The sequence below is a fragment of the Frigoribacterium sp. NPDC087798 genome (assembly GCF_044742985.1).
In the GTDB taxonomy this organism is placed as follows: domain Bacteria; phylum Actinomycetota; class Actinomycetes; order Actinomycetales; family Microbacteriaceae; genus Frigoribacterium.
Window position 1 is genome coordinate 1,241,781 of sequence record NZ_JBIUVP010000001.1, and the last position, 223,508, is coordinate 1,465,288.

Here is a 223,508-nt window from a genome sequence, read left to right on the forward strand (position 1 = left end):
GGCGGGGGCCCCCGCCCCCGCCCCCGCTGGCGCCCCCCGGGCGGGTCGGCCGCCCCCGCCCCCCCCCCCCCCCCCCCGCGCGGGGGGGGGGGCCCCCCGCCCGGGGGGGGGGGCGACGTCCAGAGGGCGGTGCGACGTCCAGAGGGCGGTGCGACGTCTAGTGCGGTGCGTTGCTCGACCGCGGTGGCCGAACCCGGGGCTGGGCCGGGGCCGGACCCGGTGGCCCGGCCCGGTGGCCCGGCCCGGTGGCCCGGCCCGGCTCCTAGCGCTCGCGCACGATCAGGGCCGAGGCCGCGGTCACGAGCCGCCGGGGCAGGAACCGGTGCGCCTGGGCACCGATCGCGTTGCCGAGCCCGCTGACCACGACGGCACGGCGACGACGCACGGCCCGCAGCGCCGCGGTGACGACCTGCTCGGGCGTCTGGCGGCCGCTCGTGAGGAAGTCGCTCCCGGTCGCGGCGAAGAAGCCGGTCTCGGTCGCGCCCGGGCAGAGGGCCGTGACGGTGACGCCCGACCCCCGCACCTCGGCGTGCACCGCCTCGCTGAACGAGAGCACGAACGACTTGGTCGCCCCGTAGACCGCCATCGTCGGGATCGGCTGGAAGGCCGCGGTCGAGGCGACGTTGACCACCGTTCCGCGGCGTCGCTCGACCATGCCCGGCAGCAGCGCGCGCGTCAGCGCGACCACCTGCGAGCAGTTGAGGTGCACCTGCGCCTGGACGGCGGCGGGGTCGGACTCGACGAACGCCCCGTGGGAGCCGACGCCGGCGTTGTTCACCAGCACGTCGATCGCGCGGTCGCCGACGGCGGCCAGCACGGTCTCGACCCCGTCGGGCGTCGACAGGTCGGCGACCACGGCCGTGAACGACCCGGAGGCGCGGGTCGCCACGAGCTCGGCCCTCACCTGCTCGAGACGGTCGCCGCTGCGCGCCACGATCACCACGTCGTGGTCGGGGGCGAGCCGCCGGGCGAACTCCGCGCCGATGCCGCCGGAGGCGCCGGTGACGAGTGCGGTGGGCAGGGACGTGGTGGGTGCGGGCATGTCGCCCATCCTGCCGCGCCCGCCGTCGGAGAAGGTCGCACCACGCTCGCGGGGTCGAACCACCCGGGGGGCTGGTTCGACCACGCGAGCGTGGTGCGGCCGGGCCCCGCGGCCGGGCCCCGCAGCCGGGCCCCGCAGCCGGGCCCCGCGGTCGGCGCCCGCGACCGGGCCCCGCGGCGGGGCGGTGCGACACACGGCGTCACGCGGCGACGCATGACGTGACACGTCCTCGCGAACGCGACCCGCGCCTCCTTATGCTCGGCGACACCCCGAACCCACCACCTCAGCCGACACCCTGGAGCCCCCATGATCAGCCTCGAGCAGCTGACGAAGGTCTACGAGACCGGATCACGCCGCACGACCGTCCTCGACCGCGTCGACTTCCGGGTCGACACCGGCGAGATCGCCGCCGTGGTCGGCCCGAGCGGCGCCGGCAAGAGCACCTTGGCCCAGTGCGTGACGCTGCTCGAACGACCGACCTCGGGCTCGGTCGTCGTCAACGGCGACGACCTGTCCCGGCTCGGCGAGCGCGACCTGCGGGTCGCCCGCCGTCGGATCGGCACGGTGTTCCAGTCGGACGGGCTCTTCGGCCGTCGGACCGCCGCACAGAACGTGGCCCTGCCGCTCGAGTACCTGGGCGTGACGAAGGCCGAGACGAGGCGTCGAGTCGCCGAGCTGCTCGACCGTGTGGGGCTCGGCCACCGTGCCGACGCCCGGCCGCACGAGCTCTCGGGCGGCCAACGCCAGCGCGTCGGCATCGCCCGGGCCCTCGCCCTGCGACCGACCGTGCTGCTCTCGGACGAGGCGACGTCGGGCCTCGACCCCGCCTCGACCACCTCGATCGTTGACCTGCTGCGCGAGTTGCGTGACGACCTCGGCCTGTCGATCCTGTTCGTCACCCACGAGATGGACACCGTGCTGCAGATCGCCGACACCGTCGCCCGCCTCGACCACGGACGCATCGTCGAACGGGGTCGCGTGCTCGACCTGCTGCGCGACCCCGCGTCGGCGCTCGGTGCGGCGCTGCGACCGACCCGACCGGCGGCCGGCGCCCCCGACGGCTGCCGCACCTGGCGGCTCGACTACGTCTCGGCCGACGTGCCGACCGACTGGCCGACCACGCTCGGATCGGCCCTGGGGTCGCCCGTGTCGCTGCTCGGAGCCTCGATCGAGACCCTGGGAGGCGCGACCGTCGGGCACGCGACCGTCGCCGTCCCCGAGGCGGTCGCCTCGCGCCTGCCCGGGGTCGCCGCCGCACTCGGACTCACCGCCCGCTCCCTCGACCCGTCCCCGGCGCCCACGCCCACGTCCACGCTCACGCCCGAACAGGAGCTCGTCCGATGACCGTCGTCAGCACCGTCGCGCCGATCGCGACGACCGTCCTCGCGTCGGGCACGAGCCCGTCGACCGCGTACGACAACTCGGTGCCGTGGGCGCAGATCCCCGCCCTGGTGCTCCCCGCACTCGGCGACACGTTCGTGATGGTCGGCATCGTGATGGCGATCGTGGTGCTGGTCGGGGTGCCGCTCGGGGCCCTGGTGCACAACCTCGGCCCCGCGGGCCTCGTGCCGAACGCGCCGGTGCACACGGTGCTCAGTGCCGTCATCAGCATCGGACGCTCGCTGCCGTTCTTGATCCTGATGGCGTCGATCGTCCCGTTCACCCGGTTCGTGACCGGCACCAACATCGGCATCGCGGCCGCGGTGGTGCCGATGTCGATCGCCGGCATCGCCTTCTTCACCCGCATCGTCGAGAACTCCCTGCGGAGCGTCCCGAGCGATCGGGTGCGCGTGGCGACCGCGAGCGGGGCGTCCCGCCTGCAGATCGTCCGCACCGCACAGCTGTCCGAGGCGCTGCCCGGCCTGATCGGTGGCCTCACGATCAACACGATCGCGATGATCGAGTACTCGGCCATCGCCGGCACCATCGGCGCCGGCGGCATCGGCTACGTCGCCGTCACCTACGGCTACCAGCGCTTCGACCACACCGTGATGATCGTCACGATCGTGTTGCTCGTCGCGACGGTCGCGGCCGTCCAACAGCTCGGCGACCTCGCCGTGCGGGCCACGAGCCCCGAGCCGGTCCGCCGGCGCCGCTGGTGGCGGCGCCGCGCGACCGACCTGCCCCCGGTGGCCGCGGCGGTCTGAGCCGCACCGCGCCTCCTCGTTCCCCCCTTGCGGTCCTGCACCGCGCCTCCTCGTCCCCTCTGCGGTCCCGCACCGCGCCTCCTCGTTCCCCCCTGCGGTCCCGCACCGCGCCTCCCCCGCCCGCAGGCGCCGCCTGCCCCCTCCCGAAGGACAGCCATGCCCGAGAACACCCCCACCCCCGCACCCGGCACCGCGTCCGTGACGGACGACCACGGCTTCGAGCTGAGGCGTCGTCGCCGCTGGCCCTGGATCGCCGGAGGCGCGGTGGCGGTCGTCGCCGTCGCCACCGCGATCGTCGTGCCCCTGACCGCGCCCGCCGGGCCGGCCGTCGCCGAGGCCGGGGCGACGCTGACCGTCGCCACCGCCGAGGGCAACGCGTCCGAGCAGGCCCTCGTGCAGTTCGTCGCCGACGAGGTCGCCCCGAAGTACGGCATCACCGTCGCCTTCACGGGCCTGAGCGACAGCAACACGATCAACCGGGCCGTCAGCGAGGGCGAGATCGCCGGCACGGTGTACCAGCACGAACTGTGGCTGGACCAGGTGCTCGCCTCGAACCCGGACTTCCGGGAGGAAGCGGCGACGCCGGTGTTCCGCTGGGGCTTCGGCCTCTGGTCGTCGAAGTACACCGATCCCGGCCAGCTGCCCGACGGCGCCACGGTGTCGCTGTACTCCGACCCGGCCAACGAGGCCCAGGGGCTCTGGGTGCTCGAGCGCGCCGGCCTCATCACGCTGAAGGACGGCGTCGACAAGGCACACGCCACCCAGGACGACATCGCCTCGAACCCGAAGGACCTGCAGTTCACCCTGCTCGACTTCGCCGCACAGTCGCGGGCCCTGCCCGACCTCGACGCAGCCGTCGGCTACACCGAGTACTACCTCGCCGCCGGCGTGCCGATCGAGCAGCAGATCTTCGCCCCCGCCGCACCGGACGAGTTCGCCGGCCAGCTCACCATCGGCAGCGACTACGCCGACGAGGACGCCGTGAAGAAGCTCGTCGCTGCCTTCCAGGACCCGGCCGTGCAGGAGTTCCTCGCGACCGATCCTCGCGTGAAGGGCATCCTGCTGCCGCTCGACGCGGAGTAGGTCGCACCGCGGACCGAGTCGCACCGCCGAACGGACGTCGCACCGCCGAAACAGGCGGTGCGACGTTCACCCGGCGGTGCGACACGGGCGCACCGGCGTGCGGGCCGGGCGTGCAGGCCAGCGCACCGGCGGGCGGGCCCACGGGCGGGTGGCTCAGCCGGCGGGCGCGACGACCACGTCGACGCCGGCGGCGGCGAACTCGGCCAGCGCCTCGGTCGTGGCCGTGGCGTCGGTCACGAGCGTCCAGCCCTCGGGCAGCGCCGCGCGGGCGTGGAACGTCGCGCGACCGAGCTTCGACCCGTCGGCCAGCACGTAGACGCGTTCGGACTGCCGGCACATCAGCTCTTTGAGCCGGGTCTGCACGAGGTCGGCCTCGACCACGTGGCCCGAGGCGAGCACGCCGTCGGCGCCGAGGAACACCCGGTCGAAGGTCAGGCGTTCGAGCGCGGCCTCGGCGAGCGGCCCGACGAAGCCCTGGCTGGCCGGGCGCAGCGTGCCGCCGAGGCACTCGAGGTGGATGCCGTCCGAGTCGGCGAGCTGTTGGATCACGGCGATCGAGGTGGTGGCGACGGTCGCGACGAGACCCGAGCGCGCCTCCCGGGCGAGGGCCGCGACCGACGAACCGGCGTCGAACAGCAGCGTCTCGCCGTCGTGGACCAGCGTGCGGGCGTGCCGCGCGATCTCGGCCTTGGCCACCCCGGCCTCGAGGTTGCGCTGACGGAAGGTCGGCTCGGCACCGGGGGCACCGAGCGGCATGGCCCCGCCGTAGGTGCGGGCGATCTCGCCGCGCCGGGTGAGCTCGGCGAGGTCGCGGCGGATGGTCGACGGGGTCACCTCGAAGCGACGACTCAGCTCGTCGACGCTCGCCAGGCCGGTCGTGTGGGCCAGGTCGACGATGTCGCGGCGTCGCTCGCGTGCCGTGGTGCTCATGCGGTCGTGCTCATGCGATGGCCGTCCTGATCGGTGGGGCGGGCGACGTCACGCCGACGACGCACCGACCCGGGCGGCGTCGGCCGGGCTGGGCGACATCTCGACCGCCTGGCGCAACGCCTCGATCATGCTACCGACGGCCACGACGCCCGTGCCGGCGATGTCGAACGCGGTGCCGTGGTCGACCGAGGTGCGGATCACGGGCAGTCCGACGGTGATGTTGACCCCCGCCTCGATGCCGAGCACCTTCACCGGGCCGTGGCCCTGGTCGTGGTACATCGCCACGATGAGGTCGTAGTCGCCGCGGCCGCCGAGGAAGAACGCGGTGTCGGCCGGCAGCGGCCCGACGGCGCGGATGCCGTCGGCCTGGAGCACCTCGAGGGCCGGGGTGATCTTCTCGGCCTCCTCGCCGTAGCCGAAGAGCCCGTTCTCGCCGGCGTGCGGGTTGATCGCGCAGACGCCGATCCTGGGGTCGTCGACGCCGGCCCGGCGCAGCGCCTCCCAGCCGCGGCGCACGGTGCGCTCGACGAGGCCGGGCTCGATCTTCGCGATGGCGTCGATCAACCCGATGTGGGTCGTCACGTGGATCACCTTGATCTTGGGCGTCGAGAGCATCATCGACACCTCGCCGACGCCCATGAAGTGCGCCAGCAGCTCGGTGTGGCCCGGGAACACGTGGCCGGCCTCGTGCAGCGCCGCCTTGTTCAGCGGTGCGGTGCAGATGCCCTGCACGAGACCGGCCATGCCGAGCTCGCACGCGATGCGGATGTACTCGTACGCCGCGTGGCCGGCCTCGGCCGAGACGGCGCCCCAGGGCAGGTCGGCCGAGAGCAGGTGCGGGTCGACGACGTTGATGCGTCCGGGGGTGAAGACGGCGTCGGCGGGCCCGTCGACCTCGATGATCTCGGCGTCGACCCCGAGCGCGGCGGCGCCGAGCCGCAGGCGGTGGGCGTCCCCGACGACGACCGGTCGCGCGTCTCGGTAGGCGGCCTCGTCGAGCAGTGCGCCGACGGTGACCTCGGGTCCGACGCCGGCGCCGTCGCCCATGGTGACGGCGATGAACGGCCGCGTGTCGGGGGTCGTCGTGGTCATGGGGTTCTCCGTTTCGTGGGGGCGCCGGACGCTGCCGACGCGGTGAGGTCGTGGGGGTCGGCGCCGGCGCGCGTGCGGCGCACCAGGTCGACGAGGTCGGCGAGCACGGTCGGGCCGCCGAAGCTGCCGGGCTTGGTGGCGACGAGCCGGTCGTAGCCCGCGGCCCCCCGCCCGTCGCCCGCGAGGCTGAGGACGGCGCCGTGCTCGAGCTGGGCGAGCGGCCGCAGGGTGGTCGTCGTGAGCCGGTCGAGCACCGCGCGGGCGGTCTCGCCGCCGGTCAGCACGAGGTCGAGCTCGACGTCGGCGTCGATCCGGGCGACGACCTCGGCGAGGGCCGCCGATCCGACGAGCGGGTCGGGCAGGCGCCGGGCGGTGACCGTCAGCACGGCGACGGACGACCGGGACAAGGAGGCGCGGGTCGCCTCGACGAGGAGGCCGGCGTCGTCCGCCGGGTCGAGCACGTGCACGTCCGCACCGGTCGCGGCGAGCGCGTCGGCGTGGCCCCGGGCCACCTCGGCGGCCGAACCGACCACGACGAGCACGGGCCGCTCGGCCCCGTCGCGGGGCCCGGCCTCGTCGCGGACCCCGGCCCCGTCCGACGCGTGAAAACCAGCCTCCGGGCTCGATTCCGGAGCGACCGCGTCGGCCAGGGCGGCGGCGAGCGCCGCACTGCCCGCGAGGGCGACCGGCCGACGGACTCCGGGAGCGGCGACCAGCCGGAGGACGGCGTCGACCACGGCGGCGAGGTCGTCGTCGGTCTCGGCGTCGACCAGGAGCACCGCTCCCCCGGCGAGGGCGGCGTCGAGGTGCGCCGCGGACGCGTCCGGCCCCGACCGCACCACGTCGAGGCCGACGAGCACCGTCGGCCGGTCGACGAGTTCGGCCAGGGTCGAGGGGGCGCCGTGCGGTTCGAGATGCCAGAACGGTGTCTCGGCGAGCGGTCGCCCGTCCACCAGGGGCCGCCCGTGGACGACGGTGCGCCCGAGGGCGGGCAGCGCGCCGGCCACGACGAGGTCGTACCCGCGGGCGGCCAGGGCCTCGAGCTCGGGCCCGACGTGGCCGCGCCACAGGGAGTCGGTCTTCTTGAGCACGAGCGCGCCGGTCGTCAGGGGCAGCGTGTCGATCGCGACCCGCGCCTCCTCGGCGGTACCGGCGCGGGTGCCGACGTCGACGACCGTGACCGCCGCGGCGGGACCCGCCGGCACGCCGAGCGAGACCACGGTCTCGTGACCGCGCAGCCGGAACTGCTCGGCGGTCTCGGCGGCGCCGGAGAGGTCGTCGGCGATGACGGTGATCGGGCTCATGATGCCGCCATCCTGACACGACTGCGCGTTATGCGCCACTGGTCTTGCGCGAAACGCGCAGCGGTGGCACAGTGTCATCCAGCCCGGACGAGGGCGTCGCAGCGCTGCGGGACCGGGCGCCGTCGACCTCGTCGAACCCCTGGATCGAGAGGTCGATGATGACCGTTCCGTTCGCGGACCACGAGATGTCTCGCCGCACCCTGCTCCGCTGGGGTGCCGCGGCCGGCCTCTTCGTGACCGCCACCAGCCTCGCCGGCTGCGCCGGACCGACCGGGTTGCCCGGACCCGGCACGCTGACCCTGGCCCTCAACCGCTCACTGGTCAGCCTCGACAACAAGCTGAACCAGTTCGACGCGGCCGTCACGGTGCAGCGGGCGGTGCGCCAGGCCCTCACGCAGATCGGCCCCGACATCACGCCCGAGCTCGTGCTCGCCGAGAGCTTCGAGCCGACGAGCGACACGCAGTGGACGGTCCGACTGCGCGAGGGCGTGCGCTACTCGGACGGGACGCCCGTCACGGTCGCCGACGTCGCCACCGCGTTGCAGATGTACGAGCAGGTGCAGGGCTCGTTCGTCGCCAGCTTCTTCCCCGAGTTCCCGACCGTGACCGCGATCGACGAGCGCACCTTCACGCTCGACTCGTCGCAGCCGATCCCGGTGCTCGACGCGTTGATGAGCAACATCCTGATCACCCCGGCCGCGGCGAACAAGCCGGAAGAGCTGCAGGACGGCGTGGGCAGCGGCCCGTTCGTCGTCACCCGGTTCAACCGCGGCGCCGGCACCTACAGCCTGAGCCGCAACGAGCAGTACTGGGGCGAGGCGCCGGGCGTCGACCGGGTCGAGGTGCGGTTCCTGCCCGAGGAGTCCAGCCGCGTGATCGCCCTGCGCAGCGGCGAGGTCGACGTGATCGACTCGATCACGCCCGACTCGGCGACCCAGTTGCAGGGCCTGCCCGGCATCGTCCTCGACGAGGCCTCGAGCCTGCGCATCAACCAGATCTTCTACAACTTCCGCAAGCCCGAGGGGCACCCGCTGGCCGACGCCCGGGTGCGCGAGGCGCTCAGCCACGCGATCGACGGCCGGGCGCTCGTGCGCGACGTGCTGACCGACTCGGTCACGCAGGCCGACGGCGTCGTGCCGCCGAGCCTGCTCGGCTACGCCAAGACGGGCGAGTACACCTACGACCCCGACCTCGCCCGCCGCACGCTCGCCGAGCTCGGGGCGAGCGACCTCACGTTGCGCATCATCTGGGAGACCGGCGAGTTCGCCGGCGACACCTTCATCATGGAGGCGCTCGTCGAGATGTTCGGCGCGATCGGCGTGCGGACCACGCTGCAGCAGTTCGAGCCCGGCGGCGACATCCTCCAGTGGCGCCAGGGCAAGGCCGGCGACTGGGACCTGCTCGGCAACGGCTTCTCGGCCCCCACCGGCCTCGCGCTGACCATCCTGCAGGGCATGTACGCGGGCACCGCCGAGAAGGAACAGACCCGCGACACGTACCAGGGCTACGTGCAGCCGGACGTGGCCGAGGCGATCGCCCGGGCGTCGACCGAGCCGGACGCGACCCTGCGCCAGCAGCGGCTCGCCGAGGCGCAGCAGGCGGCCTGGGACACCTGGCCCTGCGCCTGGGCCTTCGTGCCCAAGTCGGTGCTCGCCCGTCGCGAGCGGGTCGAGCGCCTCGCCCTCGCGTCGTCCAACACGTATCCGCTCGCCGACGTCCGACTGGGGGCCTGACCATGGCGACTTACATCCTCAAGCGCCTCGGCCAGGGCCTGCTCACCGTGTTCCTCACGCTGTCGACGGTCTTCGTGCTGATCCGCCTCGCCCCTGGCGACCCGGCCGTGGCCTACGCCGGGCCGCTCGCGACCAACGAGCAACTCGCCGCCGTGCGCGAGCAGTTCGGCCTGGACGACCCGCTGCTGCAGCAGTACGGCGTGTTCCTGCAGCAGTTGTTCACGGGCAACCTGGGCACCTCGTACTCGTTCCAGGCACCGGCTGTTCAGGTCGTGCTCGAACGGCTGCCGTACACGCTGACCCTGTCGTTCGCGGCGATCCTGTTGGCGGCGGTCGTGTCGATCCCGCTCGGCGTCTGGATGGCCCGTCGCACCGACACCCGCAGCGAGACCGGCGTCAACGTCGTCGCCATCGCGGGTCAGTCGATGCCCGACTTCTGGACCGGCATCCTGCTGCTCAGCGCCTTCGCCGTCGTGATCCCGATCTTCCCGGCCTCGGGCTTCGCCACCTGGGGCGGCCTCGTGCTGCCGACGGTGACGATCGCCATCCTGCAGGTGGCCCTGATCTCCCGGCTCGTGCGCCGCGAGATGGCGACCAACTTCTCGGCGCCCTACCTGACCGTGGCCCGGTCGCGCGGCGTCTCGGAGCGGGCCCTGACCTGGCGCTACGCCATGGGCAACTCGGCGATCCCCGTCTTCACGGCCCTCGGCACGCGCTTCGCGGCGATGCTCAACGGCGTCGTCGTGGTCGAGGTCGTGTTCGCCTGGCCCGGCGTCGGGTCGCTCATCGTGCGGGCGCTCGAGACCCGCGACTACCCCCTCATCCAGGCGACCGTGCTGGTCACGTCGCTGCTCGCCGTCGGCGTCCAGCTGCTGATCGACCTCGCCTACCCCCTGCTCGATCCGCGCGTGCGGCTCGGAAAGGCGAGTGCCGCATGACCCGCACCGAGACCACCGGACAGCCGTCCGGCACGTCGACCGCCGGCGCGGCCGGTCGCACCCCCGAGGAGGCGCGACGCACCGCGGTCACGCCGCGCCTGTTGAAGAGGTCCGAGGCGGCCCGGCGGACCTCCGCCGCACGGGTGAAGCTCTGGGTCGGCGCGATCTGCGCCCTCGTGGTGATCATCCCGATCGTGCTGGCCCAGGCCCTCCCGCTGCCCGACGCGAACGGCCAGGACCTCGGCAACCGCCTCGCGCCTCCGTTCACCGCCGGCCACCTGTTCGGCACCGACCAGCTCGGTCGAGACCTGCTCTCGCGGGTGCTGCACGGCGGTCAGGTCTCGCTCGCGATCGGCGTGCTGGCGGTCATCGTCTCGGGCGCCATCGGCGTCGTCCTCGGCTCGATCGCCGGGTTCTACGGGCGCTGGGCCGACACGCTGATCAGCCGCCTGCTCGAGGCCCAGATGTCGCTGCCGCTGCTGATGATGCTGCTGCTCGTCGTCGCCCTCTTCGGCCCGTCGATCCCGGTGATCACCTTCGTCATCGCGATCGCGCAATGGCCGGAGGTCGCCCGCCTGACCCGGTCGCTCGTGCTCGTCGAACGTGAGAAGCCGTACGTCTCGTCGGCCCGCACGCTCGGCCTGAACCGCTTCACGATCCTGCTGCGCCACGTCGTCCCGAACGTCATCAAGCAGGCGACGCTCGTCGTGCTGCTGCTGCTCGCGCAGGCCGTGCTGCTCGAGAGCGCCCTGAGCTTCCTCGGGGCCGGCCCGCAGCGACCGTTCGCCACCTGGGGCCGCATCATCTCGGACGGCCAGGACTACGTCACGACCGCCTGGTGGATGGTGACGATCCCGGGTCTGTTCATCGTGCTGCTCGTCGTCGGGGTCAACCTGCTGGGCGACGCCCTGCGGGACCGGCCGCGTCGGTCGACGGCCTCGCGCCTCCGTCGGTTCGTCGGGCTGCGCCCGTCGACCCCGGCCTCGACCCCGACCCCGGCATCGACCCCGACCCCGGCCCCGGCCCCGCAGAAGGGAACGATCGCATGACCTCCGTGACCGACGACACCGTCGACCCCGACCTGCTCCTCGAGGTGCGTGACCTGCAGATCGAGCTCATGACGACCAACGGGATCGTGCGCGCCGTCGACGGCGTCTCGTTCCACATCGCCCGGGGCGAGACCGTCACGATCATCGGCGAGTCGGGGTCGGGCAAGTCGACCACCGCCATGGGCGTGCTGCAGCTGCTGCCCGCCGACCTCGCCGTCGTCTCGGGCCACGTGCGCATCACCGGACTCGACGTGCTCGCCTCGGCCTCGGCCGTGCGCAAGGTGCGCGGTCGGGCCGTCGCCCTGATCCCCCAGGACCCCATGACGGCGCTCAGCCCGGTGCGGTCGATCGGCTCGCAGCTCGGCGAGGCCATCCGCATCGCCGGGGCCGCCAGCGGTCGGGCCGCCGTCACCGCCCGGGCCGTGCGCCTCCTCGAGCAGGTGCACATCCCCGACCCGGCGGCCCAGCTGGGGAAGTTCCCGCACCAACTCTCGGGTGGCATGCTGCAACGCGTGCTGATCGCCATCGCGTTGGCCTGCGAGCCGCAGCTGATCGTGGCCGACGAGCCCACCAGCGCCCTCGACGTCACGGTGCAGGCCGGCATCCTCGACCTGCTGCTCGAGCTGCAGGAGCAGCGCGGCATCGGCCTGCTGATGATCACCCACGACCTCGGCGTCGCCCGGCTCGTGTCGGACCGCATCCACGTCATGAAGGCCGGCGTGTTCGTCGAGTCCGGCGACGTGCGGCAGATCGTCGAGCACCCCGCCGAGCCCTACACGCAGGGGCTGCTCGCCGCGGTGCCCACCCTGGGCGCCTGGGACGAGACGCCGTCCACGCCCGCCAGCACCGACCGACCGGAGGCCACCCGTGTCTGACACCATCCTCGAGGTCGACGACCTGGTCGTCGACTACGGCAGCGGCTCGAGTGCCCACCGCGCCGTCGACCACGTGTCGTTCTCGGTGCGCCGCGGCAGCACCTTCGCCATCGTGGGCGAGTCGGGCTGCGGCAAGTCGACGATCGCCAAGGCGGTCATGCGGTTGCTGCAGCCGACCAGCGGGCGCATCGTGCTCGACGGCACCGACCTGGCGACCCTGTCGGAGGCGCGGTTGCGGCCCCTGAGGCACCGCTTCCAGATGGTGTTCCAGGACCCGTACGGCTCGCTCGACCCGCACCTGAGCGCCCGCGACATCGTCGCCGAGCCGCTCCGGCTGAAGGGCGTGCGGTCGGCCCAGGACCGGGCCACCGAGGCGGCGCGCCTGATCGACCGCGTCGGCCTGCCGTCGACGGCGCTCGACCGTCGCCCGCACGAGTTCTCCGGCGGCCAGCGCCAACGCATCGGCATCGCCCGGGCGCTCGCCTCGAGCCCCGACCTGTTGATCTGCGACGAGGCGACGAGCGCGCTCGACGTGTCGGTGCAGGCGCAGGTGCTCGACCTGCTGCGCGAGATCCAGGTCGACACCGGCATCACCTACGTCGTCATCTCGCACAACCTCGGCGTCGTGCAGCAGATCAGCGAGAGCGTCCTCGTCATGAAGCAGGGCGCCGTCGTCGAGCAGGGCGCCACGGCGCAGGTCCTCACGTCGCCCGCCGAGGACTACACGCGGCGGCTGCGCCGGGCCGCCCTCGACCCCGCGACGATGACCGGCGTGAAGCCGCGCCACGTCGTCCGCAGCCTCTCGTTGGGAGCCACCACATGACCCGGACCGACACCGCCCGGACCGACGCCACCCCGCTCGACCCCACCCCGGTCGACACCGCCGCGCTCGCCGCCGCGGACACGGTCGCCGAGGCGGCCACGCGCCCCGCGCCTCCTCGGCTCGTGCTCGGCACGATGACCTTCGGCGACACCGTCGACGAGGCCACCGCCGCCCGCATGCTCGACACCGCGCGCGACGCGGGCGTCACCTGGATCGACACGGCCAACGCCTACGTCGGCGGCACGACCGAGACGATGCTCGGCCGCCTGCTCGCCGGGCGGCGCGACGAGGTCGTGCTCGCCTCGAAGGCGGGCATGCCGCACGCGGACGCGGGCGGACTGCCGCCGCTCTCGGCCGTGGCCCTCCGCGCGAGCGTCGAGGCGAGCCTGCGCCGCCTCGGTACCGACCGGCTCGACCTGTTCTACCTGCACCAGCCCGACCGGGCGACCCCGCTCGACGAGACCCTCTCGACCGTCGCCGCCCTGGTCGCCGAGGGCAAGGTGCTCTCGCTCGGCGTCTCGAACTACGCCGCCTGGCAGATCGGCGACGTCGAGCGCGTCGCCGACGCCGTGGGCGCACCCCGGCCGGTCGTCGCCCAGCAGCTGTGCAACCTCGTGGCCCGCCGCCTCGACGACGAGTACCTCGAGTTCGCGAGCGTCCACGGGCTCGAGACGATGGTCTACAACCCGCTCGGCGGCGGCCTCCTGACCGGTCGGCACCGCTTCGACGAGACGCCGGCCGACGGGCGCTTCGGCGACTCGGCCCTCGCCGAGATGTACACGAAGCGCTACTGGGACGCCGACCTGTTCGCCGCGATCGACCGCCTGTCGGGCGTCGCCGCCGAGGCCGGCGTGACGCTCGTCGAGCTCGCCCTGCGCTGGGTGGCGTACCGGCCCGAGGTCGGGTCGGTGCTGCTCGGCGGCTCCCGGCCCGAACAGCTGACGGCCAACGTCGCCGCCGTCGCCGCCGGGCCGCTGCCCGACGAGGTGGTGGCGGCGTGCGACGAGGTCGGGCGTCAGCTGCGTGGGCCGATGCCTCCGTACGCGCGCTGAGCCGCGCCTCCCGACCCTCCGCACCGCGCCGCACGCCCCCGAACCGCACCGCACAGCACCGCACCGCACCGACCGCACGCCCCGCACGAGAGAGAGCACCATGAGCACCGCCAGCGACTTCGCCCGTACGATCCGCCGCCGCGAGAGGGCGGTCGGCTACTGGATCACCCTCGACGCCCCGCCGGCGACCGAGCGCATCGCTCGGCTCGGCTACGACTACGTCTGCCTCGACGCGCAGCACGGCCTCTTCGGCTACCAGGGCATGATGACCGGCCTGCTCGCCATCGACGCGGGGCAGACCTCGGCCGGGCTCATGCGGGTCGAGGCGAACGACATCACGCCGATCGGCAAGGCCCTCGACGCCGGGGCGGCCGGCGTCATCGTGCCGCTCGTCGACACGGCCGAGGACGCCGCCTCCGCCGTGCGCAGCGCGAAGTACCCGCCCCACGGCCGCCGCTCGTACGGCCCCATGCGGTCGAGCCTGCGCATCGGCCCCGTGCCGGCGGACGCGAACGACACGACGATCGTGCTCGCCATGATCGAGACGCCCGACGGACTCGCGAACGTCGAGGCGATCGCCGCGACGCCGGGGCTCGACGGCCTCTACGTCGGGCCGAGCGACCTGTGCATCGCGGTCGGCGGGGCCTACCCGGGCGACCCGGCCGTGCAGGAGGCCTTCGACGCCGCCCTCGTCCGCGTCGCGGCGGCGGCGGAGGCCGCAGGCATCGCCGCGGGCATCCACACGCCGCACGGCGACGTCGCCCGACAGCGGCTCGCCGCGGGCTACACGTTCGCCACGGTCGCCGGCGACCTCAACCACCTCGAGGCCGCCGCCCGCGACCACCTGCAGCGGGCCACCGCGACGGACGACCCCGACGCGACCGCCGGAGGCGCGGCGTGAGCAGGCAGGACGCGGTCGCGGACGACGCGGGCGCCGACGACGAGGTCGCGGACGACGTGGGCGACGACGGCGTGGTCGCCGACGGACGACTGCGGCCCGACGCGGCCGGTCGCGCCTGGGCGTACCTGCCGACGGCCACGGTGCAGTCGCACGCGGCCAACCTCGCCGAGCTGCCCGACGGGCGCCTGGCCTGCGTCTGGTTCGGCGGCACGCAGGAGGGCGTCTCGGACATCCACGTCTGGTGCTCGGTCCTCGACGGCGAGGTGTGGTCCGAACCGGTGCGCCTCAGCGACGACCCCGCACGCTCCGAGCAGAACCCGGTGCTCTTCACGGCCCCCTCGGGCGACGTCTGGTTGCTCTACACGGCGCAACGGGCCGGGAACCAGGACTCGGCCGAGGTGCGCCGCCGGATCTCCACCGACGGCGGGGCCACCTGGGCCGAGCCCGCGACGCTCTTCGCGGCCGACGAGACGGGTGGCGTCTTCGTCCGGCAGCCGCCGGTCGTCACCCGCGCGGGCGACCTGCTCGTGCCGGTCTTCCGCTGCGTGACGACCCCCGGGCAGGCGTGGGTGGGCGACCACGACACGAGTTCGGTCATGATCTCCCGGGACGGCGGCTCCACGTGGGGTGAGGTCGCCGTCCCGGGGAGCACGGGAGCCGTGCACATGAACGTGCACGAGCTGCCCGACGGATCGCTGCTCGCGCTCTTCCGCAGCCGCTGGGCCGACGCCGTGCACGAGTCGCGCTCGACCGACGGCGGACTCCACTGGTCGGCACCGGTGCCGACCGAGCTGCCCAACAACAACTCCTCGGTGCAGTGGGTTCCGCTCGCCGACGGGCGCCTCGCGATCGTCTACAACCACCGCCGCGCCGACGCGACCACCCCGCGCCGCCTCGGGCTCTACGACGAGATCGACGAATCCGGCATCGTCGAGCAGGCCGTGCTGCCCGGCGCGGGCGCAGACCTCGCCCAGGAGGCGCGGGCCGGGTCGCCTGCGGAGGGGGGCCGGACGGCGTTCTGGGGCACGCCCCGCGCTCCGATGTCGCTGGCGGTGTCGACGGACGGCGGGCGCAGCTGGCCGCATCGCGTCGACCTCGAGGACGGCGACGGGTGGTGCCTCTCGAACAACTCCCGCGACGGGCTGAACCGCGAGCTGTCGTACCCGAGCATCACGCAGACCGGCGACGGCGCCGTGCACGTGGCGTACACCTGGCACCGCCGGGCGATCCGTCACGTGCGCCTCTCGGCCGCTGATCTGCCCGGACCCGACGTCGAGGGCTGAGCCGTGTCGGACGACGGGACGCCCGTCACCGAGCGGGCGGGTGGCGGTGCCGGCACCGACCGGCACGCCGTGGTGACGGGCTGCAGCTCGGGCATCGGACGGGCGATCGCCGAGTTCCTGCTGGCCGACGGGTGGCGGGTGACCGGTCTCAGCCGACGCGCCGTCGACCTGGGCGACGGGTTCTCGTGGCTCGGCTGCGACCTCTCCGTGACGGCTGACGTCGCGCGAGCGGTCGCCGACGTCGGGTCGGTCGACGCGATCGTCCACGCGGCCGGCTACCAGGTCGCCGCCCCGCTCGGACGGCTCGACCCCGCCGCCCTCGAGGGCATGTTCGCCGTGCACGTCGGGGCCGCGGCCGCGCTCGTCGACGCACTCGTCGACCGGCTGGCCGACGGCGGTCGCGTCGTGCTGATCGGCAGCCGCACCGCCGTCGGCGTCGCGGGCAAGAGCCAGTACGCGGCGACGAAGGCGGCCCAGGTCGCACTGGCCCGGAGCTGGGCGGCGGAACTGGCGCCGCGCGGCGTCACCGCCAACGTCGTGGCGCCGGGGCCCACCGACACGCCGATGCTCGCGGACCCGGCCCGCGCCTCCTCGGCTCCGGTCGTGCCGCCGCTGGGCGCGCTCGTCGACCCGGTGGACGTGGCGGCCCTCGTCGCGTTCGTGCTCGGGCCGCACGGACGGAGCATCACCGGGCAGGCGCTCGTCGTGTGCGGCGGCGCCTCGCTCTGACGTCGCACCGGGCCGAGGTCGCGGCCGGTCGAGGTCGCGGGTCGGGGTCACGGCGGGTCGAGGTCGCGGGTCGAGGTCGCGGCGGGTCGAGGTCACAGCGGCTGCGAGGACGCACCACCATCGCGTCGTCGAACCATCCGCGGGCCTGGTTCGACGACGCGGGCGTGGTGCGGCCTGTCCCGAAAGCGACGATCGGGGCCCCCATTGTTTTGATTCATTCAAAAGAAGGCGTATGGTGGTGTCAACGCCGACGGAGGCCAGGGCCACCGTCGAGCACCTCGGCGCCGCCCTCCTCACCTCCGCTGGCCGCCCGCTCGATCCCCCGATCGCGGGCCCCCGACCAGCACGACCCGCCCAGCCCCGAGGAGTCACCGTGAACACCACCGCCACGACCGCCCGCACCGCCGCCACCCCGCTCGGCGGCCGCTACGTCAGCAGCACCGCCGCCTCGACGGTCGGCAGCTACGTCGGTTCGCTCGCCGCCGACGTCGCGCCCGGCTCGTACGTGAGCACCTCGGCACGCCGCGACCTGTCGATCGGTCGCTACACCGCCAGCGCACGGCGTCGCCTCTCGGCCGCCACGGCGTCCGTCCGGACGGCCACGGGCTCGATCCACACCGCCACCGGCTCGATCCGCACCGCGTAGTCGGTGCCGGTCGGGGGCACCCCTCCCCGACCGACCCGGACGGGCCGCCCCACCAGACCCGGGCCCGCCGCGCGACCTGAATCCGCGCGGCGGACCCGTTCCTCTGGGCGATGTCACGACCTACCGGTCCGCCCACCTCGCCCAGGAGACACGACGTGCCGCTCACCCCCGAAGGTGAGCGGCACGTCGTGTCTCCGGGACGACCGGGCCCGAGCCCGGCACTCCGGACTAGAGCGTCGCGGCGGAAGGGTCCCAGCTCTCGTCGAGCGGCACCGGCTGCTGCACGGCGGACTCGACGGAGACCGGCGCACCCTGCTCGGCGGCCGACGAGATCGCCAGCAGTACGTCGAGAACGTGCGAGGCCACGGCCCCGCTGGCACGCTCGGCGTCGCCACCGCGGATGGCCCGCGCCAGGTCGAGCACGCCCGAACCGCGTCCGTAGGTCGAGCCCGCGGCGGTGAGCGTCTCGGGCTCGTCCCGGCCGAACCGCCAGAGGCTCGAGTCGCCCTCGAAGGTGTTGGGGTCGGGCAGCACGAGGGTGCCCTCGGTGCCGCTGATCTCGACGAAGCCCATGCGGGGCAGCGCGTTCTGGAACGAGAACGTCGACTGGGCCGACTGCCCGCCCGCGAACTCGATGAGCGCCGCGTGGTGCGTCGGCACCTCGACCGGGAAGGTCTCGCCGGCCCGGGGACCGCTGCCGATGGTCCGGGTGTCGAACGACTTCGACGAGACCGCGCTGACGCGGCTGGCCGAGCCGAAGGCGTGCACGAGGGTCGTCACGTAGTACGGCCCCATGTCGAAGAGCGGACCGGCCCCGAGCGCGAACAGGAAGTCGGGGTTCGGGTGCCACGACTCGGGCCCGGGCACGTGGAACATCGTGGTCGCCGTGAGGGGCTGACCGATGTCGCCCCGGGCGATGGCGCGCATGGCGGTCTGGATGCCGGCGCCGAGCACGGTGTCGGGGGCACACGCGACGCGGACGCCGGCCGCCTCGGCGGCGGCGAGCAGGTCGCGGGCCGACTCGTGGTCGAGCGCGAGGGGCTTCTCGCTCCAGACGTTCTTGCCGGCGGCGATGATCTGACGGCCGACCTCGGCGTGTACGGCCGGGATCGTGAGGTTGACGACGATCTCGATCTCGTCGATCGCGAGCAGCTCGTCGACCGTGCCGTGACCCGGGACGCCGTACGCCTCGGCCTGCGCCTGGGCGCGGTCGAGATCGAGGTCGGCGACGAAGAGCACCTCGAGGTCGGCGAATTGCGTCATGTTCTCGAGGTAGGTGCCGCTGATGACGCCCGCGCCGATGACGCCGACGCCCACGCGTCCCGTGCGGCCGGCGGTCGTGTCGACGCCGCTCACTTGTCGTTCTCCTGCAGCCAGGCGAAGGACTCGGCGACGCCGTCGAAGACGTCCTTCGCGTAGTCGTCGAACTCGACGACGCGCAGCGCGTGCGGCGCGGCGGCGAGGACGGCGGCGACGTCCACGTCGCCCTGACCGGCCGGGGTCTGGTTCTTGAAGGCGGCGGCCAGCGCGTCGGGCACCTCGAGGGCGCTCTCGCTGCTGGGCAGGGCGGTCGCGATGTCGCCGGAGATCTTGCCGTCCTTGACGTGCAGGAACTGCACGCGGTCACCCAGCGAGCGCAGCAGCGCCGGGGTGTCCATGCCGCCGACGGTCGACCAGAAGGTGTCGATCTCGAGGACGACGTCGTCGTTCAGTCGCTCGAGGAAGAAGTCGTAGACGGGGCGGCCGTCGACCTTGTTCGCGAACTCCCACTGGTGGTTGTGGTAGCCGAACTTCAGGCCCGACGCGGCGGCCAGCACCTGCAGCTCGTTGACGCGGTCGGCGATCTTCGCGGCGTCGTCGGCGGTCTGCCAGCGGTCGCTCGGGATGAACGGGTCGATCACGGTGCCGATGCCGAGCTGGGCGGCGGCGGCGAAGGCGCGCTCGGGCTCGTCGGAGTCGATGACCGGGGCGTGGCCCGAGGGCGCGGTGACGCCGGAGGCGGCTAAGGCCTTCTCGAACTCGTCGGCACGCTCGACGAACGAGTAGGGCTCGACCTTGGTGAAGCCGATCTCGGCGATGCGGGCGACGGCGCCCTGCAGGTCGGCCGAGACGGCGTCTCGGACCGTGTAGAGCTGCACGGAGGGTGACGAGGTCATGGGAGTGACTCCTTTGTCGTGAGGGGTTCAGGTGGTCTGGGCCCAACTCTGCCACTTATGTCGACCGATGACAAAAGTTCGTCCCGAATCGACGCATTCTCTTGCCCGGACGACACCCGCTGTGTATTCTGCGAACACCTAGCGCGACTAGGTTTTGACTCGAGGAGGCGTCATGGCCAACCCAGGCCCCATCGGCACGCAGGGCGTGCTCACCCAACCCATCAGCACCGTGCGGGTGTCGCGGGGCTACATGATCGCGCTGGGGCTCGCCCAGTTCAGTCTGTTCGCGGCCCTGCTCTCGCCGGTCTACGTGAGCATGCAGCTCAAGGCGCAGCAGTTGAACCCCGACGACCCGGCGAGCATCATCGGGCTGGTCCTGCCCTTCGGTGCGTTCGGCGCGCTCCTCGCCAACCCGCTCGTCGGCGCGCTGAGCGACCGGACCCGCACGCGGTGGGGCCGTCGTCGGCCCTACCTGGTGGGCGGCATCGTCGTGTTCACCCTCGCCCTCGCTTGGCTCGCCTTCGCCCCCACCGTGCTGCAGCTCGGCATCGCCTGGGTGGTCGCGCAGATCGCGGCCAACGCCGTGCTCGCCGCCCTGACCGCGAGCTTCGCCGACAACGTGCCGCAGTTCCAACGCGGCAAGGCCTCGAGCGTCATCGCCCTTGCTCAGAACGTCGCCGTCCTCGCCGGCACCTACCTCGCCGTCCTGTTCGTCGCGAACCTGCCGGTGCTCTTCATCGCGCCGGGCGTCCTCGCCGTCGTGCTCATCCTCGTCTACGCGGTCGTCGCCCGCGACGACCTGCCCGAGTACGAGCTCAAGCCCTTCACGTTCGTCAACCTGGTCAGCTCGTTCTGGACGAACCCCCTGAAGCACCGCGACTTCGCCTTCGCCTGGTGGTCGCGGTTCCTGATCATCCTCGCGACGTTCATGTTCACGACCTACCGGCTGCTCTACATGCAGGAGCACCTCGGCATCGCGGACGTCGCCGACGCCACGGCCGCGGTCGCCTTCGGCGTCCTGCTGTACACGATCGCGTTGATGGCGAGCGCCGCGCTCTCGGGCTGGCTGAGCGACAAGCTGAAGATGCGCAAGGTCTTCGTCGGGGGCTCCACCGCCCTCTTCGCGGTCGGTCTGATCCTGCTGGCCCACGCCGAGACGGTCACCGGCTTCTACGTCGCCGAGGTCGTCATGGGCTTCGCCTACGGCATCTACGCCGCCGTCGACACGGCGCTCGTCGTCGACGTCCTGCCGAACGCCGATCGTCCCGGCAAGGACCTCGGCGTCATCAACATCGCCAACGCCCTGCCCCAGTCGCTCGCCCCGGCGATCGCCCTGTTCTTCCTCGGCGTCGGCAACGCCGGTTCGGGCAACTACACGCTGATGCTCTGGGCGGCCGGCGTCGCGGCGATCCTCGGCGCCCTGGCCGTCATCCCCATCAAGCGCGTGCGCTGAGCCGGGCGAAGGCGTGTGCGACGGCCTACCGTCGCACACGTCATGACGCCCCCGACCAACCCCGCACCCGCACCCGCCGCCACCACCGGTCCGGGTGCGGACCGGGTCGTACCCACGGTCGGGCCGGTCGCTGCACCCGATCTGCACCTCATGACCTACAACGTCCGTCGCCGCATGCCGCAGGTGCTGACCACCCGTCACGCGCTGGCCGACCGGTGGTCGACCCGGCTGCCGGCACTGCGCCTCCTGCTCGAGGCCGAGCGACCCTCGGTGCTGGGCATCCAGGAGGCGCTGCCCGACCAGTCCGCGCAGCTCGCGGACGCCCTCGGTGCCGACTACGCCTCGGTCGGCACGGGTCGCGACCGCGACCGCGGCGGCGAACGCGTCGAACTGCACGTCGACACCACCCGCCTGCGGATCGTCCGCCACGAGGCGCTCTGGCTCTCGGCCACCCCCACGGTGCCGGGGTCGCGCTCGTACGGCAACATGATCCCCCGCACGGCCGTCCACGCCGAGCTCGACGACCTCGTGACCGGGGCCCGGCTGCACGTCGTCGTCACGCACTTCGACCACCTCTCGGCCCGCTCGCGGCGTCACTCCGCCGTGCAGCTGCGCACCTTCACCGACGCCCTCGACGGACCCGTCGTCGTGATGGGCGACTTCAACGCCGTGGTCGACTCCCCCGCGCACCGCGAGCTGACCCGCGGCAGGCTGGTCGACAGCCGCATGGTGGCCGACGCGCGGCTCGACCCGGGCTGGGGCTCGTTCTCGAACTACGGCCCGCCCCGCACCGGCGGCCGCCGCCTGGACTGGCTGCTCGTCGACACCGGGGCCCACGTCGAGCGGGCCGGCGTCGGCGGGGTCCGTCCCGGCGGCGTCACCCCCTCCGACCACGACCCCGTGCACGCCGTCGTGCGCTGGCCGTCCGGGCACGCCGCCCCGCGTCCGCCCGAAGACCCCACCGCCGAGCACGGCCCCGTCGAGCACTGCACCACCGAACACCGCCCCGAGGAGTCCTGAGATGTCCACCGTCGCCGAGACCTTCCTCCGCCGCCCGCACGGGGTCCTCGAGTACGTCGCCGACGCGGTGCGCGTGGTCGCGGCCCTGAGCGTCGTCGTCGCGGGCATCGGCTGGGGCGTGGTCGAGATCGCCGTGCTGATGCTCGCGCTGCTCGGCACCCTCGTGCCCCGCATGCTCGGCCTCCGGGCGAGCGTCGACCTGATGGTCGGCGTCGCCGCCCTGGGCGCCGCCTGGAGCAGCGTCTTCGAGCTCTACACCCGGGTCACGGGCTACGACACGGTGGTGCACTTCCTGCTCAACGGCCTGCTGGCCGCGGTGTTCGTGGTCCTCGCCCGGCGGGCCGGCTGGATCGCCTCGGCGGGCGAGACCGATGGACGAGGAGGCGCGGGTCGCTCGGCCCGCGTCGGCTCAGTCCTGACGACGGTCGCGTTCGGCCTGGCGGCCGGCACCCTGTGGGAGATGGGCGAGTGGGCGGGCCACACCCTCGTCGACTCGGCGATCTTCGTCGGTTACGACGACACGATCGGCGACCTCGCCGCGGGAGGCCTCGGCTCGCTGCTGGCCGGGCTGGCGCTGCCGTTCCTCGTGGGAGGCGACGTCCGCGGCCGAGCCGCGCGCGCCTCCTCGTCCGGAGCCGGTGCCAGAGCCGGTGCCGATGCCGGTGCGGGTGCCGGCGGACGCGGGGTCGACGCCGTCGGCCACGGCCGCCCGCGCGTCCACCACCGCTGACGGCGTCCAGCCGAGCCGCGTGAAGACGCCGGCCGGGTCGGCGCGCAACCAGCGCGACCACGGCAGGCCGTCGGTGCCGTGCACCGTGAACGAGTGCAGCGCCCGGTACGTCCGCAACCAGGGGGCGTTGCCCGGGTCGAGCGGCCGGGCCGAGATGCCCGTGACGACGTCGCGGCGGTAGGCGATGCGGCCCCGCCCGGCGAGTTGACGGTCGCCGAGGTGCAGGGCGAGGTCCATGTCGTCGTGCAGCAGGGTCTCGTGCCGGTGCACCTCGTCGCGCACGTCGAGCCAGGCGGTGCGGCGCATCATCATCGTCGAGCCGAACAGCGGCCAGTGCGCCAGGGCGGCCCCGATCACGAGATGGTACGCGCCCACGTAGAGGGCGGAGAGCAGGCGCTCGACGCCGACGGGCGCGTCGTAGAAGCGGGCGTTCGTGCTGACGGCGAGCACGTCCGGATCGTCCACGAGGGTGCCGACCAGGTCGGCGACCCAGGTGCGGGGCAGGACGCTGTCGGCGTCGACCCGACCGATGAGGTCGACGGGTGCGGCGGCGCCCGGTCCGGCACCCACGCCGGCGGCGGCGTCGTACCCCGTGCTCGCGGCCGCGGCGATGCCGACCTCGGCCTCGGGCACCACCCGGGCACCGTGCCGGAGGGCCACCTCGACGGTGTCGTCGGTGCTGCCGTTGTCGACGACGATCACCTCGTCGGGCACCCGCGTCTGCCGCGCGAGCGAGCGGAGGCAGGCGTCGAGCAGGGCTCCGTCGTCGCGGACGGGGACGACGACACAGACACGCACTCGCCCATCCAACCCGGTCGGGGCGGGTCACGTCGAGCGTTCACACCCGAGGACGTCGCCGAGACCCGTCGGCGCGCACGGGGTCTCGGCGGTTTCGTGGGGTCTGGCCGCACGCCCGCCCGGCGAGAGCAGACTCGGCGCATGATCCCGACCGCCGCCGAACCGATCGTCCCCATGCTCGCGAAGGCCGTGGCCGACGTGCCCGAGCCCGACTCCGTCGAGGGCGGACTCGTCTACGAACCCAAGTGGGACGGGTTCCGCGGCATCGTCTACGCGGAACGCGCCGACTCCGACGCCGACGACCCCGACGCCCCGCTCACCGTCGAGATCGGCAGCCGCGGGTCGAAGATGCTGACCCGCTACTTCCCCGAGCTGGTCGAGGCCCTCGCCCGCCTCCTGCCGGGGCCCTGCGTGCTCGACGGCGAGATCGTCGTGCGGACCGGCGACCCTGGCCACGAACGCCTGGACTGGGACGCGCTCGGCCAGCGCATCCACCCGGCGGCCTCGCGCGTCGCGAAGCTCAGCGCCGAGACCCCCGCGATGTTCGTCGCGTTCGACCTGCTCGCCCTCGGCGGGCGCGACCTGCTCGACACCCCGTTCGCCGAACGCCGCGCGCTGCTGCTCGAGACGCTCGGCCCCGAGGGAGGCGTCGAGGGAGGCACCGACGGAGGCGTCGACGACACGGCAGGAGGCGCGGACCACCCCCTGCACGTCAGCCGGGCCACCGACGACGTCGCGACCGCCCGCCGGTGGCTGACCGAGTTCGAGGGCGCAGGGCTCGACGGGGTCGTGGCCAAGCCGGCCCGCGCCTCCTACGCTCCCGGCAAACGCACCATGCTCAAGGTCAAGCACCACCGCACCGCGGACGTGGTGGTGCTCGGCTACCGCGTCCACAAGAGCGGTTCGGGCGTGGGGTCGCTGCTGCTCGGGCTGTACGACGCCGACGGGGAGCTGACGAACGTCGGAGGCGCGTCCGCGTTCTCGGACGCCCGTCGCCTCGAGCTCGTCGACGAGTTGGCGCCGTTCGTCGACCGTGACGACGACGGAGAGGTGCGGCACGCCGAGACCGAGCGCAGCCGCTTCTCGTCGGGCAAGGACGTGTCGTTCGTCCCGCTGCGCCCCGAGCGCGTGGTCGAGGTGCGGTACGACCAGATGGAGGGCTCCCGCTTCCGCCACACCGTGCAGGTCGAACGGTGGCGCGACGACCGCGAGGCGCGTTCGTGCGGTTTCGACCAGCTCGAGGTCCCGGCGGCGTACGACCTGGGCGAGGTGCTCGCCTAGGCGACCCGCGCTTCGTCGGGCACAGGGCACCGCGTTTCGGGCATCACACACCGACGAGACGCGGTGCCGTGCACGAGGCGGGGTGTGGTGCGGGTCAGTCGGCGGCGGGCTTCCGCGCGCGGCTGGGCTGCACGCGGGGCGGCTCGCCGGGCATCTTCGGGAAGTCCGGCGGGAAGGGCAGTTCGCCGAGGCCGTCGGCGACGTCGCGCTCCCACCAGGCGAGCAACGTGTCGATGCGCCCCGGCGACTCGTGCATCGAGCCCCACGGGTCGCCGTGCGTCTGCAGCCGCTCGGGCACCGTCAGCACGGTGTGCTCGGCCGGGTCGATGCCGGGCAGGTCGTCCCACGTGACCGGCAGCGACACGGAGGCGCGGGGCAGCGCCCGGGGAGACCAGGCCCCCGCCATGGTGCGGTCGCGATTGGCCTGGTTGTAGTCGACGAAGAGGCGGTCGCCGCGTTCCTCCTTCCACCACGCGGTGGTGACGCGGTCGGGGGTGCGGCGTTCGAGTTCGCGGGCGGCGGCGATCACGGCGTGCCGCACCTCCAGGAACTCGTGCGTCGGCTCGATCGGCGCGAAGACGTGCAGGCCCCGGTTGCCGCTCGTCTTGACGAACGCGGTGAGACCGGCCTCGTCGAGCACGGCCCGGAGGTCGAGTGCGGCCGTCACGGCGTCCGCGAAGCTCGTGCCCGGCTGCGGGTCGAGGTCGATGCGCAGCTGGTCGGGCAGGTCGGGCTGCTCGGCGCGCGAGGCCCACGGGTGGAAGACCAGGGTGTTCATCTGGGCCGCCCAGACCGCGGCGGCGGGCTCGTCGATCACGAGCTGCGGGTGCACGCGGCCGCTCGGGTAGGTGACGTCGACGGCTCGCACGTAGTCGGGCGTGCCGCGGGGCGGGTTCTTCGAGAAGTACTGGTCGCCGTCGACGTCGCCGCCGAACCGCTGCAGCGAGATCGGACGGTCGCCGTTCGCCGCGACGAAGGGCGTGCCGACCTCGACCAGGTAGCGCGCCAGGTCGAGCTTGGTCACGCCGAGGTCGGGCCAGAGCACGCGGGACGGACTGCTGATGCGGACGTCGCGGTCGCCCACCCGCAGGGTCGTCGCCTCGGATGCCATGTGCGTGACGCTAGTCCCGTCGCGCCGCCGGGGCACGAGGTGCCGGCGTTCACGGGGTGTTCACCCGGGCGTCGCTTCCGTCCGAGATGGTTCGGTCCACACCCGACGAAACGGATACCCGAATGCGCACGCCCCTGCTCCGCCTCGGCGCCTTGACCCTGGCCGGCTCGATCGCCGCCGCCGGGCTCGTGGCCACGAGCGCCCTGCCCGCCCTCGCGGCCGACGCCGACGTCGTCGTCAACGAGATCGACACGACCGACGACTGGGTCGAACTGCTCAACACCGGCCAGACCCCGACCGACGTGTCGGGCTTCGTGCTGCGGGACGACAAGGACACGCGGACGCTCGCGCTGCCCGCGGGCACGGTCCTCGCCGCCGGCGAGCGCCTGGTCGTCGACGTCGCCGACGACGCCGTGTGGGGCGCCGCCGCCTACGGGCTCGGACGCGCCGACGCCGTCCGGCTCTACGCCGCCGACGGCACGACCCTGCTCGACTCGTACGCCTGGACGCAGTTCCCGACGACGACCTACGGCCGCTGCGCCGACGGCACCGGCGCGTTCGCGACGACGGCCGCCGGGACGCGAGGCACCGCCAACGAGTGCGCGACGACACCGGCTCCGACCGACCCGACGGACCCCGCCCCGACCGACCCGACGACCCCCGCCGTGCCCGCGACGACCGACGTCGTGATCAACGAGGTCGAGTCGAACGGCGACGACACCGACTGGGTCGAACTGACGAACGTCGGGACGGTGCCCGTCGACGTCTCGGGCTACACCTTCCGGGACGAGGACGACGTGCGCACGCCCTTCACCCTGCCCACCGGTTCGGTCGTGCAGCCCGGCGCCTTCTTCGTGATCGACCAGGCCTCGGGCTCGAACCCGGTCGGCTTCGACTTCGGACTCGGCCAGCCCGACTCGGCACGCCTGTTCGACACCGCGGGCACGCTCGTCGCGTCGTACGCCTGGAGCGTCCACAGCACCGTCAGCTACGGCCGCTGCCCCGACGGCACCGGTGAGCTGACCACGACGACCGCGACCACGAAGGGCGCGGCGAACGACTGCTCGTCGCCCGTGCGCATCAACGAGGTCGAGAGCCAGGGAGGCGCGCCCGGCGACTGGGTCGAGCTCACGACCGTGGGCACCTCGTCGGTCGACCTCGGCGGCTACGTGCTGACCGACTCCGACCCGACGCACCGCTACGTCGTCCCCGCCGGGACCGTCGTCGCCCCCGGCGGCTTCGTCGTCCTCGACGAGCAGACCCCGACCTCGGCCGGCTTCGACTTCGGACTGGGCGGTGCCGACTCGGTGCGCCTGCTGCTGCCGGACGGCACGACGGCGGCCGACGGTTCGACCCTCGCCGACGAGTACTCGTGGACCTCGCACGCCGCCACCACCTACGGCCGCGGACCCGACGGCACGGGCGACTTCGCCGTCACGTCGACCTCGACCAAGGGCTCGGCCAACACCTTCGCCGGCGTCTCCGTGCCGACGGCCTGGCCCGGCGGACGCGACGAGGTCCCCCTGGACGACGAGGGCACCTTCACCGGTGACCTGAGCGGTCTCGACTACGAGCCGACCGGCACCGCGACCCCCGGCACGCTCTGGGCGGTGCAGAACGGCGACGGCCTGCTCTACCGCATCGTCCCGGACGGCGCCGGCGGGTGGGCCCCGCAGACGACCGACGGCTGGGCCGCGGGCAAGAAGCTGCTGTACCCGAGCGGGGTCGCGACCGACATCGTGGACGCCGAGGGCGTCACGGTCGCCGACGACTCGTCCGCGGGCGGCGTCTACGTGTCGACCGAGCGCAACAACGCCTCGGGCTCGGTCAGCCGCCCCTCCGTGCTGCGCTACGACGCCTCGAGCCCGGCCACGACCCTGGTCGCCACCGACGAGTGGAACCTCGCCGCGGACTTCCCCGGCCTGGGGGCCAACGCGGGCCTCGAGGGCATCACCTGGGTGCCCGACGCCTGGCTGACCGAGGCGGGGTTCGTCGACGAGGCGACCGGCGCCTCCTACGACCCCGCGACGTACGCCGGCCACGGTGACGGGCTCTTCTTCGTCGGCGTCGAGGGCACCGCGAGCGTCTACGCCTACGCCCTGATGGACGACGGTTCGTTCGAGCGCGTCGCCACGATCGCGACGTCGTTCGCCCTGGTCGCCGACCTGCAGTTCGACGCCGACCTCGACGCGCTCTGGGTCGTCTGCGACGAGGCCTGCTCGGGCCGCACGGCGCTGTTCTCGGTCGACGAGTCGGGGGCGTTCGCCGAGGACGTCGTCTACGAGGCACCGGCGAACGCCGACCGCGGGCTCGCCAACGAAGGCTTCGCGATCGCCCCGGCGGCGACGAGCGTCGACGGGTTCCGCCAGACGTTCTACGCGGACGACAACGACACCGACGGGTTCTCGCTGCGCGCCGGGACGTTCCCCGGCGTGGCGGCCGAGCCCGGGCCGCCCGGCGACCCCGGAACCCCCGGCAACCCCGGGACGCCCGGCACGCCCGGCGACCCCGCTGCCCCCGCCGATCCCGGCACGGGCGTGACGCCGATCGGTCAGGGCTCGGCCCCGGCGACGGTCGACGGGCAGCTCGCCTTCACCGGTTCGGACGCCCGGTGGGCAGCGGCCGCGGCCCTGCTGCTCGTGCTCGCCGGGGCGGGCACCCTGATCGCCCGCCGCCGTCGACTCACCCGCGACTGAGTCACGACGCCCCACGACCCCGTGTCGAGCGATGCACCCGGAAGCGTCCGGGCGCGTCGCTCGACACGGGGTTCGTCGTCGTGGGCGCCCGGGCCGCGGCCGCGGCGGCCGACCGGTCAGCGGGTCAGCGGGTCAGCGGCGTCGCCGTGCCGGTGACCGTGACGCCGCCGACGACCGGGACGTCGACCACGAGGCGGCTCGGACGCCCGACGTGCCGCCCCTGCCTCACCACGACGCGGGCAGGAGGCGCGATCAGGTCGAGCGCGCGGAGGTAGCCGCCCAGCGACGCGGCCGCCGACCCCGTCGCCGGGTCCTCGGTGAGGGAGCCGACGGGGAACAGGTTGCGTGCCTCGACCACGGTCGCCCCGGACTCGTCGACACCCTGGGCGTGGATCACCGTGATCGTGCCCGCCCAGCCCTGTTCGTCCATGAGGGCCCGCACGGCGACCGGGTCGAACCCGAAGGCGTCGAAGACCCGCTGGTCGCGGACGGCCACCACGGGGTGCCGGTTGCCCGCGAAGGACTCCCGCAGCGGACGACGCTCGTCGAGATCGGCGTGCGTGAGGCCGAGCAGCGCCAGCAACCGGTCGGCGACGGTCGGGTCCAGGTCGCGCACGACGGGGTCGACGCTCGTGAACGACGCCGTCACCGGGCCCGCGACAGCGTCGGCGCCCCCACGCGAGGTCTCGATCACGACCGGCCCGACCGCCGTCTCGAGCGTGAACGCTCCGACCCCGCGACGCTCGGCCAGGGCGACGGCGGTGGCGATCGTCGCGTGGCCGCAGAACGGGACCTCGGCCCCGGGCGAGAAGTAGCGCACGGCCACGTGCCGGTCGTCGCCGGCGCGGGACGGATCGACCACGAACGCCGTCTCGGCGTACCCCACCTCGGCGGCGATCCGCCGCATGTCGGCGGCCGAGAGGGCCGACGCGTCGGGCACGACGCCGGCCGGGTTGCCGCCGCCCGGTCCGTCGGCGAAGGCCGTGAGGTGCAGCACCTCGACGGTCGGGGCGGACGGCGAGGGAGCGGCGGGGCCGGCGGGAGGCGAGGGTCTGCGGTCGGTCACGACGCCACTGTGCCGCACCGCGCCTCCTCGTCGCCAGCGCCACCTCGGGCCGGGTGGCCCGCCCGGCCTTCGAGACCGTGCCGGACCGTGTCGGACCCCGAGCCGCCTCACACGACCCGACCGGCCTCGAGCCGCACCACGCGGTGCGCGGCGTCGAGCAGCAACGGATCGTGCGAGACCGCGAGCACCCCCGTGCCCCGGGCCGCCTCGTCGAGCAGCGTGGCCCGGATGCGGTCGGCGCTGTCGGCGTCGAGCCCGGTCGTGGGTTCGTCGAGCAGCAGCAGGTCGGCCCCGCGCGCGAGTCCGTGGGCCAGGAGCGCACGCTGCCGCTGGCCACCCGAGAGCGCGGCGAAGGGTCGGGGCGCCAGGTCGGCGACGTGCAGGCGCTCGAGCGCCTCGTCGACGGCGGCGCGGGCTCGACGGTCGAGGGGACGCCACCGGCCCACGCGACCCCAGGCACCGACCGTCACGACGTCGCGCACGGTGACCGGGAGCCCGTCCGGGATCGACGTGCGCTGCGGGACGAAGGCGATCGTCGACGTCGTCGAGCGCGTGCCCGACGACGGTTCGCGGACGCCCGCGACGACCTCGAGCAGCGTCGACTTGCCGGCGCCGTTGGGGCCCGCGACCACCGTCAGGGCACCGCCGCGCACGTCGAGGTCGACGTCGGCCAGGGCCACCCGGTCACCGAACGTGCACCCCACCCCGAGGAGGCGCGCCAGGGACGAGGGAGCGGCGGCGGTGGTCGTCGTCATGCCGTCAGCCTAGTTGATAAGCGTTCTCATTCTCAGCTACGGTCGTGTCTCGTGCCCTTCCTCTCCACCGCCGTCCTCGAGCCGTTCTCGCTCGACTTCGTCCAGCGCGCCCTCGTCGGCGGCGGCCTCGTCGCGATCCTCTGCGGCGTCGTCGGCACCTGGGTCGTGGTCCGCGGCATGGCCTTCCTCGGCGAGGCGCTCGCGCACGGCATGCTGCCCGGCGTCGCCCTCGCGACCGTGATCGGTGCGCCCGTCCTCGTCGGCGGGGCGCTCAGCGCCGTCGTGATGAGCCTCGGCGTGGCGGCGCTGCAACGACGCGGTCGCCTGTCGTACGACACGAGCATCGGCCTCCTCTTCGTCGCGATGCTCGCCCTCGGCGTCGTCGTCATCTCGCACTCGGGCAGCTTCGCCACCGACGCCACGTCGATCCTGTTCGGCGACGTCCTCGCGATCACGACGGCGGACCTCGGCCTGCTCGCCGGCGCGACGACCGTCGGCGTCGGCCTCGCGGCCGCCTTCCACCGCCCCCTGCTGGCCCTCGCCCTCGACCCGCGACTGGCCGCCGTGCTGGGGCTCGGTCCGCGCTCGGCCCAGGCCGTGCTCGTGGGCCTGGTCACGCTCGCCGTCGTCGCCTCGTACCAGGCCGTCGGGTCGTTGCTCGTCGTCGGACTGCTGCTCGCACCCGCCGTCGCCGCGGGCCACTGGACGACGCGCCTGCCCACGCGGATGGTCCTCGCCTCGGCCGTCGGCGTGCTCGCCGTCGCCGTCGGCCTGCTCGTCTCGTGGCACGCCGCGACGGCCGCCGGCGCCTCGATCGCGGCGACGGCCATCGCGTTCGCCGGCCTCTCGGGGGCCGGCCACGCCGCCCTCGGCCGCCGGCGGGCACGACGGGTCGACACCGCCGCCCCGGGTCGCACGGGCACGGCGCCCGTCGCGACCCCCGCCTCCTGACCCGCCCGCACGACCCCACGTCCGCACTCCCCCTCCCTTCTCCCCGACCCACCCCACGCCCACCCGGAAGGACCGCATGCGATCCCCCCTCCTCACGACCTGCCTGCTCGGCACGCTCGCCCTCGGGCTGACCGCCTGCTCGACCGACACCTCGCCGGGCGGCGACCCCGCCGCCGGGACGACGGCCGACGAGGCCGGCACCAGCGGCGAGGGCCACGGCGCCGTCGCCGGTGCCGAGGAACTCGCCGAGCCCCGTCTCGGCCTCACCACGATCGACCCGTCGGGCACGGTCGCCCACCTCGACCTGCTCGACGAGGGCGTCGTCGAGCTCGGGTCGGTCGATGCCCCGACCGCCGTGGAGACCGACGGGCGGTACCTGTTCGCCGAGACCACCGGCGGCCTCGAGGTCGTCGACAGCGGGGTCTGGACGTGGGACCACGGGGACCACTTCCACTACTACCGGGCCGACCCGCGCCTCCTCGGCACCGTCGAGGGCGACGGCGCGGCGACCGTCGCGACCACGAACCTGTCGACCTCGGGTTCGACCGGCGTGCACTTCGCCGGCTCGGGCGACGCCGTGCTGCTCGACACCGAGGCGCTGTCGCGGGGCGAGCTGCGGGAGCGGTTCCGCCTCGACGGCGAACCGGGCACCGGCATGGTCGTCCCCGTGGGCTCGTACGCCCTGGTGACCGAGGGGCGCGGCGAGGCGACGACGCTCGTCGGACGCACCGCCGACGGTGACGAGACGGGCCTGCGCGAGGCCTGCCCGGACGCCTCGGGCACGATCACGACCCGCGTCGGAGCGGTCGTCGGCTGCTCGGACGGCGCCTTGCTCGCGACCGTCGCCGACGACGAGCTCGTCGTCGAACGCATCCCCTACCCGGCCGGCTCGACCCCGTCGTCGGGCGGCACGGCGGCCCCGGCCACCGCGTTCGACAACCGGGAGGGGCGACCCACCGTGGCCGGGCTCGCCGGCTCCGAGGGGGTCTGGCTGCTCGACACCCGGGCCCGGGCCTGGACGCTGCTGCCGGCACCGACCCCGCTGGTCACGGTGACCGCCGTGGACGACGCCGACCAGCGCCTCCTCGCCCTCGCCCAGGACGGCCGCGTGCTCGTCCTCGACGGCACCACCGGCCAGGTCGTCGCCGAGACCGCGCCGCTCGTCGCGGACTCGCTCGCCGCGGGCCGGACGCCGACGCTCATCGCCGACCAGCAGCGCGCGTACCTCTCGGCCCCGGTCGAGGGGCGGCTGTACGAGATCGACGCCGCCGACGGCGCGCGGATCGCCCGCAGCTTCGAGACGGCGGGCGAGCCGGCCTTCGTCGCGGAGACGGGTCGATGAGGGCGCCGTCGACGGCCCGCCGCCGGGCCGGGCTCGTCACCGGCAGCCGCAGCACCGCCGTCCGCGTCGCCGCTGTCGCCGTCGCGGCCGCGCTGGCCCTGACCGGCTGCGCACCCGCCGACGACGACCGTCCGGTCGTGTTCGTGTCGACGAACATCCTCGGCGACGTCGTCGACGAACTGGTCGGCGACCAGGCCGAGGTCGTCACCCTGATGAAGCCGGACGCCGACCCGCACTCGTTCGAGATCTCGGCGCAGCAGGCGGCACGGATGCGGGCGGCCGACCTCGTCGTCTCGAACGGCCTCGGCCTCGAGGAGGGGCTGCAGCAGCACCTCGACGCGGCGGTCGACTCCGGCGTGGCCTCGTTCGTCGCCGCGGACGCGATCGACGTCCTCGACTACCGCGACGGGGACGCCGCCGGCACCCCCGACCCGCACTTCTGGACCGACCCGGGCCGCATGCTCGACGTCGTCGACGCCCTCGGGCCGGTGCTTGCCGAGGTCGACGGCGTCGACGCCGCGGGGCTCACCGCGCGCACCACCGACTACCGGGCCGAGCTCGAGCGACTCGACGCCGACATGGTCGACGCCTTCGCCGCGATCCCCGCCGAACGGCGCGCACTCGTGACGAACCACCACGTCTTCGGCTACCTCGCCGACCGGTTCGACTTCGACGTCGTCGGGGCCGTGATCCCCGGCGGCACGACGCTCGCGGCGCCGTCGGCGTCCGACCTCGCCGACCTGGTCGACGCCGTCGAGACGACGGGCGTCCCCACCGTGTTCGCCGAGTCGTCCTCGCCCGACCGGCTCGTGCAGGCCTTGGCGAGCGAGGCGGACGTCCACGTCGACGTCGTCGAACTGTTCACCGAGTCGCTCACCGCGGCCGACGGCGACGCCCCCGACTACCTGACCATGATGCGCGTCGACACCGAGCGCATCGCCACCGGACTCTCCCCGTGAGCGTCCGACCACCAGAAAGAGGAACACCCATGCGCACCACCCACCTGCGACGGACCGGCGGCACGCTGCTCGCCCTCGGCGTCGCCGCGACCCTCGTCGCCTGCTCGACCGGCGGACCCGGCTCCGCGTCCGACGCGACGGGCGGCGCCGACGCGACCGGCGCCTCCTCGTCCGGCCCCCGCCTCGCCGTCTCGTCCGAGGGCCGCGTCACCGTGCTCGACGGCGAGACCCTCGAGACCGTCGGCGCGTTCGACTCCGAGGAGTTCACCCGCCTCAACCCGGCCGGCGACGGCCGACACGTCATGGTCACGACGAGCGGCGGGTTCCAGGTGCTCGACACCGCGGCCGGCAGCTCGTCCGAGCCCGCCCTGACCGACCTCGTGTTCGACGCCGACACCGCGGGCCACGTCGTCCGGCACGGCGGCAAGACGATCCTCTACGCCGACGGCACGAGCGACACCACGGTGTTCGAGTCCGCCGACCTGACCGACGCCGTCACCGACGGCGAGCTGCCCGTGGTCGAGACGATCGAGGGCGTCGAGGCCCACCACGGCGTCTCGGTCGTGCTCGAGGACGGCACCTTCCTCACGACGGTCGGCGACTCCGACGGCCGCACGGGCATCGAGGTGCGCGACGCCGACGGTGCGGTCGTCGCGCAGAGCGACGAGTGCCCGGGCGTCCACGGCGAGGGCACCGCGGCCGACGAGGCCGTCGTCCTCGGCTGCGAGGACGGGGCGCTCGTCTACCACGACGGCACGATCACCAAGCTCGCCTCGCCCTCGCAGCCCTACGGCCGCATGGGCAACGCGTACGTCAGCGAGACCAGCCCGCTCGTCGTCGGCGACCACAAGGACGACCCCGACGCCGAGGGCTACCTGCTGCACGCGGTCACCCTGATCGACACGGCCGCCGACACCCTCGACGTCGTCGACCTGCCCGAGGGCGTCGAGTACACCTTCCGGGGCGTCGCCCGCGGCCCGGGCGACCTCGCGTACCTGATCGGCACCGACGGCGCCGTGCACGTGCTCGACCCCGCGACCGGCGAGCTCACGGCGTCGTGGCCCGTGATCGGCGCCTGGGAGGGCCCGGCCGAGTGGCAGGACGCCCACCCCGCGATCGTCGTCGCGGGTGACGTCGGCTACGTCACCGAGCCGGCGACGGACAGCGTGCACGCGGTCGACCTGACCACGGGCGAGGTGCTGTCGTCGCGAGAGCTCGACGTCACGCCCAACGAGGTCGCGGTGGCCACGGCCGACTGACGCGACCACCCCAGGGACGAGGAGGCGCGGTGCGAGGGCACCGCGCCTCCTTCGTGGTCGGGGGCTGCGCACGGCTCGTCCGGCCGGCCCGGCGCGCTCGGCCGCCCCCACCCCGCCGGCCCGCCCGCCCGCCGGGCGCCGACCCGTCCTCTGGGGGCACCTCGGCCCCCGTCCCCGCGTCCCGCGGCACCGAAGACCGGGAGAGTCCGACGAATTCGTGACGTTTCGCCCTCGGGCCACGTCTCCATCGTGTGCCGCCCACGGCGGCGCCGCAGGACCACGGATCGAGAGGACCCCATGCCGAGCTTCTACGTCAGCGCGCCCGACGGAGAACCGGAACCCACCGGCGGGGTCTCCGCGCACCCCGTCGACCTCACGGGCGGCGGCGACGACGGGGGCGGGTCGACCTACCGGCGCGTCCAGGACGGCGGCACCGACCTCCGCGAGGCGACCCGCCGCCTCGAGACGCACTACCGGGGCCGACGATTCCGGTCCCAGTCGGGGGGCAGCCCGTTCGAGTACTCGTACGTGCTCGCCGGCGACGACCGCCTCGTCATGCAGACCTCGTCGTTCAGTGCACCGATGCAGGGCGAGATCCCCTTCCCGGGGCAGTACATCGTCGCGTGGAACCGCAGCGGACGCACCACCCTGCACCAGCGCGGCCACACGTTCACGAGCGAGGGCTCCACGCCGTTCCTCATGCCGGCCGAGGAGGCCTTCTCGTTCGAGTCGACCCCGCGGAGGAACGGCATGGTGCAGGTCGGCAGCGACTTCCTCGAACGGACCGCCGCCGAGCGCCACGGCGGGCCGTCACAGCGCGTCGTGTTCGACTACGCGGTCACCCCGCGCCCCGAGGCGGTCGCGGCCTGGCGGACCGCCGTCGGGTCGAGCGCCGCGGCCGTCGTGGCCGAGCAGGCGTCACCGCTCGTGCGGCTCGAGGCCCAGCTCACCCTCGCCCGGGCCATGCTCGACCTGTTCCCGTGGCGCGCCGTCGACGTGCCCGTCGGCCTGCGCACACAGGAGGCCGCCCGCGTCCGACACGCGGTCGAGTACATCCACGCCCACGCGGCCGAGCCGCTCACCCCGGCCGACATCGCCGAGGCGTCGGGCATGCACACCCGCACCCTGCAGACGTCGATGAAGGAACACCTCGGCACGTCACCGGCGGCGTACCTGCGCCAGGTGCGCCTCGACCGCGTCCACGACGAACTGCTCGCGGCGGCACCGAACGAGACCCGCGTCTCGGACGTCGCCCGACGCTGGGGCTTCGGCAACTTCGGCCGGTTCGCGGGGTCGTACGCCGCGCGCTTCGACGAGTACCCCCGCGACACGCTCGCCCGCTAGCGACGCCCCGGCCCCGCGCTGCCCCGCCCCGCCCCGCCCCGCCCCGCCCCGAGGAGGCGGTTGGTCGAGTGGGCAGAAATCGTCCTTCCCGCTTGCACGAAGGACGTTTTCTGCCCACTCGATCGTCAGGCGCCCTGCTGCTGGGCGTAGGCCTCGGGGCCCTGTTCAGCCGCCGACGGGTCCATCCAGCCGAACTCGAGGATGTTGCCGTCCGGGTCGGTCAGCTGGCGCTGGTACATGAAGCCGTAGTCCGTCGCGGGGCGCGCCTCCGTGCCTCCGGCGCCGAGGCCGGCCGTGACCGTCGTGTCGACCTCGTCGCGCGAGTCGAGCATGACGGCGGTGGCGACCGAGGGGGCCGTGGTCGGATCGCCGATGGGCAGGTCGGTGAAGGTCTGGAAGAACTCGCGCCTGAGGATCATGAACGCGCTGTGGTCCTCCTCCACGATCACGCATGCGGCGTTCTCGTCCGTGAAGAGCGGGTTGATGGTGAACCCGAGGGCCGTGTAGAACGACTTCGCCCGGTCGAGGTCGGTCACGGGCAGGTTGACGAACATCATGGCCACGGTGTTCTCCTTCGAACGGTCCACGGGTGGTGACGCTCAGCGTGGCCCCGCCCGTGTCGGCCGTCAAGACCTCGGCGGCAGCTCAGAAGTCGAGCAGGCGCACCGTGACGCCCACGGTGTCGCCGACGCCGAGGCCCTCGGCGTCGCGCACGGCGCGCTTCACGGGCAGGGCGTAGGCGTTCTCGTCGCCGAGGGGGAAGACCGACGTGGTGAACGTCGACGAGCCGACCCGCGCCTCCACCCGGACGGAACCCCAGCCGCGCAGCAGGTCGCCGGCCACCATCAGGACGTGGTCCTCGACCTCGGGCGGCAGGCTGACGAACGTGTAGAAGGCTCGCCGACTCTCCCACCGCCACAGGTCGGCGTCGAACGTGAACTGCATCTCGACCCCTCCTCCCGCCGCGAGCCGTCCTCCGAACCTAGTGCCGGTGCCCCGGCCCGGCCCCCGGCCCGCTCCACACCGGGAACGGGTCGACGAAGTCGCGCCAGCCCGCCGGGTCGCCCAGCAGCTCGTCGTCGGTCAGGAGGCACGTGTCGAGCTCTCGACGGATCGTCGCGACGTCGAGGTCGAGACCGAAGAAGGCGATCTGCTGCCCGTGCGGCGAGTCGGGGTGCCACGACGGGCTCGAGGTCGGGTCGAGGCTCAGCATCTGCCCGACGCTCGACCACGAGCCGACGCGGTCGCTGCGGGTCGCGAACTGGGTGAAACCGCGCGAACGCAGCACCGTGCCGACGGCGCCCGGGGCGAAGGTGTGCTCGACCGCGACGGCGAGGCGCCCCGGGTGGAACGGACGCTCGTCCCGGTAGGCGTACGTCGTGACCACGCCGTCGTGGTCGAGGTCGGGGGTGTGCTCCGAGAGGGCCTGCATTTAGCCGGCGGCGCCGCCGAGCTGCGCCGCGCCTCCCGGGCTCTCGAGGGTCTCGCGTCGCACGGCGTCGACGCCGGCGACGCGGCTCTCCGGCGCCAGTCGCGCGAGCAGCCGGCGGATCGTCCGCAGGTCGCGCGGGGACACCCCGGCCGTGTCGACCAGGACGATCACGGTCGCGTACTCGACGAGGTCGACGACGTGCTCGGCGGCGAGGAACCGGTCGTCGACCCCGCCGAGCACGAGGTCGACCAGCTCGACCGCGCTGACGACCGAGACGACGTGCTGCAGCAGCGACCGACCCGAGGGCCGCCCCAGGGACGAGTCGAGCAGCGAGCCGAGCAGCAGGCCGGTGGCCCGACTCGGGGTGCCGGCAGCGAGCGTGGCCACGACGTCGACCGGGTGCCCGTCGTGGGCGAGGTCGAGCGCGAGCCGGTGCACGGCGTCGGCGGCGTCGTGCGCGTCCGGACCCGCGACCAGCCGGTGGCTCGTCGATCCGAGCAGCCCGTCGGCCACCCGGTCCACCGCCGACGGGCTCTGGCCCGTCACGAGGACGACGCCCCGGTGGCGTGGGGACGAGGAGGCGCGGGTCGGTTCGGTCATGCCCCCACGCTAGGTGATAATGGTTCTCACTAACAACCGACACCACCCCATCGACACCAGGAGGCAACCGTGAAGGTCCGCAACTCGCTCAAGGCGCTCAAGAAGATCCCCGGTTCGCAGGTCGTCCGCCGCCGCGGTCGGGTCTACGTCATCAACAAGAAGGACCCGCGGTGGAACACGCGCCAGGGGTGACGGCGTCTGGCAAGATCTCCTGATGCCTGCCGACCGGACCCCCCGCCGCCCCGACGTCACGACCACCGAGCTCGTGGGCGGTGCCGAGGCCGTCCACGTCTCGTTGCACGAGTACGACGAGCGCTGGCCGGCCGAGTTCGCCGAGCACCGACGCCGCATCGTCGAGGCCCTGGCGCCGTCGGGCATCGCCGTCGACGTCGAGCACATCGGCTCGACGTCGGTGCCGGGCCTCGCGGCGAAGCCGATCGTCGACGTCGTGGTCGCGGTGCCCGACATCACCGCGGAAGAGGACTACCTCGACCCGTTGCTCGCCGCGGGCTACGAGCTGCGGGTGCGCGAGCCGGGGCACCGACTCGTGCGGACGCCGGAGCGCAGCGTCCACGTGCACGTCTACGAGCAGGGTGCCGACGCGATCGCCGGGTACCTGCTGCTGCGGGACCACCTGCGCACCGACGCCGCCGACCGCGAGCTCTACGCCGGCGTCAAGCGGGACCTGCTCGACCGCCGCTGGGACGACATGAACGACTACGCCGACGCCAAGACCGAGGTCGTCACGGCCATCACGGCGCGGGCTCGCGCCGCCCGCGACGCAGCCCGGGACGCAGCCCGCGAGGGCTGACCCGAGCGGGCACGGCCTCAGCCGGCCGAGGTCGCCGCCATCGACTGCAGCCCGGTGACGCGCAGCAGGTCGAGTCGCGCCTCGTCGTCGGACCCCGGCGCGACCGTGTAGACGACGATCCTCAGGTCGCCGGGCGCGGTCAGCACGTCGCAGTCGATCGCGATCGGCCCGACCGGGGTGCCCGTCACCGTCTTGCGACTGGCCCGGTGCTCGGCGACCTTGGCCTCGGCCCAGCGGCGTGCGAACTCGGGCGACGTCTCGAGCAGGCGCGACACGAGGTAGCGGAGCGAGGGGTCCGACGGATAGCGCCCCACCGCCGCCCGCAGGTCGGCGGCGAGGTCGCTCGCGAAGTCCTCCTCGTGCCGGGCGTCGAACTCGGTGCCCTCGTGGCCCGACGTGAAGTGACGCCAGACGAGGTTGCGCTCGAGCCCGACCAGGCGCGACGGGTCACCGTTCACCGCGGCCCAGAGGGGGTTCCAGAGCAGGATGTCGTGGGTCGCCGAGAAGACGGCCAGCGGCACGTCCCCGAGCCGGTCGACGATGCGCTGCACGCCGGGCCCCACGTGGCGCGGGACGATCCCGGCCGACGGAGGCGCGGCGCCGGCCGAGCGGTAGAGGTGGTCGCGTTCGTCGTCGCTCAGGCGCAGGGCGACCGCCAGGGCGCGGAGCATCTGCGGGGACGGGTTGGTCGCCCGACCCTGCTCGAGGCGGACGACGTAGTCGACGCTCACCCCGGCGAGCGCCGCCAGCTCTTCGCGGCGGAGACCCGTCGTGCGGCGCCCCGCCCCCGCGGGCAGCCCCACGTCGGCCGGGCCGACCCGGTCACGCCACGACCGCAACACGTCCGCGAACTCGCTCATGCCCCTCATCCTCCCCCGGCCCGCGCGCCCGAGGGTGGTACCGGCAGTCCTCCCGTCGTGCGGGGCCTGGGTGCCGAGGCGGGGCTGGGCGCAGCATGGACCCATGACCACCACACTCATCACCGGGGCCAACAAGAGCCTCGGACTCGAGACCGCCCGCCGCCTGCTCGAGGCGGGCCACACCGTGTACGCCGGCATGCGCGACCTCGACTCGGGCGACGCCGTCCGGGCCCTGGGCGCCCACGCCGTGCAGCTCGACGTCACCGACCAGGCCGGCGTCGACGCGGCGCTCGCCTCCCTGCCCGAGCTCGACGTCCTCGTCAACAACGCGGGCGTCCTCGGGTCGTCGTTCGGCGTCGACGACCTCACCCCCGAGACGATGCAGGAGGTGCTCGACGTCAACGTCGTCGGGCTCGTCCGCGTCACCCAGGCCGCGATGCCCCTGCTGCGCCGCTCCGACCGTCCCGTGATCGTCAACGTCGCGTCGGGTGTCGGCTGGCCGCGCTGGCTGAGCACCGAGGGCCACGACGAGTACCCCGTCGCCGCGGTGCCCTACGCGTCCTCGAAGGCGGCCGTGATCGCCCTGACCGTGCAGTACGCCAAGAACCTGCCGACCTTCCGCGTGAACGTCAGCGACCCCGGCTACACCGCCACCGACTTCAACGGGCACGGCGGCCACCAGACGGTGACCGAGGGCACGGACGCCACCGTCGCCCTCGCCCTGCTCGGGCCCGACGGCCCGACCGGCGAGTTCCACGACCGCCGGGGCCGCATCGACTACTGAGCGGCGACCGCAGGAGGCGCGGTGCGAGTCCTCGGGACCGACACCGCGCCTCCTGCGCACGGAAGGACTAGACACGTCCTCGTGCCCTCACCGCTCCTCCTCGCCTCTCTCGCCGGCCTGCTCTCGGGCCTCTCCCTGGTCGTCGGGGCGGCGGTGTCGTGGTTCGTCAGGGTGCCCCGCGAGGTGGTCGCCCTCGTCATGGCGTTCGGCGCCGGCGTCCTGATCTCCGCACTCTCGTTCGACCTCGTCGACGAGGCCACGAGCAGCGGCGGGCTGCTCCCGACCCTCGGCGGGTTCCTCGCGGGCGCCATCGTCTACGTCGTCCTGGACCAGCTGCTCGAGCACGGCGGGTTCCGGCGCAAGCACCACCGTCGCGGGTCGGCCGGCTCGGGCACCGGCCTGGGCATCGCCCTCGGCGCCCTGCTCGACGGCGTCCCCGAGACCGCGGTGCAGGGCGTCAGCCTGACGGGCGGCGGGTCCCTCAGCATCGCCGTGCTGGTGGCCGTGGTGATCTCAAACTTCCCCGAGGGCATGTCGAGCACGGCCGACCTCAAGTCGTCGGGCCGGTCGGCCAGGTACGTCTTCGGCCTCTGGTCGGGCATCGCCGTGGTGTGCGCGCTGTCCGCGCTCGGCGGGTACGCCCTGCTGGGCGGGGTGCCCGAGGGCGGGCAGTCGTTCGTCATGGCGTTCGCCGCCGGGGCGATCCTCGCGATGATCTGCGACACGATGATCCCCGAGGCCTTCCGCAAGACGCAGACGCTCACGGGACTCGTGACGGTGCTGGGCTTCGTCGCGAGCTACGTCGTGCACCAGGTCGCCTGAGCGGGTCGCCCGAGCGGGTCGTCGCGCCCCGAACTGGGTCATCCGTTCTGCGCAACGGTGCCGACGACGGGGGCGATGCTCGGTACCCTGCTGTCGTGAGCCCCGACCTTCCCGCCACTCCGGAGAACCACCCGGAGTCCGTCCGGCGCCTCGCCGCGACGCTGCAGACCCTGGACGAGGCCCACCGCCGCTACCGACTCCACGCCGCGAAGGTCTTCGGGATGGGCCACACCGAGCTGGCGGCCCTGCTCGCCGTCGCCGACGCCCCGGGGCTCACCCCGGGAGCACTCGCCCAACAGCTGCTGCTGAGCACGGGGGCGACGACGGCCGTGGTCGACCGGCTCGAGAAGTCGGGGCAGGTCACGCGCAGCCGCCACCCGGGCGACCGCCGCAGCCTCTTCCTCCACCTGACCACGCAGGGCGAGGACACCACGACCACCCTGCGCGAGGCGTACCAGTACGTCCTCTCGACCACGGGCACGGACGAGACGATCGCCGAGGCCCTCCCCCAGCTCGACAGCATCGCCGCCGCGCTCGACGCCGCCGCCCGCGAATCCGCGTCCTGACCCGGGCCGACCGGTGCCGGACTCGTGCGCCCGCTCTCGCCGCGCCTCCTCGCCCGCTCGCGCCGCGCGTCCTCGCCCGCTCTCGCTGCGCCTCCTCGCCCGCTCTCGCTGCGCCTCCTCGCCCGGGTCGCACCGCGTACTGAGCGTCGCGCCGCCGATTTGCCCGGTGCGACGTCCAGTCGGCGGTGCCGCACCTCCTCGCCCGCTCTCGCCGCACCTCCTCGCCCGCTCTCGCCGCACCTCCTCGCCCGCTCTCGCCGCGCCTCCTCGCCCGCTCTCGCCGCACCTCCTCGCCCGCTCTCGCCGCGCCTCCTCGCGCCGCGCCTCCTCGCCCGTGTCGCACCGCGAACTGAGCGTCGCACCGCCCATTTCGGCGGTGCGACGTCCAGTCGGCGGTGCGACGTCCAGTCGGCGGTGCCGCACCGCCCCTGACGATGCGACGCCCCGCAGTCGAGGTCGAGGTCGCACTACCGTCGCGTCATCGCACCACCGAGTTGCGTGGTGCGACGACACGACGGTGGTGCGACTCCGATTCCGACCCCGACCCCGACCCCGGCCGCGAGCCACGAGCCACGACTCCTAGGCTGCGGGGCATGACATCCGACGTCGGGGAGCGCTACGCCGCGCGGGCCCGCGAGTACGTCGACCACCTCGGCTCGATGTCGTCGGTGCACCCCGCCGACGAGCGCCTGGTCACGTCCTGGGCGACGACGGTCGAGGGCCCCGTGCTCGACGCGGGCTGCGGGCCGGGCCACTGGTCTGGGCACCTCGCCGCGCGGGGCGTCCGCGTGCGTGGTCTCGACCGGGTCCCGGCCTTCGTCGAGCACGCGCGCCGCACCCACCCGGACGTCTCGTTCGGCCTGGGCGACGTGGACGCCCTGCCGTACGAGCCCGACGAGTTCGCGGGAGTCCTCGCCTGGTACTCGCTGATCCACCACGACCCGGGCAGCATCCGGCGCCCCCTCCGCGAGTTCGCCCGGGTGCTCCGGCCGGGCGGCGGGCTGCTCGTCGGGTTCTTCACCGGGTCGACCGTCGAACCGTTCGACCATGCGATCACGACCGCGTGGCGCTGGGCGTCCGACCTCCTCGCGGACGAGCTGCGCGCCTCCGGGTTCGACGTGCTCGAGACCCACACCCGCACGGGACCACCGTCCGGGCCGAGGCCCCACGGCGCGATCATCGCCCGTGTCGCTCAGGGTGTGACCGTCAGCCCAGCCCCTTGATGTGGGTCTCGATGGCCGTGAGGACGGCGCGATGCGCGTCGAACGAAGTCGCCCAATCGTCGACGAGCAGGCCGTGGTCGGCGCCGTCGACCGTGACGAGGCCCGCATGCGTCTCGAGCCCCCGCGCCGGCTGCCACATCGAGTCGGCCCCTCCGCCCACGGCGAGGTGTGACGAGGAGGCGCGGGTCAACGCATCGAGGACCACGGGCTCGGTGAGGACCGGCGTCAACCACACCCCTGCGACGCCGTGCTCGACGGCCCACGGCAACGCGAGGGTGCCGAACGACTTCGCGAGGACGAGGTCGACGCGACCGTCGACGGCCTCCGCGGCATCCTGCAGCCGCTCCTCGACGACGGGCCGCGAGTCGTCGGCCGTCAGATCTCGGGCATCCCACTCGACGGCCTCGACTCGCCAACCGAGCTGCCGCAGCATCAACGCAGGCCAGTAGAGCAGCGGCGCCTTGACCCCGTACCCGGTACCCGGGAGGAGCACCGCGACGGGACACGACGTTCCTGTCGACGGCCCGGACGAGGTGGGTGAGCTCATGGGCCGAGGCTAAGGCAGACGACCGATCGTGGTGATGCCAGCGTGTCCCCGTGTCGGGGTCGCACCACCGTCGGGTCGTCGAACCACGGGACACGGTGGTTCGACGACGCGTCGGCGGTGCGACGTCCCGTCGGCGGTGCGTCCCGTCGGCGGTGCGACTCCCGCGTGACCGGCCCGGGGCACGCCGGGTAGCATCGCGGCATGCCGGAGGGTGACAGCGTCCACCTGCTGGCCGCGCGCCTCCGTCCCTCGCTCGTCGGGCGGGTCGTCGTCGACGGCGAGCTGCGGTCGGGCGGCCGGGCGGGCGAGTCGCTCGCCGGTCGGCGCGTCGTCGAGGTCGACACCCACGGCAAGCACCTGCTGACCCGCTTCGACGACGCCACCACCCTGCACACGCACCTGCGCATGCAGGGGTCGTGGACGGTCACGCGCCCCGGCCGCGTCCTGCCGTCCCGGCTGCAGCGGCAGGTGCGGGTGCGTGCCCGGCTCGACGACGGCCACACCCTCTGGGGCGTCGACCTGCCCGTCGTCGACCTGGTGCCGACCCGGGACGAGCACGCGCTGGTCGGCCACCTGGGCCCCGACCCGCTGCGCCCCGACTGGGACCCCGAGGAGGCGCGACGTCGCCTGGCCGCACTCCCCGACGTCACGGTCCGTGCCGCGCTGCTCGACCAACGTCCGATGGCCGGCCTCGGCAACCTCTGGGTCAACGAGGTGGGGTACCTGCGTGGCCTGCACCCGGCCGCCCCGATCGGCGAGGTCGACCTGGTGAAGCTCGTCGACGTGGCCGCCCGCGCCCTGCGCTTCTCGGTCTCGACGCCCGGCGCCTACCAGGTCACGACGGGCCGGACGCGCCGGGGCGAGACGCACTGGGTCGTCGGCCGGGCCGGACGCCCGTGCCTGCGCTGCGGCACCCGCGTCGAGGCGCGCGACGACCCTCCCACGCCGGACGGCCGCACGCGGCGGGCCTGGTGGTGCCCGCGGTGCCAGCCCGCGGCGTGACGCGGGACGGTCGCGACGACGTTCCCTCAGGAGTGGGCCGCGGTCGGCTCAGCGCACGCTGACGAAGATCGGGTTCGCGTACAGCCAGGTGTCGGCCCACGGGTCGGCCGGGCTCATCGGGAACGGCTGGGGTGCCCGCGGGTCGACGTCGGCTCCGAGCGGGCCGACGCCGTGCACCCGGCCGTCGCTGCCGCGCAGGCGCACGTAGCCGTCCTCGGTGGCGGGCTCGAGCGGCACGACGACGCGGAACGGAGCGGCGGACCGGTCGGCGACGTCGAGCAGCTCGACGACCCGGGTGGCGGGCGCGCGCTGCTCGTCGCGGTCGGCCGCGGGTCCGGTGACGCGGCCACGGATCACGTCCAGGTGGGCGAGCCGCGGGATCGTGCCCCGTGAGGTGGGCGTCGTCGTGGGCACCACGTCGACCACGAGCTCGAGGGCGGTGCCGCGCGGGACGGTGAGGGTCCCGCCCAGGGTGGCCTGCGCCTCCTGCCCGCCGGTGGCCCGGAGCACGACGGAGAGCCCGGCGACCAGGTGCCCGTGGTCGACCCAGAGCCGACCGGCGCGGATCGCGTCGAGCAGCGCGGCGGACGACCGGTCGACGGCGCCGACGTGGTTCCGGCTGAACTCGCCCGGCCAGAAGTCGGCACCGTTCTGGGGCGTGGCCGTCGCGACCGGGTCGGGGCGGCGGCCGGCACGGTCGAAGTTGCCGAGCGTCGCGCCGGCCTCCCAGCCTGGCCCGGTCGGGAAGTCGCCGACGCGCGTGGCGTCGGACTCCTTGAGGTGGAGGTCGCTGTTCGAGGTGATCCACCAGCGCCGGCCCTCGCCGAGCAGCGAGTCCCACACGCCGCCGACGACGGCCGTCGTCCAGTCGAAGCCGCCGTGGGTCAGGTAGGCCTCGGCGGGGTAGCCGGCGAACGAGAACTCGCTGGGGGCGTTCTCGTACTCGCCCCGCCGCGAGCGCGCCGACGCGTTCGCGGCGACGGCACCCGCCTGGGCACCGGGGGCGCCCTCCATGCCGACGAACACCTCGGGGTCGGCGTCCTGCCAGGCCCGCAGCTCGCCGGGCGAGTCGATGCCGAGGCGGCTCGGGTGGTTCGCCAGGACGATCACGTCGTCGACGACGCCCGCGCTCTTCTGGGCGCCGAGCCAGGCGATCGCGTCGGTGGCGTGCACGAGCCACTCGGCGGCGTCGTCGGTGCCGGGGCGCGGCTTCTCCCAGCCGTTCAGCTTGCCGTCGTGGTCGAGCTCGAAGCGGCGCAGCACACGGGTCGTGGCGGGACCGGGTGCGACGAGCACGGTGGCGTGCTCGGCGCCGGGGATGTACCACTCGAGCCCCTGCAGCACGAGCAGGTCGGGCCGGGCAGCCCGCGCGGTCTCGATCTCGCGGGCGGCGTTGAACACCCCGCCGACGTTGGCGTGGCCCTTGTTGCTGTGCTCGGTGAAGGCGATGGCGTCGACCCCGAACCTCTGCGCCTGATCGAGGATCGTCGTCATGGGGTACTTCGCGTCGTGCGAGTAGACCGAGTGCACGTGGTGGTCGAAGACCAGCCACGAGACGGCGGCCGGATCGACGACGGCGGGCGCCGACGGCAGCGGCGCCGCCTGCGCGGGGTCCGCTCCCCGCAACCCCTGGGCCGTCGCCCCCACGGCGACCGTCGCGGCGACGGAGGCCCCGAGGAAGGTCCGGCGCGAGAGGCCCGATCCGGTCGGCGCGGACTGCTCGGGGCGGAGGTCGAGGGACATGGCTTCACTTTCGTCGGGCGGGCGTCCCGACCGTAGGGAGGGGGCCTGAACCGCAGGCCAACGGTCGGGGACGCGTGCGACACCGGGCGTTCACGAACCGTTCCCCCGGGTGCGCGACAGTCCTGGCGTCGCCGCGCGCTCCCCGCCGCGCAGTCCACGCACCCACCGAAGGTCCCGATGCTCCCCTCCGTCCCCGCCGTCCGTCGTCTCCCCTCGCGCGCCTCCGGACGGGGCCTGCTCGTCGCGGCGGCCCTCGCAGTCGGCGCGGTCGCCGGCCTGGCCGGCCTCGGTGTCGCCGTCGCCGCCCCGGCGCCCGCACCCGTCGACCCCGCGCCGCTCGTGCTGCGCGACGCCGCCGGCACCGCGATCGTGTCCGGCGACGCACGCGCCGATCCCTCGTTCGCCTCGGCGCTGCTCGCCGCGGGCTGCCCGGCCGACGCCGACGACGCCGCCCGGCTCTCGGTGACGTCGGGAGGCGCGACCGTCGTCACGTCCCCGAGCGTCGCGGTGACCGCGGGGCAGCCGGTCGAGGTGCCGATGGCCATCTCGTTCGAGGAGGTGGTCGCCGCCGGCGTCGAGGAGGGCGGAGCGACGCTCTCGCTGGAGTGCCTCGTCGTCGAGTCCGGCATCCCGTCGACGGTCGTCGTCGCGGCGACGCTGCCCGTGACCTTCGCCGCGGGGACCTGGTCGGTGCCCGGCGCCGAGGTCGACCCGGCTCCGCCGACGGACGACCCGACCGCGCTGCCGACCGACCCCGGCACGGCCCCCTCCCCCGCACCCACGGACGGGGCCGGGGCCGGGGCCGGGGCCGGGACGGGCTCGACGCCGCGACCCTCGGCCACGGCCCGGCCCTCCGCCGACGGAGCCCTCGCCTTCACGGGCGGTCAGGTCGCCGGGGTCGGCGCTCTCGCCGCGGGGCTGCTCGCGGCGGGCACCGCCCTCGTGCTGCGGCGACGGCGGACCACGCCCGTCGCCGGGCCGCCCGCGGAGTAGGGCTACGGCGCGCTCGGCGCCTGCTCGTCCGCGGCGACGTCCTTCTGCACGGCGAACTGCGTGCGGTGCAGTTCTTCGTAGCGGCCGGCCGCGGCCAGCAGTTCCTCGTGGGTGCCGCGCTCTACGATCGAGCCGTCCTCGACCACGAGGATCTGGTCCGCGCTGCGGATGGTGGACAGGCGGTGCGCGATGACGAGGGCGGTCCGCCCCTCGAGCGCCTCGCTGAGGGCCGCCTGCACGGCGGCCTCGGACGTCGAGTCGAGAGCCGCGGTCGCCTCGTCGAGGATGACGACGCGGGGCTGCGCCAGCAGGAGGCGCGCGATGGTCATGCGCTGACGCTCGCCTCCCGAGAGCCGGTAGCCGCGCTCCCCCACCATCGTGTCGAGCTGGTCCGGCAGCGACCGGATGAGGGGCTCGAGCCGCGCGCGGCGGACGGCGTCCCACACCTCGTCGTCGGTCGCGTCCGGCCTCGCGAGGCGCAGGTTGCTGAGGATCGTCTCGTGGAACAGGTGGCCGTCCTGGGTCACCATGCCCAGCGTGTGGCGCATCGAGGCGAAGGTCACGTCACGGACGTCCGTCCCCGCGAGGCGCACGGCGCCGCCGTCGACGTCGTACAGACGCGACATCAGCTGCGCGATCGTGGACTTCCCGGCACCCGACGTGCCCACGAGCGCGACGGTCTGCCCGGGCTCGATCCGGAAGGACACGCCGTGCAGCACCTCCTCGCCACCGCGGGTGTCGAGGGTGGAGACCTCCTCGAGGGAGGCGAGGGACACCTTGTCGGCGGACGGGTACGCGAAGCGGACGTCGTCGAACTCCACGCTCACCGGGCCCTCGGGGACGGAGGCGGCGGTGGGCTTCTCCTGGATCAGCGGTTCGAGGTCCAACACCTCGAAGACGCGCTCGAAGCTCACCACCGCGCTCATGATCTCGACCCGCGCGTTCGCGAGGCCGGTCAGCGGCACGTACAGGCGCGTGAGGAGGAGGGCCAGGGTGACGACCTCCCCGGTGTCGAGCTGGCCGGCGAGCGCGAGGGCGCCGCCCAGTCCGTACACGAGCGCGAGGGCGAGGGCGGATACGAGCGTCAGCGCGGTGACGAAGACGAACTGCAGCAGCGCGGTCCGGACCCCGATGTCGCGGACCCGGGCGGCACGGACGCGGAACTCCTCCGCCTCCTCGTCGGGACGGCCGAACAGCTTGACGAGGGTGGCCCCGGGCGCGGAGAAGCGCTCGGTCATCTGCGTGCTCATCGCGGAGTTGTGGTCGGCGGCCTCGCGGCGCAGCGCGGCCAGGCGGCTGCCCATGCGCCGCGCGGGGACCAGGAAGATCGGCAGCATGACCACGGCGAGGACCGTCACGAGCCAGGACGTGCTGAGCATCACGATCAGCGTGAGGACCAGCGCCACGACGTTCGTGACGACGCCCGACAGGGTGCCGCTGAAGGCCTGTTGGGCGCCGATCACGTCGTTGTTGAGGCGGCTCACGAGGGCGCCCGTCCGGGTGCGGGTGAAGAACGCGATCGGCATCTTCTGCACGTGGTCGAAGACGGCGGTGCGGAGGTCGAGGATCACGCCCTCGCCGATCCGGGCCGAGAACCAGCGCGTCACGAGCGAGACGCCGGCGTCGGCCAGTGCCACGACGGCGATGAGGACGGCGAGCCGCACGATGGACGCGAGTTCGCCCCGCGCGACGATGACGTCGACCACCCGGCCGGCCAGCACGGGCGTCGCGACCGCGAGGACGGCCCCCACCACGGACAGGGCGATGAAGACGACGAGCTTCGACCGGTAGGGCACCGCGAACGTCATGATCCGCCGGACGGACGCGCGCGAGATGCCGTGCCCGCCGTCCCGTGCGGACGAGATCTTGTAGAGCGAGCTCCAGGCCGCGCCTTCCATGCTCATGGTGGTTCCTTCCGTGGGGGCCTGGCCCAATGTAGACGGCGGATCGCCCCGGGCTCGCAGCAGCCGTGCCCGGGCCGGTCCGACGTTGCCCGGGACGGTCGGCAGGAATCCTCGCCGAGGCCGGGCGATGCACGAGGATCGACGTCATGGACACGGACACCCTGGCGTCGACCCCCCGGCTGACCCTCCGCCTGCATCGCGAGGACGATCTGGAGCGACTCCTCGCGATCCACTCACGACCGGACGTCTCGCGGTACCTCCTGGAGGAGCCCTGGACGATCGAGTCAGGACGGGCACAGCTCGATCGGCGCCTGGCTCGGACGGACCTCGCCGAGCCCGTCGGAGCACTCGCCCTCGTCGTCGAACGGGAGGGCCGGCTCATCGGCACGGTGGCGCTGTGGCGCACCGAGTCCGAACCCCGCACGCTCGAGGTCGGATGGACGCTCGATCCCGACCACGGAGGCCAGGGCTTCGCGGGCGAGGCGGTCGCGGCCGCGCTGCGGCTCGCGTTCGCCCGGGACGACGTCCATCGCGTGACCGCGCAGATGGACGGCCGCAACACGGCCTCCGCCCGACTCGCGGCCCGGGTCGGCATGCGGCAGGAGGCGCACCACCGGCAGGACTTCTGGAGCAAGGGCGAATGGACCGACACCCTCGTCTTCGCGATGCTCGCCGACGAGTTCCCCGGGTGACGCGTCGGCCCCGGGGGGACGTGGACGGGCAGACTCGTGCCGAGGAGTCCACCGCGACGGAACGGAGACGGGCATGTTCATGAGGCGCGGCGGATCGACCGAGGGATGGGCGCTCATCGGGTTCGGAGTCGTCGCCTGCCTGTTCTCGGCTCTCGCCCTGTCCGGCGCGTTCGGCTCGGTGCCGGACGGCGGTCGCGCGGGGACGTTGGCCTACCTGGGCATCCCCGTGGGCATCGCGGCGATCGTCGTCGGCATCGTCGGCCTCCGTCGCGACGACCATCGCGCCGGGGACTGACCCCGCGCCTCCGTCGGCGGGCGTTCCGGGACCGCCCGGGTTGCAGGTGCCGCAGCGTCATGTGGTCTGCTCGAAGCACGTCCCGTGTCGTCCCGCGTCGAAAGGCCCGCCATGCATGCCATCCCGGTTCCGCCCCGTCAGGTCCTGATCGGCGACGCCGCGGCGTTCGTCGGCTTGACTCCCCGGGCGATCCGCCACTACCACCAGATGGGCCTGCTCCCCGAGCGCGAGCGGGGCACCGACGGCCGACGGCGGTACGGCTACGCGGAGATCATCCGGCTGCTGTGGATCCGCCGGATGGCCGACGCCGGGATCGCCCTCGACGACATCCGTGACGCCTTCACCGGGGCCGCGCCGGGCGCGGACACCGGCGTGACCGAGACCACGGACGAGGTCGCCGGCGTCCTCGCCCGACTGGAGGACACCCTCGCCGCGCAGGAGGACGAGCTACGCCGGAAGAGGGAGTCGGTCCGGCGCATGCGGATGCTCGGCAGCCGCCTGGGGCTTCTCGACGAGATCGTCTCCACCCGGCTCGAGGCCGCGCCCGAGGGCTCGCTGCGGCAGGACGACCTCGACTCGCTGCTGGTCACCGAGCGCATCTTCGGCCCGTTGGGTGCCGTCCTCCAGGCGAGCCGATTCCTCGTGCTGGCCCTGCACCCCGAGCTGCGTGCCGAGTCCGACCGCGTCGACGCCGCCGAGGAGGCGCTCGACGACTCGGTCGCCGTCGACGACCCCCGGGTGGCACGGGTGGCGGCCGAACGGCACGCCTTCGACATCAGGCTGCTGGGCCTGATCGAGGAGTCGGGCCAGCGGGACGAGGACGACGCGATCTTCGACGCCTGGGACGATCGACACCCCACCGAGGGTGCCGAGGCGGCCCCGGCGCCCGAGACGGCGGCGGGCTCCCGCGCCAGGAGCGCGGCGGACGTCATCCGGAGCATGCCCTACGACTTCTCCCCCGCCCGCCTGCGCTGCATGGAACTGGCCCTCCACCTGGCGGTGGCCGAGACGCCCACGCCCTGAGCGGTCCCCCGAGCCCTTGACCTGTCTTGCACCGCAAGGTAGCTTGTGACGCATGACAGCGGACGTGGGGGCGCAACTGCGCAAGGGGGTCGTCGAGTACTGCATCCTCGGACTGCTCGACCGTGAGCCCATGTACGGCTGGCAGCTCTCCGAGCAGCTCGTCGAGGCGGGTCTCGTCGCGAGCATCGGGACGCTCTACCCCATCCTCGGTCGCCTCCGGGCCCAAGGCCTGGCCACCGCCTTCGACCAGCCGTCCGCGACGGGGCCCGTCCGCAAGTACTACCGGCTCACACCCCTCGGGCGCGACCAGCTCGGCGCCTTCCGCCTCCAGTGGGCTCCGTTCACCGCCTCGGTACACCGACTCATCGGAGAAGACACCCGTGACTGACACCACACCCGAGATCACCACCGCCTACCTCGCGCAGCTCGACACCGAGCTCGACCAACTCCCGGCAGACCTGCACCGGGACATCGTCACCGGCATCCGGGAGGAGCTTGAGGGCCTCGACGCCGAGGCCGCAGCCGCGCGCATCCGGCAACTCGGCGACCCGGCCTTCATCGCCGCCGGGGCGCGCGCCGAGACCGTCGGCGAGGCTCCTCTCACCAGCCCGGACGCGCCTCCTCCCGGTCGGACGTTCTCGATCGTCGCGGTCGTCGTCCTGATCGTCGGCTCGTTCCTGGTGCCGGTCGTCGGTGCGATCGCCGGCCTCCTCTTCGTCAGCCAGGCAAGAGCCTGGAGCCGACGGGAGAAGGCGGCCTCGTGGCTCGCCACAGTGGGTGTGGTCCTCCTCGCCCTCGCGGCCTCGACGGTGATGGCCTCGGCGGGTCTCGGCGGCACCCACCTCGTCGTCCTGGTCGCCTACCTCGTGTTCCCCGTGGTCGGCGTCGTGCTGGCCGTCCGCGCACAGCGCCGGGGCTGGCACGCCTGACGCGGGCTCCTGCTCGTCGCGGGACGCCCCTGAGCCGAGCGCCCGTCGACCGGTCCGCTACCGGGAGCGCGGGAGACGCTCGTCGAGCAGCGTCGCCAGCCGGTCGAGGTCACCACGCACGAGGCGGGCATCGGACTCGACGTCCGCTTCCGACATCCCGTCCCGGCGGAAGAGGGTGAAGACGGCCTCGCTCCCCTGGTCGTTGGCCACGACGCGGAAGGGGTTGCTCACGACCGTCCCGTCCGGCAGGGTCACGTCGTGGTCGAGGATGCCGAGCTCCACCGGCCCGGTGAACGCGACCTCGACGACCCCCATGGGTGAGTCCGTGAGCCACCGCCCCCCTTCGTGACGGATGCCGGCACTCAGACCGGCCGCCCACGCGGGGAGGTTCTCCGGGTCGCCGGCGACGCTCGAGACGGCGGCGACGTCGTGGTCGAACGCGCGCGAGATGTGGACGGCGGGCCAGGTCATGCCGGGAAGCTAGCAGCGTTCCGCCCGACGAGCGACCCCCACGACGCCGGGTCAGCCCCGGCGGCGCGCACCTCGTCGGTAGCCGAGCCATGCCGCCAGGACGAGCAGGCCGACGACGAGGACGACCGCGCCCACGAGACTCGCGGTCGAGAACACGTGCACGCCGTCAGTGGTGAAGGTCGTGTCCGACACGGGGGCGTACGCGAACCACCCGAAGGACACGGGTCGCGCCGACGCGACGGCGAACACGACGACGCCCACGACGGACGCCGCCAGACCGCCACCCAGGACGAGGCGGGAGACCAGGCCGGCACGTTGTGTCATGCCCGGACCATAGCGTGCGCGGTAGGCGGTCGCCAGCGCTCCGATCGAGGCGTAGCCTGCCCCCGTGGACCTCCAGCTGCGCCAGACCGTGCTCGACGCCGAGGACGCCCGCGGTCTCGCGTCCTTCTACTTCGCGCTGGTCGGTGGCATCTACCGCCCCGGGGACGAGCCACCCACGGACGGTTCGGATGATCGGGCCGAGTGGGTGACGTTCCGCACCCCCGAGGGCGTCCGCCTCGCCTTCCAGCGAGTCCCCGAGCTGCCCCGGGTGACCTGGCCCGACGGGCCGGTGCGCCAGCAACTCCACCTCGACTTCATGGTGGCGGACGCCGACGCGCTCGAGCGCCAGCGGTCCCTGGCCGTCTCGCTCGGCGCGACGGTCGTCGACGACCAGAGCGCCGACCCCGACGAGGCCCTCTACGTCTTCGCCGATCCGGAAGGGCACCCGTTCTGCATCTTCGTCGCGAGCGGAGTCGGAGACCCGACCGCCTGGTGACCGGCGTCGCGCCGGTCCCTGCACGCACCCTCCGGACGTGGAGCCCCGCGGGCTAGGCCAGACGTGGCGCCCCGCGGGCTAGGCGCGACTCGGCGGTCTCGCCGCCCTCGTCCTCGACGGCTCGGGACGGTCGGTGGCCCAGTCGACGTGCGTGCCGGTCACGCCGGGCAGGTGGGTCGCCGGGTCGTGATCGGGCTCTGCCTCGGGGTAGAGGCCCCGGCCTGACGACGCACTGGCGTAGAGCGCCGCGAGCCAGGTGGGGTTGATCTCGACCGTGCGGCTGCCGGCGAACTTGAACCGGAGGCTGATCTGGGGCGAGAGCCAGACGGTCGACCGGCCGTCGCCGGTCTCGATCGGTTCCTTCCACGAGAACATGAACGACTCGTTCTGGCGGAACTTGTTCACGATGACGATCTGGAGGTGGGCGAGGAGACGGTCCTCGACCTTGAACTCGAGGACGTCGCCGTCGTAGACGATGTATCCCATGGCTGCTCCGAGACGGAGAACGCCCGACGGTGCTGACAGCAGGGTCTGGGCTGTGGTGGTGTGCGGATCTCACTGCGCACTGCGCCGGCCGTCTTTGCGACGCCACATGTGGTGACGAGACCACATCGGTGATGCGTCCGCTCGGCTCTCCTCGAGACCTGACACTAGACCGCCGACGAGGAAGGGCGACAGGGTCCCGACCCGAACGGGACCCTGTCGCCGGCAGCTCGCACCGGACCCGACCGGTGCCAGCGCACGCCTTGAGGACCTGAACCACCCTCAAGACAGGCCCAGCCTGCGCCTGCGCCCGCGATGCCCGACAGATCTGGACTTAAGCCGAACGCTTTGCTACCAGCGGGCGCGGTGGGCGTTGCGGCGGCGTCGACGTCCCCGAGCACGCAGCCACGGCCGGACTTAGGGTCGTGTCATGAGTTGTGATCCGGATGTCATCCAGGCGTTGGCCTCGAGCGGCGCCGCGGGCCTGGTCATGGATTTCGACGGCGTGCTCTCCCCCATCACCGACGATCCGACCCTCAGCGAACTCCTGCCGGGCACGACGGATCTCCTCGAGGGCCTGGCCGGACGACTGAGGACGGTGGCACTGCTCTCGGGGCGGCCTGCGGACTTCCTCGCCGAGCGCGCCACGGTCCCGGGTGTCGATCTGTACGGTTCGTACGGCCTCGAACGGTGGACACCCCAGGGCGTCGAGGTCCTGCCCGAGGCCCGGACATGGCGGGAGGCCGTGACCGCGGCCACGAACGAACTCCACCGTCGGTTGGACGACGTCCACGGCATCTACGTGGAGGACAAGTCCCTCGCCGTGGCGGTCCATTGGAGGCGCGCACCCGATCAGCGGGCCGCAGAGGAGATGATCGCGCCGCTGATCGAATCCGCCGTGAGGACGCACGGCCTCCGACGGGAGCCCGGCAAGTGCGTCGAAGAGCTACGGATGCCGTTGGAGGAGGACAAGGGCACGGCGCTGGAGCGGATCATCCGATCGAACGTACTGGGCGTCGTGGCCTACGCGGGTGACGACCGTGGCGATCTCCCGGCGTTCGCGGTGGCCTCGAGCACCGGTGGCCACCCTCTGGTCGTGGACGCCGCCGACACCGCACCCGAGGTCCTCCGTGTGCGCGGGGTCCACTTCGACGGCCCGGCGCAGTTCCAGGAGTGGCTGCGGCGCCTCGACCGGGCGCTGACCTGACAGGACGTCGCGCCTCGCCGCCCGCCCCTCCTGACCCGGGTGATCGAGGAGCTGCGTCACACGGAGTCCGCTTCGTCTCTACTGTTCACCCCGAGGACGAGACTCGTTCCCGCGAAAGGAACGAGCGATGAGCGAACGACGTCGGCGAGAACTGGGCGAGTCGGACGAACCCCTCGAGGACGAACTCGACGAATCGTTCGACGCGACCGTGGAAGAAGGCGCCGAGCGACTGCACCGCACCCTCCGCACCACGCTCATCACGGGCTTCTTCGGAGGCCTCGAGGTCGGCCTGGGCATCATGGCGATGCTCGCCGTCCTGACCGAGACGGGCAGCCACCTCCTGGCGGGCCTGGCGTTCAGCATCGGGTTCCTCGCGCTGCTCCTGGCGCACTCGGAGCTCTTCACCGAGAACTTCCTCCTGCCGATCGCCGCACTCGCGGCGAAGGAGGGCACGTTCCTGCAACTCCTCAAGCTCTGGGGCGCCACGTTGGTCGCCAACCTGGCCGGCGGGTGGATCTTCATGTGGCTCGTCGTCCAGGCCTTCCCCGAATGGCACACGACCCTCGACGAGTCGGCCCACCACTTCGTGGACGCTCCGTTCTCCCTGCAGACCGTGATCCTGGCCGTCCTGGGTGGCAGCACGATCACGCTGATGACCCGCATGCAGCACGGAACCACCTCCGAGCCCGCGAAGATCGCGGCGGCCGTCGCCGGGGCCTTCCTCCTGGCCGGCTTGCAGCTGTTCCACTCGATCCTCGACTCGCTCCTCATCTTCGGGGCCATCCAGGCGGGCAGCGACGTCAGCTACGCCCAGTGGGCGGGGTGGTTCGGCTACACGCTGCTCTTCAACATCCTCGGCGGGCTCGTCCTCGTCACCTCCCTGCGGCTGCTCCGCACGAAGGAGCTCTTCTCGAAGGCGCGGGACGAGAACGAGTGAGGAGGCGCGGGAGCGGTCCGCCCTCGGCCGGACCTGGCCGTCGCACCAGACCGTGACGGCACACTCGACCGTCGCCGCACCTCCTTGATCCCTCTTGGCACTCGACGTACGGTGAAAGTGCCGATGACGTCGAGGGAGCGAGCATGGACGAGGACACGGAACAGCCGAGAGGTCGGCTCCGACTGCAGCGGCCGACGTTTCGAGGCTCCTCCGTCGGCTGGGGCATCGGAGCGGTCTTCTGGCTCGTCGGCGCGGTCCAGGCCCTGGTCCGGGTGGTGCAGGACGGAGGCACGTCCGTCGTCGGCGCCCTGGTCCTGGTCGGCCTGACCGCCCTGGCGGTGGTCTGCGTCATCGGCACGGTGGCGACGATCCGGCATCCCCGTCCGGCGCCGCCCGCCACGGACGCCTGACCGGTTCCCCTGGTCGGCGGTGGACCCACGGATGACGCCCGAGTCGGCCGATGAACCCCGTTCACGACGATGAACCCCGATCTTTCGGGGTTCGTCGTCGTGAACGGGGTTCATCGGGCCGCCGGCGAGCGGCGCACCGGGCGCCGTCGCACCGGTCAGCGCGCGGCGAGCGCCTCGACCGGGGTGACCGACGTGGCACGACGGGCCGGGACGAGGGCGGCGACCCCGGCCAGCACGGCGGCCGTCACGGCCAGGCCGAGCAGCAACGGGACGGGCAGCGTCGGCGCGATCAGCAGGCCCTGGTTCGCCGAACCGAGCAGCGCCTGGGCTCCGGCCCAGCCGTAGACGACGCCGAGCACGACCCCGACGACGATCGCCGTCAGCGCCATCTGCGTCGCCTCGAGCAGGATCATGCGGCGCACCTGACCCGCGGTCGAGCCGATCGCGCGCAGCAGACCCAGCTCGCGCCTCCGTTGCATGACGCTCAGCGACATGTCGTTGACCATGCCGACGGCGGCGATCACGGCCGAGAAGCCGACGAGGGCGGCGACGATCAGCAGCGTCGTGGTGAACACCTGGTCGAGCTCGGCGGCGTACGACGGGTCCTGTTCGATCGAGTAGATGAAGCTGCGCAGCGTCTCGAGCGCGACCGACAGGGTCGTGACCAGGGTCACGCCGATCACGATGCCGATCGTGGCGCGCGTGCTGCGCTCGGGCTGACGCACCGCGTTCTCGGCGGCGAGGCGGGCCACCTGGCTCGTGCCGAAGGTCCGGCCGACGGCGCTCAGCACGGCAGGCATCAGCGCGTGGGCGCCGACGACGACCCCGGTGAACGACAGCACGCCACCGAAGAACGCGATCAGCACGCCCATCGCGTCGACCAGCCCGACCACGACCCCGGCGACGAGCAGCAGACCACCGCCGACGACGAGGAGCGCGGCGACGACCGTCCGGACGAGGCGACGGCTCCGGCCCGCGACGGGGGCGTCCTGCGCGGCGTCGGTCGCCTGCAGCGGCGTCACCTGCAGCACGCGACGGGAGCCGACCCAGGCCGCGGCGACCGTGGTCAGCACGACGGCGACGGCCGGGACGAGACCGCCCACCGAGAAGTACGAGTACGCGAGGTCGGGCAACTGTCCGCGACCGACGAGCACCCGCACGGCGACGACGACGAGGGCGAGCCCCACGAGCGTCCCGAGCACGGCCCCGGCGACCCCGACCACGAGACCCTCGCGGGCGACGGCCCGACGCTGGTCCCGTGCGGACGAGCCGAGCAGGCGCATCAGGGCGATCGTCGGCGTCCGGCCGGCGACCACGGTGGCGAAGGTGTTGGCCGTGACGATCGCCCCGACGTAGAGCGCGAGGCCGACGAAGACCGCGGCGACGAAGCCGAGCATCGTCGAGACCGTGCCGCTCGCGGCGACTGCGGCGTCGGAGGCGACGATCTGCTCGAGCACGTGGGTGACGCCGAGCAGGCCGACGCCGAAGGTCGTGCCGAGAGCGGCCACGAGGATGCTCGGACGGTGCTCGAGCAGCTGGTCGCGGGCGCTCACGCGACACGCTCCAGGTCGAGCATGACGCCCGAGATCTCGGCCGCGCTGCTGCGGTCGATCTCGTGCACGATGCGGCCGTCGGCGAGGAACACCACGCGGTCGGCGTAGCTCGCCGCGACCGGGTCGTGGGTGACCATCGCGATGCTCTGGCCGTGGTCCGTCGACGCGGTGCGCAGCACGTCGAGCACGTCGCGGCCGGCCTTCGAGTCGAGGTTGCCGGTGGGCTCGTCGGCGAAGATCAGGTCGGGCCGGGTCGCCAGGGCACGGGCGATCGCGACGCGCTGCTGCTGCCCGCCCGACAGCTGGTGGGGCCGGTGGGTCAGCCGGGCACCGAGGCCGAGCGTGGCGACGAGCCAGTCGATCCAGGCGCGCTCGTCGGCCGTGGCCCGACGCCCGTCGAGACGGAACGGCAACTCGATGTTGGCCGACACGTCGAGGGTGGGCACGAGGTTGAACGCCTGGAAGACGAAGCCGATGCGGCGACGACGCAGCAGCGTCAGCTCGGTGTCGTCGAGGCCGGTGATGTCGGTGTCGCCGAGCAGCACCCGGCCCGAGGTGGCCGAGTCGAGGCCGGCGGTGATGTGCATCAGGGTCGACTTGCCCGAGCCGCTCGGGCCCATGACGGCCGTGAACCGGCCGGCCGGCAGGTCGAGCGAGACGTCGCGCAGCGCGTCGACGCGGCCGTCGCCCTGGCCGAAGGACTTCGTGACGTTCCGGACGCGGGCGACGGGGACCGCGCCTCCTCGGGTCGGCTCGTCGGTACGGGGAGACGGGACGGGCTGGGGCTGGGGAGTGGGGGTCATCGTGATCTTCCTGTGCGGGTCGTGGTCGGTGGTGAGGTCAGTGGCGCAGCGTGGCGTTGCCGTCGCCGCCGGGCACCGCGTCGTCGCCGGGCACCGCGTCGACGGTGGTCCAGCTGGCCCAACGCCCGTCGACCTCGGCGACGACGCGGCCGTCACCACAGCTGACGAGCCCCGAGGTCGGCAACGGCTCGGGCAGCGTCGCGGGGTCGAGGGCCGGGCCGCCGAGGTCGCCGTCGACGGGGACGCAGGCGGCGAGGTCGGGGCCGGTCTCGGAGGTGAACGAGAGTTCGTAGCCGGGCTCCTGCGTGTCGAGGCGCACGTCGAGGTCGCGGGCGTCGGCCGGCACCCAGGCCGGCAGGAACCAGGCGACGTCGGTCGAGTCGGCCGTGCTCGGGGCGTCGGCGGCGGTGTCGAAGTGGCGCTGCTGCACCTGCTCCGCACCGAGCGCGCTCTTCGCCGCGTCGACGGCCCCCGAGCACCCCGTGAGCGTGACGACGGCGAGCGCGGCGACGCCGAGACCGGCCGTGAGGGCGCCGCGGCGGCGGGTGGTGGGGGACGAGGAGGCGCGGGTCGCGATGGTCGCGGAGGTCGTGTCGTTCATGTCTACGATCCTCGCCGCGGGGCCCGGTACCGGAACATCACGTGCACCCACGGACCCGCGCGGGGGTTATCCCCCGGTGGCCCCCACTCCGTCCACAGCGGGAGTCGGTCGTACCGGTCGGTGCCGTAGGGTCGAGAGCAGGTCCGGCACGCAGACGTCCGGGCGGACGACGGACGGGGCACTCCCCTCCGGGAACGAGGGGGACATCGTGACCGACCACCGAGGCCTCGGCCAGGGCGTCACCGGCGCGGGGGCGACCCCGGTCGAACCACGGATCGCCTTCACGGCGACGCCGTTCGTCACCGCGATCGCCCTCTCGCCGATCATCGCGATGGGCCTCGTGGTGGTGACCATGCGGCGCGCCCTCGAACTGGCCGTCCCGGGCCGGACGGGCGTCGACGCCGGTGACCTGGGCGTCGTGCAGATCGCCTCGTTCGTGCTCTGGATCGGCATCGTGTTGCTCGCCTGGCTCGACCACCGCACGCTGCGCTCCCGCGGGCTGGAGCGACCCTTCTCCTGGGCGTGGGCCCTGCTCGGCCCGCTCGTCTACCTGATCGGCCGCAGCGTCGTCGTGCGCCGCCGGGTCGGTGGCAGCGCCGCGCCGCTCTGGCTCTACCTCGGGCTGACCGTGCTCGGGTCGATCATCGCCGTGATCGTCGTCGTCTCGTCGGGGGTGCCGACGCCGTGAGCGTCGTGGAGGTCAGCACCGTCGTCGTCGTCGGCCTGATCGTCGCCGTCGGCGTCGTGGCCGCCGTCGGCGTCGTCCGGCGCGGACGACGTGACCGGGCGATCGCCGCCCGCCTCGACGCCACCGACCCCGGGGCCGGGGTCCGTGCCCAGGCCGAGGCGGAACGCCGACACGAGGCCCCTCGAGGCGAGGCGGGCGGCATGTCCCGTTCGGCCGGCGGCAAGAACTCGGCCTGACCCGCGTCGAGCTGGGAGCACGATCGCCGACGGAGGCGTAGCGTCACACGGGTCGAAGGCGTTTTCTTGCGTCTTCATTGGCCGGTGTTGCTTGCATCCCTGCCCGTGAAGCTCATGCGACAACATCGGCATCTGGGGCACGGCTACGGACTCTTCCGCGGCCGTGCCCCTCTCTCGTGCCCGGGCGGGCCGCAGGTGCGGCCGACGCAAGGAGGCGTGGTGCGAGACCTCTTCGCACCGCGCCTCCTTCATGGACGGTTCATCGGAGGCGCAGGGCCGGCGCATCGGGACGGGCTCCAGGATGACGGTGATCCCATCCGAGGCGACCAGCCCCGAGCCGAGAGCGTGACCATGAGCGACCCCCGCCCGACCCGCATCCCCGAACCCGACCGCACGCCCGAGGGCCCTGCCTACGAGGGCCGACTGCTCGACCGCGTCGACGACGAGGTCGTCGACCAGGGCGTCGCCTTCGACCTGCGGACGCTCGTCTCGCGCCGCAGCGTGCTGAGCCTGATCGGGCTCGGCGCGGGCAGCGTCGTGCTCGCCGCCTGCACGTCGGCCACGGGGGCGGGCGGGACCGGCGCCTCCTCGACCGCCACGGCGTCGCCGAGCCCGAGCGCCTCCGCGGGCGCGGCCACCACGCTGCCGGCGGGCGAGATCCCCGACGAGACCGCCGGGCCCTACCCGGGCGACGGCTCGAACGGAGCCGACGTGCTCGAGCGGTCGGGCATCGTGCGCAGCGACATCCGATCGAGCCTCGACGGTGGCACCACCGCGGCGGGGGTGCCGATCACGCTGAGCATGACGGTGCTCGACATGGCGAACGGCGACGTGCCGTTCGCCGACGTCGCCGTCTACGTCTGGCACTGCGACGCGGCCGGCGGGTACTCGATGTACTCGGACGGCATCACGGGCGAGACCTACCTGCGCGGAGTGCAGGTCGCCGACGCCTCCGGCACGGTGACCTTCTCGTCGGTCTTCCCGGCCTGCTACTCGGGGCGATGGCCGCACATCCACTTCGAGGTCTACCCCGACGTGGGGTCGATCACCGATTCGACGAACGCGATCGCGACGTCCCAGCTCGCCCTGCCCGAGGCCGCGTGCCGGACGGTCTACGCGCTCTCGGACTACGACGGTTCGACGGCCAACCTCGGGCGGGTCAGCCTCGACGACGACAACGTCTTCAGCGACGACAGCGGGGCACTCCAGCTGCCGACGGTGACGGGCGACGCGACGTCGGGCTACGCGCTGGCGCTGACCGTCCGCGTCGACACGGGCACGACGCCGACGGCAGGTGCCGCACCCGGTGGCGGCGGCGCCCCCGGCTCGCGCTGAGCCGCCGAGACCTCATGGCGACGGAAGGAGGCGCGGTGCGAGACCTCCTCGCACCGCGCCTCCTCGGGTCGTCGCCTACCGGTACACGCGCACGTAGTCGACCTTCATCTGCTGCGGCAGCGGTGTGCTGCCGTCGGGGTAGCCGGGCCAGGCACCTCCGACCGCGACGTTGAGGATGATGAAGAAGGGCTTGTCGAAGACCCACGGGTCGCCGCCCGTGCTGGCCGGCGTGACCTGGTGGTAGACCTGCCCGTCGACCGACCAGGTGATCGAGCCGGGTGCCCAGTCGACCGCGAAGGTGTGGAAGTCGTCGGCGATCGACCACCCCTGCGGGTGCTGCCACGTGCTGGTCAGGCCCTCACCGCCCGAGTAGCCGGGGCCGTGCACGGTGCCGTGCACGCGGTGCGGCTCGAAGCCGACGTTCTCCATGATGTCGATCTCGCCCGCGCTCGGCCACGCGTTCGTGGGCAGGTCGGCCCCGAGCATCCAGAAGGCCGGCCAGATGCCCTGGCCGCGCGGGATCTGGATGCGCGCCTCGACCCGGCCGTACTGCGCCGTGTACTTGTCCTGCGTGGTCAGCCGGGCCGAGGTGTACGACCCGTCGCCCTCGCGCTTCGCGGTGATCACGAGGTTGCCGTTGCCGTCCAGGGCCGAGTTCGACCGCGAGTTCGTGTAGTTCTGCAGCTCGCCGTTGCCCCAGCCGCCCCCGCCGGTCTCGAGGTTCCAGACCGAGGGGTCGGGGGCACTGCCCGCGCCGCCGTCGAACTCCTGGGACCAGACGATCGCCTGCTGGGCGGAGGTCTCGGCCCAGGCCGGGGCGGGCGTGGCGGCGACCGTGGTCGCGGCGAGCGCTGCGGCGGCGGCCAGACCGACGCCGGTCAGGGTGCGACGCGTCAGGGTGCTTTTCGTCAGGTGCTGGTCGGTCCTCATCGTGTCTCCGCTCGTCGTCGTGCGTCGGTGCGTGTCCGTGCGTCGGTTCGTGTCCGTGCGTCGGTTCGTGTCGTCAGGGCGTCCGGTCACGGGTACGTCACCACCCGGCTCGGGACGGTGTTGCCCGCGGGCGTCGGCACCGAGTCGCCGACGCCGTTGATGACGCTCGAGATCGTGCCGACGTCACCGAGCGAGACCGTGAACACCCCGTGGGCCTTCACGCCCGGCACCCGGGGCACCTCGAAGGCCTGCGCCAGGCGCACCTGCGGGTTCGCGTTGAAGAACGAGTACACGCCGCCACCCCAGATCTCGTGGCTCGTCACGCCGTCCGCGACCTTGTACGCCGCCCAGCCCTCGCCGGTCGGGCCCTGCCACGAGGCGTTGTCGGGCACGTCGTACGGCAGCTCGTTCTGGAAGAACACCGTGCGGCCGCGCTCGCCGTTCCACACCACCTGGTACTGCTGGTAGTGCTCGACGAACAGGCCGGTGGCCAGGACGTCGTCGCCGTTCACCTCGACGCCGGTCGCGCCGCGGTTGACCGTCCAGCCCGTGGGGGCGCCGCCGTGGTCGGCACGCCAGGCCCAGATGTGGTCGATGATCGTGTCGTCCGAGTTCACCTGCAACGTGGTGGTCGCGTTGCCCTGGATGCTCGAGCCGACGCGGAAGTACACGTCCTGCACGCTCTGCGGGTTCGCCGCGTGGTCGACGTGCGAGCCCGTCGTGCCGAGTCGCATCAGCTGGTCGCTGTTCTGCGTGCCGGCGTCGACGACGAGCCCCGAGACGTTCACCCCGGCGACGTCGGCCGTGGTCAGCACCGCGTCGCCGCTGGTCGGGACGAGCGTCGGGAACCCGATGCCCGTGACGACGGTGTCGGCCCGCGTGACCTCGATCGCCTGGTCGAGCGGATAGGTGCCCGGCGTGAAGAACAGGTTCAGGCCCTGCGCCAGGGCACCGTTGATCGTCGCGGCCGAGTCGCCCGGGTGCGCGACGAAGAAGTCGCGCATCGGCAGGTCGGTGCCGGGGGTGCCGGGCCAGGTGACCCCGGCCGAGTCCCGCTGCAGCGCGGGGACGAACACGTGGTAGTCCCCCGCGTCGTCGACGTAGAGGTACGGCTTCTCGCGCGTGACCGGGGTCGTGGCGAGGGTCGTGTAGCTCTTCGAGAAGTCGTTCGCGGGCGCGCCCTGCACGCCCGAGAAGGTCATGTTCCAGTTGCCGCCCTGCCACGAGCCGAGGGTCGAGTTGCGCGTGTACCACTGCTGCTGCGACCCCGAGCTGACGGTGCCGTCGACCTTGCTGTCGGCGATGTAGCCGCCCGACGAGTAGCCCTGTCCGCCGTCCTGGTTCGACGGCCCCATCGTCAGGTCGCCCCTGATGTGGACGCGACGCATGGGTGCGGCCTGCGACACGGCCCAGCGGTCGACGCCCGACTCCGGCTCGACGGCGAGGTTCTCGACCGACCGCCAGAAGTTCTGGGTGGCGTTCTTCTCGTCGCCGGCGTTCCACCCGGAGTCGACGTTGACCGCGCCCCGGATCGTGACGTCGTCGGGGTCCTTGCCGAGCCCCTGCAGCGCCGTGTAGAAGCCCAGGTTCGCGAAGACCCGGCCGTAGGTGCCGGGCTCGAACAGGAAGGCGTGGCGCTGGCCGCCGAACTGCGCCGTCGGGTTGCGCAGCTGCGCGTCGAAGGCCGCGTCGATGTCGGCCTGGATCGTCGAGGCCGGCACGCTCGGGTCGTACACGGTCACGTTCGGGCCGAAGTCCGGCCGGTCGCTGGTGGTCACGGTCGGTGCCGACTGCGCGGCGAGCGCGGGCACCACCGCCCCCACGACGCTCGCGGCGACCCCCGCCGCGATCAGAGTCCTCATCCGTCTGTGCATGATCTTCTCGTCTCCGGTGGCGTCTTTGCCACCCGTTCGGACCGTACGCCCGCCTCGACGACGAAACAAGACCCCCCTGTCCAGTACGCGAACGGGGGGTGCGGGAAAAGTGCGGAGACTGCAGGAGGCGGGGGGGGGGGGGGGGCCCCCCCCCCCCCCCCCCCCGGGGGGGGGGGGGCGGGCCCCGGGGGGGGGGGGGGTGCGCGGGGGGGGGGGGGGGGGGGGGGGGGGGGGGCGCCCGCCCCCCCCCCCCCCCCCCCCGCCCCCCCCCCCCCGCGGCGGGGGGGGGGGGGGGGGGCCCCCGCCCCCGGGGGGGCCGGGGGGGGGGGGCCCCCCCCCCCCCCCCCCCCCCCCCCCCCTCCTCGGGTCCTGCGGTCAGAGCACCTGGTCGAGGAAGGTCTTCAGCCGGTCGGTGCGCGGGTGGTCGAAGAGCTGGCCCGGCGGCCCGGCCTCGACGACGACGCCACGGTCCATGAAGACGACCTGGTCGGCGGCCTCGCGGGCGAAGCCCATCTCGTGGGTGACGACGACCATGGTCATGCCCGCGCCGGCCAGCCCCTTCATCAGGGCGAGCACGCCCTTGACCAGCTCGGGGTCGAGGGCCGAGGTGGCCTCGTCGAAGAGCATGACCTCGGGTCCGAGCGCGAGGGCCCGGGCGATGGCGACGCGCTGCTTCTGGCCTCCCGAGAGGGACGCGGGCCGCACGTCGGCCTTCTCGGCGAGCCCGACCTCGGCGAGGCGCTCGAGCGCGACCCGTCGGGCCTCGGCCGCCGACACCCGACGGACCCGGCGCAACGGCAGCACGATGTTGTCGAGCACCGTCCGGTGCGGGAACAGGTTGAAGTGCTGGAACACCATGCCGACCCGACGACGCAGCGCGTCCTCGGAGCCGTGCAGCACGTCCGTCCCGTCGAGCAGCACCTCGCCGCCCGAGGGCTCCTCGAGGCGGTTGATGCAGCGCAACACCGTCGACTTGCCCGACCCCGAGGGGCCGATGATGCAGGTCGTCGTACCGGCGGGCACCACGAGGTCGATGCCGTGCAGCACCCGGGTGGCGCCGAAGTCCTTGGTCAGGCCCCGGATCTCGAGGTCGCCGGCGGTCTGGACCGCGGGCACGGCAGGAGGCGCGGTGAGGGCGGTCATCGAGGGGCTCCAGACGTGGCGGGGGCGAGGGGTTCGGCGGTGGGGGCGGCTGCGGCCGAGGTGGTGGGGGCGGCCGTCGCGACCGCTCCCGCCGACGTCGGCGGGGAGGCCGGGGGGACCGTGCCCGACGGGCGCCGCCCGAACGAGCGGCCCTCGCGCAGCCGACGGTCGATGACGTTGACCAGGTGCGTCAACGGCACCGTGATGATCAGGTAGAACACGCCCGCCAGCACGAGCGGCGAGAGGTTGCCGTTGGTGATGGCCGCGTCCTGCCCGATGCGGAACAGCTCGCGCTGCGACGTGATCAGGCCGAGGAAGTACACGAGCGACGAGTCCTCGACGATCGCGATGAACTGGTTCACCAGCGACGGGAGCACCTGGCGGATGCCCTGCGGGATCACGACGAGCCGCATCGAGTCGCCGTGGCTCATGCCGAGCGCCCGGGACGCCTCGAGCTGACCACGGTCGACGGCGAGGATGCCGGCCCGGAAGATCTCGCCGATGTAGGCGCTGGCGATCAGGCTGAGCGCGAGGATGCCCAGCGGGTACGGGTTCCCCGGCGTGAACAGGTTGAACAGCGGTGACAGGCCCGTGCCGATGAGCAGGATCGTGAGGATGGCCGGGAGGCCGCGGAACACGTCGGTGTAGATGCGGCTGAGCACGCGCGGCAGGCGATGGCGGCTCGTGCCCATCACCGCGAGCAGAAGCCCGACCACGATGCCGATCGCCGTGGCGCAGAGGGCCAGCAGCAGCGTGTTCCACACCCCGTAGGCGAGCATGTCGGGCAGCGTGCGCAGCATCGCCTCGCCGTCGAAGAAGCTGCGGCCGATGTTGGCCAGCGCGTCGGAGAAGTTCACGGTCGCCCCCTGCTCACTCGCTCGGCTGGAACTCGTCGGGCACGGGCTGGTCCGGGAAGAACTCCTGGTCGATCTCGAGCCAGGTGCCGTCGGCGACGATGTCGGCGACAGCACCGTCCACGGCCGTCTTCAGTGCGTCGTTGCCCTTCGCGATCGGGAAGCCCACCGGGAACTCGGGCACGGCGACGTTGATCGCGATGGTCTGCGAGCCGTTCGACGCCGCCGCGTACTCCTCGGCCACGGGGAAGTCGAGGAAGTGCGCGTCGATCGTGCCCGAGCCCAGGGCGGCGACGGCGCTGTTGTTGTCGGGGAAGCGCACGAGCTCGGCACCGGTGAAGTTCTCCTGCGCGTAGCTGTCCTGGATCGTGCCCTGGACGATGCCGAGGCGCTTGCCGTCGAGCGAGGACTCGTCGTCGGTGATGCCGGAGCCGTCGGCGGCCAGGACCGAGATGTACCCGATGAAGTAGTGGTCGCTGAAGTCGACCGTCTTCTCGCGTTCTTCGGTGTCGCTGATGGACGCGGCCGCCATGTCGAGTTGCCCGTTGGCGACGGCGGGCAGCAGGGCCGAGAACTCCTGCGTGACGAACTCGGTCTTCAGCCCGAGGCGCTTCGCGACCTCCTTCGCCATCTCGACGTCGAAGCCCTGCAGCTCGCCGTCCTCGGTGTACGCGTACGGCTTGGTGTCGCCGGTCGTGCCGATCCGCAACGTGCCGGCCGAGACGGTGCCCAGCTCGTTCGAGGCGCCGGCTTCGGAGCCGCCCGACGAGCAGGCGGTCAGGGCGAGGCCGAGGGCGGCGACCGCGGCGAGGGCGGCCGTGAGGCGGGTGGTCGTTCGTCTGGTCATGGTTCTCTCCTGTCGGGGCGGTGCGAGGCGGTGCGGTGCGAGGGGAGTGCGGGGTGGGTTCGGGAGGCGCGGGTCGGGTGGATCAGGACGGCACGGCCAGGCGGTCGACCGTGTCGGTGGCGGCCGCGGCCGTGTGGTCGTCCTCGTCGAGCCAGGACGTGCCGTCGTAGACGCGGTCGGGGCTCATGAAGTCGATGTCGGTGAACGGTTCCTCGTCGACGGCCAGCTGCGCGAGCAGCTCCCCGATCGCGGGGGCGTGCTTGAAGCCGTGGCCGCTGTCGCCGCCGGCGACTACGACGCGGGGGTCGCCGCCGGGGTGTCCGATGACGAACTGGCGGTCGGGCGAGTTCGTCACCATGCAGGCGATCGCCTTGGCGGGGGTCGGGTCGAGTCCCGGGAAGGCCCGGGCCACGGCTGCCGAGAGCATGCCGTAGTCCGCCGCGGGATGGATGTACCGGTCCACGGTGTCGGCCTCGGCGTCCTCGAAGGCACCGCCCGAGTCCTCGAGGCCGATCTTGACGGCGTAGCCGTCACCGTCGCCCCGGTCGGCGCCGTGACCCCAGAGGGTGGTGCCGTCGGGCAGCTGGCGGATGAACACCGGGAAGGCCGCGAGGTCGAAGTCGCCGCCCGGTGCCGTCGCCTCGGGGGTCGTGCCCTCGAACCAGAAGAGCGGGGTGCGGCGGGCGACGAGGGGATGGTCGACGAACTGTGGGGTCCAGGCACCGAGCGTCACGACCACGCGGGCGGCCCGCAGCACGCGGCCCCCGGCCGTGACCTCGACTCCCCCGTCGACGGGGTCGATCGCCGTCACCCGGGTGTCGGTCAGCACGGTCGCGCCGAGCGACCGGGCCACCTCGACGGCGGCCCGCACGCCCTTCTCCGGGTAGCTGATGCCGGCGGCGGGGTCCCACACGCCGATGTCGTCGGGGCCGAAGCCGGCGTACTGCGGGAACCGCGCGACGAGTTCGTCGTGCTCGAAGACCGTCGACTCGAGCCCGGCCTCGTGGACGGCACGCAGGGTGCCGGCGACGACGTGGCCGTCGCGGGGGCCGACCATGACTCCGCCGGTCTGACGCAGGAGGGTCTGACCGGTGCGCTCGCCGAGGTCGTACCAGAGGTCGCGGGCGCGGGTCGCGATCGGGGCGAGCCCCGGGTGCTCCATGCAGGCGATGCGGAACAGCCGGGTCGCGCCGTGGGTCGAGCCCATCGGGTGGCCGATGCCGAAGCGCTCGACGCCGATCACGCGCCGTCCCCGCTCGGCGAGGCGCCAGAGCGCCTGTGCCCCCCAGGCGCCGAGCCCGACGACGATGACGTCGGCGTCGAGGGACGGGTCGGTGGGTCCTGGTACCGAGGAGGCGGTGGTGGCGTCGTTCATGGCCCCTGTCTATTGCGTCGACACTTGCGCCCTCAAATACCAAAAAGGGATGATCTGATATGCGCTGCATATGAGGCGCGACCGACGAGAGGCCCGTCATGGAGATCCGAGAGCTCACCTACTTCATGGCGGTCGCCGACGACCTGTCGTTCACGAAGGCCGCCGCGCGGTTGCAGATGAGCCAGCCGCCGCTCAGCCAGGCCATCACGCGACTCGAGGCGAAGCTCGGCACGCGGTTGTTCGAGCGGCAGGCGCGGACGGCCCCCCGGCTGACCCCGGCGGGCGAGCTGCTGAAGCGCGAAGGCAAGCGCATCCTGCACCAGATCGAGCAGACCGAGTCGCTGCTCGACTCGGTCGTCGCCGACGTCCAACCGCTGCGGGTTGGCAGCATCAGCTCGGTGCTCGCCGGCCTGCTGCCGACCGTGGTCCGGGCGTTCTCGGCGTCGCACCCGGGGGCTCGGGTGCTGGTCGAGGAGAGCGAGGAACAGGCGATCCTGTCCGACCTCGTCCGCGGGTCGGTCGACCTGGGCTTCACGCGCGTCCGGTCGATCGACGACCGGTTCGAGGTCGAGCAGTTGGCACTCGAGCCCCTGGTCGTGGCCCTGCCCGACACCCACCGCCTGGCCAGTGAGACCTCGGTGCCGCTCGGCGAACTGGCCGAGGACGACTTCATCATGTTCAACCGCGAGGACGCACCCCAGGCCTACGACCGCATCGTCATGTCCTGCGTGCGCGCCGGGTTCAACCCCCGCATCCCCATCCACGCGGTCAACGACCTCTCGATGCTGAGCACGGTCGCCTGCGGCCTCGGCGTCTCGCTCATGCCCTACCTCTCGTCGTACATCCCGATCCCCGGCGTCCGCTTCGTCACGATCGCCGAGGACTGGGCGCGGACGGCCCTGTCGATGCTCTGGCTCTCCGGCCGGCCGAACCCCATGACGACGGCCTTCACGGCGCAGATCCGGACCGAACTCACCGTCATGCGCGACCGCGACCTGCGGGCCGGGCGCATCACCCTCGAGTTGATCGGCGGTTGAACCGACGACGCGAGCACGACTTGGGGCACGTCGACGCTCGTGTCAAGCCCGGTGCGCATCCTCCCCGGGCCGGAGAGGATGGAGCATCTCCTGCCAGTGCTTCACGGGCGGCACGGTCTCGTCACACGGCCGTGTCGGCGGAGACCGATGCGACGATCGTCGCGTCGCGGGGCCGCGACCCGCCCTAGGGGTCGCGGCCCCTCACAGGCCTGCGGCCTAGTGTGACGACCAGTGCGTGCCCCGGCCGACCATCGTGTCTCCAGACCTCGGACACGACGAGACCGGGCGGACAACCCCCACCAAGAGATCAGAGGTCCATCCCATGCCCGTGACGACGCTGTACACACGTCAACAAGCCATCCGCCTGTCGCCCGAGAGCGACGTCGACGCCCTGAAGGGCCGGATCGTCGCCGCATCCGGCGGAGCGCCGGCATTCGTCGACGTCGAGACCGCGTCGGGCAGCCACGTGTCCGTCCTGGTCACCGGTCGGACCGAGATCTGGTTCGAGACGGACGACCGTGTCGACGATCCGTCGGCAGCCTCCGTCGCCGAGCTCCCCGACTTCGACTACTACGCCGCCGAGTCGGCGTAGTCGTCCGGCTCTCGCCGGATCTCGGCCAGGCTGAGCTGCGACGACGCGGTGATCAGCACCTCGACGGCCTTCAGCGTGCCGGCCCCCTCGTTGACGGTCAGCCAGAACGGCTCGCCGCCGGTCGCGGTCGCCAGGACGCGGGCCTTGAGGTCCTCGAGCGACGTGTTCGACAGGGTGTACGCATGGCCGTCGTAGGCGATGTCGATGCGGTTCATCAGGTGGCCTTACTGGTGGGCACGGAGGGCTCGGGCACGATCTGCAGACCCGCGTTCGTGTTGGCACTGACCTCGAGGGCGTGGATCCATGCAGGGTTGATGGCCGGGCTGCGCGAGCCGTAGTACTTGTACACCAGCGGGATGGTCGGGTGCAGCCAGATGCTCGTGCGGCCGTCTCCGACCTGCTGATCGTCCTTCCACGAGAAGTAGAACGACTCACCGCGACGCATCTTCATGCCGATGACGATCTGGAGATGGGCGAGGGTGCGGTCGTCGAAATCGATGGTCAACGAGCGGTCGTAAGCGAGTTTTCCCATGTCTGGCCTTCTGCGAGAGCGGAGCGACCAGGGCCCAGACGGCCGCTCGACGCACGGGTCGATGGACGACCGATGCGACCAGACGCTACACGACATCTGTCCCCCGACACCGGCCCTTTCAACCCGATAATTCTCCTTCCCACAAAACTGACGACAGGTCAACCCTCTTCACCAGAACGGGGGGTCTTCATAGATTGGAGACCGATCCCCGGGCCAGCGGAGGTCGGTCACCCCGGGAGGAAGGTCGGTCATGAGCACCTACGAAACCAATCCGTTCGCTCGACCCGCGGTGATCCACACGTACCCCAAACCCGGCATCTCTCGAGCACACCGCGTGAGCATCGGTGTGACCGGCATCGACCGGAGCAGCAGTGCGTACCGACTGCCCGCCTACGAGGACTTCTTCCTGCCCCGTCGCGCCCACGACGGCAGGTCCTCGCGAGGGAGCACCCGGTGAAGCACATGACCTTCGCCGACAAGTCGTTCTTGCTCGGCGACGAGACCGCCGTCACGGTCCTCGAGTACGCCGCCGCGTTGGCCCACCACCACGACGCGGACGACGTCGAACTCGCGGCGATCAGCTCGGACGGTGACGAGGTGCGAGCCATCCTGTTGCTCGGCGGGGGTGCACCGCTGATGGCCGAGAGTGCTCACACCGAGTTGCCCGAGCCCGACAACGCCGATGCGCTCGCCTACATGAAGCGACGCCTCGACGCGTTGCGGCACGCACCGTCGGCCAACCCTCTCGACCCGGAGGCGCACGTCGACAGCGCGTACTCCGAACCCGACCTCACCCAGAGTTGATCGAGACGGGTCGACGCGCCTCCGCCCTGGTCGCCCGCGACGACCCGAGATTCCCTAAGCTCGACGAGACTCATCCAGAGAACCGGGCGGTGACCATGACGACATTCGACGACGCGGTCGAGGCACTGAGTCGTGCGCCGATCGGTGATTCGTTGTCACGGCCCTTCCTCGACCTCTTCCCCGTCTCCGGGGTCTCGATCGCGACCGTGGGCCCCGTCCTCGGCAGCGAGACCCTGACGGCGACGGACGACACGGCCCTGCGGCTCGACGAGCTGCAGTTCGACCTCGGCGAGGGCCCGTGCTGGGACGCCATGCGCACCGGCAGCCCGGTGCTGGTGTCCGACGCGCGTGCGTCGTCCAGTGCCGTGTGGCCCACGTTCGGCCCCGCGATCGTCGACCTCGACGTCCAGGCGATGTTCGTGTTCCCCGTCCGGGTGGGCCCCCTGCAGCTGGGTGCCATCGACCTGTACAGCGACCGGCCGGACGAGATGCCGGGCGAGGCCGTGGTGCGGGCCCAGATCCTGGCCCGAGCCGTCAGTCGCGCCGTCCTGCGCCACACGCTCGAACGGGAGCGACGCGACAACAACCTCGAAGTCGAGCCCGTCGGGGCGCACTCGCGCCGCATCGTGCACCAGGCCACGGGACGAATCCTCGTCCAGGCCCGGGTGTCGGCCGACGATGCGCACCTCCTCTTGCAGGGCTACGCGTTCTCGACCGGGGCCCGCGTGATCGACGTGGCCACCGACATCCTCCGTGGGCGGTTGACGTTCTCGGCCTCAGAACACGGAATCGAGGAACACCGCAATGAGTAACACCGACCGGGAGACCCATCTCGTCGACGTCTTCACCACCCTGGCCGACACCCTCGTCGCCGACTACGACGTCGTCGAACTGCTGCAGACCCTGGTCGACACCACGGTCGACCTGTTCGACGTGAGCGCCGCGGGCATCCTGCTGGCCGAGGCCGACGGGGCGCTCGACGTCGTGGCCTCGACCAGCGAGGCGTCGTACCTGATCGAGGTCATGCAACTGGACTCCGAAGAGGGCCCCTGCTTCGACTGCTACGTCACCGGCGCCTCCGTCAGCGTGCCCGACCTCGGCACCGTGCCCGACCGGTGGCTGCCGTTCGCCCGGGCCGCGTCCGAGCACGGCTTCGCCTCGGTGTTCGCGATCCCCCTCCGACTCAGGGCCGAGACGATCGGCACGCTCAACCTCCTGCGTCGAGAGACCGGCGATCTGAACCCCCGTGACATCCGCGCCGCTCAGGCGCTGGCGGACGTCGCCACGATCGGCATCCTGCACGAGCGCACGGTGCGCGAGGGCGACGTCGTGCAGAAACAGTTGCAGTCCGCCCTCGGCACGCGCGTCGTCATCGAGCAGGCCAAGGGCGTCGTGTCCGAGACCCGCCGCGTCAGCACCGACGCCGCCTTCGACGTCCTCCGGCGCCATGCTCGTGCCCACAACGCCCGCCTGGCCGACGTCGCCCGGGACGTCGTCGAGCGCCGCCTCGAACTCTGACCTCCAGCGCGAACCGCGCCATGGCCGCCGGACCTGCGTAAACGATGACGACCAACTTTGTCCAGCCCCTTTTCAGGGTGCCACGCGACTGCGAGTCTGTTCACCGAACCCTTCGCGGGCCGGCCTGAACCCGGCTCGCGAGGGGTGGCCGATCGGTTCCCGAAGACCATCGGCAGTGAGTGCCCTCCAACGATCACCCGTTTCGACGGAGGGCACTCACCATCAGACCGAGGCCGCCGCCCGCGCGACGTAGCCCTCGACGAGCCGCTCGCTGGCGGCCTCCGTGTCGGGCACCGTGGCGCGCTCGACCGTGAGCCGGGCCCAGTCGTCGCCCAGCACGAGGTCGGTGACGCACTCCGTCGCCGAGCAGGACCGGTACGCCCGGTCACCGTCCGCGAGCCCGGGAACGGTCACGGCCGTGTCGGGGTCGAGCAGGCCGAACTCGATGCGCTGCTCGAGGGCCCAGGCACCTCCGGCCAGGACGCTCTCGCTGCTGTAGGGCGTCGTGTCGTCGAGGATCGAGCACGACGTGGCGACCGCCCGACTCCAGGCCGCGGCGTAGACCGACCAGCCACCGCCCGGGGTCAGCACGAACAGGTCGTCACCCGCGCCGAGGGCCTCGCGCTCGAGCGCGGCGTCGGCCACGCAGGACCAGGGCCGGGCCGGGCCGCCGAGCGGCCAGGGGTCGTCCACCACGTCGGCCGACGAGACGACCTCGGTCACCTCGGCGACGACCGGTGCGAAGCGCTGCTCGGACGTGGCCTCGACGGACGGCGCGAACTCCGTCGCGATGATCGACACCCAGCTGTCGCCGACCAGCTGGTCGAAGGTGCAGCCCCGGAAGGTCTCGTCGCCGAAGCACCGGCCGTCGGGGTCGTCGCCGTAGATCTCGACGAACCGCGGCCACGTGTCACCGGCGTGCGGGAGAACCTGCACGAGCAGGCCGCTGTAGCCGCCGCCCCCGGTCGGGTTGTTCTTGCCGTCCGACGACCCTCCGTCGTTCCACGTGCACGAGAGCCCTCCTTCTTGGGCGATCGCGTAGTCCGAGGGCCTGACGGAGTCGCGGTCGTAGTAGTCCCGCGGAGTCCATGACGCGTCGATGGCACCGGCGGTCTCGGCCGACAACAGACCCGCGCAGTCCACCCCGAGTTCGGTGACCGGCGAGTCGGCGACCGGTGTCGGCGTCGCCGTCGCCGTCGCCGTCGGCCCGGAGGCCACCGGCGTCGACGGCTCCGAGTCGTCACCGCCCGCACCGCCACTCGTGCACGCCACCAACAGCATCGTCGTCGCGAACATCGACGCGAACGCCGCCCCGACCCGTTTCGTCGTCGTCCCCATGCCCCGACGCTACCGAGCAGAGGAGGCGCGGGCCGTCTCGATCGCGCAACGGTCGTACCCGGTCGCCGCGGGACGGGGGACAACGGCATCACGGTCTCGTCACGACGAGGCCCGCAGCCGACTCCGCCCGTCGACCGGCCCGACCGTGCTGTCTACAGTCGACCGACCGCGCTCACCCGACGCGCGGCACCACTCGTCCCGGGGGAACCATGTCCACATCACGCCGCCTCGGCGCCGCCACCGCCCTGCCCGCCGTCGCCTTGGCCGCGGCCCTCGTCCTCACGCCCGCCACGGCCTTCGCCGCCGAGGGCGACCCCGTGTCGACCGACGCCCCGACCGGCACCTCGACGCCGACCGACTCGACGTCGGCCGACTCGACGAGCGCCACCGCCGTGACCGTCCCGGGCGAGGCCGCACCGGCGGTGCCCGAGCAGGCCGGACCCGACGCCCCGGCCGTCGCCCCCGCGACGCCCGCGAGCGGCGCCACCGACACCAGCGGATCGTCGGAGGGAACGACCCACGCGGCCTCACCGGAGGCCGACGCCCCGGTCGAGACCCCGGCCTCGACCCAGGAGGTCGCTCCGGCAGAAGCCGCGGCCGACGTGGTCGTCGACGACCTCTTCGTCCTCATCCCCGTCACCGCCGCGCACCCGGGCCAGGCCTTCCCGGTCGTCGCCCAGGGCTTCACACCCGGTGACGTCGTGGACGTCACGGTGTCGGGCGACGGCGTGCCCGCCGATGCCGACTACGTCTCGTTCGACGACTCCCCCGTCTTCGACGAGGACGGATCGACGGTGTTCTGGGTGGAGCTGCCGGCGACCTTCGCCGTCGGGGGCGTCGTCACGGTCACGGTCACGGACGGCAGCGGCCTCTCGACCTCGTCCGACGTGCCGGTGACGGCCTCCGTCTCGGCCCCCGCGCTCTTCGCACCGGTCGGCGCGACGGCCGGTGTCGTCACCGTGAACGGCCAGAACGGCATCCCCGGCGGCTACGCCCTCGTCGAGGTCTACGACGCCGACGATCTGGTCACCGAGCTGCCCGACCCGTCGACCGATGCGCCGTCTCCGGACGCCGACCCGACGACTGAGCCCGACCCGACGACTGAGCCCGACCCGACGTCCGACGCCGAGCCCACCGGCGACGAGATCGCCTTCGAGATCCAGGTCGACGTCGACCCCGTCCCCTACGAGGTCTCGGGCTCCGCGACGGCCGTGGTGCCCGTGGACGCGGACGGACGCTTCGCGGCCCGCTTCGTCCTGCCCGCCGGCGACTTCGCGACGGACGCCTACACCTTCGACGCCGACTTCACGACGGAGAGCGACTTCTCGGAGGCCGTCGTCTTCTCGGTCGCCCCGGCCGTCGTCGTGCCCGCCGTCACGACCCCGGGCACCGTCGCTCCGACCGCACTGCCGGTACGTCGCGTCGCCGCCGTGACGCCGACCCGCGCGACGTCGCTCGCCTACACGGGGTCGGAGCCGTCGGGCGCGCTGACCTGGGCCCTCGGTGCCGTCCTCGCCGGGGCCGGTGCGCTCGTCGTCGGCCGCCTGCGCCTGCGTCGCCGCTGAGTCGAACCCGGCGGCCCCCTCAGGCCGCCACGATGTCCACAGCCCGCCACGAGATCTCGTGGCGGGCTGTGTACATCGTGGCGGCGCGCGGCGGGGCGCAGCGCGGCGCGGCGGCGGTCACCCGTCAGGGCGCGGGCTCACCCGGGGCCGGCGGGTCGCGGACGACCTGCTCGGCCCCGGCCTTGTCCAGCGTCCCCGGGAAGTTGAACCGCCCGAACTTCCCGGTGGGGTCGTGCGGGCTCACCGGGCGGGCGATCGAGGAGGCGCGGATCACCTCGATCAGCAGGTCGCGTCGGGCGTCGTCGAGCGCGGGCGTCGACCGCTCCCTGAGCAGCACGGACGCCGTCGGCCCCCGACGTCGGCCGATCTTCAGCAGCAGACCGGCCTGGTCGCCGTCGCTCAGCCCCACGAGCTCGGCCCGTTCGATCTGGTCGAACGGCACGACGCGATGGCGGATGCGCAGTCGACGCCCCTCGAGGTCGATCGCGAAGGGGGTGTTGAGCCACAGCACGACGTTCCACCCGACCGCGGCGGCGGTCGCCCAGAACACGAACGAGATCGGCACGGCGATCGGGCCGAACAGATCGACCAGCGACTCGCCGCCTCGAGAGAAGAAGGCACCGGCCGTCCCGAGGATCACGGTCGCCGGCAGGAAGACCCGCATCGCCCGCACCAGCACCCGCTGCTTCGGCTCGTCGTCGAACACGATCCAGGTCTCGTCGGACATGCCGTCACCGTACCGGGCCGTGCCCCCCGAGGCGTCGGCAACGACCCCGCCACTCCCCTGGTGTAGACAATCCTTCATGGACACGGCCGTGCCCGACCCGCCTCGCCACCGTTCCGAGCAGAAGCTGCGGGCCGCTCAGGCCTGGATGGTCAGCCTGTACGCGTTCCTGACCCTCCTGTTCGTCGCCCAGCTCACCTGGCGGGCGCAGTCCGAGGGCCGGGACGGCTCGTGGTTCGTCATGCTCGTCGGCACCGTCCTCTTCGCCGCCGCCGTCGTGGTGCTCGCCCTGCGCACCCTCGCCCTCTCGTCGTGGCGACGCCTCCCCGTGGACCCCGGCGAGCGCCTCCTCTGGGGCACCTTCGCCGAGCGCGTCCTGCCCACCGGAGGCGCGGCCTACCCCGGTCGCTTCGCCCTGTCCACGACGCGGTTGCGCTACGTGCCCGACCCGGTCTCGCGCCTCCGGGGGGTGACGGCCGAGGAGTGGCCCGTCGCCGCGCTGCACGACGTCCGTGTCACTCCGGTGGATGAACGCCGTCGGCGCCGTGGCGGCCGCTGGGTGATGGTCGACGCCGAGGGCGGCGCCCCGATCACCCTCATGTCGAACGAGTCCCACCTGGTCGCCGACGAGCTCTTCGAGGCGTTGGAGGTCGCCGCGCCGGCGACCCGCGACTAGGCGAGCCGCGCCTCCAGGCCGGCCCGCACGTCGGGCCACTCGGCGCGGACGATCGAGAAGTAGGCCGTGTCGCCCAGGGTGCCGTCGGCGGCGACGCGGTGCGAACGCAGCACCCCCTCGGGGACGGCGCCCAGCCGACGGATCGCTGCCGCGCTCCGCAGGTTCCGGGCGTCGCAGCGCAGCGCGACCCGGTTCAGGCCGAGGGCGTCGAACGCGTGCGTGAGCAGCAGCAGCTTGGTGGCGGGGTTCGTCCGTCCGCCCCAGAAGGGGCGGCCGTACCAGGTGCTGCCGATCTCGACCCGCCCCTGCGCCGGCACGAGGTCGTAGAGGGTCGTCGTGCCCCGCACCTGGCCGTCGTCCTCGCCGCGCACCGTGAACGCGAGGGTCGTCGGGTTCGCGAGTTGCGCCTCCACGTGCTCGGCGCAGGCCGCGACGCTCGCCGGACGCGGCGTCACCATGCCCGCCCACAGCCCGTCGTCGGTCAACGGCCAGAGCGCGGCCGCGTCCTCGACGGCGAGCGGATCGAGCCGCACGCCGTGCCCCATCAGCGCGACGTCGTGGATCATCTGTCCTCACCTGGCGTGCTCATGCGCACGATCCTAGGGACCGTGGACTAGGAGGCGCGGCGCCGGCCGCGGACACCGGTCACGACGCCCCGCGCGCATCCGCTACGGTGATCGATCACAGCCCACGAACTGGGGGCCGCGGCACGACCCCACCGTGCCGCACCATCGTCTGACGCGTCCGACCCGACGGGCCCGCCCGAGGAGACACCCATGAGCACCCACAGCACCCCCACCCGCCTGCGCGAGGACGACGTCGACGGCGTCGTCTGGGACGCCGCCCAGGAGGCGCGACTCGCGTCCGCCCCCGCCCGCACCTCGGCCGCGGCCGCGGCCCTGCCCGCCCAGGGTCCCGCCGCCGTCTGACCCGGCGCCCGCGCGATCCGACCGGCTACGGGCGGTCGGCGTCGTCCCGGTCGGCGACACGCTCGTCGGCGTCGTCCCGCTCGTCGACCCCGTCGAGTGGCGCGACCGGAGCCCCGGTCGCCACCGCACCGGCGGTCGCCACCTCGGACGCCGTCCCGGCACCGCGCCTCCCGGCCCGTCCGGCGCCACGACCGTGCGCGGCGCGCTCGGCGGCCTCGAGCTGCTCGGCCTCGTCGCCCGACAGCGCCTCGCCGCGGGACACCATGCCGGCCACGTCGGAGAGTCTGATCTGCGGCAGGAAGAGCGACAGCACGAACGCCACGGCGATGAACGGGATCAGGTAGGCGAAGACCGGCGCCAGCGAGTCGGCGTAGGCCTCGACGACGAGACGACGGATCTGCTCGGGCAGCTGGTTCAGCGTCGCGGGGTCGAGGGTCGCGGTTGCCTGCGAGGCGTCACCGGACGACGCCCCGGCGCCCGTGAAGACGTCCGTGAGGTTCGAGGTGAGCCGGCTGGTGAACAACGCACCGAAGATCGCGACGCCGAGCGCGGCGCCCACCTCGCGGAAGTAGTTGTTCGTGCTGGTCGCCGTGCCCACGTTCTGGGCGTCGACCGAGTTCTGCACCACGAGCACGACGACCTGCATGATCAGGCCGAGGCCCGCACCGAACAGGAAGAGGAACACGCAGATCAGCCAGAGCGGGGTGTCGGCGGTCAGGGTCGTGAACAGCGCCATGGCGATGCCGGTCAGGATCGTGCCGACCACCGGGAAGACCTTGTACTTGCCGGTCCGGGTGATCAGGTTGCCCGACAGGATCGACGTGCCGATCAGGCCGACCATCATCGGCAGCAGCAGCAGGCCCGAGACGGCCGCCGACGCGCCCGACGACATCTGCAGGAAGGTGGGCACGAACGCGATGGCCGAGAACATGCCGATGCCGAGTACGAAGCCGACGGCGGTCGCGAGCACGAACACCTTGTTGCGGAAGAACGACAGCGGGATGATCGGGTCGTCGGCACGCGACTCGACGAGCACGAACAGCGACGCCGCCACCACGACCCCGGCGCCCCAGAGCCAGGTCTCGGGCGCACCCCAGCCGTGGTCGTCCTGACCGCCGAACTCGGTGAAGAAGATCAGGCAGGTGGTCGCCGCCGACAGCAGCACCACGCCGAGCACGTCGATGCGCTTGGTGGCCTTCTTGCTCGGCAGCGTCAGGGCGGCCCAGGTGATGGCGAACGCCGCGATGCCGACGGGGATGTTGATGTAGAACGCCCACTGCCAGGTGAGGTGGTCGACGAAGAAGCCGCCGAGCAGGGGCCCGCCGATGGCGGACAGGCCGAAGACCGCGCCGAGCGGGCCGAGGTACTTGCCGCGCTCGGAGGCGGGCACGATGTCGGCGATGATCGCCTGCGAGAGGATCATCAGACCGCCGCCGCCGAGGCCCTGGATCGCGCGGAACACCACGAACGTCCAGAAGTCGGTGGCGAAGGCGCAGCCGATGCTCGCGAGGGTGAAGATCGCGATCGCGACGAGGAACAGGTTGCGACGGCCGAGGACGTCGCCGAACTTGCCGTAGATCGGCATGACGATCGTCGTGGCGAGCAGGTACGCCGTGGTGATCCAGGCCTGGTGCTCGACGCCGCCGAGCTCGCCGACGATGGTCGGCATGGCCGTCGACACGATCGTCTGGTCGAGGCTCGACAGCAGCATGCCCGAGATGAGGGCGCCGAAGATGATCCAGATGCGTCTCTTCGTCAAGAGGAAGGGCGCGTCGGCCTTCGCTGCGGTGGTGGTCGTCATGGCTGGGTCACAGCGCCTTTCGGTCGTGGTCGGCAGGGTGGGTCGGGGCGGGCGGGGAGGCGGGGCCACGAGGCGCGGCGGCGGCGAAGAGCTCGCGGGCGATCACGAGCTGGTCGGCGAGGACGGCGTCGAAGCGCTCGTCGTCCCGCCCCTCGGCGGAGAAGAACCGTTCGAAGGCCCGCTGGACGAGCCCGGTGAGCAGGGTCACCGCGACGTCGATGCGGGGATCGCCCCCGTCGAGCCCCTCGTGTGCGGCCACGGCCGAGACGACGCGTCGCCGCTGCTCGTCGCCCTGCCGCATCATGGCGCCGAACAGGCGGGGCTCGCGGTCGAGTGCGGCCTTGAAGTGCGCAGCCTGCCCGCGGGTGAGGCCGACGTTCTCGACACGCTCGACGACGAGCGCGCCCAGGTCGTCGAAGACGGTCGACAAGGGCGGGAGGCGCGGGTCGCGTCGCGAGGACGAGTACCCGTCGAGCGCCTCGTCGTCGTCGTCGAGCGCGACGCCGACCACGACGTCGTCCTTCGACGCGAAGTGGTTGAAGAACGTCCGACGCGAGATGCCGACCGAGGCGCAGAGCTCCTCGATGGTGAAGCCGGCGAGTCCGTGCTCGGCCGTCAGGCGCCGGGCGGCAGCGGTCAACTCGACGCGGGTGCGCAGTCGACGCTGGGCCGTCTTGCCGGCGGTCGTGGCCATCGCGCGCCTCCTGGTCTCGTCGCTCTCGTGATCGGCGACGTCGCCGGGGGCCTCGCGGCCGAAGACGATGATTGCACTTTCACGCGAGGAGTGCAATCACGCATCCTGTGGACCCGCCGCCCACCGGGCCGGCTGGGGGCTACGCGGCAGAACCATCCGCGTCCCCTGAGAACGCCGTCACCGGACGTCAGGTGTTGCCTACGCTGAACCGATGAGTGCACCGAGAGCCCGCCGCGTCTGCCTGTCGGTCGCCGGTTTCGCCCTCGTGGCGATCGGCCTGGCCGTCCTGGCGTTCACCTTCGACTGGGACGCCCCCACGATGTTCGGCCTGCCCACCGGGCTCGCCGGCTTCTCGCTGATGATCGCCGGCGCGATCGTCGCCGAGGTCGGTTTCCGCGGGGCGGTCAAGGCGCGGAGGCGCGAGGTCGCGGTCCGTCGGCGCTCGCAGGTCACCGACCTCGAGCGCACCTCGTAGCGGTCGCCGTCAGACGGTGAGCCACTTGATCGCGGGGTAGAGCACCCGGGCGATCTTGCGGGGGCACGGGAACGACGTCTGCGTGCCGTCGCGTTCGTTGAGCGTGATGACCGGCCGATCCGCGACCGTCGAGTAGTCGACGGTCTCGAGGGAACCGGCGGGGATCTCGTGCGTGGTGGGGCGACCGGCGGTGTCACGGAGGACGTAGACGAGACGATCGTCGTGCACCTGCATGCCGTGCTGCGCACCGCCTGCCGTCCACGTCACCGAGAGTCTCACGAGCCGACCCTAGCGGGTCGCCGGGCCGCCGAGGCCCGGGCGTCGTCCCCTGGCTGCCGCCCGACCTCCCGACCAGGAGGCGCGGCGTCGGTCGTCCTCACGGAGTCGCGACCCCGAGGGCGTCGCCCAGGTCGCGGAAGACCGCCTCGGCGACGGGCCGGCGGGACGCGGACAGCGCCTCCTGCACGACTCGCCCGTAGAGGATGCCGGCCTCGTCCACGCCGCTCGACCCCTCGGCGGTGAGCGCCAGGACGAAGCTGCGTCGATCGGTCGGGTGCTGGAGCCGGACGACGAGCCCGGCGGCCTCGAGGCGGTCGGCGAGGGCCGTCATGGCACCCGAGGAAAGCCCCAGGGCTTCGCCGACCTTCTTCGGCGGGGTGTCGCCGTGCACCGAGAGGTGCACCAGGGCGAGGTAGTCCGTGGCGCCGACGCCCATGCCCTTGGCCAACCGGTCGTTGACGGAGGCGATCCGGGACTGCAGGCGTTGCAGCGCGACGAGCACGGCCGTGACGTCGTCGGTCCGCGGCTCGGGGCGGGTGTCGGCACGGGTCTCGGCACGGGGCGCGACGGTCGTCTGCGCGTCGGGGGCGGGGGTCATCGGGTCTCCGGGAGGAATCGGATCGGGTGCGGCGTCCACCTCGGCCCGGGGTTCGGGTCCCGTCCGACGACTGCGCGACACATGTCGCTTATTGAACGAGCAACTCGATCACCAAGTAGTTAGATGATCGTACCATCGGTGGACGGGCCCCGGAAGTCCCCCGGTCACGGGTCGTCCGTCGATGCATCCGGTGCACGATCCGACTCGTGAGGCGAGTAAACTCGCGGCGGACTCGGCGCCAGGGTCCGGCCAACCGGGGTCGACGACGATCCGACGACACGATCGACACCGCAGGAGCAACCCCATGACCGCAGACCCCCGCCCCCACGTCGTCATCGTCGGCGGCGGCTTCGCCGGCATCGCGGCGATGAGGTCCCTCCGAGACGCCGACGTCCGCATCACCCTGATCGACCGCCACGTCTACAACATGTTCCAGCCGCTCATGTACCAGGTCGCCACCGGCGGCCTCAACGCGGGCGACGTCACCTACTTCCTGCGCAGCCTGCGGTCCAAGCAGTCGAACGCCGAGTTCCGCCACGGGTTGCTCACGACGATCCGCGCCGACGAGCGCATCATCACCCTGCGCGACGGCGAGGAGATCGCCTACGACGCCCTGGTCCTCGCCAACGGCGTCAACACCAGCTACTTCGGCACCAAGGGCGCCTACGAGTACGCCTACTCGATGTACTCCCGCTCGCAGGCGCTGCGCATCCGCGACGAGCTCTTCACGCAGCTCGAGAACGCCGCGGCCTCGGTGGGCAGCGGCGAGGTGCGCGTCGTCATCGTCGGTGGCGGTGCCACGGGCGTCGAGATGGCCGGCGCACTGGCCGAACTGCGCGACCAGGCGTTGAAGGACGCCTACCCCGAGATCGACGCGTCGAGCATCACGATCACCCTCGTGCACCGCAGCGGCGAGTTGCTCAAGCCCTTCTCCCCCCGTCTGCGCAAGTACGCCGCCAAGGTGCTGCGCAAGCGCGGCGTCGACCTGCGGCTCGACACGGGTGTCGAAGAGGTCCGTCCCGACGGCGTCGTCGCCGCGGACGGCGAGTTCATCCCGGCCGAGCTCGTCATCTGGGCCACCGGCGTCGCGGCCCACGCCGAGGTCGCCTCGTGGGGTGTGCCGCAGACCCATGGTGGACGCATCCAGGTGAACGACGACCTCACGGTCAAGGGCTTCGACTGCATCTTCGCCGCGGGTGACATCGCCGCCACCGACGACGCCCTCGCTCAGCTCGCCCAGCCGGCGATCCAGGGCGGCGAGCACATCGGCGAACAGATCGTCCGCCTGCTCGCCGGCAAGAAACTCGCGCCGTTCAAGTACCACGACAAGGGCACCATGGCCACGGTGGGCACGAACGCCGCCGTGGTGCAGTTGCCCAACGGCTTCACGCTGACCGGCCCCGTCGCCTGGCTGCTGTGGGTGTTCGTCCACATCACGAGCCTGCTCGGGAACGGCAACCGTCTCTCGACCCTCACGCACTTCTTCGTGCGCTACCTCTGGGCGCTCCGCAAGCGGGCCATCCCCATCGTGGGCGACGTCCGGCCGGTGCGCCCGAACGGCGACCGGGCGCCCGAGAAGTGGCAGACCGAGAAGGCCGAGTAGCGGTCGGCGCCTCCTGACCCGGACGCCGAGAACCCCGTTCACGAAGACGAACCACGATTGATCGGGGTTCTTCTTCGCGAACGGGGTTCTTCTCGGTGATCGGCTACGTGCCCGATCGGTCGAGCGGGGGTGTTACTCGGTGGCGGCGGTGATCTTCGCGACGCCGACGAGCATCTCGTCCTGGACGGCGTCGGTCTTGAAGGTCTGGTTCAGCAGCGACGCGGCGTCGGGGCTGATGTGCACCGTGGTGCCCTCGAGGACGGCGTTCGAGCCCTCCATCTGGATCGGCTTGAGCGTGCCACCGTAGAGGTTGAAGAGGTAGGCGTCCTCGGCGGCGACGGTGCCGTTGGCGGTCACGGTGCCGTAGAGCTTCGACTCGCCCGGGTCGATGCGGAAGTCGGTCAGTTCGACGACGGTGCCGTCGGCCGAGGTCAGCGACAGGCCGGAGCCGTCGTGGTCGATCTCGCCCTGGACGTAAGGTCGCACGTCGCTGTCGGGGCCGTAGTAGTCGACGTTTCCGCCCGTGATCGGGAAGGCGAACGTGCCGTCGGTGAAGGTCGCGGTGCCGACGACGCCGGGGGTCAGGCCGAGCGAGGTGATCGCGTCGACGAAGGACGCGTCCACGGCGACCTGCGTGTCGACGCCGTTGCTGAGGTCGGCGATCGACGCGGCGGGCGTCGACGCGGCGCTGGGCTCGGAGGACGACGAGCTCGACGAGGAGGACGTGTCGGTCGAGGTACCGGAGTCCATCGAGCACGCGGCGAGGGAGAAGATCAGGGCGCCCGAGGCGACGAGGCCGAGGGTGGTCTTGGTGATGTTCTTGCGAGTGAAAGCGTTCATGGTGAAGCTCCTTGTCAGTTGGTCCCGGTGGGGATGTACTGGGTTCGCCACCGGGCCCGAAAAGGATTGGAACGCATCATCTTCGTTACCCGGCCGTGACCTCCACCGCCTCGTCGGCACCGGCGACCGGACCCGGGGATCGTCGCGCGCGGGCCACCGCGAGCCCGCGTTGCGAGCTCCAGAAGTCGCGGACCGTCTCGCGGAGTTCGGACGCGCCGACGTCCGCTCCGAAGGCCAGCGACCCCGGCTCGAGGGCGATGCCGTCGGCCAGGGTCGGCAGGGCGACGGGGTCGAAGCCGATGGCGTCCACGAGGTCCGCGACGACGTCGAGTGCCTCTCGGTCGTCCGACGCCAGGGCGATCGCGCTCCGCTCGGGATGACCGGCGGGCAGGGCTCCCTCGTCGAGGTCGTGGTACCCCATGTGGTTGAAGCCCTTCACGACGCGTGACGCGGGCAGGTGCTGCCGGACGAGCTCGCTCGTCGAGGTCCGGACGTCCGAGAGGTCGTCGCGCAGGCCGTCGGTCTCCCACCAGTAGTTCATGGCGTCGACGACGACCTTGCCCGCGAGTGCGTCGACCGGCACCGAGTCGAGCTTGCCGAGCGGCAGGGCCAGGACGACGATGTCGGCCTCCCGTGCCGCGTCGGCCGACCAGACCGCGCGGGCCCCGGGGGCGATCACGTCGACGATGAGGCGGATGCGGGCAGGGTCCCCCGAGCCGGAGAGGAGGACGGGGTGGCCGGCGGCGTGGACGAGGCGGGCGAGGACGGTGCCGACCTTGCCCGCGCCGAGGATGCCGATGGTGGGTGCGGACGTCATGTGTCGTGCAACGCACGAGGGCATCCGACGATTCCGGACGCGGCGATGCACCGCAGGCCCCTGAACCAGGCCTGCGGTGCACCGTCGGTGTGGAGTCGCTCAGGAGCGAGCGACGGAGGTGACCGTCAGGCGCGGGCCGTCCGGCGGCGGGCCGCCACGAGCAGGCCGAGCCCGGCGAGCAGCGCCAGCAGCCCGCCCACGAGCGGGCCCGACGCGTCACCACCGGTGAAGGCCAGCGACGAGTCGGCGGCGAGGGCCGAGGAGGCGCTGGTCCCCGAGGCGAGGACGCTGCGGTCGGCCGCTGCGGCGGTCATGAGCACGGTGCCGGTGGTGCCGGTCGTGCCGTCGACGCCGGGGGTGCCGTCGGTGCCGGGCGTGGTGGTGCCGCCGTCACCCGGGGTGGCGGGCGTCGTCGGGTCGGTCGGCTCGAACGGCTCGGCCGGGTCGACGGGGATCGTCGGGTCGGTCGGGTCGGTCGGGTCGGTCGGGTCGGTCGGGTCGGTCGGGTCGGTCGGCGTGGTGGGCGTGGTCGGCGTGGTGCCGGTCGTCCCCTCCGTGGTGTCGCTGTCGCCGATCACCGAGACGGCGTTGCCGCCCACGGTCACGGGCAGCCCCACGGACGGCAGGACCTGCGTGCCCCCGAGGATTCCGTCGTCACCGCTCGTGGTGCCACCGGTCGAACCCGTACCGGTACCGGTGGTGCCGGTGCCCGTCGTGGTGCCCGTGCTGCTGCTGTCACCGATCACCGAGACGGCGTTGCCGCCCACGGTCACGGGCAGCCCCACCGACGGCAGGACCTGCGTGCCCCCGAGGATGCCCTCGTCACCACTCGTGGTGCCACCGGTGGCGCCCGTACCGGTGCCGGTGGTGCCGGTGCCCGTCGTGGTGCCCGTGCTGCTGCTGTCACCGACCACCGAGACGGCGTTGCCGCCCACGGTCACGGGCAGCCCTACCGACGGCACGACCTGCGTGCCCCCGAGGATGCCCTCGTCACCACTCGTGGTGCCACCGGTGGCGCCCGTACCGGTGCCGGTGGTGCCGGTGCCGGTGGTGCCGGTGCCCGTCGTGGTGCCCGTGCTGCTGCTGCCGCCGACCACCGAGACGGCGTTGCCGCCCGCGGTCACGGGCAGCCCCACCGACGGCACGACCTGCGTGCCCCCGAGGATGCCCTCGTCACCACTCGTGGTGCCACCGGTCGAACCCGAACCGGTGTCGGTGGTGCCGGTGCCGGTGCCGGTGCCCGTCGTGGTGCCCGTGCTGCTGCTGTCACCGACCACCGACACGGCGTTGCCGCCGATCGCGACCGGGGTGGTCACCGTCGGGATCACCTGCGTACCCCCGGCGACGGAGTCGTCACCGCTGGTGGCGGCGCCACCCGTGGTCGGACCCGTGCCGGTGGTGCCGGTGCCGGAACTCGCGGCCGGAGCCGTGGTCGAGCCGGTGCTGCTGCTGTCGCCGACCACCGAGACGGCGTTGCCGCCCACGGTCACGGGCAGCCCCACCGACGGCACGACCTGCGTGCCCCCGAGGATGCCGTCGTCACCACTGGTGGTGCCGGTGGCCGAGCCGGTGGGGCCGGCGCCGGTCGCGCCTCCTGCGGGGGTGCCGGTCGTGGTGCCGGTGCTCGACGAGTCGCCCAGCACCGAGATCGCGTTGCCGCCGACCGTGACCGGCAGGGTCACGTCGACGAGAGCCTGGGTGCCCGAGCCGATCGCGTCATCGCCCGACGTGGCGGCAGGTGCCGCCGGTGCCGGTGCCGGCGCCGGTGCCGCGGGGGCCGCGGCCTGGACGGGAGCGGCCGTGCCGGCCGAGTCGCCCAGCACCGAGACCGCGTTGCCACCGACGCTGACCGGCACGTCGATCGAGACGATGCCCTGGCTGCCCGAGAGCACGCCCGAGTCTCCGCTCGTCGTCGTGACGGGTGCGGCGGGCGCGGCGGGTGCGACGGCCGGAGCGGCGGGTGCCGCAGCCGGGGCGGCAGGCGCCGCAGGGGCCGGCGCGGTGCTGCTCGAGTCGCCGAGGACGCTGACCGCGTTGCCGAGCGCCGAGACCGGAGCCTCGACGACGGCGCCGACCTGGGTGCCCGAGAGCAGCCCGTCGTCACCGGTGGTGGTCGCCGCGTTCGCGGCGGTGGTTCCGAGGGCCCAGATGCCCCCGATGAAGAGCGCTCCCATGAGCCCTCTCGAGACGTACGTGTTCATGGTCTTCTCCAAGAGATGAGGTGTGTGGTGCCGCGGAGTCGCGGCGGGGTCGCTGATGTCGCCGGCAGCCGGGAGGCTGCAGGGGCGACGCGACCGGCCTCAGTCGGGGGAAGAGTCGGTGTCGTACGCAGGCGTCGACGGGAGGTCGTCGTCGCCGTCCGCGGACCCCGCCGAGACGGCGAGTCCGGGAAGCAGGGAGGCGCGGGTCGCGTCGAGCGCGACGGCACCGCCGGCCGCTCCGCCGCCCGAGGCCTGACCGTTCGCGCCTCCGCCGGTGCCCGAGGGCAGGGCGGGCGTGCCGTGGTCGTCACCGGCAGGAAGCGGTGCGGGGCCGGGGGTGGGCGCCAGGGGTGCGCTGGTCGTGTCGGCCGACGAGGACGGACCCGAGGCGATCTGCGCCCGCAGGATGCCGACCGCGTCGGTCGATGCGGTCGTGCCGGACACGTCGGACGCGTCGGCCACCGAGGCGACCGCGAGCTCGTCCGTGGCGACGGCTCCGAGGCCGTCGGCTCCGTCGACGTCCGCGTCCGCCCCGGCGGGCACGTCACCCGCGGGGACCGTGACGCCCGGTCGGGGCGTGACGCCCCCGGGCACGACCGGCGGGACCACGGGGGTGGCGGGGGCCGCGGCCGAGTCGCCGACGGCGGTCAGACCCTCGTCGACGACGCCGGTCAGCGGATCGGTCACGGTCGAGACGGGTGCCGGGCCGGTGACGGCAGGCACCACGGGGACGGCCGCGACGACCTGGTCCACGGTCTGCGCGACGGGCGCGACGACCGACGAGACCGGTGCGGCGGCTGCGACCTGCTGCACGACCTGGGGCACCACGGGGGCCGCGGCCTGCACGACCTGCTGCACCGTGGGTGCGACGGCCGTGGCCTGGACGGCGACGCCCGTGACCTGTGACACCGCGCCTCCTGCGGTCTGACCGACGGCGGCCACGGGGGCGTCGAGCGATCCGGCGACCTGGCCGACGGCCGAGGTGACGCCGCCGAGGAGGGAGGACGAGGCCTCGTCGGCCGAGGCCGACGGGGACGAGAAGGCGAGTCCCAGACCGACCATGCCGATCGCGGCGAGACCCGAGAAGCCGAGGAGGCGCACGAGACGGAGCGGGGCGGGTCGCCTCGTCGTCGTCTCGGCCGTCTGATCCACGGCGTACCTTCTTCGGTCGCATCTCACCGGGGTGGTGGGTCCCGGCGTCGGGGTCGTGCCCCTCATCGCGCTGGTGAGACGCGATGTGCCATCTTTTCTACGCCGACGACGCCGGATTGTCCATGAGCCTGTCTCAGATGTACCCCGATCGCCTCGACGACGCGTCGGCGAGGGACGGCTCAGACCAGCTCGAGGTCCCAGGAGGGCGGCACGTAGACGGAGCCCCACCCGGCGCGCAGGCGCGTGATCGCCCGGTCGAACGACTCCACGACGTCCATGTCACGTCGGACCATGGACTGCAGCTGCAGTCCCTCGTACAGGGCGATCAACTGCTCTGCACCCCTGGCCGGCTGCATCGTGTCGGGCTCGCGCCCGAGCTCGACGTCCTGCGCGAGCGAGCTGTGGATCAACCGGTAGAACTGCTGCCACTGGTCGTGCAACAGCGGCGCCAGCGGGTGGCCCGGGGTCGCCGCGACGTTGACGGTGGCACTGAGCAGGCGCATCAACGCGGGTTCGGCGGCGTTCGCGGCGACGATCGCGCGCAGCAGGGCGATCGTGCCGTGCGTCCGGGCGAGGGGGAGCAGCGGCCGGGTGCGGCGGCCGACCCAGAGGTCGACGGTCGCCAGGACCAGGCCGTTCCAGTGGGTGAACTCGTCGCTCACGGTCTTGACGGGCAGATCGGCGGCTCGGGCGACCAACTCGAACGACGCCTCGTGGAAGGCGTGCTCGGTGAAGACGCGCATGGCCGCCTCGACGATGGCGATGCGTCGCTCGACGGCGGCGGACGGGGCTCCGAACGGGGTGGCGGGGGTGGTCGTCGTGGCCGTCGGGGCGTCCGACGACTCGGGGTGGGTCTCGTGGATCACGCATCGACGTTACGGACCGCACGGCGCACGAGTCGACGCCCAGTCCGGGGTACACGGGTGCCGCTGCGTCGGTCGCGTCGCCGGATGACGCGTCAAGGATTGAGTTCTCAGGGAGACCCGCGTATACCTCAGGTAACGGGGAACGCCCGCACGAACCGATCACGTGTGTCCAGGTGCCTCCTCTTCCCAGTCAGGTGGCGCCATGCCCCGTTCGACGTCCCCTTCCCTCCTCGCCCGCTCGGGGCTCGTCCTCGGCGTCGCCGCCGCCCTCACGGTGGCCTCGGCCCTCCCCGCGAGCGCCGCGAACGTCATCGACGGCCCCGTCGACCTCGGGTCGGCCCGCAGCTACGCCGTGCTCGCCGCCTCGACGGTCACCAACACCGGCCCCAGCGTGGTGAACGGCGACGTCGGCCTCAGCCCCGGCTCCTCGGTCACCGGGTTCGACGCCGGTGGCCCCGGCGTGATCGTCGGGGGCGTGCAGCACGTGGCCGACGAACCCGCGCGGCTCGCGCAGCAGGACCTCACCTCGGCCTACGACGTGGCCGCAGCCCTCACCCCGCAGGAGAGCAACGTCGTCGACCTGGCCGGTCGGTCGCTGTCGCCCGGCGTCTACTCGGGGGACGCGGTGCAGCTCACCGAGAACGGCAGCCTCGCGTTCGCCGGTTCCGATCGGTCGGTCTGGGTCATCCAGGCCGCGAGCACCCTGACCATCGGCGCGAACACGACCATGACCTTCTCCCAGGGCGCCAGCGCGTGCAACGTCTTCTGGCAGGTCGGCAGCTCGGCCACCCTCCTCGCCGACGCGGACTTCCGCGGGACCATCCTCGCGCAGGAGTCCATCACCGCGACCACGGGTGCGACCGTCGTCGGACGACTCCTCGCCCGCACCGGCGCCGTGACGCTCGACACCAACACCCTCACCGTGCCCGCGGCCTGCCCCACGGTCGGCACGCCGTCCGAGACCGTCGCCCCGACCATCACGTCGGGCAGCCCGACGACGGCGACCGAGGGCACCCCGTACTCGTTCACCGTCACGGCGACCGGTGCCCCGGCCCCGACCTTCACCGTCACCACCGGCACCCTGCCGGCCGGCCTCACGCTGAACGGCACCACCGGCGAGATCTCGGGCACCCCGACCACCCCCGGCGACACCACCGTCACCATCACGGCCGACAACGGCACGACGCCGCCCGACACCGCGGACTACACGATCACGGTCACCCCGGCCGACGTCGTCACGCCGCCCCCGGGCGACGGCGGCACCCCTCCCGGCACCGTGACTCCCCCCGGCGCGACCACGCCTCCCGGGACGACCACGCCGCCCGGGACGACCACGCCGTCGACCCCGGCCGTCCCCGTCTCCGACCGGAACGGCACCGGCCCTCGCGGCGACCTCGCCTACACGGGTGCGGACACCACGCTGCCGGTGATCGGTGCCGGCCTGGTCCTGCTCCTCGGTGCCGCCCTCGTCACCGTCACGGCCATCCGACGCCGCCGCCTCGCCCGCTCCTGACCGACGGGTCCACCGGCGGCGCCTCGCTCGACCGACCCGCGCCTCCTGACCGAGGCACCGGGCCCGGGTCCCCGGGCCCGGGTCCCCGGACGCCGGTCGACGGACGCCGGTCGACGCTCACCGGCCGGCCGCGTACCTCGCGCTCACCTCGGCCGCCGTCGAGGCGACGTCGAGGACCGTCGTGTCGTCGAGGTCGCCCCGGAAGTGCTTGCTGGTCGGCGGCGAGGGCCAGGGCGCGTTCACCGCGTCGTAGCCGATCCGCCAGTAGCCGCGGGCGTTCTCGGCCGCCGCCTGGGACGACGACCCGACCGGCGCGCCGTCCACGTAGAGCGTCATGCCCGAGGCGTCCAGGGTCGCCGTCGCGAGGTGCCATGCACCGTCGGTGTACGTCGACGGGCTCTGCAGGGTGAAGTACCCGCCGCTGTAGACGCCGAAGATCAGCGTGCCCCGGTCTGTCAGGTAGAGGTGACGGTCGTACTGTCCCGACGCGCCCGCCTGGCTGTTCCCGAAGCCGATCAGCTTGCCGCCCGTCGTCGTGGTCGTGCGGAACCAGGTCTCGACGGTGAAGACCTGGGGGCCGTCGATGTTCAGCCCCGTCGTGACCTGACCGTCCACGCCGTCGAGCCTCAGGAACGGGCCGTCACCGGGGGCGCACGTGCCGCCCGTGATCGTGGCCCCGGGGGTGAGGGTGCCCGGTCGTCCGTTGCCGCTGCTGTCGCGCGCGGTCGTGCCGACCCCGTCGTTGAACTGGTAGGCGAATCGCGCCTGCGCAGCGACCGGGCGGTCGAGGCAGGCGAACCGCGAGGTGGCGAGCACGCTCGAGGTCGAGGTCGTGGCCGAGAACGCCGCGTGGCTCGAGCCGACGACGAGGAAGAGCACGGCCACCCCGGCCACCACGGTGAGGGCGACGCCCGAGACCCGGGCCGCGCGCGACCGCCCCGACGGCTGCGTGGGCGCACGGTGACGGGACGGGGCGAGGGGGTCGACGACGTCCTCGCTGGTCGGCTCGAGCCGCGTCGCCGCGAGCAGGAGCAGCACGACGAGGGACACGACGAGCACGCCCACGACGCGGTCGCCGCCGTGCCAGAGCATCGGCGACCCGATGGACGGCACGAGCAGGACCCCGACGCCGTGCACGGCCTCGGCGGCGACGGGGCTCGAGTCGACCTCGGCGTTCGCGTCGCCCTTGAGTCGCAACGACCCGTCGTCGGTCGTGTCGACCAGACGGTGCAGCCGCAGCTCCCCGGCCCGGTCCGGATCGTCGACGAGCAGCACCTGCCCCGCGTCGAGGTCGGTCGTGTCGACGGGCATCGCCACGACCACGTCCCCGGTGGCGATCGCGGGCGACATCGACCCCGTGACCACGGTCGTGGGCGACCAGCCCCAGAGGGCCGGGACGGCCGCCCAGAGCAGGAGGCACACGGCCGTCGTCAGGACGACCCGCGCGATCGTCGCCAGGCACAGCGCACCCCAGAACGACAGGTCGGAGCGGACCTGCGGGGTGGTGGCGGCGGGGGCCGCGAGGGTCGTCATGTCGGCGTGTTCCGGCTCGGGCGTCGTCTCCCGCGTCAGCGGGTCTGGGCCTCCCAGGTGAAGGCGATCGCCGCGCGCGAGTCCTGACCGGTGTTCGGCGTCGACTGGCTGAGCGCGTACGTGAACTTGAACGAGCGCGACTCGGCGGCCGTCCCGTCCGGTGACCAGGTCGGGGCGCCGGTGGCGTAGCCGGTCCGCTGGCTCGCGAAGTCGGCGAGGGTGCCCGAGAAGACCTGCGCACCCTGGCTCGCCGGGGTGAAGCCGTCACACGAGGCGCTGGACGCGCCCGACCCCTGTTGGATCGTCAGGTCGAGGAAGGACGAGAGCGAGTTGGTCGTGGTCGCCGCGGTGCCGTAGAGCCGGACCGACGAGGGCAGGCTGCCCGTCGAGGTGACCGTGATGCACCTCGTGCCGGTGTCACCGGGCATCAGGCCCGAGGCCGAGAACAGGGCGACGTCGGAATCGTCGTCCGTGAGCTGCACGGTGCCGGTCGACCAGTTGCTCGTCGGGTTCGAGGTGGTGGCCGAGAAGGCCGAGTACGACGCCGTCGAGATGATGGCGCCGGAGGCGATGACGGCGACGGGCACGGCGGCCCAGCGGGCACGGCGGGTCCAGCGGGCGCGGCGGAGCGATCGGGACATGTCGGGGAGTCCTTCGGGTGGGGGGCGCCGAGGCCCCCGTGGTGCCTGTCGGGAGGGGGCTGTGACGTCTCGGCACGGTGCCGATGGGGCGACGGTACCGAGGGATCGTCGACTCGGTAAGGGGCGTCGTGTCCCCAGTCAGGGGGAACCCCCTGTACCCCGCCGGGGCGCACCGGCCGGAGGTCAGCGTCCGCGGCCGGCCAGCAGCGCGTGCAGCAGGGGCACCGCCGAGGTGGCCATGAGCACCGTGCCGACCACGTCGTCCCCGCTTCGCAGGACGGCCCCCGCGATCAGCAGGGCGGCGAAGAGCACGGCCGAGACCACCCGCCGGGCGGTCCGCTCGATGCGGGTCAACTGGCGCTCGATCCGGGGGCTGCCCACCTCGAGCGTGCCGTCCTCGAGGCGCGTGACGAGGTGGTCGAGTCGGCCGGGCAGACGCACGGCCACCGTGGCGGCGTCGAGGGTGCGGCGCGTGACGTCCTGCACCGCGTTGCCTCGTTCGTCGCGGATCAGCCGGGCCGCGTAGGGCTCGACCGAGTCCCACAGGTTGAACGCCGGGTCGAGCGCGCTGGCGACCCCCGAGGTCAGCGTCATCGCCCGCAGCACGAGCAGGAAGTCCTCGGGCAGCTGGAACGGCAGCGACCGGATGAGGTCGCCGAACTGCCCGGCGAACTCGCGGTACTCCCGCGGGTCGACCTGCCGGAGTTCGGCGAACCCCATGCCGCCGAACCGGGCGAAGGTGGCGGTCACGGCCCGCTCGAGCCCGAGCGTGTCGGCGCTCGGCAACAGGACGCCGAGGTCGCGCATGGCGTTCACCATGCCCGAACCGTCACGCGAGGCCGCCGCGATCAGCAGCTTGCGCAAGCCCGTCCGGGTGCCCGTCGGCACCTCGCCCATCATGCCGAAGTCGATGAAGGTGAGCTTCCACGGTCGCTGGCCGTCGACCGCGTCGGGCACGGGCGTGACGAAGATGTTGCCGGGATGCGGGTCGGCGTGGAAGAACCCGTGGGTGAAGAGCTGGTCGAACATCACCGCGGCGAAGACGGGGGCGACCTCGGCGGGGTCGATGCCGGCGGCGGCCAGCGCGTCGACGTCGGTGATCTTGATGGCCGAGACGTCGTCCAGCACGAGGACGCGACGCGTGGTGCGCTCCCACACGACGTCGGGCACGCTCACCCGGTCGTCGTCGGCGAAGTCGGCGGCGAAGCGGGCCGAGTTGGCGGCCTCGTTGAGGTAGTCGATCTCTTCGAGGCTGGTGCGCGCGAACTCCTCGACGAGGGCGGGGGCGTCGACCCGGTCCGACACCAGCCGGACGTGGCTGAGCCAGCCGCCGACGCGGCGGAGTGCGGCGAGGTCGACGTCGACCACGGCGTCGATGCCGGGCCGCTGCACCTTGAGCACGACGTCCGTGAGGCCCGTGTCGGCCGCGTCGACGGGCCCGAGCGTCGCCCGGTGCGCCTGGCCGAGCGAGGCGGCGGCGATGGGCGACTCGGCGACGGTGGCGAAGACCTGCCCGAGGGGTCGGCCCAGCTCGGCCTCGGCCAGGGCGCGGATGCCCGGGAAGGGCACGGGCGTGACCTCGTCCTGCAGCCCCTCGAGCTCTTTGGTGATCTCGGGCGGCAGCACGTCGAGGCGGGACGACAGGTACTGGCCGACCTTGATCATCAGACCGCCGAGGTCGAGGGCCAGTGCGTGGAAGCCCCGGGCGAAGCGCCGCATGCGTCGCGGACGCGTGCGCTCCGCGAGCCGCCGCAGGCCGAAGCGGGGTAGGACGAGTTCGAACCACCAGGTGACGGCGAGGTGCCGCGACGCGAACCGCAGGATGCGACGGTAGCGCGCGCGACCGGCTCGGTCACGCACCGGAGGACTGGACGCGGAGGGGTCGGTCGACGCCACCCTCGTCAGTCTCGGGCGAGGATCGAGTAGATGCGACGACGGGCCTCGTCGAGCACCGCCACCGCCTCGTCGACCTGCTCGGGCGAGCCCGTCCGGCCGACCTGCGCCGTGGCGCGGGCCAGCTCGACGCCGGCCTTGGGCAGGGCGCGGAACCGGTCGCCGGTGGCGGAGCGCTCGGGCTCCCACGGAGCCGACGGGTCGACCCCGGCGGCGGCGCGACCGGCCTCGGTGAGCGAGTAGACCTTGCGGCCGTCGGTCTCCTCCGCGGCGACGAGCCCCTCGTCGGAGAGCAACTGCAGGGTCGGGTAGACGGACCCGGCGCTGGGCTTCCAGTCGCCGCCGCTGCGCTCGTCGATCTCGCGGATGATCTGGTAGCCGTGCATGGGGCGTTCGGCCAGCAGCGCGAGGATCGCGGCCCGCACCTCGCCCCGCGGGGCACGGGTGCCCTCGCGGCGGTCGAAGGTCGAGCGGAGCTGCTCCATGGCCTGCCACATGCCGTCGAGGCCGGTGCCGAAGCCGAAGGTGCCGGGTGCTGACGTGCTGCTCATGGTGTTCTCCTTCTCGAGGGTGGAACGGGGTCGAACGATACCCGGACGATATACCCCCACCGGTGGCCCGTCAGGGCTGACGCCCAGGCAGGAGGCGCGGCCGCCGAGATCCCGAACGGTCCTGTTCTGGGGGTCCCCACGCACTCGTTCGGGGGGTTCGGGCGACCGGACGAGGGTGGTTGAGTTCCATTCGTGGGTATGAACCCCCACCGACGGCGCGTTGCCGTCACCTCTCCGGCGTTCCCCGACGTCCGCCGGCGAGCCCTGCTGCCTCGGCGTTCCCCGACGTCCGCCGAGGCGGCAGGACCTCCGTCGTTCCCCGACGTCCGACGGAGTCGTACGTCCCTCGGTGACGGTCCGCGCCTCCGAGATCCCTGGAGTCCGCCATGCCCTCGTTCCCGACCCGCCGCCTCGCGGCGACCGCCGCCGCCGCGGCCCTGCTGTTCACCGTCCTGGTGACCGCCCCCGCCCAGGCCGCGACCCCGTCGCCCGCCCCGGCCGCCACCGTCCCCACCACGACGGCCGCCGCCTCGACGGCCACGTCGGGCGTCTCGGCCGACCTGTCCGGCGACATGATGACGGTGCCCGCGGCGCCCCTGCTGAGGGCCCAGACCGACGACGACGTGTCGCCGACGACCGGGGTGACGGACCACCCGGTGTACGTCAGCGTCGCCGCGGCGACGGCCGCGACCTCGGACGACTCCCCCACGCCTCCCGACGACGCCTCGATCCGGGCCGCCGTGACGCAGCTGCACGACTACTGGTGGGCGGAGTCGGGTCACACCGTGAACGTGACGCTCGCCGGCATCGAGACCCGGTCGCTCGACCAGGCGTCGTGCGTCCCGGCCACGGTGCTCAACACGGTCCACACCTCGGCCTTCGGCGGACGGTTCGCCCGGTACGCGTGGGCCGGCACGAACGAGCACCTGATCGTCCTGAGCCGCGAGACCTGCGGGACGACGGCGACCGCGTTCGGCACGGTCGGCGGCGACGGCGGCGAGGTCTTCAGCTCGTACGGAGCGGGCAGCACGCTGGGCGTCCCCGTGCTGCTGCACGAGTTCGGCCACAACCTCGGCTTCGGCCACGCCGGTGCCGGCATGTGCCGCAGCACGACGTCGTTCGACGGGGCCGCGAGCGACTACCGGTACGCCACGTCGACCGACTCCCCCGCCACCTGCCCCGTGCTCGAGTACGGGGACTTCCTCGACATCATGGGCTACTCGGTCTCGTCGTCCCGCCCCCACCTGTCGTCCGTCCAGCGGGTCCGCGCCGGTTACCTGACCGACGTCACCACGCTCAGCGGGGTGGGCACGACTAGCCAGGTCACCGTCGCCTCGCTCGACGGTGCCGCGAAGGGCCGCGCCGTCAAGGTGGTCGACCCGGTCAGCGGTCAGGACTACTACGTCGAGTACCGCACCGCGACCGGGACGGACGCCACCAGCCCGGAGTTCGGCGGACGTTCTCCGTCCTGCGCCCTCGTCGGATCGGGCTTCACGCGCTGCGCGCTCACCAGCGACAAGACGACCGGCAGCGTCCGGGTGCTCCGACCCCTCACCCTCGCGGGCAGCACGGTGTCGACCGTCGCCCTCGCGGTCGGCCTCGACGCCGGGCGCGACCCCAGCCGTCGCGACACGCACCTCGACGCGGGCGAGTCGTTCACCAGCGCGAACGGCGGGTTCACGGTGTCGGTCCGCTCGATGACCCCGTCGGGCGGAGCGGTCCTCGACGTGAGCCTCGCCGGGGGGTCCGCCAAGGTGCCCGCCTCCGCTCCGGCCCCGACCCTGTCGGCCCCGGCGCCCGCGACCGCACCCGCGACGACGACCAGTCGCCTGAGCGTCGACCGCACCCGCCAGACCCACGGCTCGAGCACCCCGATCACGACGACCACCCAGGTCGTCGCGTCGGACGGCTCGGCCCCGAGCGGGACGGTGACGCTCCGGGACGGCACGGCCGTCGTCGGCAGCACGAAGGTCGGGTCCGAAGGGCGCGCTACGGTGACCCTGCCGGGGACGACCGCGGCGGGCACCCACCAGCTGCGCGCCTCCTTCGTCCCTGCCACGACGACGCAGTCCGGCTCGGACTCGGCGGTCGTCGGAGTGACCGTCGACAAGGCCTCCTCGTCCAGCGCGCTGACCCGCGGGACGACGGCGATCACCAAGAACGAGGCGGCGACGGTCACGGTCACGGTGTCGGCCCCCGGCGTCCCCCGCCCCACCGGCACCGTGACCGTGACCTCGGGCGGCAGGACCGTCGGCACCGCCACCGTCTCGGCCGACGGAGCAGGACGCGTCACCGTGCCGGTGGGGACCTTCACCCGCGGGGGCACGTACGTCCTGTCCGCGTCGTATGCCGGGTCGGGCAACGTGTCCGCCAGCGTCTCGAAGCGGATGATCGTCGTCCTTCGCTGACGAGCGCGGCGCCGAGTCCGCGACGCCGGGTCCGCGGCGCCGGGTCCGCGGTGCCGAGTCCGCGGCCCCGGGGGCCGGAACGGCAGGAGGCGCGGGTCGCGACCACAGAGGGGCGGTGCGTCACGGCACGGGACCGTGACGCACCGCCCGGCCCGACAGGAAGAGCTGTCGGGCGGCCGGGCCTTCTCAGGAGCCCGGCGGCCTACCGGCGGCTACCGCGGAGTCACCGTGATCGAGTCGAGCTCGGCGAATCCGGTGCCCCCGGCGAAGTTCGGAGAACCCTTCGCCAGACGGATCACGTTGACCCCGGCCTTGAGCGTGACGGGTGTGGCCGCCGAGGTGGCGAACCGCCCCCAGCCACCCGTCGGTGCGTACGACACCGTCGAGAACGCACCACCGTTGAAGGCGAGGCCCTGCGTCGACGTCGTTGCGCCTCCGTTCGCGTAGCGGGTCGTCAACGAGTAGCTGCCGGCCGTCGGCACCTCGACCACGAAATCGACGAAGGAGTTCGACCGGCCGTCACCCAGACCGTCGATGCGACCCACGTAGCCGGAGTTGGACGCCGAGGACGACGACAGGATCGACGCGTTGACCACCGTCGCGTTCTCGGCCTCGTAGGTCTGCTGGTAGCTCGTGGCCGGGCCCGAGGCGGGCGTGACGACCACCTGGTAGGCGCCGAGGTAGTCCTGGTTCGGGATGGGGACGGTGACGGCCCCGTTCACGACGCCGACGGTGGTACTCGACAGCTGGGTCGGGGCAGCGACGTTCGCCATGCGTCCCGAGCGCGGCGTGTAGTTCACCGTCACCCTCACCTGCGACCCGAGACCGGCCAGTCCCTTGACCTGTACGGCGTTGTCACCGAACGTCCCGCCGAACGCGACGTTGACGATCCCGCGGGTCGAGTCGTACGAGGCGAACCCGTCGAGATCGCCCGAGGGCGTCACGTCGACCATGGAGCCCGCCATCTCGCCGTACCACTTGTAGAGCCAGTACGACCCGGTCGGAGCGTTGTTCCAGACGAGTCCCCCGACCGTCCCGGATTCGTACCAGTACGCGCGTTCGGCGTCCTTGATGCCGGTGCGCTCGAACTGCGCGATGAAGTGGGCCGCGACGCTGGGGGTGTCGACCTGGTTCGGCGAACCGTATTCGTTGATCGAGATCGGACGCGGGCTGATGCCGAGGTCACGCTCGATCGATCGGTAGTCGGCCACGTGCTCGTCGACGTCGGCCCACCCGCCGTCGTCCAGTTCGTGCCAGACGACGACGTCCGGCAGGGTGCCGTCGGCCTTCGCCCTGGCCATGAACTCGCGCATGCGGTCGGGGTAGTAGCGGCTGTAGCTCGGACCCACGATCGGCGTCACCGTGTCCTGCAGCTTCACCTGGCGGTAGGTCCGGGTCCACCCGTCGAGGAACGGGCCCGCCTTCGCGGTGTCCCAGGTGCCGTCGGGCTCGTTCCACAGCTCCCAGCCGTTGATGTTCGTCGTGCCCGCCGCGGCGACCCGGGCCCCGACCATCGTGTCGATCTTCTGCGTCCAGTCCTGCCAGCTGATCCAGCGGTACGGGAAGTCCGGGTAGACGTCGGGCATGCGGGCGTACGACTGTGCACCGTCGCGGGTGAACGCGTTCGCCGTCTTCAGCACGTCGCCGGTCGGCACGGTGGCACCGTTGCCGAGCTGCTGCACGCCGGGAGCGGGCTGCGTGTGCTGCTTCAGCCGCAACGGCGTCAGCAGACCAGGGGCCGGCGTCGTGTCGGACGCCACGGCGTACAGCCCCCCGGCTCCGACGTGGGTGACGGGCCTGATGCTCGTCGAGGCGTCGACGACGAGCGTGTTGCCCGCCGCTTCTGCGGGTGCCGCCGGTGCGACGAGCGCCGCGAGGACCGCCGTCGCCGCCAGCAGTCCCGTCGTGATCTTCGTTCGGTTCACAGAGAAGCTCCTTTGCTTTCTTCGAGGGATGGAACCGGGTCGCACCGCCCTCACGGGCGGGACGTCAGGAGGCGCGGGTCAGCCCTCGACCCGGGCGACGGGCAGCCAGACCCTCATGGTCGACGGCCCGCGGTTCGCCCAGGTGGCGTAGGGCACGAGGGCGACCGCGCCGAGCGGGCCGGTCGCGTCGCCGGGCTCGCCGTACGGCCAGTCGGCGGTGGCCGCGGCCAGACGCGACACCTCGACCGTGGCACCCCGCTCGGTGGTCACCGGTTCGACCGAGGTGTCGACGACCACGTCGTTGACGTCGCCGTCGGGCAGGTCGGTCGACTCGAGCGCCAGCACGAGCGGGCCGCGCTGAACGGCGACCTGGCCGCGCACCGCGTCGATCCGAGGGTCGGGCAGGCTCCACCGGGCCTGCATCGGCAAGTCGACCGTGACGACGTCGCCCGCCGCGAACCGGCCCCGGACGGTCGTCGAGCGTCCGTCCCGCACGGACGGTGTCTGGCCGGGCGCCTCGATGCGTGCCGAGCCCGCCCACGAGGGAATGCGCAGGTCGAGGTCGACCTCGCGTCGCGTGTCGTCGCGCCAGGTGATGCGGACCGCGCCGTCGTAGGGGTAGCCGCTGCGCACCGACAGGGCGATCGGCGTGCCGTCGGAAAGGGTGGTGTCGACGTCGTACTCGCCGTACTGGTGCACCTGCAGCCCGGCCGGCGTCTTGGTCGCGAAGGTCGACTCGACGCTCGCGAGCGTGCGGGCGACGTTCGTCGGGCAGCACGAGACCTCGAACCAGGGCGCCCGGAGGCTCGACAGGGCGCGGGCGTTCAGCTCGTCCTCGTCGGGGGCGACGCCGTCGGTGCGCTGGTGCAACGTGTTCGTGTAGAAGAAGGCACGCCCGTCCTCGCGGGGCGAGGCCATCACGTTGTTGAACAGCGTGCGTTCGATCAGGTCCGCGTAGCGCGGGTCGCCGTCCTGCAGCAGCAGGCGCCACGACAGCATGTTCGAGGCGATGCCGGCGCAGGTCTCCGAGTAGGCGCGATCCGGCGGAAGCTCGAAGTCGGCACCGTACGCCTCGTCCTGGTGGTGCGAGCCCATCCCGCCGGTGACGTACGTGCGGCGCGCGACGGTCGCCTCCCACTGCCGCCGGACGGCGTCGGCGAGTTCGTCGTCGCCGGTCTCGACGGCCACGTCGAGGGCCCCGGCCGCCAGGTACAACGCCCGCACCGCGTGCCCGCGCAGCACCTCGGCCTCCCGCACCGGCACGTCGTCCTGGAAGTACTCCTGGCCGTACTCGATCGGCGCCAGCAGGCCGCGGCCGCGGCGCTCGACGAAGAGGCGCGCGAGCTCGACGTAGCGGGGCTCGTCGAGGGCGCGGCCGAACTCGACGAGCGCGACCTCGATCTCGGGGTGCCCGCAGACCGCCACCCGCCCGTCGGGCCCGAACTCGACCCAGAGGTGGTCGGCCAGGCGGCGGGCGACGTCGACCAGGGCGCTCTCGATGCCGGTCCTCTCGGCCGCGACGGCCGCCTGGACGAGGTGGCCGAAGCTGTAGAGCTCGTGGCCCCATTCGAGGTTCGAGTAGCGGGCGGGCTGCCAGGGACGACCGAAGCTGGTGTGCAGGTAGCCGTCGTCGTCCTGCGCCGAGGCGACCCGGTACACCAGCTGGTCGTAGCGCGACGAGAGGTCGGCGTCGTGCGATCGGCCGAGCTCCCACGCCATGCCCTCGAGCAGCTTGTAGACCTCGCTGTCGACGAACTCGATGCCGGCGTGCACCCAGCCGGCCTGATGGGACGCGGCCCGGTCGAAGTTGCCCGTCCAGCCGATGCGCTCCATCCAGTCCTCGCAGTGGCGCAGCACGACGTCGGCGTTCAGGCGTTGCTTCTCGGCCCAGTACCCGCCGGTCAGGCGGATCTCGGACGAGTCGAGCGGGGTCAGGGTCGACCGGCCGGGCCGGACCGGGCCCGAGAACGGTGCGGTCGAGGTGTGGATGGTGGTCACGGGCGTGCTCCTCGCGGGATGTGTGGTGGTCATGTCGGTTCGGTCCTGTCGGCCAGGCGCTGTCGGCTCGGGGAGGCCGGCTCAGTCCTTGACGGCACCGGCGGTGACGCCGGCGGCGACGTACCGCTGCGCGACGACGAGCAGGACGGTGGCGGGGATCGACGCGACCACGGCGGTGGCCATGATCGAGTTCCACTCCTGGTTGTTGTTGCCGATGTAGCGGTAGATGCCGAGGGTGATGGTCTGGGCCGAGCCGCCGCTGTTGAGCGTCGACGAGAAGACGAAGTCCGACCAGGCCCACAAGAACGCGAACAGCCCGACGGTGACGGCCGAGTTGCGGCTGACCGGAAGCACCACCGAGACGAACGTCCGCCACGAGCCGGCCCCGTCGAGCTTCGCGGCGCTCAGCAACTCGTCGGGGATGCCGCTCATGAACGCGGTGAAGATCAGCACGCCGAACGGCACCGCGAGCGTCGAGTCGGCGATCACGAGACCCCACCACTCGTTGAGGATGCCGAGGTTGAGGTAGATCGCGTAGAAGCCCATCGCCATGATGACCTGGGGGATCATCTGCGCGACCAGCAGGACGAAGCTGAGCGCGCCTCCCCCCTTGGGCCGCAGCTTCGCGAGCGAGTACGCGGCCGGTGCCGACAGGGCGACCGTCACGACGACGGTGCCGAGCCCGACCAGCAGGCTCGTGCCGAGGTAGGGCAGCTGCTCGGACACGACGGCCGCGTAGCCGTCGAGCGTCGGATTCGTCGGGAACCACGACGGCGGGCTCTGCCGCATCTGCGCCGTCGGCGTCAGCGAGACGTTGATCATCCAGTAGATGGGGAACAACATGATCGCCGTGAAGACGACGCCGAGGACGGTCGTGGCCAGGCTGCGCCGGCCGGCCCGCCGCGAGGAGGCGCGGCGCACGTCCGATCGCGGGGCGGGGGTCCGGGTGATGACGCTCATGACCGACTCTGCTTCCTCTGCACGCGCAGGTAGACGAATCCGCAGATCAGGGCCATCACGATCAGCAGGTTGCCGACGGCGGCCGCGGGGCCGAAGGTCGGGAGGGTCGAGCCGAAGCCCAACTGGTACGACCAGATGGCGAAGGTGGTCGAGGCGTCGCCCGGGCCGCCCCGGGTCATGATCCAGATGATGTCGAAGACCTTCAGCGTGTAGACGAGGCCGAGCAGGATGGTGATGGCCGACACCGGGCGCAGCAGCGGGAACGTGATGCGCCAGAACTTCTGCCAGGCGTTCGCGCCGTCGAGCGCCGCCGCTTCGTAGAGGTCACCCGAGATGTTCTGCAGGCCGCTGTAGAGGATGACCAGGTTGAACGGGATGCCGATCCAGATGTTGGCGACGATCACGCTCGTCAACGCCCACTGCGGAGAGGTGAGCCAGTTGACCTGGCTGCCGCCGAAGGTCTCGATGACCGAGTTGACGACGCCGCTCTCGCTGTTGAGCATCCAGGACCAGGTCGACGCGCTGACGATCAGCGGCAGCAGCCACGGCACGAGGAACAACGCGCGCAACGTCGACGACAGCGGGAACCTCTGGAAGAAGAAGACCGCGAGTGCCATGCCGATCGAGAACTGGAACGCGATCGAGACGCCCGTGAACAGCAGCGTGTTGACGAGGGCCGGGCCGAACGTCGGGCTGGCGAAGACGTCGGTGAAGTTCTCGAACCCGATGAACGGTGCCGTGCCGTCGATGAACGACCGCACGGTGTAGTCGCGGACCGACAGGTCGACGTTGCGGATCAACGGGTAGGCGTAGAAGACCGCCAGGTAGAGGACGACCGGGGCGATGAAGGCCCAGGCGGTCAGCTGGCCCGCGTCGGGGCGACGGCGACGCCTCGGGCGGCCGGGGCCGGCGGGCGGGACGTGCGTCCCGCCCGACCGTCCGTCGGGCACGGCCTCACGACGTTCGAGGATGTCGGTGCTCATGGTCGCTCGTCCCGGGCGGTCACTTCGTGGCCGACTCGGCGGCCTGCTGGGCCTCGTCGAGGGCGTCCTGGGCCGACGACGACCCGCTGAGGCTGTTCTGGACGGCCTTCCAGAGCTGCTCCGAGATCTTCGGGTACTCGGTGCCGAGGTCGTCGCTCGTGCGCCCCTTGGCATCGCCGACGGCGGTGACCCACGGTTCGAGGTCGGGGTCGGCCTGCACCTGCTGCTCCTGCGCGTCCTTCGTCGGCGCGACGTACGACAGGGTCGTGTCGGTGGCCACGAGGTTGTCGGTGCTCGTCAGGCACGCCCGGATCTTCTCGCTGACGTCGTACCGGGCGTCGTCGCTCTGGACGGGGACCGTCAGGAACTCACCGCCCGTGGGGGCCGGTGCCGCGCCTCCGTCCTTCGCGGGGATCGAGATGATGCCGTAGTCGATGCCCGAGTCCTTGACGCCGGCCAGTTGCCAGGTGCCGTTCTCGCCGAAGGCGTACTCCCCCGTGAGGAACTCCTGCCAGCTCGTGGTCTGCGTGTTGCCGATGACCGAGTTCGGGGCGTAGCCGTCCTCGACCCACCCGGTCCAGAGGTCGAGCGCCGACACGGCGTCGTCGGACGAGAGGTCGGTCAGCTCGGCACCGGACCCCCAGTACCAGGGCAAGAACTGGAAGCTTCCTTCTTCTGTGCCGATGGCCGAGAAGGTGATGCCCTTCCCGCCGGAGGCCGAGACCTTCTCGAGGGCCGAGGTCAGGGTGTCCCAGTCGGTGATCGACGCGGGGTCGACGCCCGCCGCGTCCAGGACGGTCTTGTTGTAGTACAGCGCCAGGGTGTTGGCGCCGATGGGCACCCCGTACGTCGCACCGTCGATCTGTCCGGCCGCGAGGATGTTCTGCTCGATGTCCGAGGTGTCGGCACCGGTCTCGTCGGTGTCGGTCAGCAGGCCCGCCTCGGCCAGCGTCGAGACGACGGGGTTGTCGACGAGCAGCAGGTCGGGCGAGTTGCCCTGCTGGCCGGCGAGGAGGGCCTTGCTCGTCAGGTCGGAGGTGTCGTAGCCGGTGCGTTCGACGGTGACGCCGGCCTCGGTGCCACAGGCCTGCACCAGCTTCGCCCAGTCGGACGAGTCGTCGAACTGCGGGTACGGGTCCCAGAAGGTGTACGTCCCCGACGCGGCCGAGCTGCTGCCGCCGGACGAGCCACCGGCACACCCGGTCAGGGCGAGCGACACGGCGGCCAGACCCACGACGGCGACGGCCGTCTTCTTGCTGCGGATGAACGAGATCACAGGAATTCCTCTCTGAATGCTGCGGGTTCCTCGTTCGGAGAGCGCCGCGCGGTGCAGGGGGATGCCGGTGCGCGACCGTCTCGTCGTCGAGAAGTTGTAACCGAAACCGGTTTCGGGTTGAAAGCTACATTTGGCACAGTTGCTTGTCAACACGTTCGTGAACTATTTTCGCTACATGGGTACGAGCAGCGGTGGTCGAGGGACGGGGGCGCCCGTCACGCTCGCGGACGTGGCCCGGGCCGCCGGCGTCTCGGTGGCGACCGCGTCGAAGGCCCTCAACGGGCGGGCCCAGGTGCGCGAGAGCACGCGCGTCAAGGTGCGAGAGGCCGCCGCCGCCCTGTCGTTCACCCCGAACTTCTTCGCCCAGGCCCTCAACTCCCAGCGCACCGGCACGATCGGCATGGTCACGAGCGACCTCGACAACCGTTTCGTCCTGCCCGTGCTGCTCGGCGCCGAGGACGCCTTCGGCTCGGGGTCGCTCTCGGTGCTGCTGGCCGACGCACGCGACGACGCCCTGCGAGAGCAGTTGCACCTGCAGAACCTGCTCACCCGACGCGTCGACGGGCTCCTGATCGTGGGCCGCACCACCAACCCCCGCCCCCCGGCTCCCGTCCTCGCCGACGTGCCGGTGGTCTACGTCTACGCGCCGTCGACCGACCCGACCGACGCGTCCTTCACCCCCGACAACGTGCAGGCCGGCCGTCTCGCCGCCGAGCACCTCATCGCCAAGGGTCGGCGGCGCATCGCGCTCGTGAACGGCGAGTCGTCGTACGCCGCCTCACGCGACCGGGCGGCGGGGGTGCTGGCCGCCACGCAGGCCGCCGGGCTCGAGCTCGTCGGCGGTGCCTCGTTGTACGGGCAGTGGGGCGAGGCCTGGGGGCGGGACTGCGCGCGCCTCCTCGTCCGGGGCGACGAGACCGTCGACGCGATCGTCGCGGGCAGCGACCACATCGCCCGCGGCGTGCTCGACGCGCTGCGCGACGAGGGCCGGTCGGTGCCGGGCGACGTCGCCGTCATCGGCTTCGACAACTGGGACGTCCTCGTCCGCGAGTCACGCCCGACGCTGACCAGCGTGGACATGAACCTCGAACAGCTCGGCCGGGCGGCCGCCCAGCACCTGGTCGACGCGATCGGGGGCTCGACCTCGGCGGGCGTGACCTACGGAGCCGTGCGCGTGCACGAACGCGAGTCGACCGGCTGACGCGCGGCGCGCCTCCTGCTCTGGCCCTCCGCGCCGGCCCGGTGGCCTCGCTGCCGGCCTGGTGCCGCCCCGGCCTGCAGCGCGACGAAGAACCCGGTTCCGAACGATGCACCCAGAAGCAACGGGGTGCATGGTTCGGAACCGGGTGCGAGGCGGCAGGAGGCGCGGGTCGGCGACCGGCGGAGGCGCGGGCCGGCGACTCACGACGCCCCCGCGCGTGCCTCAGTACTTCGCGGACTGCCCGCCGTCGATGGGCACGACGGCCGCGTTGACGTAGGTGGCGTCGTCCGACAGCAGGAAGGCGACCACCGAGGCGATCTCGTCGGCCTTGCCGTAGCGCTTGGTCGGGTTGATCTGGATGAACTGCTCGGCGGCCTTCTCGGGGTTCTCGGCGTCGATCTGACGCATCGAGGCCTCGACCATGGGCGTCCAGATGGCGCCGGGGGCGATCGCGTTGACGCGGATGCCGAACTCGCCGTACTCGACGGCCGAGTTGCGGGTCAGGCCGACGACGCCGTGCTTGGCCGCGGCGTAGCCCGACTGGTTGCCGACGCCGCGGATGCCGCCGACGCTGGCGGTGTTGACCACGGCACCGCCGTCGCCCTGCGACCGCATGACGCCGAGCACCTTCTCGAGACCGAGGAACACCCCGCGCAGGTTGATCGAGACGACCTTGTCGAACTCGTCGGCGCCGAACCGCTCGGTGAGGTTCTGCTTGCCCTCGATGCCGGCGTTGTTGAAGAACGCGTCGATGCGCCCGAAGCGCTCGACCGTCGCCGACACGTAGCGCGCGACGTCGTCCTCGCTCGACACGTCGGCGACGACGGTCAGCACCTCGGCCCCGGGGACGGCCTCGAGCACGGCGGCCTGCGAGTCGGCGAGGCCCTTCTCCGAGACGTCGACGAGGGCGAGCTTCGCGCCCTCGCTCGCGACGCGGACGGCGGTGGCCCGGCCGAGGCCCGACCCTCCACCGGTGATGAGGACGACCTTGTCGGTGAAACGCTCCATGGGACGGGCTCCGGTTCTCTCGTTCGGTGAGGCCCGACGCGGCGCCGGGCCAGTGGTCGCGCGACCGTGCGCGACTCGCCGTAAGGCTACACATGTCGCCTTACTGCGCCCTGACCGCGGTCGCCGCGCCGCGCCTCCTGCCTCCCACGACGCGACGAACCCCGTTCACGAAGACGAACCACGAGAAAACGGGGTTCATCTTCGTGAACGGGGTTCGGGGCGCAGGAGGCGCGGGCCCGCGACCCGAGGAGGCGCGGGCCGGGCGACCCGAGGAGGCGCGGGTCAGCGCCCGGCGCGCGTCCCGATCTCGACGCCCACGATCCGCTCGTCGGCGATCGTCACGGGGTACACGTCGCCCGTCAGCCGCACCGTCGCCTCGGCCTCGCGCTCGGCGCACGAGCCGCCGACCCAGAGCTCGACGTCCCCGGGCTCGACGACCCGTCGGTGCTGCCGGTCGGTCAGCGCCAGTCGGGTGGTGGGGACGCGGAAGACGACCCGCGCCTCCTCACCGGGTCCGAGCGCGACGCGCGCGTAGCCGAGCAGCTGCGCGACGGGCCGGGTGACCGAGCCCACGACGTCGTGCGCGTAGAGCTGCACGAGGTCGGTGCCGGGGCGGTCGCCCGTGTTGGCGACCGTCACCGAGGCGACGAACGAGCCACCCGCCGGCACCTCGGCCGAGTCGACGACCAGGTCCGAGCGTCGCCACGAGGTGTACGACAGCCCGTGGCCGAAGGGCAGCACCGGCGTGCTGTCGGCGCTCGTCACCTCGGACGGCCCGCCGAGCACCGGGTGCAGGTACGAGAACGGCTGCGCGCCGGCCGACCGCGGCAACGACACGGGCAGGTGCCCGGACGGCTCGACGCTGCCGGTCAGGACGCCGGCGACGGCGGCCCCGCCCTCCTCTCCCGGGAAGAACGCCTGGACGACGGCGGCGGGCGCCCCCGCACCCGACACCGCCCACCCGATGGCGTACGGCCGGCCCGAGAGCACGACCATGACGGTCGGCGTGCCGGTGGCGACGACGGCCTCGACGAGCTCGCGCTGCACCCCGGGCAGCTCGAGGCTCTCGACGTCGTTGCCCTCGCCGACGGTGCCCCGGCCGAACAGGCCGGCCCGGTCGCCGACCACGACGACCGCGACCGCAGCGCCCCGGGCGGCCTCGACCGCCGCGGCGATGCGTGACCGGTCGTCGCCCTCGACGTCGCAGCCGGCCTCGACGGCCACCTCGGCGGAGGGCAGCTCGATGCGCAAGGAGGCGGCGACGGTCGGCAGGTCGATGCCGAGTGGCACGCCGGGGTGGTGCGCCAGCACGTGGTTGACGAACGAGTAGCAGCCCATCAGGGCCTCGGCGCTGTCGCCGTTCGGGCCGACCACCGCGACCGACGCCGGGCCGGTACCGGCGGCCCCGGCGCCACCGGTGGCCCCCGTCGCCCCCCGCACGAGCGGGAGCACGCCGTCGTTCGTCAGCACGACGACCGACTCGTCGGCCAGCCGCCGCGCGACCGCCCGGTGCTCGGCCGAGTCGAGGTCGATCGCGGTCGGCGGCGGCGTCTCGAACGTCTCGTCGAGCAGCCCGAGCTCCTCCTTCTCGGCGAGCACGCGGATCACCGCCCGGTCGACCAGCGCCTCGTCCACGTCTCCCGCGCGCACCCGCTCGGCGAGGGGCGCGAGGTAGGCGTCACCGGTGGGCAACTCGACGTCGATGCCGGCCTCGAGGGCCAGCGCGGCGGCCTCGCCCCGGTCGGCCGCGACGGCGTGCATCACCTGCAGGAACGCCACCGAGAAGTAGTCCGACACGACCACGCCGTCGAACCCCCACCTGCGGCGCAGCACCTCGGTCAGGTACGACGGCGTCCCGGCGACCGGCACCCCGTCGATCTCGGCGTACGAGTTCATCACCGACCGCACCCCGCCGTCGAGCACGGCCATCTCGAAGGGCGGCAACAGCACGTCCTCGACGAACCGCGGTCCGACCTGCGCCGGTGCGTGGTTGCGCCCCGCCGCCGAGGTCGAGTAGCCGACGAAGTGCTTGAGCGTCGCGTGCACGCCGGCCGCCTGCAGCCCCTTCACGTAGGCGGTGCCGATCGTGCCGACGACGTAGGGGTCCTCGGCGATGCACTCGTCGACCCGCCCCCAGCGGGTGTCACGGATGACGTCGAGCACCGGCGCGAGACCCTGGTGCACGCCGAGGTCGCGCATGGACCCGCCGATCAGCCGGGCCATCTCCTCGACCAGCTCGGGATCGAACGACGCGCCCCAGGCGAGCGGCGTCGGGAACGTCGCGGCCTGCCAGGCGGCGAGGCCGGTCAGGCACTCCTCGTGCACCAGCGCGGGGATGCCCAGTCGGGTCTCGTCCCGCAGGCGGCGCTGTTCGCGCCACAACCAGGAGGCGCGCTCGACGGGGTCCACCGGCCGCGTCCCGTAGACCCGCGTCAGGTGCCCGAGCCCGTGTCGGGTCGCCTCGACGTAGTCGCCCGACGTCGCCATCTCGCCCTGCATCGGGGCGACGTTCTCGGCCCCCTGGTCGACCCACCAGCCGACCAGCTGGGCGAGCTTCTCGTCGAGGGTCATCTCGGCCAGCAGCGACGCCACCCGGTCGGAGGCGCGGGGTTCGCCGACCGTGAGGGCCTGCGGTCGGTGAGCGGTGTCGGTCATGTCGGCTCGCGCCTCCTGGTCTGTGACGGTGTCGGTGGCGGTCATCCCTTGACCGCCCCGGTGAGCCCGCCGACGATGCGGCGTTCGAAGAGGCTGAAGAAGATCAACGCGGGCAGCATCGAGAGCGCCGTGAAGGCGAGCACCCGTGCCGTGTCGACCGAGTACTGCGACGAGAACGCCTGCACGCCGAGCGGCAGGGTGAACGTCGACGGGTCGTTGAGGATGAACAGCGGCAGCAGGTACGAGTTCCAGGCACCGATGAAGGCGAGGATGCCCACCGTGATCACGCCGGGCAACGACAGCCGGACGACCATCCGGAAGAAGAAGCCGAGGCGGCTGCAGCCGTCGATGAACGCGGCCTCCTCGATCTCGTCGGGGATCGCGCGGAGGAACGGCACGAGGATGATGATCGTCGTCGGCAGGGCGAAGGCGATCTGCGGCAGGATGACGCCGGCCAGCGAGTTCGTCAGGCCCAGGTCGCGGATCACGAGGTACAGCGGCGTGATCGCGACGGTCATCGGGAACATCAGGCCCGCCGCGAAGAGCGCGTAGAGCACCCCGCGACCGGCGAACCGGTACCGCGCCAGGACGTAGCTGGCGGCCAGGCCGAGCGCCACCGTGCCGATCGTGGTCGCCCCGGCCGAGATCAGCGAGTTGCCGACCTGTCGCCAGAACGTGCCGCCGGTCAGGACGTCGAGGTAGTTGCCGACCTGCCACGGGCTCGGGAACCCGGACGGGTCCGTCGTGATCTGCGCGTTGGTGCGGAACCCGCCGATCACGATGAACGCGACGGGCGCGAGCATCGCCACGATGACGACCACCGCGACCACGTACGCGACGCCGCGTCCGGGGTCGGCGATGCCACGCCTCCTGCGGGTCGATGGCCGCGGCGCCGCGGGCGCGGGGGTGCCGCCGCGGGGGCGGGCGGGCAGGGTGCTGGCGGTCATCGTTCTTCTCCTGCGGTGGTGGCCGAGGTCGTGACGGCCCCGGCCGTGTCGCGTCGCAGCACGAAGCGCTGGTAGACGAGGGCGACGACGAGCGAGATGAGGAACAGCACGACCGCGACGGCGTTGCCGTAGCCGTAACTGCCCGAGGTGCGGCCGTTGGCCACCATGTAGGTCGCCATGGTCGACGTGCCGGCGGTGGCCGCGATGTACTGACCCCAGATGATGTAGACGAGGTCGAACAACTGCAGCGAGCCGATGATCGACAGGAACGCCCAGATGCGCAGGGTCGGTCCGAGCAGCGGCAGCGTGATGCGGCGCTGGATCTGCCACCAGCTCGCGCCGTCGATCGCCGCGGCCTCGCTGAGCTCCTCGGGCACGCCCTGCAGCCCGGCCAGGAAGAGGATGACGGCGAAGCCGACGTACTTCCAGGTGATGATGACGAGCAGGGTCCAGATCGCGATGCTCGGGTCGGCGAGCCAGTCGGTCGCGAACGAGCCGAGGCCGACCTTGGTGAGCAGGTCGTTGACGGCGCCGCTGCCCTGGAGCATGAGGCTCCAGCCCGTGCCGACGACGACCTCGCTGATGACGTAGGGCACGAAGATCAGCACGCGGATGAGCGACTGACCGCGCAGCTTGCGGTTGAGCAACAGCGCGAGCCCGATGGCCACCGGGCCCTGCAGCACGAGCGAGAGCACGACGATCGTGGCGTTGTGCCGCAACGCGTCGAGGAAGGTCGGGTCCTGGAAGATCGTGACGTAGTTGCGGAACCCGACGAAGTCGGTCGGCGGGCCGAAGCCCGACCAGCTGAAGAAGCCGTAGTAGGCGGCCATCACGATCGGGAAGACCACGAACGCCAGGAACACCACGAGGGCGGGACCGACCAGCAGGGCGATCTCGAGGCCGCGGGCGCCACGCCCCTTCCGGGACACGGCCCGGGAGGCCACCGGGGGCGAGGCGAGTGCCTCGCCCCCGGCGGTGGCGTGAGGCCGCGAGGGTGCGGCGGGCCGCACGGAGGGTTCGCGGAGACTCACGATCCGACCTCTACGCCTTCTTGGCGGCGGCGTCGACGGCGTCGACGAACTGCTGCGGCGTGCCGTCACCCGAGAGCAGGTCGACCACGGCGACGTTCATCGCGTTGCCGACGTTCAGGCCGTAGACGGTGTCGAGCCACTGCGAGACGAAGGGGGCGTCGTTGTAGGCGCTGAGCACGTCCTGCAGGTAGGGCTCGGTGACGGCCTCCTGGGCGACCGTGTTGACGGGAGGCGCGTTGAAGGCCTTGTAGTAGGCCGTCTGCACGTCGGGGGTCGCCAGGTAGTTCAGGAAGTCGACGCACGAGTCGGGCGCACCGGCCGAGCACGAGTACCCGTCGACCCCGCCCATGATGGCGCCGGTCTCGCCGTCACCGCCGTCGACGGCGGGGAAGGGGAACCAGCCCAGGTCGGACAGCGGCTGCTGGTCGGGCGTGAGCGAGGCGATGACGCCGGGGTTCCAGGCACCCATGAGCTCCATGCCCGCCTGGTGGTTGGCGATCAGGCCGGCCGAGCTGCCGGCGCCCTGCTGGGCCGCCGTGGTGAGGAACCCGTCGTTGAACGGCTCGGTGTCGCGGAAGTCGGCGAGGTCCTCGGCCGCCTTGACCCAGCAGTCGTCGCTGAAGTCACGGTCGGTCGCGGCCTTCTCGAGGACGTCCGAGCTGCACGAGCGCAGCGCGAAGAAGAAGTACCAGTGGGCGGCGGGCCAGGCGTCCTTGCCACCGAGGGCGACGGGCGAGACGCCCGAGCCCTTCAGGGCGGTGACGGCCTGGTCGAGCTCGTCCATCGTCTTCGGGGCCTCGGTGATGCCGGCGGCGTCGAAGAGGTCCTGGCTGTACCAGAAGCCACCGGGGAGCACGGCGACGGGCATCGAGTACACCTTGCCGTCGACCGAGCCCGACCCGAAGGTCCCCTCGCTGATGTCCTGCTTCGCGTCGTCCGAGATGACGTCGGTGAGGTCCTTGACCTGTCCGGCCGAGACCATGGCCTGGAGCTTGCCGCCGCCGCGCTGCAGGAACACGTCGGGGGCGTCGCCCGAGTTGAGGGCGGTCTGCAGCTTGCTGTCGAAGTCCTCGTTCTGCACGGTCTGGACGTCGATCTTCACGTCCGGGTTGGCCTTCTCGAAGTCGGCCGCGGTGGCCGTCCAGAAGTCCTGGCCGGGGCCGGTCGTCGAGTTCTGCCACAGGGTGAGCGTGCCGTCGTCCGACCCGCTTCCGCCCCCGGTGCTGCAGCCGGTCAGCAGTCCCGCTCCGATCAGCAGGGCCGCAGACCCGGCCAGGAGCCGTCGAGATGTGGTCATGGTTCCACCTTTTCCTCTTCGTTGAGCGGCCGTGGTCGGCCGAGCGTGCCGTGCTCCGATGCGCGGCATGGCCTCAGTGTCGAAAACGGCGGGGACGGTGTCAAACGTTTTCGAAAACCATTTCCGTCGGGCTAGGCTGCCGACGTGATGACGGCACGGGTGACGATCCACGACGTGGCACGGGCTGCCGGGGTGTCGGTCGCGACGGTGTCCAAGGCGGTCAACGGCCGCTACGGCGTCTCGGCCCAGGCGATCGAGCGCGTCATGGCGGCGGTGGACGAGCTCGGCTACGAGTCGAGCCTGGTGGCCAGCAGCATGCGGGCCCGCCGCACCGGGGTGATCGGCGTGCTCGTGGCCGACTTCGAGCCGTTCAGCTCGGAGGTGCTCAAGGGGGTCGGGGCGGCCGTCCGGTCGCGGGGCGCCGAGTACGACCTGCTGGCCTACAGCGGGGCGCACCGCGGCGAGAACACCGGGTGGGAGCGTCGCTCGCTCAGCCGGTTGAGCGGCACGCTGATCGACGGCGCGATCCTCGTCACGCCTTCGGTGCTGACCACCGCCGCGAGCATCCCCGTGGTGGCCGTCGACCCGCACACCGGGCGCACCGACCTGCCGTCGGTCGAGGGCGACAGCCGGGGCGGGGCGCTGCTCGCCGTCGAGCACCTGCTCGGCCTGGGGCACCGGCGCATCGGCTTCCTGGCCGGGCGTCCCGACCTGCGCTCGGCGTCGTTGCGCGAGGCGGGCTACGTGCAGGCGCTCCGGGCGGCCGGCATCACCCGCGACCCGGCGCTGACCCGCAACGGCGACTTCGAGTTGACGGCCTCGCGCCAGGCGGCCCGCTCGCTGCTGACGAGCCCCGACCGGCCGACGGCCGTCTTCGCCGCCAACGACCTCTCGGCCATCGCCCTGTTGCGCACCGCGCTCGACCTCGGCCTGCGGGTGCCCGACGACCTCAGCATCGTCGGGTTCGACGACATCCCCGAGGCCTCGCGCGAGTCGCCTCCGCTGACCACCGTGCAGCAGCCGATGCAGCGGCTCGGCAGCGCGGCGGCGGGCATGCTCTTCACGATGCTCGAGGGCGGCGAACCGGCCGCCCCCGAGGTGCAGCTGCCGACCCGGCTCGTGGTGCGCGGGACGACGGGGCCGCCGCGCGGGTGAGCGCGACCTGCTCCTGCTCTTCCACAATCATTCGCGTTCGCGTATGGTTGTGCACACCATGGCCGAACTGAGCGCGTCCGAATACGCGAGACGTCACGACATCTCGACCCGTCGTGCCCAGGCGGCCGCAGCGGCCGGACTGCTCGACGCCCGGTGGGTCGGCGGACGATGGCTGATCGACGACGCCGTTCCGCATCGACGGCAGCCCGGCCGACCGCTCTCGCACCGGTCGGCCGACGCCCTGGTGGCTCGGCTGACCGGTGACCCCGACTGGGCCGTCGGATTGTCGCCCAGCGAGCGGGGCCGGACGCTCGCCCGGATCGACGAACTCCGGCAGGGCACGACGCCGTCCGACCGCCTCGCCCTCTGGCTACGGACCGCCCACCCCACGGCCCGGGGGTTCGAGGCACCCGCGGCCGACCTCCCCGATCTCCGACTGGACACCCGGCTCACCCCCGGGGGCAGCAGCGACGAACGCTCGGGCATGAGCGACGGCGGCAGGCTCGAGGCACACGTCTCCGCCGCCGATCTCGACGCCGTGGTCCACGAGTACCTGCTCGTCCCGTCCCGCCGACCGAACGCCGCCCTGAGGGTCCACGACGGCGCCGCACCGCGCCCGCTGCCACTCGGAACCCTCATCGCGGACCTGGCGACGAGTGCCGGACCACGAGAACGGGCCGCCGCCGACAGGTTGATCCGCGAGGGCTCGCGATGATCGTCGCGCCCACGCTCCGAGCCGCCCAGGCCGACGCCTGGCACGCCCTCTTCGAGGTGCACGAGCGCCTGCCGACCGGCTGGGCCGTCGTCGGCGGCCAGATGGTCCAGTCCCATTGCTGGGAGCGCGGGTCGACGTCGGCCCGCCCCACGAACGACGCCGACACCGTGCTCGACGTGAGGGCACATCCGACGATGCTGCTGCGCTTCACGACGGTCCTGCGCGACTGCGGATTCGTCGCGGACGGCCAGAGCTTCGAGGGCCACCAGCACCGCTGGGTCCGGGGCGAGGCCCAGATCGACGTCCTCATCCCCCGCTTCCTCGGCGAGCGCGCGTCGTCCCGTCGCGGGATCACCGGCGGGACGACCCTGGCCGCACCCGGTGCCCAGGGCGCCGTCGACCGAGCGCGCGTCGTAAAGGTCCGGGTGAACGGCCGCGACGGTGCCGTCCTGCGGCCAACCCTGCAGGGCGCGCTCCTCGCCAAGGCCGCGGCCGTCGAGATCCCGGGAGACGACCACACGCGACACCTCGTCGACATCGCCACCCTCGGGTCGCTCGTCTCCCGCCGGGATCGAGTGGCGACGGACGTCACCGAGACCGAGCGTCGCCGCATCCGTGCCGCCCTCAGCCTCATCGAGCGCGATCCGCTCATCTGCCGGGTCGCGGACGTCGACCCGATCGTCGTGGACCGGCTGCGCCTGGCCTTCGCCTGACGCCCCCCCGCAGACCCCGGTGTCGCCCTTGACACCAGAGTCCGTGCCGAGAGTTCGGGCTCCCGACCGTGCCGACGGTTCGGGCCGCCGACGGCGTGCCGCGACAGGGTCGGTCGGACACGGGGCACCCCAGGAGGCACCCGGGCATGTCTTCGGAGCGGCACGCCTCCCCCGTTTGGGCGACGTCGAGAGAAAGACGGGAACGCAGGAGGCGCGGGTCACGCGACCCGCGCCTCCTGCGTCCCCGGCGGCCCGCCGCTCAGCGGGGGATGACCGAGAACAGGAACTTCTTCTTCACCATCACCCAGAGCAGCAGCACCGAGACCACGTGGACGATCGTGCCGACGACCACGTCCGAGCGGTCCAGCCCGGGGATCGACGCGACGGCGAGCACGAAGAAGACCTGCCAGATGAACACGTAGAGGCTGGCCTGCCCGAGGGGGACGTAGAACCAGCCGAGGGCCGCCGAGATCGGCTTCCAGAACACCGTGAGGATCGCGTAGACGCAGACGACCACGAGGGCCACGTCGACCAGCCGGCCCCACTGCATGTCGACCCGCTGGTAGCCGGTCGCGTACAGGGTGTCGTAGAGGCCCGTCGGGATCGGCCCCGGGGCGAACCCGTAGGCGTGCCCGGCCCAGATCAGCGCGAGGAACCCGGCGTAGCCGACGACCCCCACGCCGACCAGCACCTTGCCGAGGCGGGTGGTCAGCGCCGTCACGATCCGACGCCGGTACCAGCCGATGACGAGACCGTGGGTGAAGAGCACCTGCCAGGCGAAGAGCGGGAACACCGGCTCGAACTGCGACGGCAGGAGGTGGACGTCGGGGAAGACCACGCCGACGGCGTAGACCGCCCAGCTGACCAGCAACACGGCCCACCAGGCACGCCGCTTGATCGCCCACATCAGGGCGGGGATCGTCAGGCTCAGCACGACGAACAGGCCCATGATGTTGAACGGCCACGGCCCCATCTCGAGCAGCAGCAGCTGACGGACCGCGTACCACGGCGGCGGGTAGTCGAGCAGGCGGTCGACGTTCGGGTAGAGGTCGTAGACCCGCCCCTCCGCCGAGCCGCCGGTCAGGCCCGTCCCGCGGTCGGTGAAGGTCGTGACCGCGTCCGTGTTCAGGAGCGGCACGAAGCTCAGCGCGAAGACGATCAGGATGACCGCGAGGGTCACGACGTACTGCTTGCGCGCCCGCACGAAGGCGCCGATCGCGGCGGCCTTCTCGCCGTACTTCTTGATGCCGAGCGGGTAGACCATGCCGAGGACGATGCCGCTGAGGAACACGAACATCTCGGCGCCCGTGATCGCCCCGACGGCCTTCAGCGTGACGAACGAGAACGGCCCCGCGACCTCGATGTGCGTGATGACGACGGCCAGGATGATGAACCCGCGGAAGAGGTCGATGCGCAGGTCGCGACCGGGTGATCCGTCGTCGGGGTAGCGCCAGCGGGGCAGCAGGCGCCCGACGACGCCGCTCACCAGGAAGACCAGGGCGAGCACCACGGCACAGGCCACGATCCAGCCCATCTCGTCGCCGCCGCCGTCGCGGACCTGCACGGTCGCGGCGTCGCCGTCGGTCGAGGTCACGCGGTCGGTGACCGGCCCGAGGTCGATCCGGTCGGACGCCTCGAGATCGGTGCGCAGCGCCCCGGCGATGCCCGACTCGGCCGTGGCCCGCCAGTCGACGGGTCGGTCGCCCGCCTCGGCCTCGTCCCGCTCGACCTCGAGCCAGGTGACGCCGGAGATCCGGTCGTGGGTCGGCAGGGCGTCCAGCACCTGACGCCACCAGCCCTGCTTGACGTCGAGCTCGGGGGCACCGTCGAACCCGGCGGCGTAGAGGGCGCCCGTGTCGAGCAGCATGGGTCGGTCGCGCCCCTCGGCGAAGCGCTCGTAGAACGTCGACGGCTGAGCCTCGGTGTAGCCCCAGGTCTCGTCGAAGCGTGCCTCGACCTCGCCCGCCGCCGGGGCCTGGTTCTCGACCAACGGCACCGACGTGCCGGCGGCCGTCGAGGCGCTGCCCTTGGCGAAGAAGAACATGGACTGGCCGACCCAGTCGACCGCGTCGTCGCCGGGGTAGTACGGCCCGTACGGGTCGTCGGCCTCGGTGACCCGCCCGTCGTCGTTCGTGTCGAGCAGGTCGACGTCGCTCGAGGGGGTCTCGGTGAGGCGGCCGACGGCGTCCGAGAACGGATAGCCCGCACCGTAGGACGGAGCCCACACCATGCGGGCCTGCGAGTCCCCGGCGTGCACGACGTCGGCGAGGGCCCGGAACGCCCCGACGAACGCCGTGGGCTGCTGCCCCCAGCGCTGCCAGTTGCCGTTCATCTCGGGCGCGAAGCGCACCAGCTGGAGCGTGCCGTACTGCCGGTCGATCTCGGTCAGCAGGTCGTCGGCCCGGCGCGCGTCCGCGGCGTCGAGGTCGGCGAGCCGCCCGGTGGGCTCCAGGCTGACCACGAGCACGGCGCCCTGGGCGGCCGCGGCACGGGCCGACCGGCGCCACTCCTCGACCGCGCCCTGGTCGAGCGGGTAGTCGATGTTGACGCCGTACAGCGACGGCGTCGCGCCGAGTCGACCGGCGTAGCCGTCGGGTCCGTCCGAGCCCCAGTCGAGGTCCGGGCCGAACCACGTGTCCGAGGGTTCAGGAGGCGCGGCGGCGGCCGACGCGGACGTCGCGTCCCCGAGCACCGCCGGCCCCAGCACCAGCGGCACGAACGCCGCGACGGCGAGCAGGGCCGCGCCGATCCGGCGGGCCGCCCGCCGACGTGGCACCGTCGCCGACGGGTGCCTCAGCGTCGGCACACGAGCGTCCACACGTTGCGGCCGTCCTCGTGGCGGTAGTCGAGGCTCTCGAGGCTGAGGAGCGCCAGGGCCAGGCCGCGACCGTCCTCGTCCTCGAGGTCGGCCATCGAGACGGCGCTGAGGTCGATCTCGCTGGGCATGCCGTTGTCGTGGAAGACGGCCGTCAGCCGGTCGTCGGTGGCGGAGAGCTCGAGGGTGAAGCGGCGACCGCGGTCGGCCTCGGACCGGCGCGAGTGCTCGACGACGTTCGCCGCGATCTCGACGATCGCGGTCTCGAACGAGAAGCGCGTCTCGAGCGAGTCGTCGCCGAGCGAGGTCCACCACGCCTCGAAGGCGTTCTGCACCAGGTCGATGCTCTCGGGTTCGACGGCCACGTCGATGACGACGGGGCCGGGACGCTCAGTCATCGAGGGCGGCCGAGACCGAGGCGCGGGGCTTGAGGATGCGGTCGAGGTTCGTGAGGCGCAGCACCATCGAGACCTGCTCGGTGGGGGCCACGAGCCGCAGGTCTCCCCCGGCCTGGCGTGCCGACTTGAGGCACGACACGAGGGCCCCGAGGCCCGACGAGTCCACGAAGGTCGTGCCCGAGAGGTCGACGATGATGAGGCGGTCGCCGGCCGCGAGACGTGCGGCCACCTCGTCGCGGAGTTGTGGTGTCGAGACCACGGTGAGGCGCCCCTGTGGGGAGAGCACGCAGCCGCCTTCGACGGCCTCGACGGTGACGGTCATCATGATTGTTCCTTGTCGTGGGGTGCCGAGGGCCCCGGGTAGAGAACGGCCCGGACGATGATGCTGAAGATCACCAGGTCGAAGAGCACCCAGGCGATGTTGACGAGCGGCGCGAGGCCCTCGGCCTGCCCGGTGGCGTAGCGGACGCCGACCAGGACGAGTGCGGCGACGAGGCAGGCGACGGCCCAGATCTGCGGTCGGACGAGGTCCCACCGGGGGCCGGTGGCCGCCTGCTTCGTCTTGGGAGTCACCGAGAAGCCGAGCGCACGGCCGCGGTAGACGTTCTGGAACGCCGTGGTGACCGAGGCGATCCAGACCGGGAAGAGCGCCAGCGAGTACTGCTGCCCCCGCCAGGTCGGCCTGCCCGCCGCGACCACCCAGAAGAGCAGCTGGTTGAACACCAGGAAGGGGATCAGGCGGGCGAAGAAGTCGACGCTGTAGGCCTGCACCGGCACGACGCCGAACGACAGGCAGAGCACGGGCGCCGCGATGTAGACCACGGCGGCGAATCCCGAGAGGTAGCTCCACATGGTGGAGAAGTACATGAGGCGCTGACCCCACGACAGGCCCTTCTGCACGAGCGGGTTCTCGCGGAAGAACACCTGCATGGTGCCCTGGGCCCAGCGCAGTCGCTGCGTCATCATGGTCGCGAGGTCCTCGGGCGCGAGCCCGATCGCGAGGGTCTCGTCGTGGTAGACCGACCTCCAGCCCAACCCGTGGAGGCGCATGGCCGTGGCCATGTCCTCGGTGACCGAGATCGTGGCCAGGGGCATGATCGCCTGCGCCTCGGAGCCGCGGTCGACGTCGAGCGCCCCGACGAGGAGCGAGATCGACTCGATGGCGGCGAGCGGGGAGGACGACCGCTGCGCGAGCAGGTCGAGGGCCGCCTCGTCGAGGGCGTCGAACGTGTCGGGGCCGAGCGACATGGCGGCGAGCTCGGCGAGGTCGCCCTTCATGGCCGCGAGGTCGGCGTCGGCGAAACGGAAGGCGATCGTGTCGATGCTGCGCTGGAACCGGTAGGTGACGTCGCCGATGGACTCCCCCGCGGCGAACTCGGCGCGGGCCCGCTCGACCACGGTCTCGGCGTCGTCCAACGCCTCGAGCACGCGGGGCTGGCCGACGGCCTCCTCGCGTGCCCGCACCAGCAGCTTGCGCGACGTGCGGACGGCTCGACGCACGGCCGCCTCGACCTCGGTGACGTACCGCGCGACGCCCAACTGCATGAGCGCCTCCCGACGGAGTACCGCGTTCGACCCGCAGAAGAAGGCGCTGTTCCAGCCGTCCTTGGATTGTTGGATGGGGCCGTAGAACAGCGGCGCCTGACTGCCCAGGGGGTCGGACTCCGGCACGTTCTCGAACCACTGCGGCGTCTGCACGAGAGCGATCCGCTCGTCCTTGAAGTAACCGAGGGTGCGGTCGAGGATCTCGGGTTTCGGCACCTGGTCGGCGTCGAGGATCAGCAGGAACTCGCCCTCGGTCGACAGGAGGGCGTTGTTGAGGTTGCCGGCCTTCGCGTGGCGCGGCCGGTCGGCCCAGTCGTCCGACCGGGTGATGACGCCGATGCCCGCGGCCTCGGCGGCGGCACGGATCTCGGGGCGACCCCCGTCGTCGAGGATCCACGTCGTGTGCGGGTAGTCGATGCGCTGCGCCGCGAGGGCGGTGCGCATGACGAGCTCGACCTCCTCGTTGTACGTGGTGACGAAGACGTCGACCGTGACGCGCGTCTCAGGGCCGTCGGGGTCGGGCGGGGTCGGCGGCTCGCCACGCTCACGCAGCCGCCAGGCCCCGAGGCCGAACAGGAGCGAGTCGATCACGCTGTACGTCTCGGCGAGGATCAGCGGCACCGCGATCCACCACGACGACCAGTTCACCGACGAGGTCCACCGCCAGACGATGTAGTTCAGGCCGGCGAGCGACGCCAGCAGGACCGCCACCCGGATCGTGACGATGCGGCGACCCGGGGTGGTCCGGTCGAGCAGCCGCTGGTCGCGGCGACTCAGGGTGTCGGTCACGCGCGACGGTCCATGACGACGACGGTGACGTCGTCGCGCGAGAGGCGTCGCTCGGTCAGGGCCGCCATCGACCCGAGCAGGCCGAGGCCGTCGGCACCGCCGGCACCGCCGGTGGCGGGCCGTGTCGCGAGCCGCCCGACCTCGAGGGCCCAGTCGAACTCGTCGTCGAGGACGTCGAGGACGCCGTCGCTCATGACGATCAGCTGGTCGCCGACGCTGAGGCGGGTCGTCTCGGTGACGTGCTGTTGCTGCTCGTCGAGCCCGAGCGGCAGCCCCGTGCCCGCGAGGTGCTGCACGCTGCCGTCGGCCCGGACGATGATCGACAGCCCCGCCCCGGCGTCGACGAACGAGAGTTCGTCCGTGTCGAGGTCGAGGACGGCGTGGAAGTACGTGACGAACGTCCCGGTGCGCTGCAGGTCGGTCCGCACGGCTCGTTCGATGCGGTCGACCGCGAGGCCGAGTTCGCGTCCGGCGGCGACCTGCGGTGAGGCCGCACGACAGGCCGCCCGGACGGAGGACCCGATGATGGCCGCCCCGACGCCCTTGCCCATCACGTCGCCGACGGCCACGTGCACGAACCGGCCGACGAGTCCGTAGTCGTAGTAGTCGCCCCCGACGTTCAGAGAGGGCAGGCAGATGCCCTCGACCCGGACGCCCTCGACCTCGAGGGGCTGGGCCGGCAACAGCGCCTGCTGCGTGGACCGGGCGGCCGAGGCGTCGGCGTCGGCGAGGAGCTCGACCTGGGCCCAGGCGGCCAGGTCGCGGAACTCGGCCATCTCGTCGTCCGAGAGCTGCCGGGGCTCGGCGTCCATCAGGCAGAACGACCCCACGACGTTGCCCGATCCGTCGCGCAGCGGGTGACCGACGTAGAACCGCAGCCCGTTGTCGTTGAAGGCGCCCAGGTGGGCGAACCGCGGGTCGAGGCGGGCGTCGTCGGTGGTGACGATCTCGCCCGTGTCGGTCACGAGGCTGCACGGGGTGTCGGTGCGCCCGGACTCGGGGTCGTCGAAGCCCGCCCGGCCGACGAAGAGCGCGCGCTCGTGGTCCATGACGGTGACCGACGACAGCGGCACCCCGAACACGGCCCGGGCGACGCGGGTCACGCGGTCGAGGCGGGCCTCGTGGCCCGACTCGACGATGCCGAGCGTCTCGACCGCTCGCTGCCGACGTTCTTCGCGGACTTCGTCCCTGATCACACGGCTCCCTCTCGCTGGGCGCGCCTGGTGGGAGCGTGCCGTCTCCGAACCCTGCAACGATGCCACAGAGCCCTCGCCACGTCATGCCCACCATTAGGGGGACACCGAGGAGGCGCGGTGCCGGTCGACGCATGACAAACCTTGCCATCGCGCCTAGGATCGGTCCATGGCCACCATGAACGTCTCGCTGCCCGACGGTCTGAAGCACTTCGTCGAGGCCCAGGTCGACGAGCGCGGTTACGGGACGAGCAGCGAGTTCATCCGCGAGCTGATCCGTCGTGAGCAGGCGCGCGCCCGCCTCCGCGAACTCGTGGTGGACGGCATGGCGTCCGGGGCGGGCTCGGACCTCGACGAGCAGTACCTCGACCGCCTCCGTGACCGCGTGCACCGCGCCGGGGCCGACCGCGCGTGAGCCGCCGCGTCGTGACCTCGCGACGCGCCGACCACGACATCGAGTCGGCCGTCGACCACTACCTCGACGAGGGGGCGCACGCAGCCGCGCTCGACTTCGTCGACGCCATCGACGACGCGCGGTCGCTCATCTCGGCGCATCCCACCCTGGGGTCGGCCCGGTTCGCCGTCGAGACCGGGATCGACGGCCTGCGGAGCCTGGCGCTCCGCCGCTTCCCGTTCGTGGTGCTCTACACCGACGACACGGACGCCGTGCGGGTCCACCGGGTGCTGCACACCAGCCGAGACCTCCCGGTCGAGTTCTCCGGAGCCTGACGACCGAGGAGGCGCGGTGCCGGTCGACCGACACCGCGCCTCCTCGGGGCCTCGCGTCAGTCGAGGAAGTCGAAGACGAGATCGAGCGATCGGGCGGGATCGATCGGAGCGGTCGACCCGGCCGGAGCCGCGACGATGACGCTCAGGAGCCCGTGGGGCGTCAGCAGGATCGACCCGCCCCCGACGACCGGCGACCCGTCCTGGGCCGTCGCGACGAAGGCGCGCCCGTCGAAGGCGTCGGCCCGTTCGTCCTCGACCTGCTCGAGCGACAGCCCGTCGACGCCGCCCCCTGCGGGGACCTCGGCGTCCATGCCCGCCTGGTCGAGGTCCTGGACCGTGGCGATGAAGCCGACCCGGGACCCGTCGGCCTCGCTGGTCCACGTGCAGTTCGCCTCGTCGGACCCGATGGTCGAGGTCTCCGCCACGAGGGTCCGTCCCGTGACGAGATCGCCGAGGACGGCCCCCGCCGCCTCGCAGTCGGCGGGCAGGGTGAACTCGCCGGTCGGCTGGTCGGCGGCGTCGGCCGTGGCGGTCGCCTGCCCCGGGGACGACGACCGACCGGCGTCACCGGAGTCGGCGCCGCCTCCGGTGCAGCCCGCGAGCAGGAGGGTCACGGCGACGGCTCCGACGACGGTGGAGAGTGCGGGCGTGGTGGTGGTGGTGCGCATGGTGGTCCCCCGGTGGTGCGCCGGACCCCTTCCGACGACCGCCTCAGCCTAGACGGGTCGGTCCACCTCGGGGTGGGTCAGCTGCCGGGCCAGAAGCGGGTGATCAGGTCCTGGATGAACGGGATCAGGTCCTGCACCTGGTCGACGCCGGCGATCGCGACGGCCACGAGGGGCCACAGCGACACCACGAGCGTCGAGATCACGGCCGCCACCCCGAGCACCCAGGCCAGGGCACCGTTGCGCACCTTCACGATGAGCAGCAGCAAGACCAAGGCCAGGACGTAACCGATGGCGATCGCCGCGACGATCGAGCCGACGGGCACGTCGAGGGCGCCGGCCGTGCCGCCGTCCGCCGCACCGATCAGGGTGAGCACGGGCAGCAGCACGCCGACGACGATCAGCACGCAGAGGACCACCGAGGTCACCAGGGCCGCCCAGACGGCCCGCGGCCGGGGGCGTCGGGTCGTCGTCGTCGTGCGCCGCCCGAACATCACTTCTCCGTCGTGGCGACGTCGTCGCCGTCGACGACGACCTGCGCGTCGCTGTCGGAGTCGACCTCGACCGTGACCCTCCCGCCGTCGACCGTCACGGTGACGTCGGCACCGTCGGCGTCGCGTGCGTCGCCCGAGGAGGCGCGGGTGGCGTCGCCGTGGTCCGCCGCGGAGTCGAGGGCGTCGGCAGCAGCGTCCCGCGCCTGGTCGGCCACGTCGCGGGCATCGTCGGCGACGTCGTTCGCCTCGGCGGCCGCCTTCTCGCCGACCTCGCCCGCGGTGGCCTTCGCCTGCTCGGCGACCTCGCCGGCCTTGTCGCCCAGCTCGCGGGCCTTGTCGGACAGGTCGCCCGCGGCCGTCCGGGCCTTGTCGGACAGGTCGCCCGCGGCGGTCGCGGCGCGGTCGCGTGCCTCGCCGGCGGCGGCCTTGGTCTTCTCGCCGGCCTCCTTCGCCCGGTCGCCGGCGTCGGACACGGTCTGCTTCGCCTTGTCCGCGGCGGCGTTCACCTTGTCGGCGGCGTCCTCGTCCGAGTCGAACGGGCCGTGCACGTCCGTGACGGTCACGTTGACCGTGACCTCCTCGCCGTCGAGCTGCCCGACGGCGTGCTTGACCTGCGTGCGGACGGTGTCGGCCAGCGTGGTGACGTTCGTCGGGTACTCGGCGACGACGGCGATGTCGACCACGAGCCCCTCGTCGGTGGTGCCGGCGCGCACGCCGGGGACGGAGCCCGTGCCGATCGCCGTGCGCAGGGCGCCGGCGAGCCGCTGGGACGCGGTGCCGAGGGCGTGGACGCCCGAGACGCCGAGGACGGTGACGCCGATCGTGTGCTCGAGGACCTCTTCGGGCGAGGTGGCCCGGGTGGACGCCGCGGCGTCGATGTCGATGGGGGTGACGTGGTGGGTGGACTCGCTCATGAGACCGGCCTTTCATCGTGGAACGTGGGTGGGGCGAGGGACGGCCCCCGTCCTCGGGTCGAGGGCGAGGGCCGTCCGTGCGGTGGGGCGAGGGAGGTCAGTCGAGCCGCGTCGCGGACGACATCTGGCTGCGCAGACCACCGTTGATCTGGATCACGACGGGCGTCTCGGTCCCGAGGACGCCGTCCCAGTGGGCGACGGCCTGGTCGATGCTCCGGCGGATGTCGGTCGGCGAGACGCCGCGACGCGCGTTGGCGGTGACGCGCAGGACCGACTCGCGCTTGACGCGGAAGGCGGTCACGTCCACCGAGACGATGCCCGGGGTGTCGGCCAGCGCCTCCTCGAGGACCTGTTCGGCGACCTTCGCGTCGACGACCAGGCGACCACCGGTGGTCTGGTCGCGACGCGACCCCTCGTCGACGGTGAGCAACGTGCCGGTCTGGCCGTGTCCCTGTCGCAGGGCGAACCAGGCGAGCAGGACGATCAGCACGAGGCTGGCCGCCGCGACCACCCAGAGGATCCACGGCTGGTCGCCGAGGGCGTCGGTCGCGGGGCCCCTCGCATCGGAGGCACCCTGCGAGACGGTCTCCTGGACGTCGGGCAGAAGGGCCCCGACGGCGACGGCTCCGCCGGCGAGCAGCAGCACGAGGCCGATGACGAAGACGACGATGCGGTTCAGAGCGCGATTGGTGCTGTTCATGACCCGACCGTTCCTTTCTCGGACAGCTTGACCTTGTGACGCAGGGCCGGGCTGAAGTCGTAGGCGCCCAGTTCGTCGCGGACGGCCTCGTCGATGCTGCGGACGTCGGTCTGACGGCCGGAGGTGCGGGTGACCTCGATCAGGGCGCTGCGCTTGCCCACGCTGACGCTGACCTGCGAGGGGTCGACGTCGCCGGCGTAGCTCGCGGTGCGGGCCAGCGAACGGGCGATGACCCGGTCGTCGACCACGGCCACGGTGCGCTCGGCCTTCGCGCCACGACGGCCACGACGGCCCGGCGCGAGCGCCACGACGATCAGGACGAGCCCGATCAGCGCGACGACGACCGCGACGGCGGTCAGCACGCCGACCGGCGCACTCGCGGCGTCCAGGGTCGAACCGACGAGGTCGGTCGGCGCCAGGAGCAGCGGAGCCGTCCCGACGGCGGCGAGGACCGCCTCGGTGCCGATCCACGCCAGGGCGACGATCAGCAGGACGGCGAGGGTGATGGCGATGCCGGCCCGCGACGAGTGCGTCTCACGGCGCACGATGCGCTTGTAGAGCGATGCGGTGCTCATGCGACGCGCTTCCTCTCTCGGATGTCGGCACCGGTGATCTGCAGGTCGACCTTGTCGATGCTCGACCCGGTCAGCTGCAGCACGCGGTCACGGATGGTGGACTGGGCCGCCGTGAGGCGGTCCAGCAGGGTGCCCGAACGACGTTCGGAGACGCCCAGGGGCGAGACCCGGATGGGGGTCTTGGCGATCACGCTGAGAGCGCCGTCGTGGTCGGCCAGCTCGACCGACACCTTCGACGCGGAGACCTCGAGGGCCTCCGCGGTGACGGCCGAGACGACCCGACGCACGGCACGTGACGTGATCTTGTTCCGGCCGTGGAGGGCCCGGTCGGCCGTCACCGCCGCGGTCACGACGACCGCCGCCCGCGGAGTGCGTCGGCGAGGCCGCGGACGTCGAGCTTGCCCTCGACGACACGGCCGACGCCGAACCCGATCGCCATGGCGATCGCGACGAACACGAAGGCCCAGAAGCCGAAGGCCAGGGCGGTCAGCGCCAGGACGGCGCCGACCAGCATGCCGGTGGTCGTGGCGGTCACTTGACGCGGCTGTCGTCGGCGTCGTCGTCGTTGTCCTCGGAGGGGATGTACACGTCGGAGACGGTGACGTTCACCTCGGTGACCTCCATGCCGACGACCTGCGAGATGGCGTCGGTGACGGACTTGCGCACGTCGTCGGCGACCTTCTGCAGTTCGACGGGGTACTCGGCGACGATGACGATGTCGGCGGCGACCTGCTTCTCGCCGACCTCGACCGAGACGCCCTGGCCGCGGTCCTGCTGGTTGATCACGTTGCGGATCGCGCCGATGGCACGGGCGGCACCGTTGCCCAGGTCGTGGACGCCGCGCACCTCGCGGGCCGCGATGCCGGCGACCTTCGAGACGACGCCCTCGGCGATGGTGTTCTTGCCGGCGGCGTGGGACTGCGTGGTCTTGGCAGCGGCGGTGCTGGTGGAGGGGGTCACGTTGCTCATGGTTGCTCCTTGCTCTGGACCGGTGGGACCGGTCGGTGTCGGGGTGCCCGTGAAGCGGGTCACATCATTCAGACGCATGGGGCACGGCAGGTGTCATGGTGGGTCAGCCAGCTTTCAGGGAACGATTCACCACCACTCACATTTCGGCCATCACGTCCCCCGATCCGCGCACGGGGTGGTAGTCAAGAGGCATGGCGCGGGCCGTCCGGTCCTCGTCGCCGGGGTCCCGCCGCGTCCCGTCCCGCCCCCGTCCGATCGCAGGAGGTCGTCATCACCACCGACGACCCCCTCCTCGACGCTGCGGACGCGACGCTGGCCGTCCGGGCCCGCGACGGCGACGTCCACGCCTACGAGGTCATCGCGCGTCGACACGGACCGCTGATGCGCGTGTACGCCGCGCGCCTCCTGGGCTCCGACCTCGAGTCGGACGACGTCGTGCAGGACGCCTTCATGACGGCCTGGCGACGCCTGGCCGACCTCGACGACCCGTCGCGGGTGCGCAACTGGCTGATGCGCATCGTCAGCAACAAGGCGGTCGACCGTCTGCGCGTGCGACGCGACCACGACGACGTCGACCGGCTCGAGGTGTCGGCCCCGCGCCACGAGACGCCCGAACGCGTGGTCGAGGCCCGGTTGCAGCTCGACGCCATGTGGTCGGCCCTCGACAAGCTCCCCCTCGACCAGCGACGGTGTTGGCTGTTGCGTGAGACCGCCGACTACTCGTACGCGGACATCGCCGAGGCCCTCGACCTGCCCGTCTCGACGGTCCGGGGCAAGATCGCGCGGGCCCGGGTGTTCCTCATGACCGAGATGGAGGCGTGGCGATGACGACCGACGACCGCTCCCCCCTCGACGTGCCCGAGGACGACGACACGGTGGACGGCATCCCCGCCGACCGCCTCGCGGACTACCTCGACGCCGGACGCACGCCCCGCGACCCGGCCATCGAGGGCTCGGCGGCCTGCCGCCTGTACCTGCAGTCGTTGGCCCGGGTGCACGACCTGTCCCGCGCCTCCCTCGAGCACGAGGCCCGCCGCGAACCCGACCGGGACGGCGCCTGGATCGACGGCCTCCTCGACTCGATCCGTCGAGAGGTCGTCGGCGGACGGGTGATCCCGATCGGCCACCCCGACCCCGCGGTCCGGTTGAGCGTCACCGAGGCCGCGGCGCGCGGGCTCGTGCGACGGGCGGGCGACGAGCAGTCCGGCGTCGTGCTCGGGTCGACGACCTTCGACGGCGACCTGACGACGGCGGGGGCCGACGTGGTCGTGCGGGTGACCGCTGCGGCCCGGTACGGACTCGACCTCGGCGCCGTCGCGGACGAGCTGCGCACCCGCATCACCGAGACGCTGACGCGGCACACCGGGCTGACCGTCGTCCGGGTCGACGTGCTCGTCGACGACGTCTTCGTGGCGAGAGAGGACGACCGATGAGCGACGACCTGCTCTCCCGTGACCTGACCGAGGTGCTGCGCGGCGTCGAGGGCGTGGTCGACGTGTTCGACGCGCACCCCGTCGTCGAGGGGGCGGTGCGGGCCGTCGCGGCCGGCCTCGACCTCGCGGGCTCGACCGGCCTCGTCGAGATCTCGCGGACGGCCGGTTCGGTGTCCGTCACCGCCCACGTGGCGACCGGACTCGACGTCCCGACGCCCGAGACGCTGGCCCGGGCGGCCGACGCGCTGCGGGGACGCCTGGCCGCCTCCGGCGTGACGGGCGACGACGTCGTGGTGTCGGTCTCGGCCCGTCTGGTCGACGCATCCCGCTGACCGCGGGACGACGAGGAGGCGCGGTGCCGGTCCGACCGACACCGCGCCTCCTGCGCGTCAGCGCTCTCTCGTGAGCCGCTGCGGGTGGTGCTGGTGCTGCTACTTGATGGCGGCGCGGATCTCGGCGGCGGCACCGGCGACGTCGTCGGCCGAGTAGATCGCGGCACCGGCGACGGCGACGTCGGCTCCGGCGTCCTGGACCGAGCCGACCGTGGCGGCCTTGACGCCACCGGCGACCGAGAACGGCACGCCCGAGGCCTTGCCGGCCTCGAGCAGCTTCTCGAACGTGAAGCCTTCTTCGGCCTGCTCGTCGAGCCCGGCGTGCATCTCGACGAACTCGGCGCCGAGTGCGACGACCTCCTTGGCGCGGGCGGCCTTGTCGCCGACGCCGATGAGGTCGACGACGATGCCCTTGCCGTGGGCTTTGGCCGCCTTGACGGCACCGGCGATGGTGCTGTCACCGGCGACGCCGAGCACGGTCACCAGGTCGGCGCCGGCCTTGAACGCCTCGCCCGCCTCGAGCTCGCCCGCATCCATCGTCTTGAGGTCGGCGAAGACGATCTTGTCGGGGTGCGCCTCTTTGATCGCGGTGATGGCGCGGAAGCCCTCGGCCTTGATCAGCGGAGTGCCGAGCTCGATGATGTCGACGCTCGGCGCGGCGGCGGCGGCCAGCTCGAGGGCGGCGTCGGTGGTCAGGGTGTCCATGGCGAACTGCAGCTTCATGTGGTGCTCCTCGTGGGGGCGACGGGGCCCGATCGGGCCTCTGGTACGTCGTCGATCCCGTTGCCTTCGATCCTGGTCCGACGATGCTGTGAGAGCAGCCCCTCGACGGGGGCGTCCCACCCATCCGTTCGGGTAGGGAGGGTGGCGTCGGGTAGGCGGACGCCTAGGGTGGGCCCATGAGCCACACCGTGCACGACGTCCCCGGTCGGGCCGGTTCCGACACCCTGGCCCGCACCCTGGCGTCCGAGCACGCGCGGGCGACCGCCGACCTGGTCGACCGGCATGCGATGACGCTCGAGTCCGTGCTGGCCGCCCTGCGCTCGCGACGCCTCGACGACCGGGCGGCACGGACCGAGGCCATCGACGTCGCGGCGGGGGCCCTGGTCGCCCTCCGGACCGGGTCCGACCGTGACCGCGGGACCACCCTCGAGCCGGTCGTCGGGGCCTTCGCGCGCCTCCGGTCCGACCTGCGTCCGCTCGTGCGCTTCGGCGACCTGGACGTCCAGTTCGTCGAGCCTCCGGCGACGGGCCGGGCCCTGCCGGGCGACGTCGCGCACGTGGCCCGGGCCGTCGTCCGGAACGCCGTGCTCACCTTCGTCGACGCAGGGGACGCACGTCGGGTGCGCATCCAGTGGGACTGCGACGGCCTGAACCTGCTGATCGCGATCCGTGACGACGGCGCGGGCGAGTTGACGGCACACGACGACGCCCTGCGGCCGATCACCGAGCAGGTCTCGGGAGTCGGGGGCGAGCTGACGGTGGCGTCGACCGTGGGGTGGGGCTCGGAGTTGACGGTGCGCCTCCCGCTCGACCCGCCGCCGTCGAACGAGCCGTGGGAGTTGGTCGCGGCCCTGAGCGAGCGGGAACGCGAGGTGCTGCACCGGGTGGCCGCCGGCGACCGGAACCGCGACATCGCGTCGGTGCTCGGCATCAGCGACAACACGGTGAAGTTCCACGTCTCGAACCTGTTGCGCAAGCTCGGGGCCCGCAGCCGCACCGAGCTCGCCGCCCTCGCCTCGTCCCCCTGACCCGGAGGCCGCACTCTGCCCTCTAGCCCCCTGCGCCGGTCGAGTGGGCAGAAAACGTCCTCCGTCTCGATCAGAAGGACATCTTCTGCCCACTCGGCGCCCGGGGTGCGGAGCCGACCCCCGTGGTGCCCGTGGCGAGCGACGCGGCTGGTGGAGTCAGAGAGGATCACCTCTCGCCAGCGATCATGCGGTGACAGTGGCTTTGGCCGTGGCGCGCGTCACGTCGTCGCTAGGTCCGCCGCCTCGCCATCACGGCGCGCTGCAGGAGCACGAAGACCAGGAGGATGCCGCCGGTGATGATGGTGGTGGCCTCGGGCGGGATGCCTCCATCTCGCGTGATGAGCACGTTCATGAGGCCGAGCACGAGCGCTCCCACGACGGACCCGAGCACGAAGCCGACGCCGCCGGTGAGGAGGGTGCCACCGATCACCGTGGCGGCGATCGAATCGAGCTCCCACCCGATGCCGGTGATGTTCTGCGCGCTCCCGAGCCGGGCCGTGTAGATGACCGAGGCGAGCCCCGCCAGCGATCCGCTGATCACGTAGACGGCGAGCTTCGTGCGGCGCACCGGGAGGCCCATGAGGGCGGCCGACTGCTCCGACCCTCCGATCGCGTACACGGTGCGACCCAGACGCGTGCGGTGCAGCACGAAGAACGCGACGGCGACCACCACGAGCGCGATGAGCACGCCAGGAGTCGTCACGACGTCGTTCACCTTCGGACCGTCGACGACCTTCATGTTCGTCGCGAGCGAGCGGATGGGCGACTCGTCGGCGAGTCGCTCGGGCACCGTGCTGAGGATGGAGGCGAGGCCCCGTCCGAGGAACATCATCGCGAGCGTCGCGATGAACGGCTGCACGTCGAAGAACTGGATCAGCACGCCCGAGACGACGCCGGATGCCGTGCCGATGAGGATCATCAGCACCATCACGACCCAGGGGTTCCAGCCGGCGTTCGCGAGCAGCACGCCCGCGACGCTGCTGACCGCGACGATCGCACCGACGGAGAGGTCGATGCCCCCCGTGAGGATCACGAACGTGAGCCCCACGGCCAGGACGATCACATGGGCGTTGTTGATGAGCAGGTTCGACAGGGTCGCGGCCTGCACGATGCGGCCGTAGGCGATCTCTCCGTAGGCCAGCATCGCGATCAGGATCACCAGGGCGGCGACCGTCGGCAGGGAATCGAGTCGGAGCCGCATGCGGCGACGCGGTTCGAGGGGCCCGTTGCCGGGGCCCGGGCCGGGGGTCGGCGTGGGGGTGAGGGGCGGGCGGATCGTCGTGGCGCTCATGCGGACACGGCCTCCTTCTCGGTCGGCACGGAGGTCGGCGCCGGGCGGCGGCGCCTCGTGAACAGGGCGCGGACGCGCCGGGACTGCAGCAGCACGATCGCCACGATCACGATCGCCTTGAAGGCGGGCGTCGCCGAGGAGGAGACGCCGAGGAACACGACGGTCTTGTCGAGCGTCGCGATGAGGAGCGCCCCGACCGCGGCTCCGAGCAGGTGGAACTTGCCGCCGGCCAGCGACGTCCCGCCGATGACGACCGCGAGGATGGCGTCGAGCTCGAGTTGGTAACCGGTGCGCGAGACGTCGACCGTCATGACGCTGGACGTGGCGAAGATCCCGGCCACGCCGGCGAGCAGGCCGCTCCCGATGTAGGCGGTGAACAGAAGGGCTCGACGGTCCAGCCCCGCGAGGCGCGCGGCCTTCGGGTCCATTCCGATCGCTTCGATCATGAGCCCCAGGGCGCTGCGCCGCACGAGGGCGGCGACGCCGAGCGTGATCAGCACGGCCAGCAGGAACACGACGGGTAGTCCGACGAGGTAACCGTTGGCGACCCAGCGGAAGGGCTCGTTGGCCGCGGCCGTGTTCTGCCCTCCCGTGATGACCTTGGCCAGGCCACGGCCGGCGAGCATGATCACGAGCGTGCTGATGAACGGCTGCAGCCCGACGACCGACACGAGCATGCCGTTGACCGCGCCGAGGACCCCGGCGATGAGGAGCGCCAGGCCCATCGCGGCGAGCGCGACGCCGAGGGAGTCGGAGCCGGCCGCCTTCAGGAACTCCATCGAGACGGCACCGGCGACGACCATGATCGAGCCGACGCTCAGGTCGATGCCGCCGGTGGCGACCACGAGGCACATGCCCACCGCGATCATGAGCACGGGGGCAGCGGCCCGGAGGATGTCGACGAGGTTGCCCACGAGGTTGCCCGTGTCCGGGTTGACGGACAGTGCGAGGTAACCGGGGTCCTTCGCCACGTTGATCGCCAGCAGCAGCACGATCGCGACCGTGCCCCAGACCCAGGGCCGGTGCAACAGGTCACCGAGCCCGTGGGCGCCCAGGCGCCTGGTCATGGTGGTCGTCGGGTCACTCATCGGGTTGCCTCCTCGGGCGTGGTGCGGGGGATGGTCTCGAGGGGGATCTCGGAGACGCCCTCCTCGGCGATGGCGGCGACGATGGACTCGGCGGTGACGTCCGGTCCCGCCGCGAGCTCGGCGATCTTGCGGTGGTCCTTCAGCACGACGATCCGATCGCTGAGCCGGACGACCTCCTCGAGCTCCGAGGAGATGAACACGACGGCGACTCCCGTGTCGGCGAGGGCGGCGACCTGTTCCTGGATCTCGGCCTTGGCACCGACGTCGATGCCGCGTGTGGGCTCGTCGAGGATCAGCAGCTCCGGCTCGGTCGCCAGCCACCGGCCGAGCAGGACCTTCTGCTGGTTGCCGCCGGAGAGGTTACGGATGGGTCGATCGGGATCTGCGGGTCGCACGTTGAGCTCGGTGAGATATTTCGTCACCATGCGGTCCTTCTCCTTGGCCGAGAGCGGGCGGGCCCAGCCCCGTTTCGCCTGCACGGCGAGCACGAGGTTCTCGCGGACGCTCAGGTCGCGGATGATCCCCTCGTCTCGACGGTTCTCGCTCGAGAACGCGATGCGGTGCTTCAGGGCCTTCGCAGGGGACGAGATCGCCACGGGGACGCCGTCCATGGTCACGGATCCCGAGTCGGGGCGATCGACTCCGTAGAGGAGACGGGCGAGTTCCGTGCGGCCGGAGCCGAGGAGGCCGGCGAGGCCCACGACCTCGCCGCGACGCAGGTCGACGTCCGTCGCGTCGAGCGAGCCCTTGCGGCCGATCCCGGTGGCCCGGTAGACGGGCTCGCCCTCGGCGACCTGTCGGCTCGCCCGGTCCCGGTCGAGGGAGCGGAGGCTCTGCAGGTCCTTGCCGATCATCTCCGAGATGAGGCCGGCACGATCGATGTCTCGTGTGAGGTGCTCAGCCACGAACTTGCCGTTGCGCAGCACGGTGAGTCGGTCGCTGATCGCGAAGACCTGGTCGAGGAAGTGAGAGACGAAGAGGATGGCGACGCCTTCGTCACGAAGGCGTCGCATGACCCGGAAGAGACCTTCGACCTCGTCCGCGTCGAGGCTCGAGGTCGGCTCGTCGAGGATCAGCACCTTCGCCTCGACGACCGTGGCGCGGCTGATCGCGACGAGCTGCTGGAGGGCGAGGCTGAGCGACGAGAGGGGGGTGCGCGCGTCCAGGTGACCGAGTCCCACCCGCGCCAGGACCTCGGAGGCGGCGGCGTGCGTCCCCTTCCAGTCGATGCCGAACCGGCCGCGCTTCTCGTGGCCGAGCATGACATTCTCACCGATGGTGAGGTTGCTGCACAGGTTGACCTCTTGGTAGACCGTCGAGATCCCCGCAGCCTGCGCGTCCGCGGTGCCCGAGAGGCGACGTTCGACGCCGTCGACGACGACACGTCCGGAGTCGATGGCGTAGACGCCCGTGAGCGCCTTGATGAGCGTCGACTTACCGGCGCCGTTCTCGCCCATGAGCGTGTGGACCTCGCCGGGGTAGAGACGGAGGTCGACCCCGTCGAGGGCTTTGACCCCGGGAAAAGCGATGGTGATGGCTTGCATCTCGACGATGGGGCCGGGTGCCTGCATGCGTGTAACTCCTTGTCTGCCGATGCCCACCCGCCCGCTGCCGTGGCAGCGGGTGGGTGGCGGGGGGGGGGGGGGGGGGGGGGGGGGCCCGCCCCCCCCCCCCCCCCGCCGGGTGTGGCCGTGCGGGCTGGTCAGAACTTCCGGTCGGGCAGTGCCGTGGCGGCTGCCTCGGGCGAGTCGAACGTGGCCGACTCGACGACGATCGACGACTCGACGGTGTCGCCGTCGAGCAGCTTCTGCACTGCCTCGAGGGCCGTGTCGCCGAACAGCGGGTTGTACTCGGCGACGAAGCTGAGCTTGGACTCGGACAACGCCTCGAGGGCGCTCTTCGTGCCGTCGATGGTGGCGATCTTCACGTCCTTGCCGGGCGTGAGGCCCGCCTCCTCGACCGCCTGCACGGCGCCGAGTCCCATCTCGTCGTTCTGGGCGAAGACCATCTGGACGTCGTTGCCGTTCGACTTCAGCACCGTCTCGAAGACGCTCTTGGCCTCTTCGGTCGACCAGTTGGCCGTCTGCGCGCCGATCTTCGTGAATGCGCTGTCGGCGCCGATCACCTCGTCCCAACCTTCGTTGCGTTCGTTCACGACCGAGACGCCCGCCGGGCCCTCGAGGGTGAAGTACTTGCCACCCTCGGGAAGCGCGCCCTTGGCCCACTCGGCGACGGACTCGCTGACGGCGATGTTGTCGGGCGCGATCCGGGTCGCGTAGAGCGAGGTGTCGTCCGGCTCGATGCCACGGTCGATGAGGACGACGGGGATCTCGGCTTCCTTCGCCCGCTCGAGCGAGTCCTCCCAGCCGGAGCCCTCGGTGGCCGAGAGAAGGATCACGTCGACACCCTCGTCCACGAACGACGTGAACGCGTCGATCTGCGACTTCTGGTCGTTGTTGGTCGCCGGGGCGTACTTCAGATCGAACCCGGCGTCTTTCGTGAAGGTGTCCTGGATGTTCGTCTCGTTGGCCTGACGCCAGGCGCCCTCGGGGCCGACCGCGACGAAGCCGACGGTTGCCAGGTCGTCACCGCCGTCCGTCGAACCGGTGCCGGAACTGCAGGCCGCGAGACCGAGGGCAATGGCCCCTGCGGCGGCGATGGTGGCGATGCGCCTCTTCGTGGACATGGATCTCCTCCTTGAGATGACCGGACGTCTTCGTCCGGTCGTGGCCATGGGGCCGGTCGTGCTGCGTGGGCTCGGGTGCTTCCGCGTGCTGGGAATGTTACCGGTAACAGTTTCGCGAGTGCAAGAGTGATCGAGAACATCCGCCCGTCGGGAAGGGATCGACTGCGAGCCTCAGCGGCGTGACGGCGCTGCAGGCGGCAGGAGGGGCCCGCCCTGCCACACCGGCGGGAAGTCGTCGCCCTCGTCGCTCTCGTCGTCCGGTGCGGCGATGAGCTCGACGAGGGTGTCGACCGTGACGCCCGGCCCGTTGCTGAGCTCGCCGATCTTCTCCCGGTCCTTGAGGACGACGATCCGGTCGCTCACCCGCACGAGCTCGTCGAACGCGCTCGAGATGAACACGACGGCGACACCCTCGAGCGCGAGCTGCGCGATGTGCGCCTGGATGTCGACCTTGGCGCCGATGTCGACGCCGCGCGTCGGCTCGTCGAGGATCAGCACGCGGGGCCGGATCGCCAGCCAGCGAGCGAGGAGCACCTTCTGCTGGTTGCCGCCCGAGAGCTCGCCGGCGGGTGTCGCCGGATCGACCGGCGTGATGTCGAAGTGCTCGATGTGCCGCTCGACGAGGTCCTCGCGCTCGGCCTTGGAGAGCGGGTGCGCCCACCCACGCAGAGCCTGCAACGCGAGGACGATGTTCTCCCGCACGCTGAGGTCGTTGATGAGGCCCTCCGCCCCTCGATCTTCGGCAGACAACGCCACCCGGTTCCGCAGTGCGTCCGCAGGGCGGTCGATCACGACGGTCCGACCACCGAGCGTGACCACGCCGCCGTCAGCTCGGTCGGCGCCGGCCAACAGGCGCGCGAGCTCGGTTCGCCCGGAGCCGCGAAGCCCCGCGATGCCGACCACCTCGCCCGCGTGCAGCTCGAAGTCGACCGGCCGCAACATCCCGCGGCGTCCTACACCGGTGGCGCGGTACAGCGGCGGGCCGACCGGATCCACACGATGGGCGCGGCGCTCTGACCCGATGCGTTGCAGGTGGGCGATGTCCTTGCCGATCATCCGCGCGACCAGTTCGGCGCGGCCGATCTCGTGCGGCAGGTAGTCGCCCTTCTTCACACCGCCTCGAAGGATCGTCATCCGGTCGCTGAGCGCCAGCACCTGCTCGAGGAAGTGCGAGACGAAGAGGATGGCCACACCCTGGTCGCGGAGGCGGCGGATCACCTCGAAGAGCTGCGCGACGTCGACGGCATCGAGGCTCGACGTGGGCTCGTCCAGCACGAGCACCCGTGGTCGGTCGACCATGGCGCGGGCGATGGAGACGAGCTGGCGGCTGGCGGGAGTGAGGTCCGCCAGCAGGGCTCGCGGGTCCAGCTCGGCCAGTCCGAGCTCGGCCAGCATCGTGGCGGCGCGTTCATGCGTCGCACGCCAGGAGATGCCGACGCGACCGTGCACCTCGTGGCCCAGCATCACGTTCTCACCGACGCTCAGGTTCTCGACCAGGTGCGATTCCTGGAACGCGGCCTGGATGCCGAGGGCCCGCGCGTCAGCCGGACCGCCGAGACGGACGGGCTCGCCGTCCACGAGGACCTCCCCTGCTTCGATCGGGTACACGCCGAGCAGCGCCTTGATGAGCGTGGACTTCCCCGCTCCGTTCTCGCCGAGGAGAGCGTGCACCTCGCCCGAGTGGAGGTCGAGGTCGACCCTGTCGAGCGCGACGCCGTTCGAGAACGCGACGGTGATCCCCCGCATCTGCACCGTGGGGTGGGCAGGTCCGTCCCGCCGCTCGTCGTGACCGGACCAGGTCGGGCCAGCGGCCTGAGGGCCGATCGGGCGCATCGTCGTCGATGCCCGTACGTGACGCACGTGGTGCTCCTCGGGTCGGAGGCCTTGACGGCCTCGCGCCGGGCGGTGCCCGACGTGCACGACTGTAGCTGTCGTGATGCACGCGGGCGAACGACGACGAGCTGGATTACCTCAGATGGCCATCTCGGTCGAGAGGGCGCGCAGCCGCGCTGGAGTCACGCACCACGAGCTCGGCGGGAATCCGGCTGTTCTGCGGGATCTCGCGGCCCTCGATCGCGGCGATCAGGACGTCCACCACGAGCGACCCGAGCGCCGGGAAGTCCTGCCGCACGGTCGTGAGCGGCGGGAGGAAGTGGCGCGAGACGGGCAGGTCGTCGAAGCCGACGACGCTCAGGTCCTCCGGCACGCGGATGCCGCGGTCGTGGAGGCCGTGGATCACCCCGAGCGCCATCTCGTCATTGGCGACGAACACGGCGGTGTATTCCGGAACTCCGGTCAGTCCGCGTGCGTAGTCGTAGCCGAAGTCGCTCGACCAGTCACCGATGACGATGGGCCGCTCGTGCATGCCCCATGCCCGGGTGCGCGCATGGAAGGCACGCTCGCGAGCGCGGGCGTCGAACCAGTCGAGGGGCCCTGAGAGATGGAGGACGTCGCGGTGACCCAGCGACGCGAGGTGATCCACGGCCAGCTTCGTGCCGGCAGCCTGGTCGACGGAGACCGTGAGGAAGGCCGGGTCCTTCTCGGCCTTGACGACCAGGGTCGGCAGCCCCGTCGTGATGGTCCGGAGCACGGCCACGGACGACGAGCGCGGAGCGACCACGCAGAGTGCGTCGATGCCCTGGCCTGTGAGGTGGCGCACGGCCTCCTCGGGAGTCGCCGAGTCGTCGCGGAGCGCGAACGACGCCACGGAGTACCCGCCGTCGCGCGCCGATCGCTCGATGGCCCGCAAGATGCTCGACGGACCGAACTCGACGGCGCTCTCGATCAGCACGCCGATCCGAAGGGCCCGCTGGGTGACGAGCTCGCGCGCAGCACTGTTGGGCCGGAAGTCGAGCTCGGCGACGACTTCGAGCACGCGTTGGCGCGTGGACTCCTTGACCTGCGGGTGACCATTGAGCACGCGTGACACGGTCATGTGCGACACACCAGCACGCTCGGCAACCTCGCGAAGACCGAGACGTTCACCGCCGCCTCTGACGCTCACCCGGGCTCCATCCTGCACGCTCCGCAACGCAGCTTGGCGTCATCTGCGCCGGCGTGGACGTGGCTCCATGGCGCTGGCTCATTGTACGGGGGCCTTGCTCACGTGTCGGTCGGCTTCCGTGACGAACACGACGGGTACCGCCGTCACGGGGCGTAGCGGACGGACATGATGGGACACGAGACACCGACCGAAGGTGAACGGTGTCAAGGTCGCCGCATGGCGCTCATCTGTCTGGTCCTCTCCGGGGCCGCTCTCTTGGTCAACGGCCTCACCCTGCTCGGGCGCGTGCCCGGCCGGGACAGCGGCGTGTTCAACGTCCTGGTCGGCGGTCTGCAGCTCGTCCTCTGCGTGGCCGTGGCCGTGTCAGCCGACGGTTCCCTGCCCATCCTCTTCGGGATCTCGGGCACCTTCTTGTTCGGCATCACGTACCTCTACGTCGGCGTGGACTCCCTCCTCGGCCTCGGCGCCGTGGGCCTGGGCTGGTTCTGCGGCCTGGTCGCCGCTCTCGCCGTCGCCTTCGCGATCGTCCACGTCGCGGACGACCCTTTCCTCGCCGTGCTCTGGACGGGATGGGCGGCGCTCTGGGCGCTGTTCTTCGTCCTGCTCGCCCTCGGCCGATCGGCCATCAGCACCTACACCGGGTGGGCCCTCGTCCTCGCGAGCCAGGTGACCACCACGGTCCCCGCGCTCCTCGGCCTCACCGGGCACTGGCCGACCGGCTCGGTCGCCACGACGGCTGCACTCCTGGCGCTCGTCGGGGTGTTCGGCGGCGCCGTCCTTCTCACCCGCCGAGCCGCCACACGTCCCCAGCCGGAACACACGCCTGCCCCCGCCGCTGCCTGACCCACCAGAACGGAACCGAGACCCATGACCACGACGACCACCACGTCCACCACGTCCGTCACCACGGCGTCACCCACCGACGACGCCCTGTCCGCGCGTTTCCGCCCGCTCTTCGACCGCATCGCCGCCGGTGCCGCGGAACGCGACCGTGAGCACCGCCTCCCCGTGGCCGAGATCCGCGAGCTCGCCGACGCGGGCTTCGGAGCCCTCCGTGTCCCCGTCGAGTTCGGGGGCTCCGGCGCCACCCTCCCGCAGCTGTTCGAGCTGCTCACCGAGCTCGCGGCGGCGGACAGCAACATCCCCCAGGCCTTGCGCGGCCACTTCGCTCTCGTCGAGGACCGCCTCGTCGCCCGGTCCGGACCGCGCGACGTCTGGCTCGAACGGTTCGGCCGCGGCGAGATCGCCGGGAACTCCTGGACCGAAGTGGGCACGGTGCAGGTCGGCGACGTCGCGACGAAGGTCAGCCCGGACCCGGACGGCGGGTTCCGCGTCACCGGGCAGAAGTACTACTCCACCGGGAGCATCTTCGCCGACTGGATCGACACGTACGCCGAACGCACGGACACCGGCGACCGGGTCATCGCGATCGTCGACGCCCGCCAGGAAGGCGTCACCCACACCGACGACTGGGACGGGTTCGGGCAGCGGACGACGGGGTCGGGCACGAGCACCTTCCGAGATGCTCGTGTCGGTGCCGACGACGTCGTGCTCTTCGACGAGCGATTCAAGTACCAGACGGCCTTCTACCAGGCCGTGCTGCTGAGCGTCCTCGCGGGCTCCGTCGTGGCGGCCGAGCGCGAGATCGCGGTCGAGGTGCGGAACCGCACCCGCGTGTTCTCCCACGGCAACGCCGACACCTTCGCCGCCGACCCGCAGATCCTGCAGGTCGTCGGCGAGGTCTCAGCCGCCGGCTTCGCCGCCCGAGCGATCGTCGACCGCGCCGCGCAGGCCCTCCAGGGCGCCTACGAGGGCGCCTTCCTGGACGAGACCGAGGACGAACAGCGGAACGACCGCGCCGAACTCGCCACCGCGCAGGCCCAGGTCGCACTGACATCGCTCGCGACCCAAGCGACCTCGCACCTGTTCGACGCGCTGGCGGCATCGGGCGTGAGCACCACGAAGAACCTGGACCGGCACTGGCGAAACGCCCGGACCGCCGGCAGCCACAACCCGTGGGTGTTCAAAGCACGCATCGTCGGCGACCACGCCGTCAACGACGTCCAGCCGCCACGGGTCTGGGCCATCGGCGCGACCCGCCGCTGATCTCAGCAGACGGGCACCGAGGACGAGAAAAGCCCTGCCGTGTAGAGCAGGGCAGGGCTCTTCGGGTCCGCGCCGAAGGCGCCCGCCGCCGGAGGCGGCCAAACAAGCACCAAGACGAAGAATGGCCCCTGCCGTGTAGGGCAGGGGCCACGCTGATTCGTGCGCCTGGAGGGACTCGAACCCCCAACCTTCTGATCCGTAGTCAGATGCTCTATCCGTTGAGCTACAGGCGCGTTTCGCTGGCCGATTGGCCAGAGGAAACACTACACGAGGGAGACGCGGGGCGCGAATCGAGGCCGACCCGCGCCTCCTCGGGTCGTGTCAGTAGGTGTGTTTGCCTTCGCCGTCGCCCTTGTAGTCGCCGATCAGCTCGTCGACCTGGCCGGCCTCGGCCTGGCCGGGCTGGCGGGTGGGGACGGCGTCGTCGGCCGGTCCGTCGTCGAGCGAACGGGAGCCGGTGCCGCCGTCGGGGTGGTTCTCGCTGGTGATCTCGACGGGGCGGTCGTCCCGCTCTCCGACGGTGTGGTCGCCGTGACCCTCGCCACTGCTGTTGCCACGACGCTCGAGGTCGGTCTCGTCGGTGCCGTGCGGGTCGTCCGGGGTCTTCGTCATCGGGTTCCTCCTGCGCGCCGGACTGTCCGGCGGTCGTGCTCCGAGCATGCGCCGCGGGTCCGACCTCCGCCCGCGACACCCACCACACTCACGGCTCGAACGGTTGGTCGGCCCGCCCACGCCCTCGTCGAGACGCACAACGCCTCTTGCGCAACAGCTCTTGTGCACCTATCGTCGACTCCATGTCCCCCCGAGAGACCTCCCGCAGCACCCTCACCGACGCCGCCTCGATGCGCGTGCTCGCCCACCCGACCCGGTTGCGCCTCCTCGGTCTACTGCGCGAACGCGGCGCGCAGACGGCCGCCCAGCTCAGCGACGCCGTCGACGAGGCCCCGGGGACGATCAGCTACCACCTCTCGAAACTCGCCTCGATCGACCTGATCGAGGCGGCCGAGCCGCAGACCACCGACCGGCGCGAGCGCTGGTGGCAGGCCACCGCGCAGCTCACCAGTTGGGAGCCCGCCGAGTTGCTCGACGACCCCGACCGCCTCGTCGCCTCGTCGGCGCTGCAGAAGTCGATCGGCCAGGCCTACGCCGCCCGCTTCGGCGAGTACGTCGACGCGATGCCCACCCTGCCTCGCGAGTGGATCGCGGCCGGGGCGAGCGGCGACCGCAGCCTGCGCCTCACCACGACCGAGCTCGCCGCCCTGCGCCGCGACCTCGAGGGCGTCGTCGACCGCTGGCTCGACGTCAGCGCGGCCCACGACCCGGCGGCCGACGACGGCGCCGCGCCGGTCGTGCTCGTCTATCAGGCCTACCGCCGCCCCTGAGGCGCGTCGTGAGCGAGAGCACGCCGGCCGAGGAGGCGCGGGGCACCGACAGCGCCACTCGCGACGGTCGTCCGGCCCGGCCCCGCGGCGGGCGCACGGGTCACACCGTCCGCACCGTCCACACCGACCGGGTAGCCCTGTCGTCCCTCGTCGCGGCCCACGCGATCTCACAGACCGGCAACGTCGTCACGGCCTTCGCCGTGCCCTTCTACGTCCTGGGTCTCGGCGGGTCGGGGGCCGAGGTCGGGCTCGCGGCGGCGTTCGCGACGGCCCCGGTGATCATCGGCGGCCCGCTCGGGGGCGTCGTCGTCGACCGGGTCGGGCACCGGCGGGCCGCGATCGTCGCCGACCTCGTGAGTGGCGCCTCCGTCCTCGCGATGCCCGTGCTCGCGCTCACCGTCGGGCTGCCGTTCTGGGCCCTGCTCGCGCTCGTCTTCGTCGGCGGACTGCTCGACAGCCCCGGACAGACGGCGCGCCGGGTGATGCTGCCCGCGCTGACCGAGCGGGCCGGAGTCCGCATCGAACGCAGCGTGGGGCTCCTCGACGGGTCCGAGCGCTTCGCCAAGCTGATCGGGGCGTCGATCGCCGGGCTCCTCGTCGCCGCCGTCGGACCGGTCGCGTCCCTGTTCGTCAACGCCGCCACCTTCGCCGTCTCGGCGGCCCTGACCGGGGCACTCGTCCCGGCGTCCGGTCCGGTACGGACCGGATCACCGAATCCGAGAGACGACCACCCGACCGACGCCACCGACGCGACCGAGCCGACCCGCGCCTCCTACCGGTCCGACCTCCTCGAGGGCGCCCGCTTCGTCGTCCGCGACCCGCTGATGCGGCTGATCGTCGCGCTCGTGCTGGTCACGAACCTGCTCGACGCCGCGCGCGGGTCGACCCTGCTGCCCCTCTACGCGAACGACCGACTCGGAGGCGCGGCCGCCCTGGGACTGCTCGTCGCCACCATGGGCGGGTGCGCCCTCGCCGGCAACGTCGCCTTCGGTTTCATCGCCCACCGGGTGCCGCGCCGCCTCACCTTCGTCGCCTGCTTCACCCTCGCCGGCGGGCCGTCGAGCCTGGCGTTCGCCCTCGGCGCCCCGCTGCCGGTGCTGGTCGCCGCGACCGCGCTCTCGGGTCTCGCCGCCGGCGCCCTCAACCCGATCCTCGGCACGGTGCAGCTCGAGCGCACCCCCGAGCACCTCCGCGGGCGGGTCTTCGGACTGGTTACCGCGGGAGCCTGGGCCGGCATCCCGGCCGGCGCCCTGCTCGGCGGGGTCGCGGCCGACACGATCGGGCTGACGGTCGCGTTCGGCATCGTCGCCGTGGTCTACACGACCGTCACGCTCGCCCCGCTCACCGGCGGTCACTGGCGACTGATGGAGCGTCGGGGCCCGCCCGGCGGCCGGCCACCTGCACCCTCGCTGTGAGTCGGGGCGACCCCGGCGCATCGGCAGGTCGGACCGAGCCTGTTTCCAGGCGACGTGTAGTTAGCTCGTCCGGTGACTGCTCACCCGACCCTCTCGACGACGCCTGCCGTCCGTCGACGGGTCACGGGTCGTTGGGTGGTCGCGTCGTCGGCCTCGCTCGTCGTGCTGGCGGGCGTCTACACGATCGCGGTCCTCACCGAGACCGGCCAGTCGATCGAGGACAGCATCCTCCGCTCGGTCGACGGCACCACGTTGTTGCAGTCCGGGGTCGCGCTCGACGCCATCTCTCCCCCGGCCGTGCTGCTGGTCGTCGCCCTCACGATGGTGGTGGCGTTCCTCCGCCGCCGGCCCGGGTCGGCCGTCCAGGCGGGCGTGCTGATCATCGGCGCGACGGTCACCACCCAGGTGCTCAAGCAGCTCGCGCCCCGTCCCGAGCTGACGGGCGAGCTCTACGGCAACAGCTTCCCCAGCGGGCACGTCACGGTCGCCGTCGCCGCGGTCCTGGCGATCATGACCACCTTCGGCCGGCACGCCCGGCCCCTGTTCTACATGGTCGGTGCGGCGTTCGCGGCCGTCGTCGCCGAGCAGACCGTCGCCTTCGGCTGGCATCGCTGCAGCGACGTCGTCGGCGCCTGCGCCGTGGCCCTGCTCTGGCTCGGCCTCGTCCGCATCGCCGCCGCCCGCCTCTCACGTGACCCTCGCGGCCGCGACGACGTGGGCCCCCGGTCGCACGGGGCCACCTCGGTGGTGCTCGGCCTCGCCTTGGTCGTCTGCCTCACCCTGTCGGGCGCGATCTGGAGCATCGGCATCGGCTCCGACATGAGCCTCACGACCTCGACCGGCCAAGGGGTGCTGATGGGCGCGCGCCTCGCCGCGGCCGGCGTCGTCCTCGTCACGTGCTGGATCGCCTGGAAGCTCGACCGCAAGGCCTGACGGGCACGTGGCCCGATCGGCTCAGCCCGCGGCGAGCACGGCCCGCGGCGAGCTCAGCCCGCGGCGCCGGTCCCGAACAACAGCCCCAGCAGGTAGGTCACGGCGGCCGCCCCGAACCCGATGCCGAGCTGGCGCAGCGCCCGCCTGACCGGGCTCGCCCCCGACAGCAACCCGACGACGGCGCCCGTGCCGAGCAGCGCGACGCCGACCAGCGCCGACGCCACGACGACCGCCACGAGCCCGGACAGCCCGAACAGGTAGGGCAGCACGGCGATGACGGCCCCGGACGCGAAGAAGCAGAAGCTCGAGGCGGCAGCGCCGAAGGCCGTGCCGAGGGTCTCGTGGGTGGCGGGCTCGTCGGCCGAGCGCGCCTCCTGGTCCGGGGCGTCCGCCCAGCCGGCCGTGGCGGCGCCCGGCGCGGCCCCCGCAGGAGGCGCGCTCGGCGACGAGGCCCCTCGCCCCGCGCCCGCGAGCACCTCCCGCGCGTGGGCCTCGGCCTCGTCGGGCGACATGCCCCGTGCGCGGTAGACCAGCGCCAGCTCGTTCGCGTCGACGTCGAGGTCGGGCAGCACGTGTCGCGCCGTCGGGTCGGGGGTGGAGGCGTCGAGCAGCTCGCGCTGCGACCGCACCGAGACGTACTCGCCCGCACCCATCGACAACGCCCCGGCGAGCAGGCCCGACAGCCCGGTCAGCAGCACCACGTGGTTCGCGACGCCCGAGGCGCTGATGCCGAGCACGAGCGCCAGGTTGCTGACCAGACCGTCGTTCGCGCCGAACACGGCCGCGCGGAACGACCCCGACAGGCGGTTGCGTCCGCGCTCGGCCAGGCCGCGCACGACCTCGCCGTGGATGCGTTCGTCGGCGGCCATCGCGTCGGTGGCGTCCGCGTCGGTCGCGTACGGCGACCGCGCCTCCGCGCTCTGCACGAGGGCCAGCACGAAGATCGAGCCGAAGCGCCGGGCGAGCACCCCGAGCACGCGGGTGCGCAGGTCGGTGCGGGCCGGACGCCCGACGTCGGCGCCGAGCAGGTCCACCCAGTGCTGTGCGTGGCGGCCCTCGGCGTCGGCCAGGGCGACCAGGATCGCGCGCTCCTCGCCGTCCCGACGGCGGGCGAGGTCGCGGTAGGTCGACTCCTCGGCGCGCTCGTCGGCGAGGTAACGCCGCCAGCGACGCAGGTCGGCGAGGGTGCGGGTGCTCGTGCCGCCGCTGGTGCGGGTGCTGCTCGTGGGCATGGGGACAGTATCGGCCGCGAGTACGGTCGAGCGGTGACCACACCCCGGCCCCGCTACCTCGGCGTCGACCTCGCCTGGCGTGACTCGACGCCCGAGCGCCCCGCGAACGAGACCGGCCTGGCCGTGATCGACGCCGACGGCACGGTGCTGGACGCCGGCTGGGCGCGTGGGGTCGACGAGGTCGAGGCCTGGGTCCGGCGCTGGTCGACGCCCGGCTCGGTCGTCGCGGTCGACGCCCCCGTGCTCGTGCCGAACGCCACGGGCATGCGGGCGAGCGAACGCCTCGTGGCGCGGGCCTACGGTCGCTGGCACGTGTCGGCCAACGCGAGCAGCGCCTCCCTGCCCTGGCTCGGCGGGCGCACCCTCGGCGAGCGCCTCGAGCGTGCCGGCGGCGTCTACGACGACGGCGTCGTGCCGGTGGCGGTCGACGCGGTGGGGCACTTCGAGTGCTACCCGTACACGACGCTCGTCGGCATGACCGAGCTCGCCTACGACGACAAGCGTCCCCGCTACAAGCGACCCGACCTCACCCTGCCGAAGGAGGCGCGGCGCGAGGCCCGCGCGGCGGCCTGCGACGAGCTGCTGCGTCGGCTGGGCGGGCTCGCCCGGGCCGAGGTGCCGTTGCGCCTCGACTCGCACCCGGTGTCGGCGGCGCTGCTCGAGGAGCCCTCGCCGCTGGTCGACCGGGCCTACAAACACCGCGAGGACCTGCTCGACGCGCTGGTCTGCGCCTGGACGGCGGCGCTCCGCGCGCGGACGCCCGAGCGCCTGCAGGTGCTCGGCGTCGACACCGAGCCGGACGACCGCGGGAGGCGCGCGACGCTGATCTCACCGGCCCGCCCCGAGCAGCGCCTCGGCCCCGCCCCCGTGGCGCGGGTCGGCTGAGGGCCGCACCGCGCCTCCTGACGCGACGACCCCGGGGCGCGGGTCGGCGTCGCGACGCGACCCGCGCCTCCTGACGTGACGACCCCGGGGCCCGACCCGGCGTCGGGACGCGACCCGCGCCTCCTGCACCCGCCGCGTCCCGCCCGTGTGGCAGGGTGGCGGCATGCCCGCACGACCCGTGACCGTCCGCCGCACGACCGCCGACGACTGGCAGCGCGTCCGCGACCTGCGCCTCGCGATGCTGGCGGACACGCCGATCGCCTACGGCGAGACGCTCGCCGTCGCCCGTCGTCACGCCGAGGCCGAGTGGCGGATGCGCGGGGCCCGGGGCGAGGCCGAGCACGGCACCTCGCTGGTCGCGATCGACGACGGGACGGGCGACTGGGTCGGCGCCATGGGCGGCTTCCTGCAGGCGGCGGGGCAGCCCCTGCTGGTCGGCGTGTACGTCGCCCCGAGCCATCGGGGGCGCTCGGCCGGGGTCACCGACCTGCTGCTCGACGGCGTCGAGACGTGGGCCGCGACCGAGGGCGACACCCTGCGCCTGCACGTCCACGAGCAGAACGAGCGGGCCATCGCGTTCTACCGTCGACGCGGGTACGAACCGACCGGACACACGAACCCCTACGCCCTCGACCCCGCCGCGCGCGAGCTCGAGATGCTCGCGCCGCTGCGCTGACCGCCGCACCCGTCCGGTGGCGAGCACGCACGACGTCTTCCTCGAGGGCGCACACGACGAGTCGCGCCACGTCGTCGAGCAGACCCTGATCGATCACGGCTTCACCCTGTCGCTCGCGTCGGACGGCAGCACCCGGGCCGTCCGGGGCACGCTGGCCTCCACCCTCGCGCTGCGCGCCTTCGCCGGGCGGGCGCAGTTGCTGACCCTCGGCGTGCAGTGGTTCGTGGACGACCGGGGACGCCTCGTGGTGCGGGTCGTGCACGAGCCGGCCCTGTCGGTGCTCGGCGGCCCGGTCGGCGTCGTCCGGGCGCAGCGGGCCGTCGGCGAGGTGGTCCGGGCACTCGAGGCGGTCGCCCTCGCACGTCGCGCCCCCTGACGGATTCGACCCGCGCGCGTCCTGTCCCCCGAAACACGCGTCTCGACGCCCTGCCTGTGAGGAGCGTCCACGTCTGAACCGCACCATCTCGTGCGGCCTAGCGTTCGTCGAGATGGAGGGCGCGAGTCCTGCATCGGTGTCGTCCGGACCGTGGGTCCCTGCCCGTGAAGCTCTCCCTGCGGCCCGGCGGCGTCACGGAGAGGATGCCGGGCCCGACGGACCCGCCGTCCTCTTCGTGACGCCCGATGCCGACGTCTCGCCTCCGCCCTGCCTGCCCCGGCCAGGCCGAGCTCGTTCAGTGCGGCCTGGTCAGCCCGAGATCCCGTCGACGTAGAGCCACCGCCGGTCGACCCGGGCGAACCGGCCGACCTCGTGCTGCGACCCCACGCCGTCGTCGTCGCGGAAGTGCGCCTCGAACTCGACCGTCCCCTCGTCGTCGAACGGCCCGCCCGCCTGCGTCCGCACGACGTCGAGCCGGAACCAGCGCGTGCCCCGGTCGACCTCGAGCGTCGCGGGCCGCGTCGTCGGGTGCCACGTCTCGAGCAGGTAGGAGGCGCGGGCGAGCACGAACGCCGAGTACCGCGAGCGCATCAACCGTTCCGCCGTCGGGGCGGGCGTCGTGCCCCGGTGCAGCGGCCCGCAGCACGATCCGTAGGTCTCGCTGCTGAGGCAGGGGCACCGGGCCGAGTCGTCGAGGTCGCGGCCGGAGCCGGCGGCGGGAGCAGCAGGAAGCATCGGGCCATTCTCCGGCACGCCCCGGCGCCCCGTCCCCGGACCCGCCTCGCGCCCGCCCCCTCCTCTTCGCCCCGTCCCCGCGCCTCCTCTCGGCCCCGTCGGGAACTCCTGCCTCACGTCACGCCCCACCCGCGCCACGCCCACGCCCACGACCCGACGCCGCACCAGCCAGGACTTGCCGACACCACGCACGCCTCGTCGGCAACTCCTGCCTGACGTCACCACCCACCCGCGCCTCGCCCACGCCCACGACCCGACGCCGCACCAGCCAGGACTTGCCGACACCGCTCACGCCTCGTCGGCAACTCCTGCCTCACGTCACCACCCACCCGCGCCACGCCCACCCCCACGACCCGACGCCGCACCAGCCAGGAATTGCCGACACCGCGCACGCCTGCCGGCCCGAGCTACACCGTGGGCGGGCGCCGGGTACACCCGGTCGGCTCCCCAGTCCGGGTCGCACCCCAAGGGGCCGCCCCCGCACTGGGCGTCGCACTCCGGGCCACGACCTGCCACGGTGATGCCGTGACGAACTCGCCGACCTCCACCTCGCACCCCGTCCACGAGCAAGAGCTCGTGTTCGCGCACGTGCGCGCGGTGCTGAGCGCGGGGGAGGCGGGTCCCGTCCTCCCCCGACTGTCCCGGCGCAGGACCGCACGGGCCCTGGCGTCGGCCGGCTTCAGCACCCTGACCGGCGAACCCGTCCGGGCGTCCGCCCTCAAGCACGACGGGACGCAGTTCTTCGACCGCTCCGAGACCGTCCTGGTCGAGTCGCTCAACAGCGGGCGACGGTTCTACGGCCTGTTCGTCGAACCGACCTCCCCGACCCACGAGGACTGGGCGACCGTCACCGACATGTTCGCCGAGCTCGGGCGTCGCGTGCACGGACGCCTCGCCCCCGCCGACCAGTTCCGCGGCTGAGCCCTCCCACCACACGCGAGGTCGCACCACGGTTGCGGCGTCGAACCACCCCCGTGCGTGGTTCGACGCCACGTGCGTGGTGCGACCCGACCGCCCGAGCCGCCCGAGGCGCCCGAGCAGCGCAAGCAGCGCAAGCAGCGCGAGCCGCCCGACTGGCCCGAGCCGCCCGAGCCGCCCGAGCGGCCCCGGCACCCCGGGCCACGCGCACGCGCCGCCCCGCACCCGGTAGCGTCGCGGCATGCACGCCCTGCCGCCCGGAGCCCTCCGCATCGTCCACCTCAGCGACGCCCACCTGCTCGCCGACGGAGCCCTCCACCAGGGTGTCGTCGACACGACCGAGGCCCTCGACCTCGTGCTGGCGGAGGCTGCGCGGGTCGAGGGGGTGCGACTGCTGGTGGGGTCGGGTGACCTGTCGGACGACGGGACCCGCGCCTCCTACCGGCACCTCCGCGAACGCACCGACGCCTGGGCCCGAGCGGCCGGTGCCGAGGTGGTGCTCGTGCCGGGCAACCACGACCTGCGCGAGTCCTTCGCCGAGGTGCTCGGCGGCGACCCGGCGAGGCCGCTCGACCTCGTGCGCGACGTCGACGGCTGGCGGGTGGTCGGGCTCGACACCTCCGTGCCCGGGGCCGGCTACGGACTGCTGCGACCCGAGCAGCTCGCCTGGTTGCGCGACGAGCTTGCGACGCCCGCCGAGCGGGGCACCGTGCTCGTGCTGCACCACCCGCCGATCGCGGCGCCGACGACCCTGCACGAGTCGCTCGCCCTGCAGGACCCGGAGGCGCTGGCCGCGGTCCTCGAGGCGTCGGACGTCCGCGTCGTCCTCGCCGGGCACTACCACCACCACATCGTCGGTCACCTGGCGGGCGTCCCCGTGGTGGTCGCGCCCGGGGTGGCGAACGACACGGACGTGCTGGCGACCGTCGGCACGGAGCGGGCCGTGCGCGGCTCGGGCTTCGCCGTGGTCGAGGTGGCGGCCGACGGGTCGGTGCGCTCGACCGTCGTGCGCACGCACGACCCGCGCGACGGCGACGAGGTCTTCGTGCTCGACGAGGCCGCCGTCGCCCGCATCGCCGCCGAGGCCGGACCGTCGCCCAGGGGCCGCGCGTAGGCTCGGTACAGGTCTGCCGCCCACCCGGGGTCGGCGCCTGGCCGATCGTCGAGTCGTGAAAGTGAGACCCCCATGCGCGTGGTCGTCGTCGGAGCCACGGGCAACCTGGGCACCGCCCTGCTCACCCGTCTGCAGGCCGAACCCGAGGTGACCTCCCTCGTCGGCGTCGCCCGCCGGGGGCCGCGCATGGCGACGCCGCCGTACGGCGAGGTGACCTGGTTCTCGATCGACGTCGGGACCGACGACTCACCCGTGGCCCTCGAGCGGGCGTTCGCCGGGGCCGACGCCGTCGTGCACCTCGGCTGGGCCCTGCAGCCGAGCCACCACAAGGCCGTCATGTACCGCACGAACGTGCTCGGCACGTCGCACGTCCTCGACGCCGCCGCCCGGGCCGGCGTGCCGCACGTGCTCGTCGCGTCGTCGGTCGGCGCCTACTCGCGGGGCCCCAAGGGTCGACGGGTCGACGAGACCTACAAGACCAAGGGCGTCCGCCGCTCGAGCTACTCGAAGCACAAGTCGATCAACGAGCGCGTCATGGACGCCTTCGTCGAGCAGCACCCCGAGGTCACGCTGACCCGCATGCGCCCGGGCCTCGTGTTCCAGGCCTCCGCGGCGAGCGAGATCGTGGGGCTCTTCGCCGGTCGCTGGGTGCCCACCCGCTGGATGCAGCGCGTGCGCCCCCCGTTCATCCCGCTCGCCCCGCGCTTCGTGTCGCAGGTCGTGCACGCGAGCGACGTCGCGGACGCGTTCTGGCGGGCCATCGACCGCCGCGCCGGTGGGGCGTTCAACCTCGCCGCCGAACCCGTGGTCGACCCCGACCGCATCGCCCGGGCCTTCGGCTCCCGCCTGCTGCCCGTGCCGTATCGCCTGTTGCGCGCCGTCGTCCAGCTCACCTGGCTGGCCCGCCTGCAGCCGACCGAGCCGGGCTGGCTCGACATCGCGGCCAAGATCCCGGTCATGTCGACCGAGAAGGCCCGGGACGTCCTCGGTTGGACGCCCCGTCACACCTCGGACGAGACCCTGCGCGAGTTCGCCCACGCCCTCGCCCACCGGACCAACCACGAGGGGTCGCACCCGCTGCACGGCTGAGCGGCGGGTCCCAGCTCGAACCGCGAGGCCGGGCCCGCGCCCGCGCCCGCGCGAGCCGAGCGCCCGTGCCACCTGCCAGCCCGCGCGAGCTCCAGGCCCTACGGCAGCGTGAGCTCGAGCAGCCCGTCGGCCCGCACGGTCACCGACACGTCCTCGTACCCGGCGACGCGCGGCAGCCCGTCGGCGGCCGGCCCGTCGTGGTCGCCCACGACCACGACCGAGGCTCCGGAGGCGCGGGCGGCCTCGAGCCCCGCCGCGGCGTCCTCGAAGACGACGACCTCGCCGGGGTCGACGCCGAGCAGCTCGGCAGCCAGCAGGTAACCGTCCGGGGCCGGCTTGCCCACCGCCACCTGCTCGGACGCCAGCACGACCGCCGGCCAGGGCACGCCCGCCTCGGCCATCCTCGACCGCGCCAGCTCGTGGTTCGCGCTCGTCACGAGGGCCACCCGGTCACCCGGCAGGCTCGCCACGAAGGCGGCGGCGCCCGGGATCTCGACGGTCCCGTCCCGGGTGCCGGCCTCGACCGCCTGCAGCCCGTCGGTCAGGGACCGCGCCTCGCCCTCGGGCAGCCGGGGCAGGAACCGGGTGACGGTGTCGTGGGTCTGCCGGCCGTGCGCGAACGCCAGCAACTCGACGACGTCGAGCTGGTGTTCGGCCGCGAAGTCGCCCCAGATGCGTTCGACCAGGGCGGTCGAGTCGACGAGCGTGCCGTCCATGTCGAACACGATCGCGCGGCAGGTGAGGGTCGTCATCGCCACAGTCTGCCCCGACGCACATGCGGCACGCACCCCCACGGCGTACCGTGCCCGCATGCACGAAGACGAGCAGGACACGAAGACCGGCACCACCACGGGCGACGCCACGACGGCCACGGACGGCGTCGGCTACGCAGGCACCGCCGAGACCGCACCGGACCGTCGCGACGCCGACGACCCGACCGCGGACTTCCCGCGGAGCGAGGCGACCACCGCCGAGATGCAGCGGTCGGCGACGGAGGACTCCCCCGCCGTGGACTCCGACACCGACCTGGACGCGGTCCAGGCCCTGCCCGGTGAGGGCGGGCCGGACGACGGCGGCGACATCGAGGTCGACCCCGACGACCTCAACCTCTCGGGCGACTCGATCCCCGGCCACCCCAAGCCCGGCGAGCCCGATCCCGCCGACGCGCCCTCGGGTGACGGCGCCGCGCCGTCGCACCCGAAGCCCGGGCCGCCCCGGCCCCGCGGCTGACGCCTCCCGGACCGACCACGAAGGGCCGCACCGTCTCGACGGTGCGGCCCTTCGACGTGCGCGCCGCGGCGCGGGTGGTCCGACGTGTGTGGTGTGGTGCCGGGCGGGCCGCCCCGTGAAGAAGCTCCCGGCCCACCGGGCACCACGCGCCCACCGTGGGCGGGCTCGCTCACGGTACCGCTGCAGCCTGGGCGGGCAAAGAGCACCCTGCCAGGAAAACGCCTGTTCAGCGCCCGGAATTAGCTAGACGCACTAGTCACCGTGGCGAAAAGGTGCCCGATGCGCACCTCCGAGCAGCCATCGGGCCGATCGAGATCCCGTGGACGTCTAACATCTCGACGACGAGTGATTCTCCACAGCCTGTCCACAAAGCGAAAACCCGCGCCCGAGGTACGGTCGAGGGCGTGACCGACCTCGCCGCAGACGCCTCCCCCACGACCGACACCGCGCCTCCTGCCCCCGTGCTCGTGGTGATCGACCGGGCCCGGGCCGGCGCCCGAGGCGATGGTCCCGGGTGGCACCTCGCCGACGCGGCGGAGCCGACGGTGAACGTCGTCGACCTGGGCGTGACCCGCGGCGACGGCATCTTCGAGGCGTTCGGCGTCGTCGACGGAGCCGTGCAGGCGCTCGAGCCGCACCTGAACCGCCTGGCGCGGTCGGCGGCCCTGCTCGACCTGCCCGTGCTCGACCTCGACCTGATCCGCGAGGCGGTGCTCGCCTCGGCCGCCGCCCACGCGCCCGTCCCGTTCGCGTTGACCAAGCTCATCGTGACGCGCGGCCTCGAGGGCGTGCCCGACAGCGAGCCGACCGCGTGGGCCCGGACCGAGGTCTACGAGGACCACGCCGTCGAGCGCCGCGACGGCATCCGCGTCGTGGCGCTCGACCGCGGCTACCGGCACGACGTCGCGACGACCTCGCCGTGGCTGCTGCAGGGCGCCAAGACCCTCTCGTACGCCGTGAACAAGAGCGTGCTGCGCGAGGCCGCCCGCCGGGGCGCCGACGACGTCCTCTTCGTCAGCAGCGACGGGTACGCGCTCGAGGGGCCGTCGGCCTCGCTCGTCGCGCGTTTCGGCGACCGCTTCGTCACCCCGCGCACCGACCAGGGCATCCTCGAGGGCACGACGCAGGCGGCCGTGTTCGACGCCCTGGCGGACCTCGGCCACGAGACCGCGTACGAGCTGCTGCCGCTCACCCGCGTGCACGAGGCGGACGCCCTGTGGCTGCTGTCCAGCGGACGTCAGATCGCTCCCGTGTCGGACCTCGACGGCCGGTCGTTCGCGATCGACCACGAGCTGACGACGTCGCTGGTCGAGGCGCTCTGGGCCCGCCGCGCCTGAGCCCCGGCCGCGGCCCGGCGCGAGTCCTGCTCACCGACTGGCACAGAAGGTGCCGCCCGGGCGGGCCGCCGTTCGAACAGATGTCCACCATGCGAACGATGTGTCGGGCGATGGTGGCGATCACCCGGTGACCTGCGAGAGTCGGGAACGCGTCGATTCACGGCGACGCGACCCGCACCACCCCGTTCCGCACGCGGTCGCAGGGCCGCAGAGATGAGCTGAACACATGAACATCGTCCACGCCTCCGGGCACCACCCCCTCGCGCACGACCTGGCTCCCACCGAGCCGATCGACATCAGCGCACTCCTCCTGGCCGAGGCCGCGGCATGAGCGCCGCCGACCTCGCCCGCCTCAGCCACGACCAGCTCGTGGCGCACGTCCGTCGCTCCGTCGACGTGACCGGCCACTACGCCGCCGACCAGCGGGTGCCCGCCGCCCGCATCGAGGTCTACCCCAAGCGCCGACCCGCCGGTCGAGCCCACCGGTCGCCGGTCGACCCCGGGCCCGTCGTCTGCGGCAGCGTCGTCGACATCACGCCGGGACCGAGCTACGCCGACTTCTTCGCCCCCGAGGCGCAGCAGCTCGCCACCGCCTGATCCCCGTTCGGCCCCGGCCGACCCACACGACGACCGCCGTCCCCTCGGGGCGGCGGTCTTTCGCATGCCCGGGGGACGCAGGAGGCGCGGTGCCGATCCCGAGGACCGGCACCGCGCCTCCTGCGCTCGCCCCTCCGCCTAGGAGGCGCGGCTCCGCAGCAGCGTGAAGCTCGCGTCGCGCACGAGCAGCGTCGTGACGGCGCCCTCGACCTGCTGGCCGGGGTCGCTCGACGCGGCGAGCTCCCACTCGCCGTGGGGCGCGTCGGGCACGTTGAACTCGACGACCGCCGTCGAACCGTTGACGAGGTAGGCGAACGCGTCGGCGTCCTTGTGGGTCAGCACGAAGGTGATCGCCTTGTTCTCGCCCTGCTGCCAGTCACCGCTCGAGAACGAGTGGTCGTCGGCACGGCGCACCTGCACGTGGTCGTCGCTCTCGACCTCGGGGGCGTACCGGAACCAGTCGGGCCGCAGCGCCGGGTTCTCGCGACGCAGCGTGATCAGCTCGGTCGTGAAGGCGAGCAGGTCACGATCGGCGCGCTCCCAGTCGAACCACGAGATCTCGCTGTCCTGGCAGTAGGCGTTGTTGTTGCCGCCCTGGCTGCGGGCGATCTCGTCGCCGCCGAGGATCATCGGCACGCCCGCGCTGAGCAGCAGCGTGCCGAGGAAGTTGCGACGCTGGCGGTCGCGGTACTCGTTGACCGCGGGGTCGTCGGTCGGGCCCTCGGCGCCGCCGTTGAACGACTTGTTGTCGCTCTCGCCGTCCTGGCTGTCCTCGCCGTTCTCCTCGTTGTGCTTCTCGGCGTAGCTCGTCAGGTCGGCGAGGGTGAAGCCGTCGTGCGCGGTGACGAAGTTGACGCTCGACAGCGGCGAGCGACGGTCGCCCTCGTAGACGTCGGGGCTGCCGAGCACGCGGTCCGAGAACGTCGAGAGGACGCCGGGCTCACCGTTCCAGAACTCGCGCACGTCGTCGCGGAACTTGCCGTTCCACTCCGACCAGTCGGCCGGGAAGCCGCCGACCTGGTAGCCGGCGGTGTCCCAGGGCTCGGCGATCATCTTGACGCTCTGCAGCACCGGGTCCTGGTGGATCAGCGTGAGGAACGCACTGTGCTCGCTGGCCTCGCCACCCTGACGGGTGAGGGTCGTGGCGAGGTCGAAGCGGAAGCCGTCGACGTGCATCTCGGTGACCCAGTAGCGCAGGCTGTCCATGATCAGACCGAGCGCCGCCGGGTGGCTGACGTTCAGGCTGTTGCCGGTGCCGGTCGTGTCGAAGTAGTTGCCCTCGTCGCCCTCGACCAGTCGGTAGTAGGCGGCGTTGTCGATGCCCTTGAACGAGATGGTCGGGCCCATGTGGTTGCCCTCGGCCGTGTGGTTGTAGACGACGTCCATCCACACCTCGAGGCCGGCGGCGTGGAGGTCCTTGACCATCTGCTTGAACTCGGCGACCTGGCCGCCGGCCGTGCCCGCGGCCTTCGAGGCGTACTCGTCGTGCGGGGCGAAGAAGCCGATCGAGTTGTAGCCCCAGTAGTTGCGGAGGCCCTTCTCCTCGAGGTGGCTGTCCTGCACGAACTGGTGCGTGGGCAGCAATTCGACGGCGGTGACGCCCAGGTCGGTGAAGTGCTTGATCGCGGCGGGGTGCCCCATGCCGGCGTAGGTGCCCCGGATGTCCTCGGGGACGTCGGGGTGCGTCTGCGTGAAGCCCTTGACGTGCACCTCGTAGACGACCGTGTCCTCCATCGGCGTGAGCGGACGCTGGTCGTCGCCCCAGTCGAAGTCGCGGTCGGCGATGACGTTGCGGGGCATGGCCGCGGCGGAGTCGGACTCGTCCATCGTCTCGGGCTCGTCCATGTCGTGCCCGAAGACGGCCTGACCCCAGTCGAACGTGCCGTCGAGGGCCGTCGCGTACGGGTCGAGCAGCAGCTTGTGCTCGTTGTGGCGGAGGCCGGCGGCCGGGTTCCAGGGGCCTGCGACACGGAGGCCGTAGCGCGAGCCGACCCGCGCCTCCTCGACCACGGCGTGGAAGACGTGGCCGGTGCGGTTCGTCAGCTCGAAGCGGCGCTCGGTGCCGCCGTCGGCCTCGTCGTCGAACAGGCAGAACCAGACGTGGTCGGCGGTCTCGGAGTACACCGCGACGTGGGCGCCGCCCTCGGGCAGGGGCGTCACGCCGAGGGGGTAGGGCAGGGAGCGGGAGTCGTTCATGCTCCCAGCAGTACAGGAGGAGCGCCGCCGGCGGCCAAGCTGAGCGCCGTACCCCGCCGAACCGTCCCGCCCGCCCGGCCCGCGCCTCCTTCCTCCCCCGCCTGCCCGGCCCTCCCCGCCATGAACCCCGTTCACGAAGATGAACCCCGTTTTCGCGTGGTTCAACTTCGTGAACGGGGTTCATGGCCTCGTGTCGAGGACGACCACGCCTCCCCCACACGCCGGGAGCGAGCTCCCACCGCCCCCAGGCGAGGAGGCGCGGATCAGGCGGGCCGGGCGCCGCCCGTCACGCTCGCCCCATGACCGGCACCGCGCCCCACCTCTGCCCGCTCGTCTTCACCTCGACCCACGGGGGCACGACGCGCGAGGCGCGACGCCTGCAGCTCGAGGCGCGGCGGGGATCGCTGGTCCGCGTCCATCGGGGCACCTACGCCGTCGCCGCCGACTGGGACGACCTCGACGCGCGAGGGCGGCACGTCGTCCTGACCAGGGCGGTCACCCGAGGGCTGGACCGACGGTGCACGGTCTCCCACGACTCGGCCGCGGCCCTGTGGGGTCTGCCGCGGGTCCACGACGCCTACGCGGACGTGGTGACCGTCATCGATCCTCGGCGGACGACCACGAGGCGTTCGACCGACCTCCTGCGACGCCCCGGCTCGGTTCCGACAGCCGACCGCGACGAACTCCACGGAGTGTGGCTCACGAGCCTCGAGCGGACCGCCGTCGACGTGGCTCGGAGCGCCTCGTTCGGCGATGCCGTGCTGTGTGTCGACGCCGTCCTGCGCCGCCTGGTCCTGCCCGACGGACACCGGACGGGCGCTGCCGTCGAGGCCGAGTTCCTCCGCCGACGCACTCGACTCATGTCCCGACTGGGCCCGTCCTCACACCCGGGCGGACGGATGGCCCGTCGCGCCGTCGAGTTCTCGTCCGCGTGGGCCGAGAACGGAGGCGAATCCCTCCTGCGTGTCGTGCTGTTCGAACTGGGCTTGTCGTCGGTCGAGTTGCAGAAGACCTTCATCCTCGACGACCGGTTCCTCGGACGCTGCGACGTCTTCCTCCGGGCCTCCGGCGTCGCGGTCGAGTTCGACGGCCACATCAAGCTCACCGACCCCGAGATCCTCGCCGGACGGACTCCCGCGGAGGCCATCAGGCTCCGGGGACGTCGCGACCGCCGCCTCCTGCGCCATCCCGAGATCCGTCACGTGGTGCACTGCGAATACGCCGATCTGGTGTTCCCGGAGAGGCTGGTCGAACTCCTCCGGACGGCCGACGTCCTCATCGATCCACGTCGGGTGACGGACGCTGCGCGGGTCGCTCGACGGCGCTTCGTCGGGGCGTCCGGATGAACCCCGTTCACGAAGATGAACCCCGTTCAATCGGGGTTCATCTTCGCAAACGGGGTTCGCGCGCGTGCAGAGGGTCGGGGCAGGGGCGGCTAGCTGACGTGCACGTCGGGGCGGCGGCTGCGCGAGGGCTCGGCCCGGCGCAGCACCTCGCGGGTCACCGGTGCGACCTCGCCCACCCCGGTCAGGAAGAACCGCCCCATGTTGGACAGCGGGTTGCCCTCGGTCCACTCGAAGTAGATGTCGGGCACGACGCCGGTCTCGTCGCGGACCGCCAGCAGCACGCTGGCCACGGCGTTCGGCACCGCGCCGCTCGTCGTGCGCAGCACGCGGTAGCCGTGCAGCGCGTGCCCGGTCACGACGAGGTCCTCCTCGAAGTTCGACGAGTCCCCCTTGTGCACCTCGAGGAAGATGACCGGTGAGCGCTGCGGGATGCCGCTGTACTTCCGCTCGGCCGTCAGCTTCTTCTTGTAGATCTCGGCGACCTCGCGCCCCGGCTCGTGGGCGATGACGCGGATCGTGCCGTACTCGTCGGCGTCCTCGCGCACGTATGCGAGCGCGGTGTCGTCCAGGGTGACCGAGGTCGCCCGCAGCTGGAACGACCGCTGCACGCGCGAGACGAGCGACACCGCGATGATGCCGATGATGAAGATCGCGGCGATGCGCACGCCGTCGGGACGCTCGACGACGTTGGTGATGGTCGTGTAGACGAACACGAGGGCGACGACGCCGAAGCCGATCGTGCGCTTCCGCTGGCGCGCGCGTCGCGCCGACAGCGTCACGGCCACGGAGGCGCTGGTGATCAACACGAGGACCCCCGTCGCGTAGGCCCCGCCCTGGGCGTCGACGTCCGCCTCGAACACGATGGTGATGACGAAGGCGATCACCGTGAAGACCAGCACGAGGGGACGGACGGCCCGGGCCCACTGCGGCGCCATGCCGTAGCGCGGCAGGTAGCGCGGCACGAGGTTGAGCAGCCCGGCCATGGCCGACGCCCCGGCGAACCACAGGATGCAGATGGTGCTGACGTCGTACAGCGTGCCGAAGCCGTCGCCGAGGTACTGGTGCGCCAGGAACGCCAGGGCTCGGCCGTTGGCCGACCCGCCGGCCTGGAACTCGGCCTGGGGGATCAAGAGCGTGGTGACGAAGCTCGACAGGATCAGGAACGAGCTCATGATGATCGCGGCCGTGGCGAGCAGGCGACGGGCCCCTCGGATGCGTCCCACCGGCTTGGCCGGGGTGTCGGTCGGGTCGCCGGTGATCTGGGGCATGACGGCCACCCCGGTCTCGAAGCCCGACAGGCCGAGGGCCAGCTTCGGGAAGACGATCAGGGCGATGCCGACCATGACGAACGGGTTGCCGTGCTGGATGGTCAGCGCTTCCCACCAGTTGCCGATGACCACCGGGTTCTCGCCGATGTGGAAGAGCGACACGGCGATGACGACGAGGTTGAGCGTCAGGAAGATCGCGACGAGCACGACCGCGATGCCGATCGCCTCGCGGAAGCCCCGCAGGAAGACGGCGGCGAGCAACGCGACCAACACCAGCGTCAGCGGCACCTCGGCCCCGTGGAACCACGACGGGGCGAACGGGTTCTCGACGGCGTGCGCCGTGGCGTCGGCCGCCGACAGGGTGATCGTGATCATGAAGTCCGTGGCGGCGAAGCCGAGCAGGACGAGGACGAACAGCTTGCCGCCCCACCAGGGCAGCAGGCGCTCGAGCATCGCGATCGAGCCCTCGCCGCGCGGGCTCTCGCGGGCGACGCGGCGGTAGACGGGGAGCGCGCCGAACAGCGTCAGCAGCACCAGCACGATGGTCGCGAGAGGCGAGAGCAGCCCCGCCGCGACGGCCGCGATGGCCGGTTGGTACCCGAGGGTCGAGAAGTAGTCGACGCCGGTCAGGCACATCACCCGCCACCACGAGTGCGTCTTCTCCGGGGTCTCGGCGTGCGGACCCTGGTGCGTCCCCGCGGTCTCGGTGAGGCCGTGCAGCAGCCAGCTCCGCATCCGTCGCGTGGTCGGGTGCGAGGTCGGCGGTGCGACCCTGGCGGGTGACTCGGGCTGCGCGGACACGGGTTCCTCTCGGACGTGCGGGGCGCACCGACCGGGAGGCGGGCACGCGCCCTGCAACGTTAGGCCTCGCGCGCCTCCCGGTGGTGACGTCCGGCGTTAGGAAACCGTGAGGATCCCGACGGCGACCGCGGTCACGCCTCCTCGACGACCTCTGCCCCGGCGTCGGGCACGAAGCGGTAGCCCATGCCGAGCACCGTGACGAGGTGTCGCGGTGCGGCCGGCACGGGTTCGAGCTTCTTGCGGAGTTGCGCGAAGTAGAGCCTCAGGTAGCCGGTGTCCTTCGCGTGGAAGGGGCCCCAGACCTCGGTCAGGATGGTCTCGCGCGTGATCAGCTTGTCGGGGCTGTGCAGCAACAACTCGAGGATCTTCCACTCGGTCGGCGTCAGCCGGACGGCCGTGCCGCCGCTGCCCGCGCCGCCGCCCGCACCCGCGCCGCCGCGCGCACCCGCGTCACCACCCGTGCCGCCGCCCGGACGACGGACCACGGTCTTCGCCGCGAGGTCGACCTGCACGTCGCCGAACGTGACCACGGGCTGCTCGTCGTCGGTGCCCGACGGCAACCGGCGGGTCTGCGCCCGGATGCGGGCGAGCAGCTCGTCCATCGAGAAGGGCTTCGTGACGTAGTCGTCGGCGCCCGCGTCCAACGCCTCGACCTTGTCGGCGGCGTCGGTGCGGCCCGACACGACGAGGATCGGCACGGTCGACCAGCCGCGCAGACCGGTGATCACCTCGACCCCGTCGAGATGGGGCATGCCGAGGTCGAGCATGACGAGGTCGGGGTGCCGGCTGGCCGCGAGGTCGAGCGCCTCACGCCCGTCGGCGGCCGTGACGACGTCGTAGCCGCGCGCCCCGAGGGTCACCTTGAGCGCCCGCAGGATCTGCGGGTCGTCGTCGGCGATCAGGATCTTCACGGCGCTCACGTGGCCGACCGTACCCGATCGGCCTCGCCTGCCCCGCCTCGCCCGGCCTCGCCTGCCCCGCCCGCCCCGGGCACCACCGGCAGCCCGACCACCATGGTCAACCCGCCGCCGGGGGTGTCGTCGAGTGCGAGCGTGCCGCCCATCGCCTCGACGAAGCCCTTGCTGAGCGCCAGCCCGAGCCCGAGGCCCGTGCCGTTGTCGGTGTCGCCCAGCCGCTGGAACGCGACGAGGATCTCGTCCCGCCGTTCGACCGGGACCCCGGGGCCGCGGTCCACGACCCGCAGCTCGACCCGGTCGCCGAAGGCGCTCGTCGAGATGCGGACGCTCGCGTCCGGCGGCGAGTGGCGCAGGGCGTTGTCGAGCAGGTTGACGACCACGCGCTGCAACAGCACGGCGTCGGCCCGCACGGGCGGCACCGTCGCCCGCAGCGCGAGCTCGACGTCGGCCGGCCCGAGGCCGAGCTCGTCGAGGGCGCCGAGCACGACCTCGTCGACGTCGACGTCCGCGGGCGTCACGGCGAGGGCCCCGGCCTGCACGCGGCTGACGTCGAGCAGGTCGGTGACCAGGGTCGAGAGCGAGTCGAGGCTCTCGTGGGCGGTGGACAGCAGCTCGTCCCGGTCGGAGTCGCTCCAGGCGACGTCGGTCTGCCGCAGTCCGCTGACGGCGGCCGTCGCGGCGGCCAGCGGGCGACGCAGGTCGTGACCGACGGCGGCGAGCAGGGCGCTGCGCATGCGGTCGACCTCGGCGAGCGGGGCGACCTGGCCTGCGGCCCGGCTCAGCTCGGAGTGCTCGAGGGCCGCCTCGACCTGCGCCGCGACGACGTCCAGGAGGCGCCGGTCGGCCGCCTGCAGTTCGGGTCCGGTCAGCTCGAGGGTCGCGTCGGCGCCCGCGGCGATCGACGTGGTGGTCCCGGCCGGGGACCCGGCTCCGGGACGGCCGTCGCCGGCGAGCCGCGCCTCCCCGATCTCGACCCCGCCCTGGACGACGCGCACCCGGGTCATGCCCAGGGCCTCGCGGGTGCGGCCGATCAGGGCTTGCAGGGCGTCCTGGCCGCGCAGCACGCTCCCCGCGACCGTGGCGAGCAGCTCGGTCTCGGCGAGCGCCCGGGCGGCGGCACGGCTGCGGCGTGCGGCCTGGTCGACCACGTAGCTGACGATCGCGGCGTTGAGCACGTACAGCACGAGTGCCGCCAGGTGCAGCGGCTCGGCGATGGTCAGCTGGTAGATCGGCGCGATGAAGAACAGGTCGAGCGTCACGCCCGAGAGCAGCGCCGCGAGCAGGGCCGGCCAGATGCCGCCCGTGACGGCGACCACCACGACCAGCAGCTGGAAGACCAGCACGGTGCCCGCGATGCCGTCCTCCGAGCGGTGCCCGGCCAGCAGCCCGGTGAGCAGCGGCCCGGCCACGAGGGCGAGCACGAACCCGGCGATCACGCGGCGTCGCGACAGGGCCCCGCCGAGTCGCGGCAGCACCCGGTCGCGTCCGGCCGAGGAGTGGGTGACGATGTGCACGTCGATGCGTCCCGACTCGCGGATCACCGTCGAGCCGATGCCGGGCCCGGTCAACGCCGCGGCCAGGCGCCCCCGCCGGCTGACGCCGATGACGAGCTGCGAGGCGTTGACCCCGCGGGCGAAGGCGACGAGCGCGCGGGGCACGTCCGAGCCGACGACCTGGTGGTACGTGCCGCCGAGCTTCTCGACCAGGGCCCGCTGCGCCGCCAGGGCACCCGGCGCTCCCTGCCGGAGACCGTCCTGCGCACTGACGTGCACGGCGACGAGTTCCCCTCCGGAGGACCGGGCGGCGATGCGGGCGCCCCGCCTGATCAGCGTCTCGCCCTCGGGGCCGCCGGTCAGGGCGACGACGACGCGCTCCCGGGCCTCCCAGGTGCTGTCGATGCCGTGCTCGTCGCGGTACGCCTTCAGCGCGCTGTCCACCTCGTCGGCCAGCCAGAGCAGCGCCAGCTCGCGGAGGGCCGTCAGGTTGCCGAGGCGGAAGAAGTTCGAGAGCGCCGCGTCGACCCGGTCGGCCGGGTAGACGACGCCCTCGGCCAGTCGGTCCCGGAGGGCCTGAGGGGCGAGGTCGACGAGCTCCACCTGGTCGGCCGCCCGCAGCACGGCGTCGGGCACCGTCTCGCGCTGCGTCGCCCCGGTGATGCGCTCGACCACGTCGGTGAGCGAGTCGACGTGCTGGACGTTGACGGTCGAGACGACGTCGATGCCGGCGACGAGCAGGGCCTCGACGTCCTGCCACCGCTTCTCGTGGGTGGAGCCGGGGGCGTTCGTGTGGGCGAGCTCGTCGACCAGCGCGAGCTGCGGTGCCCGCGCGAGCACCGCCTCCAGGTCGAGTTCGTCCAGCGCGACGCCGCGGTGGACGACCGCCCGGCGGGGCACGACCTCGAGGTCGCCGACCAGCGCCGAGGTCGCGCGCCGCCCGTGCGTCTCGACGACGGCCACGACGACGTCGACCCCTTCGGATCGCAACCGTGCCCCTTCTTCGAGCATCGTGTACGTCTTGCCCACGCCGGGCGCCGCCCCCAGCACCACCCGCAACCGCCCTCGCTTCATGGGCTCAGCCTGTCACCCCTGCGGACCCGAGCGTGCCGGACGGGGACCACCCGCCGGGCACACGGGAACGCCCCGTGACCACGGGGGCCACGAGGCGTGTGTCTCGAGGGGACCTGGCCCCCTCCGTGGTTCAGCTGGAGGGTCGCACCCGACGCGACCCTGCGCGATCTCACAGGGGGTTGTGTGCCTGGTGCCTCTCGAGGCCGTCCGACCCGAATCGGACTCTTGCAGGATACGCGATCCGGAGGCTCCGTTGCCCATTGGGCATGGAAATTCTCAGGAAGCCCCGGCACGATGGTCCGATGCAGCAGACTCCGGCGCGTGGGGACCTCACCCGATTCGGCACGGAAGCGGTCGGCGGGCGCGACGAGAAGCGTCGGGCGACGAGCCGTGGGCTCGCCGACGCGGCCTTCCGACTGGCGACCGAGAAGGGCTTCGACGGCTTCGTCGTCGAGGACGTCACCGCTCTGGCCGGTTACTCGAGGCGCACCTTCGCGAACCACTACTCGTGCAAGGAGGACGCCGTGGCCTCGGTGCTCCTGAACAAGGCGGGCGCGGCGGTCGACGCCTCCGACCTGTCGATGCTCGCGTCCTTCCAGGGCACCGACATCGACCTGCTCGAGCTGCTGCTGCTGTCGGCCGTCGACGCCCAGCTCGTGGACTACATGATCAGCCTCCGCCACCTGCTGCGGACGCACGAACCCCTGCTGCCCTACGTGCTCGCGGTCGGCGTCCCCATGACCGAACGCGTCGGCGACGTGATCGGCCTGGCCGTCGGCCCCTCGCGGGACGACCTGACCACGTCCTTGCTGATCCACTCGACCTGGGGTGCCGTCATCGCCGTGCTGCGCGGCGTCTACGACCCCTGGGTCGACACGACCACCGACGACGAACGCGTCGACGCCCTCCGCGCCTACTGGGCGACGACGTTCGAGCGATTCCGCACGGGCTTCGGCCCCGCCGCCTGAGCCGCACCGCACCGCACAGCACGGCACCGCGTTTCGTGCTAGGCACCGGGTAGAGACGCGGCGCCGTGCACGAAACGCGGTGCGACACGCTGGGCTCGGGACGAGGAGGCGCGGTGCCGGCCTCGTCAGGCCAGCAGGTCCACGGCGAGGTAGCCGGCGTAGCCGCCCGACGTGCGTCCGTCGCGCCGTCCCGAGGTCAGCACCTCGCCGACGTCCGAGGCGACGAGCGTCGCGCCGGCGTCGCGCAGCCGGTCGACGAGGACGTTGTCCTCGTGCAGGTCGACGGGTGCGAACCCGCCGACGGACCGGTACGACGACGCCCGCACCCCGAGGTTGGCGCCGTGCACGTGGCCGTTCGGCCGCCCGGGCGTGTGCCGGGCCGTCCAGGCCGCGATCTGCCGCGGCGAGAGGTCGGCGAAGTCCGGGCGCACGGTGCCGATCACGACGTCGGCGCCCGAGGCGGCCCGGTCGAGCTGGTCGTCGATCCAGCCCGGCGGCACGACCGAGTCGGCGTCGGTGCAGGCGAGCCACACCGCGTCGAGCGGCAGGTCGTCCGAGGGCGCGCCGAGCTCGTCCAGGGCGACGTCGACGCCGACGGCCCGTGCGACGCCGACCCCGCGGGCCTCGATCTCGACGACGGTCACGCGGGCGTGCGCACGGGCGGCCGCCACCGTCCCGTCGGTGCAGGCGTCGGCCACGAGGACGACGACGACCCGCACCTCCGGATGGGTCCTGGCCGTGTGCCGCCGCGCGACGTCGACGCCGTCGAGGGCGCGCGAGACGAGTTCCTCCTCGTCGTGCGCGGGAACGACGACCGCGACGGCCCGCACGGGGCGGGCCGGGGGCAGGGCCGCAGTCGGGCGCGCGGGCGCGTCGCTCATCGCAGGCCCGTCCGCTGGGCGACCGACCGGGGGTCGCGCGAGAAGACGTCGAGCACGAAGTCGCCCTCGACGTGGTGCGAGGCCCGGTGGAGGCGCGGGTCGGCGCCCAGCCGGGCGTGGACGTCGTCCGCGCCCTGCCGGAAGTCCCCCTCGGGCTGGGTCCAGTGGCAGGCCACGACGTCGCCGTCGTCGGCCAGACCGTCGACGATCGAGTCCACCAACCGCCCGAACGCCTCCGGGGCCAGGTAGTAGCCGACCTCGCTGAGCACGACGAGGTCGAAGGTGCCCGACGGGTAGTCGGCGGCGGCGTCGGCCTGCTCGACCGTGACGTGGGGCAGGTTCGCGAGCCGCTCGCGGGCGGCCTGCACGGCGACCGACGACACGTCGAGGGCCAGCAGGCGGTCCGCCGCGGGGGCCAGGTCGCCCGTCAGCACGCCGATCGAGCAGCCCACCTCGAGCACGCGGCCGTAGCGCTCACGAGGCAGCGACGCCACGGTGAGGGCGCGCTTGCGGCGCTCGTACCAGCGCGTCGTGACCCGCCACGGGTCGGCGCGGCGGGCGTGCGTCCGGTCGAACGTCGCCTCGGTCGCCGGGACCGACGCCGCGGCGCCCGCGTCCTGGCCGCCCGCGTCCCGACCGTCCGCCTCCGACCCGGCCACGACGAAGACCTCGCGCCCGCGGGTGAAGTGCCGCTCGAACACCGGGTGCAGCACGGGTGCGTCCTCGGGTGCGGTCGAGAGGGGTCGGCGCTGCGAGACGTACGCCGCGAGGGCCGAGCGCTTCGCGGCGTCGGCGACGGCGTCCAGGGACGACAGCCGCAGGGACGGCCAGGGCACGTCGGGATGGTCGGGCGAACCCCAGTGCCACAGCCAGATCGGGTACTCGAGCACCGTCGTGCCGGCCTGGTCCGCCTCGGCCGCCAGCTCGGCGGCGATCTCGCCGAGCACGCGGTGGTCCCGATGTCCGTCGCCGCGCCAGGGCGCGACGAGCAGGCCACCGGGCCCGGGCAGCAGGGGACGCAGCAGCTCGGTGATCTCGGCACGGGCCTCGCGGACCGTCCCGTCGGCGATGCTCCAGTGCACCAGCTCGACGTCGTGACCCAGCAGGTCCACCGCGACCCGCGCCTCCTCGGCCCGCGTCGCGACGAGGTCCTCGGCGCTCGTGGTCGAGCCGGGGTGCGAGGCCGCGCCGTCGGTCACCACGACGACCGTGACCGGGATGCCGCGGGCGGCCGCGTGGGCGATGAGCCCGCCGGCGCCGAGGGTCTCGTCGTCGGGGTGGGCGGCCAGCACGACCACGCGCGACGCGCTGGTCGGGACGACGGCGCCGTCGAGCGGCGGCAGGTCGAGGAGGCGCGGGTCGGCCTCCCAGGTCTCCACCGGGGTCCCCGGCGCGCGACCGTCGAAGCTCACCACGTGGGACGTCCGTCGGCCACGGCCCGACGCAGGACCGTCTGGCCGAGCGACGCGTCGTCGCGTTCGCCGTGGTGCTGGCGGAGGTAGAGCTCGAGGTCGGCGACGCGCTTGGCGTGGGCCGCGTCGGTGGCGAGCGGGGCCGGACCGAGGGCACGGGACGCCCGCGCGAGGACCTCGTCGCAGGCGTGGGCGACGGTCCCGCGGACGCGCTTGGCCAGCAGCCGCCCGGCGTCACCGGTCGCCTCACCGGCGTCGACGAGGTCGGCGGCCTCGACCAGCGCCCGGCGGGCGTCGGCCAGTCGCGTGTCGACGAGGCCGAGGGCCTGCAGGAGGTGCGGGTCGGCAGGGCGCTCCGGCGTGCGCGACGAGGCGGTCACCGCCGCGGCCAGCAGCGTGCGGGCCACGCCGACCGCGCCGCCGTACCAGCACGCCGCGACGCCGATCCCGCCCCACGAGAAGCCGGGACGCTCGAGGTACCACCCGGGAGCGCCGACCTCGCGTGCCTCGACGTCGTCGAAGTCGACCGGGCCGGAGGGGATCTCGACGAGGCCCCTGGCGTGCCAGGCGTCCGCCGTCACGGTCACGCCCGCCTGACGGAGGTCGACCGAGAACAGGCGACGCTCGTCGCCGACCCAGGCGGTGACGAGCGCGCCGTCGAGGGTGCCCGCCAGGGAGCACCAGGGCTTCGTGCCGGCCAGCGACCACGGACCCGACCCGTCCGGGCCCCGGGTCGCCGTCAGACGGACGCCGGGCCCCTCGGCGGCGAACACGCCCCAGGTGAACGGGTCGGCGGTCCGAGCGCGCGGGGGGACGGAGGAGCGGTCGCCGTCGTCCTCGTCGGACAGGGTCTCGATCGCGGTCGCGGCGCCGACCTCGGCGTGCTGGTCGAGGATGGCGAGGGCGTCGAGGTGCGGTTCGGCCGCTCGGGCCGCACCGAGATCGTGCGCGGCGAGCGTCGCCAGGGCCTGCCAGAGGTCGGCCGTCGAGCCCAGTCCGGGCAGGGCCCCGTGTCGACCGAGCTCGACGGCGAGGTCGAGTGCGTCGCCCACCGAGGGCGCCTGACGGGATCGCAGCCCCTCGACGACGAGAGCGGTGGCCGTCCCGACGACCGGACCCGCGCCTCCCAGGGTGACCGGCTCGACGGGGTCGGTCGAGCGCGCGGGCGCGGAGGGACTCATGGTCTCGACGCTAGTCGGTCGTCCGATCGAGCGTGGGGGTTGACAACGGGGTGGACGACAGGCGTCGGGCAGTGCGGGAGGCTCAGAACTCGTCGCTGTCGAGCGGGATGCGCTCGGCCGCTTCGGCGGTCTGGGGCTCGATTCCGCGGAGGCGACCGATGCGCCCCTCGATGTCGTCGACCAGGGCGTCGTCGTCGATCTCCGCCTCGTCGGTCTGCTCTTCGGAGACCAGCATCTGGCTGGCGGGACCGAGCAGCACCTGGAACCGCTGGTGCACCCCGCCGCGATCCATGCCGGGCAGGTCGACCATGTCGGACTTGTTCTGCATCGCCAGCGCTCGCGCGTACTCGACGACGGCCGCCGCGATCGCGTCGCCGGTGACCAGGTACTCGTCGGTGTAGTGGATGCGTTTCACCCGTGGTTCTCCCTGCAGTCGAGACGACTCGTCGTCACCGATCACGCTACGCGCGACGGGGCGGGAAGGCCCCGTGCCGGGCGACGTCGGTGGGCCCTCGAGCGGGCAGAAGAAAAGCCACCCCGGAACATCTCTGGCGAGAGAGAGAACCGACGTGGCTTTCCGCGGAGCCGGTGGGATTTGAACCCACGGTTCCCACAAAGGGAACTCCACCTTAGCAGGGTGGTGCACTAGGCCGAACTATGCGACGGCTCCATGCGGCTCGCGAGCGAACGCGCAGGGACAAGCATAGCGGCCCGGAGGCCAGATGCCGAACCGGGGCCCGGCGCCGGTCGGACGTCCGGCCGGGACGGGCGTGGACAGAACCACCCGTGCCCCACCCGCTCTGGGGGGCGTGATCGGCTTGTCGGCATTTGTGCCGACACATAGAGTACCCCTGACGCCGACGACGGCCGAGGGGCCGGGGCCCGACAGCACGGGCCCGTTCACCCTTGCCGAACACGCCCCCCGACGGTCGCCGCGTCACGTGCCCCACCATCGAGCGCCGCACCCGAACGGCTGCGCCCGAGGGGCTCGCCGCCGGCACCGACGCCGGCCTCCACACCCCCCACGGTGCCGCACCCCTGATCCCGGCATCGCGGGGTTCTCATGCGTGCCGGTTCGGGCCGCCGCTTGAGGTCACCGGTCGTCCCGGCGAGCTGGTTACTCGCCGGGGCGACTTCTCGGCGGAGCGCCTAGTTCGAGCCGAACGCCACCGAGCAGGTCTGGTCGGCCGCCGTCTGGCCGGTGAGGCCCTCGATGACCTCGGTCGTCGGAGGCGTGGTCGCCGCCCCCGCGCCCGGGTCGGTGGGTGCCGCCGTGTCGGCCGGAGCAGCGGTCTGGGCGGGAGCAGCCGTCTCGGCCGGAGCGGCCGGGGCCTGGGTCGCCGCCGAACCGTCACCCGTGCCGGTGTTCTCGGAGCCGATGCCGGTGCTGCCCTCGGGGATCGAGAACGGGACGTCGTTCGCGATCGCGTCGAAGAGCTGGGTCGCCACGGCCTCGTCGGGCTGCACCTTGTTCTCGTAGACGCCCGACCCTCCGGTCGTGCCGGGGTACTGGACGAAGTTGACGGCGTCGAGCGGCAGGTCCCGGAGCGCGAGACCGATCTGCACCATGGTGTCGATCTTGGTCAGCTGGTCGGACAGGGTCATGTTGCTCGCCGCGGCGCGGGCCAACGAGTAGAGCTTCGTGGGGTTGCTGAGGGTGTCGGCGCTCTTCACCGTCCGCAACAGCGACGAGAGGTAGACCTGCTGGCTGCTGATGCGGCCGAGGTCGGACCCGTCGCCCACGCCGTGGCGGGTGCGCAGGAAGGCCAGGGCGTCGGCACCCGAGAGCACGGTCTCGCCGGCCGGGATGTCGAGACCCGTGTAGCGGTCCTTGATGGGCGTGGCGGCACAGACGGGGACGCCGCCGATGGCGTTCGACATCTCGATGACGCCGTTGAACGAGATCATGCCCGCGAAGGGGATGTCGAGACCGGTCAGGCTCGAGACGGTCGAGGCGACGCAGCTCAGCCCGCCGTACGAGTAGGCCTCGTTGATGGGTCGGGCCGACATCGCCGAGTAGTACCCCGAGCCGTCCTCCTTCGCGCACGACGGGATCGGCACGACCATGTCGCGGGGGATGCTGACGGCGGTCGCGTTGGTGTGGTCGGCCGACACGTGGAGCAGGATGTTGACGTCGTTCAGGGTCGCGTCCCGCTCGCCGAACGCCCCCTGGTCCTGGCTGGCGTCGTTGTCGGTCCCGACGACGAGGATGTTGAAGCCGCCTTCGTACTCGCTGATCGACGGCGGAGCGGGCTTGGTGGTCTCGCCCTGGGCCGCCTGCAGCTCGACCCCGTCACCGAGGTCGCTGCGCACCTGGTACGCCGCGATGGCGCCGACCGAGGCTCCGCTCACGAGCAGGACGGCCACCGAGGCGGCCACCACCTTCGTGACGGCCCGCACCGCGCCTCCGCTCTTGAGCCGGCCGTGTCGGGCGACTCCCGTCGTCGCGGGGGCGGAACGGCGTCCGGAGGCGGTCGCCTCGGGTCGGGCAGCTCGTCGGCCACGGCCGGATCGGTCGCGAAGGTCGCTCACGCGGTGTCCTCTCGGTCATCGAGGGCGACCCTCGCTCGCGCGGCCTCGGGATCGTTCGAGGATCGAGCGGGCAGAAGGGCACCGTTCGGTGTACGGGCAGATGGAGATACTACCCAGGCGGTCCTGGGCCGCTGCCGGGACTCAGCCGGTCGCACGGTTCGCGACGAGCTGGACGGCGTACGAGGCATGCCACTTGCCGGCGGCCGGTCCCCCGTTGCACTCGCCGTCGCTCGCCCCGGGCGTCTTGATCCAGAGCAGGGCGTCGAGCTTCGTCGTGCCGGTCTGCACCGAGGGCACGACCCCCAGGCCGGCCCCGGGCGCGTTGCACCACGTGCCCTTCCAGCCGCGACCGTTGCGCGACGTGTCGATCACGTACCGTGCGCCTCCCGTCGCCTGCGACACCTTCTCGGCGTAGGCACGCTCGGATTCGACCGGGTAGTAATTCGACACGTTGGTCGCGAAGCCGCGGGCACGGTCGACACCGGCCGCCTTGAGGCGCGCGGCCATGGTCTGCGGCGGCACCCAGTTCGAGTTGCCGGCGTCGAGGTAGGCCGGGACGCCCGCGTCCGCCAGGGTCGCGACGGCGGAAGCGATGGTGGCCTCCCGCCCGCTCGTCTGCTCGGGGCAGTTGCTGATGAGCGTGAGGGCGTCGGGCTCGACGACCACGACGACCCGGTGGCCCGCCAGCCGCGAGGCGACGAGGGAGTTCCAGCGCAGGTACGCCGCGTTGTCGGCCGATCCACCCGCCGAGTGGCTGCCACAGTCGCGGTTGGGGATGTTGTACGTGACGAACAGGGGGGTCGCGCCGACCTTCTCGGCGGCGGCGACGGTGCCGTCGATCTTCTTCACGAGCTGGGCGTCGGTCAGCCAGCTGCCGAGCCAGGTCGCCACCGGCTGCTTCGAGATCGTGCGGGCCGCCGCGGCCTCGGCGGTCCGACCCTCGGACGTCAGCGTGGTCGCGGCGCGCGCCGCCTCACCGGCGGGGTCGACGTACAGACCGCCCCGGAACAGCGTCGTGGTGGGCGTGGTGCGGATGGTCTGCGAGACCGCGGCGGGCGTCGTCACCGTGGGGACCGACGGGACCGACGGGACCGACGGGACCGAGGTCGAGGCCGGGTCGGGCGACACGGGCGCCCCGGTCGACCCGCGCTCCCCGCGGGAGGTGAAGGCGGCGATGGCGCGCTCGGCCGACTTGGACGACCGTGCGGGCGGGCTCGACGCCGTGGTCGGCGAGGCCGTGACCGAGGTCGACGAGGGGTCGACGGGGGCCGCGTGCGCTCGCGCAGGAGCGACCGCGAGGCCGGCCGTCAGGGCGACGGCGACGCCGAGGACGACGGCGGCGCGGGTCGTCGGGGTCATGTGGGTCATGGCTGGGGTCCTGGTGTCGAGGGGCCCGGGCGGTGTTCGGCCCACCCGGGGTGCCGACCGGTGCGGGACCGCAACGGGGGGCTCGATCAGTGCAACACGGGGGTGCCTCGGCGTTCAGTCCCTGTTCGGGGGGACGGAGCGTTCCACTTCGGGGGCCACGGGGGTCGGAGAGGGCCTCTGGCGGGGTTCCGGGCACGGCACCCGAGGCGGTCGTCACGGCGGCCCTCGCGGCGGCCGACCTGGGAGACTGGACGGGCGGTCGCGGACGCTCCCGCGCGCGCACCAGGCCCGGGAGGACCACATGAACGGCGAGACCAACCGAGACGCATGGCGGGACTCCGTCGAGACCTGGCTCAAGGGCGACGAGCGCAACGACGTCTTCGACGGCTACCTCGACTGGTACCGCGCGCCGGTGATGGCCGACACCGACGACTGGACCCGCGACTTCTTCGTGCTGCCGGCCGTCGGTTCGGACGTGCTACACAAGCACGCGGGCTTCGTCGACGGCGACGCCGCCGTCTCGGTCGACGACACCACCTGGCGCGACCTCAGCACCCTGATCGGCGAGGCCTTCGCGACCTACGCCGCCGCCAAGGCCTAGGAGGCACGGGTCGCGTCATCTGCGGAACGCGCGACCCGACTGGCGGAGGGCGTGGGATTCGAACCCCGCGGCGCGCCAGCGACGCGTCCGCCCGGTCGGCGCCCTCCAGGGCGCGGTGCGGAACGCTCGACCCGACTGGCGGAGGGCGTGGGATTCGAACCCACGAGACATCTCTGCCCACTTGTTTTCAAGACAAGCTCCATCGGCCGCTCGGACAGCCCTCCCGGTGGCCGGACGAACTACGCCGCCACGATGTGATCACTGCACCACATCTAAACGTGGCGTCGTGTTCATGTCGTGGCGGGATGCACGCATCGGGCAACCGGGGCCGAGTCTACCGGCTCAGAGCGTCGCGAGCACCTCGGCGAGCCCGTCGTCCAGGTCGCTCGACGTCTGCTCGCTGGCCACCGCGGCGACGTCGTCGGGCGCCTGGCCCATGGCCACCCCGCGACCCTCGGCCGCGGCCCAGCGCAGCATGTCGATGTCGTTGCGCCCGTCGCCGGCGGCCAGGACCTGCGACCGTGGCACGTCGAGCCACTGCCGCACGCGCTCGAGGGCGGTCGCCTTCGTGACGCCGTCCGGGGCGATGTCGAGCCAGGCCGTCCAGCCGACGTTGTAGTTCACGTGCTGGAGGCCCATGCGCTCGACGGCAGTGAGGAAGTCCTCGGTGTCGTGGTCGGGCGAGACGACGACCACGCGGGTCGCCGGCCGGCCGACGAGGTCGTCGAACTCGACCTTCTCGGCGTTCAGTGCCGCCGCCGCCGCGGGGAACGACCCGCAGTACCGCAGCAGCCCCTCTTGGTCTTCGACGGCGTACCCGGCCCCCGCGTCGGCCAGGGCCTCGCGGATCGTCGACAGCACCTGGGTCGGGTCGAACTCCTCGACGTGCACGCGGCGGTACCCCGTCGGGGCCGACTCGTCACGGCCCAGGGTGATCGCACCGTTCGCGCAGACGACGTAGTCCGAGACGAGACCGAGACGCTCCATGACCGGCAGCGTCATCGACACCGAGCGTCCGGTCGCGATCATGACCTGGTGACCCTGGTCGTGGAGGCGCGTGATCTCGCCGAGGACGCCCTCGGAGATGGTGCCGTCCTCGGGCATGATCGTGCCGTCGACGTCGAGCGCGACCAGCCAGCGGTCGGCGGCGGCCACGGGCTCGTCGCCGGGCCGGGGTGCGGCGGCGGCCTGGCTCACGCGACCGGCTCGATGACCTCGAGGCCGCCGAGGTAGCCGCGCAGCGCCTCGGGCACGACCACCGAACCGTCGGCCTGCTGGTGCGTCTCGAGGATCGCGACGAGCCACCGCGTGGTCGCGAGGGTGCCGTTGAGCGTCGCGACGGGGGCCGTCTTGCCGCTCTCGGTGCGGTAGCGGGTGTCGAGGCGGCGTGCCTGGAAGGTGGTGCAGTTCGACGTGCTGCTCAGCTCGCGGTAGGTGCCCTGCGTCGGCACCCAGGCCTCGATGTCGAACTTGCGTGCGGCGCTCGAACCGAGGTCGCCGGCGGCGACGTCGATGACGCGGTAGGTGAGGCCGAGTGCCTGCAGCATGCTCTCCTGGAACCCGACGAGGGCGTCGTGCTCGGCCTCTGCCTGGTCGGGGTGCACGTAGCTGAACATCTCGAGCTTGTTGAACTGGTGCACGCGGAGGATGCCCCGGTTGTCCTTGCCGGCGGCACCGGCCTCGCGGCGGTAGCAGGTCGACCAACCGGCGTAGCGGATCGGGCCCGCCTCGACGTCGAGGATCTCGTCGGAGTGGTAGCCGGCGAGCGCGACCTCGCTCGTGCCGGTCAGGTAGAGGTCGTCGGCGGGCAGGTGGTAGACCTCGTCGGCGTGGGAACCCAGGAACCCGGTGCCGGCCATGACCTCGGGTCGCACCAGCGTCGGGGTGATCAGCGGCGTGAACTCGTTCTCCAGAGCGAGGTCGAGGGCCATGTTCATCAGGCCGAGCTCGAGGCGCGCACCGATGCCGCGCAGGAAGTAGAAGCGCGAGCCCGAGACCTTGGTGCCGCGCTTGATGTCGATCGCGCCGAGCTTCTCGCCGAGGTCGGCGTGGTCGAGGGCCTCGAAGTCGAAGGAGGGGCGGGTGCCGTGCTCACGGAGCGTCACGAAGTTCTCTTCGCCGCCCGAGGGCACGCCGTCGATGATCAGGTTGCCGATGCCGCGCGCGGCCGTGTCGAAGACCGCATCGGCCTCGTTCGACGCGGCCTGCGCCTCCTTCACGCGGGCGGCGAGCTGCTGCGCCTGCGCGACCAGGGCCTTCTTCTCGTCTTTCGGCGCCTTGGCGACGGTCTTGCCGAAGGCGTTCTGCTCGGCGCGCAGGTCTTCGAAGGCGGCGATCGCCGCGCGGCGGGCCTGGTCGGCCGCCACCGCGTCGTCGACCAGCGACTCGGAGTCGCCCCGGGCCCGCTGGCTCTGCTTGACGAGGTCGGGGGATTCACGAAGCAACTGGGGATCGATCACCCGCCCATCCTAGGCAACGGCACCCGCGCGGCCGACGTTCTGCACAGAGCCTTCGCCTTCCCGTTACCTCACGGGGGTGCGTCCAATACGCTCGCCCCATGACCGCCACCTCCCCCTCCCCCGCCGAGCACGCCTCGGCATCCGAGCCCGAGACGGCTCGCCAGACCGCCGCGGTCGTCTACAACCCGATCAAGGTCGACCTCGACGCCATCAAGACGGCCGTCGGGCGCCACGAGTTCTCGAACGGCTGGGCCCCCACGAAGTTCTACGAGACCAGCAAGGAAGACCCGGGCGGCGAGGTGACGAAGCAGGCCCTCGCCGAGGGCGTCGACATGGTGATCGCCGCGGGTGGCGACGGCACGGTGCGTGCCGTGGCCGAGGCCCTGCAGGGCACCGACGCGTCCCTCGCCCTGCTGCCCTCGGGCACGGGCAACCTGTTGGCCCGCAACCTCGAGCTCTCGCTCGACAACCTCGACGACTCGATCGCGACGGCGTTCAGCGGTCGCGACCGAGACATCGACCTCGGCGTGGTCGACGTCGAGCGTGAGGACGGCTCGCGCGAGACCAAGGCGTTCGTCGTCATGGCGGGCGTCGGCCTCGACGCGAAGATGCTCGCGAACACGAACGACGAGCTGAAGAAGCGCGTCGGGTGGCTCGCCTACGTGGACGCCATCGCCCGCGCGCTCCGCGACGACAACAAGATCGACGTCCGGTACGAGCTCGACGACCAGGGCCGCAAGTCGATGCGCGCCCACACGATTATCGTCGGCAACTGCGGCCTGCTGCCCGCCAACATCATGCTGCTGCCCGACGCGGCGATCGACGACGGCATCTTCGACATCGTCGCCCTGCGCCCCGAGGGCTTCTTCGGCTGGGTGCAGATCTGGGTCAAGATCGTGTGGGAGAACGGCGTCATGCGCCGCACCCAGGTCGGCCGCCGCATCCTCGCCGCCAACAGCCGCGAGGTGCGCACCCTGCGCTACAACAAGGGCAAGAAGCTCGTGGTCCGACTCGACTCCCCCCAGGACTTCGAGATCGACGGCGACTCCGTCGGCAAGGTCGTCGCCCTGCGTGCGGTCGTCGACCCGGGCGGCCTGACCGTCCGCGTGCCGGCCGACGCCTGATCGGCACGGGCGACCGACCGACGGCGGCCGGTGGTCAGCGCAGGCCGCTGATCAGCGCAGGCCGCTGATCAAGCCGCGCAGCCAGTCGCGGGCGTCGACGAAGGCCTCGTCGTCGTACCGCGGCGAGACCTCGGCCGGGGCACCGTCGGCACGAGGGTACGACCCGAGGAACATCACGCTCGGGCTGAAGCGCTTCAGCCCGAGCAGGGCGTCGGCCACGCGTTCGTCGAGCACGTGCCCCTCGAGGTCGATGACGAACCGGTAGCGCCCGAGGGCGTCGCCGATCGGTCGCGACTGGATGAGGCTGAGGTTGATGCCGCGGGTCGCGAACTGCTCGAGCATGTCGACCAGGGCCCCCGAGCCGTCGGCCGGCAGCTCGACGATCAGGCTGGTCTTGTCGGCACCGGTCGCGGGCGGCACGGGCACCGTCCGGCTGACCAGCACGAAGCGCGTGACGGCCTGGTCGTTGTCGCCGATCTCGCGGGCGAGCACCTCGAGGTCGTGGTGGTCGGTGATGCCGGGAGGCGCGACCGCGGCGTCCGCGGAGCCCCCGGCGCCGCCCGGCTCGAGCAGCGAGGCGGCGGCGGCCACGTTCGACGAGGCCGGCAGGTGACCGTGGCCGGGCAGGTTGCGTTCGAGCCAGCGGTGGGTCTGCGCGTAGGCGACCGGGTGCGCGTTGACGAGCCGCACCTCCTCGATGCGGGTGCCCGGCCGGGCGACGAGCACGAAGTTGACGCGCACCAGGTACTCGCCGACGATGCGGAGGCCCGGCACCGTGGCGAGGGCGTCCTGCGTCGCACTGACCCCGCCCTCGACGCTGTTCTCGATCGCGATCATCGCGGCCGTGCTGACGCCCGAGACGACGTCGGCCAGGGCCTCGCCGACGTTGTTGACGCTCTTCCAGGTGGCCCCGACGGCCTCGGGCACCTGCTTGAGCGCCGCCTCGGTGAACGTGCCCGCGGGCCCGAGGTAGCTGTAGGTCGTCGAGGAGGCGCGGGTCGGCATGACGAGGAGCCTACTGAGAGCCGCCCGGGCACCGCGACGAAGGTCGGCGGCGGGTGCCAGGATGTCCCCATGACCGACCGTGCCGGAACCCCCGCAGAAGCCAGCGACCTGATCGACCCCGAAGAGGTCACGGCCGCGTACTACGAACTCGTCCCCGACGTCGGCGAGGTCGAGCAGAAGGTCGTCTTCGGCACCTCGGGCCACCGCGGGTCGTCGCTCGACGCCGCCTTCAACGAGACCCACATCGCCGCCATCACGCAGGCGATCGTCGAGTACCGCGCGGGCCAGGGCATCACCGGCCCGCTGTTCATCGGGCGCGACACGCACATCCTGAGCGGCCCCGCCGAGCGCACCGCGGTCGAGGTGCTCACCGGCAACGACGTGAAGGTGCTGGCCGACGCCGAGGGCGGCTACGTGCCGACGCCCGCGCTCAGCCACGCGATCCTGGTCTACAACAACGACCCCGCGAACACCGACAAGGCCGACGGCATCGTCGTCACCCCCAGCCACAACCCGCCCCGCGACGGCGGCTTCAAGTACAACCCGCCCCATGGCGGGCCGGCCGACAGCGACGCCACGAACTGGATCGCGAACCGCGCCAACGAGATCATCGCCGCCGGCAACGTCGACGTGAAGCGCGGCGTCGGCACGCCCGGCCGCCACGACTTCCTCCGCGGCTACGTGGGCGACCTCGTCAACATCATCGACATCGACGCCATCAAGAAGGCCGGCGTGAAGATCGGCGCCGACCCGCTCGGTGGTGCGAGCGTCGAGTACTGGGGCGCGATCCGTGACGTCTACGGCCTCGACCTCACCGTCACGAACCCGGGCGTCGACCCCACCTGGCGCTTCATGACGCTCGACTGGGACGGCAAGATCCGCATGGACCCGTCGAGCCCCTCGGCGATGGCCAGCGTCGTGCGCCGCAAGGACGAGTTCGACGTCCTGACCGGCAACGACGCCGACGCCGACCGGCACGGCATCGTCACGCCCGACGGCGGCCTGATGAACCCGAACCACTACCTCGCGGTCGCCATCGACTACCTCTACACGCACCGCCCCGAGTGGCGCGACGACGCGGCCATCGGCAAGACCCTCGTCTCGTCGAGCATCATCGACAAGGTCGCCGAGTCGCACGGGCGTCGCCTGTGGGAGGTCCCGGTCGGGTTCAAGTGGTTCGTCCCCGGCCTGGTGGACGGCTCGGTCGCCTTCGGTGGCGAAGAGAGCGCCGGTGCGTCCTTCCTGCGCAAGGACGGCACCGTCTGGACGACCGACAAGGACGGCATCCTGCTCGCCCTGCTCGCGAGCGAGATCATCGCCGTCACCGGCAAGACCCCCTCGCAGCTCTACGCCGAACTGGTCGAGAAGTACGGCGACCCGGTCTACCAGCGGGTCGACGCGGCGGCGACGAAAGAGCAGAAGACCCGTCTGGGCAAGCTCGACGGCGACGCCATCGAGGCGACCGAGCTCGCGGGCGACCGCATCACGGCCAAGCTCAGCAAGGCTCCGGGCAACGACGCGGCCGTCGGCGGCGTCAAGGTCGTCACCGACAAGGCCTGGTTCGCGGCCCGCCCCAGCGGCACCGAGGACGTCTACAAGATCTACGCCGAGTCGTTCGAGGGCCCCGAGCACCTCGCCCGCGTCCAGGCCGAGGCGAAGACCATCGTCGACGCCGCGCTCGGCGCCTGACCCGCGCCTCCCGCACCGCCCGGCGGGCGTGTTCGTGACGGACGGGCGACTTCGGTCGCTCGTGTCCGACGAACACGCCCGTCCTGCGGTTCGCGGGGCCGCGCGGAGGGCTGGCGGCGGCGGGCAGGCGGCAGGGTCAGCCCGCGTAGTCGGGGGCAGCCGGTAGGCCGAAGAACTCCTCGAGCGTGCTGACGCCCGTGTCGTGCATCTCGGTGGCGAGGGGCACGCCCACGTACCGGAAGTGCCACGGCTCGAAGGTGAAGCCCGTCACGGCGACCTTGTCGGCCGGGTAGCGCAGCAAGAACCCGAAGCGCCACGCGTTGGCCGCGAGCCACTGCCCCTGCGGTGTGTCCCCGAAGCAGGCCTGCAACGCGCAACTGAGCGGCACGGGGCTGATGTCGAGGGCGAGCCCGGTCTGGTGCTCGCTGAAACCCGGACGGGCGCTCTGTGCATCGGCCTGTGCCTGCCCGAGACGCTGGACCCAGCCGGCGTAGACGCTCACCTGGGTGTCGTACGAGCGGTAGGCACTCTGCACCTGGAACGCCCCGGCCCCCTCGGCCTCGCCCGCCCGGAACATCGCGACGACCGCGTCGGCGGCCTCGGCGCGGAGGGTCGGCGGGTTCTGGTGCGCCACGTCGGGCGTGACGAGGTCACCGGGGACGTAGTCGACCGGGTCGAGCGCGCGCAGCTTGTCGCTGACGACCCAGAGGCTGGCGGGGTCGTCGACCGACCGGGCCGCCTTGTCGAACGCGGGTGTCGTGGGGGACGTGGGAGGCGCCTCCTCGGTCGGGGTCGGGGTGGGGGTGAGCGTCGGCGAGACGGTCGCGGCCGAGGTGCTCGGGCTCGGCTCGGGCGCGCCCCCCGAGCACGCGGCCAGCAGGCCGGCCGAGAGGACGACGGCCAGGACGGTGGCCGCGGGGTGCGGCAGGGAGGGGCGGCGTGACATCGCGTCGAGCCTAGTCACGAGCACCGGATCGACACGGACGGACACCACGAGGGACGATTCCTCTTGTTGTCGGATGCTTGCCCGTGAAGTAACTTTGCGTACTGCGCAATTCCTCGTCGCGCCTCCCCCTTCCAGACAGAAGAGACACCATGTCGAGCGCCGCCTCCGCACCCACGACCACGGCCCCCGCCGAGCGCCAGGGCCTGATGACCCACCGCCAGATCCTGTACGTCATCTTCGGCCTGATGGCCGGCATGTTCCTCTCGGCCCTCGACCAGACGATCGTCGGCACCTCGATGCGGACGATCGCGGACGACCTCGACGGGCTCAGCCTGCAGGCCTGGGTGACCACCGCCTACCTGATCGTGTCGACCATCTCGACGCCCATCTACGGCAAGCTCAGCGACATCTTCGGGAGGCGACCGCTCTTCCTGATCGCCATCACGATCTTCTTGCTGGGGTCCGTCGCGGCCGGCTTCTCCGAGAGCATGTACCAGCTCGCCATCTTCCGGGCGATCCAGGGCATGGGCGCCGGCGGCCTCATGGCCCTGCCGCTGACGATCATGGGCGACATCCTGGCCCCGCGTGAGCGCGCGAAGTACCAGGGCTACTTCCTCGCCGTGTTCGGCATCTCGAGCGTCATCGGCCCGCTCGTCGGCGGGCTGTTCGCCGGAGCCGACCAGATCCTCTTCGTCACCGGCTGGCGCTGGGTGTTCCTGATCAACGTGCCGATCGGCATCGTGGCGCTGTTCATCGTCGTGCGGTTCCTGCACATCCCGGGCCAGAAGCGTCGTGAGAACGTGCGCATCGACTGGTTCGGCGCCGCCGCCGTCATCGTGGCCGCCGTGCCGCTGCTGCTGGTGGCCGAGCAGGGCCGCACCTGGGGCTGGAGCTCGCCCGGGGCCTTCGCCTGCTACGTGATCGGGGCCGTCGGCATCGTCGCGTTCGTCGTGATCGAGCGATCGATGGGCGACGACGCACTCATCCCGCTCAAGCTGTTCCGCAACCCCACCTTCTCGATGGCGACCGTGCTCGGCGTGCTCGTCGGGTTCGGCATGTTCGGCGCTCTGCTGACGGTTCCGCTGTACCTGCAGCTCGTGAACGGGGCGACCCCGACCGAGAGCGGCTTCCAGATGCTGCCGATGATCGCCGGCCTGATGATCTCGTCGATCGTCGCCGGCCAGCTCATCTCACGGACGGGCAAGTACAAGATCTTCCCGATCACGGGCACGGCGTTCATGGCGGCCGGGTTCTTCTGGTTCACGAACCTCTCGTTCGACAAGCCGTACTGGTTCATGATGATCGGCATGCTGTTGGTCGGCCTGGGACTCGGACAGCTGATGCAGACCCTGACCATCGCCTCGCAGAACTCGGTCGGGGCCCGCGACATCGGCGTGGCCACGTCGGCGTCGACGTTCTTCCGACAGATCGGCGGGACGCTCGGCACGGCCGTGCTGTTCTCCGTGCTCTTCAGCCGCATCCCCCAGACGATCGCGGACGCCTTCGCCGACTCGGACCTGCAGGGCCGCGCCCAGGCCGCCCTCGCCGACCAGTCGGTGCTGAGCGACCCGGCGAACGCCGCGATCCTCAAGCTCTACCAGGCGGCCGGAGGCGGCGACACGTCGCAGGTCGGCGGTGCACTCGACGGCAACACGTCGTTCCTCAACACGGCCGACCGCCGTCTCGCCGCGCCGTTCCTCGACGGCTTCGCGAACGCGGCCGTGACGGTCTTCTGGGTCGCCCTGGTGGTGGTGCTCGTGGCCTTCGTGCTGAGCTTCTTCCTCAAGGCCACGCCGCTGCGCCAGAAGTCGGCCATCGACGAGGCAGCCGACGACGCGCGGGCCGCCGTGGCCGCCGACGCCGCACTCGCGGCGCAGGCCGCCGCCGCGCAGACCGGTTCGCTGGTCGCCCCCGACACGGGTTCGATCGACGTCGTGCCCACGGAAGAACGGCGCGGCGACACCTCGTCTCGGCGCTGATCGGGTGCCCGGCGCGACGTTCGCCCGGCACCCGATCCGCTCGAGCTGGTGTCGCGACACGGCAAGTGTCGGGTAGCGTTCCCTCGACGGCGCTTCGGTGCCGAACGGTTCGTCCCGCGTCCGGCGTTCCCTGCCCGTGAAGCTCACGCGGGAGGCGAGACGACCGAAGGCCGCACACCCACGGGGTGTGCGGCCTTTCTCCGTCATGGGACGCCCCACCGAATCGATTCCCTGCGTGAAGCTCTGGTCGACACGGCGGGACGCCTCTGCCCACTCGAGGCGGACATGTCGAGCCTAGGACGGCCACGAGCCGCAGCACAGGGGTTGACAACGAGAAAAACCTGGTCAGCGCTGACTTTTTGCTAGACGGACTAGCGACGGGGCTAGACTCCCCCTCATGCCCGATCAGCACGCCACCGCCGCGCCCTTCGACGCGTCCGGCTATTGGTACAGCAGCAGCACCGAAGAGCGCGGCGTCACGGTGTTGAACACCCTCCGCGCCTACCGTGCCGCCGAGGTCGCGATGCGGGCCCGCACCCGCAAGTCGATGAAGATGAACGACACCGACCTCGCCGCCCTCCGGTTCCTCCTGCGGGCCCAGCGGCTCGGCGACCCCGTCAGCGCGAAAGAACTGGCCGCCCAGCTGAAGATCACCTCGGCGTCGACGTCGGTGTTGATCAACCGCCTCGTCGCGAGCGGGCACATGCTGCGCCACCCCCACCCGACCGACAAGCGCGGGGTCCTGCTGACCGCCACGGGCGACTCGAACACCGAGGTGCGCGACACCATGGCGGCCATGCACGCCCGCATGATCTCGACGGCCGAGTCGCTCGACGCCGACGAGGCGGCCGTGGTCGTGGGCTTCCTGCAGCGCATGACGGCCGCGATCGAGATCGACGACCACCACGTCGACGGCGATCCGGCCGACCGGGCCAGCTCGAGCACGGGCACGGGCACGGGCACGGGCACCATCCGTCCTAGCCGTTGAGCGAACAACTGGTGAACTGACTAGATCGACTAACCATCGGCGTGACAGTCTGACCGCACGACACCGATTCACGGCGGTGTCGTGACCGTCCGAAGTCCCACCGTTCCGCCAGGCATCGCAGGGGTGCCAGAGACGAGCCGAACATGACCACGATCGACGTCGCTCGCAGCGACCGCACCACCGCCCGCAGCACCTTCTCCGAGGTGCGCGACACCGCCCGCCAGCGAACGCTGGCCGTCATCGCCACGGCTGCCACCGGCGCGAGCGTCAGTCTCGTCGCCGCCCTGCTCCTCGCGCTCGGCGTCGTGCGATGACGTGCCCGTCGGGCTTCTCCGCCCAGCAGATGCAGGGTCTGACCCACGAGCAACTCGTGTCGTTCGTCCGCGGGTCGGTCACGACGGCCGTCTCGGCCGCCGACCTGCACGCCGTCAGACCGACTCGACCTGCGCCGACGGGAGCCGTCTGCGCATGACGGCCACCGCCTCCTCGTTGCTGTCGACGAGCAGGTAACGACGACCGAGGGCATCCGCCACCGCCCCGGTGGTGCCGCTGCCGGCGAAGAAGTCGAGCACCCAGTCGCCTTCGCGGCTCGAGGCCTGCACGATGCGACGCAGGACGCCCTCGGGCTTCTGCGTCGGGTAGCCGGTCTTCTCGCGACCGGTCGGCGACACGATGGTGTGCCACCACACGTCGGTCGGCAGCTTGCCCCGGGCGACCTTCTCGGGCGTGACGAGCCCCGGGGCCATGTACGGCTCGCGGTCGACGCTCGTCGAGTCGAAGTGGTACTTCGTGGGGTCTTTGACGTAGACCAGGATCGTGTCGTGCTTGGTCGGCCACCGGGTGCGGCTCTTGGCGCCGTAGTCGTAGGCCCAGATGATCTCGTTCAGGAAGCAGTCCCGCCCGAACAGGGCGTCGAGCAGCACCTTCGCGTAGTGCGCCTCGCGGTAGTCCAGGTGAAGGTAGAGGGTGCCGTCGGGGGCGAGCAGCCGCCAGGCCTCGGCCAGACGAGGTTCGAGGAACGACCAGTAGTCCTCGAAGCGGTCGTCGTAGCCCATCAGGTCGCCCCGGATGCGCTCGTACCGCACGCCCTTGAAGCCCGCCACCGAGGTGGTCGAGTCCTCGGCGCTGCGCACGGACGTCGTCGACCGGCGACGCTGCTGCCGCCCGGTGTTGAACGGGGGGTCGAGGTAGACGATCGTGAACCCGCCGTCGGGCAGCTGCGCCGTGACGTCGAGGGCGTCACCGTGGACCACGAGGCTCGGGGAGGCGGTGGTCCAGTCGAGGGGCATCCGACCATTCTGCTGCCTGGCGGGCACCGACACGCGCCCGACTCCCGGCCCGGGGCGCGTAGCGTGTCGGGATGACCACCGAGGTAGAGAACCGCCCCACCCAGAACCAGTACGCCCTCGTCGAGGACGGCGAGACGATCGGCTTCGCGGCCTACGACGTCGCCGGCCACGAGATCCGCTTCACCCACACCGAGATCGACCCCAGCCGACGATCCGCCGGCCTCGGGGCCCGGCTCGTCCAGGGCGCCCTCGACGACGTGCGCGCGAACACCGACCTGCGCGTCGTGCCGCTCTGCCCGTTCGTGGTCGACTTCGTCGAGGACCACGTCGACTACCGCGAGCTGCTCGACCGCTGACCGCGGTGCGGCCGCCGAGGCGACCACGGCGAGACCGCCGAGGCGGACCCCCGGCAGGAGGCGCGGGTCGCCTCGACGGCGCCCCTCACGTGCTCAGGGCACGCGCGCCAGCCACTCGGGCGTCGCGAACTTCGAGGTGACGAGCTGCTCGGCCTTCTCGAGCTCGACCTCGGTGACGTGGCCTTCGGTCGCCCCGTAGAGCCCGGTGAAGGTCTGCTTGAGCCGCTCGATGATCTCGGCGCGGGACAATCCCGTCTGGCTCCGGAGGGGGTCGACGCGCTTGGCGGCGCTGGTGGTGCCCTTGTCGCTCATCTTCTCGCGGCCGATGCGCAGGACCTTGACCATCTTGTCGCCGTCCATGTCGTACGACATCGTGGCGTGGTGCAGCAGGGCCCCGTTGCCCAGGCGCTTCTGCGCAGCCCCGCCGATCTTGCCCTTGGCGCTGGTGATGTCGTTGAGCGGCTGGTAGAAGGCGTCGATGCCGAGCGACTTGAGCGCGGTGATGACCCACTCGTCGAGGTACGCGTACGAGTCGGCGAAGCTCATGCCCTGCACGAGCTCGCCCGGGGCGTAGAGCGAGTACGTCACGATCGACTGGGCGTCCATGAACATCGCACCGCCGCCGCTGATGCGGCGCACGACCTCGAAGCCGTGGGTCGAGGCGGCGTCGAGGTCGACCTCGTTCTTCAACGACTGGAAGCTGCCGATGACCACGGCGGGCTGGTCCCACTCCCAGAAGCGGAGCGTGGGCCCGCGGCGGCCCGCTCCGACCTCTTCGGTCAGCACCTGGTCGAGGGCGAGGTGCACGTTGGGCGACACCGGGGCGTCGTGGATGATCTGCCAGTCGTAGTCGCGCCAGTCGGTCGCCTTCGAGAGGCTGCGGCGGATCGCGACGGCGATCGCCTCGGGCGAGAAGCCGAGCAGCACCGCGTCGGCCGGCAGCCCTTGCTTGATCGTCGCCGCGATCGTCGCCGCGTCGGACTCGACCGGCAGGCCGTTCACCGCCCGGTCGACGGCGTCGAGCGCCGTGTCGGGCTCGAGGAAGAAGTCACCGGCGAGACGGAACCCGGCGATGCGCCCCTCTCTGACGTCGAGGTCGACGACCACGAGCTTTCCGCCTGGGACCTTGTACTCACCGTGCATGGTCGCAGCCTATGCCTGGTGCCCCACGCGGTCGTCGAGCCACCGCACCAGGTCGGCGACGACCTCGTCGCGGTTGGTCTCGCGGAACACCTCGTGCCGGGCGCCCTGGTAGACCACGAGCTCGACGTCGCTGAGCCGACTGCGGTTGACGTACGCGTCGGCGAGCTTGCGGGCGCTGGCCTCGCCGCCGAGCGGGTCGTCGTCGCCGACGAGGACGAGCACGGGGAGGTCGCTCGCGAGCCGGGTCGAGGGGCGACCCATCAGCCGCAGCGTGTCGGCCGTGCCGAACAGCTGTCGGGCCGTCGCCTGCACCGACAGGGGGTCGGCCGCCATGGCGTCGACCACGGCCTGGTCCCGGCTGAGCCACTCGTAGCCGGTGTCGCCGAGGTGGGCGTGCCGGGCGTTCAGGTCGCCCGCGTTCATGCTGCCGGGCATGCGGTAGGCCGTGCCGCTCAGCACGACGGCGTCGAACCGGTCGGAGCCCTCGTCGACGAGCTTCTGCGCCATCAACGAGCCCCACGAGTGCCCGAGCAGCACGAGCGGCGAGCCGGGGTTCTCGGAGCGCGCGATGCCCGTCAACCGGACCACCGCCTCCATCGCCCCGCGCAGCCCCGACGGGCCCAGGCGGCCGAGCTTCGTGTGGTCACCGCCCCACTGGCCGAGGCCGGTCTCGCCGTGACCGAGGTGGTCGTTCGCGTAGACCGTGTAGCCGGCCCGCACGAGGTCCTGGGCGAGGTCCTCGTAGCGCAGGGCGTACTCGCCGAGGCCGTGGGCGAGCTGCACCACGGCCTTGGGCGACGCCGCCTTCCAGACGTAGTAGTGCACGGTCACGCCGTGGGCATCGGTGAACTCGTAGTCGCCTCGGGCGGCGGAGAAGGTGGGCACGGAGCCAGTCTCCCATCACGGGGCCCCGCGGGCCGGGCCGGGCCGGCCCGGGCCCGCCGGGCCCCGTCCCGTCAGCGGCGGGCGTCGACGTCCGTGCGCACCACGCCGAACGCCTGGTCGAGGTCGACGTCGACCTCGGTGCCGTCGTCGAGGCGCACGTCGACCTCGTAGGCCACGCCGGTGTCGTCGCTGCGGTCGGCGTCGGTCACCGTGCCCCCACCGGCGGCGGCGAGGGCGGCGGCCGCGGCCCGGTCGTAGTCCGCGCCGGTCAGGTCGTCGTCGCGGGCCGAGTCGTCGAGCCCCGGACCCGCGGCGGGCGTCGGGGTGGCGTCCGACCCGAGCGAGTCGTCGTCGCGGTCGTCGCCGGCGACGGGCGTCGGGGTGGCGCCGGACCCGCGCGAGTCGTCGTCGACGCGGCTCGAGGTGACGGAGTAGTCGCCGTCGAGCAGCACCGTCGCCTCGCGACCGTCGGGCAGGACGACCTCGACCTCGTAGCCGACGAGTCCGTCGTCGAGGGTGTCGACCTCGGTCACGGTGCCGCCGCCGGTCTCGGCGAGCGCCGCCTCCTGGGCCCGGTCGCGGGTCTGCGCGGACACGCCGTCGTCGAGGCCCGAGGCGAGGGCCACGCCGCCGCCGCCCAGCACGAGGACGCCCGCGATTCCGCCGGCGATCAGCAGGGACTTCTTCTTGGTGAGGGTGTTCTTCAGCATGGTTCGCTCCGTTCGTGGGGCCGCCGGGCGGCCGGGTCTGTCGCTCTCTCGAGCCGATGGACCCCACTCTCGCGAGAGGGCACTGAAGCGGTCCTGAAGCGACCTGAAGATCCGTTCAGGAGGCGCGGGTCGCGTCACCGGAGTGGGCGGGTCCACGTGCCCCTCGGCGGGTCGGCGCGCACCCGCCCGGCAGGACGGGAACCCGCCGACAGCGCGGTGGGGCGCTCGGGTCAGGCGGGACCGGCGGGGAGGTGGACCACGAACCGGGCACCTCCGAGAGGCGAGGCCGTGACCGACACCGCGCCTCCGTGGACCCGGACGATCTCGCGCACGATGGCGAGCCCCAGTCCGCTGCCGCCCGCGTCGCGGGCGCGGGCCTCGTCGAGGCGCACGAACCGGTCGAACACCCGCTCGCGGTCCGCCTCGGCCACCCCGGCGCCGTCGTCGTCCACGGTGAGGACCACGCCTCCGTCGCGCTCGACGAGGGCCACGGCGACGCGGGCGTCGGCGTGCCGGGCCGCGTTCGCGACGAGGTTGTGCACGACCTGGCCGAGCAGTCCCTCGTCGCCGTCGACGCGAGCCGGGCCGACGGCCGTGGCGTCGACGGCGAGGGGCCCCCGACCGTCGGGACGGGCGACGCCGCGCAGGCGGGCGGTCTCCGACACCACGAGGTCGTCGAGGTCGACCGGGCGGCGGGTCACGCCCAGGGCGCCCTCGTCCGCCCTGGCGAGGACCAACAGGCCCTGCACGAGCGCCGTCAACCGCGCCTCCTCGCCGAGCACGGTGCCGGCCAGGGCCGCGCCGTCGATGCTGCCGGGGTGCAGCAGCGCGACCTCGGCGTGCTGCCGGATGGTGGCGAGCGGCGTCTTCAGCTCGTGCGAGGCGTCGCCGACGAAGCGCCGCTGGGCCGTCGCCGACGAGTCGAGCCGGTCGAGCATGCCGTTCAGCGTGCGGGCGAGGCGGGCGATCTCGTCGCCGCCGCCCGGGTCGGGCAACCGGTGCGACAGACTCTGGGCCGTGACCGTGTCGACCTCGCGGCGCATCGACTCGACCGGGCGCAGGGCACGGCCCACGACGAGCCAGGTGGTGACGCCCAGCACGAGCAGGGCCATCGGGATCGCCACGCCGAGCGTGACGAGACTGGCCGAGGAGGCGGCGCTCGCCTCCTCGAGGGAGCGCGCGGCCACGACGCCGTACCCGGTCGTGACGACCCGGGTGGGGACGGGGGTGGCGTCGTCGGCGGAGGACGTGGCGTCGTCGTCCGCCTCGCCGTCGTCGGAGCGCGAGCCGCCCGACCCGGAGTCGTCGTCGGCGTCGTCGTCGTCACCCGTGGGCGTCGGCGTCGGGGTCGGCGTCGACGCGGCCGGTGTCGGCGTCGCGGTGCTCTCGACACCGACGTCCTCACGTTCGACGACGAACTCGTCGCCGTCGAGCGAGACCCGGTCCCCCGAACCGGACGAGGCGATCGACGAGGCGACGTCGGCGAGGTCGTCGTCGCCTCCCACGGCGAGCACGCGCCCGGACGCGTCGGTCACGACGACCAGGGACCCGTCCGTCTCGCCCGCGACGGCCACGCTCGGCGTCGAACCGATCTCGAGGGCCGACACGGCGCGGTCCACGTCGGCCGAGGCGGCCTGGCGCGGGGCGTCGGCGAGCACGGCCTGTTGCACGAGCGCGAAGACGAGGGCGAACACCCCGAGGGTCAGCGCCACGGCGAGCACGGCGGCCACGGTGATGCGCGACCGCAGCGACGCCCGTCTCACCCGACGCGGCCCGGTGCCGGCGGACGGCCCGTGCCCGGGAGCCGGGCGGCGAGGGGCCCGCTCAGCCACCCCGCGCCTCCAGACGGTAACCCGCCCCCCGGAGCGTGACGATGGCTTCTCGGCCGAACGGCCGGTCGACCTTGTTGCGCAGGTGACGCACGTACACCTCGACGATGTTGGGGTCGCCCTCGAAGTCGTCGTTCCAGACCCCGTCGAGCACCTCGCGCTTGGTCACGACGCTGCCGGCGTGACGCATGAGGAACTCGAGCACCGCGAACTCGCGGCTCGTGAGCTCGACCTCGACGTCGCCACGGTGGACGGTCCGCGAGGCGGGGTCGACGCGGAGGTCGCCGGCCTCGAGCACCACGGGTCGTTCACGGGCACCGCGGCGGACGAGGGCGCGCAGCCGGGCGAGCAGGACGGCGAAGGAGAACGGCTTGGTGAGGTAGTCGTCGGCGCCGGTGTCGAGGGCCTCGACCTGGTCCCACTCGCCGTCCTTGGCGGTCAACATGATGACGGGGGTCCAGTCGCCTCCCTCGCGCATCGCCCGGCACACGGCGTAGCCGCTCATGCCGGGCAGCATGATGTCGAGGACGACCACGTCGTAGCTGCCCTCACGGGTCCGCCAGAGCCCGTCGGTGCCGGTCGCCGCGACGTCGACCGCGATCCCCTCGGCCTCGAGCCCGAGCCGCAGACCCTCGGCCAGGGTCGCCTGGTCCTCGACGACGAGCACGCGCACGGGGCCTCCCTCGGTCGCGCCGGGTGCGCGTCGTGCCCATCATGGCGGGAGCGCGCTGAAGCCGGGCTGAAGCGGACCGGCAGCGGAGGCGCGGCGCAGGACTCCCCGCACCGCGCCTCCTGAGGGACCGTCGTCAGTGCGCCGAGTAGCCGCCGTCGACGAGGTGGTAGCTGCCCGTGACGAACGACGCCTCGTCGCTCAGCAGGAAGAGGACGAGCGCCGAGACCTCGGCGTCGGTCCCGAGGCGACCGGTCGCGTGCTGCGACTCGAGGTACGAGAGCGCGTCGCCCTCGAGCGAGGCGCGGACGAGGGGCGTGTCGATGAAGCCGGGGCCGACCGCGTTGGTGCGGACGCCGCGCTTCGAGTACTCGAGCGCGGCGACCTTGGTCAGGCCGACCAGGGCGTGCTTGCTCGCGACGTAGGCGGCGTTCTGGGCGATGCCGACCGAGCCGAGCACCGAGCTCATGTTGACGATCGACCCGCCGCCCGCCTCGACCATCGCGGGCAGCTGGTAACGCAGGCCGTAGAAGACGCCGTCGAGGTCGACCGAGCGGACGCGGTCCCAGGCGGCGATGTCGTACTCGCCGATGTCGGCGGCGGGGGCGCCGATGCCCGCGTTGTTGACCGCGAGGTGGAGGGCACCGTAGGTCGTCTTCGCGAACTCGACGGCCGCCTCGGACTGCTCGGGCTTCGCGGTGTTCTGCTCGAACGCCACGGCCGTGCCGCCCGCGGCGACGATCTGGTCGACGACGCCCTGCGCCGCGTCGAGCTTGATGTCGGTGACGACCACCGATGCCCCCTCGGCCGCCAGGGAGCGCGAGATCGCGGCGCCGATGCCGCTGCCTCCGCCGGTGACGAGTGCCGTCTTGTCGCTGAACCGTGCCATGGTGCGTGCCTTCCTCGTTCGTGGGCCGACCGTCGGGGCCGGTCGGGCTCGTCGACGAGCCCGTCTGCGAACGTACGCCCGCAGGGCCCCATGAGCAACAGGTGTCGTCTTGATCCGGGCCGATCTCGTGCAGTCCGTGCACCTTCGCTCGTTCGGGGGCAGGGTGGCGGGATGACCTCCCCCACGTCCTCCCCTCCGTCCACCGCCGTCCTCTTCGACATCGACGGCACCCTGGTGGACTCGAACTTCGCGCACGTCGACGCCTGGTCGCGGGCCTTCACCGACGTCGGCCACCCCGTCGACAGCTGGCGCATCCACCGGTCGATCGGCAAGGACTCGTCCCTGCTGGTCGAGGGGCTGGTCGGGAAGGACGCCGCCGCGCGCCTCCTCGACGACGCCAAGGACGCGCACTCACGCCACTACGCCGAGCACCTCGGCGAGCGGGGCGACCTGCACGTCTTCGGGCGGGCGACCGACCTGCTCGCCGAGCTCGCTCGCCGGGGGCACGGCGTCGTGCTCGCCACGAGCGCGCCCGAGGAGGAGCTGAAGGCGCTGCGCGACCTGCTCGACGTCGAGGACGCCCTCTGGGCCGTCACCTCGAGCGAGGACGTCGAGACCGCGAAACCCGACCCGGGCACTGTCGAGGTCGCCCTCGACAAAGCGGACGTGTCGGCCGAACGCGCCGTCATGGTCGGCGACGCCGTGTGGGACGTCGAGGCCGCGCACCGGGCGGGCGTGACCTGCATCGGCGTGCTGAGCGGCGGCTTCTCTCGGGCGGAGCTGGTCGAGGCGGGGGCCGAGGAGGTCTACGACGACGTGGCCGACCTGCTCGCCCGACTCGACGAGAGCGTGATCGGTCGGCTCGGACGCGACTGAGGTGGGGCGACCCTGGCAGGCAGGGCGGGCGGGGCGTCCTCCGCGACCGCCACCGCGCCTCCTCGTCCGACGGGCGTGCCCCGGCTCAGGCCGCGGCCCCGGCTCAGGCCGCGGCGCCGCCGACGTTGACCATCCAGTGCTGGCCGAAGCGGTCGTCGAGCATGCCGAACGAGTCGCCCCACGGCGCCTGCGACAGGGCCTCGTGCACGGTGCCGCCCTCGGCGAGCGCATCGAACCATCCGGTCAACGTCTCGGCGTCGTCGGGTCCGCCGAAGAGCGAGAGCGACACGCTGCTCGCCTCCTCGAGCGGGTACGAGTCGGGGCGGTCCGCCCCCATCAGCAGCAGGCCCGACGGCGTGGCCAGCTGGGCGTGCATGACCTTCTCGGCCTCGTCGGGGGTGCCGACGCCGAACTCGCCGAAGGTGCTGAAGGTGGGGCTGCCGCCGAAGACGGAGGCGTAGAAGTCGAACGCCTCCCTCGTCTCGGAGCGGAACGCCAGGTACGGGGTGAGCTGCACGGTCACGGGGGCCTCCTCGGGTCACGGCGCCGGACGGCGTCGAGCCCAGGGTGGCACCACCCGGGCCGGCGCACCAGCCCCGGATCGACGGCAGGAGGCGCGGGTCGGGCTCCCGGGGTCAGGTCGCCGGTGCCCCGCCTCGCGACGACGCCCACAGCTGTACGGCGAGACCGGCGGCGATGAACCCGAGCATCAGGGCGCCCATCACGACGGCGGTGCCGCCGAGCGCCCCGGCGAGCGGGGTCGCGGCCCCGCCGAGCCCGAACTGCAGGCCGCCCGCGAGCGCGGCGGCCGTGCCGGGCGCGCGGTGCCCGAGCGCCTGCGTCAGGGTGATCGACCCGGGGATGACCCAGCCCCAGCCCGCCGTCACGAGGGCGAGCGCGGGCCAGATCAGTGCCGGGCCGACGCCGGTCAGCGCACCCGCGAGCACGAGGGCCGACCCCACGGTGCAGGTGACGAGCCCCACGGTGAAGAGGTGGTCCTCGGCGAAGCGCCCGACGAGGCGGCGGAACACCAGGGTCGAGGCGATCATGCACGACGCGTTCGAGGCGAAGACGAGCGTGTAGAGGCCCTCGCCGAAGCCGTACTGCTCCTGGAAGACGAACGACGACGTCGCGATGTACGAGAAGAACCCGATCGTCGCGGCGCACCCTGTCACGAGGTACCACCGGAAGCGCGGCATCGCGAGCAGCGTGCCCATCCGTCGCAGCGAGGCGACCAGCGAGCCCGCACCCGGCTCGGGGTCGACGAGCGTCTCGGGCAGACGGCGCGCGGCCGCCCAGGTCAGGGCGGCCCCGAGCACCGCGAGCACGACGAACGTCGCCCTCCAGCTCGACACGGAGAGCACGACACCACCCACGAGCGGGGCGACGACCGGGCCGACGGCGTTGATCGCGGCGAGCGTCGCGAAGAGCCTGCTGCGCACGAGGCCCGTCGTCGCGTCGCCCACCATGGCCCGGGCGGCCACCGAGCCCGCCGCGCCGCCGAGGCCCTGCGCGACGCGCGCGACGACGAGGGTGGCCGCGTCGGGAGCCACGGCGCAGGCGAGGGAGGCGAGGGCGAACAGGACGGTCCCGCCCAGCAGGATGCGCCTCCTGCCCCGACCGTCGCTGACCGGCCCGATCACGATCTGCCCGACCGCGAACGCGACGAGGAACGCCGTCAGGCTGAGCTGCACCTCGGCCGTCGACGCCCCGAGGTCGCGCGCGATGGCCGGCAGCGCGGGGATGTACATGTCGGTCGCGAAGGGCGAGATGCCCACGACGATCGCCACCGTCAGCACGGCTCCCCTCGCGGACAACCAGGAGGGGCGGCTCGGCTCGGCCGGGACGTCGTCGTCTCTCATCGGCACGAGCCTAGGCGCGGGGCGCCCCGGGGGGTCGCGTCGCACCCGGACCGCGACCAGACGTTTACTTAGCCGAACTAAACGAGTATCGTGGCCCGGCGATGACCGACTCCGCGCCTCCCGCCCCCTCCGCCACCCGGGCCGTGCCGCACGCCCACCTCGCGACCGACGTGCGCGGCGCCGTGCTGCGGCTCGCCCGCCGCCTGCGCCAGCAGAAGGCCGACGCCGACGTCACCGACGCCCAGATGGCCGCCCTCGGCTACGTCGTGCAGAACCAACCGCTGACGATCGGGGCGCTGACCGCCCACGAGGGCGTCACTCCCCCGTCGATGAACCGGACCGTCGGCAAGCTCGTCGACGCCGGGCTGCTGCGTCGCACGGTCGACGACGACGACAAGCGCCGCGTGCTGCTCGAGACGACCGAGGCCGGCGCCGCCTTCGTCTTCGAGACGCGTCGACGTCGGGACGAGTGGCTCGTGCCCCGCCTCTCGGCCCTCACCGCCGACGAGCGCCGCACCCTGGCCGACGCCACCGAGATCCTGCGGAAGCTGACCCGCTCGTGAGCGCCATGTTCCGCAGCCTGTCGCTCTTCAACTACCGCCTCTGGTTCGCGGGGGCGCTCGTGTCCAACATCGGCACCTGGATGCAGCGCACGGCACAGGACTGGCTCGTGCTCACCGACCTGACCGACAACGACGCCACGGCCCTCGGCATCACCATGGCGCTGCAGTTCGCCCCGCCGATCCTGATGGTGCCGATCACGGGGCTGATCGCCGACCGGTTCGACCGGCGGCGACTGCTGATGGTCACGCAGCTGAGCATGGGCCTGCTCGGGCTCGGCCTGGGCGTGCTCGTCCTCACCGACAGCGTGCAGCTCTGGATGGTCTACCTCTTCGCCCTCCTGCTCGGCGTCGCAGCCGCGATCGACGCCCCGGTGCGGCAGAGCTTCGTGTCCGAACTCGTGCCCCCCGGCCACCTGACGAACGCCGTCAGCCTGAACTCGGCGTCGTTCAACGGCGCACGCCTGGTCGGCCCCGCGGTCGCCGGCGTGCTGATCGCGACGATCGGCACGGGGTGGGTGTTCCTGATCAACGCCGGCTCGTTCGCGGCCGTGCTGCTGTCGTTGCGGTTCATCCGGGTGGCCCAGCTCGAGCTGAAGCCGGCCGTGTCGCGGGCCAAGGGCCAGATCCGCGAGGGGTTCCGGTACGTGCGCGAGAGGCCCGACCTCGTCGTCGTCTTCGTCATGGTCTTCGTCATCGGCACCTTCGGCCTGAACTTCGCCATCTTCACCTCGACCATGGCCAGCGTCGAGTTCGGTGTCGACGCGAGCGGGTTCGGCCTGCTGTCGTCGGCGATCGCGGTGGGGTCGCTGGTCGGCGCCCTGCTCTCGGCCCGACGTGAGAAGCCCCGCTGGCGCGTACTCGTCACGGCGGCCCTGGCCTTCGGCGTGACCTGCCTCGTCGCCGCCGTCATGCCGACCTACTGGAGCTTCGCGGCCGTGCTCGTCACCGTCGGACTCGCCTCGATCACCCTGATGACGACGGCGAACGCCACCGTGCAGCTGACCACGGCACCCCGCATGCGCGGGCGCGTCATGGCGCTCTACATGGCCGTCTTCACCGGCGGCACGCCCCTCGGCGCACCGATGGTCGGCTGGGTCGCGAACGTCGCCGGACCGCGGTGGGCCATCGGCGTCGCGGCGGCGTCGGGCTTCGTGGCGGCCGGCGTCGCGATCGTCTGGCTCGTCCGCGGGCAACACCTGCGGGTGCGCCGCGTCCGTGGGGGCGAGCCCGAGCCCGTGACCGGAGCGCTGCCCGTGCTCGGGGCGGGCCGGTTCCACTACCGCCTGCAGCACGACGGCGACGCGGCCGCCGTCCGGGCGCGCGACGAGACCGCGGCCGAGCTCGCCGTCGACGAGGGCACGGCGACGCGACCGTCCTGACCGGGAGGCGCGGCGCCGGCGGGTCAGAGGCGCGCGTAGACCAGCAGGGACGCGAGCAGCACGACGAACGGCGCGATCAGCAGCACGTTGAGCAGCTTGTGCTCGACCATCACGGCGACCCACTCGCGCAGGAAGGCGCTCGGCACGTAGTACGCGGCGGTGGGCGCCCCGACCACGTCGGCGCTGCTGCCGGCGTCCCGCGCCAGCAGCGCGGCGCGCAGCACGTGGTAGTTGTTCGTCACGACCAGGGTCGACCCGGTCCGACCGGCGTCGGCGAGCACCTTCCCCGACAGCACGAGGTTCTCGCGGGTCGAGCGCGACTCGGTCTCGGGCAGCACGTCGGCCGGGTCGGCCCCCTGGGCGATCAGGTACTCGGCCATGGCCTCGCCCTCGGGACGCGGTTCGTCGGCCCCCTGACCGCCCGACGGCACGAGCACCGGCCGCCTCACGCCCTCGGGGGTCGCGCGGTAGATCGCCAGCGCCCGGTCGAGTCGGCTGCGCAGCAGCGGCGGCACCTCGCCGCGGATCAGTCCGGAGCCGAGCACGATCAGGGCGTCGGGCTGCTCCCGCACCCGGGGTCGGGCGTAGACGAGCGACCACAGGGTGAACGCGGCGAACGTGAGCGCGGCGTAGCCGGTGACGAAGACCACGACGATGCCGAGCCCCACGGCTGCGTCCTGGAGGGCCGCGACGTCCGACCGGCGACCGGCCTCGACGATCACGACGACGAGCAACGGCACGCCGATCAGCGCGATGCCGACCAGCAACGACAGCAGGTTGCCGAGGCTGCGCCCCTCGGACCGGAGCATGGTGACGCCGTTCGCGATCGCGAAGACGGCGAGCGCGAGGACGAGCAGGGGCACGAGCGCCACGGCGACGAGGAACACGAAGACGAGCGGCGGGAACGCCGCGACGAGGACGTTCGCGGCGGCGACGACCCCGAAGCCCCCGGCCATCAAGAGGAACACCCCGTTGCGGAACCGCCGGGCGTCCCGCCGACGCGACGCGGCGAAGAGCAGCAGGAAGACGACGGCGATGCCGGCCGAGATCGCGGTCATGAGCAGAGGCTACCCGCAGGGCGCAGTGCAACCCGGAGGGCGGCAGGGGAGAGAATTTCGGCGCGAAATAAGGCAGCTTGCGACCGCGTGCCGAAAATCTCGGAGGAGCCGGTGGCGTAGCCACTTGAACGGAGTCCCTTAGGTGGCTACGAGGGAGCGCAGCGACTCCCCCGGACCGCGCAGCGGGCCGTGCCTTGGGCTGGCACCGGACTCGAGAACGGTCGGCGCGCACGAAGAAGCCCCCGCCCGGCTGGGGGGAGCCGGAATGCGGGGGCTGCTGCTGCCTAGCGGGTTAGGGACCGCCCGGCGGCTCTCGGTCAGCTTGGGGGGGAAGCTGACCGGAGCCAAACTACGCGCGGCCCATGACGGCTCTCACGGGCTCAGTAGGGAGCGACCGAGGTCACGATGCGATCCTCAGGGAGCGTGGCGCGCACCTGGTCGATCGCATCGGCCGGCGTGGGGGCGTTCACCTCGACGGCCACGGCCTCGGCGCTCGTGTCGCCCTTGGGGCGGTGCCTGACGAACCAGCTCATGCCCGGGCGCTACCCGCGGTCACGACGGCCACTCATCCGGCTCGGGGTGCAGCCGGCCCGTCAGGCCGACAGCTCGGCCTCGTGCTGGATCATCCACGCGACGGCGCTATTCAGGCTGTCCTCCCGGCGTAGCCAGGGCCGGCCGCCGGCATCGTCTCGGCCGTGGGCGTAGCAGTGGTAGGCGATGCCGCCCAGCTCGGGGCGAGACAGGACGTACCCGAGAGGCGCAGAACGCACCCGCCGGACTTGCCACACACCGAACTGTCCCGGTGCCGGCGGCACCGCGAGCGGGTGCGTCGGGATCGGCCGGCGCAGAATCTTCGCCGCCGCTTCACCTGACCCTCGAACTCCCACGCCGGAGCGTAAATCTCCCCACTGACACCCCGCACCCGACACCTGGGACCGAGCAAGCTCGATCCCAGGCTGGTCCTGCCCGTAATGAGGGGTGGCGACCCCCGGTTCACCCAACCGGGCTACGTCCGGGGGCTCTCGGAATCAATGTATGGGCCCGCGAACAAACTTGCTAGAAAATTGTCATCGCCCCCAGGGCCAGGAGTTCTTCACCCGGGCATCTGACGAGCGAGTGCGTTCCACGCGGGAATCTAACAATGAGCCCCCTCTTGCCCCTATGGTCGTACACATGGCGCTGCACGACGTATGGTCAAAATTCGGATTTAACGGCAATCCTTATAACCAGAGGACGCTTACCGCGACGGCTGACGACGCCAAACTGCTGGCAGGTCGCGATGACCTTCTACAGACCGCTATGGAGCGCATAGCGACCGATTCTGCGAGCCCCACGTTTGAAGGTCCAATTGGTGCAGGCAAAACCAGTCTCCTGAACGTAGCTTCGTATAAATTGCTTCAATCCTCCTTGGAGGCGAAAGCGAAAGAGCTATGGCTTCCGGCATCGGGCACGATTCAAATTCGTCTAGACGGCGATGAGTTTGAAGCTGAGGTCTACCGAATCATCTTAAAAACGCTCATTGACCATGCGGATAAATTCGAGAGCGTCGGCCTGAACGCCCCGGACTTGGGTGCGTTGGAACACTGGCTAACCAAACCGGAATACAAGAGCTGGCAGGCAGGCGGAGGCGTTGCATTCGCAAATGCCAGCGCTGGCGCAGGACACGAACCCAATACATCGGAAGGCTTTGCAAAGAGCGGTCTGCCGGCGGCCATAAGACAAGTCCTCATGGACGCCTACGCTGGCGGAGAGGGTGGCGTCGTCTGCATCCTGGACAATCTGGAGCTTGCCGGCAAGGTCGGTGATGCCACCAGGATGCTTGATGTTCTACGCGATCGAGTTCTGGGGACTCCTGGAATTCGATGGGTGCTGTGCGGATCACGCGGCATCGTTAGTCGGGCCCGGACTCAAAGGTTGAGCGGAAGCTTCATGCCGCCAACTCGTATTCCTGCGCTGACGGAGGACGCAGCTGTCGAAGCAGTGAAGCTCCGTATTGAGCGCTTTGGCAGCCTTGTAGCCGTAGCCCCCCTCACTCCCGAGGCATTCCGCACTCTCTATCGCATCTTGAACCAGAATCTGCGCGAAACAATGACGTGGGCACAGAATTTCACTTTCTGGCTGCGAGACCAGTTTCCCGACAACGCTTTTCCGAACGCCGAGGGGCGGACGGAATTGCTTATGACTTGGCTGGCTTATGAGGCCGAGAAGGCCTCCAATACGGCCCGCGCACAGCCCGCAGCCTGGGCCTTCTTCGAACGAATTTGCCGCGAGGGCCAAGGCCGCGCAGCTTCTTCCGAGTTCGAGTCAAAATACGGTTTTGATGACCAGCAGCAGGGCTCCGGTTACGTAACGGTATTCCAGAAAGCCAATCTGATAGAGCGAGAAATTGATCCTGAGGATGGTCGTTCCACGATCAACACGGTGACAGCAGAAGGTTGGTTGGTGTTTTACCACCGCAATGGGTACCGGATTGAAACGTTAGCCACCGACCACTAGTAGCGCACTAACATTAGGAGCTCTCTGCACTCCGACCCAGTGCGTAGCCACAGGACAGCGAAACCCTCCCGCAGCGTGTCTGGAAGAGCCAGCCTGCTCTTCTTTGGCGTCCGTTAGGCGATCGATCACCGACTAATCGCGGAGGCTGGCCACTCCCCCGCAGCTACGGAGCGTCGGCCGTCTCGATAGGTCAGTCCGACACGGATCTCGGTGAACGATCCCCTAGCGGGCGGTAGAGCGACGAGACCCATGACCGCTACATCGTCTGTCCGAACTGCGGCAAAGAAACGCTCTAGCGCCGATGCGATGCCCGGCGAGCTCGGACGAAGGCGTAGGCACCGGCGACTGCAAGCAGTGTCCCGACGGAGAACAAGACCCACCAATCGGCACAATCCACGCGTAGAAGGCCCAGTCCGTAGAACACGCCAGCCCCCGCGTAGAAGCACATCGGGACGACGGCGGCACGCCGCGCCAGCCTCATACGCTCATCGTCGGTCATTGCCACAACCTACGGTCTCTCGACCTCGGCCGGTGATCGATCCCCTATCGGGTATGACTCTTCCCCCTTCACTGGGGAGCGCGCCAGATTCGTCAGCTTCGTAACCTGTTGCCGAGGAGTGTCATGTCACGTGAGGAGCAACGGCCGAGCTGCGCGACTCTCACGGCCGCGCATGGGGCCTGGATGAGCCCCCTCGCCGTGGGCACACTAACTTTCACTGCGATTCCGGGCTTCATCGGGTGGTGTGGCACGGCCATCACGGGCTGTGAGTCAGAGGCGCAGGTTGCTGAGGGGGTGGCTCAGGCCATCAAGAGCATGGGGATCGGAACAGCCGTTGTTGCCGCGGCTTTCGTAGCTCTGCCCTGGGCCCGGCTCAAGGTCCGCCTCTTGGTCACCACAGGTTTCGTCATGGTGGTTGCACTCGTCGTGGCCTTGTCGCTCGTCGTGACGCGCTGACACGCTGGGCCGACGCCCAGAAGACCATCGGCTATCGGGCGCCGTCCACGAGTCCGTTCAAGCGAACAATCAGTTGTGCCATTCGGTACTACATCGCGACGCTCATTGAAGGGGCGCGCAATGATGGCACCTGATGCGCTTCAGCGGGCCTCGGGCAGACAGCCCGCGGTCGTAGCCTCCGCCGGTTTCAACGTCCCAAGCGCGACGCTCGGCTCAGTGGCGGTCCAGTGCGCGCCATACGCCGAGTCGAGCGTTGCTCGATAGGCTCCGAGCATTAGTACCCGTCGGGAGGACCTGGACATGCCCCGCACCAAAGGCGCGCTCAACCGCACACCGCGTGAGAAGGCGAAGGACACCAAAAACGCCGACCAGAAGCGCAAGCTCCGCGAGCAGAAGAAGCGGCTGAAGGAACAGAACGCGAAGCTGAAGGCGCGGCTCAGGGCTCAGCGCAAGGCGAAGTAGCCACGAGCGCGGCCGCTACTGTCAGGGCATGGCGAAGCAGAACGAGGAGTACGTGCTGGGGCTGTGCGACGAGGTGCTCGGAAGCACGGGCCTTCGGCAGCATCGGTTCGAGTGGCTCGAAGGAGACCCGTCGCCTAGCACCGGGCGACGGATGACCCTGCCCGTCGATGCGTACTGGCCCGACCGTGCGCTCGTGGTGGAGTTCCACGAAAAGCAGCACACCGAGCAGGTGCGGCACTTCGACAAGCGAGACGTGATGACCGTCTCGGGTATGCACCGGGGCATGCAGCGGAAGCGTTACGACGACCGTCGACGCGAGCTGATTCCAGCGCACGGGATCAGGCTCGTGATTGTCCCGATGAGCGACTTCGAGGTGCGCCGGTCGAACATTGTGCAGCGTCACGACGAGGACCTCGCCGTGGTGCGATACGCCCTCCAGAAGGGCAGCGGTTAGCACGCCGTAAGGCTGTTCGGTAGCCGATGGTCTACAGGTCTTACTCGGTCGATCAGGACGGCCTAACGTCGGGCGACCAGATCTGCGAGCACTGCGTCCAAGTGGAGGTTTTGCGGACTGACGTCGCTAGCGAACGTCTTTCCGTCCGCCCCGACGAGTCCATGCTGCCAACATCTGTAGAGGGTGTGCCACCAGCGCATGACGCTGTGCAGAACGAGAAGTCTGCTGGCAGTCAGCGCCTCCTCCGACAAGTTTCCCCATCCTTCCCCTTCCGCTATCGCTCGGCGCTCCGCTTCTTCCCACGGTGCCCAAGCTGGATCTACCTGGGACGCTCTCCCACGAAGTGCGTCGAGATCGCCGTAGCGGCCGGAGGTCGCGGCCCACGCGTCCAATGCGGTGACGACGTCCCGCCAGTAGGGGTCTTTCATCGTATCTGCGAGTAGTTCGCGTAGGTACGGAGCGGCCGACTCGGAGGCGGCGGCGAAAGTCGAGAGGACTCGGGTATTTAAGTCGCTGATGGCGTGCCCTCCGGCTCCGGCGCCGAACTTCGGATCGACTGCGCGCCCAGCGCTCTCCTCGCTGAGTAAGTAGGTGACCTTGAGTAATCGCTCGACACCTTGCGATAGCTGCGTGAACGCCGCACCCGGCTGGCGCGCTTGCCAGGCAGGGTTCGCTGCTTGATTCAGTCCGAGGGCGAGATGCTCGGTGGCGGTGGATATCTCGCTCGCCAAGTGCATGGCTCGTACGATGCGCTCGTTTGGACGATTGGCCATAAAGGAAGCGTATGACTCGCTCTCGCGGACGAAGTGCCTCACCCCTGCAATCCGCCCCGATAGCCGATTGCTCACCGCACAACCGACGAGCCTCCCTGGCGCATCTCGCAACCCTAGGGATACGAGGTCTCGACGGTCGGCCACTCCCCCGCAGTACCTCAAAATGAGCACGTGACGCAGCCATGTCTCCCAAGCGGCAGCCACGACAAGCATCTCCGAGGTTGGTTGCGAGATGGACCCTGGCTGCCCTCAGACCGATTGGCTATCGGGCGGCAGTCCTCATCTAGGCAGCGGTTTATGGGCACGTTAAGTCCCGACGCTGAGTCACCCATCAGCACTGCCCCTGGCAGCTAGGCTTCGCTCGTGAGTACGGGACCAGGGCCAGCATGGTGGCGAATATCCGGGTGGCCCACTGCAGATGAGTGGCAGGCGCTGGCGGCGGTCCTCACACTTCTGTTCGCAGCTGCGGCGCTGGCTTTCACGCTTAGGCAGCTAAAACTAGGCAGGGAAGCGAATGAACTAGCAGCCGCTGCCGCAGATCGGGCCGCGGAGGCTGCGGAGGCCGAGGCGCGTCCGTACGTGTCTGTTTCGATCGAACTAATGGCGATAGCCCCCTCCGATCCCAAGTCCAGCCCCTCCGAAGGCATGGCCTACATCGTCGTGCAGAGCGTCGGCAGGACGCCTGGACGGAATATTCATCTCAAGGCTGACCCGCCTTTTCAGACAAGCGGGCGTGGCAAGGTGGCTGGAGAACCGGATCTAGTGCAGGACGCCCTCGACACCGTCTTCTCAGGCGAATTTGAAATTGGAATGCTCGGTCCGGGTCAGTCACTCCGATACCTGCTTGACTTCGCGAAAGAAGCTGTCGACCCAACGTCTTCCCGCCCAAAGCGCTACACAGTGACTGCCACGTACTCGGACCCAAATCTCGACCGCACTTACATCGAAACAAGCATTGTTGATCTTGCCCCTCTGGGCACGACCATCATGCAAATCGACCCGCTCGAGACAATCGCCAGGCAATTCCGACGACTGAATGAAAATGGCCTACCTAAATCACCGTGAGGCAATTCCTCGATCCAGCCACGAGCCACGACGCTCGCCTGGCATGTAGCGACACCAGACCCACACACTTGAGGACATGTATCTAGGTGTCCGCCCGGAGGGTGTGCTACTGACCGCACCACAAGCCAAGATCCTTGACGATGAGTTCTACCTCTCAGACCCACTAAGTCATTTTTCTTCGCGAATCGCGATGCTCTTAGCCTCCAAGGATCATGTCGTCCCCCCGACTACTCCGACCCAACCGGGGTTCTTCCGAGCACTGGGTCTAAGTGGTGTGGATGCGCTTCCGCCCATTAGCCAAACAGGGCACAGAGTCCAGGTTGCCCTCGATGCCCTCGCACTCCGTCACCAGTGCGCCGAAGCTGTGGAGCGGTTCCTCTACGCCGTCACGGCCGAATCTGCCGCGAGCGACGCAGCATGCATGTGGCTCGCCGTAGCCGAAAGCCCGCCAAGGACTATCGACGTCCTGAAGGCGACCAAGGCAAGATTTGACGCCGACCAACAGCTGCTACTTCGTCTGATGTTTCCGGCGGGCACGCCCATCACTGATGATGTTTTGGCCTCGGCTCGCACGGCCCTTGAATGGATCAACCACGCCTCGTATCTCCTAACTGACGACGAGTTGTCTATAAACGCGGCTCACAACAAGCTCAAGCACGGACTTGCCGTAGCGGCTCGTGACGACGTTCGAATCGAACTTGTCACCATCGGCCCAAATGAGAACGGCGAAGTGCCTCTCAGCGCATTCGGGGAAGGTGAGTCTGTTCCGATCTTTGATCGGCCCCTGCTCACCTACCTGTCCCGCCCTCATGCCAGACCTAAGCAAGGCCTTGAAGCAGTATCTCTCCGCGTGGACTTGGATACCGTCCTCGCGGAAACATGGATGATGGCCACTGTGTATGCCGCGTTGTTTCACGTAGCAGCCCGAAACCACTTCGGAGAAGATCTGCCGGACGGCGTCGCTCCATTCCCGACGCTCGTAATTGGTCGGACCCCGGATCGAGTCCTAGGCGGCAAACCTCTGGCTACCGGTCACCCGTGACCTTGCCACCGGACGGGACCACTAAGGCTCGTCCGTCGGGAATCTTCTTTCACAAGACGTTCTGGCCCATGAAAGTGGATTACAGCAGCCGAACCCAGGCGACAATCGTTGATTACTGACGCAGCTCTGGACCACCGCACCTCATGACACTTCGGTGCGTTGGATGGCTCGGTAAACCGTCGAGCGGGCGACGCCGAACAACTCTGCGATCTCGCTGGTCGTGTGTTCGCCGGTGCGGTGCAGCTGCACGAGGTGCTTCTCCTGCGATGGGGTGAGCTTGGGCTTCCGGCCGCGGAGCTTGCCGGCGGCCTTGGCGATCGCCATGCCCTCCCGCGTGCGCGCACGGATGAGGTCGGCTTCGAACTCTGCGACCATGCCGAGGACATTGAACAGGAGCCGGCCTACCGGGTCGGTGGGGTCATAGACCGCTCCCCCAAGATTCAGGGCAACACCCTTCTTCGTCAGCTCGTCCGCGATGTCAGTCGCGTCGCGCAGCGATCGAGCAAGACGGTCGAGCTTTGTCACGACCAGAACGTCGCCGGCACGGCACGCAGCAAGGGCCTCGCGGAGGCCCGGCCTGGCTCGGGTTGTACCCGACAGGCCGTGGTCAACATGCACGTGTTGATCGTCAACACCTAGCGCTGCAAGACCGTCGCGCTGTGCTGCGAGATCCTGTCCGGACGTTGAGACGCGGGCGTATCCGATGAGCATGCGAAGACTGTAGCGTTTAGACCCCCGTCACCGGGCATTTTTGCGGGACAGGCATACGCGAATCCGCAGGCCAGATGCCACTTACCTCAACCGGCCGCGACGGGCTCCAACCGGTGTCCCGATGAACGACCGTCTATCGGGCGATTAGACGCCTCTTGGAATCTTGCCCTGACGAGACGATACGGGGACAGGGGCGTTGCTCCCCTGTGCGACGGAGGCGTTGCCGTCACTGTAGGCGTAGGTTGATGCCAGCTATTTCAGTCTCAACTAGGATAAAACTGCGATACCATTCACCCAAAGCAGACTTGCATCACCGTTAGCTAACCTGGCAAGAGAGCTAATTCAACGAAGCCACCTACATGGCATCCGCGCACGACTTGAACCGCGATCTAGCCGAAGACAAACAGTGAAGCCCCCGTCGTGGTCGGGGGCTTCACTGTGTCTGGTGTTAGAGCCTGCCCGTTTCCGGTCGAGATCGACAAGGCGGGGCGGGCTAAGCGACAGACCGTCTAGCCGAGCATGGTTCGCCGAACGCGGCTGCGGCTGCGGCTGCGGCTGCGGCTGCGGCTGCGGCTGCGGCTGCGGCATGAAAGCACATTATGATAATGATGCCATGGGCATATTGCTTGCACAATGCATCTGCCAAAGTTGCGACCGTGCAAGTCATCGCGGACCTGCTCGACGCTCAGTTACCGGAAGCCGAGACGACGTAGATGCTTCTGCATGTCCCTCGGCTCCTGCGACACGTTAATTTCGAAGCGGTCATTAAGCCAGTCTCTTGCGGCGATGCTTTCTTCCTGGGAGATAGTCCAGGACACGTCAAGCACTCTCGTGAATTGGTGAATAAAACTAAGTTCATCGTTGGGCGAGTCACCCTCACGCATGCTGACGGTCAGATGTTCTCCGGTATCTGGGTCATCAACATCAGGCTCAGGCAACCACAATCGATAACCTTCGGGCCCGTCGACGTCTGCGAATTTCTCAGCAAGGACCCACATACCACTAAGTAAACCTCGGCCAATCTTGCCTGGCAGACCCGTCACGGGCCAGCTGCTGTATGGGGGAATGTCCACAACTGCCTCCTTCAGTGGTTAATGTGCATATTGCGGTAATCGCCACCTTTGGGATAACTTCCTGATTTACTAGACATTATATTTGACTTGCCCCTAGTAGCCGTCCTGTAGGCAATACGACCATTTTTTGATACATACATCATGGTTTTATTTGCAAGCCTTGTCCCTCGAGACCAGTTAGTGGCAATACGGCCACCCAGCCAAGTCCCAACGCGACCAGACAGACCACGCGCCACTATCCCAGTCTGACTCAGGCGTGTCCCGGCCCGTCCTCCGGCTTGGAGAACTTTGGCGGCTGAGTAAACATACTTTGCAGTCTTACCCGTAGCGAATATCCAGCCGCCGATGGGAATGATCGAAGTGGCGATAGCAAGGTTCACTTCCCTTTCCCACTTCTCCGACGTCGTACGAGCTGTTGGGTCACAGTAAGCATTCCAGCTACCGCAGACTTGCCGCCCGTCGAGGTCGAAGCTGTTGACCGGGTCGCCCGGATACACGTAGTCGTTGTCGACGCCGCCCTCAACCGGGTCGACTTCAAGGAATCGTCCAAGACTGGCGACGTACTGTCGGGCGCCCATTTCGATGGTTGAGAGTGTGCTGAGGTGTTCGCTGAGTTTCTGGTGTTGGCCGAGCCAGCCGTAGTCGGCGTCGCCGGGCTTGTTGTCGGGCCCTGCCTGGTTGGCCGGCACCGTGCCGAAGGCCCCGGTGGTGGGGTTCATGGTCTGGCCGAAGGGGTCGTATACGGTCAGCCCGGCGGATCGGGTTCCGGTCTGGTCGGCGGTGACGATGATGTCGCCGTGGATGTTCGGGTACGACCACGATTGCGAGCTCGCGCCGATCGAGACGAGCACAGAGCCCGGCAGCGACACAACCGTCGAGGTGACGCCGCCTTGGTCGTTGAGTTCGACGTCGGGGCTGTCGCCTCCCCCGGCGAAGGAGTACTTCGTCGTGGTCACGACCATGGCACTGGTCGTTTGCGTGCGCTTCACGATCCGGTCGGTCGCATCGCGCTGGTAGACGACTCTGCTGCCGTCGGCCAGGACCGTGGTCATGTGTCGATCTGAGCCGTCGTAGGTCATGGTCTGGTCGGCTAGGAGTGTCGTGTTCCCGTGGGTGTCGTACTTGATGCTCGCCGCGGGGATCGACTGCGCGGTGGGCGTCGCGCCCGTGGGCGGACCCTGCACGACGGTCGAGAGCAACCGATCGGCCGCGCTGTACTGAGACGTCGTGAATGTCGTTCGCGTTGGGGTCTGCTGCTTGGGGTCTTGGACGTCCTTGGAGGATGTCCGGTTGCCGTTACAGCCCGCGGTCGTCGTCGTCTTGTTGCACTCGAACGCGTAGGTGAGGTCGTGCCTCGGGATGGAGGCTTTGATGAGTCGTCCCGCGCCGTCGTATTCGTACCATGACGGGTTGACCGTTGCACCCGACGTCGTGATATTTTTCACTACTCGTCCGGATTGCGATCGCACAACCTCGTCCGTGACGGGGGTCTGTCCGTTCGGGAAGGACCAGCTGAGCCCCGTCAACGCGCCGGCCGCGTTCTTTTGGATGGCGCTCAGGGCTGAACCGTTGCCGCCGCCCGTGGGGTACTGCACGGAGGCGAGTTCGCCGCGGTCGTAGGTGGCGGTCGCGAGGACTTTCTCGTTGTGCTTGACCTCGATGACTTGTGCGTTCTGGTTGTACTTCAGCTTGGTCGTACTTGTCGTGCCTTGAGCCGTGCTGGTCGTGGTCGTCTTGACTTTTCCGGTGGCGTCGTAGGTGGTGTCGGTCACGGTGTTCCACACGTCGGTGTATTTCGTGACTTGCCCCAGCAGGTCGGTCACCGTCGTGATGGTGCTGCCCTGGTTGGCGCCCGTGACGGAGTTGTCCGACACGGTTGACACGCGGGGATCGCCACTTGCGCTGCGGTAGGTCGACGTGACGGTTCGCTCTTTGATCGCGTCCCCGATGGCGGAGGTCGTGGACGAAACCACGCGGCCGCGATCGTCGTAGGCCATGCAGGACCACGTGTTGTCACCGGTGCTCTTGGTCCCGGCGACACGTCCGAGCAGGTCGTACACCGAGGTCGTCACCAGCCCCGCAGCACTGGTTGTGGTCTTCGGCGCCCCGTACTGCTGAGTGGATGCCGGCACACCGCAGGTCGCATCCGCCGGACTCGTGCCGTCACTTCCGGTTCCGGTGTAGTAAGTCGTCTTGATGGAGGCGGTGGCATCCTGCGCGGGGAGGGTGCGTGTGGTGCGGCGTCCGTACCCGATCGTCGGGGCCTCGAACTCGGTCGTCGTTTTCAGGGCAAGGCCGGTGGCGTCCTCGATGCTGGCAGTGGCCTGGCCAAGCCACGGGCTGGCGTATTCGGTATTCGTGGTGCTCGAGGGGACGTCTGAGTTCGTGATCTCCGCGTCACCCGGCAGAACAGAGTCGTCCGTCGTGGCCGACGTCTGCAGGCCGTAGTCGGGGGTGAGCCACGATGCCGGCACGAGGGTCTCGGTGCCGCCGTCTTTTTTGACGTACAGCTTCAGGCTCGCAGCGCCGCGCAGGTTCAGGTACTGAAGGCGGATGGGTTGGGTGACGGGGCGACCTGTGGCGAGGGCGTAGTTGCCGCTGACGTCGTGGGCTGCGGAGGCAGCCCAGTCGTTGATGATCATCTCGTTGCCGACCCACAGCTGGGTGCCGTCATCGGCCCGGGTGCGGAAGGTGTAGGTGCCAGCCCCTGGCAGGGTGATCTGTCCGGTCATGCGGATCGTGAACGATCCTGCCGGGATTCCGGTCGTGGGGGCGTTTCCTTCGCCCCAGTCTCGGTCGATGGCACCGCCGTTGGCGCCGGGCAGGCCGAGGGTGTAGACCTTCGGCGGCCCGCCCATGGTGACGTTGTCGTACCAGGCGGCCTGGAGGCCGTTCAGGGACGTCGTGGTCTTGGTGGTGGAGTTGTAGACGGTGTCGTACTTCGTGCTGCTGTGGGCTGGGACCACCGGGCAGGCGGCATTCGTCTGACCGGTCCAGGTGCGTTGGGCGGTGAAGCACGCCGCCGGGGCGGGGCCGTAGGTGTCGGTGACCCGGTCGGTGACGGGGTCATAGATGGTGGTGCTCATCCGCCCCTGCGGGTCAGTGGCCGAAAGCGACTGGTCCTTTGCGTTCCAGATCTGGCTCGAGGTGAGCCCCGTGGGGCCGGTCGCGGTCAGCTGACGCAAATCAGCGTCATAGGTGGCCGTCATACCGTGCTGGCCGGCACTCGGGAGCTCGGCCGTCTCGAGTCCGGCAACATCGACGGTGCTCGTGCGCCCAGCGACGTCGTACCCATAGGTCTTCTTGGGCCGAGCCGTGGCAGAAGTGCCGTCGGGTGCGGCGAGAGTGACCGAGGTGACGCGGCCGTAGGTGGCGCTGGTGGGGTCGCTGTCGTAGCCGAACTCCGTCCGGGCCAGGCCGAAGGCCGGGTCTGTTGTCGCGCGCCCGGTGAGGAAGTCGCTCTGCAGCGGGTCTCGGACAACGGTCAGGCGGCCGTTTTCGTCGTATTGGAAGTCGGTGACCTCATTGCCCGGGTCCTGGATGCGGATCAGGTTGCCACTCTTGTCGTAGAACAACTGTGTGGTGTCGTTCTTGCCCTCGACGTGGCCCGGGTACACGATGCGGCAGAGCATGCCTTTGGGGGCGGCGACGATGGCCGGCATGTCCGACGGGATCGGGCACGCGTTGGATGCGGCGCCGCTGCTGTCGCGGAGTGTCAGGGTGTTGTTGTCGAGGAAGGTGCCGTCTTCATTGGTGACGGTGCCGACGCCGTCGCCGCCGTAGACGAAGTGCACCTCGCTGCTGTAACCGGTGGTGGTGGTCTTGTCGGCGCCTGCGATTTCGGACAGCGGGTCGGACAGGCGAGCGAGCTGCCCGGTGCCTTTGCGGTAGGTCGAGATCGGGGTGGCCCGCTTGATGGAGTCCTCAGCCGGGGTGACCGAGTCCACGCGCCCTGCGGCGTTGAACGTCGTGACGGTGCCGTCGTCGTCGGTGAGGGTGAGTTTGCCGGTCTGGTCCCAGGAGATCTTGCCGTACTCCCCCACCGGGGCGGTGTAGGAGCCGTTGATGCCGGTGCCCGAGACGCGGGTGTAGGTGTGGGTGGTGCCGGTGGTGTCGGTGATGACGACGGTGTTGCCGACGGACTGTGCGTAGGCGTAGTCGCCTGCGTCACCGTTGAGCCCGGTGGAGGGTGACCACCCTTGGGGCAGGGTCTCGACGCTGCGGGTGAACCATGAAGCCGGGACGACCGTGGCCGAGGTCCCGTCGGTCTTGCGGGCATTGAGGAAGATGTTCGCAGCTCCGCTGCGTTCGACATAGTCCATCTTGAACGGCAGAGCGCTCTGCCCGTCGGACTTCACGACGACGGTGCCCCACTCCTCGGCGGCCTTGGTGTCGGCCCACCCGTCGTAGACGGTTTTGGTGAGATCCCCCACGCTGACGCGGGCCCCGTCATCCCGGGTGACCCCGAACACCCAATCCCCCGCCGGAGGCGTGATGTAGCCGGTCCACCTCGCCAGGAAGTAATCACTTGGCACGGAAGGGTGGGGCGAGGACGTGCCCCAGTCGAAGTTGACGTTCGTGTCGGTGCGGGTCAGGCGCACCTTGTCGGGGGTGAACGTCTTGTCCTTTTTCTCGGCATCGTCGTAGTAGGTGCCGGTGAGGCCGTAGTTGCGTGGCTTCAAGGAGTTGTAGCTGAACGACAACCCCATGGGGCCGCCGACCGTACCGACTGTCGGGGACGAGAAGCGCAGGCCGAGGTTGCCGTTGGCGAGGTTCACCGTGGCGGGGCCGGCGGTGTCCACCGGTGAGGGGCCTGCCTCGCTGACGCGCAGGTTCACGCTGAACGTCGCCACGGGTGCCGAGACGATGTCATAGGCGTCAGCTGCGGCACCGAACTTGTCTCGCACCTTGACGGTCCAGCTGTAGCCGGCACCGTCCAGCAGCACATCGGCCGGCACCTTCCATGACGGCGCTTGGTCGGCGGGCAGGTCTCGTGGGGTCTGCAACCATCCGGAGTTCGCGACCTGCCCGGAAGCAGCGTCCGTCCCGGTAGCGATCTGGAACAGGTACTCCAGCGAATCCCCGTCGGCGTCCGTTGACCTCGGTACGGTCAACACGGGCTGCGTGGTGGAGATGATCGCCTTGTTCGGAGCCATTGCCGTGTCCACGGGAACGGTTCCGGGGTTGTTCGTGGTGAAGCTGTAGACCGAGGACGTCCGCACGGTGGAGGTTCCGGCGTAGCCGTTGTACCCGTCGTAGACGTAGCCCATCCAGTTGTACTTCGTCCCCGGCTTCAGGGTGTTCGGCGGGACCGTCACCTGGGGTGAGTCCTGCCAACCCGTGTCGTATGCCAACGGAAGCACGTCCGGGTTGCCGGTGCTGGCATGGAACGCGTACTTCAGCCCTGTGCCCTCAGGGTCGCGACCGTTGAACTTGAACGACGGTGTGATGGAAGCCTTGGCGGTGTTCGCCGGCGACGGTGCGACGGGCTCCCCCGTCGAGGGGAACTCTTTGGACTGCACGTAGAGAATCGTGTTCAACCGCTTAAACGTGTACACACCGGGCGACTCCTGCCCACGCAGCATCAGGTACGCACCGCGTTGCCCGTCGCGGGTCCATTTGGCGACCTGGTTCGTCAGAGCGTCATCGCCCGCGGTCCCACCGTTAGTGGTGGTCCAGCTCGAGAGCTGGTTGCCGACACCATTGTAGTTCTGGGTGGTGGCGTAATGGACCGATCCTGTGGTGGAGGCGGTCGTGCCTTCGTTGCCCCAGGCGGACTCGATCCACGCATCAAGGACCTGACGGCCCATGTTCTGCTCGTAGTTGTAGTGCAGGATGCTCCGCCAGTACTTGTCACCCCCGTCTCGGGAGTTACCCATCCGCGGGTACCCGCCGGTCAAGACGGTGCCGTCGGATTTGTACGAGCGGACATCCTCGTTCCACCCACCCGACATCGTGGGGTCGATGTGCACCGGGTAGACCCGGGCCTCATCCGCCAACCACGCTCGAGACGGGGCAAGGCTCAGATCCCAGCCCGCGGCCGTCTGGGACAAGGTGACAGGGATGTTCTTCTGCGCGGCCTCGCGCACGTTCTCCTTCCCCGACGAGTCGTACATGACCGGGGTCGGGATCATCAGCTGCGTCGCGCCCGCGCCGTCGGTGAAGCGCACGCCCCCGTCGTCGGTCACTGCGGCGAACAGATCCGTGGTCACGTGCCACGTCCACGAATCCCGGTCTTGTGCCGGCAACCGATCCAGGACGAGTTCTTCCTTGACCTCGCCGTCGAACACTTCGTACGTCAGCGTCGTGTTCGGGAACACACCCGGGTACCGCACCTCGGTTGCACCGGCACCGGTTCGCATGGCCACCGAGTGCACCGCATCAGAGTCCGCCGCGCCCTCGAGGGAGAAGCCGACGTCGTGACCGCCCCGGCTGACCGTCATGACGTCGCCGTCGCCCGCGGAATCCGCGAACACCGGCTCCAACGGGTGAGCGCTGGTCTCGAAGCCGCCGTCACGGGTGGAGGTCAGGTAAGGGTCGACGGGTTCCCAAGCACCTGAGCTGTCTTTAACGTTCAGAGGCGCTTGCCCGACCTCCGTCGTCGTGGTCCCGTCTTCGTTCTTATAGACGTTTTGGAACTCGGACCGCTTCAGCAACTTGGCGGAGTCTTCGTCGAAGGTCTGGCCGGTAGGGGCATCGGTCACCATCTCGACAGGTTCGGCCGAGACCTCTGCCGAGGGCTCGGGAATGACACCCACCCCAGCCAGGTCCTCGGGCGCCGTTCCCTGAGGCAGTTCCGGTTCTGCCGGCGCCGCAGGCTCCGACGTCAAGACAGGAACATCGGCCGCAGTCGGCTCCGGTGCAGCCCCCGCTGGCACAGCAACGAGCAACTCCGCCACCAACGCAGCCGTAACGACAACTCCCGCAACAACACCGAAATTGCCCCAACGCGAACGCACAATCAACCCCATGCCCCGGACGAAATCGCCCGCAAAAGTCGCAAGCCACCCCGGCATGCGAACCTGAGAATAAGGCCAGAATCCACGGTGAATTCGATGGTGCTAGCCCCGCCGAAACCGAACGCACTCGTCCGGGTTACAACAGCCCCGACCTTTGCCCAGACAACAGCGTCGACTTGCGAGGCGCGCACGACCCCAAGGGGGACAAAAGCCTGAGATTCGTCACCAAACTGTTACCAGGGGCCAGCTCGTCAGTCACCCGCCAATAGGGACCCAAGCAGGTATCCCGATGGACGACCGTCTAACGGGCACCAAACTAACGGTCCTGACCCCGACCGGCTCAAAACCCCGTTTCGTACTGGTCACCGTTTCGGCTTAGCCTCCTGACCCCACGGCCGTGCGCCACTCAGGCCCATCCACTGCTAGCCGGACAACACTGCGGTCCGTAATCTCCGGGACATCGCCCAACGCGGCCGATTCACAGCGTTTCGCACTAGTAACTTCGACGGTTCGGTCCCAGGATTCCTTCATGTTGAGGAAAATCGGATCAGGCTTGGTCGTCGCAGCGGTCATCGCCGTGCTGAAAGTCCTCATCATCACCCCGCTGGTCGACATGTACGTGCCGACAGGTAACTGGGCGATTGACCTGTTGAGTCGAACAGGCTCGTGGCTCATCTCTCCGGTGCCCGACTTCGGCTACCTGTTTCTGGTGACCATGGGGCTGTTCCTAATGGTCATGGCAAACGGCGAGAAGTTCCAGCTAACTGGCACTCTCCTCTTGGTAATAGCCACCCTGTGGCTCTCGGTAACAGTCGGCGGGCTCATTCGTCTTTTCAACCCGCCAACTGGTCATCTGAACGGAGACCCCGGCTCGCTCGTGGTACTCATGGGCTGGGCCATTGCACTCATCATCGTGCCCGTGGCCTCGGTCTATCGATATGCCCTAAACGATCTCCTCGTTCGAGATGTTGACTGGGTCATTGCGGCACGGGGGAAGGGCCGGCAAACGGGAGGCGGGTTAATTCGGGGTCGCGTTGAGTGCACGGACGATGACCCGCATGCTCTGAATTTGGGACCGGGAATATGTGAACGCGAGCTGCGATACGCGCGCCGGCGACCTTTGTTCGACAGGTGGCGTGGCCGCGGGACCTATCCCGCAGAGCTACGAGCACCGCACAGTCCCGCAGCGTCTTACGAGGAACAGGCCAGGAAGACGCGCGAGGTGCTTCGAGAGCTTAAGAAGTCGCGGGGATTCTTGCTGGGACAAGACATCGCCAGGATTTCTGTCTGGCCTGACGGTGACCGAGTGTTTGGGCAGGCCCAAAACCAGCGCTGGATGTCAGGCGCAAGACGCAACGCGTTGCGGGAAGCTAAACCTGATGACCTCCCCAGACTCGGGCGAGGCGTTCGATCCTGAGAAAGTCAGGGACCTCGCCCGCAGCGGCATCGGCTGACGCAGATAGCTCAAAGGGCCTTCAGAGCTGCCACGAGTTGGCGGCCTGTCGTCGCTCTGCCGCAAACGCTGATGCCTGGTCCAATCTGAGCGCCCCTGGCACTCCGATAAGCCACCGCCTGGTGGTGTTCTGGATCACGTCTTGATGTCCTGTTTGAGGAATCCTCTTACAATGTGGCCCATGAGGAGATTGACGGCGGGGGTCGCCGTGGCGGCGGTTGCGCTGCTGCTGACCGGGTGTGCCGGGATTAGCAGCGAGATGGGCGGGCCACCGGCCCCGACCGGCACCGCGACGAACGGAACCGGGGTGCCGGACCGGCAAGCCGTCCTCGACGAGCTCGGTGCGCCCCCTACCTCGGGGCCGCCGGACCCAGCCCGCCTCGCCGAACTGCGGCAGAAGGCCACCGACCAGCGTTGGGACCAGGTGACAAAGCAATTCCCCGACGCGGTCCGACCCGAGGTCGCCCTGGTCCACGAGATCGAGGGCGGCGACCTCGACCCGCTCATCGCGTGCCTCCGCGAGGCCGGCCTGCCCGTGGTCGACGACGTCGGGAGAGGTAAGGACGGCTCGACCTCGCAGGGCTATTCGTTCGAGATGCCCGACGGCGGGCCGCAGCGCGAGCAGGCCGAACTCGCCAGCTACCGCTGCAACGTCATGTACCCGAGCCCCGTCGCTGAGACGCTCACGGTCGGGCAAGCGGCGTGGTTGTACGACTACCAGACCATGTTCCAGCTGCCGTGCTTCGAGGCGCTCGGCGCCCCGTCAACCGAGCCGAGCATGACTCGCGAGGAGTTCGCGTCGACCTGGCCCCACCAGGGCTGGTTCCCGAGCGCTGGATCAGCATCCAGTCAAGGGCTGACGGACGCCGAAGCGGAACGAGTCGACAAGACCTGCCCCGCGCCCGACTCGGATACTTTCGGCTAAGGATGCCGTAGCAGCTAGAGGCAACGCATATTCGAGGCGGCACATCCGGCCACAGAAGATTCGTCCAGCAACTTGCTCCAACAAGTACTAGGAAAGCAGTTGCTCAAATGTCGATTCGCGTAAAGCCCCTTCTCATTGGTTTGGTGAAAATCCTCATTGCAAGCCTCAGTGTTGGCCTGACTGCCATAGGCGTTCTAGGCGGCAATCGAGCACACCCAGGTATGTACATCGGGGCCGAGAAGCGAGACGACTACCGACCCTAATGAGGCGGAGCAGCTTGGCATTGCTGGTTTATCGACTGGTCCACTCGCCCTGAGATGGCTTAGAGGGAGCCCGTAGCCTGCGCTACGAGCTCCCTCTCGCTTCGGCGATCGTTCATCGGACGTTCTGCGGCTGCGACCACTCCCCCGGACCTCCGGGCGTATTACTGTCTCAGATAGGCCGTCCGAAATAGGTTCCGGTGACGGCACCCTCTGTGAGACTGAAGACCACCGGGACCCTCATCGGCTACGCCCGCGTCTCCATCGACACCCAGGACCTCACCGCGCAGCGGGACGCCGCCTGCGTGCTGGGGGTGCCGCCGGAACCGATCTACAGCGACCGCGGCCTGACAGGGACTAGTAGGGAGCAGCCGGGGCTCCGAGAGGCTCTGGCGGCCTGCCGGCAGGGCGACACCCTGGGCGTGACGAAGCTCGTTCGCCTCGCGCGATCGCTGCGAGACGCAACCGACATCGCTGAAGAGCTGACGCGCCGGCAGGTGCGGCTGACCCTCGGAAGGTCGGTCTACGACCCGACCGACCCCGTCGGGCGATTGCTCTTTGTCGTCCTGGGGATGGTGGCCGAGTTCGAGTCCGACTTGATCGGAGCGCGCACGCGCGAGGGCATGGCCACGGCGAAAGTGCGGGAGCAGCTCAAGGGCCGAAAGCCCAAGCTCTCCCCCGTGCAAGAGCGGCACATGGTTGCGCTCCCCCGGGCCGGCGACCACACGGTCGCCGAGCTGGTGGAACTGTTCGGCGCGGGGCGGACAACTGTCTTCCGGGCGCTCGAGCGGCACCCGGCCGCGGTCGATTCAGCCGTGACACTCCCCCGCGCCGACGCCTGATCTCACAGCCGTATTCCAAGAACGAGGCCGGCGAGGCCGTACTGTGCTGGCTATGACCTCGCTGGCCGAAAGTGCCTACATCTACCGCGACGTGCCGGTCAATTCATCCAGCGGCGTCGGTGGATGGCTGTTGACTCTCGCATCAGAAACCGGCGAGCCCACCACTGTCATCCTGCCGACCCGCGATCGCCACCACGACCCCGTCCCAGAAGCTCGAGCGGCGCGGAGCGCTGGGCCACAGACCTTGAGGCGCTGGGCGGCCAGTAGCGTAAGTCCGTAGTTACTGAACTACGGACGGTCTAGTCGTCGAGCTGCGCGCGGACGCGGCGGGCGATGGCCCCTTGCGGCTCGTCGTTTTCCAGCAGCTCTGCAACGAGGGCATGGGTAACGTGCACGTGCGCGACACGCACTCGGCCCTGAGCCTCTGCGAGGCCTGCGGCGTAGTCGATGAGGCCTGGGGCGACCGGTCGGCGGTGATGCGTACGGGCTTGGCTCGAACGACGTTCGGCCGGGGTGCTGACGTCGCCTCGACGGCGGGTGCTCCGGGCTGGTTCTGCTCGGGCGTCGTCGACGCGCCTCTCTGCGTCGCGCGGGCAGCTCTTCCGCTTTGGTCATCGTCCTGCTCCCAGCGTCTCGATCTCGTCGGCGGCGTCGGCGTACTTGCCGAGTTCGGTGACCGGGCCGGACCCCCCGCGCGCGCGAGGGTCTCGGCGAGTTCCTGGGGCCTCAGGACGCGAGCCGCGCGGGCGCGAGCCGCACGGGCGCGATCCGCGCCGGCGCGAGCCGCGCGGTCAGCGGTCGAAGAGGTTGCCGAGGCCGGGGATCTGGAAGCCCTCGCCGAGGTTGCCGAGCTGGTCGCCCAGTCCACCCACCTGCTCGCCGAGTCCGCCGACCTGCTCGCCGAGTCCGCCGAGGTACTCCTCGCCGCCCGCGGTCAGGCCGTCCAGCCCCTCGAAGCCGAAGCCGTTGGTCAGCTGGTCGAAGTCGATGCCCGACGTCACGGCGTCGGACAGCAGGGGCAGGGCGACGCTGCTGACGGCGGCCGCCCCGGCCACGGCGACCGCGAGGCCCGCGACCCCCGCCACTCCGGCGCCGACCGCGGCACCTGCCGCGACCTTGCCCCCCGTGCTGCCGAGCACGCGCTTCATCAGGCCGGGGTGTGCGGTCTCGCCCCGGGTCGCCGCCCGGGCGAGGTCGGCCGGGGCGCTCGACGCGGGACGCTCGCCCGCGGGCACCTCGGCGCTCAGGCGGGTGAGCACCTGCTGACGCTGCTCGGGGGTGAGGCGCTCGAAGGCGTCGCGATGGACCTGCTCGAGCTGCTGCGGCGGGGCGGTCTGCAGCAGGTAGTCGTACTTGGCGAGGGCCGCGCGGTCCGCGGCGGACCCCTGGGGGGCGTGGCCCCCGGTGGCCGGGCGCCCGACACCCCGCTGCGGCGCCCCGTACCCGTCGCGCTGGGGCTGGCGGCCGCCCTGCTGCGGCTGCCCGCCCTGGCGGTCGTCGCCGGTCACCTTGTCGGAGACCTTGCGCACCACGTCACGCCAGTCGGTGGAACCGCCGGACGCGCCACCGCGGCCGGACGAAGAAGAAGAGGAGTTGCCGAGCGCACGCGCGGCGGCACCCAGGAGACGGTCGAAGTTGGCCATGCGAGCGATCATCCCGGGCCCGCATCCGAGAAGCCCCCGCAGGAGCCGAGCATCGCCCGGGAACGGCGCGTCCACCGCTGCGGGTTACGGTCGAGCCCTCCTCCGGGTTACATTCGCAGGGGACGCCCGCGCGGGCCCGACCCGCGACGCGCGCTCCATCCTCAGGAGGTGTCGCATGGGCAAGGCAGCAGTCACGGGCTGGGTCGCCCTCGCGATGCTGGTCTCGGGCGCGGCGCTCGTCCTCGCCGCCACCTTCCGCCTGGCCACGGTCGGGCTCTTCGCCGGCGGTTTCCTGCCCATCGGCGACCTCGACTTCGTCACCATCGCGATCTGGCTGCTCGGTGCCGCCCTCGTCGTCGGCGGCGTGGCCCTCGCCCTCGTCGGGCTGACCGACCGGGTGCTCGGTGCCCTGCCGCGCGACGAGCCGGAGCACCCTCTCGAGCACGAGGCCGTCCGCGAGACGACGCCGGCCCCCGTCCGACCGACCACCCAGGAGGCGCGGGTCCTGTCCGCAGGACGGCCGACGGCCGCCCCCGTGGTCGCCTCCGCCCCCGTCCTCGCCGCCACGCCGACGCCGGCGATCGCCTCCGCCACGGGCACGCCCGTCGAGACCGCGTCCACCCGCTCCGCCGTGCCCGAGCAGGCTCCCGCCGGGCCGACCCTCGCCGAACGCCTGCGTCCCGTGCTGTCGTCCGCCGCCACCCGGGTCGCGGCCGCCGTGCGCGCCACGGGTGACGCCCTGGCCCGGGCCGGTCGGGCCACGGCACGGGCCGTCCGTCGCGCCTCCCGGGCCGTGGTCGCATGGGTCCGACGCACCACCCCGGTCGTCGTCGCCTGGTTCCGCACGACCGGCACCACCGTCGCGACGCGCACCCGACCGGCCGCCCGCTCGACCTGGGACGGCGTGCGTCACGGCAGCCGGGCCACCGCGGCCGGTGCCGTCGTCGCCGCCCGGGCCACGGGGGCGACCGCACGACGCGCCTCCTCCGCCGCCGCAGCCAGGGCCCGTGAGAACGCGCGCAGCCTGGCGGACGCCCGCGCCGCTGCCCGACAGGCGGAGCACGACCGCGAACTGGCCCGCGAAGCGGCGCGCCTCGACTTCCTGACCTCGCGCCGCGCCCCCGCCACGCTTGCCGCGCCAGCCACGTCGCCCACCGCCACGGTGGTCACCGCGGGGGCCACCCCCGCCGAGGCCGCGGTCGGCGAGCGCGAGTCCGCACCGCTGTCGCACACCGCCTGACGGTCGGCCCCGCCGCTCGACTCACCTAGGCTCGCCGCATGCGCACACGCCTCGGACTCGTCGGACTCGTCGGACTCGCGCTGGTCGTGACGGGCTGCACGGGCGTCGACGCCGGGGCCGGTGAACGACCCGAGCGCGCCTCCACGTCCGCGGTGGGGGCCTCGGGGGCCGCGTCGGCCGACGGCGTCGTGCTGCCGCCCGAGGGTGCCCGCTTCGACTACCAACTGGGAGGCGCGTCGCCGGTCCCCGACGGAGCCACGGTCGTCGCCCGCGACAGCACCGACGACCCCGCCCCCGACGTCTACGGCATCTGCTACGTCAACGGGTTCCAGACCCAACCGGGCGTCGAGTGGCCGGACGAAGTGCTCGTGCGGACGTCCGACGGCGAACCGCTGGTCGACCCCGGCTGGCCGGACGAGCACCTGTTCGACCTGTCCTCGGCGGCGAACCGGCAGGCCGTGGCGGAGCGCCAGGCGTCGACGATCGACGGCTGCGCCGCCTCGGGCTACCAGGCGGTCGAGTTCGACAACCTCGACTCGTGGACGCGGTCGGACGACGCCTTCGGTGAGGACGACGCGGTCGCCTTCGCGACGCTGCTCGTCGCACGGGCCCACGCGGCCGGGCTGGCCACGGCGCAGAAGAACACCGCCGACCTCGGCGCCCGGGGCCGCGACGAGGTCGGCTACGACTTCGCCGTCACCGAGGAGTGCGACCGCTACGACGAGTGCGGCGCCTTCACGGACGTCTACGGCGGGCTCGTGTTCGACGTCGAGTACACCGACGACCTGCGCGGCTCGGTCGCCGACGTGTGCGCCCGCGTCACCGGACTCGACCCGGCCCCCTCGACCATCGTGCGCGACCACGACCTGGTGCCGGCCGACGACCCGGCCCACGCCTACACGGCCTGCTGACCCGGGCCTGCTTGGCCTCGGGACAAAGATGGTCCTCACCCACCGAAACTTCGATCCTTCGATCAGGCCAGCGGCATTACGTCGCGTGAGATACCTATTGCTTTAAATATCGGCTTCTCCTAGTTTGATAGCGGGCACAGACCCCACTGTCAAAAAAGGAGTTGAGATGAAACGAATCCCTGCCATCACCTCGGCCACTGCATTGGCTGCAGTCATGCTTCTCGTGAGCCCTTTGGGCGCATCCGCCGACACACAGACTGAGGTGGAAGCAGCCATCTCGCGGCCGGCGATCACCAACTCGGACTGGAACGAGGCGCTCATGGAGCTTGACGTGGCTGGCCTGGTCACCTCTTCGACGCCGAATGCGGACGGTTCGACGACCTCCGTCGTCGACCTGGGCGAAGGGATGACATTCGAGGCGACCTCCGCCCCCCGAGAGTCACGTCTGAGTGGGGGCAGCGATTCGCGAGGTCTCTACGTGAAGTTTAATCAAGTCGATCAAGACGCCCTCATCGCAGGAGCGGGCTTTGCACTCGGTGCCGCCATCTGCGCGATCCCCGCTGTCGGGCAGGTCGCTTGCGTCGTCGTCGGCGCCATCATCACGGCCGCCACTGTCGCAGCGAGCGCCATGGGCAAATGCAAGAACAACAAACAACTCAAGGTGTACGTGAACAGTCGCGCCGCATCCTGCGTCTGATCCAAGGTGAGGGTTCGGCTCCGAGCGGAGGCGAACCCTCACCCTGCCTCGCGAACATCGAAGGCGGCCTCCACGTCGACGTGGAGCGCATCAGCGATGGCGAACGCCAGAACGAGTCCAGGCGTGTGTCGTTCCTTCTCGATGGAATGGATGGTCTGACGCGACACCCCAACCAGCGAAGCCAGGGCTGCCTGCGTCAGACCCGTTCCCACTCGGAGACGTGCTACGTCGTTCTTCACGCGGCGAGCCGGGTAGACAGCAGGTAGCGCGCCCAGAAGTCCGTGATTGCGACGACGGTGACCAAGAGCACGGCCAGCGACGCCGGAATCCAACTCCCTGACAGCAGCAGCAAGAGACCCGTCGCAGGAAGGACGATCAGGAGGTCGGCGAAGGCGCAGGCCCCGGCTCTCTGCACCAAGGAAGCCTCCAGCCCGGACGGAGCATCCATCCGAGATCGATTCCTGGCTCGTCGTACGACAAGGCCCACGGAGACGATGGCGATGAAGAGCATGCCGAAAGCCGTGATCCTCCCGACCTGGGACCAGACCCCTGTTGCTGACGCGCTCACCCCGAACCCCAGGACCATGGCGAGGACCGCTGCGGCGGGAATCGAATAGGGCATGTGAGTTCTCATGACTGTCTCCTTGACCGTCGAGTGCCGGATCCCTGCGGCCCGACCATTCGACCGCAGTCGATCATCAGATGTCAAGCCTGCTTGTCATGACACGCATTGGTGGCCCATGCCCGAATGCCGGCCACCGACCCGGCCCACGCCTACACGGCCTGCTGACCCGCGCGGGCGGGCCTAGGCCTCGCGGGTGATCTCGACCGTGACGAAGAGCTCGCTGTTCGACGACCCCGCGTAGACCCCGCGCAGCGGCGGCACGTCGCGGTAGTCGCGACCCTGCCCGACGACCACGTGCCGTTCGCCGATGTCGATCAGGTTGGTGGGGTCGTAGCCGTGCCAGGTGCCGCAGAAGAACTCCACCCAGGCGTGCGACTCCCCCGTGACGGTCTCGCGCAGCTCGGCCGAGGGCTTCGGGTGCAGGTAGCCGCTGACGTAGCGCGCCGGGATGCCCGCCGCCCGCAGCGCACCGACCGTGACGTGGGCGATGTCCTGGCAGACGCCGGCCCGGGCGGCCCACGACTCGGCGGCCGTGGTCTTCACGTTCGTGACGCCGGGCAGGTACCGGACCGCGCCTCCGACCGTCTCGCAGATCGCCATCGCGGCGGCGCACGGATCGGCGTGGGTCGCCCGAGCCTCGGTTCCGACCGCGGCCAGGTCGGCCGGAGGCGCGGTGAGGGGCGTCTGCTCGAGGTGTTCGACGAACGACGTGCTGGCCCCCGCGACCGCCGCCAGGTCGTCCCACGAGATCGTCTCGGAGGGATGCGCCTGCGGCCGCACCTCGACGAGCGAGGTCGCGGTCAGGGAGAGCTGCCGGTGCGGCAGCAGCACCTCGAACGACGACACCCGCGTGCCCCAGTAGTCGACGTACTCGTGCGAGGCGGCGACCGGCTCGATGCGCAGGTGCGACGAGAGCACGAACTGGCCCTCGGTGTGCGCCGGAAGCATGCGTGCCTCGTTGTAGCTCGCGACGGCCTCGCCCTGGTACGAGAAGCCCGTGACGT

218 protein-coding genes and 3 tRNA genes (1 of these 221 only partly in view) are annotated in these 223,508 nt (G+C 71.7%); 103 read left to right on the forward strand and 118 right to left on the reverse strand.

Features of this window, described 5'->3' with window-relative positions; all coding sequences use genetic code 11:
- Positions 1-262 precede the first annotated feature (262 nt).
- Complete coding sequence (locus ACIOSR_RS05765) at positions 263-1,042, reverse strand: SDR family oxidoreductase (protein ID WP_123570661.1); 780 nt, start codon at positions 1,040-1,042, stop codon at positions 263-265.
- 306 nt (positions 1,043-1,348) lie between these two features.
- Here ACIOSR_RS05765 and ACIOSR_RS05770 point away from each other — a divergent pair, with 306 nt between their 5' ends.
- From ACIOSR_RS05770 to ACIOSR_RS05780, 3 genes are all read left to right on the forward strand, one after another.
- Positions 1,349-2,386 (forward strand): methionine ABC transporter ATP-binding protein, encoded by a 1,038-nt coding sequence (locus ACIOSR_RS05770; RefSeq protein ID WP_402752062.1) that lies wholly within the window; start codon positions 1,349-1,351, stop codon positions 2,384-2,386.
- On the forward strand, positions 2,383-3,189 hold the full coding sequence (locus tag ACIOSR_RS05775; RefSeq protein WP_192124349.1) for a methionine ABC transporter permease: 807 nt from the start codon (positions 2,383-2,385) through the stop codon (positions 3,187-3,189). Before ACIOSR_RS05770 ends, ACIOSR_RS05775 begins: the two co-directional genes overlap by 4 nt.
- Positions 3,190-3,345: 156 nt before the next feature.
- Positions 3,346-4,272 (forward strand): MetQ/NlpA family ABC transporter substrate-binding protein, encoded by a 927-nt coding sequence (locus tag ACIOSR_RS05780; RefSeq protein ID WP_123570665.1) that lies wholly within the window; start codon positions 3,346-3,348, stop codon positions 4,270-4,272.
- Between the two features lie 153 nt (positions 4,273-4,425).
- Here the strand turns inward: ACIOSR_RS05780 and ACIOSR_RS05785 are convergent, their stop codons facing one another.
- Genes ACIOSR_RS05785 through ACIOSR_RS05795 form a run of 3 tightly spaced genes read right to left on the reverse strand, consistent with a single transcriptional unit; the run spans position 4,426 to position 7,598 of the window.
- Positions 4,426-5,202 carry a DeoR/GlpR family DNA-binding transcription regulator gene (locus ACIOSR_RS05785; RefSeq protein WP_056046906.1) on the reverse strand — a complete coding sequence of 259 codons (777 nt, stop codon included), beginning with the start codon at positions 5,200-5,202 and terminating at the stop codon, positions 4,426-4,428.
- Between the two features lie 48 nt (positions 5,203-5,250).
- A complete protein-coding gene (pdxA, locus tag ACIOSR_RS05790; RefSeq protein WP_402752063.1) occupies positions 5,251-6,294 on the reverse strand; it encodes a 4-hydroxythreonine-4-phosphate dehydrogenase PdxA in 1,044 nt (347 codons plus the stop codon).
- Positions 6,291-7,598, reverse strand: coding sequence for a four-carbon acid sugar kinase family protein (locus ACIOSR_RS05795; protein ID WP_402752064.1), 1,308 nt, complete (start codon positions 7,596-7,598; stop codon positions 6,291-6,293). Before ACIOSR_RS05795 ends, pdxA begins: the two co-directional genes overlap by 4 nt.
- A gap of 71 nt (positions 7,599-7,669) precedes the next feature.
- Here ACIOSR_RS05795 and ACIOSR_RS05800 point away from each other — a divergent pair, with 71 nt between their 5' ends.
- The 10 genes from ACIOSR_RS05800 to ACIOSR_RS05845 all read left to right on the forward strand — a co-directional run bounded on the left by ACIOSR_RS05800 (position 7,670) and on the right by ACIOSR_RS05845 (position 17,627).
- Entirely contained in the window at positions 7,670-9,331 is a 1,662-nt protein-coding gene (locus ACIOSR_RS05800) for an ABC transporter substrate-binding protein (protein WP_236557111.1), read from the forward strand.
- A 2-nt stretch (positions 9,332-9,333) separates the two neighbouring features.
- A complete protein-coding gene (locus ACIOSR_RS05805) occupies positions 9,334-10,269 on the forward strand; it encodes an ABC transporter permease (RefSeq protein ID WP_402752065.1) in 936 nt (311 codons plus the stop codon).
- On the forward strand, positions 10,266-11,318 hold the full coding sequence (locus tag ACIOSR_RS05810; RefSeq protein ID WP_402752066.1) for an ABC transporter permease: 1,053 nt from the start codon (positions 10,266-10,268) through the stop codon (positions 11,316-11,318). Before ACIOSR_RS05805 ends, ACIOSR_RS05810 begins: the two co-directional genes overlap by 4 nt.
- A complete protein-coding gene (locus ACIOSR_RS05815; RefSeq protein WP_200413153.1) occupies positions 11,315-12,193 on the forward strand; it encodes an ABC transporter ATP-binding protein in 879 nt (292 codons plus the stop codon). Before ACIOSR_RS05810 ends, ACIOSR_RS05815 begins: the two co-directional genes overlap by 4 nt.
- A complete protein-coding gene (locus ACIOSR_RS05820; protein WP_056046914.1) occupies positions 12,186-13,016 on the forward strand; it encodes an ABC transporter ATP-binding protein in 831 nt (276 codons plus the stop codon). The genes ACIOSR_RS05815 and ACIOSR_RS05820 overlap by 8 nt, the downstream gene beginning before the upstream one ends.
- On the forward strand, positions 13,013-14,068 hold the full coding sequence (locus ACIOSR_RS05825) for an aldo/keto reductase (RefSeq protein WP_402752067.1): 1,056 nt from the start codon (positions 13,013-13,015) through the stop codon (positions 14,066-14,068). Before ACIOSR_RS05820 ends, ACIOSR_RS05825 begins: the two co-directional genes overlap by 4 nt.
- 100 nt (positions 14,069-14,168) lie before the next feature.
- Positions 14,169-14,969, forward strand: coding sequence for an HpcH/HpaI aldolase/citrate lyase family protein (locus tag ACIOSR_RS05830; protein ID WP_402752068.1), 801 nt, complete (start codon positions 14,169-14,171; stop codon positions 14,967-14,969).
- Complete coding sequence (locus ACIOSR_RS05835) at positions 14,966-16,252, forward strand: exo-alpha-sialidase (protein ID WP_402752069.1); 1,287 nt, start codon at positions 14,966-14,968, stop codon at positions 16,250-16,252. The genes ACIOSR_RS05830 and ACIOSR_RS05835 overlap by 4 nt, the downstream gene beginning before the upstream one ends.
- Before the next feature lie 3 nt (positions 16,253-16,255).
- A complete protein-coding gene (locus ACIOSR_RS05840; protein ID WP_402752070.1) occupies positions 16,256-16,981 on the forward strand; it encodes an SDR family NAD(P)-dependent oxidoreductase in 726 nt (241 codons plus the stop codon).
- Between the two features lie 373 nt (positions 16,982-17,354).
- Positions 17,355-17,627 (forward strand): hypothetical protein, encoded by a 273-nt coding sequence (locus tag ACIOSR_RS05845; RefSeq protein ID WP_056046919.1) that lies wholly within the window; start codon positions 17,355-17,357, stop codon positions 17,625-17,627.
- A 228-nt stretch (positions 17,628-17,855) separates the two neighbouring features.
- Here the strand turns inward: ACIOSR_RS05845 and ACIOSR_RS05850 are convergent, their stop codons facing one another.
- Positions 17,856-18,983 (reverse strand): Gfo/Idh/MocA family protein, encoded by a 1,128-nt coding sequence (locus tag ACIOSR_RS05850; RefSeq protein WP_056046921.1) that lies wholly within the window; start codon positions 18,981-18,983, stop codon positions 17,856-17,858.
- Positions 18,980-19,783 carry a sugar phosphate isomerase/epimerase family protein gene (locus ACIOSR_RS05855; protein ID WP_402752071.1) on the reverse strand — a complete coding sequence of 268 codons (804 nt, stop codon included), beginning with the start codon at positions 19,781-19,783 and terminating at the stop codon, positions 18,980-18,982. The genes ACIOSR_RS05850 and ACIOSR_RS05855 overlap by 4 nt, the downstream gene beginning before the upstream one ends.
- Before the next feature lie 172 nt (positions 19,784-19,955).
- Here ACIOSR_RS05855 and ACIOSR_RS05860 point away from each other — a divergent pair, with 172 nt between their 5' ends.
- Positions 19,956-21,236, forward strand: coding sequence for an MFS transporter (locus ACIOSR_RS05860; protein WP_402752072.1), 1,281 nt, complete (start codon positions 19,956-19,958; stop codon positions 21,234-21,236).
- Between the two features lie 42 nt (positions 21,237-21,278).
- Positions 21,279-22,256, forward strand: a complete 978-nt coding sequence (locus ACIOSR_RS05865) for an endonuclease/exonuclease/phosphatase family protein (RefSeq protein ID WP_402752073.1) — start codon at positions 21,279-21,281, stop codon at positions 22,254-22,256.
- A 409-nt stretch (positions 22,257-22,665) separates the two neighbouring features.
- Here ACIOSR_RS05865 and ACIOSR_RS05870 read toward each other — a convergent pair whose 3' ends face one another.
- Positions 22,666-23,784 (reverse strand): glycosyltransferase family A protein, encoded by a 1,119-nt coding sequence (locus ACIOSR_RS05870; RefSeq protein WP_402752074.1) that lies wholly within the window; start codon positions 23,782-23,784, stop codon positions 22,666-22,668.
- 141 nt (positions 23,785-23,925) lie between these two features.
- Between ACIOSR_RS05870 and ACIOSR_RS05875 the strand changes: the two genes are divergently transcribed.
- Complete coding sequence (locus ACIOSR_RS05875; protein ID WP_402752075.1) at positions 23,926-25,065, forward strand: ATP-dependent DNA ligase; 1,140 nt, start codon at positions 23,926-23,928, stop codon at positions 25,063-25,065.
- 94 nt (positions 25,066-25,159) lie between these two features.
- Here ACIOSR_RS05875 and ligD read toward each other — a convergent pair whose 3' ends face one another.
- A complete protein-coding gene (gene ligD / locus ACIOSR_RS05880) occupies positions 25,160-26,176 on the reverse strand; it encodes a non-homologous end-joining DNA ligase (protein WP_123570679.1) in 1,017 nt (338 codons plus the stop codon).
- 122 nt (positions 26,177-26,298) lie between these two features.
- On the opposite strand from ligD, the gene ACIOSR_RS05885 reads away from it, so the two are divergent.
- Positions 26,299-28,872 (forward strand): lamin tail domain-containing protein, encoded by a 2,574-nt coding sequence (locus ACIOSR_RS05885; RefSeq protein WP_402752076.1) that lies wholly within the window; start codon positions 26,299-26,301, stop codon positions 28,870-28,872.
- A gap of 124 nt (positions 28,873-28,996) precedes the next feature.
- Here ACIOSR_RS05885 and ACIOSR_RS05890 read toward each other — a convergent pair whose 3' ends face one another.
- Positions 28,997-29,938, reverse strand: coding sequence for a PhzF family phenazine biosynthesis protein (locus ACIOSR_RS05890; protein WP_402752077.1), 942 nt, complete (start codon positions 29,936-29,938; stop codon positions 28,997-28,999).
- Positions 29,939-30,045: 107 nt separating this feature from the next.
- On the reverse strand, positions 30,046-30,693 hold the full coding sequence (gene aztA, locus ACIOSR_RS05895; protein ID WP_402752078.1) for a zinc ABC transporter ATP-binding protein AztA: 648 nt from the start codon (positions 30,691-30,693) through the stop codon (positions 30,046-30,048).
- Between the two features lie 51 nt (positions 30,694-30,744).
- On the opposite strand from aztA, the gene aztB reads away from it, so the two are divergent.
- The 5 genes from aztB (at position 30,745) to ACIOSR_RS05920 (ending at position 36,548) form a co-directional block, all read left to right on the forward strand.
- Complete coding sequence (gene aztB / locus ACIOSR_RS05900; protein ID WP_402752079.1) at positions 30,745-31,644, forward strand: zinc ABC transporter permease AztB; 900 nt, start codon at positions 30,745-30,747, stop codon at positions 31,642-31,644.
- Positions 31,645-31,720: 76 nt separating this feature from the next.
- Positions 31,721-32,986 carry an ABC transporter gene (locus tag ACIOSR_RS05905; protein ID WP_402752080.1) on the forward strand — a complete coding sequence of 422 codons (1,266 nt, stop codon included), beginning with the start codon at positions 31,721-31,723 and terminating at the stop codon, positions 32,984-32,986.
- Complete coding sequence (aztC, locus tag ACIOSR_RS05910) at positions 32,983-33,945, forward strand: zinc ABC transporter substrate-binding protein AztC (RefSeq protein ID WP_402752081.1); 963 nt, start codon at positions 32,983-32,985, stop codon at positions 33,943-33,945. Before ACIOSR_RS05905 ends, aztC begins: the two co-directional genes overlap by 4 nt.
- Before the next feature lie 29 nt (positions 33,946-33,974).
- Positions 33,975-35,204: a zinc metallochaperone AztD gene (aztD, locus tag ACIOSR_RS05915; RefSeq protein WP_402752082.1), complete on the forward strand. Its 1,230-nt coding sequence runs from the start codon at positions 33,975-33,977 to the stop codon at positions 35,202-35,204.
- Between the two features lie 297 nt (positions 35,205-35,501).
- Entirely contained in the window at positions 35,502-36,548 is a 1,047-nt protein-coding gene (locus tag ACIOSR_RS05920; protein ID WP_402752083.1) for a helix-turn-helix transcriptional regulator, read from the forward strand.
- A gap of 125 nt (positions 36,549-36,673) precedes the next feature.
- Here ACIOSR_RS05920 and ACIOSR_RS05925 read toward each other — a convergent pair whose 3' ends face one another.
- The 4 genes from ACIOSR_RS05925 to ACIOSR_RS05940 form a co-directional block, all read right to left on the reverse strand.
- Entirely contained in the window at positions 36,674-37,111 is a 438-nt protein-coding gene (locus ACIOSR_RS05925) for a VOC family protein (RefSeq protein WP_402752206.1), read from the reverse strand.
- An 82-nt stretch (positions 37,112-37,193) separates the two neighbouring features.
- Positions 37,194-37,493, reverse strand: a complete 300-nt coding sequence (locus tag ACIOSR_RS05930) for a DUF1905 domain-containing protein (protein WP_123570686.1) — start codon at positions 37,491-37,493, stop codon at positions 37,194-37,196.
- A gap of 37 nt (positions 37,494-37,530) precedes the next feature.
- Positions 37,531-37,980 (reverse strand): GTP-binding protein, encoded by a 450-nt coding sequence (locus tag ACIOSR_RS05935; protein WP_402752084.1) that lies wholly within the window; start codon positions 37,978-37,980, stop codon positions 37,531-37,533.
- Positions 37,981-38,580: a hypothetical protein gene (locus ACIOSR_RS05940; protein WP_402752085.1), complete on the reverse strand. Its 600-nt coding sequence runs from the start codon at positions 38,578-38,580 to the stop codon at positions 37,981-37,983.
- Positions 38,581-38,649: 69 nt separating this feature from the next.
- Between ACIOSR_RS05940 and ykgO the strand changes: the two genes are divergently transcribed.
- Positions 38,650-38,772: a type B 50S ribosomal protein L36 gene (ykgO, locus tag ACIOSR_RS05945; protein ID WP_056224971.1), complete on the forward strand. Its 123-nt coding sequence runs from the start codon at positions 38,650-38,652 to the stop codon at positions 38,770-38,772.
- Positions 38,773-38,794: 22 nt separating this feature from the next.
- The gene (locus ACIOSR_RS05950; RefSeq protein ID WP_402752086.1) at positions 38,795-39,391 is read left to right on the forward strand and encodes a GrpB family protein; all 597 of its coding nucleotides are present in this window, start codon (positions 38,795-38,797) and stop codon (positions 39,389-39,391) included.
- 17 nt (positions 39,392-39,408) lie between these two features.
- On the opposite strand, the gene ACIOSR_RS05955 is transcribed toward ACIOSR_RS05950, so the two are convergent.
- Positions 39,409-40,251, reverse strand: a complete 843-nt coding sequence (locus tag ACIOSR_RS05955) for a helix-turn-helix transcriptional regulator (protein ID WP_402752087.1) — start codon at positions 40,249-40,251, stop codon at positions 39,409-39,411.
- Between the two features lie 103 nt (positions 40,252-40,354).
- Here ACIOSR_RS05955 and ACIOSR_RS05960 point away from each other — a divergent pair, with 103 nt between their 5' ends.
- The 4 genes from ACIOSR_RS05960 to ACIOSR_RS05975 all read left to right on the forward strand — a co-directional run bounded on the left by ACIOSR_RS05960 (position 40,355) and on the right by ACIOSR_RS05975 (position 43,646).
- Positions 40,355-41,035, forward strand: coding sequence for an SDR family NAD(P)-dependent oxidoreductase (locus ACIOSR_RS05960; protein ID WP_285063192.1), 681 nt, complete (start codon positions 40,355-40,357; stop codon positions 41,033-41,035).
- Between the two features lie 81 nt (positions 41,036-41,116).
- Positions 41,117-41,857 carry a ZIP family metal transporter gene (locus ACIOSR_RS05965; protein ID WP_402752088.1) on the forward strand — a complete coding sequence of 247 codons (741 nt, stop codon included), beginning with the start codon at positions 41,117-41,119 and terminating at the stop codon, positions 41,855-41,857.
- Positions 41,858-41,952: 95 nt separating this feature from the next.
- Positions 41,953-42,423: a MarR family transcriptional regulator gene (locus ACIOSR_RS05970; protein ID WP_056046983.1), complete on the forward strand. Its 471-nt coding sequence runs from the start codon at positions 41,953-41,955 to the stop codon at positions 42,421-42,423.
- Between the two features lie 593 nt (positions 42,424-43,016).
- Entirely contained in the window at positions 43,017-43,646 is a 630-nt protein-coding gene (locus tag ACIOSR_RS05975) for a class I SAM-dependent methyltransferase (protein WP_402752089.1), read from the forward strand.
- Here ACIOSR_RS05975 and ACIOSR_RS05980 read toward each other — a convergent pair.
- Entirely contained in the window at positions 43,630-44,193 is a 564-nt protein-coding gene (locus tag ACIOSR_RS05980) for a hypothetical protein (RefSeq protein ID WP_159825308.1), read from the reverse strand. The genes ACIOSR_RS05975 and ACIOSR_RS05980 overlap by 17 nt on opposite strands.
- A 201-nt stretch (positions 44,194-44,394) precedes the next feature.
- On the opposite strand from ACIOSR_RS05980, the gene ACIOSR_RS05985 reads away from it, so the two are divergent.
- The gene (locus ACIOSR_RS05985; protein WP_192124294.1) at positions 44,395-45,195 is read left to right on the forward strand and encodes an Fpg/Nei family DNA glycosylase; all 801 of its coding nucleotides are present in this window, start codon (positions 44,395-44,397) and stop codon (positions 45,193-45,195) included.
- Positions 45,196-45,243: 48 nt separating this feature from the next.
- On the opposite strand, the gene ACIOSR_RS05990 is transcribed toward ACIOSR_RS05985, so the two are convergent.
- Entirely contained in the window at positions 45,244-46,938 is a 1,695-nt protein-coding gene (locus ACIOSR_RS05990; RefSeq protein ID WP_402752090.1) for a PHP domain-containing protein, read from the reverse strand.
- A gap of 177 nt (positions 46,939-47,115) precedes the next feature.
- Here ACIOSR_RS05990 and ACIOSR_RS05995 point away from each other — a divergent pair, with 177 nt between their 5' ends.
- On the forward strand, positions 47,116-47,931 hold the full coding sequence (locus ACIOSR_RS05995) for a hypothetical protein (RefSeq protein ID WP_402752091.1): 816 nt from the start codon (positions 47,116-47,118) through the stop codon (positions 47,929-47,931).
- Between the two features lie 2 nt (positions 47,932-47,933).
- Here ACIOSR_RS05995 and ACIOSR_RS06000 read toward each other — a convergent pair whose 3' ends face one another.
- A complete protein-coding gene (locus ACIOSR_RS06000; protein ID WP_402752092.1) occupies positions 47,934-49,835 on the reverse strand; it encodes an ABC transporter ATP-binding protein in 1,902 nt (633 codons plus the stop codon).
- Between the two features lie 146 nt (positions 49,836-49,981).
- On the opposite strand from ACIOSR_RS06000, the gene ACIOSR_RS06005 reads away from it, so the two are divergent.
- The 5 genes from ACIOSR_RS06005 to ACIOSR_RS06025 all read left to right on the forward strand — a co-directional run bounded on the left by ACIOSR_RS06005 (position 49,982) and on the right by ACIOSR_RS06025 (position 52,774).
- Positions 49,982-50,527, forward strand: a complete 546-nt coding sequence (locus ACIOSR_RS06005; RefSeq protein ID WP_402752093.1) for a GNAT family N-acetyltransferase — start codon at positions 49,982-49,984, stop codon at positions 50,525-50,527.
- A gap of 73 nt (positions 50,528-50,600) precedes the next feature.
- On the forward strand, positions 50,601-50,822 hold the full coding sequence (locus ACIOSR_RS06010; RefSeq protein ID WP_056047020.1) for a hypothetical protein: 222 nt from the start codon (positions 50,601-50,603) through the stop codon (positions 50,820-50,822).
- Between the two features lie 111 nt (positions 50,823-50,933).
- Entirely contained in the window at positions 50,934-51,845 is a 912-nt protein-coding gene (locus ACIOSR_RS06015; RefSeq protein WP_173151731.1) for a MerR family transcriptional regulator, read from the forward strand.
- Between the two features lie 52 nt (positions 51,846-51,897).
- On the forward strand, positions 51,898-52,233 hold the full coding sequence (locus ACIOSR_RS06020) for a PadR family transcriptional regulator (RefSeq protein ID WP_056047026.1): 336 nt from the start codon (positions 51,898-51,900) through the stop codon (positions 52,231-52,233).
- Positions 52,226-52,774, forward strand: coding sequence for an HAAS signaling domain-containing protein (locus tag ACIOSR_RS06025; RefSeq protein WP_192124285.1), 549 nt, complete (start codon positions 52,226-52,228; stop codon positions 52,772-52,774). The genes ACIOSR_RS06020 and ACIOSR_RS06025 overlap by 8 nt, the downstream gene beginning before the upstream one ends.
- Before the next feature lie 57 nt (positions 52,775-52,831).
- Here the strand turns inward: ACIOSR_RS06025 and ACIOSR_RS06030 are convergent, their stop codons facing one another.
- Together ACIOSR_RS06030 and ACIOSR_RS06035 are read right to left on the reverse strand one after the other, a co-directional pair.
- Complete coding sequence (locus ACIOSR_RS06030; RefSeq protein ID WP_173151735.1) at positions 52,832-53,245, reverse strand: SRPBCC family protein; 414 nt, start codon at positions 53,243-53,245, stop codon at positions 52,832-52,834.
- Between the two features lie 51 nt (positions 53,246-53,296).
- Positions 53,297-53,569, reverse strand: coding sequence for a hypothetical protein (locus tag ACIOSR_RS06035; protein WP_402752094.1), 273 nt, complete (start codon positions 53,567-53,569; stop codon positions 53,297-53,299).
- 64 nt (positions 53,570-53,633) lie between these two features.
- Here ACIOSR_RS06035 and ACIOSR_RS06040 point away from each other — a divergent pair, with 64 nt between their 5' ends.
- Positions 53,634-54,065, forward strand: coding sequence for a VOC family protein (locus ACIOSR_RS06040; RefSeq protein ID WP_173151739.1), 432 nt, complete (start codon positions 53,634-53,636; stop codon positions 54,063-54,065).
- Positions 54,066-54,143: 78 nt separating this feature from the next.
- Here the strand turns inward: ACIOSR_RS06040 and ACIOSR_RS06045 are convergent, their stop codons facing one another.
- On the reverse strand, positions 54,144-54,551 hold the full coding sequence (locus tag ACIOSR_RS06045; protein WP_192124281.1) for an ATP-dependent DNA ligase: 408 nt from the start codon (positions 54,549-54,551) through the stop codon (positions 54,144-54,146).
- A 427-nt stretch (positions 54,552-54,978) separates the two neighbouring features.
- Between ACIOSR_RS06045 and otsB the strand changes: the two genes are divergently transcribed.
- The 3 genes from otsB (at position 54,979) to ACIOSR_RS06060 (ending at position 57,102) form a co-directional block, all read left to right on the forward strand.
- Positions 54,979-55,755: a trehalose-phosphatase gene (gene otsB / locus ACIOSR_RS06050; protein ID WP_402752095.1), complete on the forward strand. Its 777-nt coding sequence runs from the start codon at positions 54,979-54,981 to the stop codon at positions 55,753-55,755.
- A gap of 127 nt (positions 55,756-55,882) precedes the next feature.
- A complete protein-coding gene (locus ACIOSR_RS06055; RefSeq protein ID WP_159825328.1) occupies positions 55,883-56,692 on the forward strand; it encodes a formate/nitrite transporter family protein in 810 nt (269 codons plus the stop codon).
- Between the two features lie 143 nt (positions 56,693-56,835).
- A complete protein-coding gene (locus tag ACIOSR_RS06060) occupies positions 56,836-57,102 on the forward strand; it encodes a hypothetical protein (protein WP_192124279.1) in 267 nt (88 codons plus the stop codon).
- Between the two features lie 155 nt (positions 57,103-57,257).
- On the opposite strand, the gene ACIOSR_RS06065 is transcribed toward ACIOSR_RS06060, so the two are convergent.
- The 3 genes from ACIOSR_RS06065 to ACIOSR_RS06075 are packed head-to-tail and all read right to left on the reverse strand — an operon-like array spanning position 57,258 to position 60,059.
- Positions 57,258-58,655, reverse strand: a complete 1,398-nt coding sequence (locus ACIOSR_RS06065; RefSeq protein WP_402752096.1) for an FtsX-like permease family protein — start codon at positions 58,653-58,655, stop codon at positions 57,258-57,260.
- A complete protein-coding gene (locus ACIOSR_RS06070) occupies positions 58,652-59,458 on the reverse strand; it encodes an ABC transporter ATP-binding protein (protein ID WP_402752097.1) in 807 nt (268 codons plus the stop codon). The genes ACIOSR_RS06065 and ACIOSR_RS06070 overlap by 4 nt, the downstream gene beginning before the upstream one ends.
- Positions 59,459-59,495: 37 nt before the next feature.
- Entirely contained in the window at positions 59,496-60,059 is a 564-nt protein-coding gene (locus ACIOSR_RS06075) for a hypothetical protein (RefSeq protein WP_402752098.1), read from the reverse strand.
- Between the two features lie 208 nt (positions 60,060-60,267).
- On the opposite strand from ACIOSR_RS06075, the gene ACIOSR_RS06080 reads away from it, so the two are divergent.
- The 3 genes from ACIOSR_RS06080 (at position 60,268) to ACIOSR_RS06090 (ending at position 62,318) form a co-directional block, all read left to right on the forward strand.
- Positions 60,268-60,747, forward strand: coding sequence for a hypothetical protein (locus tag ACIOSR_RS06080; protein WP_402752099.1), 480 nt, complete (start codon positions 60,268-60,270; stop codon positions 60,745-60,747).
- Positions 60,744-60,983: a hypothetical protein gene (locus tag ACIOSR_RS06085; RefSeq protein WP_056047051.1), complete on the forward strand. Its 240-nt coding sequence runs from the start codon at positions 60,744-60,746 to the stop codon at positions 60,981-60,983. The genes ACIOSR_RS06080 and ACIOSR_RS06085 overlap by 4 nt, the downstream gene beginning before the upstream one ends.
- Positions 60,984-61,334: 351 nt before the next feature.
- Positions 61,335-62,318: an intradiol ring-cleavage dioxygenase gene (locus ACIOSR_RS06090; RefSeq protein ID WP_402752100.1), complete on the forward strand. Its 984-nt coding sequence runs from the start codon at positions 61,335-61,337 to the stop codon at positions 62,316-62,318.
- Between the two features lie 75 nt (positions 62,319-62,393).
- Here ACIOSR_RS06090 and ACIOSR_RS06095 read toward each other — a convergent pair whose 3' ends face one another.
- From ACIOSR_RS06095 to solA, 6 genes are all read right to left on the reverse strand, one after another.
- Positions 62,394-63,248: a family 16 glycosylhydrolase gene (locus tag ACIOSR_RS06095; protein ID WP_402752101.1), complete on the reverse strand. Its 855-nt coding sequence runs from the start codon at positions 63,246-63,248 to the stop codon at positions 62,394-62,396.
- An 86-nt stretch (positions 63,249-63,334) separates the two neighbouring features.
- Positions 63,335-65,110, reverse strand: coding sequence for a hypothetical protein (locus ACIOSR_RS06100; RefSeq protein ID WP_402752102.1), 1,776 nt, complete (start codon positions 65,108-65,110; stop codon positions 63,335-63,337).
- Between the two features lie 387 nt (positions 65,111-65,497).
- Positions 65,498-66,265, reverse strand: a complete 768-nt coding sequence (locus tag ACIOSR_RS06105) for an amino acid ABC transporter ATP-binding protein (RefSeq protein WP_402752103.1) — start codon at positions 66,263-66,265, stop codon at positions 65,498-65,500.
- On the reverse strand, positions 66,262-67,065 hold the full coding sequence (locus tag ACIOSR_RS06110; RefSeq protein ID WP_402752207.1) for an amino acid ABC transporter permease: 804 nt from the start codon (positions 67,063-67,065) through the stop codon (positions 66,262-66,264). The genes ACIOSR_RS06105 and ACIOSR_RS06110 overlap by 4 nt, the downstream gene beginning before the upstream one ends.
- Positions 67,066-67,135: 70 nt before the next feature.
- Complete coding sequence (locus ACIOSR_RS06115; protein ID WP_159828966.1) at positions 67,136-67,966, reverse strand: ABC transporter substrate-binding protein; 831 nt, start codon at positions 67,964-67,966, stop codon at positions 67,136-67,138.
- A gap of 82 nt (positions 67,967-68,048) precedes the next feature.
- Positions 68,049-69,341, reverse strand: coding sequence for an N-methyl-L-tryptophan oxidase (solA, locus tag ACIOSR_RS06120; protein ID WP_402752104.1), 1,293 nt, complete (start codon positions 69,339-69,341; stop codon positions 68,049-68,051).
- Positions 69,342-69,439: 98 nt separating this feature from the next.
- On the opposite strand from solA, the gene ACIOSR_RS06125 reads away from it, so the two are divergent.
- Complete coding sequence (locus ACIOSR_RS06125; protein ID WP_402752105.1) at positions 69,440-70,378, forward strand: LysR family transcriptional regulator; 939 nt, start codon at positions 69,440-69,442, stop codon at positions 70,376-70,378.
- A gap of 322 nt (positions 70,379-70,700) precedes the next feature.
- The gene (locus ACIOSR_RS06130; RefSeq protein ID WP_402752106.1) at positions 70,701-70,970 is read left to right on the forward strand and encodes a hypothetical protein; all 270 of its coding nucleotides are present in this window, start codon (positions 70,701-70,703) and stop codon (positions 70,968-70,970) included.
- Here ACIOSR_RS06130 and ACIOSR_RS06135 read toward each other — a convergent pair.
- Together ACIOSR_RS06135 and ACIOSR_RS06140 are read right to left on the reverse strand one after the other, a co-directional pair.
- Positions 70,949-71,185, reverse strand: a complete 237-nt coding sequence (locus ACIOSR_RS06135) for a hypothetical protein (protein ID WP_402752107.1) — start codon at positions 71,183-71,185, stop codon at positions 70,949-70,951. The genes ACIOSR_RS06130 and ACIOSR_RS06135 overlap by 22 nt on opposite strands.
- On the reverse strand, positions 71,185-71,502 hold the full coding sequence (locus tag ACIOSR_RS06140) for an ATP-dependent DNA ligase (protein WP_173151765.1): 318 nt from the start codon (positions 71,500-71,502) through the stop codon (positions 71,185-71,187). Before ACIOSR_RS06140 ends, ACIOSR_RS06135 begins: the two co-directional genes overlap by 1 nt.
- Before the next feature lie 250 nt (positions 71,503-71,752).
- On the opposite strand from ACIOSR_RS06140, the gene ACIOSR_RS06145 reads away from it, so the two are divergent.
- The 4 genes from ACIOSR_RS06145 (at position 71,753) to ACIOSR_RS06160 (ending at position 73,824) form a co-directional block, all read left to right on the forward strand.
- Positions 71,753-71,959, forward strand: coding sequence for a hypothetical protein (locus ACIOSR_RS06145; protein WP_402752108.1), 207 nt, complete (start codon positions 71,753-71,755; stop codon positions 71,957-71,959).
- Positions 71,956-72,306 carry a hypothetical protein gene (locus ACIOSR_RS06150; protein WP_402752109.1) on the forward strand — a complete coding sequence of 117 codons (351 nt, stop codon included), beginning with the start codon at positions 71,956-71,958 and terminating at the stop codon, positions 72,304-72,306. Before ACIOSR_RS06145 ends, ACIOSR_RS06150 begins: the two co-directional genes overlap by 4 nt.
- Before the next feature lie 95 nt (positions 72,307-72,401).
- Positions 72,402-73,118, forward strand: a complete 717-nt coding sequence (locus ACIOSR_RS06155; protein ID WP_173151771.1) for a GAF and ANTAR domain-containing protein — start codon at positions 72,402-72,404, stop codon at positions 73,116-73,118.
- Positions 73,111-73,824: a GAF and ANTAR domain-containing protein gene (locus tag ACIOSR_RS06160; RefSeq protein WP_402752110.1), complete on the forward strand. Its 714-nt coding sequence runs from the start codon at positions 73,111-73,113 to the stop codon at positions 73,822-73,824. Before ACIOSR_RS06155 ends, ACIOSR_RS06160 begins: the two co-directional genes overlap by 8 nt.
- Before the next feature lie 222 nt (positions 73,825-74,046).
- On the opposite strand, the gene ACIOSR_RS06165 is transcribed toward ACIOSR_RS06160, so the two are convergent.
- Complete coding sequence (locus tag ACIOSR_RS06165) at positions 74,047-75,162, reverse strand: hypothetical protein (RefSeq protein WP_402752111.1); 1,116 nt, start codon at positions 75,160-75,162, stop codon at positions 74,047-74,049.
- A gap of 209 nt (positions 75,163-75,371) precedes the next feature.
- Here ACIOSR_RS06165 and ACIOSR_RS06170 point away from each other — a divergent pair, with 209 nt between their 5' ends.
- Positions 75,372-76,727 carry a hypothetical protein gene (locus ACIOSR_RS06170; protein ID WP_402752112.1) on the forward strand — a complete coding sequence of 452 codons (1,356 nt, stop codon included), beginning with the start codon at positions 75,372-75,374 and terminating at the stop codon, positions 76,725-76,727.
- Between the two features lie 124 nt (positions 76,728-76,851).
- On the opposite strand, the gene ACIOSR_RS06175 is transcribed toward ACIOSR_RS06170, so the two are convergent.
- Positions 76,852-77,454 carry a hypothetical protein gene (locus ACIOSR_RS06175; RefSeq protein WP_173151780.1) on the reverse strand — a complete coding sequence of 201 codons (603 nt, stop codon included), beginning with the start codon at positions 77,452-77,454 and terminating at the stop codon, positions 76,852-76,854.
- Between the two features lie 76 nt (positions 77,455-77,530).
- On the opposite strand from ACIOSR_RS06175, the gene ACIOSR_RS06180 reads away from it, so the two are divergent.
- The gene (locus tag ACIOSR_RS06180) at positions 77,531-78,127 is read left to right on the forward strand and encodes a hypothetical protein (RefSeq protein ID WP_402752113.1); all 597 of its coding nucleotides are present in this window, start codon (positions 77,531-77,533) and stop codon (positions 78,125-78,127) included.
- On the opposite strand, the gene ACIOSR_RS06185 is transcribed toward ACIOSR_RS06180, so the two are convergent.
- Complete coding sequence (locus tag ACIOSR_RS06185; RefSeq protein WP_402752114.1) at positions 78,124-78,693, reverse strand: GNAT family N-acetyltransferase; 570 nt, start codon at positions 78,691-78,693, stop codon at positions 78,124-78,126. The genes ACIOSR_RS06180 and ACIOSR_RS06185 overlap by 4 nt on opposite strands.
- 210 nt (positions 78,694-78,903) lie before the next feature.
- On the opposite strand from ACIOSR_RS06185, the gene ACIOSR_RS06190 reads away from it, so the two are divergent.
- Positions 78,904-79,056, forward strand: a complete 153-nt coding sequence (locus tag ACIOSR_RS06190) for a hypothetical protein (RefSeq protein ID WP_157485397.1) — start codon at positions 78,904-78,906, stop codon at positions 79,054-79,056.
- Positions 79,057-79,081: 25 nt separating this feature from the next.
- Here ACIOSR_RS06190 and ACIOSR_RS06195 read toward each other — a convergent pair whose 3' ends face one another.
- Both ACIOSR_RS06195 and ACIOSR_RS06200 read right to left on the reverse strand, forming a co-directional pair.
- Positions 79,082-80,857, reverse strand: coding sequence for an MDR family MFS transporter (locus tag ACIOSR_RS06195; protein ID WP_402752115.1), 1,776 nt, complete (start codon positions 80,855-80,857; stop codon positions 79,082-79,084).
- Positions 80,858-80,864: 7 nt separating this feature from the next.
- The gene (locus tag ACIOSR_RS06200; protein ID WP_267658880.1) at positions 80,865-81,551 is read right to left on the reverse strand and encodes a TetR/AcrR family transcriptional regulator; all 687 of its coding nucleotides are present in this window, start codon (positions 81,549-81,551) and stop codon (positions 80,865-80,867) included.
- 211 nt (positions 81,552-81,762) lie between these two features.
- Here ACIOSR_RS06200 and ACIOSR_RS06205 point away from each other — a divergent pair, with 211 nt between their 5' ends.
- The gene (locus tag ACIOSR_RS06205; protein ID WP_159825456.1) at positions 81,763-82,026 is read left to right on the forward strand and encodes a hypothetical protein; all 264 of its coding nucleotides are present in this window, start codon (positions 81,763-81,765) and stop codon (positions 82,024-82,026) included.
- 9 nt (positions 82,027-82,035) lie between these two features.
- Here the strand turns inward: ACIOSR_RS06205 and ACIOSR_RS06210 are convergent, their stop codons facing one another.
- Together ACIOSR_RS06210 and ACIOSR_RS06215 are read right to left on the reverse strand one after the other, a co-directional pair.
- Positions 82,036-82,305 (reverse strand): hypothetical protein, encoded by a 270-nt coding sequence (locus ACIOSR_RS06210; RefSeq protein WP_137848061.1) that lies wholly within the window; start codon positions 82,303-82,305, stop codon positions 82,036-82,038.
- 97 nt (positions 82,306-82,402) lie between these two features.
- A complete protein-coding gene (locus tag ACIOSR_RS06215; protein ID WP_173151792.1) occupies positions 82,403-82,903 on the reverse strand; it encodes a MarR family winged helix-turn-helix transcriptional regulator in 501 nt (166 codons plus the stop codon).
- A 304-nt stretch (positions 82,904-83,207) separates the two neighbouring features.
- Between ACIOSR_RS06215 and ACIOSR_RS06220 the strand changes: the two genes are divergently transcribed.
- Complete coding sequence (locus ACIOSR_RS06220; RefSeq protein WP_056047096.1) at positions 83,208-84,506, forward strand: NAD(P)/FAD-dependent oxidoreductase; 1,299 nt, start codon at positions 83,208-83,210, stop codon at positions 84,504-84,506.
- Between the two features lie 132 nt (positions 84,507-84,638).
- Here the strand turns inward: ACIOSR_RS06220 and ACIOSR_RS06225 are convergent, their stop codons facing one another.
- The 5 genes from ACIOSR_RS06225 to ACIOSR_RS06245 form a co-directional block, all read right to left on the reverse strand.
- Positions 84,639-85,346 carry a hypothetical protein gene (locus tag ACIOSR_RS06225; RefSeq protein WP_402752116.1) on the reverse strand — a complete coding sequence of 236 codons (708 nt, stop codon included), beginning with the start codon at positions 85,344-85,346 and terminating at the stop codon, positions 84,639-84,641.
- A gap of 85 nt (positions 85,347-85,431) precedes the next feature.
- The gene (locus ACIOSR_RS06230) at positions 85,432-86,214 is read right to left on the reverse strand and encodes an NADPH-dependent F420 reductase (RefSeq protein WP_371740381.1); all 783 of its coding nucleotides are present in this window, start codon (positions 86,212-86,214) and stop codon (positions 85,432-85,434) included.
- Positions 86,215-86,288: 74 nt separating this feature from the next.
- Positions 86,289-88,364, reverse strand: coding sequence for a hypothetical protein (locus tag ACIOSR_RS06235; RefSeq protein WP_402752117.1), 2,076 nt, complete (start codon positions 88,362-88,364; stop codon positions 86,289-86,291).
- 99 nt (positions 88,365-88,463) lie between these two features.
- Complete coding sequence (locus ACIOSR_RS06240; protein WP_402752118.1) at positions 88,464-89,516, reverse strand: hypothetical protein; 1,053 nt, start codon at positions 89,514-89,516, stop codon at positions 88,464-88,466.
- Positions 89,517-89,695: 179 nt separating this feature from the next.
- Positions 89,696-90,382 carry a TetR/AcrR family transcriptional regulator gene (locus ACIOSR_RS06245; protein WP_056047111.1) on the reverse strand — a complete coding sequence of 229 codons (687 nt, stop codon included), beginning with the start codon at positions 90,380-90,382 and terminating at the stop codon, positions 89,696-89,698.
- A gap of 202 nt (positions 90,383-90,584) precedes the next feature.
- Here ACIOSR_RS06245 and ACIOSR_RS06250 point away from each other — a divergent pair, with 202 nt between their 5' ends.
- The gene (locus tag ACIOSR_RS06250) at positions 90,585-91,895 is read left to right on the forward strand and encodes an ice-binding family protein (protein WP_402752119.1); all 1,311 of its coding nucleotides are present in this window, start codon (positions 90,585-90,587) and stop codon (positions 91,893-91,895) included.
- A gap of 117 nt (positions 91,896-92,012) precedes the next feature.
- Here the strand turns inward: ACIOSR_RS06250 and ACIOSR_RS06255 are convergent, their stop codons facing one another.
- From ACIOSR_RS06255 to ACIOSR_RS06270, 4 genes are all read right to left on the reverse strand, one after another.
- Positions 92,013-93,428 carry a LamG-like jellyroll fold domain-containing protein gene (locus tag ACIOSR_RS06255; RefSeq protein WP_402752120.1) on the reverse strand — a complete coding sequence of 472 codons (1,416 nt, stop codon included), beginning with the start codon at positions 93,426-93,428 and terminating at the stop codon, positions 92,013-92,015.
- 35 nt (positions 93,429-93,463) lie between these two features.
- Positions 93,464-94,069, reverse strand: a complete 606-nt coding sequence (locus tag ACIOSR_RS06260; RefSeq protein WP_056047117.1) for a hypothetical protein — start codon at positions 94,067-94,069, stop codon at positions 93,464-93,466.
- A 183-nt stretch (positions 94,070-94,252) separates the two neighbouring features.
- Positions 94,253-95,929: an ABC1 kinase family protein gene (locus ACIOSR_RS06265; protein ID WP_402752121.1), complete on the reverse strand. Its 1,677-nt coding sequence runs from the start codon at positions 95,927-95,929 to the stop codon at positions 94,253-94,255.
- A gap of 41 nt (positions 95,930-95,970) precedes the next feature.
- A complete protein-coding gene (locus ACIOSR_RS06270) occupies positions 95,971-96,513 on the reverse strand; it encodes a PadR family transcriptional regulator (protein ID WP_056047119.1) in 543 nt (180 codons plus the stop codon).
- Positions 96,514-96,899: 386 nt separating this feature from the next.
- Between ACIOSR_RS06270 and ACIOSR_RS06275 the strand changes: the two genes are divergently transcribed.
- Positions 96,900-98,921 (forward strand): Ig-like domain repeat protein, encoded by a 2,022-nt coding sequence (locus ACIOSR_RS06275; RefSeq protein WP_402752122.1) that lies wholly within the window; start codon positions 96,900-96,902, stop codon positions 98,919-98,921.
- A 212-nt stretch (positions 98,922-99,133) separates the two neighbouring features.
- Here ACIOSR_RS06275 and ACIOSR_RS06280 read toward each other — a convergent pair whose 3' ends face one another.
- The 5 genes from ACIOSR_RS06280 to ACIOSR_RS06300 all read right to left on the reverse strand — a co-directional run bounded on the left by ACIOSR_RS06280 (position 99,134) and on the right by ACIOSR_RS06300 (position 106,063).
- Positions 99,134-100,846, reverse strand: coding sequence for a CBM35 domain-containing protein (locus ACIOSR_RS06280; protein ID WP_371740383.1), 1,713 nt, complete (start codon positions 100,844-100,846; stop codon positions 99,134-99,136).
- A gap of 78 nt (positions 100,847-100,924) precedes the next feature.
- On the reverse strand, positions 100,925-102,877 hold the full coding sequence (locus tag ACIOSR_RS06285) for a glycoside hydrolase family 127 protein (protein ID WP_402752123.1): 1,953 nt from the start codon (positions 102,875-102,877) through the stop codon (positions 100,925-100,927).
- Positions 102,878-102,925: 48 nt separating this feature from the next.
- On the reverse strand, positions 102,926-103,687 hold the full coding sequence (locus tag ACIOSR_RS06290) for a carbohydrate ABC transporter permease (RefSeq protein ID WP_055978139.1): 762 nt from the start codon (positions 103,685-103,687) through the stop codon (positions 102,926-102,928).
- Between the two features lie 113 nt (positions 103,688-103,800).
- On the reverse strand, positions 103,801-104,787 hold the full coding sequence (locus tag ACIOSR_RS06295; RefSeq protein WP_082452496.1) for a carbohydrate ABC transporter permease: 987 nt from the start codon (positions 104,785-104,787) through the stop codon (positions 103,801-103,803).
- Between the two features lie 19 nt (positions 104,788-104,806).
- Positions 104,807-106,063 carry an extracellular solute-binding protein gene (locus ACIOSR_RS06300; protein ID WP_235452694.1) on the reverse strand — a complete coding sequence of 419 codons (1,257 nt, stop codon included), beginning with the start codon at positions 106,061-106,063 and terminating at the stop codon, positions 104,807-104,809.
- Between the two features lie 130 nt (positions 106,064-106,193).
- Between ACIOSR_RS06300 and ACIOSR_RS06305 the strand changes: the two genes are divergently transcribed.
- Entirely contained in the window at positions 106,194-107,264 is a 1,071-nt protein-coding gene (locus ACIOSR_RS06305; RefSeq protein WP_342211828.1) for a LacI family DNA-binding transcriptional regulator, read from the forward strand.
- A 222-nt stretch (positions 107,265-107,486) separates the two neighbouring features.
- Here the strand turns inward: ACIOSR_RS06305 and ACIOSR_RS06310 are convergent, their stop codons facing one another.
- From ACIOSR_RS06310 to ACIOSR_RS06330, 5 genes are all read right to left on the reverse strand, one after another.
- Positions 107,487-108,272: an SDR family oxidoreductase gene (locus ACIOSR_RS06310; RefSeq protein ID WP_123571910.1), complete on the reverse strand. Its 786-nt coding sequence runs from the start codon at positions 108,270-108,272 to the stop codon at positions 107,487-107,489.
- Between the two features lie 282 nt (positions 108,273-108,554).
- A complete protein-coding gene (locus ACIOSR_RS06315; RefSeq protein WP_402752124.1) occupies positions 108,555-110,927 on the reverse strand; it encodes a beta-glucosidase in 2,373 nt (790 codons plus the stop codon).
- 41 nt (positions 110,928-110,968) lie between these two features.
- Positions 110,969-111,874, reverse strand: coding sequence for a carbohydrate ABC transporter permease (locus ACIOSR_RS06320; RefSeq protein ID WP_056047129.1), 906 nt, complete (start codon positions 111,872-111,874; stop codon positions 110,969-110,971).
- Positions 111,871-112,905, reverse strand: a complete 1,035-nt coding sequence (locus ACIOSR_RS06325) for a carbohydrate ABC transporter permease (RefSeq protein WP_371740385.1) — start codon at positions 112,903-112,905, stop codon at positions 111,871-111,873. The genes ACIOSR_RS06320 and ACIOSR_RS06325 overlap by 4 nt, the downstream gene beginning before the upstream one ends.
- 10 nt (positions 112,906-112,915) lie before the next feature.
- Entirely contained in the window at positions 112,916-114,202 is a 1,287-nt protein-coding gene (locus ACIOSR_RS06330; RefSeq protein ID WP_402752125.1) for an ABC transporter substrate-binding protein, read from the reverse strand.
- 147 nt (positions 114,203-114,349) lie between these two features.
- Here ACIOSR_RS06330 and ACIOSR_RS06335 point away from each other — a divergent pair, with 147 nt between their 5' ends.
- Genes ACIOSR_RS06335 through ACIOSR_RS06345 form a run of 3 tightly spaced genes read left to right on the forward strand, consistent with a single transcriptional unit; the run spans position 114,350 to position 116,785 of the window.
- Positions 114,350-115,357: a LacI family DNA-binding transcriptional regulator gene (locus ACIOSR_RS06335; protein ID WP_123571912.1), complete on the forward strand. Its 1,008-nt coding sequence runs from the start codon at positions 114,350-114,352 to the stop codon at positions 115,355-115,357.
- Positions 115,358-115,415: 58 nt separating this feature from the next.
- Positions 115,416-116,072 carry a hypothetical protein gene (locus tag ACIOSR_RS06340; RefSeq protein WP_277959856.1) on the forward strand — a complete coding sequence of 219 codons (657 nt, stop codon included), beginning with the start codon at positions 115,416-115,418 and terminating at the stop codon, positions 116,070-116,072.
- Positions 116,069-116,785, forward strand: a complete 717-nt coding sequence (locus ACIOSR_RS06345) for a hypothetical protein (RefSeq protein ID WP_402752126.1) — start codon at positions 116,069-116,071, stop codon at positions 116,783-116,785. Before ACIOSR_RS06340 ends, ACIOSR_RS06345 begins: the two co-directional genes overlap by 4 nt.
- A 259-nt stretch (positions 116,786-117,044) precedes the next feature.
- On the opposite strand, the gene opgC is transcribed toward ACIOSR_RS06345, so the two are convergent.
- Genes opgC through ACIOSR_RS06370 form a run of 5 tightly spaced genes read right to left on the reverse strand, consistent with a single transcriptional unit; the run spans position 117,045 to position 123,528 of the window.
- Complete coding sequence (opgC, locus tag ACIOSR_RS06350) at positions 117,045-119,591, reverse strand: OpgC domain-containing protein (protein ID WP_402752127.1); 2,547 nt, start codon at positions 119,589-119,591, stop codon at positions 117,045-117,047.
- Positions 119,579-119,998, reverse strand: coding sequence for an ATP-binding protein (locus ACIOSR_RS06355; RefSeq protein WP_082460371.1), 420 nt, complete (start codon positions 119,996-119,998; stop codon positions 119,579-119,581). Before ACIOSR_RS06355 ends, opgC begins: the two co-directional genes overlap by 13 nt.
- Entirely contained in the window at positions 119,991-120,323 is a 333-nt protein-coding gene (locus ACIOSR_RS06360; RefSeq protein ID WP_056047165.1) for an STAS domain-containing protein, read from the reverse strand. Before ACIOSR_RS06360 ends, ACIOSR_RS06355 begins: the two co-directional genes overlap by 8 nt.
- Positions 120,320-122,269 (reverse strand): glycosyltransferase, encoded by a 1,950-nt coding sequence (locus tag ACIOSR_RS06365; RefSeq protein WP_402752208.1) that lies wholly within the window; start codon positions 122,267-122,269, stop codon positions 120,320-120,322. Before ACIOSR_RS06365 ends, ACIOSR_RS06360 begins: the two co-directional genes overlap by 4 nt.
- A 59-nt stretch (positions 122,270-122,328) precedes the next feature.
- Positions 122,329-123,528: a SpoIIE family protein phosphatase gene (locus ACIOSR_RS06370; RefSeq protein ID WP_402752128.1), complete on the reverse strand. Its 1,200-nt coding sequence runs from the start codon at positions 123,526-123,528 to the stop codon at positions 122,329-122,331.
- Between the two features lie 166 nt (positions 123,529-123,694).
- Here ACIOSR_RS06370 and ACIOSR_RS06375 point away from each other — a divergent pair, with 166 nt between their 5' ends.
- Both ACIOSR_RS06375 and ACIOSR_RS06380 read left to right on the forward strand, forming a co-directional pair.
- On the forward strand, positions 123,695-123,940 hold the full coding sequence (locus ACIOSR_RS06375) for a type II toxin-antitoxin system ParD family antitoxin (RefSeq protein WP_056047170.1): 246 nt from the start codon (positions 123,695-123,697) through the stop codon (positions 123,938-123,940).
- A gap of 11 nt (positions 123,941-123,951) precedes the next feature.
- On the forward strand, positions 123,952-124,254 hold the full coding sequence (locus tag ACIOSR_RS06380; RefSeq protein ID WP_307785020.1) for a type II toxin-antitoxin system RelE/ParE family toxin: 303 nt from the start codon (positions 123,952-123,954) through the stop codon (positions 124,252-124,254).
- 56 nt (positions 124,255-124,310) lie between these two features.
- Here the strand turns inward: ACIOSR_RS06380 and ACIOSR_RS06385 are convergent, their stop codons facing one another.
- From ACIOSR_RS06385 to ACIOSR_RS06420, 8 genes are all read right to left on the reverse strand, one after another.
- Positions 124,311-124,922: a hypothetical protein gene (locus tag ACIOSR_RS06385; protein ID WP_402752129.1), complete on the reverse strand. Its 612-nt coding sequence runs from the start codon at positions 124,920-124,922 to the stop codon at positions 124,311-124,313.
- A gap of 77 nt (positions 124,923-124,999) precedes the next feature.
- The gene (locus ACIOSR_RS06390) at positions 125,000-125,347 is read right to left on the reverse strand and encodes a hypothetical protein (protein WP_371740387.1); all 348 of its coding nucleotides are present in this window, start codon (positions 125,345-125,347) and stop codon (positions 125,000-125,002) included.
- A gap of 65 nt (positions 125,348-125,412) precedes the next feature.
- On the reverse strand, positions 125,413-126,327 hold the full coding sequence (locus tag ACIOSR_RS06395; RefSeq protein ID WP_402752130.1) for an Asp23/Gls24 family envelope stress response protein: 915 nt from the start codon (positions 126,325-126,327) through the stop codon (positions 125,413-125,415).
- A 97-nt stretch (positions 126,328-126,424) separates the two neighbouring features.
- Positions 126,425-127,027, reverse strand: coding sequence for a hypothetical protein (locus tag ACIOSR_RS06400; protein ID WP_159825710.1), 603 nt, complete (start codon positions 127,025-127,027; stop codon positions 126,425-126,427).
- Positions 127,024-127,602 (reverse strand): DUF6286 domain-containing protein, encoded by a 579-nt coding sequence (locus ACIOSR_RS06405; protein ID WP_173151841.1) that lies wholly within the window; start codon positions 127,600-127,602, stop codon positions 127,024-127,026. Before ACIOSR_RS06405 ends, ACIOSR_RS06400 begins: the two co-directional genes overlap by 4 nt.
- Entirely contained in the window at positions 127,599-127,952 is a 354-nt protein-coding gene (locus tag ACIOSR_RS06410) for a hypothetical protein (RefSeq protein ID WP_043597627.1), read from the reverse strand. Before ACIOSR_RS06410 ends, ACIOSR_RS06405 begins: the two co-directional genes overlap by 4 nt.
- On the reverse strand, positions 127,949-128,137 hold the full coding sequence (locus ACIOSR_RS06415) for a DUF2273 domain-containing protein (protein ID WP_043597628.1): 189 nt from the start codon (positions 128,135-128,137) through the stop codon (positions 127,949-127,951). The genes ACIOSR_RS06410 and ACIOSR_RS06415 overlap by 4 nt, the downstream gene beginning before the upstream one ends.
- A complete protein-coding gene (locus ACIOSR_RS06420; RefSeq protein WP_056047193.1) occupies positions 128,134-128,571 on the reverse strand; it encodes an Asp23/Gls24 family envelope stress response protein in 438 nt (145 codons plus the stop codon). The genes ACIOSR_RS06415 and ACIOSR_RS06420 overlap by 4 nt, the downstream gene beginning before the upstream one ends.
- A gap of 312 nt (positions 128,572-128,883) precedes the next feature.
- Here ACIOSR_RS06420 and ACIOSR_RS06425 point away from each other — a divergent pair, with 312 nt between their 5' ends.
- From ACIOSR_RS06425 to ACIOSR_RS06435, 3 genes are read left to right on the forward strand one after another with little or no spacing between them, the layout of a single operon-like run.
- The gene (locus ACIOSR_RS06425; RefSeq protein ID WP_157485405.1) at positions 128,884-129,399 is read left to right on the forward strand and encodes an RNA polymerase sigma factor; all 516 of its coding nucleotides are present in this window, start codon (positions 128,884-128,886) and stop codon (positions 129,397-129,399) included.
- On the forward strand, positions 129,396-130,004 hold the full coding sequence (locus ACIOSR_RS06430; RefSeq protein WP_159825708.1) for an Asp23/Gls24 family envelope stress response protein: 609 nt from the start codon (positions 129,396-129,398) through the stop codon (positions 130,002-130,004). The genes ACIOSR_RS06425 and ACIOSR_RS06430 overlap by 4 nt, the downstream gene beginning before the upstream one ends.
- Positions 130,001-130,336, forward strand: a complete 336-nt coding sequence (locus tag ACIOSR_RS06435; protein WP_173151843.1) for a hypothetical protein — start codon at positions 130,001-130,003, stop codon at positions 130,334-130,336. The genes ACIOSR_RS06430 and ACIOSR_RS06435 overlap by 4 nt, the downstream gene beginning before the upstream one ends.
- A 99-nt stretch (positions 130,337-130,435) precedes the next feature.
- Here ACIOSR_RS06435 and hxlA read toward each other — a convergent pair whose 3' ends face one another.
- The gene (gene hxlA / locus ACIOSR_RS06440) at positions 130,436-131,059 is read right to left on the reverse strand and encodes a 3-hexulose-6-phosphate synthase (protein WP_043597635.1); all 624 of its coding nucleotides are present in this window, start codon (positions 131,057-131,059) and stop codon (positions 130,436-130,438) included.
- Positions 131,060-131,235: 176 nt separating this feature from the next.
- On the opposite strand from hxlA, the gene ACIOSR_RS06445 reads away from it, so the two are divergent.
- The gene (locus ACIOSR_RS06445) at positions 131,236-132,087 is read left to right on the forward strand and encodes a LuxR C-terminal-related transcriptional regulator (RefSeq protein ID WP_402752131.1); all 852 of its coding nucleotides are present in this window, start codon (positions 131,236-131,238) and stop codon (positions 132,085-132,087) included.
- A gap of 229 nt (positions 132,088-132,316) precedes the next feature.
- On the opposite strand, the gene ACIOSR_RS06450 is transcribed toward ACIOSR_RS06445, so the two are convergent.
- The 6 genes from ACIOSR_RS06450 to ACIOSR_RS06475 all read right to left on the reverse strand — a co-directional run bounded on the left by ACIOSR_RS06450 (position 132,317) and on the right by ACIOSR_RS06475 (position 140,174).
- The gene (locus tag ACIOSR_RS06450) at positions 132,317-133,378 is read right to left on the reverse strand and encodes an ABC transporter permease (RefSeq protein ID WP_173151844.1); all 1,062 of its coding nucleotides are present in this window, start codon (positions 133,376-133,378) and stop codon (positions 132,317-132,319) included.
- The gene (locus ACIOSR_RS06455; protein ID WP_200922590.1) at positions 133,375-134,466 is read right to left on the reverse strand and encodes an ABC transporter permease; all 1,092 of its coding nucleotides are present in this window, start codon (positions 134,464-134,466) and stop codon (positions 133,375-133,377) included. Before ACIOSR_RS06455 ends, ACIOSR_RS06450 begins: the two co-directional genes overlap by 4 nt.
- Entirely contained in the window at positions 134,463-136,037 is a 1,575-nt protein-coding gene (locus ACIOSR_RS06460; protein ID WP_173151848.1) for a sugar ABC transporter ATP-binding protein, read from the reverse strand. The genes ACIOSR_RS06455 and ACIOSR_RS06460 overlap by 4 nt, the downstream gene beginning before the upstream one ends.
- A gap of 131 nt (positions 136,038-136,168) precedes the next feature.
- Entirely contained in the window at positions 136,169-137,152 is a 984-nt protein-coding gene (locus ACIOSR_RS06465) for an ABC transporter substrate-binding protein (protein WP_267658906.1), read from the reverse strand.
- 171 nt (positions 137,153-137,323) lie between these two features.
- A complete protein-coding gene (locus ACIOSR_RS06470; protein ID WP_056047996.1) occupies positions 137,324-138,898 on the reverse strand; it encodes a sugar ABC transporter ATP-binding protein in 1,575 nt (524 codons plus the stop codon).
- A gap of 220 nt (positions 138,899-139,118) precedes the next feature.
- On the reverse strand, positions 139,119-140,174 hold the full coding sequence (locus ACIOSR_RS06475) for a LacI family DNA-binding transcriptional regulator (RefSeq protein ID WP_307785022.1): 1,056 nt from the start codon (positions 140,172-140,174) through the stop codon (positions 139,119-139,121).
- Between the two features lie 198 nt (positions 140,175-140,372).
- Here ACIOSR_RS06475 and ACIOSR_RS06480 point away from each other — a divergent pair, with 198 nt between their 5' ends.
- Both ACIOSR_RS06480 and ACIOSR_RS06485 read left to right on the forward strand, forming a co-directional pair.
- Entirely contained in the window at positions 140,373-140,999 is a 627-nt protein-coding gene (locus ACIOSR_RS06480) for an AmiS/UreI family transporter (RefSeq protein ID WP_159825113.1), read from the forward strand.
- A gap of 24 nt (positions 141,000-141,023) precedes the next feature.
- Positions 141,024-142,262, forward strand: a complete 1,239-nt coding sequence (locus tag ACIOSR_RS06485) for an acyl-CoA dehydrogenase family protein (protein WP_267658909.1) — start codon at positions 141,024-141,026, stop codon at positions 142,260-142,262.
- A 160-nt stretch (positions 142,263-142,422) separates the two neighbouring features.
- Here ACIOSR_RS06485 and ACIOSR_RS06490 read toward each other — a convergent pair.
- Positions 142,423-142,495, reverse strand: a tRNA-Arg gene (locus ACIOSR_RS06490).
- A gap of 88 nt (positions 142,496-142,583) precedes the next feature.
- Entirely contained in the window at positions 142,584-142,874 is a 291-nt protein-coding gene (locus ACIOSR_RS06495; protein ID WP_056047225.1) for a hypothetical protein, read from the reverse strand.
- A gap of 182 nt (positions 142,875-143,056) precedes the next feature.
- Here ACIOSR_RS06495 and ACIOSR_RS06500 point away from each other — a divergent pair, with 182 nt between their 5' ends.
- From ACIOSR_RS06500 to ACIOSR_RS06510, 3 genes are all read left to right on the forward strand, one after another.
- Complete coding sequence (locus tag ACIOSR_RS06500; protein WP_402752132.1) at positions 143,057-143,644, forward strand: helix-turn-helix domain-containing protein; 588 nt, start codon at positions 143,057-143,059, stop codon at positions 143,642-143,644.
- Positions 143,645-143,652: 8 nt separating this feature from the next.
- Entirely contained in the window at positions 143,653-145,059 is a 1,407-nt protein-coding gene (locus tag ACIOSR_RS06505) for an MFS transporter (protein WP_402752133.1), read from the forward strand.
- Positions 145,060-145,131: 72 nt separating this feature from the next.
- A complete protein-coding gene (locus tag ACIOSR_RS06510) occupies positions 145,132-145,992 on the forward strand; it encodes a phosphatase PAP2 family protein (RefSeq protein ID WP_148053721.1) in 861 nt (286 codons plus the stop codon).
- A gap of 53 nt (positions 145,993-146,045) precedes the next feature.
- Here the strand turns inward: ACIOSR_RS06510 and ACIOSR_RS06515 are convergent, their stop codons facing one another.
- Positions 146,046-147,224, reverse strand: a complete 1,179-nt coding sequence (locus ACIOSR_RS06515; protein WP_402752134.1) for a VIT1/CCC1 family protein — start codon at positions 147,222-147,224, stop codon at positions 146,046-146,048.
- Between the two features lie 33 nt (positions 147,225-147,257).
- On the opposite strand from ACIOSR_RS06515, the gene ACIOSR_RS06520 reads away from it, so the two are divergent.
- From ACIOSR_RS06520 to ACIOSR_RS06530, 3 genes are all read left to right on the forward strand, one after another.
- Entirely contained in the window at positions 147,258-148,109 is an 852-nt protein-coding gene (locus ACIOSR_RS06520) for a DUF429 domain-containing protein (RefSeq protein WP_402752135.1), read from the forward strand.
- Between the two features lie 163 nt (positions 148,110-148,272).
- Positions 148,273-148,785 (forward strand): GNAT family N-acetyltransferase, encoded by a 513-nt coding sequence (locus ACIOSR_RS06525; RefSeq protein ID WP_402752136.1) that lies wholly within the window; start codon positions 148,273-148,275, stop codon positions 148,783-148,785.
- Positions 148,786-148,801: 16 nt separating this feature from the next.
- Positions 148,802-149,161: a hypothetical protein gene (locus ACIOSR_RS06530; protein WP_285063670.1), complete on the forward strand. Its 360-nt coding sequence runs from the start codon at positions 148,802-148,804 to the stop codon at positions 149,159-149,161.
- Positions 149,162-149,470: 309 nt separating this feature from the next.
- Here ACIOSR_RS06530 and ACIOSR_RS06535 read toward each other — a convergent pair whose 3' ends face one another.
- Entirely contained in the window at positions 149,471-149,896 is a 426-nt protein-coding gene (locus ACIOSR_RS06535; protein WP_402752137.1) for a YchJ family protein, read from the reverse strand.
- A gap of 525 nt (positions 149,897-150,421) precedes the next feature.
- Between ACIOSR_RS06535 and ACIOSR_RS06540 the strand changes: the two genes are divergently transcribed.
- From ACIOSR_RS06540 to ACIOSR_RS06550, 3 genes are all read left to right on the forward strand, one after another.
- Positions 150,422-150,817 (forward strand): hypothetical protein, encoded by a 396-nt coding sequence (locus tag ACIOSR_RS06540; RefSeq protein ID WP_056047249.1) that lies wholly within the window; start codon positions 150,422-150,424, stop codon positions 150,815-150,817.
- 238 nt (positions 150,818-151,055) lie between these two features.
- The gene (locus ACIOSR_RS06545; protein ID WP_402752138.1) at positions 151,056-151,928 is read left to right on the forward strand and encodes a metallophosphoesterase family protein; all 873 of its coding nucleotides are present in this window, start codon (positions 151,056-151,058) and stop codon (positions 151,926-151,928) included.
- Positions 151,929-152,000: 72 nt separating this feature from the next.
- Positions 152,001-153,017 (forward strand): NAD-dependent epimerase/dehydratase family protein, encoded by a 1,017-nt coding sequence (locus ACIOSR_RS06550; RefSeq protein ID WP_173151872.1) that lies wholly within the window; start codon positions 152,001-152,003, stop codon positions 153,015-153,017.
- A gap of 98 nt (positions 153,018-153,115) precedes the next feature.
- Here the strand turns inward: ACIOSR_RS06550 and ACIOSR_RS06555 are convergent, their stop codons facing one another.
- Entirely contained in the window at positions 153,116-153,769 is a 654-nt protein-coding gene (locus tag ACIOSR_RS06555; RefSeq protein WP_402752139.1) for an HAD-IA family hydrolase, read from the reverse strand.
- A gap of 58 nt (positions 153,770-153,827) precedes the next feature.
- Between ACIOSR_RS06555 and ACIOSR_RS06560 the strand changes: the two genes are divergently transcribed.
- The 3 genes from ACIOSR_RS06560 (at position 153,828) to ACIOSR_RS06570 (ending at position 156,181) form a co-directional block, all read left to right on the forward strand.
- Entirely contained in the window at positions 153,828-154,247 is a 420-nt protein-coding gene (locus ACIOSR_RS06560; protein ID WP_148053722.1) for a hypothetical protein, read from the forward strand.
- A gap of 404 nt (positions 154,248-154,651) precedes the next feature.
- On the forward strand, positions 154,652-155,584 hold the full coding sequence (locus tag ACIOSR_RS06565) for an aminodeoxychorismate lyase (protein WP_402752140.1): 933 nt from the start codon (positions 154,652-154,654) through the stop codon (positions 155,582-155,584).
- Positions 155,585-155,911: 327 nt separating this feature from the next.
- Entirely contained in the window at positions 155,912-156,181 is a 270-nt protein-coding gene (locus ACIOSR_RS06570) for a hypothetical protein (RefSeq protein WP_402752141.1), read from the forward strand.
- 138 nt (positions 156,182-156,319) lie between these two features.
- Here the strand turns inward: ACIOSR_RS06570 and glgX are convergent, their stop codons facing one another.
- Complete coding sequence (gene glgX / locus ACIOSR_RS06575; protein ID WP_159825093.1) at positions 156,320-158,377, reverse strand: glycogen debranching protein GlgX; 2,058 nt, start codon at positions 158,375-158,377, stop codon at positions 156,320-156,322.
- Between the two features lie 299 nt (positions 158,378-158,676).
- Here glgX and ACIOSR_RS06580 point away from each other — a divergent pair, with 299 nt between their 5' ends.
- Positions 158,677-159,723 (forward strand): hypothetical protein, encoded by a 1,047-nt coding sequence (locus ACIOSR_RS06580; protein ID WP_402752142.1) that lies wholly within the window; start codon positions 158,677-158,679, stop codon positions 159,721-159,723.
- Between the two features lie 89 nt (positions 159,724-159,812).
- Here the strand turns inward: ACIOSR_RS06580 and ACIOSR_RS06585 are convergent, their stop codons facing one another.
- From ACIOSR_RS06585 to ACIOSR_RS06595, 3 genes are all read right to left on the reverse strand, one after another.
- Positions 159,813-161,726: an amino acid transporter gene (locus ACIOSR_RS06585; protein ID WP_402752209.1), complete on the reverse strand. Its 1,914-nt coding sequence runs from the start codon at positions 161,724-161,726 to the stop codon at positions 159,813-159,815.
- A gap of 197 nt (positions 161,727-161,923) precedes the next feature.
- The gene (locus tag ACIOSR_RS06590; RefSeq protein WP_402752210.1) at positions 161,924-162,703 is read right to left on the reverse strand and encodes a response regulator; all 780 of its coding nucleotides are present in this window, start codon (positions 162,701-162,703) and stop codon (positions 161,924-161,926) included.
- Positions 162,704-162,708: 5 nt separating this feature from the next.
- Entirely contained in the window at positions 162,709-165,276 is a 2,568-nt protein-coding gene (locus tag ACIOSR_RS06595) for an ATP-binding protein (RefSeq protein ID WP_402752143.1), read from the reverse strand.
- A 302-nt stretch (positions 165,277-165,578) separates the two neighbouring features.
- On the opposite strand from ACIOSR_RS06595, the gene ACIOSR_RS06600 reads away from it, so the two are divergent.
- Entirely contained in the window at positions 165,579-166,244 is a 666-nt protein-coding gene (locus tag ACIOSR_RS06600) for a TetR family transcriptional regulator (protein WP_402752144.1), read from the forward strand.
- Between the two features lie 125 nt (positions 166,245-166,369).
- Here ACIOSR_RS06600 and ACIOSR_RS06605 read toward each other — a convergent pair whose 3' ends face one another.
- The 7 genes from ACIOSR_RS06605 to ACIOSR_RS06635 all read right to left on the reverse strand — a co-directional run bounded on the left by ACIOSR_RS06605 (position 166,370) and on the right by ACIOSR_RS06635 (position 173,618).
- Complete coding sequence (locus tag ACIOSR_RS06605) at positions 166,370-167,125, reverse strand: glycosyltransferase (protein ID WP_402752145.1); 756 nt, start codon at positions 167,123-167,125, stop codon at positions 166,370-166,372.
- Positions 167,122-168,504, reverse strand: coding sequence for a PIG-L family deacetylase (locus ACIOSR_RS06610; RefSeq protein WP_402752146.1), 1,383 nt, complete (start codon positions 168,502-168,504; stop codon positions 167,122-167,124). Before ACIOSR_RS06610 ends, ACIOSR_RS06605 begins: the two co-directional genes overlap by 4 nt.
- Before the next feature lie 29 nt (positions 168,505-168,533).
- On the reverse strand, positions 168,534-169,718 hold the full coding sequence (locus tag ACIOSR_RS06615; RefSeq protein WP_402752147.1) for an acyl-CoA dehydrogenase: 1,185 nt from the start codon (positions 169,716-169,718) through the stop codon (positions 168,534-168,536).
- A gap of 82 nt (positions 169,719-169,800) precedes the next feature.
- On the reverse strand, positions 169,801-170,133 hold the full coding sequence (locus tag ACIOSR_RS06620) for a hypothetical protein (RefSeq protein WP_159825077.1): 333 nt from the start codon (positions 170,131-170,133) through the stop codon (positions 169,801-169,803).
- 165 nt (positions 170,134-170,298) lie between these two features.
- Positions 170,299-170,388 (reverse strand) — tRNA-Ser (locus ACIOSR_RS06625).
- Positions 170,389-170,867: 479 nt separating this feature from the next.
- A complete protein-coding gene (locus tag ACIOSR_RS06630; protein ID WP_173151891.1) occupies positions 170,868-172,250 on the reverse strand; it encodes an LCP family protein in 1,383 nt (460 codons plus the stop codon).
- 141 nt (positions 172,251-172,391) lie between these two features.
- Positions 172,392-173,618 carry a glycoside hydrolase family 6 protein gene (locus ACIOSR_RS06635; protein WP_402752148.1) on the reverse strand — a complete coding sequence of 409 codons (1,227 nt, stop codon included), beginning with the start codon at positions 173,616-173,618 and terminating at the stop codon, positions 172,392-172,394.
- Positions 173,619-173,919: 301 nt separating this feature from the next.
- On the opposite strand from ACIOSR_RS06635, the gene ACIOSR_RS06640 reads away from it, so the two are divergent.
- Entirely contained in the window at positions 173,920-174,219 is a 300-nt protein-coding gene (locus tag ACIOSR_RS06640) for a hypothetical protein (RefSeq protein WP_056047292.1), read from the forward strand.
- A 136-nt stretch (positions 174,220-174,355) separates the two neighbouring features.
- Here ACIOSR_RS06640 and ACIOSR_RS06645 read toward each other — a convergent pair.
- The 3 genes from ACIOSR_RS06645 to serS all read right to left on the reverse strand — a co-directional run bounded on the left by ACIOSR_RS06645 (position 174,356) and on the right by serS (position 176,678).
- A tRNA-Ser gene (locus tag ACIOSR_RS06645) sits at positions 174,356-174,443 on the reverse strand.
- A 118-nt stretch (positions 174,444-174,561) separates the two neighbouring features.
- Positions 174,562-175,416: an HAD family hydrolase gene (locus ACIOSR_RS06650; protein WP_371740393.1), complete on the reverse strand. Its 855-nt coding sequence runs from the start codon at positions 175,414-175,416 to the stop codon at positions 174,562-174,564.
- Positions 175,413-176,678, reverse strand: coding sequence for a serine--tRNA ligase (gene serS / locus ACIOSR_RS06655; protein ID WP_402752149.1), 1,266 nt, complete (start codon positions 176,676-176,678; stop codon positions 175,413-175,415). Before serS ends, ACIOSR_RS06650 begins: the two co-directional genes overlap by 4 nt.
- A 98-nt stretch (positions 176,679-176,776) precedes the next feature.
- On the opposite strand from serS, the gene ACIOSR_RS06660 reads away from it, so the two are divergent.
- On the forward strand, positions 176,777-177,802 hold the full coding sequence (locus ACIOSR_RS06660; RefSeq protein ID WP_056227383.1) for a diacylglycerol kinase family protein: 1,026 nt from the start codon (positions 176,777-176,779) through the stop codon (positions 177,800-177,802).
- 51 nt (positions 177,803-177,853) lie between these two features.
- Here ACIOSR_RS06660 and pheA read toward each other — a convergent pair whose 3' ends face one another.
- Positions 177,854-178,807, reverse strand: coding sequence for a prephenate dehydratase (gene pheA / locus ACIOSR_RS06665; protein WP_200412814.1), 954 nt, complete (start codon positions 178,805-178,807; stop codon positions 177,854-177,856).
- Between the two features lie 69 nt (positions 178,808-178,876).
- Between pheA and pgm the strand changes: the two genes are divergently transcribed.
- A complete protein-coding gene (gene pgm / locus ACIOSR_RS06670; protein ID WP_056047304.1) occupies positions 178,877-180,496 on the forward strand; it encodes a phosphoglucomutase (alpha-D-glucose-1,6-bisphosphate-dependent) in 1,620 nt (539 codons plus the stop codon).
- 136 nt (positions 180,497-180,632) lie between these two features.
- Here the strand turns inward: pgm and ACIOSR_RS06675 are convergent, their stop codons facing one another.
- Positions 180,633-181,442, reverse strand: coding sequence for a M15 family metallopeptidase (locus tag ACIOSR_RS06675; RefSeq protein WP_402752150.1), 810 nt, complete (start codon positions 181,440-181,442; stop codon positions 180,633-180,635).
- A gap of 149 nt (positions 181,443-181,591) precedes the next feature.
- Between ACIOSR_RS06675 and ACIOSR_RS06680 the strand changes: the two genes are divergently transcribed.
- The 3 genes from ACIOSR_RS06680 to ACIOSR_RS06690 all read left to right on the forward strand — a co-directional run bounded on the left by ACIOSR_RS06680 (position 181,592) and on the right by ACIOSR_RS06690 (position 184,723).
- Positions 181,592-183,421 carry an MDR family MFS transporter gene (locus ACIOSR_RS06680; RefSeq protein WP_402752151.1) on the forward strand — a complete coding sequence of 610 codons (1,830 nt, stop codon included), beginning with the start codon at positions 181,592-181,594 and terminating at the stop codon, positions 183,419-183,421.
- 397 nt (positions 183,422-183,818) lie between these two features.
- On the forward strand, positions 183,819-184,409 hold the full coding sequence (locus tag ACIOSR_RS06685) for a MarR family winged helix-turn-helix transcriptional regulator (protein ID WP_402752152.1): 591 nt from the start codon (positions 183,819-183,821) through the stop codon (positions 184,407-184,409).
- A 143-nt stretch (positions 184,410-184,552) separates the two neighbouring features.
- Positions 184,553-184,723: a hypothetical protein gene (locus tag ACIOSR_RS06690; RefSeq protein ID WP_157485415.1), complete on the forward strand. Its 171-nt coding sequence runs from the start codon at positions 184,553-184,555 to the stop codon at positions 184,721-184,723.
- 114 nt (positions 184,724-184,837) lie between these two features.
- Here the strand turns inward: ACIOSR_RS06690 and ACIOSR_RS06695 are convergent, their stop codons facing one another.
- A complete protein-coding gene (locus ACIOSR_RS06695) occupies positions 184,838-185,698 on the reverse strand; it encodes a site-specific DNA-methyltransferase (RefSeq protein ID WP_159825869.1) in 861 nt (286 codons plus the stop codon).
- 71 nt (positions 185,699-185,769) lie between these two features.
- Between ACIOSR_RS06695 and ACIOSR_RS06700 the strand changes: the two genes are divergently transcribed.
- Positions 185,770-186,054, forward strand: a complete 285-nt coding sequence (locus tag ACIOSR_RS06700; protein WP_123571960.1) for a GNAT family N-acetyltransferase — start codon at positions 185,770-185,772, stop codon at positions 186,052-186,054.
- A 93-nt stretch (positions 186,055-186,147) separates the two neighbouring features.
- On the opposite strand, the gene ACIOSR_RS06705 is transcribed toward ACIOSR_RS06700, so the two are convergent.
- From ACIOSR_RS06705 to ACIOSR_RS06730, 6 genes are all read right to left on the reverse strand, one after another.
- Positions 186,148-187,197, reverse strand: a complete 1,050-nt coding sequence (locus tag ACIOSR_RS06705) for a biotin/lipoate A/B protein ligase family protein (protein WP_402752153.1) — start codon at positions 187,195-187,197, stop codon at positions 186,148-186,150.
- Positions 187,198-187,206: 9 nt separating this feature from the next.
- Positions 187,207-188,082 (reverse strand): alpha/beta fold hydrolase, encoded by an 876-nt coding sequence (locus tag ACIOSR_RS06710; protein WP_056047320.1) that lies wholly within the window; start codon positions 188,080-188,082, stop codon positions 187,207-187,209.
- Between the two features lie 71 nt (positions 188,083-188,153).
- The gene (locus ACIOSR_RS06715; protein WP_402752154.1) at positions 188,154-188,792 is read right to left on the reverse strand and encodes a PepSY domain-containing protein; all 639 of its coding nucleotides are present in this window, start codon (positions 188,790-188,792) and stop codon (positions 188,154-188,156) included.
- A gap of 230 nt (positions 188,793-189,022) precedes the next feature.
- Complete coding sequence (locus ACIOSR_RS06720; RefSeq protein WP_402752155.1) at positions 189,023-190,624, reverse strand: ATP-binding protein; 1,602 nt, start codon at positions 190,622-190,624, stop codon at positions 189,023-189,025.
- On the reverse strand, positions 190,617-191,294 hold the full coding sequence (locus ACIOSR_RS06725) for a response regulator transcription factor (RefSeq protein ID WP_277960005.1): 678 nt from the start codon (positions 191,292-191,294) through the stop codon (positions 190,617-190,619). Before ACIOSR_RS06725 ends, ACIOSR_RS06720 begins: the two co-directional genes overlap by 8 nt.
- 133 nt (positions 191,295-191,427) lie before the next feature.
- The gene (locus ACIOSR_RS06730; RefSeq protein ID WP_056047333.1) at positions 191,428-192,180 is read right to left on the reverse strand and encodes an SDR family NAD(P)-dependent oxidoreductase; all 753 of its coding nucleotides are present in this window, start codon (positions 192,178-192,180) and stop codon (positions 191,428-191,430) included.
- Between the two features lie 171 nt (positions 192,181-192,351).
- On the opposite strand from ACIOSR_RS06730, the gene ACIOSR_RS06735 reads away from it, so the two are divergent.
- Positions 192,352-193,056, forward strand: coding sequence for an HAD family hydrolase (locus tag ACIOSR_RS06735; protein WP_402752156.1), 705 nt, complete (start codon positions 192,352-192,354; stop codon positions 193,054-193,056).
- 103 nt (positions 193,057-193,159) lie between these two features.
- Here ACIOSR_RS06735 and ACIOSR_RS06740 read toward each other — a convergent pair whose 3' ends face one another.
- Together ACIOSR_RS06740 and ACIOSR_RS06745 are read right to left on the reverse strand one after the other, a co-directional pair.
- Complete coding sequence (locus ACIOSR_RS06740) at positions 193,160-193,579, reverse strand: VOC family protein (protein ID WP_402752157.1); 420 nt, start codon at positions 193,577-193,579, stop codon at positions 193,160-193,162.
- Between the two features lie 112 nt (positions 193,580-193,691).
- Positions 193,692-194,918, reverse strand: coding sequence for a multidrug effflux MFS transporter (locus ACIOSR_RS06745; protein ID WP_402752158.1), 1,227 nt, complete (start codon positions 194,916-194,918; stop codon positions 193,692-193,694).
- A gap of 101 nt (positions 194,919-195,019) precedes the next feature.
- On the opposite strand from ACIOSR_RS06745, the gene ACIOSR_RS06750 reads away from it, so the two are divergent.
- Both ACIOSR_RS06750 and ACIOSR_RS06755 read left to right on the forward strand, forming a co-directional pair.
- Positions 195,020-195,481, forward strand: coding sequence for a MarR family winged helix-turn-helix transcriptional regulator (locus ACIOSR_RS06750; RefSeq protein WP_055978010.1), 462 nt, complete (start codon positions 195,020-195,022; stop codon positions 195,479-195,481).
- Complete coding sequence (locus tag ACIOSR_RS06755) at positions 195,478-196,860, forward strand: MFS transporter (RefSeq protein ID WP_159825865.1); 1,383 nt, start codon at positions 195,478-195,480, stop codon at positions 196,858-196,860. The genes ACIOSR_RS06750 and ACIOSR_RS06755 overlap by 4 nt, the downstream gene beginning before the upstream one ends.
- Before the next feature lie 23 nt (positions 196,861-196,883).
- On the opposite strand, the gene ACIOSR_RS06760 is transcribed toward ACIOSR_RS06755, so the two are convergent.
- The 3 genes from ACIOSR_RS06760 to ACIOSR_RS06770 all read right to left on the reverse strand — a co-directional run bounded on the left by ACIOSR_RS06760 (position 196,884) and on the right by ACIOSR_RS06770 (position 198,688).
- Complete coding sequence (locus tag ACIOSR_RS06760; RefSeq protein WP_056047348.1) at positions 196,884-197,918, reverse strand: YdcF family protein; 1,035 nt, start codon at positions 197,916-197,918, stop codon at positions 196,884-196,886.
- Positions 197,919-198,298: 380 nt separating this feature from the next.
- Positions 198,299-198,451 (reverse strand): hypothetical protein, encoded by a 153-nt coding sequence (locus tag ACIOSR_RS06765; RefSeq protein WP_192124153.1) that lies wholly within the window; start codon positions 198,449-198,451, stop codon positions 198,299-198,301.
- A gap of 60 nt (positions 198,452-198,511) precedes the next feature.
- Positions 198,512-198,688, reverse strand: a complete 177-nt coding sequence (locus ACIOSR_RS06770; protein ID WP_402752159.1) for a hypothetical protein — start codon at positions 198,686-198,688, stop codon at positions 198,512-198,514.
- 403 nt (positions 198,689-199,091) lie between these two features.
- On the opposite strand from ACIOSR_RS06770, the gene ACIOSR_RS06775 reads away from it, so the two are divergent.
- The 4 genes from ACIOSR_RS06775 to ACIOSR_RS06790 all read left to right on the forward strand — a co-directional run bounded on the left by ACIOSR_RS06775 (position 199,092) and on the right by ACIOSR_RS06790 (position 202,285).
- Complete coding sequence (locus tag ACIOSR_RS06775) at positions 199,092-200,414, forward strand: hypothetical protein (RefSeq protein WP_402752160.1); 1,323 nt, start codon at positions 199,092-199,094, stop codon at positions 200,412-200,414.
- Between the two features lie 682 nt (positions 200,415-201,096).
- A complete protein-coding gene (locus ACIOSR_RS06780; RefSeq protein WP_402752161.1) occupies positions 201,097-201,369 on the forward strand; it encodes a hypothetical protein in 273 nt (90 codons plus the stop codon).
- 300 nt (positions 201,370-201,669) lie between these two features.
- Positions 201,670-201,831 carry a hypothetical protein gene (locus ACIOSR_RS06785; RefSeq protein ID WP_158613152.1) on the forward strand — a complete coding sequence of 54 codons (162 nt, stop codon included), beginning with the start codon at positions 201,670-201,672 and terminating at the stop codon, positions 201,829-201,831.
- Between the two features lie 28 nt (positions 201,832-201,859).
- Positions 201,860-202,285: a hypothetical protein gene (locus ACIOSR_RS06790; protein WP_402752162.1), complete on the forward strand. Its 426-nt coding sequence runs from the start codon at positions 201,860-201,862 to the stop codon at positions 202,283-202,285.
- A 62-nt stretch (positions 202,286-202,347) separates the two neighbouring features.
- Here ACIOSR_RS06790 and ACIOSR_RS06795 read toward each other — a convergent pair whose 3' ends face one another.
- Positions 202,348-203,058 (reverse strand): hypothetical protein, encoded by a 711-nt coding sequence (locus ACIOSR_RS06795; protein WP_402752163.1) that lies wholly within the window; start codon positions 203,056-203,058, stop codon positions 202,348-202,350.
- A gap of 579 nt (positions 203,059-203,637) precedes the next feature.
- Here ACIOSR_RS06795 and ACIOSR_RS06800 point away from each other — a divergent pair.
- Entirely contained in the window at positions 203,638-204,123 is a 486-nt protein-coding gene (locus ACIOSR_RS06800) for a hypothetical protein (RefSeq protein ID WP_402752164.1), read from the forward strand.
- Between the two features lie 76 nt (positions 204,124-204,199).
- A complete protein-coding gene (locus ACIOSR_RS06805) occupies positions 204,200-205,165 on the forward strand; it encodes a hypothetical protein (RefSeq protein WP_402752165.1) in 966 nt (321 codons plus the stop codon).
- Positions 205,166-205,306: 141 nt separating this feature from the next.
- On the opposite strand, the gene ACIOSR_RS06810 is transcribed toward ACIOSR_RS06805, so the two are convergent.
- The gene (locus ACIOSR_RS06810) at positions 205,307-205,876 is read right to left on the reverse strand and encodes a recombinase family protein (protein WP_402752166.1); all 570 of its coding nucleotides are present in this window, start codon (positions 205,874-205,876) and stop codon (positions 205,307-205,309) included.
- A 1,084-nt stretch (positions 205,877-206,960) separates the two neighbouring features.
- A complete protein-coding gene (locus tag ACIOSR_RS06815; RefSeq protein WP_402752167.1) occupies positions 206,961-213,848 on the reverse strand; it encodes a PA14 domain-containing protein in 6,888 nt (2,295 codons plus the stop codon).
- A gap of 589 nt (positions 213,849-214,437) precedes the next feature.
- Here ACIOSR_RS06815 and ACIOSR_RS06820 point away from each other — a divergent pair.
- From ACIOSR_RS06820 to ACIOSR_RS06830, 3 genes are all read left to right on the forward strand, one after another.
- Complete coding sequence (locus tag ACIOSR_RS06820) at positions 214,438-215,325, forward strand: hypothetical protein (RefSeq protein ID WP_402752168.1); 888 nt, start codon at positions 214,438-214,440, stop codon at positions 215,323-215,325.
- Between the two features lie 217 nt (positions 215,326-215,542).
- Positions 215,543-216,286: a hypothetical protein gene (locus ACIOSR_RS06825; protein WP_402752169.1), complete on the forward strand. Its 744-nt coding sequence runs from the start codon at positions 215,543-215,545 to the stop codon at positions 216,284-216,286.
- A 475-nt stretch (positions 216,287-216,761) separates the two neighbouring features.
- Positions 216,762-217,388, forward strand: a complete 627-nt coding sequence (locus ACIOSR_RS06830; protein WP_402752170.1) for a recombinase family protein — start codon at positions 216,762-216,764, stop codon at positions 217,386-217,388.
- A 791-nt stretch (positions 217,389-218,179) separates the two neighbouring features.
- On the opposite strand, the gene ACIOSR_RS06835 is transcribed toward ACIOSR_RS06830, so the two are convergent.
- Positions 218,180-219,031 (reverse strand): cation-transporting ATPase, encoded by an 852-nt coding sequence (locus tag ACIOSR_RS06835; RefSeq protein WP_402752171.1) that lies wholly within the window; start codon positions 219,029-219,031, stop codon positions 218,180-218,182.
- A gap of 175 nt (positions 219,032-219,206) precedes the next feature.
- Here ACIOSR_RS06835 and ACIOSR_RS06840 point away from each other — a divergent pair, with 175 nt between their 5' ends.
- The 3 genes from ACIOSR_RS06840 to ACIOSR_RS06850 all read left to right on the forward strand — a co-directional run bounded on the left by ACIOSR_RS06840 (position 219,207) and on the right by ACIOSR_RS06850 (position 221,879).
- The gene (locus ACIOSR_RS06840; RefSeq protein WP_402752172.1) at positions 219,207-220,271 is read left to right on the forward strand and encodes a hypothetical protein; all 1,065 of its coding nucleotides are present in this window, start codon (positions 219,207-219,209) and stop codon (positions 220,269-220,271) included.
- Positions 220,272-220,309: 38 nt separating this feature from the next.
- Positions 220,310-221,182, forward strand: coding sequence for an endo alpha-1,4 polygalactosaminidase (locus ACIOSR_RS06845; protein WP_402752173.1), 873 nt, complete (start codon positions 220,310-220,312; stop codon positions 221,180-221,182).
- 166 nt (positions 221,183-221,348) lie between these two features.
- Entirely contained in the window at positions 221,349-221,879 is a 531-nt protein-coding gene (locus tag ACIOSR_RS06850) for a hypothetical protein (protein ID WP_173151925.1), read from the forward strand.
- A 38-nt stretch (positions 221,880-221,917) separates the two neighbouring features.
- On the opposite strand, the gene ACIOSR_RS06855 is transcribed toward ACIOSR_RS06850, so the two are convergent.
- The 3 genes from ACIOSR_RS06855 to ACIOSR_RS06865 form a co-directional block, all read right to left on the reverse strand.
- Positions 221,918-222,118: a helix-turn-helix transcriptional regulator gene (locus ACIOSR_RS06855; protein ID WP_371740395.1), complete on the reverse strand. Its 201-nt coding sequence runs from the start codon at positions 222,116-222,118 to the stop codon at positions 221,918-221,920.
- Positions 222,115-222,513, reverse strand: coding sequence for a hypothetical protein (locus ACIOSR_RS06860; protein ID WP_402752174.1), 399 nt, complete (start codon positions 222,511-222,513; stop codon positions 222,115-222,117). The genes ACIOSR_RS06855 and ACIOSR_RS06860 overlap by 4 nt, the downstream gene beginning before the upstream one ends.
- A 171-nt stretch (positions 222,514-222,684) precedes the next feature.
- A protein-coding gene (locus ACIOSR_RS06865; protein WP_056049355.1) for a transglutaminase family protein crosses the window boundary here: on the reverse strand, positions 222,685-223,508 show its 3' portion. Its footprint extends 22 nt past the window's final position; only the last 824 of its 846 coding nucleotides appear in the window; the start codon falls outside the window, past its right edge; its stop codon occupies positions 222,685-222,687.

Excerpts from the sequence above, each read along its gene's own strand:
- ACIOSR_RS06675 (WP_402752150.1), bottom strand. The coding sequence starts at position 181,442 with ATGTCACGCCGCCCCTCCCTGCCGCACCCCGCGGCCACCGTCCTGGCC.
- ACIOSR_RS06580 (WP_402752142.1), top strand. The coding sequence starts at position 158,677 with ATGACCGGCACCGCGCCCCACCTCTGCCCGCTCGTCTTCACCTCGACC.
- ACIOSR_RS06685 (WP_402752152.1), top strand. The coding sequence starts at position 183,819 with ATGCCCGATCAGCACGCCACCGCCGCGCCCTTCGACGCGTCCGGCTAT.
- ACIOSR_RS06055 (WP_159825328.1), top strand. The coding sequence starts at position 55,883 with ATGAGCGAACGACGTCGGCGAGAACTGGGCGAGTCGGACGAACCCCTC.
- ACIOSR_RS06250 (WP_402752119.1), top strand. The coding sequence starts at position 90,585 with ATGCCCCGTTCGACGTCCCCTTCCCTCCTCGCCCGCTCGGGGCTCGTC.
- ACIOSR_RS05765 (WP_123570661.1), bottom strand. The coding sequence starts at position 1,042 with ATGCCCGCACCCACCACGTCCCTGCCCACCGCACTCGTCACCGGCGCC.
- ACIOSR_RS05855 (WP_402752071.1), bottom strand. The coding sequence starts at position 19,783 with ATGACCTCGTCACCCTCCGTGCAGCTCTACACGGTCCGAGACGCCGTC.
- ACIOSR_RS05950 (WP_402752086.1), top strand. The coding sequence starts at position 38,795 with ATGCCTGCCGACCGGACCCCCCGCCGCCCCGACGTCACGACCACCGAG.
- ACIOSR_RS06070 (WP_402752097.1), bottom strand. The coding sequence starts at position 59,458 with ATGACCCCCACTCCCCAGCCCCAGCCCGTCCCGTCTCCCCGTACCGAC.
- ACIOSR_RS06585 (WP_402752209.1), bottom strand. The coding sequence starts at position 161,726 with ATGCGGAGCTGGCTGCTGCACGGCCTCACCGAGACCGCGGGGACGCAC.
- ACIOSR_RS06010 (WP_056047020.1), top strand. The coding sequence starts at position 50,601 with ATGTTCATGAGGCGCGGCGGATCGACCGAGGGATGGGCGCTCATCGGG.
- ACIOSR_RS06835 (WP_402752171.1), bottom strand. The coding sequence starts at position 219,031 with ATGGCCAACTTCGACCGTCTCCTGGGTGCCGCCGCGCGTGCGCTCGGC.
- ACIOSR_RS06005 (WP_402752093.1), top strand. The coding sequence starts at position 49,982 with ATGGACACGGACACCCTGGCGTCGACCCCCCGGCTGACCCTCCGCCTG.
- ACIOSR_RS06765 (WP_192124153.1), bottom strand. The coding sequence starts at position 198,451 with ATGAGCTGGTTCGTCAGGCACCGCCCCAAGGGCGACACGAGCGCCGAG.
- ACIOSR_RS06790 (WP_402752162.1), top strand. The coding sequence starts at position 201,860 with ATGGCGAAGCAGAACGAGGAGTACGTGCTGGGGCTGTGCGACGAGGTG.
- ACIOSR_RS06795 (WP_402752163.1), bottom strand. The coding sequence starts at position 203,058 with ATGGCCAATCGTCCAAACGAGCGCATCGTACGAGCCATGCACTTGGCG.
- ACIOSR_RS06115 (WP_159828966.1), bottom strand. The coding sequence starts at position 67,966 with ATGACCAGACGAACGACCACCCGCCTCACGGCCGCCCTCGCCGCGGTC.
- ACIOSR_RS05860 (WP_402752072.1), top strand. The coding sequence starts at position 19,956 with ATGGCCAACCCAGGCCCCATCGGCACGCAGGGCGTGCTCACCCAACCC.
- ACIOSR_RS06780 (WP_402752161.1), top strand. The coding sequence starts at position 201,097 with ATGAGCCCCCTCGCCGTGGGCACACTAACTTTCACTGCGATTCCGGGC.
- ACIOSR_RS06125 (WP_402752105.1), top strand. The coding sequence starts at position 69,440 with ATGGAGATCCGAGAGCTCACCTACTTCATGGCGGTCGCCGACGACCTG.
- ACIOSR_RS05885 (WP_402752076.1), top strand. The coding sequence starts at position 26,299 with ATGCGCACGCCCCTGCTCCGCCTCGGCGCCTTGACCCTGGCCGGCTCG.
- ACIOSR_RS06105 (WP_402752103.1), bottom strand. The coding sequence starts at position 66,265 with ATGACCGCCCTCACCGCGCCTCCTGCCGTGCCCGCGGTCCAGACCGCC.
- ACIOSR_RS06160 (WP_402752110.1), top strand. The coding sequence starts at position 73,111 with ATGAGTAACACCGACCGGGAGACCCATCTCGTCGACGTCTTCACCACC.
- ACIOSR_RS06385 (WP_402752129.1), bottom strand. The coding sequence starts at position 124,922 with ATGCGCACCACCACCACCACGCCCGCACTCTCCACCGTCGTCGGAGCC.
- ACIOSR_RS06060 (WP_192124279.1), top strand. The coding sequence starts at position 56,836 with ATGGACGAGGACACGGAACAGCCGAGAGGTCGGCTCCGACTGCAGCGG.
- ACIOSR_RS05985 (WP_192124294.1), top strand. The coding sequence starts at position 44,395 with ATGCCGGAGGGTGACAGCGTCCACCTGCTGGCCGCGCGCCTCCGTCCC.
- ACIOSR_RS05955 (WP_402752087.1), bottom strand. The coding sequence starts at position 40,251 with ATGAGCGAGTTCGCGGACGTGTTGCGGTCGTGGCGTGACCGGGTCGGC.
- ACIOSR_RS05825 (WP_402752067.1), top strand. The coding sequence starts at position 13,013 with ATGACCCGGACCGACACCGCCCGGACCGACGCCACCCCGCTCGACCCC.
- ACIOSR_RS06235 (WP_402752117.1), bottom strand. The coding sequence starts at position 88,364 with ATGAACACGTACGTCTCGAGAGGGCTCATGGGAGCGCTCTTCATCGGG.
- ACIOSR_RS05935 (WP_402752084.1), bottom strand. The coding sequence starts at position 37,980 with ATGCAGGCCCTCTCGGAGCACACCCCCGACCTCGACCACGACGGCGTG.
- ACIOSR_RS06340 (WP_277959856.1), top strand. The coding sequence starts at position 115,416 with ATGGCCGAACTGAGCGCGTCCGAATACGCGAGACGTCACGACATCTCG.
- ACIOSR_RS06715 (WP_402752154.1), bottom strand. The coding sequence starts at position 188,792 with ATGCTGAAGAACACCCTCACCAAGAAGAAGTCCCTGCTGATCGCCGGC.
- ACIOSR_RS05805 (WP_402752065.1), top strand. The coding sequence starts at position 9,334 with ATGGCGACTTACATCCTCAAGCGCCTCGGCCAGGGCCTGCTCACCGTG.
- aztC (WP_402752081.1), top strand. The coding sequence starts at position 32,983 with ATGAGGGCGCCGTCGACGGCCCGCCGCCGGGCCGGGCTCGTCACCGGC.
- ACIOSR_RS05795 (WP_402752064.1), bottom strand. The coding sequence starts at position 7,598 with ATGAGCCCGATCACCGTCATCGCCGACGACCTCTCCGGCGCCGCCGAG.
- ACIOSR_RS05775 (WP_192124349.1), top strand. The coding sequence starts at position 2,383 with ATGACCGTCGTCAGCACCGTCGCGCCGATCGCGACGACCGTCCTCGCG.
- ACIOSR_RS06680 (WP_402752151.1), top strand. The coding sequence starts at position 181,592 with ATGTCGAGCGCCGCCTCCGCACCCACGACCACGGCCCCCGCCGAGCGC.
- ACIOSR_RS06075 (WP_402752098.1), bottom strand. The coding sequence starts at position 60,059 with ATGAACGACACGACCTCCGCGACCATCGCGACCCGCGCCTCCTCGTCC.
- ACIOSR_RS06700 (WP_123571960.1), top strand. The coding sequence starts at position 185,770 with ATGACCACCGAGGTAGAGAACCGCCCCACCCAGAACCAGTACGCCCTC.
- ACIOSR_RS05995 (WP_402752091.1), top strand. The coding sequence starts at position 47,116 with ATGCTCCCCTCCGTCCCCGCCGTCCGTCGTCTCCCCTCGCGCGCCTCC.
- ACIOSR_RS05905 (WP_402752080.1), top strand. The coding sequence starts at position 31,721 with ATGCGATCCCCCCTCCTCACGACCTGCCTGCTCGGCACGCTCGCCCTC.
- glgX (WP_159825093.1), bottom strand. The coding sequence starts at position 158,377 with ATGAACGACTCCCGCTCCCTGCCCTACCCCCTCGGCGTGACGCCCCTG.
- ACIOSR_RS06810 (WP_402752166.1), bottom strand. The coding sequence starts at position 205,876 with ATGCTCATCGGATACGCCCGCGTCTCAACGTCCGGACAGGATCTCGCA.
- ACIOSR_RS06030 (WP_173151735.1), bottom strand. The coding sequence starts at position 53,245 with ATGACCTGGCCCGCCGTCCACATCTCGCGCGCGTTCGACCACGACGTC.
- ACIOSR_RS06840 (WP_402752172.1), top strand. The coding sequence starts at position 219,207 with ATGGGCAAGGCAGCAGTCACGGGCTGGGTCGCCCTCGCGATGCTGGTC.
- ACIOSR_RS06170 (WP_402752112.1), top strand. The coding sequence starts at position 75,372 with ATGTCCACATCACGCCGCCTCGGCGCCGCCACCGCCCTGCCCGCCGTC.
- ACIOSR_RS06535 (WP_402752137.1), bottom strand. The coding sequence starts at position 149,896 with ATGCTTCCTGCTGCTCCCGCCGCCGGCTCCGGCCGCGACCTCGACGAC.
- ACIOSR_RS06860 (WP_402752174.1), bottom strand. The coding sequence starts at position 222,513 with ATGAGAACTCACATGCCCTATTCGATTCCCGCCGCAGCGGTCCTCGCC.
- ACIOSR_RS06360 (WP_056047165.1), bottom strand. The coding sequence starts at position 120,323 with ATGATGACCGTCACCGTCGAGGCCGTCGAAGGCGGCTGCGTGCTCTCC.
- ACIOSR_RS05865 (WP_402752073.1), top strand. The coding sequence starts at position 21,279 with ATGACGCCCCCGACCAACCCCGCACCCGCACCCGCCGCCACCACCGGT.
- ACIOSR_RS06560 (WP_148053722.1), top strand. The coding sequence starts at position 153,828 with ATGCACGAAGACGAGCAGGACACGAAGACCGGCACCACCACGGGCGAC.
- pheA (WP_200412814.1), bottom strand. The coding sequence starts at position 178,807 with ATGCCGACCCGCGCCTCCTCGACGACCTACAGCTACCTCGGGCCCGCG.
- ACIOSR_RS06110 (WP_402752207.1), bottom strand. The coding sequence starts at position 67,065 with ATGCTGCGCACGCTGCCCGACATGCTCGCCTACGGGGTGTGGAACACG.
- ACIOSR_RS06190 (WP_157485397.1), top strand. The coding sequence starts at position 78,904 with ATGAGCACCCACAGCACCCCCACCCGCCTGCGCGAGGACGACGTCGAC.
- ACIOSR_RS06100 (WP_402752102.1), bottom strand. The coding sequence starts at position 65,110 with ATGAGGACTCTGATCGCGGCGGGGGTCGCCGCGAGCGTCGTGGGGGCG.
- ACIOSR_RS06395 (WP_402752130.1), bottom strand. The coding sequence starts at position 126,327 with ATGAGCGAGTCCACCCACCACGTCACCCCCATCGACATCGACGCCGCG.
- ACIOSR_RS06605 (WP_402752145.1), bottom strand. The coding sequence starts at position 167,125 with ATGAGCGACGCGCCCGCGCGCCCGACTGCGGCCCTGCCCCCGGCCCGC.
- ACIOSR_RS06000 (WP_402752092.1), bottom strand. The coding sequence starts at position 49,835 with ATGAGCATGGAAGGCGCGGCCTGGAGCTCGCTCTACAAGATCTCGTCC.
- ACIOSR_RS06525 (WP_402752136.1), top strand. The coding sequence starts at position 148,273 with ATGCCCGCACGACCCGTGACCGTCCGCCGCACGACCGCCGACGACTGG.
- ACIOSR_RS06275 (WP_402752122.1), top strand. The coding sequence starts at position 96,900 with ATGCCCTCGTTCCCGACCCGCCGCCTCGCGGCGACCGCCGCCGCCGCG.
- ACIOSR_RS06130 (WP_402752106.1), top strand. The coding sequence starts at position 70,701 with ATGCCCGTGACGACGCTGTACACACGTCAACAAGCCATCCGCCTGTCG.
- ACIOSR_RS06745 (WP_402752158.1), bottom strand. The coding sequence starts at position 194,918 with ATGAGAGACGACGACGTCCCGGCCGAGCCGAGCCGCCCCTCCTGGTTG.
- ACIOSR_RS06550 (WP_173151872.1), top strand. The coding sequence starts at position 152,001 with ATGCGCGTGGTCGTCGTCGGAGCCACGGGCAACCTGGGCACCGCCCTG.
- ACIOSR_RS06290 (WP_055978139.1), bottom strand. The coding sequence starts at position 103,687 with ATGTTGTTCCCCATCTACTGGATGATCAACGTCTCGCTGACGCCGACG.
- ACIOSR_RS05960 (WP_285063192.1), top strand. The coding sequence starts at position 40,355 with ATGACCACCACACTCATCACCGGGGCCAACAAGAGCCTCGGACTCGAG.
- ACIOSR_RS06335 (WP_123571912.1), top strand. The coding sequence starts at position 114,350 with ATGACGGCACGGGTGACGATCCACGACGTGGCACGGGCTGCCGGGGTG.
- ACIOSR_RS06845 (WP_402752173.1), top strand. The coding sequence starts at position 220,310 with ATGCGCACACGCCTCGGACTCGTCGGACTCGTCGGACTCGCGCTGGTC.
- ACIOSR_RS05920 (WP_402752083.1), top strand. The coding sequence starts at position 35,502 with ATGCCGAGCTTCTACGTCAGCGCGCCCGACGGAGAACCGGAACCCACC.
- ACIOSR_RS06420 (WP_056047193.1), bottom strand. The coding sequence starts at position 128,571 with ATGAGCAACGTGACCCCCTCCACCAGCACCGCCGCTGCCAAGACCACG.
- ACIOSR_RS06760 (WP_056047348.1), bottom strand. The coding sequence starts at position 197,918 with ATGACCGCGATCTCGGCCGGCATCGCCGTCGTCTTCCTGCTGCTCTTC.
- ACIOSR_RS06445 (WP_402752131.1), top strand. The coding sequence starts at position 131,236 with ATGAGCCACACCGTGCACGACGTCCCCGGTCGGGCCGGTTCCGACACC.
- ACIOSR_RS06185 (WP_402752114.1), bottom strand. The coding sequence starts at position 78,693 with ATGATCCACGACGTCGCGCTGATGGGGCACGGCGTGCGGCTCGATCCG.
- pdxA (WP_402752063.1), bottom strand. The coding sequence starts at position 6,294 with ATGACCACGACGACCCCCGACACGCGGCCGTTCATCGCCGTCACCATG.
- ACIOSR_RS06295 (WP_082452496.1), bottom strand. The coding sequence starts at position 104,787 with ATGAGCACCGACATCCTCGAACGTCGTGAGGCCGTGCCCGACGGACGG.
- ACIOSR_RS06825 (WP_402752169.1), top strand. The coding sequence starts at position 215,543 with ATGAGGAGATTGACGGCGGGGGTCGCCGTGGCGGCGGTTGCGCTGCTG.
- ACIOSR_RS06285 (WP_402752123.1), bottom strand. The coding sequence starts at position 102,877 with ATGACCACCACACATCCCGCGAGGAGCACGCCCGTGACCACCATCCAC.
- ACIOSR_RS06315 (WP_402752124.1), bottom strand. The coding sequence starts at position 110,927 with ATGACCGACACCGCTCACCGACCGCAGGCCCTCACGGTCGGCGAACCC.
- ACIOSR_RS06820 (WP_402752168.1), top strand. The coding sequence starts at position 214,438 with ATGTTGAGGAAAATCGGATCAGGCTTGGTCGTCGCAGCGGTCATCGCC.
- ACIOSR_RS06095 (WP_402752101.1), bottom strand. The coding sequence starts at position 63,248 with ATGAGGACCGACCAGCACCTGACGAAAAGCACCCTGACGCGTCGCACC.
- ACIOSR_RS05980 (WP_159825308.1), bottom strand. The coding sequence starts at position 44,193 with ATGAGCTCACCCACCTCGTCCGGGCCGTCGACAGGAACGTCGTGTCCC.
- ACIOSR_RS06570 (WP_402752141.1), top strand. The coding sequence starts at position 155,912 with ATGAGCGCCGCCGACCTCGCCCGCCTCAGCCACGACCAGCTCGTGGCG.
- ACIOSR_RS06515 (WP_402752134.1), bottom strand. The coding sequence starts at position 147,224 with ATGCCCACGAGCAGCACCCGCACCAGCGGCGGCACGAGCACCCGCACC.
- ACIOSR_RS05770 (WP_402752062.1), top strand. The coding sequence starts at position 1,349 with ATGATCAGCCTCGAGCAGCTGACGAAGGTCTACGAGACCGGATCACGC.
- ACIOSR_RS06430 (WP_159825708.1), top strand. The coding sequence starts at position 129,396 with ATGACGACCGACGACCGCTCCCCCCTCGACGTGCCCGAGGACGACGAC.
- ACIOSR_RS06375 (WP_056047170.1), top strand. The coding sequence starts at position 123,695 with ATGGCCACCATGAACGTCTCGCTGCCCGACGGTCTGAAGCACTTCGTC.
- ACIOSR_RS06480 (WP_159825113.1), top strand. The coding sequence starts at position 140,373 with ATGGCGCTCATCTGTCTGGTCCTCTCCGGGGCCGCTCTCTTGGTCAAC.
- ACIOSR_RS06175 (WP_173151780.1), bottom strand. The coding sequence starts at position 77,454 with ATGTCCGACGAGACCTGGATCGTGTTCGACGACGAGCCGAAGCAGCGG.
- ACIOSR_RS06165 (WP_402752111.1), bottom strand. The coding sequence starts at position 75,162 with ATGGGGACGACGACGAAACGGGTCGGGGCGGCGTTCGCGTCGATGTTC.
- ACIOSR_RS05830 (WP_402752068.1), top strand. The coding sequence starts at position 14,169 with ATGAGCACCGCCAGCGACTTCGCCCGTACGATCCGCCGCCGCGAGAGG.
- ACIOSR_RS06180 (WP_402752113.1), top strand. The coding sequence starts at position 77,531 with ATGGACACGGCCGTGCCCGACCCGCCTCGCCACCGTTCCGAGCAGAAG.
- ACIOSR_RS06330 (WP_402752125.1), bottom strand. The coding sequence starts at position 114,202 with ATGACCACATCTCGACGGCTCCTGGCCGGGTCTGCGGCCCTGCTGATC.
- ACIOSR_RS06255 (WP_402752120.1), bottom strand. The coding sequence starts at position 93,428 with ATGACGACCCTCGCGGCCCCCGCCGCCACCACCCCGCAGGTCCGCTCC.
- ACIOSR_RS06600 (WP_402752144.1), top strand. The coding sequence starts at position 165,579 with ATGCAGCAGACTCCGGCGCGTGGGGACCTCACCCGATTCGGCACGGAA.
- ACIOSR_RS06730 (WP_056047333.1), bottom strand. The coding sequence starts at position 192,180 with ATGGCACGGTTCAGCGACAAGACGGCACTCGTCACCGGCGGAGGCAGC.
- ACIOSR_RS06435 (WP_173151843.1), top strand. The coding sequence starts at position 130,001 with ATGAGCGACGACCTGCTCTCCCGTGACCTGACCGAGGTGCTGCGCGGC.
- ACIOSR_RS06270 (WP_056047119.1), bottom strand. The coding sequence starts at position 96,513 with ATGAGCAGCACGTCAGCACCCGGCACCTTCGGCTTCGGCACCGGCCTC.
- ACIOSR_RS06045 (WP_192124281.1), bottom strand. The coding sequence starts at position 54,551 with ATGGGATACATCGTCTACGACGGCGACGTCCTCGAGTTCAAGGTCGAG.
- ACIOSR_RS06465 (WP_267658906.1), bottom strand. The coding sequence starts at position 137,152 with ATGTCCACGAAGAGGCGCATCGCCACCATCGCCGCCGCAGGGGCCATT.
- ACIOSR_RS06640 (WP_056047292.1), top strand. The coding sequence starts at position 173,920 with ATGAACGGCGAGACCAACCGAGACGCATGGCGGGACTCCGTCGAGACC.
- ligD (WP_123570679.1), bottom strand. The coding sequence starts at position 26,176 with ATGGCATCCGAGGCGACGACCCTGCGGGTGGGCGACCGCGACGTCCGC.
- ACIOSR_RS05875 (WP_402752075.1), top strand. The coding sequence starts at position 23,926 with ATGATCCCGACCGCCGCCGAACCGATCGTCCCCATGCTCGCGAAGGCC.
- ACIOSR_RS06015 (WP_173151731.1), top strand. The coding sequence starts at position 50,934 with ATGCATGCCATCCCGGTTCCGCCCCGTCAGGTCCTGATCGGCGACGCC.
- solA (WP_402752104.1), bottom strand. The coding sequence starts at position 69,341 with ATGAACGACGCCACCACCGCCTCCTCGGTACCAGGACCCACCGACCCG.
- ACIOSR_RS06705 (WP_402752153.1), bottom strand. The coding sequence starts at position 187,197 with ATGCACGGTGAGTACAAGGTCCCAGGCGGAAAGCTCGTGGTCGTCGAC.
- ACIOSR_RS05815 (WP_200413153.1), top strand. The coding sequence starts at position 11,315 with ATGACCTCCGTGACCGACGACACCGTCGACCCCGACCTGCTCCTCGAG.
- ACIOSR_RS06405 (WP_173151841.1), bottom strand. The coding sequence starts at position 127,602 with ATGAGCACCGCATCGCTCTACAAGCGCATCGTGCGCCGTGAGACGCAC.
- ACIOSR_RS06355 (WP_082460371.1), bottom strand. The coding sequence starts at position 119,998 with ATGACTGAGCGTCCCGGCCCCGTCGTCATCGACGTGGCCGTCGAACCC.
- ACIOSR_RS06345 (WP_402752126.1), top strand. The coding sequence starts at position 116,069 with ATGATCGTCGCGCCCACGCTCCGAGCCGCCCAGGCCGACGCCTGGCAC.
- ACIOSR_RS05810 (WP_402752066.1), top strand. The coding sequence starts at position 10,266 with ATGACCCGCACCGAGACCACCGGACAGCCGTCCGGCACGTCGACCGCC.
- ACIOSR_RS06215 (WP_173151792.1), bottom strand. The coding sequence starts at position 82,903 with ATGACCCCCGCCCCCGACGCGCAGACGACCGTCGCGCCCCGTGCCGAG.
- ACIOSR_RS05785 (WP_056046906.1), bottom strand. The coding sequence starts at position 5,202 with ATGAGCACCACGGCACGCGAGCGACGCCGCGACATCGTCGACCTGGCC.
- ACIOSR_RS05975 (WP_402752089.1), top strand. The coding sequence starts at position 43,017 with ATGACATCCGACGTCGGGGAGCGCTACGCCGCGCGGGCCCGCGAGTAC.
- ACIOSR_RS06615 (WP_402752147.1), bottom strand. The coding sequence starts at position 169,718 with ATGAGTCCCTCCGCGCCCGCGCGCTCGACCGACCCCGTCGAGCCGGTC.
- ACIOSR_RS06635 (WP_402752148.1), bottom strand. The coding sequence starts at position 173,618 with ATGACCCACATGACCCCGACGACCCGCGCCGCCGTCGTCCTCGGCGTC.
- ACIOSR_RS06455 (WP_200922590.1), bottom strand. The coding sequence starts at position 134,466 with ATGAGTGACCCGACGACCACCATGACCAGGCGCCTGGGCGCCCACGGG.
- ACIOSR_RS06145 (WP_402752108.1), top strand. The coding sequence starts at position 71,753 with ATGAGCACCTACGAAACCAATCCGTTCGCTCGACCCGCGGTGATCCAC.
- ACIOSR_RS06400 (WP_159825710.1), bottom strand. The coding sequence starts at position 127,027 with ATGAACAGCACCAATCGCGCTCTGAACCGCATCGTCGTCTTCGTCATC.
- ACIOSR_RS06785 (WP_158613152.1), top strand. The coding sequence starts at position 201,670 with ATGCCCCGCACCAAAGGCGCGCTCAACCGCACACCGCGTGAGAAGGCG.
- ACIOSR_RS06850 (WP_173151925.1), top strand. The coding sequence starts at position 221,349 with ATGAAACGAATCCCTGCCATCACCTCGGCCACTGCATTGGCTGCAGTC.
- ACIOSR_RS06035 (WP_402752094.1), bottom strand. The coding sequence starts at position 53,569 with ATGACACAACGTGCCGGCCTGGTCTCCCGCCTCGTCCTGGGTGGCGGT.
- ACIOSR_RS06735 (WP_402752156.1), top strand. The coding sequence starts at position 192,352 with ATGACCTCCCCCACGTCCTCCCCTCCGTCCACCGCCGTCCTCTTCGAC.
- ACIOSR_RS06020 (WP_056047026.1), top strand. The coding sequence starts at position 51,898 with ATGACAGCGGACGTGGGGGCGCAACTGCGCAAGGGGGTCGTCGAGTAC.
- ACIOSR_RS06470 (WP_056047996.1), bottom strand. The coding sequence starts at position 138,898 with ATGCGGGGGATCACCGTCGCGTTCTCGAACGGCGTCGCGCTCGACAGG.
- ACIOSR_RS06545 (WP_402752138.1), top strand. The coding sequence starts at position 151,056 with ATGCACGCCCTGCCGCCCGGAGCCCTCCGCATCGTCCACCTCAGCGAC.
- ACIOSR_RS06220 (WP_056047096.1), top strand. The coding sequence starts at position 83,208 with ATGACCGCAGACCCCCGCCCCCACGTCGTCATCGTCGGCGGCGGCTTC.
- ACIOSR_RS06225 (WP_402752116.1), bottom strand. The coding sequence starts at position 85,346 with ATGAACGCTTTCACTCGCAAGAACATCACCAAGACCACCCTCGGCCTC.
- ACIOSR_RS06140 (WP_173151765.1), bottom strand. The coding sequence starts at position 71,502 with ATGGGAAAACTCGCTTACGACCGCTCGTTGACCATCGATTTCGACGAC.
- aztD (WP_402752082.1), top strand. The coding sequence starts at position 33,975 with ATGCGCACCACCCACCTGCGACGGACCGGCGGCACGCTGCTCGCCCTC.
- ACIOSR_RS05780 (WP_123570665.1), top strand. The coding sequence starts at position 3,346 with ATGCCCGAGAACACCCCCACCCCCGCACCCGGCACCGCGTCCGTGACG.
- ACIOSR_RS06750 (WP_055978010.1), top strand. The coding sequence starts at position 195,020 with ATGACCGACTCCGCGCCTCCCGCCCCCTCCGCCACCCGGGCCGTGCCG.
- ACIOSR_RS06135 (WP_402752107.1), bottom strand. The coding sequence starts at position 71,185 with ATGAACCGCATCGACATCGCCTACGACGGCCATGCGTACACCCTGTCG.
- ACIOSR_RS06090 (WP_402752100.1), top strand. The coding sequence starts at position 61,335 with ATGAGCGACCCCCGCCCGACCCGCATCCCCGAACCCGACCGCACGCCC.
- ACIOSR_RS06320 (WP_056047129.1), bottom strand. The coding sequence starts at position 111,874 with ATGACCGCCAGCACCCTGCCCGCCCGCCCCCGCGGCGGCACCCCCGCG.
- ACIOSR_RS06495 (WP_056047225.1), bottom strand. The coding sequence starts at position 142,874 with ATGACGAAGACCCCGGACGACCCGCACGGCACCGACGAGACCGACCTC.
- ACIOSR_RS06500 (WP_402752132.1), top strand. The coding sequence starts at position 143,057 with ATGTCCCCCCGAGAGACCTCCCGCAGCACCCTCACCGACGCCGCCTCG.
- ACIOSR_RS06555 (WP_402752139.1), bottom strand. The coding sequence starts at position 153,769 with ATGACGACCCTCACCTGCCGCGCGATCGTGTTCGACATGGACGGCACG.
- ACIOSR_RS05990 (WP_402752090.1), bottom strand. The coding sequence starts at position 46,938 with ATGTCCCTCGACCTCCGCCCCGAGCAGTCCGCGCCGACCGGATCGGGC.
- ACIOSR_RS05930 (WP_123570686.1), bottom strand. The coding sequence starts at position 37,493 with ATGCAGTTCACGTTCGACGCCGACCTGTGGCGGTGGGAGAGTCGGCGA.
- ACIOSR_RS06595 (WP_402752143.1), bottom strand. The coding sequence starts at position 165,276 with ATGAAGCGAGGGCGGTTGCGGGTGGTGCTGGGGGCGGCGCCCGGCGTG.
- ACIOSR_RS06805 (WP_402752165.1), top strand. The coding sequence starts at position 204,200 with ATGTATCTAGGTGTCCGCCCGGAGGGTGTGCTACTGACCGCACCACAA.
- ACIOSR_RS05940 (WP_402752085.1), bottom strand. The coding sequence starts at position 38,580 with ATGACCGAACCGACCCGCGCCTCCTCGTCCCCACGCCACCGGGGCGTC.
- ACIOSR_RS06450 (WP_173151844.1), bottom strand. The coding sequence starts at position 133,378 with ATGAGCGCCACGACGATCCGCCCGCCCCTCACCCCCACGCCGACCCCC.
- ACIOSR_RS06460 (WP_173151848.1), bottom strand. The coding sequence starts at position 136,037 with ATGCAGGCACCCGGCCCCATCGTCGAGATGCAAGCCATCACCATCGCT.
- ACIOSR_RS06485 (WP_267658909.1), top strand. The coding sequence starts at position 141,024 with ATGACCACGACGACCACCACGTCCACCACGTCCGTCACCACGGCGTCA.
- pgm (WP_056047304.1), top strand. The coding sequence starts at position 178,877 with ATGACCGACCGTGCCGGAACCCCCGCAGAAGCCAGCGACCTGATCGAC.
- ACIOSR_RS06660 (WP_056227383.1), top strand. The coding sequence starts at position 176,777 with ATGACCGCCACCTCCCCCTCCCCCGCCGAGCACGCCTCGGCATCCGAG.
- ACIOSR_RS06155 (WP_173151771.1), top strand. The coding sequence starts at position 72,402 with ATGACGACATTCGACGACGCGGTCGAGGCACTGAGTCGTGCGCCGATC.
- otsB (WP_402752095.1), top strand. The coding sequence starts at position 54,979 with ATGAGTTGTGATCCGGATGTCATCCAGGCGTTGGCCTCGAGCGGCGCC.
- ACIOSR_RS06775 (WP_402752160.1), top strand. The coding sequence starts at position 199,092 with ATGGCGCTGCACGACGTATGGTCAAAATTCGGATTTAACGGCAATCCT.
- ACIOSR_RS06310 (WP_123571910.1), bottom strand. The coding sequence starts at position 108,272 with ATGGAGCGTTTCACCGACAAGGTCGTCCTCATCACCGGTGGAGGGTCG.
- ACIOSR_RS06690 (WP_157485415.1), top strand. The coding sequence starts at position 184,553 with ATGACCACGATCGACGTCGCTCGCAGCGACCGCACCACCGCCCGCAGC.
- aztA (WP_402752078.1), bottom strand. The coding sequence starts at position 30,693 with ATGACGACGACCACCGCCGCCGCTCCCTCGTCCCTGGCGCGCCTCCTC.
- ACIOSR_RS06200 (WP_267658880.1), bottom strand. The coding sequence starts at position 81,551 with ATGGCCACGACCGCCGGCAAGACGGCCCAGCGTCGACTGCGCACCCGC.
- ACIOSR_RS06195 (WP_402752115.1), bottom strand. The coding sequence starts at position 80,857 with ATGACGACCACCACCGCAGCGAAGGCCGACGCGCCCTTCCTCTTGACG.
- ACIOSR_RS06260 (WP_056047117.1), bottom strand. The coding sequence starts at position 94,069 with ATGTCCCGATCGCTCCGCCGCGCCCGCTGGACCCGCCGTGCCCGCTGG.
- ACIOSR_RS06695 (WP_159825869.1), bottom strand. The coding sequence starts at position 185,698 with ATGCCCCTCGACTGGACCACCGCCTCCCCGAGCCTCGTGGTCCACGGT.
- ACIOSR_RS06205 (WP_159825456.1), top strand. The coding sequence starts at position 81,763 with ATGAGTGCACCGAGAGCCCGCCGCGTCTGCCTGTCGGTCGCCGGTTTC.
- hxlA (WP_043597635.1), bottom strand. The coding sequence starts at position 131,059 with ATGAAGCTGCAGTTCGCCATGGACACCCTGACCACCGACGCCGCCCTC.